Origin of the sequence: Granulicella aggregans, assembly GCF_014203275.1 — a bacterium.
GTDB lineage: Bacteria > Acidobacteriota > Terriglobia > Terriglobales > Acidobacteriaceae > Edaphobacter.
Window position 1 is genome coordinate 460,083 of sequence record NZ_JACHIP010000003.1, and the last position, 230,686, is coordinate 690,768.

Consider the following 230,686-nt stretch of genomic DNA (forward strand, 5'->3'; position numbering starts at 1 on the left):
GGTGGCGGGCCAGACTCAGACGTATCTCCCATGGGATTCCTGGGACCGCCCGTATACGGTTTCGCAGCCTACCGTCTGGTTTCACGAGGTATTTCGCAACGATGGCACTCCGTATCGTCAGCACGAGGTTGACCTGATTCGTGAGCTTACGGGACGGGGAACTCCGATGGCCGAAGTCGGAACGGGGACCGATAGGAACGTCGGGCAATGATCTCAAGCCGGCGCCGGTTTCTGAAGACCTCTGCCGCAATTGCTGCGAGCAGTTCAGCGACGATGAGTGGGATCTCGGCAGTCGCCGGCACGATCAAAAGCAACAGTCCCCAACGTGAAGTGGTGGCCAACAAAGCGCCACTCGCGGCCAGCTCTTTTTATCCGCTCCCGATGGGATCGATCATTCCTCGCGGATGGCTCAGGCGTCAGTTACAGATTCAGGCCGATGGACTGGGTGGCCATCTGGATGAGATATGGGCCGATGTTGGCCCGAACAGCGGATGGCTGGGCGGAACCGGAGAATCTTGGGAGCGTGGACCATACTTTGTCGACGGTCTGCTGCCGCTCGCGCACCAACTGGACGATGCGAAGTTGAAGGCGAAGGCGCAGCGCTTCATCGAGTGGACGTTGACGCATCAGCAGGCAAACGGGATGATCGGCCCGGCCAGCAACGACGACTGGTGGCCACGAATGGTCATGCTGAAGGTGCTGACGCAGTACGAAGAGGCGACCGGCGATCCGCGCGTTGTGCCGTTCATGGCACGCTACTTCCGGTATCAGCTTGAAACATTACCTGCGCGACCGCTTCGTGATTGGGGAAAGTTTCGCTGGCAGGATAATGCTCTTTCTGTGATCTGGCTTTACAACCGGACGGGCGATCAGAGCTTGTTACAGCTGGCGAAACTGCTGCATGAACAAGGCCACGACTGGCAAGCGCAGTTTGCGGACTTCAAGTACACCGAGCCAGTAACGCCGGAGCGAATTCATCTCGACGAGAAAAATGGATTGGGAGATACGGCGCTTTCCACGCACGGAGTAAATAACGGGCAGGCCCTGAAGGCTGCGCCGGTGTGGTCCCTGCTTACGGGCAAAGAAGAAGATCGCAAGGGCATGCAGCAGATGCTCTCGGCGTTGGACAAATACCACGGCTTGCCCAATGGCATGTTCTCCTGCGACGAGCACTTCGCCGGGCGCAATCCATCGCAGGGAAGCGAGCTTTGTACCGTCGTAGAGGCGATGTATTCGCTTGAGGTGGGCATGTCGATCCTGGGCGATGCCGCGCTGGGTGACCGACTGGAGCAGCTTGCCTTCAACGCGCTTCCCGGCGCGTTCACCGATGACATGTGGGCACATCAATATAACCAGGAGCCCAACCAGGTCGAGGTGAGTCTGCACAGAAAGCCGTGGACCACGGACGGGCCTGAGTCGAATATCTATGGCCTTGAGCCGAACTTCGGTTGTTGCACGGCAAACTTTCACCAGGGGTGGCCGAAGTTCACCAGCAGCTTGTGGATGGCGTCGGCTGATGGTGGTCTCGTCGCCGCAGCCTATTCGCCCTGCGAGGTGAAGACGGTTATCCAAAGCGTGCCTGTACATCTCGTCGAAGAGACACAGTATCCGTTCCGCGAAACAATCCATCTAACGGTGAATCCGGCGAAGCCAGTAACGTTCCCGCTCAAACTCAGGATTCCGACGTGGGCCACCTCGCATGAGGTCGCGGTCAATGGGAAGAAGATCGAGAGCAGCGTGGTTGATGGCTTTGTCCGGATTGATCGCGAATGGCACACGGGAGATGCAGTCGAACTACATATGCCGATGGAAGCTCGCGTGGTGCCGGGATTCAATCAATCCGTGTCAGTGCATCGCGGTCCGCTGGTCTTCTCGTACGCTATCGGCGGGTCGTGGTTGAAGCTTGCAGAGCGGGGCAAGGCGAGCGACTGGCAGGTCTATCCGACGACGGCCTGGAACTATGCTCTTGATGTATCCGAGGAGGCAGCGAAGAGCCTCAAGGTTGAGGAGCTTCCCATTGGGGATGCGCCGTTTTCTCTGAAGGGAGCGCCGGTTCGCATCGTGGTGCGGGCGCACAAAGTCCCTTCTTGGCGAGCAGAAGATGGGGTTGCCGCTTCGGTGCCGTCGAGTCCCGTCGCCACTATGGGTGCGCCCGAGACGATCGCTCTGTATCCATACGCCGCGGGCAAGTTGCGTATTACCGCGTTTCCAGTGAAGGGTGAAACAGCGAAGTCCTGATCTTGAACGACCAGGACTTCGCTGTACTTTGGCTCGGATTAAGTGGCTAGCTGCGGGTCAGAGCGCGTCGCATTAAGACTTCCAGTGCCGCCTTCTGCTCGGCGTACTCCGAATCAGAGACCGTACCCTGAAGTCGATCAGTCTCCAGCGCGAAGAGTTCTTCTTTGAGTGCCGAAAGAACTCCGCCCGATGCGGACGGCGCTACATAGCTTACGTCAGAGGCTGCAACCGGGATGACGGCAGGACGTGCGTCTGGACCGGCAGCAGGTTGCGGAGTGGGCTGCTTCAACATGATGCCCGCACCGGCGGCGAGGACAAGGCCAAGGCCACCGATGATCCACCACTTGTACTTGGCCCAGGGATCGTTGTTGCCCTCGGGATCGATCGGGTTGTTGAGGCCGATGCCCGGCTTGGTATCGTTCGCTGAAGTAACCGGGCCACCGCTTTGCGCTCCGTTCGCGGCGGTAGCTTCGCCCTGCGGCGAGTTGTCCTCGCGCGGGAGTTGGCCTGTGCCGGAGACAGTGAATCCGAGAGGCTGCGATGGGGATACATTGCGGGCGACGTAGGTCTGGGCCGTCGTTTCCTCCGTGACAGACGAGTAGGGGGCGCTGCCGTCGGCCTTGAAGGTCATGCTCTTGGGCATCATTACAGCGATGGTGTCGGTGACCATTCCTGGCTTCGGCATGAAGCTGAGGCTGCCCTTGTAGGGAAGCTTGTAGCTTACCTGGAAGCGCGTCTCGCCAGGGCGGATGGGGAAGATGAAGGTGTAGTGGTTGGGATCACCGACCGGAACCGGGGCGGAACGCACCGGCATGCCGCCGGGTCCAAGAGCAGCTGAGCCTTCGATGACTGCGCCCGCAGGCAGGTAAAAGTCGAACGGATGATCGCTGAACTGCGTCTTAGGCGGAGTCGAATCATTCTTGACGAAAAAATTCTCAACGACTGTAAGCGATGCTCCGCTGGGGTCCGTCTGCAAGCGCATTACGTCCGCCTCGCCCGTGATGCCTTCGACCTTCGCGGCGGCGGTGAACACTTCGACGTCGATGGTGTCGGTGCCGGGTTGGACGGGCTGGAAGTAGTTCGCCTTGTCGTGGGTGACGCGGACGAGATGGACGCCGCCGGGATCGGGCACGGCGAGCGAGAAGCGGCCCTTGCCGTCGGTCTTGCCGCGCGTGCTCTCCTGCATGCCCTGCTGGAGGCGGATGAGGACGACGTCATCTCCAGCGGCAGGTTTGCCGGTCGTCTTATTGGTGACGGTGCCCTTGATAGAGCTCTGAGCGGAGGCGGAGAGTGCAGCGAGAGAGAGCAGGCAAAGTGTTGCGGATGTCTTGAAGAAGCTCATAGGTTGATTACGTTCCGGGCTTTCTTGTGGCTTCGGAAAAGCGAAATGCGGGATTTCTTCAAATGACGGCAGTTTGTGCGAGGACAGAGGTCTAAGAAGGCAGTTGAGTGCGGATTCTGGAGACTGTGGGCGGGGTGAGGCCTTCGAGTTCGGCGACGACCTGCGCTGCTTCATCTTCAAGAGCGGCGCGTTGTTCGGCGTAGTCGGGCTCGGGATGCTTGCCGGCGAGGTACTCGAAGTTGAGGTCGCGAAGGTTGTCGTAGATGACGTCCTTGCGCTCGCGGAGGTAATCGGCGCGGGTCTTGTCGCGCTGAACGAAGGGGTTCTTCTCCGGCCAAAACATGTAAGCGAAGATGCCCAGGGTCAGGACGATGATGGGGAGGATGCCGTTCAATAGAGTGTCTCCCGGCGAATGCGCTCGCGAAGCTCGTCGGTGCTGGATGTGGTCATGCCTTTGATCTTGAGGGGCACGCGCTGCTGGGTGCGGGACTTCCAGACTCGGATGATGACAGTCGTACCAATGATGGCCAGAAGGAAAAGAGCAATGGGGGTGATCCAGGCAACATTGTCGAAGCCGCCACGGAGGGGAGCTGCGAGGACCATCGCTCCGTACTTCGCGACAAACCACTCCAGGATCTGCTTGTCAGACCCGCCATAGCCCATGCCTCCGCTTGCGCTGCCTCCGGTTGGAGAACTACCACTGCCGGCTATTTGAGCCTGAAGTTCCTTGCGCATCCGGTCGGAGTCTGGGCAGCCGACATGGTTGCACTCAAGAAGGATCTGGCCGCAACTGCAGGCGCACATCATGTTGTGGCCTACGCGCTCGAAGCGTTTCTCGGCAGTGTCGCCTGCGCCGAGCATCATGATGGCGAGCGAGAAGACGAGGGCAAACTGTATCCAACGGGAGTGAATGAGTCTAGACATGATGCACCTCAGCTTCCATGAGCTGAGACGGATTCGGCTGCTCCGAAGTTACGGGTGTCTTGAAGGCATTGCGCGCGAGATTTGGGGCGAGACCAAGAAGCGTCCCCGCGATCACGATCAACACGCCGATCCAGATCCAGGCGATCAGGGGGTTCAGGAAAACTTTAATGATCGGTCGATCGGTATCAGGATTTTTGCCTTCATAGATGACATAGAGGTCGCTTTGCAGCGTGGAGTGCAAAGCGACGATCGTCGAGGGTTGCTGGCTGGCGATGTAGAAGCGGTGTTCAGGAGCTAGCTGGGTAATCTTCTTGCCGTACTTATAGACGTCGAGCAGGGCGAACTCGGTGTCGTAGTTCGGATTGCTGTCCTGGCTGAACGATTGGCAGACGAGGCGGTATGGCCCAAGCTGGATGGAGTCACCAAAGTTCATCTCCATCTCGTGCGACGTGTTGAAGGCACCGCCGGCGATCCCGATAAACATCACGACGATGCCGAAGTGAACGAGATAGCCGCCGTAGCGGCGGGTGTTCTTGCGAACCAGTTGTAATGTCGAGGCGAAGAGATTCTTGCCGGTCTGGGTGCGAACGACGTTTGCGCCACGCAGGAACTCGCTCGATATGGCGGTGACGACACCGGCAGCCAGCGAGAAGGTGAGCAAGGAGAAGATCGTCGCGTGCATGTCATCGCCATCCAGCCAGGGGCGGACGCCAACGATCATCAGGACAATCGCGGTGACGGCGAAGGCGACGCCGGGAAGGATGAAGTTGCGGCGGATGGAGCGCAGAGAGGTCGCTCGCCATGCGAGGAGCGGGCCTACTCCAGTCAGGAATAGGAGAAAGAGGCCAATTGGCACGTTGACGCGGTTATAGTACGGCGCGTTGACGGTGGCCTTGGAGCCGGTGACGTACTCAGACAAGACAGGGAAGAGCGTGCCCCAGAGAACGGTGAAGCAGGCGACCAGCAGGACGAGATTATTGAAGAGGAAGCTGGATTCGCGAGAGACGAGCGACTCGAGCTTGTTCTCGGACTTCAGGTGGTCGCGGTTCTTGAAGAATGCGAAGAGGCAGACTGCGAAGACGATCAGGATGAAGCCGTAGAACCAGTCCCCGATGTTCGATTGGGCGAAGGCATGGACAGAGCTTACTAGACCGGAGCGGGTGAGCAGCGTTCCCAGGATCGTCAGCATGAACGTCGAGAAGATCAGCCACACGTTCCAATTCTTCATCATGCCGCGCTTCTCCTGCATCATGACGGAGTGCAGGAAGGCGGTGCCGGTGAGCCAGGGCATCAGCGAAGCGTTCTCGACGGGGTCCCATCCCCAATAGCCGCCCCAGCCGAGAACCGAGTAGGCCCAGTGGGCTCCGAGGAAGATGCCGCAGGTGAGGAAGAGCCAGGTCACCATCGTCCAACGGCGAGTGATGTGGATCCACTTCTCGCCGGGGTAACGCATCATAAGCGCGCCTAACGCGAAGGCGAAGGGAACAGCGAATCCAACGTATCCGAGATAGAGCATCGGGGGATGGATGACCATCTCGGGATACTGCAGCAGGGGATTGAGACCGTTGCCATCGAGCGGAGTGGGCCCGGGCTGGATGGAAAACGGCGGCGCAGCAAAGTTCAACAATAGGAGAAAGAAGACCTGGATGCCCGCTAGGATGGTCGAGGCGAAGGCGAAGAGACGGACGTCGGTGCGGTGGCGCAGACGGAGAACGAACCCATACGTGGTCAGCAGCCATGCCCAGAGGACGAGCGAACCTTCCTGCCCGGACCAGATCGCTGAGAACTTGTACCAACTGGCGAGCGACCGGTTGGTGTGGTGCATGATGTAGGCGACGGAGTAGTCGTTGGTGTAGGACGCCCACACGAGCGCGAAGGCGGCGCAGGTCATCGCGATGAAGCTGCCAATGCCGGCGCGGCGGGCGGTCTCACCCAGGCGGCTGGCGGAGTCGATGCGCTGGGTCGCGGAGGAGCGGAGCAGCGCAATTGCCCCAAAGACCAGGGTGTAGGCACTGAGGACAAGCGCGAGGAGGAGCGAGAAGCTCCCGAACTCCGGCATAGGGTGCGACGGCATGTTTTGGCTCCAGCGTAATTCTCTCAACTGGAGAGCGAATCGGCAACGTGAATGCCGGTTATCGGCTGGCTGTCAATCGCATGATGTAGGCAGAACTCGATCAGAAGGAGGATATCCGCATGCGATCACGTATCGAACCGAGAAACTAAATCACGCTGGACTCAGGCTGTCGCCCTCTTCAGGGCTATGGAGCATGGAATGTACGGTGGCCAGCAGGCTATCCGGAAGCAGTGGCTTCAAGCGAAAGACGATGTTGAGATCGGCATACTCCGCTTCGGCTTCCATCAGACCACTGATCACCAATACCGGGAGATCTGGATGGGTCTCGCGCATAAAACGAACAAACGCTGCTCCGTTCATGCCCGGCATGATGTGATCGGTGATCACAAGGCTAATGTCACCGGCAAACTCGCCGGCGCGCATCTGCTCGAGGGCGCGTTGCGGGCTAAGTACCGCAATGACGAAGTATCCGACGCGCTTCAGGATCGTCTGTCGGGTCGCGGCCTGAATGGCGTTGTCATCGATGAGGAGGATGGTTGGTGAGTGCGTGTTCGTCAAATGGGGTAACTCGATAGGGCGTTATCTAAACCGTTTAGGATACTCAACCAAGGTCTGCAGACTTACAAGTCGGTAATACGTGGGATGCACGGAGTTTGTCTCAGGGTGCCTGGCAAATCGAGAAATCTCGCCCCGCACCGTAAAGCCCAATGGGATATCGCTGTTGCAGAAGTATCATGGAGTTAGTTGCAGTCATTGCATTCTTCCAGACTTCGTTCCCAGGTCCAGTGCAGGATGACCTCGGCCGCGATGAATCGACATTGAACCTCTAAGGGCAACCGTGAACCTCTCGTATATCGACTGGCTGATTATGCTGGTCTACTTTGTCTTCGTTCTCGGCATCGGCTTTGCGCTGAAGCGCTACATGAGAACGAGTAATGACTTTTTCCTGGCTGGAAGGTCGATTCCGGCGTGGGTCTGCGGTCTGGCCTTCATCTCCGCGAACCTGGGAGCCCAGGAAGTCATCGGCATGGGTGCCTCGGGGGCAAAGTACGGCATCGTGACCAGCCACTTCTACTGGATAGGAGCGATTCCGGCGATGGTCTTCGTCGGCGTCTTCATGATGCCGTTCTACTACGGGTCGAAGGCGCGAAGCGTTCCGGAGTACCTCCGGCTGCGGTTTGATGAGAAGACGCGTGCGGTAAACGCCATCACGTTCGCGATCATGACAGTCTTCAGTTCGGGCATCTCCATGTACGCCATGGCGCTGCTGATCCAGACCCTGGGACTCTTTCGCGGGATCATCCCGGACCAGTACATCTTTCATGTCTCGGTGATTCTCTCCGCTGCGATCGTGCTGGCCTACATCTTCCTGGGAGGGCTGACGAGCGCTATCTATAACGAAGTGCTGCAGTTTTTCCTGATCGTGGCAGCGTTTGCGCCGCTGGTCTGGATCGGGCTGAAGAACGTCGGCGGCTGGAACGGGATCAAGCACACGCTGCCAGCGACGATGACACACTCCTGGCGCGGCATGGGACATGCCTCGACGAACTCGCTCGGGGTGGAGTGGGTTGGGCTCGCGATGGGGCTCGGCTTCGTGCTGAGCTTTGGGTACTGGTGCACTGACTTCCTCGTGGTGCAGCGTGCCTTGGCAGCGGACTCCGAGGAATCGGCGCGAAAGGTGCCTTTGATCGCCGCGATTCCGAAGATGTTTTTTCCGTTCCTGGTTATTCTTCCGGGCCTGATCGCGGTTTCGGTGACCTCGCACATGGCGCAACCTGCGGCGTCGACCATGCAACATGCGCAGTCTTCGACCGTGACACATCAGGCGTTGCCGGAGGGGCCGGGGAGGCCGCATGGGCTGATCCCGGTGAAGACCGACCCGCGCAGCGGCCGGGAGCAGTTCGATAGCAACGGGAACGTGGTCTACGACTATGACCTTGCGATTCCAGTGATGTTGCTGCACTTTTTCCCCACTGGAATACTTGGTCTGGGACTGACCGCGTTGCTGGCCAGCTTCATGTCTGGCATGGCCGGGAACGTCACGGCGTTCAATACCGTCTGGACCTACGACATCTATCAGGCTTACATCAACAAGAAGGGAACCGATCAGCACTATCTCTGGATGGGGCGGATGGCCACGGTCGGAGGGATCGTCCTTTCGGTGGGCGCAGCCTATGCGGCGACCAGCTTCAACAACATTATGGATGCGCTGCAACTGATCTTCTCGCTGGTCAATGCTCCACTGTTTGCGACCTTCCTACTGGGAATGTTCTGGAAGCGAACGACCGGGCATGGAGCGTTTACGGGGTTGATCTTCGGTACCGGAGCGGCGCTGGCGCACCACGGTCTGACGCTGCCTGATGGAGCGATTCCTGGAATTCATGGCGGCTGGATCAACGTAATTCATCACTACCCAAGCGATATGGCGCAGAACTTCTGGACGGCGATCTTTGCCTTCAGCGTGAACTTTATCGTGACAGTGCTGGTGAGTCTGGTGACGAAACCGCGCAAGGAGTTTGAACTGGTCGGGTTGGTGTACTCGCTGACACCGAGGCCGGTCGAGGCTCATTTGAACTGGTGGCAGAAGCCGGCGACGCTGGGCATCGGCGTGCTGGTGCTCCTGGTGGCGCTCAACCTGATCTTTGCCTAGCGCTTTTGTTGAACGATTGGAGAGAATTCGATGGGGCTTGATATACGTGTTCCGCTGGGAGCAATCTTCCTGATTGTGGGTGGGATCATGTCGGTGTATGGCATCGTCACACGCAGCAGTTCGATCTACGAGAAGTCGATGGGTATCAACCTGAACCTGTGGTGGGGCGTTGCCATGCTTGTCTTTGGCGGGGTTATGTTCTTCTTCGGACGACAGCAGAAGTGGCAGGACGACCCGGTAACGCCGCGACCGTGGGAACGTGGCGAGGGCCCGCGGCACTAAGCTTTGCGGGATCCGTGATCGTTCAGACTGGAGAGGGAAACCTCGGCGGCGTGGGCCATGTCTTCTTTGTATTTAGGCAGATCGGCGGCCTGGACAGGTTTGCCGTAGTACCAGCCTTGGACTTGCATCACGCTTCCAGTGGCCGTGAGATAGCTCGCCTGCTCTTCGGTTTCAACGCCTTCAACGATGACCTCGACATGGAGCGATGTGGCGAGAGCGAGGATCTGGGGCAGGATGGAAGCGGTGACGGCATCGGTGCCGATGGTGCGGGTGAAGGCGCGATCGATCTTGATGACGTCGACGGCAAGTTCGTGCAGGTAGGCGAGGCTGGAGTAGCCCGTGCCGAAGTCGTCGATGTGGACCTGGTAGCCATCCATATGGAGACGGAGAACAGCTTCGCGGAGTTGGATGATGTCGGCGGTAGAACGTTCGGTGATCTCGAGGGCGACCTGCCGGGGATGGATGCCAGCTTGCCGGACGTGCAGGTCGAGAAGTTGGAAGAGAGCTTCGCCTTGAAGATCAGCTGGAGCGATATTCAGGCTCAGTGTGAGTTCAGGGTGGTTGCGGAGGATATCGCCAACGTCTTGGATGGATCGGCGAACGAGGAACTCGGTGATTTCGCCGATGAAGCCGCGGTCTTCGGCGATGCGGATGAAAAAGTCCGGGGCAATCGCGTTGCCGTCATCATCTGACCAACGGAGAAGAGCCTCTGCTCCGGCACAAGAGCCGGAGGGCAGTTCGATAATGGGTTGGTAGACGAGGCTCAGTCTGCCATGTCGAACGGCACGACGGAGTTGCCGCGCAAGGCCGATTCGCTGCAAATAGAACTGTGCCGCTGCAAGGCTAAGGCCAAAACCGGCCAACGCACCCATGACAATGTATTCAAACTGGAGCCAGGGGGTATCGCTTGCGGCTATCTGGGTTGACCCCTCGGCTACAACGCATAAGGCACTCTGTCTGGAGCAACGGGCGTAATAGGTTTTGCCGCCGATTTCCGCGTGACCCTCAGAGAGAATGAGGGCCGGATCGAGTTCCATAGCGTCGCCGGTGATGCGGACGATCTGCCTAGTCGTGAAGTTGACCATAACCACCATGTTGCGCATGCCGGGACGGTCCCAGCGCTCGAAGGCGTTAGGGCTGAGGACGACGTCTACGCCCTGTTGAGCGAGAACGACACCGCGTTGGTGGCCGGCGATTGCGAGTGGAATGTCCGCGTAGATCTGGGTGCCGCCCGGGAGGGTCATGGTGAGCTGCGGCATGGACCAGGGATCGGCGAGTTTGCCGAGCCATCCGGAGCAGACCAGCTTACCGTTTTGGAGACGGCCAATGTCCTTGACCTGGAGCGAATGAAAGGCGAGTTCACGCAGCTTCGATATCTCTTCGGTAGAACAAAACGGAAAGGCGGAGGGGTTGAAGGCCAGCTTGATCGCCCGGAGTTCCGCGCCATATTCGTTGGCGTGGTCAACGAGTTCGGAGGCGTAGGTAGAAAGGGCGACGTTGGCTGCGCGCAGTCGTGAAACATGGCAGAGCCAATAGCCACCGACGGCTCCAAGTGCTGCGCCAAAGAGTGCAAGGCCGATTATGGACAGACGCCTGTACTTCCCAAGGGACATTCAGCACCATTCATACACAACGTTGTTCGGAACGGTCCTTCAGATTCTGCTCATTGCATAACGCCGGTTTAGCAGAACCCTAGGAAGTGTCATTGCAACACGGAACATAGGCGCTGTCCAGCGATCAAGCAAGGGTGTAAACCCTGGATGCCAGCTTGCTAAGAGTCATGCAAAACAACACTCTGCCAAGATCCGATCCCTGATCGGTACTGCCCCTTACGCCGCTACATCTGAAGGTTCATCATTTCATCGCAACAACTTGCGATAATGGAAGAATGGCCCGACGCATCATCGAGCACTACGAGTTTGTCCGCAAGATCGGCGCTGGCGGTAGCGGAGTCGTGTACCTTGCGAACGACACGCTCCTTCAACGCCCGGTAGTTATGAAGCTGTTGAAACGAGGCGCGTTGACGTTGGAGCAGATGCGGACGACGCAGCTTCGCGAGGCGCGGCTGGCCTCGGCGATCGATCACCCGAACGTCTGCGCTATCTATGATGTAGGTGAGACTCCAAACGAGTCCGGTGACGCCGAAGAGGCGTACATCGTGATGCAGTACATCCCCGGAAAAAGTCTGGACAAGCTGATCCAGGCGGGGCCGTCGAGCTTGCAGCTCGTGCTCTCGGGCGGAATTCAGATTGCCGACGGACTCTCTGCCGCTCACCAGTTGGGCATCTTCCATCGTGACCTGAAGCCGGCGAACGTCATGCTGACCGAAGGCGGCTTGATCAAGATCCTGGACTTCGGTCTGGCGCGGCGTCTGAACGCGGATGAGGCAGAGTTCGATCCGGCAAGGCCTACGAACAAGCGCAGCGCGGCGCAGGGAGGAACCTATACGGCGCGTGGCGGGACCATCGCCTATATGGCACCGGAGCAGTTCGTCACCGGGCAGTCGAGCGTGCAGTCGGACATCTTCGCGCTGGGCCTCATCCTGTATGAGCTGGCAACCGGGCGGCATCCGTTCCATCGTCCCGATGCGCAGGAGTTTCAAAGCATCCGGGCGATTCAATTCGCCGATCCTACGCCGATTCGCGAGATCGTTCCCAGCCTGCCGGTGGAGTTGGAGTCAGTCATCCTACGCTGCCTGGAGAAGCAGCCCTCGGCGCGATTTGCCTCGGCTGCGGACGTTCGCGAGGGGTTGAAGACCATCATGATGAAGATGCAGCTCGACTCTGTTGGCATGCCGGGCGATTCACTCGCTCTGCTACCTTCGCAGAGCCGGCTGGCGTTGCAGACTCCCGAGGAAGAGAAGCGGACCACCGGCATTCTGTCCATGCTGGCCGAGCGGTTCCGCGAGCCCGGAGCGACCACTGCGGCAAAGCAGAACAGCATCGTGGTGCTGCCATTCGTGAACCTCGGCAACCTCAGCACATCGGAGACCGGTGCTACTGCGCCCCTCTACGGATATGCTTTGGCCGATGCCATCGGCGCGCGGCTGGCGCGGATGCCTTCGCTTGTCGTCCGGCCGTCAAGTACGTTGATGGCGGTATCAACGCAGCAACTGGATCCTTTGAGCGTTGGCAAGAAGCTGCTCGTGCAGTATGTTCTGGCCGGCAACTTCATGAGCTCCGACAAAGGCTTCGACCTGAACTGGCAACTGCTCGACGTTCCGGGACAGAGCGTACGCGCGGGGGGCTCGATCAATGTCGAATCCTTCGATCTGATCTCAGTGCAGTCGGAGATCACGAACGAGGTTTTCAGCACGTTGCATGGCTTCGGTGACCTGAAGACAAGCAGCGACAATGCGCGCGATGCGTCGCTGACACAGATCTTGTCGGAGGATTACCTGCAGGCTCGGGCCGTACTCTCGTCCTTCATATCGAGGACCGGGAGCCGCGACGATCTTGACCGGGCGCGCGATCTCTTCACCTCCGTTGTGAAGCAGGATACCGACTACGCCCCCGGCTGGTCCGGGCTGGGGATCACGCATCTGCAGTATGCGCGCCACGGTCTTGGCGGACAGATGCACGTCCTGGAGGCGCGGCGAGCGTTCGATAAGGCGCTGGCGCTTGATCCAAGCTCGGTCGAGGCGAATCTTTACCGTGTCTACATGCTGCTGTCGCGTGGCGAAAAAGAGTCTGCTCGCCACGGCATCGAGAATCTGCTTCAAACAGCAGGCAACGACTGGAACGTCCATCTAGTGGCCGGACAGACGTTGCGCATCGACGGCATGTACGAGGAGGCGCTGGAGCAGTTCAACATTTCGCTGCGTATGAATCCATCGAACGCAGCGATGATCTACAACCATCGCGCCCGCGTGTATCAGTATCAAAACCAGCTTGAGCTCGCGGGCGAGGAGATCGACAAGGGACTTACGCTGGAGCCACGACAGCCGCTGCTGCGAATCTCGCAGGGCTATCAGCAGATGCGACTCGGCGACTTGAACAAGGCGATTGAGACGCTCGAGGCGGTGGTCAGCGATGAGTCTTCGCTGCGGATCGTCTTTCCGACGATCGCTCTCTGCTACGTCCAACTTGGCGACCGCAAGAAGGCTGCTTCTTTTATTCTCGAGGAAACGCTTTCAGCGGCAGAGGCGGACAGCGAGATGGCTTATCGGCTAGCGACCTACTTTGCACTTGAAGGCGACGAGTCCGAGGCGCTCCACTGGCTCCGCCGCGCAATCTACCTTGGCAATGAAAACTATCCCTGGTTCTCGAAGAACCCAGCGTGGCGCAAGCTGCAAGGGCATGGAGACTTTGAGCGAATTCTGGAAGATTTAAAGAAGAGCTACAGCAGAAATAAGAAGAACTGGAAGCGACTGCTGGCGCAGGTGAGGGATTAGTTTCATTCATTAGTGTCAATTCCCTCGTTGCGGATATAGAAAGGCCCGGCATATGCCGGGCCTCATTCGTTCGACTACAAGTGAAGCAAACTTATTGGGTTCCCATCGTCAATGGCGTGATGGACATGGGCGTGCTCAGGCTGAAGACTAGCGTCGTGTTCTGCGGCACAACCTCCTGGCGATCCTGCTTCAACCACCATACTGTGCTTACACCTGCACCGATTCCTGCGCCGATGAAGGCTCCGGGAACTCCGCCGAAGACGGCACCCGTGGCCGCGGCACCGCCGGTGGTGAGCGACATTGCGGCAAGCGTTCCCTTGACGTGATCGCGGCGAAGGATCGTTCCTTCGTCATTGATGCGAGTTACATGATGTTCGCTGGTGTCGATCACTTGAGCATGCAGGATGTAATGCGTCCCATCTGGAAGTGTCACCGATTCCGGCAGAAGATGAATCGCAGCAGGGCCACCAATTCGGCGCCCACCACGGGCAACTGTAACGCGACCGTGAAGCACCGATCCGACGGGAATGACCACGCGGCCTTCGTGCTGCATCGGCTGCGTGACTTCGGCGGTGAAGCGGGTTCCTACCGGAGTGCTTGCCGTAGAAACAGTCTCGCGAATGCGTACCGTGAACAATGTTCCCTGAGGAACCTCGTTTGGGCGCGATGGAACGTACGTCACGATGCCCGCATCTTCGTTGGACTCATGCTGTGTAACGGGCGATGTGACGATGTCACCGTCGGGATCGTGTGGCGCAGCGACCATTGCGGCACCTGCGGGTCTATAAGGGACATACGCGCCGTAGGTCGTCGCCGATGCAGGAGGCAACTGGGATTGCGGCTGTGCTTGAACTGCGGTGGCCTCCGGCGATCCGGGAGCATAGGCGACAGAGGCAGAAGGCTTCTGGTGCAACACAGGAGTTTCATCGGGCGTCGCTTCGATGGTGACGGGCGGGGGATTTGATACGCCTGTTGACTGTGCCTTGGCGGAGTTCGCGGCAAAGGGAATGACGGCGGCGAACGAGCAGGCTGCGAGCCATAGTCCGGTGTACTTTCTTACGGGAGTCCTGTTCATGCGTTCAATACCTCGGGGAATGGATTCAATCCACATCCTGATAACCCTGTACGAAGGATAAAAGTAGCGGCGCTTAGGAGTAGTAAATATCCGAGACAGGAACCGCGTGTGCTACTAACTTCTGGCGGACATTCCGTCTCACCAATTTGGACGTGCGCCGCCGCGATTCGCTGGTCTTTGCAGCAAAACAGAACCAGGGAAGCAACTGTCTTCACGCAGCTTTGTTAGAATCCGGTTTGCGGGGAGTCCTTTGACTACAGGCAAACGTATTGAACTTGTCGAGACGATCGGCGGTGCGGGTGGCCGTGCTGTCGCGGTCGATCGCCGGCCCAAGCTAAATGACCGTCTGGCGCATCGCGTCGTCGCGAGATATCCATCTGAGAGATCTGAAACAACAACTGACAGGAGTGTTATGACTGAGATTGTATCCATCCGTGCACGCGAGATTCTGGACTCGCGCGGCAATCCGACCGTAGAAGCCGATGTGACCCTGGAAGGCGGTGCGATGGGGCGCGCTGCGGTGCCCAGCGGAGCTTCCACCGGCGAGCATGAAGCGGTAGAACTTCGTGATGGCGACAAGGACCACTATCTGGGTAAGGGCGTATTGAACGCGGTCGAGAATGTCGAATCGATCCTTGGGCCGGAGTTGACCGGCATGGATGCCAGTAACCAGCGGCTGATCGACGCGACCATGATCGCGATCGACGGCACGGAGAACAAGTCGAAGATGGGCGCGAACGCGATCCTCGCTGTCTCGATGGCATGCGCCCGCGCGTCGGCCAAGGCGCTGAAGCTGCCTCTCTATCGCTACCTGGGCGGCGTGAATGCCTGCCTGCTGCCGACTCCGATGATGAACATTCTTAATGGTGGATCGCACGCGGATTCAAACGTGGACTTCCAGGAGTTTATGGTGATGCCCGTTGGAGCGGAGACCTTCTCCGACGCGCTGCGCTGGGGCACGGAGGTCTTCCATACGCTGAAGGGCGTGCTAAAGAAGAAGGGCTACAACACCGCTGTCGGTGATGAGGGTGGCTTCGCTCCCTCGCTGAAGTCGAACGCAGAGGCGATTGAGCTGATCCTTGAAGCGATCGAGCTCGCCGGCTACAAGCCGGGCGAAGAGATCTCCCTGGCGCTCGATCCCGCGGCAAGCGAGTTCTATGACAAGGCGACCGGTCGCTACGTCTTCAAGAAGTCCGACAAGAGCGAGAAGACATCGGAAGAGATGGCAGAGTTCTGGGCGGAGTGGTCACGGCAGTATCCGATTGTGAGTATCGAAGATGGCCTTGCGGAAGATGACTGGGACGGCTGGAAGCTGCTTACGGACAAGATCGGCGACCGCGTGCAGTTGGTGGGCGACGATCTCTTCGTGACCAACACGCGGCGGCTGCAGCGCGGCATCGAGGAGAAGGTTGCGAACTCGATCCTGATCAAGGTGAACCAGATCGGCACGGTCTCGGAAACCCTGGAGGCGATCGAACTAGGCCGCCGCTTCGGCTATACCAGCATCATCTCGCACCGTTCGGGCGAGACCGAAGACACCTTCATTGCGGATCTCGCAGTGGGTACTGGCGCGGGGCAGATCAAGACGGGTTCGGCAAGCCGGACAGACCGCATTGCGAAGTACAACCAGCTACTGCGGATTGAAGAAGAGCTCGGCCAGTCGGCGGAGTTTCTTGGCATCGAGTCGATCAACTGCGGGCAGTAGTCACTCTGTAGTCAAAGGGAATCGCGAATGAACACTGCCGCTCTTATCAGCCATCCCCGGCGCGTCGTCGCAATCGGCGCGGCGGCAGTGGGCATCGCGATCTGCAAGGTCCAGAACCACGTTCATGTATTGCTCACGCATCCCTCCACTTACAGTAGCCCGCTGCACCATAAGTGCGGGCTGCTGATGCTGGGGTGCGTGTCGTGGGCTCTATGTGAGATATTTCTCGGAGCATAAAGCGCGACGCTTTGGCTTCGGGGAGTATCGATTGAAGATCAGCCGTTGGGTGATAGCAGGGGTGGCCGTGGCAATGTCGGCCCAGGCGGGGCGAGCAGTCGCACAGGTCGAAGGCGAGAGTTACACCGTCGCATCGGCCCATCCAGTGGCCTCGATTCAAGACACCGAGACGCCCGCACAGCGCGACGCGCGTATGGCATGGTGGCGCGAGGCGCGCTTCGGCATGTTCATCCACTGGGGGCTGTATTCGATTCCCGCAGGGACGTGGGATGGAAAGCCGGTGGGGTTCATCGGCGAGTGGATCATGAACTCCGCGTCGATTCCGGTGGCCGATTACAAGGCGCTCGCGCCGAAGTTCAATCCGACTGACTTCAATGCGCATACTATCGTCTCGCTGGCGAAAGCCGCGGGGATGAAGTACATCGTCATCACCGCGAAGCATCACGACGGCTTTGCGATGTTCGATTCAAAGGCCGATCCGTTCAATATCGTTCAGGCAACTCCGTTCCATCGCGATCCCATCCGCGAGCTTGCTGAAGAGTGCCGCAAACAGGGCCTCAAGCTCGGCTTCTACTACTCGCAGGACCAGGACTGGACTGCTCCAGGTGGTGCAGCCTACAAGAGGGAAAACCATGATCTCCCGACGCATCACTGGGATAAGGCGCAGGATGGCGACTTCGCGACTTATCTTCACACCAAGGCAATTCCGCAGCTGAAGGAGTTGCTGACGAACTATGGGGACTTCCCGGTCGTGATCTGGTTCGATACGCCGACTGACGACATGACTCCCGCGTTGGCCGGAGAGATCGTCGCTCTGCTGAACCAGCATCCCAACCTCATCTGGAACAATCGGCTAGGCGGCGGCTACAAGGGCGACACCGACACCCCGGAGCAGTACATCCCCCCGCAGGGTTATCCAGGTCGAGATTGGGAGGCCTGCATGACGATGAATGATACCTGGGGATACAAGTCCTACGACAAGAACTTCAAGTCGACGGAGACCCTGCTGCGGAACCTTATCGATATCGCCAGCAAAGGCGGCAACTATCTGCTGAACATCGGTCCGGACTCGAAGGGCGATGTGCCGCCGGCTGAGGTCGAACGGCTGCAACAGGTGGGTAAGTGGTTGGCGGTGAACGGAGAGGCGATCTACGGAACGCAGCCGACGCTGTTTGGCGCGGAGGCTGGAAGCTTCAGCACAACCGAGAAGGATGGCGACGGCAAGCCGAAGTTCATCCCGGAGTGGAAGTGGCGGTCTACTACCAAGGCAGACAAGATCTATGTTGAGCTATTCACGTGGCCGGGCGAGAAGTTCCACCTCGATGCCGTACCTCGCAACATAACCGGGGCTTATCTGCTGGCCGATCCATCGCACAAAAAGCTGACCGTCACGAAGTCTGGCAACGGCATCGATGTAAAGCTTCCCGCTAGAGTGCTCGATCCAATTGCGACAGTGATCGTCCTCGATACGAAGTAGGTTTGCGCTAAGAAAACCTATGGATGCGGCCGCGGAGCTTATTGATGTCGCGGCGGTCGCGCTTCGACGGCCGCCCCTCGGTCATGCCTCCGGCTTCGAGCATCTGCTTACGCTCTTCCGCCACCTTCGCGCGCGCGATCCGGCTCTCTGCGGATTCCCGATAGAGCCCCTGGGCGACCGATGCTGGTCCTCTTACTTCGGTGAGCTGCAGCACTTCTATTTCAAAGATGCCGGCTTCGTTGGTGATACGGAGCTTGTCACCGAGACGGACATCCCGAGCCGCCTTGGCTCGGTGGCCGTTCGATTCAATGCGCCCGATGTCGCAGGCGTCCGAGGCCAAAGCGCGGGTCTTGAAGAAGCGGGCGGCCCAGAGCCACTTGTCTATGCGAACGGTTTCCATCTGATTATTGTGACGCAAGCTGCTGCGGTAACCAAGCGGTTACGGACGAAGCACGTACGCCGCAAACTGCTTCATAAACGCAAGATGTCCCAGAGCGTTTGCCATCGGGAAGACCGATAGAACAATGAGGGAACCGATGACGGTGACCGCGTAGGGTTTGCGCCGGGTGATCAGATCAAAGACGATGAGGCTGAGCGTGAACGCGATGAGGACGGGCGTATTCAGCTCGGGCTTATGGAGGATGAAAAGAAAGAGCCGCGTAGTAGCCGGCGGAAGCAGATTCAGCGTCGCTAGCAGCATCAGGCGTTTGTGAACGGGACGGTTGTTGCGCTGAATGACCGCGATGGCCACGAAGGTGCCGAAGATAAGGACACCGTAGATGTTGAGCGCCAGAAACATAGGCGGGGTGAAGATGGACGGCGTGCGCCCCGCATGAACGGAGCTGATCGTCGCGGTGATGCCGAGGATAACCATGAGTCCGGCGAGAACCGCCCCGGCATAGCCCAGCTTCCGATGCAGCGGCAGGTTCCTCCGAGCGACTAAGAGAGTCTGGGCGACGAAGAGGAAGATCCACGCGGAGAATACCGCTCCGTGGAAGTGGATGAGGATACTCGGGAGCGGGGCCAGGAACATTCCCTTGAAGAAGTAGCTGCGCGAGAATCCGGCGACGATCGTGACGAGCATGACGATGGAGATGCCGACGAAGTAGATGTCGTCGGTACGGGTTTTGGTGGGACGTGCGACGAGCGTTGCCATGTAATAGGGTCTCCGTCTGAAGGGACTTAGGGGTGGTGCTGGGCCCAGAGTACGAGTTGGTGCGAGAAGGGCCTCGCAATGATCCAGTCCGAGACCGGGTCCGTGGCCCAGAAGAGGATCCCTCCGATTAGGGTGACTGCGAGAACTCGTCGTTGGGTCAAGAGATCAAAGATGAATAGAGCGACGATCATCGCGAGAGGGATGACGCCGATCAGGAACGGATGATGAGCCATGAAGGGAATCGTCGCGGCGAAGCCGTTCGAGGTCACGGGAAAGGCCATCCTGGCAAGCGCGGGAGACATGAGCATGGCGTTTGCCATGAGCATCATCCGTTTGTGCACGATGCGGTTGTTGCGCTTCCAGATGGCAAACGCGACGTATGCGCCAAATACGATGATGCCGAAGACGTTGCCGACAAGAAATGACTCCGGCGTGAAGAAAGAAGGCAGGTGCGCTGCGCGACGGATGGTGCCGAATGGCGCAAGGATGCCGAGGATAACCATCAGACCAGCGATGACAGCTCCGAGTACGCCGAGCTTGCGATGAAGGCGGATATTCCCGGCGGAGACGAGCGAGGACTGAATCACGAACAGGAAGATCCAGGAGGAGAAGACGGCTCCGTGCAGATGGACGACCAGGCTAGGCAGAGGGGCGAAGACGGCTCCGCGAAGGAAGTAGCTGGGAGCGAAGCCGACGACGACAATCGTCAGTTGAACGACGGACATCATGGTGAAGAAGATGTCATCGGCGCGTTTCTTTCTTACGATGGGAGCGACGAGCGTGGCCATAGTGTCTTGAAAAGTGAAATTCGCAGGATTTTCGTTTCACCGATCTTTGCCGGGAACGCTTCTGCTGTCAAGGAATATGTCGCGGCTTGCTATTCTGGAGCCTATGGCTAGACCGATTGTTCTGACGATTCTTGATGGGTGGGGGTATCGCGCGGATACCCATGGAAATGCGATCGCGCTGGCGCGCAAGCCCGTCTACGACAAGCTGCTGGCGGAGTATCCGAATACGCTGCTTCGTGCGAGTGAGCACTTCGTGGGTCTGCCAGATGGGCAGATGGGGAACTCCGAAGTGGGACACCTGAATCTCGGCGCGGGGCGGATTGTGCGTATGGATATGACGCGCATCGATACCGCCATCATGACGGGCGAGTTCTTTTCCGACCCCACCCTGGTGCGGGCGATGGAGCTTGCCGGGCAGAAGGGAAGGGCCCTGCATCTGCTCGGTCTGCTATCGGATGGCGGCGTTCACTCGCACCAAAGGCACCTATACGCCCTTCTGAAGATGGCTGCGCAGCATAAGCTGACGCGGGTCTTTGTCCATGCGTTTCTGGATGGGCGCGACACCCTGCCTACTGGCGGGGTTGGATATCTGCAGGAGTTGCAGCAGAAGTTTACGGAGATCGGCGTTGGCCGTCTCGCCAGTGTCAGCGGACGCTATTTCGCGATGGATCGCGACCTGCGGTGGGAGAAAGAGCTGCAGGCGTTCGATGCGATGGTGACAGGGGCTCCGGCGGGCGGTGTCTACACCGATGCAATCGCACGCGTAAAGGAGTGTTACTCGAACGGCGTAACGGATGAGTTTGTGCCGCCGTTTACCTGCGTGGATGCGGCTGGCAAGGCCGTTGGGGCGATTCGCGACGAGGATGTTTGCATCTGCTTTAACTATCGCGCAGATCGCGTCCGCCAGGTAACGCGTGTCCTGACGCGGAACTCCGGACTGACTGCCGATGCTGGTGCACAACTGCCTAAGGCAGCGGAACTGGATGCGGAGATTCCGCGAAGCCTTGTGCCACAGGGTCTGCACTATGTCTGCATGACGCAGTACGACAAGAACTTTAAGCTTCCGATTGTCGTTCCTGCCGAGTCGATGGACAACCTGCTGGCGAACCTGATGGCGCAGGCGAACCTGCGCAACCTGCGTGTGGCGGAGACGGAGAAGTATGCGCACGTGACGTATTTCTTCAATGGCGGAATCGAGAAGCCCTTCGGCGGCGAGGATCGCGAGCTGGTCGCATCGCAGAAGGTGGCGACTTATGATCTCGCGCCGGAGATGTCAGCGGCAGGCATCGCGGATGCCGTTGTGAAGGCAGTCAACGACACAGCCTTCGACGTGATCATCGTGAACTTCGCCAATGCTGACATGGTCGGGCACTCGGGCAAGATCGAGCCGACGATTCGCGCGGTGGAGACGGTCGATAGTGAGCTAGGGAGAATCTACCAGGCAGTGAAGCAGTATGGCGGCAGTCTGCTGGTGACGGCGGACCATGGCAACGCGGAGATGCTGATCGACCCCGCAACCGGCGGACCTCATACGGCGCACACGACGAACCCGGTACCGTTTCTGCTGGTCACCGACGAAAGGGGCGTCAGCGTGCGCGAAGGTGGAAGCTTGCGCGACATTTCGCCGACTATTCTTTCGCTACTGAAGATGGAGCAGCCAGGAGAGATGACGGGCGGCGATCTGCGGGTCGTCGCTGGTTAGGTCGAGATGATCTGAACGGAGTTATCCGGTCGCTTGGTGAAGGCGTGAACCTGCTGGCCCTGCTCGTTGAGATGGCGAAGGGTCAGCAGGTCGTGGGTCATCTCGATGTGCGAGAAGCCATAGACCTTTTGCGCGAAGGGTCCGCGCTCGCTGGGCTTGATCTTAAGATTGTAGAGGTCTGCTCCGCCACCGCCAGACAGGAAGAAGCTGGTGGGATGATTAGCGAACTCGAGATGCTGCAGGTCGTGGTCGTGACCGGCCATGTAGAGATGGACGTTGTGCTTTCGAAGCAACGGCTCCCAGTCTTTGATGAGCACGGAGTGGTCTCCGTGTGGACCATCGGAGTAGATGGGATGATGCCCCATGACAACGAGGAACGGCGTATTGAGCGGCTTTGAAAGCTCCGCTTCGAGCCACACCAACTGCTCGGCCTGCTGGGCTTCGGTAAGCGTGAAGTTGGGATGCTTTGGCTGATGACCGGGGATGTTGACGTTGCTGTCGAGCGCGATCACCGTCATGACGGGATTTTTTGCGGGCAGCTCGACGCGGTACCAGAGTGACGGCATCGTCCAGCGCGTTCCGGGGCGTTTGGCGTAAGCAAGTTCCGCTGCGAGCTTGCTCTCGGGCATCACCTGGTAGTCGTGATTGCCGGGGATGGCGTAGGTCGGGCCGGGAAAGAGGGAGACCGGATAGGCGTCTTCGAAGTTGCTCTTCCAGCGCGGGCAATCGACACCGCCGGGAAGATCGCCGTACCAGTTGTCGCCGAGCATCAGCAGAGCCTCAGCATGGAGCGAGTGCTGCCGCGCGTAGTCGCCCATAGCTCGTGCGACGGAAATCTGCGCCGTCGGATCTTCGTAACCCCAATCGCCGACCACCAGCAGATGGCGCGCATCTTTGCCCGGCTTTGGTGCCGCAAAGGCGTGTGTTCCGCTCATGGTGGCAAGCGCGCTGAAGGCAAGACTTTGACGGAGAAACTGGCGGCGACTGTTCATTGCTGGGGATGCTCCCGGAGAGAAATTCTGCTGAATCTTTCGGTTTATACCACGGTCCATAACGAGTTTTCGTTACAGCGCCCGACGGTGTTCCATGGCGCGCGACATCGTCACTTCATCGGCGTACTCGATGTCTGAACCCGCAGGAACTCCAGTCGCGATGCGGCTCACCGGAAGCGCTGGATTCACTCGGTGAAGTTCATGCGCGATGTAGTTCGCGGTCGCCTCGCCCTCGGTCGTCGGGGATGTCGCCAGAATGATCTCATCGACCTCGGTCAACCCATTCGCACGCGTCAGAAGATTCGCGATCCGAAGCTGTTCCGGCCCAACACCATTCACCGGCGAGAGTGTCCCATGCAGCACGTGGTAGACGCCGTTATAGTTGCGAGTCTTCTCGATGGTGGCAATGTTGGTTGGCTCTTCCAACACACAGATCAAGCGCTGGTTGCGCGTGGGGTTGGAGCAGTAGTTGCAGGGATCGACGTCGGTGATGTTGTTGCAGATAGAGCAGAGGCGCAGATGCTTCTTGAGTTGCTCGATCGCGTGGGCGAGGTCGCGGGCGTCTTCATCGCTGGAGCGAAGAACGTGGAAGGCCACGCGTTGTGCGGACTTTGTGCCGATCCCGGGGAGCTTGCGAAGCTCTTCGATGAGGCGCGACATGGGTTCGGCGAAGCGGGTGGTCATTAGTCGGTGAGTCCCGGAAGATTCAACCCGCCCATGAGGCCCTGCATGCTGGACTTCATGGCCTCCTCGGCGCGGCGGCCGCACTCGTTGACGGCGGAGGTGATCAAGTCTTCGAGTAGCTCGATGTCGGAGCTGGAGCTCCCGAGGACGGTGGGGTCGATCTTGAGCTTCAGCAGTTCCTTCTTGCCGTTCATGCGGGCGGTCACGATGCCGCCGCCGGTTGACACTTCGACGACAGTCTCCGAGAGCTTGCGCTCCATCTCGGCCTGCATCTGCTTAGCCTGGCCCATCATGTCTTTCATCTTTGCGAGATCGGAGAAGTTCATTTGGAGCTCCTGCTTATTCGTTGGGCGTTAAGTCGATGACGTTGCGAATCTCGGCGTTGAAGAGGCGCTGCGCCTCCTGGACAATTGGATGCTCCATGGCGCGCGCCTGCGCTGAGCCTGATGCTGCGGCACGGGGTTTCTTGGTGGCAGCGGCTTTGGCGGCGGTGGTGGTTGGGAGCAGGGTAACGGTCACGCCCGGCGAAACAGCCTGGATCGCCAGTCGAATGATCTTTTCAGCCTCGGCGTTGATGACCATGGGCAGCATGGTCTTCGAGAGCTGCGTCTGCACGGTGAGGGTCTTGCCGGTGAGGCTAAGGTCGGAGTCCACGATGGCATCGGCGGCAGTGGTCTGGCTGCGCGCGGCCATCAGGGCGTCCACGGCTGCCTGTTGGAGGTGGTCGGTGTCTACAGAAGAACTCGCCGCCGCTGGTTGCATTGCGGGGGCGAGTTCAGAGACTGGAACAACGACAGGTGGATCGGACTCGACGACCGTCGCCGCAGCGTAGATGTCGGGAAGGACCTCGCGGTTTGGAGTTGCAGCAGTTGGCTCTGGCGCAGCTTCTTGAACTGGAACAGCGGTCTTTGGAGATGTCTCCCGCATCTCAGAGTAGAAATGTGGGGCATCCGGCTCAGCCGGAGCGAGTGTCGCGGTGGTGACGGAGGCCTTGAGCGGCTCTGGTGCGGGCGCGGCGGCCTTGGGCGCAGTCGCAACGGGAGGCAAAGCTGGCGGCTGAGGAAGGATAGGCGGCGGTGGAGGAGGCGCAACAGGAGCGGCGGCGCGAGGGCTTGCTTGCATGGGCGCGAAGGCGGGAGAAGAGCGAACCGATGCGGATGGGCTGGATGTTGTGGAGGGCTTTGCGGCGCCAGAAGATGGCGGACGAGTAGATGTTGCGGCTGCAGCCGGGGTTGCGCTGAACTTGCTGAGGACTTCTTCAATGGGCAGCAGCCGACGCAGATGGACGAGCTTCAACAGGCCCAATTCAAAGTGGAAACGCTGCTCTTGGCGATAGCCAAGCTCGTCAAAGGTGCGGAGCATGGTCTGGAGGAAGCGCGTCAACTCTTCTTCCGAGAAGAGCGATGCCGAGCGGGCGGCGCGTCGCTGCTCGTCGGGCGATATCTGTAGCAATTCGGCTGCAGGGCCGTCGAGGTTCGAGCCGTCAGGGTTCAGGTTCGAGATCTTCGCGATGACGCAGTTGCGCAGGTAGCGGACGCACTGCCGGGCAAGCTGTGCGGGTGAGTTTCCAGCGTCGAGAAGCTGGTTGGCGACGGTGATGACTTCCGCCGATTGATTCGCGTCGACGGCTTCCAGAATACGCTCGAAGACCGCATTAGGAACGGTGCCCATGAGCTCGCGAATCTGCGAGGCATCGAGGCGGGCGACGCCGTCTTCCGTGGGCGCGCTGGCAATGGCCTGATCCATGATGGAGAGCGCATCGCGCATGGAGCCGTCGCCTGCCTCCGCAAGCAGGGCGAGGGCTGCATCGTCGGCGTGGATGCCCTCCTGCGTGGCGATGGAACGGAGCTGGCCGAGGATGTCGACGAGTTTAACGGCGTGAAAGCTGAAGTGCTGGCAGCGCGAGCGGACGGTCTGTGGGATGTCCTCAGGCTGCGTCGTCGCCATCATGAAGACGATGTGGTCTGGTGGCTCTTCGAGTGTCTTCAGGAGCGCGTTGAAGGCCGCGTCGGTGATCTGATGGGCCTCGTCGAGGATGTAGATCTTGTACTTGTCTCGCGATGGCCTATAGCGGGCGGCGTCGCGGAGTTCGCGGATCTCGTCGATGCCGCGGTTGGTGGCGGCGTCGATCTCGATCACGTCGACGGCGTTTCCCGCACGGATCTCGGTGCAGGACTCGCAGACTTCGCAGGGCTCGGCGTTGGGGCGAATCTCGCTGCCAATGGTGTTGCGGCAGTTGAGCGCCATGGCCAGGATGCGGGCGATGGTGGTCTTGCCGATGCCGCGATGACCCGAGAAGATGTAGCCGTGGGCGATGCGCTGCTGGGTCAGCGCATTCATGATGGTGACGGTAACGTGGTCCTGGCCGACTACATCGGCAAAGCGTTGGGGACGGTACTTGCGGGCGAGAACTTGGTAGGCCACAAATTTATTGTATTCGGTGGCGGTGTGGGAGACATTTGTGCCCCGCGCCTTACTTCTTGACGGCTTTCTCCGCCGTCTTCGCCAGCTTCCTCCTTCGCTTCAGCTCCAGATCCGAGAACATTGTCCCCCGGCAGTTCTTCGAGCCGCAGTAGCAGTCCTGGCTGTCGTCGTCCGAGTCATACAGGTTGTACTCGTAGAGGAGTTCCTCGCCGGCAGCGATGTCGCGGATCGCGTTGACGTAGATGTGACCGTCTTCCTCAATCGTCTCGCAATTTGGGCTACAGGAGTGGTTGACGAACATACCGGTACCGAAGCCGTCGATGACCATGTCCTTGTCGCCGTAGCCAAAGAGATAGGTGACCATCCGGTCCTGGTAGAGATCGTCGGCGGCCTCTTTCGTCAGGCGCGGGCCGTCATATTCACAGACGCGAGCACCGTTCTTGATAGCGCGCATGGTGTAACAGCCAGCAGCGTGAATGGACGAGGAACGAATGATGAGGCCTGGAAGCATGACGTTTCGGTGTCCGATCGAGTCAGATAGCGGTGCGGTGTAGCGATGAAGCAGAGGGCGTTTCTCGAACTATAGCAAAGGTCGTAAGAGACACTTTGGGGCGGCCGGAACGGTTCGTTCAGAAAGCATTGCAGGGGACGGAGCGGGTAAACTTATTTTGATGGAGATTCGGTTCGGAATTCGTCTTGCGCTAGCCTGCGGTCTCCTCGCGGGCGTGCCGTTGACGGCTCGAGCGCAGACCTACACCCCGCCCCCGCCGCCGCTCACGACGCTGCCACCATGTCCTCTGGGTAAGGATGGCAAGCCGGTAAAGCCGACGAAAAAGAACGATTGCGATCCGACCATCTACCCTCAGGAGAAGGTAAAGACCAGCAAGAAATCGGCGGATGAGGCCGTTCCAGCGGCGACTCCAGCCAACTCCACCCCGGCGGCTCAACAGTTTCCGTTCCCCGGCGAACAACAGCCGAAGCCCAGCGAGACGCCTGCAGCACAGGCCTTTCCGTTTCCCGGCTCCGACAGTGTCGAGCACAAGCCGGGAGACGCAGACGTTCAGCATGATCCCGCTGCGGAGAAGAAGGCTGCGGACACTCCTGCCGGTAAGGCTTTCCCCTTTCCTGGCGGCTCGACAGCCGACATGCCGACCGATCCCGACATGCCTGCGCCAGCGAAACAGCCCGAAGACCAGGCGCCATCATCAAGCTCCTCCTCTTCGTCCTCTGACGCCGACACCATTCCGGGCTCGACCGTGCCCGCAGACTCCGCTGACGCCCCCGGTCCCAAGGGCCAATACGATGACGATAAGAGCTCGGCACCGAAGCTAAAAGAGAAGCGTAAGAAAGCTCCTCCGCCCCAGACCGACACAGAACGCGTCGACGAAGACCTGAGCGTGGCAAAGTACTACGGACAGAGCGGCAACAAGATGGGAGCCTATCTCCGTGCCAAAGACGCTGTGAAGATCCAGCCGGAGTATCCGGAGGCGCATTTTGTTCTAGGCGACGCCGCGCAAAAGCTAGGCAAGAAGGACGAAGCTCTGGCCGAGTTCACCACGTACCTCAAGTTGGCTCCCGACGGAGAGCGGGCGAAGGCAGCGGAGAAGGCACTCGACGGCCTGCGCTAGCTCTGTTCAGGCAATCAACCCTGGGACGACCGTTCAAGGTATCTCCGGACGCTCGGGCTTTACCGCGCGGTTTCTCGATTCACCCTTCCGGAGTAGATTTAAACGACCATGAAGGATGAACTGGAGTTGCTGCGAGAAGAGTTGGAGCTTGCCCTGGGCGGACTCGACAGCAGCCAGACGCAACTTCGACCCGCAGCCACTCCGGATAAATGGAGCATCCAGCAGATCGTCGGCCACTTGCTGCGGACCTACGCTGCCACCGAGAAGGCGATGGAAGCGAGGATCTTGAAGGGGCTGCCGACCAAGGCGAAGGTGACCCCGATGCAATGGGCCGCACAGTGTCTCGTGCTCGGGGTCGGATACTTTCCAAGTGGCCGCATCGCTCCCGAGATAGTATGTGCTCCCCTCGGCGAAGAGGCTGCACCGGCTGGAATTCTCATCAACCAACTCGGACTGGCGCTCTCAGCGATGAACAGGAAGTTGGCAGCCGCTGAGGCTTTGTTCGGAAGCAGACACAGGGCGGTCAATCATATGGCCCTCGGTCCGCTGAACTTCGCCCAATGGTCGAAGTTTCACCTCACGCATGGTCGTCATCACATAAAACAGATCGTCGCCATCCGAAGGCAGCATGGAGTTTGAAGGCGTGCGGTGACGATACAGGGTTACTGGATGGGGTCGGTGTCTGACCCACTATCTGGTTCACGATCCAGATCTTCTTCCACTCGAAGATAGCGGCGCATATAACGCAGCGGCTCCTCGGCCACGGCAAGCTCCTGCAGGTGGTATCGCCAGACATCTTCGCGGGCGGATCGCCTGATGTAGGACTTGCGCTTCACCGTACCGATGCTGCCGTCGGGCATCTTACGCTGGAAGGTCTGTTTGGGTACCTGAAAGGTGATGGTCTCGCCGGCCTTCCAGAAGTTCGACGCGAACTCATGCGAGAAGAGCAGGACGTAGTAGCGCCGCTCCATCGCCAACTCCGTAATGGATGTGTCTGCGTCAACCCACGGGCGCCCCAGCTTGCTGGTGTACCACTTGCGGAACTCGAACCCGTTTGCCCGTGCCTGGCCGACCAACAACCGAATCAGTTCGATCTTCGTCATAGGGAGTAGAGGCTCCTGATGCGGGATGATCGTGAAGAACTTGAGGGGTCCAGGGGAACGGTATAGTCATTAGCGAGGTTGCTGCGACCCCGGGAGAGTAGAGTACGTCATTCGGACTATGAAGAATATAAAGATTATGGGCCACAGGTTGGGGAAGTTTACCGCGGGGGCCTTCGTACTTTTTCTGCTGGCAATGACCGTCCGAACCTCGGGCGCGGCTGATCTGCACACCGACCCGCTGAACCTGGACCCCATGGTCCGGGATGGGTTTCAACACTTCTACAATCTGGACTATGACGGCTCGCTGCAGCGTTTTGAGACGGTGTTGAAGGCGCATCCTCAGGACCCCATGGCGATGGGTTACGTCTTGACCGTAGTGATCTTCCGCGAGCTCTACCATCAGGACCTGTTGGACACGACCTACTACGCTCACGACAGCTTTCTGAGTTCCAAGCGGAATGTCGACGTGCCCGCGGCGACGCGGCAGCAGATCGAGGATCTGACCGATAGCGTGGATCGCATCTGCGACCAACGGATCAAGAACAACTCGCGCGACAAGGACGCCTACTTTGCACGGGGCTATGCGAAAGGGCTGCACGCGGCGTTCATCACGTTGGTCGATCACAGCTTTGCCGGCGCAGCGCGGCAGGGCTACGCGGCCAGAAGCGACAGCGAACAGGCACTGAAGATCGACCCGGAGTATGCCGACGCCAAGATGGCCGTCGGCATCCAGCAGTTCGCGGTAGCGAGCCTGCCGCGACTGGTGCGGCTGATGGTGGGTATCGTCGGTGTCGGCGGGAATAAGGAAAAGGGCCTGGATATGTTGCGCGACGCAGCAGCGCACGGGTACGTGACCAATGTCAGCTCGCGGACGGTGCTCTCGCTCTTCCTTCGGCACGACGCGAGGTATCAGGAAGCGATCGTGGTGCAGCACGGACTTGCCGAAGAGTTTCCGCATGACTACCTCTTCCGGCTTGAAGAGGCCAACCTGACCAAGGATGCGGGGAATGGCCCCGGAGCGATCGCCATCTATAAGCAGGTTCTTAGCGATGCGCAGAAGCCGGGGTACTTTGCCGATGCAAGGCTGCAGATGGTGTGGTTTGGGCTGGCAGATACCGAACGTGGGCAGAACGACATCTTCGACGCAGCGAACGACTATGTGAACGCCGCCCAGCAGCCAAAGTGCAGCGACTGGCTGAGGAAGCGCGCGCAGTTGAATGCCGGAGAGATGTTCGATCTGCTCCATAAGCGCGACCGTGCCATCCAGCTCTACCAGATGGCAGCGGCCGGAGGCGGCGATCAGTCCCAGGCCGACACCGCTCGCAAGTATCTGAAGGAGCCCTACGCGGGCAAGTAAAGCGGGAGCAGGGAACGGCGGCTGGCCGTTCCGCGTATCTTCCTGCGATGCCGACGATATGGCAGAATAGGGAATTCCGAGGTGACGTATGTTCTGTCCTAATTGCGGGAAGTCTGCGGAGGCGGGAGTCCGCTTCTGCCCATCTTGCGGTACTCAGATTAGCAGCGCCGGATACACCGGTTCCGGCTATCCTCCGCAGCCTGTATCGAAGCTGGTTCGCCCTCGCTATCCGCGGATGATCGCGGGCGTATGCTCGGGGATCGCTCTCCAGTACGGCTGGGACTTGAGCTTGGTGCGCATACTCACCGTGGTCTTTGCACTCGTGACCAGCGGCTTCGGGGGACTTTGCTACCTAGCCGCGTGGGGCATCATTCCCGAAGGGGCCTATGCTCTGCCACCGGCTTCGGGCTATCCATCAGCTACTAATCCACCCTCAGGTTCGACAGGAAATACTACGGTTTGAGTCCATTGAAGAAGAAAGCGCACGCCCCCGAAGCTCGTCCGTTTGCCTACAACAAGAAGTCCCTGTTCTGCGACGGCGTCGACCTGCGAAAGCTCGCGGGCGAGTTCGGAACTCCTCTGTACGTCTACTCGGCCGAGCAGATTGGTTATCGCTATGAACTCTTTGAGGCGGCCTTCCAAGAGCACACGCATACCGTCTGTTATTCGGTGAAGGCGAATAGCTCACTCGCGATTCTGAAGCTGCTGGGCGAGCGCGGGGCCGGATTCGATATTGTTTCGGGCGGGGAACTGGAACGGGTTCGGAAGGCGTTCAGGCCGGCGCTGAAGAAGGTCGTCTTCTCTGGTGTGGGCAAACAAGTTTGGGAGATCGATGCCGCTCTGAAGGCCGATATCCTGATCTTCAACGTTGAATCCGAGGCTGAGTTGGGCTTGCTGGCGGAGCGCGCCGCCGCGATGGGCAAGCGCGCGAGATTTGCGCTGCGGGTGAACCCGGATGTCTTCGCGGAGACGCATCCGTACATCTCGACCGGGCTGAGCGAACATAAGTTCGGAATTGCGATTGGCCTGGCGAGGGCGATCTATAAGAAGGCTGCGAAGAACAAGTCGCTGGACGCGGCGGGAGTGAGCGTCCATATTGGCTCGCAGATACGATCGGTCGATCCGTTTGCGGCGGCAATGGAGCGGGTAACTGGTCTGATCGCAGAGCTGCGGACGGACGGGCACCAGATCCGATACGTCGATGCGGGCGGTGGGCTCGGCATCGACTACTCCCAAGGCGACTTCGACCCGGCGGCGGAGGTGGCTCGGTATGCGGCGGCACTGGGCGGAGTGATCGAGGGCCTTGGAGTGCGTCTCCTGCTGGAGCCGGGGAGGTTCCTGGTTGGCCAGGCGGGCGGGCTGCTGACGCAGGTGCTGTATGTGAAGAAAAACGGGGCGAAGACGTTCGTGATCACGGACGCGGGAATGAACGACCTGATCCGGCCATCGCTTTATCGGGCGCACCACGAGATTCTGCCGGTGAAGCAAGGTAAAGATGCAGGGAAAGTTGATGTCGTGGGGCCTGTGTGCGAGTCGGGCGACTTCTTCGCGCACGACCGCGTGATGTCTGCGGTGAAGCCGGGTGAACTCGTTCTGATCGAGGATGCGGGGGCGTATGGGATGTCGCTGGCTTCGAACTATAACTCGCGGGTGAGACCGGCCGAGGTGCTGGTGGAGGGTAGGCGGGCTCGCCTGGTAAGGCGGCGGGAAAGCCTGCGCGATCTCATGGCTGCTGAGACAGTCTAGCGCGACTACGCCGTGACTCAGGCAAGGTGCAAGTGCTACTATCGAAAGTCGAACGCGGGTTGCGGACAGCAGCGACCGGTGCGAATTCCCGGAGTTTCGTAGAAGAGGTTGAACTATGTCAGGCCATTCAAAATGGGCGACAATCAAGCACAAGAAGGGCGCGCTCGATGCCAAGCGCGGCAAGATCTTTACCCGCCTGATCAAGGAAGTCACCATCGCAGCGAAGCAGGGCGGCGGAGATCCTGACGGCAATCCGCGACTGCGCGGAGCGATTGCTGCCGCCAAGGCGGAGAATATGCCGGCGGACAACATCAAGCGAGCGATCCAGCGCGGTACGGGCGAACTCGAAGGCGTGAACTACGAAGAGATCACGTATGAGGGCTATGGACCAGGCGGCGTTGCCGTCATCGTCGATGTGCTGACGGACAACAAGAATCGCGCGGTGAGCGAGATTCGTCATGCGTTCTCGAAGAACGGTGGCAACCTCGGCGAGTCGAACTCGGTCTCCTGGATGTTCACGAAGAAGGGTGTCATCGTCGTCGCCAAGGATGCCGTCTCTGAAGATAAGCTGACGGAGATTGTGCTCGATGCGGGTGCCGACGATCTTGCGGACGAGGGCGATAACTGGGAGATTCTTTGCGATCCCAAGGAGTTCGAGAACGTGACGAACGCCTTGAAGGCCGCCAAGCTTACGCCCGAACATGCCGAGGTCACGATGATTTCATCGACCTACACGAAGCTTGAGGGTGCGCCGGCGAATCAGATGATGCGTCTGCTGGAAACGCTCGAAGATCTGGATGACGCTCAAAACGTCTATTCGAACTTCGACCATGCAAGTGAGGAAGTTGCAGCAGGGTAAGCAGGACCGGAGACGGAGGAAAAAGCCGCCGGGGGTTTCGGCGGCTTTTTACTGCGCGCAGCTATGCTAGTGGAACGAGAGAGTTTGAAGAACGGGAGTTCACGGATGAAGTTTGGCTTGAGATCGATGTCGATAGGTGCGTTGGCGTTACTGGCAGTTGTGAGCGCGGGCCACGCACAGATGCAGCAGTTCTCGTCTTCCAGCCTGGATGAAGGTGGAGAGGCCGCAGGCACCGCGATTGCAGCCCCGGCGGGGAACACGCATGTGGCGAACCGATTCGAGATGCACTCCAACTCGCTGCCGTTCGAGTACGGCGCTATCGTGCAGGGCGGAGTCGGATTGACCGAGGAACGCAGCGGCTTCAAGTTCATCATGGCTGGCGTCCACGCGGGCAAGGTGCTCTATAGCCACGATAAGCCCGGACTTCTGCGCGGCAACTTCGAGTACGCCATGGAACTCTTCCCCTACTGGCAGTCCTACACGCCCAAGTTTCAGCGGGCAAATTGTGTCGCCGGTCCACTGCTGGGCGGAATCACGTGCTCCCCGTACTACACCGTGGGCGGCACATTTACAGGCGTGACCGCGACGCCGATCATCCTCCGGTGGAACTTCACCGGGCATGGACGGATTGTGCCCTGGGCGCAGGCGGCGGGCGGCGTTCTCTGGACAGACCACAAGTATCCGGCCTTCGGATCGCCGACTCTCAACCTGACGAATGACGGCCCGAACACCGATGCGAGCGTGTGGAACTTTACGCCGCAGGGCGGAGTCGGGATCCACTATTTCCTTTCGCCGACGCGTTCGATTGACTTCGGCGCGAACGCCGTTCATATCTCAAGCGCATCCCTTGGCGACAAGAACCCCGGCGTGAATGCCAGTGTGCAATTCAATATCGGATACACGTTCTGGAAGTAGTTGAGTCTGAAATGGTACTGCGCTGATGAACGCTGAATCGATCATCGAATGTGTTCCAAACTTCTCCGAAGGAATGGATGAGGAGAAGGTCCGCGCCATCGTCGCCTCGATGAAGGTCGACGGTGTGCGTCTGCTGGACTGGTCTCGGGATGCGACGCACAATCGTTCCGTGGTGACGATTGCGGGTAGTCCGGACGCGGTGGTGGAATCTGCGGTACGCGGGGTTGGGAAGGCGGCGCAGTTGATCGACCTTACCCAGCAGAGCGGAGTCCATCCTCGGATTGGCGCGGCCGATGTTGTGCCTTTTGTGCCGGTTAGTGGAATCTCGGTGGCGGAGTGCGCGATGCTGGCGCGTCAGGCGGGACTGCAGATCTGGCGAAGGTACGGGGTTCCGGTCTATTTCTACGGAGCGGCGGCGACACGACCGGACCGGGTTCAGTTAGAAGATGTTCGCAGGGGACAGTTTGAAGGGTTACGCGAGGCGGCGCTTCGCGATGCGATGCGTCGACCGGACGTCGGCGGCCCTGAGTTGCACTCGAAGGCCGGAGCGAGTGCTGTCGGAGCCCGAAGCTTTCTTATTGCTTATAACCTTTATATTCAGCACCCAGGCAGCAACGGCAGCGGACAGGCTCCGATTTTGCCGCAGCAGACCGAGATTGCCTCCGCCCGGGCGATTGCACGGGACATTCGCGATCTTCGGGTCTCAAACGGCGGGTTGCAGGGAGTGAAGGCTATCGGTGTGATGGCGAATGGCCGCGCGCAGATCAGCATGAACATCACCGACTACCAGTTGACCCCCATGGGCCAGGTCCACGCGGCGGTCAGCACCATCGCGCGACGCCATGGGGTCGAGGTCTCTGATGGCGAGTTGATCGGGTTAATTCCCGAGGCGGCGTTTGAGCCGGATTCTGATTGGGTGCGTCAAACCCTTGGATTCAATGCAGAAGAGAAGGTGCTGGAAAGAAAGCTGCATCGTCCGATGGAGTGGCCGGTTAGCTAGCCGATTCCCGACTTAACACTCTGTGTTGAACTGAACCGTTTCAGGACGTGCAAAACGGTCATCATCCATTGACTTGCATTCGACGTAACAGATAGAGACAATCAGGGTGTCGCCCCGTTGCGAACGAGATCAGGAGATTTACCAGTGAATTCCAAGTTGAAGAGTTTGATTCCCGATGTTGCCAAGGGTCTGGCCGTCGCCGCAATTGCAGCTGTTCTGGTGGTGTCACCCGTTGTCGCCCGGGCTGCGCAGTTGAGCAATGACGCGAAATCCGCGATTCCTAAAGACGTGCAGCAGTTGATCGTGGTGGACTACCGGGCGATGCAGAACTCGCCCGCCGCCATGAGCCTGAAGGACCGCGTACTTCCGCCGGAGTTGAAGCGGCTCGAGACGGCGCTGAAGTCATCCGGTCTGAAGGTCGACCAGGACGCCGACATTCTCTGCTTCGCCGCATTCCGTACAGGGACGACTGCTGATTCGGCTCGCATCCTGGGAATCGCTCAGGGACAGTTTCAGACTCGCGCGATCCTGGCGAAGTTCACGAAAGACAAGGTGAAGCCACGCGCGGTACGCAACAATCTCGTGTATCCGATGGGTTCGGCTGGTTTCGATGTCGTATTCCTGAACCAGACGACGATGATCTTTGGTGACAAGAAGTCGATCGATATCTCGCTCGATGCGCACGACGGCCTGCAGCAGAACTTCCTTGCCGACACCGACATGGTGAATGAGATGGGTGCCGTCGATTCGAAGGCTGTTTGGAGCCTTCTTGATGCGAAGGGCACGCAGACCATGATGCGCAGTGTGCTTGGCGATGCTGCCCAGTTGACGGACTACGACACGGTCCGCGACCGGATGAAGAGTTCGCGTTACACGATGGACTTTTCGAACGGTGTGAAGTTCGACATGGCCGTGGTGATGTCCGATACGTTGACCGGAGCGACAGCCGCAACCCTGATGAAGGGCGTCTCGCTGATGCGCAAGACACAGGGATCGCCGCTCGAGAAGCAGGCCTTGGACGAGACCACGATCGATTCGAACTCCGGCACGTTGATGGTTTCGTACTCTTCAACAGACAGCCAGTTCTCGAGCCTGCTCAGCTCTCCTTTGTTCCAGTCCGTTGTGAAATAGGCAAATCTGTTCGATTGAAATTGCCGGGCGGCCCTTTGGGCCGCCCGCGCTGTTTCAGCCAGAGTGTACTGCCACGCCCGCAATCCTGCGAGACGTCCGGCGGGTGCTCATGACGCGCTTCAAAATCTCCCTGGTCGGCTGGGGGTGCCGCACGGCTCCGGCTTGCTTCATCCGGAAGTAGAAACCAGAGTACGCGGAGACAGATGCCTCTGGATGAAGCGGGATATGCAGCCGAAGTTCGTTAGCCTTCCACTCGTCGACCAACTCGTACCCCGCCCTGTACATCGCCTCCAAGAGCACCTCATGAGAGAGAACACGGGCTGGAGAGATTGCGAAGTACTGCTCGTGGTCCTGGATGGTGAACGCCGAAGGACCATAGATCACCGGCGTACGGTTGATGAAGACATGGCGCGGTTGACGGCGGAGGCCCTCGATCAGGGCCGGGGGAAGTTGTTCGAAGTAATGCAGCGCCCCGGAGATGATCACGGCATCGACCGCATCGCAATCCTGGATCCGCTCGACGAATCGAAGGCGGTGTTCGTTTCGCTGTTGTGCCAAATGTGACCCGGCGATGATCGTGTCGGGCACTTCACAGACCGTCCAGGTCATTCCGGGGGGATAAGAAAGGTACTTTGAATAGCCATAAAAGAGATTGCCAATACTTCCGCCAATATCGAGGACAGAGTTGACCTCTCCCATGAGCCGCTGCATGTGGAACAGGACCGGGTAGTCGCTCTCCCGGACCTCTTCCGTCCGGTAGCTGTGGATGCTGATATTGTCGGGATGTTCGTGCGAGGGAACTCTATATTTGCCCGCATGAAGGCGCGCTTCTTCAAAGGATGAAAACGTCCGCCGGAAGCCGGATAGGCAGTGATCGAGCAAGGAGTTACTGCCAAGGGCTGCGAGGATTTTGCGGGATTGGCTATGGCAGGAGAGATGTTCAAGGGTCTTCGCGAGAAATCGAATCTGGCGAAACCGAAGCCGGGTGATTGAGCTGATATGGGACATAGTCGACTCCGGTGAGATAGATGGAGGTTCGAGGGCCCAGTTTGTAGTGTGGTGAGTTGACGCAACCTTAGCTTGTCCAGCTTCAGAGAAGGATCACAGATACGGAGCGATCCGCAACCGACGGTCACGCGGGTTTATTACATCGGTAACTCCTCTAGCACTGGAGCCGCTCCATACGATTGGGCCAAGTCAAGATGCAGCAGCGGTTAGCCTGAATCGCGGCTGGGTGACCCGCTGCTTAGTCCGCTCTAACGGGTTCGCCGGATAATTCGGCCACGCGCTTGCATTCTCTCTGTGCATGGACAGCGGCCTCTATGCGGCATATACGGCGTTACTCTCGCGCACCCAGGCGCTCGACACGGCAGCCAACAATCTCGCCAATGTGGGAACCGGCGGATTTCGGGCGGAGAAGGGACTCTTCCGCGGAGTTCTAGTGGATAACCTCGGCGGGCTCGAGGGCGATTCGCAGGTAGGCTCCTCGGTCAACGACTTTGGCGTGCTTGGCGGTAATGCGCTGGACTTCAGCCAGGGGCAGATGACCGAGACGGGAAACTCGCTCGACCTGGGATTGCAGGGGGACGGTTTCTTCGCGCTGCAGACGTCGCGTGGTGTGCTCTACACACGTGACGGCAGCTTCTCGCGATCCGCTACCGGGGTGCTGCAGGATGCGGAGGGCGAACCGGTCAACGATCCGCTGGGCCAGCCCATACAGATCCCTACGGGAACGGTAGCGGTCTCTCCGAACGGAACCGTCTCGGTCACGACGCCTGAGGGCAATACGATCGTCGGCCAGATCGGCATCTTCACATTTTCCGACAAAAAGATCTTGAAGGCAGAGGGGACCAACCGCCTCAAAGCTCCGTCAGGCGTGGTCCCGATTGCCGGAACCGCAACCATTCGCCAGGGTGCGGTGGAAGGGTCGAACCAGAACGCGATTCAAGGATCGATGCAGCTTGTGATGCTGCAGCGGCAGACCGAGATGATGCAACGCGCCCTGGGCGTCTTTTACACGGAGTTCGATAAGGCCGCGGCTGAGGAGTTGGGCAAGGTTTAGCCGGTTTGGGTTGATGCGGTTCGATACGAGGAGAAGCGATGATTCGAGCAATGTACACGGCGGCAAGCGGAATGGACGCCCAGCAGTTGAACCTGGACACGGTGGCGAACAACCTGGCCAACTCCGCGACAGCGGGCTTCCGCCAGCGCAGGCTGCAGTTCCAGGACATGGTCTACCAGAACCTGGTGGCGCCTGGGTCGGCTTCCAGCCAGCAGACGACCTCCGCAGGTCTGCAGATTGGGTTGGGAACAAGGGCGATCACCAGTGAGGTCATCATGACCCAGGGCGAGTTCAACCAGACGGGGAACCAGTACGATCTCGCGATCTCGGGAACCGGGTTCTTTCAGGTTCAACTGCCTAACGGGACGCTGGCTTACACCCGCGCGGGAAACTTCACCTTGACCAACGTCGGCAATGTTGTCGACCCCAACGGAAACCCGCTGATTCCATCGCTCACGATCCCGTCGAATGCGACATCGGTGACGATCTCTCCCTACGGGGTGGTGACGGCGACGCTGCCCGGCCAGACGACCTCCAGCCAGCTAGGCCAGATTCAGCTCGCAACGTTTCCTAATCCCGGCGGGTTGAACTCGCTGGGCAGCAACCTCTTTCAACCTTCGACCTCTTCGGGCAATGCGATCACCGACAACCCGGGCGGTAATACGGGCATGGGAACACTGCAGCAGGCTTACCTCGAGAACTCGAACGTGGATGTGGTGACGGAGTTCGTGCAGATGATCCTGGCGCAGCGGGCCTACGAGAGCAACTCGAAGGTGATTCGGACGGCGGACGATATGTACTCGCAGATCAACGGGTTGATCCGGTAATGAGAACTCTCGCCCAACTCGCCTTCCACGCCGCGCTCTTTTGCTCCTGCGCGCCGAGCTTTGCGGGAGAGTTGGGCGGGGCCGGGTTGCTTCCTGCACACGCGAAGCCTGCTCCACTCGCCGCGATTATGGCGCGTGCCCAGTTACGTGGCATGAGGCTGCGCGAGGTCCGCTGGGACGCGGTGCTGAAGCAGAACTGGGCGGTGCTCGAAGATGTGCAACATCCCGAGTATCCCCTATGGTCTGAGCGGATGGATACAGTCGGGCCGGTGGAGTTGGTCGATGGAACCTCCGTCGAGGCGAGACCCGCTGAAAGTGTAGCCCCACCCAAACCATATCTTGCGCTCGTTCACTACGGCGACCGGGTAAGGCTCTGGAAGATCGAGCGGAATGTCCGGATAGAGATGAGCGCAATTGCAGAGGGAAGCGCGGCGATTGGCGAAGAGGTGAAGCTCAGAATTCCGAGCTCTGGAGTGGACGGCGATACAGGCTGGCGGGTGGTCGGGGTAGTACATGGGCCCGGGGATGTGGAGATGACGCAGTGAAGATAATTTCCGATGAAGGCAGCAGCGGATGGATCGTTCGTACCTGCCTTGTGGCCTGGTGGCTGATGGCAGCAACGGCGCTATCGCAGACCGCACCTCCGGCCATCACGCCACCTGCAACGCCAGGCTCGGCCCCGGTAGCCGTACAGTCGATCACACCAGCTTCCGGACAGGCGGCGACTCCTGTTGTTATACAGGCACCGGGTGCGGCAGGGCGGACCTCTACCCGGCCGGCAGCGTCTTCAAGGATCTCTCCGCGAACCGTGAGCAGACCTTCGGCGCAGGCGAGCGCCGCCTCGGCTGCAGCGCAGGCTGCGCCGCAGCCGGCACCGTCTGTGCCTGCGACTCCATCAGATTCAGAACCTCCTCCACCGTATCCGGTGGCGGCCAAGGCACTTCCTTCATCGACCACTGATCCGGGCTTTGCCGGTGTGCCGTTAACGACCCCGATCATGGCTGCCGCGCCGCCCCCCGGTAAGCGGACCATGCTGAAGAAGCTGGTCCCGGCGAATCCGAATATCGCGGTGAACTCCCTGAATGCTTACGTGGAGCGGCTTCGCAGGGAGACCTCGAGCGCGCAGCCGGCGGCAGGCGCGATCTGGAGCGAGTCGGGCAGGCTGACGCGGCTCAATACAGACGTTCGCGCGATGCGACCCAACGATCTGATTCAGGTTGTGGTGCTCGAGAACCTTGCCGCATCGACCGATGGGACAGTCAAGAATCAGAGAGCGTCGGCGGCAAACTCGTCGATCTCGAGCCTTATTGGAGCTCTACATGCGAGTAACGCGCTCCAGAATCTGGTCAATCAGAGCTCATCGAATTCACTCAATGCGGCAGGTGCGAGCGCAACCAACTCCAGCTTGACGACAACGTTCGGCGGACAGGTGATTGAGGTGCTGCCCAACGGAATGCTGGTGATCGAAGCGGCCCGGCAGGTCGAGTTCTCGCAGCAGACGCAGACCATCATTCTTCGCGGACTGGTCAGGCCGGAAGACATCTCGCAGGAGAACCAGGTCAAGTCTACGGCGATCTCGAGCCTGGAGCTGGAAGTGAAGGGCAAGGGAATCGTGAACGACTATACGAGGCGGCAGAACCCGCTGGTGCGGTTGCTCCAGCAGATCCTGATCTTCTAATCGAGCGAATTTTCTAAGTTGCCGAAGCAGTTGTTTGTTGAGACCGAGGATGCAATGAGTCAGTCAGGGCTGGGAATCCATCAATCCGATCTACAGGACTCGCGAGGGACTATGTTCCCAGTGGGAAGTCTGGGGAAGCGCGCCCTCGCTGTCAGTTTTAGACTGGCGCGGCGGACGCTTCTACGCCTGAGTTGGGCGTTCTGGCTGCTGGCTTGTGGCCCGGCTGGGTGGGCCATAGAGCCGGTCGCTCCGCCTGAAGTGCAGCATCTGGCTCGGGTCAAAGATATCGCCTCAATTGAGGGCATTCGCGACAATCAACTCGTCGGCTACGGCATTGTGGTGGGTCTGCATAACACCGGCGACAGTCAGCAGACGACCTTCCCTCTCCAGACACTGGCCGCTACGTTGTTGCGCATGGGGGTAAGTGTGCCTGCGTCCGCGATCAAGGTGCAGAACCTTGCCGCGGTCTTCATCTCGGCAACGCTGCCTCCTTTTTCGCGACCGGGGACGAAGCTTGATGTCACCGTTGCATCTGCTGGCGACGCGCAGAGCCTCGAGGGCGGACTTCTGCTGCTGACACCGCTCTACGGCCCCGATGGAAAGATCTACGCCGAGGGCGAAGGATCCCTGGTCGTGGGAGGATATGCGCTCAGCGTCAATGGCAACGTGAAGTCTTACAATCACCCGACGACCGCGAGGATCCCTGCCGGTGCGATGGTAGAGCGCGGCCTCGCGTTCGAACTCGCCGGGCGGCATAACTTCACCCTGCTGCTGAACCAGGCGGACTTTCGCAGTGCGGGGGCGATGGCGACCTTTATCAACAAAGACCTCGGACGCGATGCAGCGCGTTCGATCGATAGCCGCGAGATAAACCTCGAGGTCACTCCGGGAGAAGATATTCCTTCGCTCCTCGCCCGCGTAGAGGCCGTCGAAGTGCCGTTTTATCCGACCGCCAAGGTTGTTGTGAATGAGCGAACGGGGACAGTCGTTATTGGGGGGACAGTAGTTCTTCAACCTGTGTCGATCCTGCATGGCGGTCTTGCGATCAATGTGGTCAGCGAGTTTCAGGTCTCACAGCCGAGTGCCTTCTCGAATACCGGGACAACTCAGGTAGTGCAGCAGACCCAGATCCAGGTGAAGGATAAGCCCGTCAACCGGATCGAGTTGAAAAAGGGGTCGACCGTGGATGACCTGGTACGCAGTCTGCAGAGCATCGGAGCTACGGCGCGGGATGTGATCTCGATCCTTCAGGCGATGAAGTCGGCTGGCGCCCTTGAGGCGGAGATAGAGGTGCTATGAACATTGCGAGTACACAGTGTGCAGATACGGCAGCAAGTCTAAGCGTGCTGAGTCCGACCGACCGAGCGCGCCAGGCCAAGTTGCAGGACGCCGCCGAGCAGTTCGAGGGAATGATGATGCAGGAGCTGCTGAAGCCGATGCAGGCCGGCAAGGATGGCGCCGAAGATGAGAGTGGCGGAGGCTTCGGAACGGGTGATCCGGACCGGGATACGTCGCTCGATACGATGAGCAGCTACGGCACCGAGGCAGTCGCGGCAGCGATTGCAAAGCATGGTGGCCTGGGGATCGCGAAGCAGGTCATGCGCCAGATTGGGATTGCAGACGGGCACCACAGGAAATAGTCATCAAGTACTAAAGTGTCAGAGAGGCTGGCCGATGAAGTGAGTGGACGGAGGAAGTCTTATGAGCATTTCGAACGGAATTGGAAACTTGCAGGGGCTGTCGAACCCGGTAACGCCCGCATCGGCGACGGTACAGACGGGCAAGGAAGAGCAGATCAAGTCGAGCGTGTCGCTCGCTCCTGGAGCAGTGAAGACCACTCCAGTGACGGACCAGACCGTCATCAGCTCGACCAGTGAGCTGTTGACCCGGGCGCTGAGTGGATCGGACGTTCGGTTGGACAAGATTCAGCCCTTGCAGGCGGCGATCGCCGCAGGGACGTACCAGGTGTCCTCATCGGACCTGGCGGACAAGCTGATTACCTCGCTTTTGAAGTGATCGGCGTATAGGGCCTTCTTTGCTCCCATCGGCAGATCTCCCGGCTCGCGATTGGCTGGGAGGACGCAAGGGATCCAGTCTTTCCAGCGTCAGAACCATAGCTACAACGGCGGCATGAGGGAATCATGGTTGAGTCAGTGCGTTTGAGCGATGCTTCAAGAGCTGTGGCCGATGCCCTTGCCAACTTTGACCATGCAGCTCTCGATAGACTCACCGATCTCATGCAGGGCGCGCTCAGCGGTGAGATTCCGGTCGAGCGCGAGCCGATGGAAGCGATCGAAAACAATCAGAGGATACTGGCTGGCGTACTGATGGTGACGGAGCAGAACCTTGCGCTGTTGCGGCGGCTGCGTGAGCGAAAGGCAGGCAACGAATGGGCACTCTAATCTCTGTCCTCAACATTGCACGGGAAGCAATTGCGGCCGAGCAATCTGCCGTAAACGTAACCGCAAACAATGTCGCCAACCAGAACACTCCTGGGTACACGCGCGAGGTGTCGAACTTCGTGGCCCAGGACACCTATCTGCTCAACGGGCATAACGTGGGGGATGGTGTGCTGGCCGGCCAGCCGACATCCGTGCGCGACCGCGTTCTGGAACAGCGTGTACAGCAGCAGACGCAGATCCAGTCGCAGAGCGCGGCAATTCAGTCGGCACTGAGTGACGTCGAGAGCATCTTCGGAGTGACGTCGACGACGACAAGCTCCAGTGTGACCCAGCTGGGTAGCGCGGTGAACGCGTTCTTTTCCGCGCTTACGGCACTTGCCGCAAATCCTTCGGACACGCCGACGCGACAACAGGTTCTGAGCGCGGCTTCCACGCTGTCCGCCACCTTCAACGCGGAGTCGTCACAGATCTCGCAGATCACAACGTCGCTGCAGGGGAGCGCGTTGAACATTGTGGGGCAGGTGAACACACTGCTCTCCACGGTTGCAACGCTGAATGCGAAGATCGCGGCGCAGAGCCCGAACACGGATGCGGGAGTGCTTGAAGACCAGCGCCAAGCTGCGATCAATCAGCTCTCGCAGTACATCGGCCTGGACGAGATCAACACGTCGAACAATGGGATCGAATTGACGACCGCCAATGGCGGCTTCCTGGTGTCGGGGCCGAACAGCTATCCGTTGAGCGCGACGGTTCTTGGCGGCACAGTGCAGGTGCTTGCCGGGCCGAACTTTACCAATGTGACCTCCGGGCTAACTGGAGGTTCGCTGGGCGGGACATTGCAGGCGCTGACTACCAGTATTCCTCCGCTGCTGGAACAGTTGGACACACTTGCGTATTCGATTGCCACGGCGGTGAACACGCAGAATGAAGCTGGGGTGGATGCCAACGGCAATCCGGGCGCGGCGCTCTTCACCATTGGAACGACGGCTCCGGGATCCGCCGCTACGATTGCAGCCGCGACCACGAATGGAAGCCTGGTCGCGACGGCTGGCCCGGGTGAAGGCAGCACGGGAAACACGAATGCCTCGGCGCTCGCCGCGCTGGGCACGGCGTTGATTGCGGGCGGCCAGACAGCATCGAGCTATCTTGCATCGGCGCTGGCGACGATTGGTGAAGCAGCGGCAACGGCGAACAACGACAGCACCCTACAGCAGGCGACGTTGACACAATTGACGACTCAGAGGAACTCGCTCTCCGGGGTGTCGCTCGACCAAGAAGCTGCCGATCTGTCCCAGTATCAGAGGTCCTATCAAGCGGCCTCTCAGCTCTTCTCCATCATCGACACCCTGTTTGCGACGGTCTTGAACTTGGGAGTCGTCACAACGGTTTCCTAAAGAAAGCACCGCAATCGTAAGAATCAGGAGCAGACAATGCGCGTTGATCCGTTTTACATCCAGGGCCTCTCCACGGCCCTGGACAACATCACCAGCAATGAGGCCGATCTGAGCGGGGAACTGGCAAGCGGGCTCCGCGTTTCGAGGTTGTCCACCGACGCGGTTGCGGTTGGCCAAAGTACGGTGCTGGCGGCGGCGATCAGCGCAGCCGACTCCTATGTCCAGGTCGCTACTTCTACGCAGAGCAAGCTGCAGGTGACCGACTCAACCTTGGGCGAGGTAGTGACGGCGCTGACGAAGGCGATCTCGCTGGCAATTTCGGGCGGCGACGGCACGCTGGGCGCGAGCGACAAGGCGATTATTGGACAGCAGATTGTGGCGATCCGCGACCAGATACTCGGACTGGCGAACGCTTCCTACCAGGGGCAATACATCTTCTCCGGAAGCCAAGGACAGCTTCAGCCCTTCACGTTGAGTTCGACGACCTCTCCGGCAAAGGTGACCTATGCCGGGGACAGCGCGCTGCAGTACACAACCACACCTAACGGACAAAAGATCCAGACAAATCTTGCGGGATCGAGCCTGTTTACCGCTCCCGGAACAAACGTCTTCTCGGCCTTGAATACCGTGATTGCGGACTTCGCTTCGAATGCTTCGAGCACGCAGATTGGGGCGGACTCTGCGCTACTGACCACCGCATTGAACACAGTCGACAGCCAAAGGAGCATCATCGGAACTTCGCTGGCGCAGATCCAGACCAGCAGCACCTACGCACAGACGACCTCAGCGCAATTTACGGCGTCGGAGACAACCTTGATCTCCGCAGACCCGGCCAAGGTGGCGACGCAGTTGAGCACCGCCGAGACCCAAGGACAGGCGTTGAGCAGCGTGATCGCGTCGCTTGCCAAGGGCAGTCTCTTCGACTACATCAAGTAAATCCGCAATAGGGAATTCGACCGCCTTCGGCAATCCGGTACTCTTGTTCTAGAAACAGGAGGCCGGATTGTTCGAGGCGGTCAGATTTTTGTGGAACGCGACGCGCGGGCACCGACTGTCGCCCTGGCGAAGCGAATACCTTCGCTGGCGGCTGGAGACCTACACCGGCAAGCCTGCGGGCGAGGTTCAGCCGCGCGACTTCTGGGATCTTTTCTGGAGCGATAAGCGGCAGTTTTTCCGATTCATGGCGTGGATAGGCGAGATTAAGAGCTATGCCGACGGGAAGAGCATCGACTGAGAAATTGAAGCTCGGCGCAGCGTCCATTCATCAGTTCAAAACAGAAGACTGCTAAACAAAGTATTGGGAGCTATATGGGACAGATCGTTGAACTGAAGGCGCAGGATGGACATGAATTGGACGCGTATGTAGCCACTCCGCAAGGCGAACCGATTGGCGCGGTAGTCGTGGTCCAGGAGATATTCGGCATCAACAAGAGCATTCGCGATGTAGCGGACGGCTTTGCCAAGGAGGGCTTCCTCGCCATCGCTCCGGCAATCTTCGACCGGTACGAGAAGAACGTCATCTTGGGCTATACCGGCGATGATTTGCAGAAGGCCTTCGCTCTCTACAGCAAGCTGGATGTCACGACAGCTCTGCTGGATGTGGCCGCGGCGTTCGCGAAGGTCTCTGAGAGTGTGAAGAAGGTCGCGGTGACGGGCTACTGCTACGGCGGTCTGATGAGCTGGCTGGCTGCCACGCGCGGTGAGGCGCTGGGCATGCTGCCGGCCTGCACCTTTGGCTACTATCCCGGCGGTGTGGGGAAGGTGGCGACCGAGAAACCGAGCTGCCCAGTGATGCTGCACTTCGGAGGCGCGGACTCGCATATCGGCGCGGACCAGCGTGACGCCGTCCGCGAAGCGCACCCCGACGTGACGGTGTATATCTATGAGGGCGCGGAGCATGGCTTCGCCAACCACTTCCGCGATGCTTACAATCCCGAGGCGGCGAAGCTCGCAATGGAGCGGTCGCTGGAGTTTCTGAAGAAGAACATCGGTTAAGACAGCAGGCGGCAGCGGAGCAATTATGGCAAAGATCGTTGTAACGTATGGAATTCCAGGTGATGTTGAAAGCTTCGATCGTCACTACAAGGAGATCCACATTCCGCTGGCGTTGAAGCTGCCGGGCTTGAAAAAGTTCGAGACGAGTGAAGGGCCGGTGGTCTCACCCGCCGGCCCTTCGCCCGTGCATCTTGTTGCGATTCTGCACTTTGAGGACATGGCGTCGCTTCAGGCGGGGCTCGCAAGCCCCGAAGGTCAGGCTGCGGCGGCGGATGCTCAGACGATTATGGCGCCGGGTTCCGGAATGCTGATCTTCGACAGCAGAGAGTTCTAACAGAAACTTGCTCCCAATGCCGGAACCGGGCGCATCCTCCTTGATTCTCTTCGCGTTGCCGCCTGCGGCAAGCGATGCTATCCTCTTAGAGACACTACGAAGAGTGGACATAAGAGAAGATCAGGAGTAACAACAGCTGTGTTGGCATCCGTAAAAAAGACAGACATTATCGAGAAGTTTCGTACGCACGACTCCGACACCGGGAGCCCAGAGGTTCAGATCGCGATCCTGACTGAGCGGATCACCGAGTTGACGGAACACTTCAAGACGCACAAGAAGGACCATGGCTCGCGTCGCGGACTTCTCATGCTCGTGAGCAAGCGCCGCCGTCTTCTGGACTACCTGAAGAAGGTGGACGCCGACCGCTACCGCGACGTCATCGGAAAGCTCGGAATCCGCAAGTAGCCTCTACCCCTCCCAGAGACAGTCCAGAGAGACAGTTGATTCATGGATATTTGCCTGGCTTGCCCAGTAACGGCTGCGGACATCGCACAGAGTCTTTCGGGATTCATCTGCGGGTGCAGCTAACCATGAATACAAACTCGGGCATTCCGGCTCTCTCAACAGGATCCATCCATAACAGGCGCAGCCAGCCGCAGACGCTTCCAGCGTCGCGGACGGGCTGCGCCTCTCGCGCTTTCCGCGCCGTTTTCACGGCTGACGGAGCGCGCCACAAGTTCCCAAAACGATAAAAAAGAAGAGGAAGACAACGATGAAACAGGACGTCGTAGTAGAGCTTGCCGGCGGCAAGCAGATCAAATTCGAAACCGGACGGGTGGCCAAGCAGGCCTCCGGCGCAGCCTTTACCTCAAGCGGCGACAACGTAATTCTCGCAACCGCAGTAGCTTCGCCCGACCCGAAGGAAGGCATCGACTTCTTCCCGCTGACCGTTGAGTATCGCGAGTTCACTTACGCCGGCGGACGCATCCCCGGTGGCTTCATCAAGCGCGAAGGCCGTCCGAGCGAGAAGGAGATTCTCACCAGCCGTCAGATCGACCGCCCCATCCGTCCTCTCTTCCCGGAAGCCTTCCGCAACGAGACGCAGGTTGTGGCGTTCGTCTACTCCGCGGACAAAGAGAACGATCCGGACGTCCTCGGCATCAACGGCGCAAGCTGCGCGCTCGCTCTCTCCGACATTCCTTTCCATGGCCCGGTCGGCGCGATTCGTGTTGGCCTCATCGATGGCAACTACCTGGTGAACCCCACCTACGCAGAGCGCAAGACCAGCACCTTGAACATCATGGTCGTCGGCACCAAGGACGGCATCGTGATGGTCGAGTCGGGTGCGAAGGAGTGCTCTGAGGAAGAGGTTGTCGGAGCCATCGAGTTCGCTCACGTCGAGATCAAGAAGATCTGCGCTGGTATCGAAGACCTGGTCAGCCGCGCTGGCAAGACCAAGCGTACGGTCAACCCGATCGAAGTCGATCATGACTATCTGAACGGCCTCTATGCGAAGGTCGGCGACCGGCTCAAGGACGCGCTCGACACGCAGAAGCACCCCAAGTTCGAGAGCTACGCCCTGGTCAAGGAGATCAAGGACGAGCTGAAGAAGGACCTTCCCGAAGGGGATTCCACTGCCCCCAAGAAGCTGAGCAAGTACTACGAGCTGCTCCGCGAAGACATCTTCCGCAAGCAGGTCCTCAACGACCGCATCCGTCCCGACCACCGCGCCTTCGACCAGATTCGTCACATCGAGATCGAGGTTGGCGTTCTTCCCCGCGTCCATGGTTCGGCTCTGTTTACGCGCGGTGAGACCCAGGCGCTTGTTTCGGCAACGCTTGGCACCACCGACGATGCGCAGCGCATCGAGACCTACGAGGGCGAGCAGAAGCGCCGCTTTATGCTGCACTACAACTTCCCGCCGTTCTCGGTGGGTGAGGTTGGACGTATGAGCGGTGTGGGCCGTCGCGAGATCGGCCACGGAGCGCTTGCGTATCGCGCGATCGAAGCCGTGCTCCCGGATGAGACCGAGTCGCCCTACACGCTGCGCGTCGTCTCGGACATTCTTGAGTCGAACGGATCGTCCTCCATGGCAACCGTCTGCGGAGCGTCTCTGGCGCTGATGCAGTCTGGCATCGCCATCAAGGGAGCGGTCGCCGGTGTGGCGATGGGTCTCGTGAAGGAAGGCGATAACTACGCTGTCCTCTCGGACATCGCAGGCGCTGAAGACCACTACGGCGACATGGACTTCAAGGTGGCCGGAACCCGCAAGGGCATCACCGCGCTGCAGATGGACATCAAGATCATGGGCATCACGCCGCAGATTATGCGTGAAGCGTTGGCGCAAGCCAACAAGGGACGTATGTTCCTGCTCGACACGATGGACGCTGTGATCTCGAGCGCCAAGGAAGAGAAGTCCGCGTTCGCTCCTCGCATCCACACCATCCAGATTCCTACCGACAAGATCCGGGATCTCATCGGACCCGGCGGCAAGGTGATCCGTGGCATCGTCGATGCTACGGGTGTGAAGATCGACGTAGACGATTCGGGCCGCGTGAATGTGGCTTCGAGCGACGCCGACGGTCTGGCACGCGCGATCCAGATGATCTCGGACATCACTGCGGTTCCGGAGATCGGCAAGACCTACCTGGGCAAGGTGGTTCGCATCGCTGAGTTCGGCGCATTCGTCGAGATCTTCCCCGGCACCGACGGTCTTCTGCATGTCTCCGAGATCGCTGAGCATCGCGTCAAGGACGTGAAGGACGAGCTTCGTGACGGCGACCAGATCCTGGTCAAGGTTCTCTCGATCGAAGGCAACCGCATCAAGCTGTCCCGCAAGGCTGTTCTGCGTGAACAGCGCGCCAAGCTCGGCCTGCCGGAAGGCAATCAGATCGGCATCGATGCTCCTGCTCCTGGAGCCACGGTCGGTGAGGCCGCTGACTTCGACGAGGACGAGGACGATGGCGAGGAGTTCGAGGGCGACGGTGAGGGCGAAGAAGCTACCGACGAGCCGAACTTCAACCGCGCTGACGGCGCTCCAGTTCCGGCAGGTGCCGGCGCAGGGCGCACTCCGGGAGCCCCTGGTGCTGGCGGAGATCGCCGTCCCGGTGGCGGTGGTCGTCGTCGCCGCAGCGGACGTCGTCCGGGTCAGGGTGGCGGTGGTGGAAACTCCGGCGGAGGCGCACCTCAGGGTGGCGGCAATCGCTAAGCTTCATTCAGTAAAAAGCTATGAGAGGGTCGCGCTTTGGCGCGGCCCTTTCGTTTTCGCTGAAGGCCAAACGGCATGAAGCAATCGCACATCCTTGGGCTGGTGTTACTCTGCGTGCTCTCCGGAAGCGGATGGATTCTGCTGCAGATCTATCCGCGCGAGATCGGCTTTCCGTTTGCTGGATGCATTCACTTCGCCGTGATCAGCGTTGTTGCGGCAGGCTACGGCATGGCCAAGCGGATGGCATTGCCAAGAGCTTCAATCGGTGGCTGGATCACGCTGTCCGGCATGGGCGTCTTCGCGGTTCCGGCGTTGGCGCGCGGTATCTCCACAGGCGCCGTATCGGAGTTCACCAGCTTGGCGCTGTTCTGCTCAATCCCGCTGCTGACGGTCCTGCTGCTTGGAGCCTTCGAGTGGACGGGCGTGCGCGCGGTCGCGCCACGCGCTCTGCTGACGAGCGTCTTCGGCGTGGGTGGTGCGTTGCTGGTCCTTCCAGCAACGCTTCCCGGCTCCACGAGAGGGTGGATCTTCTTCAGCTTCATGGCCGTGTGCTGCTTGCTGGTTGCCGTCGCTGGAATCGCGATGCACAGGCTGATACAGGGCGTTGCTGTCGCGATCACGTTAGCACTCACCGCCTTTGGATGTGCGGCGCTGCTGGGGGGATATGGTGTGGCTGCGGGCTGGCCACAACTCACGATGCGCTTAATAGGATTCGAGTGTGTCCGTTGCCTGCTCTTCGATCTTCCCGTGATGTGGCTCACCGTTTGGCTCATTCGCGAGGTCGATCCAGGCAGACTCTCCGCGCGATTCCTGCTGGTGCCGCTCGTCACCGCTGTCGAGGGCTATGCTGCAATGAGTGGCGGAGTGGAGTTGGAGGCCGGCGTTGGCATGATTCTCCTGACAGCCAGCGGCATCCTGTTGATCCGGGACAAGGCTCCGTCGGGCGACGAGGACGTCTCCAGCCTGCATCTGCGTTGACTTTTCGACAGGACCTTCGGGATAAGATGCGGAGATGGCTGCTTCTCTTTACATCGTCGTGGAAGGTGAAGACCCGGAGTACGACATCTTTGTGAATGGCAGGTCGCTGGCGCTGCATGAGGACTCGGTTGAACGATTGGCTCTGCAACTCGGTGTGAAGCCGCTACTCGATTTCTTCTCGGCCGACGAAAACTCCATGGCGCTTCTGATCGAAGAGGGAGCAGGGAATCCGAAGTTGCTGCCAAGCCTTCCTCCGCCGCAGTGGTACGCGGCTAAGGATGGTCTGGCGACGGTCTCAGCCCTGGCTGCAGCCTTGCGTGAAAACCCCTCGCAGATTGGTCCGGAGGGAGCGCTAGTGATGGCCGAGCTGGAGGAGTATGCGATTGTGCTGCGCAAGGCGTACGAGCGCGGGCTACGGTGGCATCTGGCGGTGAGTTGGCGTTAGGGATTAATGCGGAGGATGACGATGAATCGGCGAGAATTGCTTACCTCGATGTCTGCATTAGCGAGCGCGATCATGGTGCCCGAGGCTCTGGCGCAATCCGCACAACAAATCACTCATGTAGATGCGAAAACTGGCGGGCCTCCACTTCAAAGTGGCGTGGTGAAAAGGGAGAGCCTTCAGGCGGAGGGTGCTGCACCCGGAGCGAAGGCTTACGTCAATTTCAATGGGCCAACCAGGCAGCTTGCCGCGCTCGCTTCAGGGCTTGTAGAACTGGAACCTGGAGCGAAGCCTCATCCGCCGCATCGCCATCCCGAGGAAGAGATCATGATCGTGGGTGAAGGCAGCGGGGAGTTTTCTATCAATGGTGTTGCAACGCAAGTGAAGACGGGCGACATGCTATTCGCTGAAGCCAACGTGCTGCATGGCGTTCTGAATACTGGAACCACGCGTATGACGTTTTACTTCGTGAAGATGATGGCGAAGAGCGCTTAGCAACGCGACGGCAGAAAAAGCGGATCCTCCGCCTGCGGCGAACGATGACAAGTTTGGGCGGGATGACGAAGGGGATTGGTAGCGGACTCAGGGCTTCGGTCTTAGTTCGGCCATGAACTGATCGAAGGGCAGCGTGTTCAACACATCACCCGCCGAGAGCCATGCCCTTCGCAGTTGCGTGATGCCGAACCACATTCGGTCGAGCTCTTCAGTCGCGTGAGCGTCGGTGTCGACGACAATCTTGCAGCCGTGCTGTTTCGCAAGCCGAAGATGGAGGTCGTTCAGGTCGGCGCGTGCCGGGGCGGCGTTGTGTTCGACCGCCACTCCAAGTTCAGCAGCCCGTTGCAGGACCACATCCATGTTGATCGCATAGGCGTCCCGCTTCAGCAGCATCCGTCCGGTCGGATGGCCGAGGATGCGGACGTGGGGATTATCAATCGCTCGCAGCACACGTGCCGTCGTCTCTTCGATGGGCTGGTCGAACCGGCTGTGAATGCTGGCGACGACGATATCCATCTGGGACAGTGTCGAATCTTCAAGATCAAGCGCGCCATCGGCGAGGATATCGACCTCAATCCCCGGAAGCACCCGGATTCGCCCATCCATCTCTGCGTCCACCTCGCGAATGCGTTGGACGTGGGCCAGAGCACGAGCGTCGTCGAGACCGTTTGTCATCGCTAGATGCTTCGAGTGATCGGTGATCGCGATGTAGCTGAGGCCCCTCGCGAGCGCGGCTTCCGCCATCTGCCGGATGGTGTCGCGACCATCCGTCGCGTTGGTGTGCATGTGCAGATCGCCGCGGATGTCGGCCAGCGTGATCAGGTTCGGCAGCGAGTGATTGGCGGCGGCTTCGAGCTCGCCGGAGTTTTCGCGGAGTTCGGGAGCGATGTAGTCGAGGTCTAGCGCGCGATAGATCTCCTCTTCACTGGCTGCGGCAACGATGACGTTGTCTTCGAGGCGGAGGAGAGCGTACTCACTCAGCGTGAGGCCGCGTTTGATGGCCCTTTGGCGCAACGCAACGTTGTGCATCTTCGATCCGGTGAAGTACTGCAGCGCTGCGCCATAGCTGGCGCGCGGGAGCAGGCGGACATCCACCTGGAGGTTGTTGCGTAAGGTGAAGCTCACCTTGTTCTGGCCTTTAGCCAGGAGCTTGTCGATGAGCGGAAGGCTGGCGACGTGTTCGACGGCAGCGCTGACCACGCCGGGCTCGCATGCGGGGCCGGTCACGAGGAGGTCGAGATCGCCTACGGTCTCGCGGCCTCGACGAAGAGATCCTGCGGGCGTGATCTGATCGATTCCGGGGAACTCGCGGATGAGGGCAGAGATGCGCAAGGCATGCTCTTCGGCGTCGTCGATGCGGAAGCGACCGGAGTTCTTGCGATAGTCCTCGATGCCTTTGAGAAGCTTCAAGGTGAACTTCTCACCCATGCGCGGCAGGGTGCTCAGATGTCCGGCCTTCGCCGCTTCTTCCAGGGCATCAATGTCGCCGACCGCGAGTGCCGTCCAAATAAGAGCGACGGTCTTCGGCCCCATGCCGGGAAGGCGAAGCAACTCCAGCATGGTGGGCTTGTACTTCGCCAGCAACTCGTCGCGCAGCGGCATAGATCCGGTCGCAACGAGATCCCGAATGTTGGCAGCCATGCCTTTGCCAATACCAGCGATGGCGAGCAAGGCTTTGGGATCGGCATCGGGGCCGGTGAGGGTTGCAAGCTGCGTGGTCTGCTGTTCTACAGCTTCGGCGGCCCGCCGGTAGGACCTGATGCGGAAGGGATCCGCAGCATCGATTTCGAGAAGCGCCGCGGTCTCGTCCAGAAGCCGGGCAATCGTTATGTTATCCATATGACAAAAGGGGCAGACGCGTGAAAGCTCGTCTGCCCCTCGATTGTAAGTGATTGGGTTGGAAGTGATTTCGCCCGATCCCTCTAGAATTCCGTCAAGCCTCTTTGAGACGCGCTACCTGGTCTGCCTGGGGTCCTTTTGAACCCTGTATTATGTCGAACTCCACTAAATCGCCCTCCTTCAAACTCTTATAGCCCTCGAGTTGAATCGAGCTGTAGTGAACGAATACATCGGCACCATCATCCCGACCGAGGAATCCGTAACCCTTTGCGTTGTTAAACCACTTCACCGTTCCTTTGTACTGTGCCAAGTTACGCTCCTGGAGTAAATCGTGAGTTCCAGGCCTATTTCTGGGGAGGCCCTTGTCTGCCGTGCGGTCTGAGCCCGGTATTGAAGATTAAGACGCAGGGTTGCGCCCGGGGGTTTCCCGATAGCGGATGAGGACGGAATTGCAAATGGGCCAACCAGGCAATTGCCTGGTCGGCCCCATTCGCCGTCAGCGAGTCAAATTATGCGATGCCTAGCTGGATTGGCGAAGCTGCTCCTGAAGAAGTAGCAAGCCGATCAGGGTCTTACCATCGTGGATCTTCCCGGAAGCGATCAGCTTCAGCGCTTCTGAAAGAGGCATCTGAAGGATTTCGATCTGCTCATCGGCCTCGGGCTGGGCTTCGCCGGGCCGGATGTCCCGCGCAAGGTAGATGTGCATCGACTCGCCAAGGAATCCGGGGCTCGCGAAGTACTTTGTGAGCAGCTTCCAGCTCTTTGCGCGATAGCCGGTCTCTTCGATCATCTCGCGCTTGGCGGCCGCGAGCGGGGGCTCGTTGGGCTCGATGCGGCCTGCGGGTAACTCAAGCAGGAACTCGCCGACAGCGTGGCGGTACTGCCGCTCGAGGATGATGATGGGGTCTTTGGGGTTGGCGGACTCGTCGATCGCCAAGACAACCACGGAGCCGTTGTGACGAATCACATCGCGCTTGAAGATAAGGCCGTTCGCTTCCTCGACCGTGTCCTTGTAGACATTGATGACGCGGCCCTTGTAGGCGAGCTTCGACGATATCAGGCGGGATTTTCCGTGAACGGACTTAGGGGAGGATTTCTTGGGCGAGGTCGCTTTGAGCGCGGTCTTTACCTTGGCAGCCATGACCCTACGGTATCATCCAGCAGCGGGAGAATCTGCATCGGAGACTGGCAACGAGGCATCCAAACCTGCAACGGCCCAAAGCGATATGAGTACAGAGTGTTACCCCATCAGCGTTCTCCCCCACGTCACGCGGCTATACCGCGACTACGTTGCCATGGACGAGAACCCAACGGTTGCGTCCTGGTACGGTGCGAATCCGACCAACGATAGCTGGATGCGGCTAAAGGCTGTCGCTGCCTCGAAGGGCAATGAGTTGGCTGATGCGCTCCGCAGACAGAGCATCGAGTTTCAAGCCGCACCGCAGGCGCTTGCGAACATAGAAAAGCTTCGCAATGGGGCACGGGCTGTGGTGACGGGCCAGCAGGTCGGACTGTTCGGCGGCCCCTTGCTGACCCTGCTGAAGGCCGCTACTGCGGTTGCCCGGGCAGCCGAGGCAACGCGGTCGGCGGGCATCGATCATGTTCCCGTCTTCTGGCTGGCTACTGAAGACCACGACCTTGCCGAGGTGGATCAACTTTCGCTGCTGACGAAGACGTCGGTCGAATTGTTGAAGGCAAACCTGAAGACGGCTGTGCCCGTTCCAGTCGGTGGCGTTCTCCTGGGCCAGGGGATCACGGATGTCTTGGAACAGGTAAGTGAGTTGCTGTCCTGGGCTCCCATCACCGAGAAGCTCCGGGAGTTTTACACGCCGGAGAACACGCTGGGCGGAGCGTTCGCGAAGCTGCTCACTTACCTCTTCTCCGCCCATGGCTTGATCGTGATGGATGCTGCCAGCAGGGACTTCCATGCGCTCGGTTCGCCGGTGCTTCGAGCAGCGCTCAAGCGCGCTGAAGAGTTGGAGACAGCGCTGCTGGCGCGTACCGCAGAGCTTGAACGTGACGGATACCACGCCCAGGTATTGGTGAAGCCGGGAGCTTCGCTGCTGTTCTTGCTGGATGAAGTTTCCGGCGAGCGGTTCGCTCTGCGGCGAACGAGCAGCGATATATGGAAGGCTGGTGGTCGTACCTACTCCATGCCGGAGTTGCTGGCAATCCTCGATACCGCTCCGGAGCGGATCAGCCCAAACGCCCTGCTGCGACCGGTGTTTCAGGATGTCATTCTCCCGACTGCGGCTTACATCGGTGGTCCTGCGGAGATCGCTTACTTCGCTCAGAGCGCTGTCCTCTACGAGAAGATTCTCGGGCGAATCACTCCCGTGCTGCCGAGACTCAGTGCCACTTTGATCGAGCCGGCAATCGGTGAGGTGATGGCGCGGCATGAGGTCTCGCTTCCCGACACGATGACGACCGCCGACGCGTTAGCGCAGCGGCTTGGAGCGCGTGCCATGCCCATCGCGGGAAAGCGCAAGATAGCGGCTGTAGGAAATGCGTTAGACGTGGAGCTTTCGGCGTTGACCGAGTATTTGTCCGCGATGGATGAAAGCCTGGGACGTTCGGCGACCGTATCGGCTTCGAAGATGCGCTACCAGATGAACCGTCTGCGGCGGATGGCTTCGACCTTTGAGTTGCAGAAGGAAGCAAGTCTTCGCAAACATGCGGACGCCATGACGCTGAACCTCTATCCCGGCGGGCATCTACAGGAGCGCGTACTCGGTGGAGTCTGGTTCCTGGCTCGCTCCGGCGATGAACTGATTGAGCGGCTTATCGAAGAGGCAAAGAATCTTTGCCCGGGGCATGTCGTGGTTCGGCTCTAGAGAACGCCCTCGAGTTTTCCCCTTACAAAAACCGCGAAGACACAAAGCTAGTTGAGCTTGTACCGCGTCTCTGCGAGCCTGAATAACGGCCGCCAGACGAGGCGGTTCGTAGTGACGACCATCAACGCCATCACGATGGTGGAGAGCAGGAGAACGGGAAAGCGGCCCGCGCTGGTGGCTTCGCTGATGATCGCTCCGAGGCCGAGCGTTTGCAGGATCTGTCCCTTGATCGGGAAGTATTCGGCGATGATGCTGGCGTTCCAGGCTCCTCCCGACGCAGTAACAAGGCCGGTGACGAGGAAAGGGAAGATGCCGGGCAGGATGACCGTCTTCCAACGCTGCACGGTGCTGAATTTGAAGAGCGTAGCCACTTCCTTCAGGTCGTTCGGGATGGCGATGGCCCCCGCGATCACGTTGAAAAGGATGTACCACTGCGTTCCGAGAAGCATCAGCGCGATGGAGCCGATGCCCATGCCTCCGCCAATCTGGACCAGAGCAAGGAGAAGGACAGGGAAGAGCGCGGTTGCGGGAACGGAGGCGGCGATCTGCGCTAGCGGCTGAGCGATGCGGGCGAGGCGCGGGTTCGAGCCGATGGCGACGCCCACGGGGATCGTCCATGCGGATGCGAGGATCAGGGCCAGGTTGACGCGGAGGAACGTGATGATCGCACCCAGAAGTATGTGGAGGTACTCGCGGCCGGGAAGCGGGCGCAGCAGAGCGATGGCCTGTAAGGCGGCAAAGGCTACGGCGACGGCGGCAACGATACCAAGCAGCGTGGGAAGGCCATAGATACGAACAGTGTCGGCGAAGGACCGGTTTGGGCGGGTATCGGGATCAAAGGTCGCGAGCTTGTGGATGCGGTCCATGCGGCGCGAGGCGAGTTTGCCATAGATGCCTTCGGCCAGCGGGTCAAGGGTGTGGCGGCGGATCGAGGCGAGCGCGTCCGAGTGGGTGAAGAGATGCAGAATGGGGGAGCTGACGCGCTTGCTGCTCTCAACCTGCTCGAACTTGAACTTGTTGCTCCAGGAGATCAGCGGCCGCCAGAGAAGCTGGTCAGTGGCGACGATGATAGCGATCATGGTGAAAAGGCCCCAGAGGATGGCGGACCCGTCGCCTTTGTCGGCCGCCGTCTGGAGATAAGACCCGAGGCCCGGGAGGCGGAAGTCGCGCGAGCCCAGGTGAAACATCTCGCAGGCCATAAGGAAGAACCAGGCTCCTGCGACCGACATGATGGAGTTCCAGATGAGGCCAATGGCGGCATAGGGAAGCTCTAGCTGGAAGAGACGCTGCACGCCGGAGAAGCCGTAGATGGCGGTGGCCTCCTGGAGTTCGCGGGGCAGGCTCTTGAGCGAAGAGTAAAAGCTGAAGGCCATGTTCCAGACCGAGCCGGTGAAGATGAGGACGATTGCGCCCATCTCCACGCCGAGTTGGCGGGTGGGGAAGAGGGCGATCATCGCCAGCATGACGGGAGGGAGGAAGCTGAGGACCGGGATCGACTGGAGGATATCGAGGACCGCGATCATGACCTTTTCGGCGCGCTGGTTGTAGGCGGCGATGTAGCCGTAAGTGATCGCGAAAAGCAGGCTCAGGAGATAGGCGAGGCCGATGCGGACGACGGAATAGAAAGCGTAGAGCGGGAGCGAGCGTGGGCTGAGAGAGACCACCATCTCCGGCTCGGGGCGGCCCGCCCAGAACATCGCGATGCGGACGATGGCGTAGAAGCAGGCAAGACCGATGGCGGCGACGCCGAGATCGATGAAGAAGGGAGTGCCGCGCTCCAGCACCTGAGCGCGGGCGAGGGTCTCGCGAGGCTGGAAGGGGTTGGGGAGCTGGATCATGCGTCGATTGTATGCGACGCGTGTGTATGCAGGGCGAAGGCGCGGAGCCGGCGGATATCGACCCGTTGCAGGCTCTCTCTAACTTTACTTTTTGACAAGCGCACTTGCGCTAGACGCGAAGGTCGTCCGCGCGCCATGTCGTGATGCTTCCCTTGATCTGCTTCGAGGTCAGGTTTTCCCTGACTGCCCGGGGGATGAGAGTGGGAAGTTCCGCGTCCGCGGCGAAGCGGAGGGCGATCATCTGGCCGAGGGTGAGTTTTGCTGCGGTAGCCTGTTCCGTTGGTTGAAGAATAGCGGCGTAGCGGAGGCGCTCTTCGAGGCGAATGACGCGGTTTTGTACTCTCAGGTCTTTCACGCGCAGATTCATGGCCATTGCGGCCAGCGCAGCGGATACGATCACGAGCCAGATGTGCAGACCCAGCATCTTGTGCTCGGGGCTGATCGCGATTTTGACGGTCATGGTTAGAGTCGCTATGAGGTTCGCGAGAAGGACTAAAACGCTGAACAGATAGGGTAGGTCTCTGCGGGTGTGGTTCTTGAACGATTGCGGTTCGGGCATGAGGGGATGATACGCGACGCAGGCTCCTTCGTTTTTATGGTTCGCGATGAGACGGTCGACTTCGGTCGCGAGGACGGGACGGTGGTGGTTTTGGGTTAAGCTTTGGAGATGGCGACTGGAACAAAGAAGAGAATTGGTGTGCACCTGGGAACCGCGGGCGGGACTTGGACGGCGGTGAATCGAGCAGTTGAGGCAGGGGCGAATACGTTCCAGATCTTCACGGCGAGCCCACGAATGTGGAAGGCTGCTCCGGTGAAGCCGGAGGACGCGGCGAAGATGATCGAGCTTCGGGCGAAGCATGACATTGGACCGGTGGCTGTCCATGCGAGCTACCTGATCAACATGTGCAGCCAGACAGAGACAGTGCGGGAGAACTCCATCGGCGCGTTTCGCGGCGAGGTGGAGCGGGCGCTGGCGTTGGGCGCGGAGTACCTCGTCCTGCATCCCGGAAGTTGGAAAGGGCTGACGCGTGACGAGGGGCTGCGGCTGGCAGCGGAGTCGATTGAGCGAGCGCTTGATGGGGTGCCGTGGCAGGGGAAGAACTTCAGGGTGCTGATTGAGAACACGGCCGGGGCCGAGTTTTCTCTGGGCGGCAAGCTCGAGCAGGTCGCGGAGCTGGTGGAGCTGCTGAAGGCTTGTGCGCCGGTCGGCGTATGCCTCGATACCTGCCACACGCATGTCGCGGGATACGATCTCGTCTCCGAACCGGGTTATGCGGAAACGATGGCAATCGTCGCATCGACGGTCGGATTCGACGCAGTAAAGGTCTGGCACTGCAACGATGCCAAGGCGGCAATGGGGTCGAAGCTGGACCGGCATGAGCACATCGGCGAAGGCACGATGGGGGCCGAAGCGTTTCGGCGGTTGCTGCACGATTCTCGCTTTGATCATGCAGCGTTATCGCCGAGACTCCGGTGGATGCTCCGGGAGATGAGGCCAGGAATGTTGGGGTGTTGAGGACCCTGGCTGCGGGGTAAATCCACCGCCTTGATGCGAAGTTGCGAAAGTTTTACGGAAGAATTACACCCCACATGTCACACCCCTGAATGTTCCACGTGGAACATTAAGGGGTGGCGGCTGCGTGTTCGAGGCATGTCGCGCTTCACATTCTTCAAATTGCTACGGAAAACCATCTTCCTCCCCTTGATCCGCCGTGAACACCGCGCTTCTCGAGCGCCGAATCTCCCGAAAAAGAAGCAAAGTGAGCTATCCAGTTCTATCGCGCGGAAGCGAGATTCAAGTGACTGAGCGGCTTACAAAGTGTCGAGGTGGAAGGCGGTCTCGTAGGTTTCGACGGGGCAGCCGCTGGCCTTCCAGGCGGCAAGGCCACCGCGGAGGAACTTGACGCGCTGGTGATTCGTCGCCCGGGCCTTGTGGAGGGTCTCGCGGGCGGTCTCGTCGCTGGGACAGGTGCAGTAGAAGACGACGTCCCGGTCAAAGGGGACGAGTGCTGGATTGGCGAGTACATCTTTGGGCGGAATGCGAACGCTGCCGGGGATGATGTGCGGGTCGGCCAACAGGTCGAGCGGGTGGCGTACATCCAGGAGAAAGACCGGATCCGGCGATTCCAACTGGGACCGAAGCTGGTCAGCTGAGATGCTGAAGCGGGCGGTCTCTTCGGCGGCGCGCTTGCGCTTGAGATAGAAGAAGACAGCAATTACCGCGACGAGGACTGCGGTGATGGCGAGAGCAGTGGCCATGGACGTACCCCCTTGACGGGCTTTGATGTCGGAACCCGTCTGTTTGCTTCAAAAAGCTGAACCTAAACCGAATTGTAGGGCGTGATCTGCGACGAGCGATCCAGCTTGTTACATGTACACCCGACGCTGCTATGCTATCCCGTGGCTGCGGAGTGCTCCAAGCCTGGTTAATGCGTGTCCTCGGGCATGTTGCAACCTCTCTGGGGATACCCCAGGGGAGATGAAGGAACTGGCAGATCGTCGCGGAACCGGCGCTGCGCTCATGCGCAGACATGGTGCCGCAGAGTTGGACTGGTTGGAGCACTCCGCTGCCGTAACTCAGGGCGACGAATCGAGGCGAATGGCGAAGCCCAATCCGCAGGTCGTCAAAGCGCTGGCGCGGTGCGTGCTCGCAGGGGAGTGCAGCGCGGAGTCGATTGCGGGACGGCTGGCAGAGGTTCTGGGTAGACAACGAAGATGGATAGCACCGTTTGCTGCGCGATACATCAAGGCGTTCGGCGGAAAGACGCGGCCTCGGAACAGGGAAGTGGTCGCATTTTTCCTTGCCGACCGTAGATTTTGCAGAGTCTACGATCGCGATCTTGTAGCGATGATGTCTGTAAGCAGGTTTACCCCTGCTGCAGAGATGCAGCCGATTGCAGCGGCGAAGGGCTGGGGGATTCCCGCGATCCGCAATGTTGGTGGACTCGCAGAATGGCTCGGCATCAGCCTTGCGGATTTGGAGTGGTTTGCCGATCTCGGTCAGTATGAGTTTCGGCAGGACGAAGCGTCGAAGCTGCACCATTATGACTACCAGTTTCGGCTCAAAGCATTAGGCGCCTACCGGCTGATCGAGGCTCCGAAGCCGCGATTGAAGGATCTGCAGCGGCAGGTATTGACGTGGATGCTGGATCGGGTTCCGCCACATCCGGCGGCGCATGGATTTGTGCGCGGAAGGTCGATCCAGACGTTTGCCGAGCCGCACGTCGGGCAGGCCGTTGTGCTGCGGATCGACCTGAAGGAGTTCTTTCCGTCGATCCGCGCGGCGAGGGTGCAGGCGTTATTTCGGACGATGGGATATCCGGAGCCGGTTGCGGATTTGCTGGGAGGCATCTGCACCGCAAGCGTCCCGCGCTATGCGCTGCGCGAAATGCGTCAGGCGCTTCCGCTCGCGGAGTTTCAAGAGCTCAAGACGACGTACCGGCGGAGACATCTGCCGCAGGGAGGGCCTACTTCGCCGTCGCTGGCGAACCTATGCGCGGTACAGGATGGATTGCCGGTTGGCTGGGCTGGCGGAGGCCGCGGGAGCGAGATATACGCGCTATGCGGACGATCTTGCGTTCTCCGGGGGAGGCGAATTTGCACGGAGTGCGGAGCGGTTTGGACTTCATCTCGCAGCGATCGCGACGGAAGAAGGATTCGCGGTGAATCACCGCAAAACTCGAGTCATGCGCAAGGGCGTGCGGCAGGATCTCGCCGGGCTGGTGGTCAACGAGAAGGTCAACGTGGATCGGCGCTACGTCGACGAGTTGAAGGCGATTCTGCACAACTGCGCCCGGTTTGGGCCGGAGAGCCAGGTGCGAGGCTTTCGCGGATCGTTTCGTGAGCATCTGCTGGGCAGGATAGGATTTGTGGAGATGGTTCGACCGGAGAAGGGTGCTCGGCTGCAAAGGGTCTTCGATGAGATACGGTGGCCATAAGTGTGGATCGCACGGGCGCTTGACCGCTTCTTTACAATGAAGAGATGCAAGAGATGAAGCAGAGCGAGAGTGAGCCGCAGCAGCGATATTCGCCGGCGGAGATTGAGCCGAGGTGGCAGGCGAAGTGGGACGCGGACGCGACGTTGTATTCGGCCGAAGGGCATGACTCCGGCAAGCCGAAGTATTACGTGTTGGAGATGCTGCCTTATCCGAGCGGCGCCCTGCACATGGGGCATGTGCGGAACTATGCGATTGGCGATGCACTGGCGCGGTTCATGTGGATGCGCGGTTACAACGTGCTGCATCCGATGGGGTGGGACGCTTTCGGGTTGCCGGCGGAGAATGCGGCGCTGAAGAACAATACGCCTCCGCGAGAGTGGACGCTGAAGAATATTGCGGCGATGCGCAAACAGATGCAGCGCATGGGGCTGAGCTACGACTGGTCGACCGAAGTCACGACTTGTTTGCCGGACTACTACCGGTGGAACCAGTGGATCTTCCTGAAGATGTACGAGGCAGGACTTGCTTATCGGAAGAAGAGCAAGGTCAACTGGTGTCCGCAGTGCGCAACGGTGCTGGCGAACGAACAGGTGGTGAATGGCTGCTGCTGGCGGCATGAAGACCAGATCGTGGAGCAGCGCGATCTGACGCAGTGGTTCCTGCGGATCACGAAGTATGCCGATGAGTTGCTCGAAGGGTTGGACAAGCTGGATGGATGGCCGGATAAGGTCCGGACCATGCAGCGGAACTGGATCGGTCGCAGCGAAGGTAGCTTAGTCGACTTCGCTGTCGATGGAAACGCTGATACGAAGATCACGGTGTTTACTACGCGGGTAGATACGATCTTCGGTGCGACTTCGGTGCAGGTTGCTCCGGAACATGCTGTGGCGAAGGCTTTTGCGTCTGAGGACCCCTCGCTTGCAACGCAAGTCGAGGAGATGATCGAGCAGCAGAAAAAGGCGCGCGAGGCGGGCGATCTGGGCGCGATCGAGAAGCACGGTGTCCCGACAGGGCGATTTGCTGTGAATCCGTTCAATGGCGAACTTGTGCCGATCTGGGTTGCAAATTACATTCTTGCGGATTACGGAACGGGCGCGATCATGAGCGTTCCCGCGCACGATGAGCGGGACTTCGAGTTTGCGACGAAGTATGGATTGCCGGTGAAGCGCGTGATTGCGCCGAACGTGGATACAGCGGGTCTGGCGCTGCCTTATACGGCTGAAGACGATGCGGTACTGATCGACTCCGGTGAGTGGACGGGTGAAAACTGCCTCGAAGCGCAGGAGAAGATGGCAGCCTTTGCAAAGGTCAATGGATTTGGAACCGCCACGGTTACATATCGCTTGAAGGACTGGGGCGTTAGCCGGCAGCGGTATTGGGGCACGCCCATCCCGATGGTGTACTGCCAGAACGGTCACGAGGGCGTTGAGCCAGGCGGATTGGTCGCGTTGCGTGAGAGCGATCTTCCGGTGATTCTGCCGCCGCAGATTGAGATTACGCAGCAGGGCGGCTCTCCGCTGGGACGGGTGCCGGAGTTTGTGAATACGACGTGCCCGGTATGCAGCGGCCCGGCGACGCGCGAGACGGACACGATGGATACGTTCGTGGATTCGAGCTGGTACTTCTACCGGTATACGGATGCGAAGAACTCGACCGCGCCGTTTGCGAGCGAGAAGGCGAACTACTGGTTCCCGATCGATCAGTACATCGGCGGGGTGGAACACGCGATTCTGCACCTTATCTACTCGCGCTTCTGGACAAAGGTGATGCGGGACATCGGGCTGATCGTGAACGATGAGCCTGCGGCGCGTTTGTTTACGCAGGGCATGGTGGTGAAAGACGGCGCGAAGATGTCGAAGTCCAAGGGCAACGTGGTCTCGCCGGACTTGATGATCGAGCGCTATGGTGCCGATGCGACGCGGATGTATGCGCTGTTTGCAGCTCCGCCGGACCGCGATCTGGAGTGGCAGGAGGACGGTGTCGCGGGCATCAGCCGGTTCCTCGCAAAGGTCTATCGGCTGTCGATGAAGTACAAGGATGTTGCTTCCAGTGGCGATGGAGAGTTGACCGCTACGGATAAGACGTTGCTGCGCAAGCTGCATCAGACGATTGCCAAGATTACGCAGGACTTCGATGGACGCTGGCACTTCAATACGAGCATCTCGTCGATCATGATTCTGGTGAATGAGATCTCGGCGAACGAAGCTGCGATGGATTCGGGCGAAATCTCCGCGCCCGCTGTTGCGGCTGTGTTCCGCGCGCTTTCACAGATGCTTGCGCCGTTCGCTCCGTTCCTGGCCTCGGAGCTTTGGGAGGAGATGGGACAAGCTGCTCCGATCTTCCGTCAGAGCTGGCCCGTGGTCGATGAGGAGCTTGCGCGAGAGAGCGAGATCGAGATTCCGGTGCAGGCCAACGGGAAGCTGGTCACTGTCGTGAAAGTTGCTGCGGGCAGTGACGAGGCTGCTGTAAAGGCTGCTGCGCTCGCGGATGCAAAGGTCATTTCTCGTGTTGATGGCAAGACGATTGTGAAGATGATCGTGGTGCCGGGCAAGCTCGTCAACCTCGTGGTCAAGTAACGATGGCGGTTACAAATAAAACGGTTCCGTATTACAAAGCGAGCGGCCCGGTGCGAGGGACGCAGAGCTTCGTGCATACGCTGTCTTCGTGCTGGTCGCGGCCTTCGCTGACGGGGCTGGAGGTTTTGTGGCGCTGGGCTTATGGCATCCCGGCGTTGTGGCTTACGCTGCTTGTGGTGCGGCGGGCGTTGGCCTCGCATCTTGCTGGCGGGCTGGCTGGACTGGGGTTGGACAAGGCGCTTCTGAACGATCCGGTAGGAGCGCTGACGGCTGATCCGATGGGTGTGGTCGCGAAGGTGGAACAGGCGGCGGGAATCGTGATGCCTGACCTGTTGCGCGTCGCGGCGTGGCTAGCTCCTTTGCTGGTGGCGGTGTGGATTGTGGTGTCGTCGATTGGCAGGACGGTAGTTCTGCGGCGGGCGGATTCGGCGTTGAAGCCGAGGGTGTTCACGCTGATGCTCCTGCAGGTGGTTCGGCTGGCTGCGTTGGCGGGAAGTTTCTGGGTGTGGTTTAGCGGCATCCGATTCGCGGCTCGGGTTGCGGTGATTGGGCCGATGAGCGCGGGGCAGGAACCGAACCTGGTGCTGTACTGTGCTATCTCGATCGTGACGACGCTGGGGCTGTTTGTGCTTTGGGGCGCGGTAAGCTGGTTCTTTTCGATCGCTCCGCTGCTGGCGATGATTCAGGGTCTGGGCGTTGCGGGCAGCCTGAAGGCGGCGCTGCGGCTGGGTTCGCTGAAGTCGAAGCTGGTCGAGATCAACCTGGTGATGGGGATCGTGAAGATCGGTTTGATTGTGCTGGCGATGGTGTTTTCGGCGACTCCGCTTCCTTTTCAGACGGTGACGACTCCGGGATTTCTTGCCTGCTGGTGGGCGGGTGTGACGGTGCTGTATCTGGTCGGGTCGGATTTCTTTCATGTGGCGCGGCTGGTGGCTTACCTGAACCTGTGGCGCGGGCATGAGGAAGAAATTTCTTTGCCAGATAAGTGAAATCTGCATCCTACTGTGAATAGAAGTTATTTCGATTGGGCACGGGGGAAGCGATGTCATTTGCACTTTATGGCGTTGGGCTATTGGTTCTGATTGGCGGGCTGGTTTATGTGGCGGTGCTGACGCATGTAGCCTCGCACTGGATCGTGGCGATGGTGATTATTCTGATTGGCGCTGGGTTGATGGCTGCGGTGAATAATACGAAGCAGCGGGACCCTCGGTAAAGGCCTGCCACAGACGTTCGTGGCGAGACCCACGCATCGCGATACGGCTGCGATGCATGGGGCACAATTTTGTCGGACTTCGATCCGGCGATCCGGGGATTTACACTTGAGGGGTGGATACCTCAACGATCGTCATTCTTGATTTCGGTTCGCAATACACGCAGTTAATCGCCCGGCGGATACGTGAGTTCAATGTGTTCTCCGTGGTTCTGCCTTGCACGGCTTCACTCGACAAGATCAAGGCGCTTTCGCCCAAGGGAATTATTCTTTCGGGTGGGCCTTGCAGCGTCTATGACGCGGACGCCCCCGCTGCTGATCCGGCGGTGCTGGCGATGGGCGCACCAGTGCTAGGCATCTGCTATGGGCTGCAGTTTATTACGCATCATCTTGGGGGCAAGGTGGTGTCGGCGGCGGCTCGGGAGTATGGGCATGCCGAGGTGAACGTGGTGGCGGAGACGCCGCTGTTTACGGGGCTTCCGGCTACGTTAAATGTGTGGATGTCGCACGGCGACCATGCGCAGACGCTGCCTGAGGGCTTCCGGCTGACGGCGGAGACCTCGAATGCGGTAGCAGGCATTGAAGACGTTTCGCGGTCGATCTATGCTGTGCAGTTTCATCCTGAGGTTGCACATACCCGGGAAGGGATGGAACTGCTGAAGAATTTTGTGATCGGGATCTGCGGGGCGAAGGCGGATTGGACGCCGGAACACTTCATTCAGAGCACGGTGGAGCGGGTGCGGGCTCAGGTGGGTAACGGTCATGCGATCTGCGGGCTAAGTGGAGGCGTGGATTCTTCGGTTGCGGCTGTGCTGGTAGCAAAGGCGATTGGCGACCGGCTGACATGCATCTTTGTGAACAACGGCGTGCTGCGCAAGGACGAGTTTGCCAAGGTGCAGACCACGATGCGCGAGCAGCTTGGGTTGAACGTTGTTGCCGTGGATTCGAGCGAACGGTTTCTATCGAAGCTGGCCGGCGTGACCGATCCGGAGAAGAAGCGGAAGGTGATTGGGAACGAGTTCATCGCGGTGTTTGACGATGAGGCCAAGAAGATCTTCGATGCTGAAAAAAGTTCGGGCGAGGAGGTTGCGTGGCTGGTGCAGGGGACCCTGTATCCGGATGTGATCGAGTCTTCGAGCGTGCATGGGCCTTCGCATACGATCAAGAGCCATCACAATGTCGGCGGCCTGCCGGAGGACATGAAACTGAAGCTGATTGAGCCGCTGCGCGATCTGTTCAAGGATGAGGTGCGGCGGATTGGGCGGGATCTCGGGATGCCGGACGAGATCATCGAGCGGCAGCCGTTTCCGGGGCCTGGGCTGGCGGTAAGGATTCTGGGAGAGGTGACGGCGGAACGCGTCGCGATGCTGCAGGAGGCCGATCAGATTGTGGTCGATGAAATCAAGAAGGCGGGACTTTATCGCAAGGTCTGGCAGAGCTTCGCGGTGCTGCTGCCGGTGAAGTCGGTGGGCGTGATGGGCGATCAGCGGACGTATGCGAACACCTGCGCGGTGCGGGCGGTGGAGAGCGAGGATGGCATGACGGCAGACTGGGCTCCGCTGCCTTATGAGGTGTTAAGGACTATCTCCAGCCGGATCGTGAGCGAGGTGCGCGGTATCAATCGTGTGGTTTATGACATCACGAGCAAGCCGCCGGGCACGATCGAGTGGGAGTAATGGCTTCTTGTTTCGCTTAGCCTAAAGTCTCAAATGCGAGATACGGGTCTCTCCACTGCGCGGCGGACGATGGTGCTGTCCGCCGCTTCGATCGAGATGACGAATCGTTGGACGGGCTTAGTTCGGCGTTGTTCCTTGGCCTGCGAAGGTGAGGATAAGCTCGACGGTGTGGGCGTCGGGGTTGGCGACGGTCTTGAAGGAAGCGGTGAGAGGCTCGAGGCTCTTGACTGCGGAGTTGTTGTGGAGGAACTCGGCGACATAGCTCTCATCGTAGACGTCGCCGGGCTGCAGCTTCCAAGTCTTGTCGAAGTCGGCCTTCTGCGTGGGGTTAAGGTGGAGCGGGGTGACGGCGCTAAGCTTGTATTGGTCGCCGGGGATGGCGGCAACTGCGAAGGCTGCGGTGTGGGCGGTGGTGTCGAGCTGTGGGGTCGCGGTGACGACTACGTCCATGTAGCCCTTGCGGCGATATGCGGCTTCCAGTTTGCCGAGTGATTGCAGGAGCGTCTTCTGCGAGGCGACGTCGCCGGGGTGCAGGTTGGCTTCGGCGTTGAAGGCCTCAGTGGACATCATGGGGGAACCGGGCCAGTCGAGCTTCGAGAGGTGGTAGACCTCGCCCTCATCGATGGTGGCGGCTACATCGACATCGATGGCGGTGTCGGTTGAAGACGCTATAGTGCGAATGAGTGTGACCTTGGCGGCCTGGAAACCGGCGTTCCTGTAGACGCCGAGAAGGACGTTTTGCAGACTCTTGGGGAGGATGCCTTCGTTGAAGGCTTTGCCGGTGAGGGCCTGGATGAGTTGACCTTTTGCCTGGTCGAACTGGGGGCGCATGCCGTCGACGGTGAGGGCGTGGATGCGGACGGCGGGCTTGGTGAGGCGGAACTCGAGTACGCGCAGCGGCTGGATGGAGGAAGGCGCGACGGGGTCGACGGAGAGCGAGCCACCGGTGACTCCCTTGGCTGTGAGCAGCTGCTTAAGCTCAGCGGCAATGGCGTCCTGTTCGTTGCCGGCTTCGGGAACGGTGCCGTTGAAGAGAGGGATGGTCTTCTGGATCTCGGCGGTGAGCTCTTCGGGTTTGTACCAGATGATGTTGTCGAAGGTGGCGGTGAGGATGCGGTCGGGATCCTGAGGCTTCACCTTGAAGATGACGGTGATGGATTTGGCGGGCCCGTCGACGGTGGAGGACAGGTCGGCGAAGGCACCGGTGTCGATGAGGCGCTGGGATGCGGCCTGGAGATCGTCTTTGGTGATGGTGGTGCCGGGCTTGATGCCGGAGGCAGCTTCTAGAGCGGCTTGGGAGTAGGGCATCTGGCCGTCGAAGACGATGTTTTTTACGGTGTATTGCTGGGACAGAGCCGAGGTGGGGGCAAGGCAAAGGAGTGCAAAGGGGCTCAGAAGTCTCAGGATGCGCATGTGCGTCTACGGTAGAGCAACCATGATTTATGGGCAAGCGAAAACTGGTGCCTCTGCGTGTGGAGCCGATGACAGCCTCTAATCGAATGCGCGTCCGTCGAGTCTTTCCTGTGCTCCTTCTACTGCTATCTGCCTTGCATCTGATGGCGGCTACTTATGCGCCCTCCAAACTTGTTTTCACTGGAGCTGACCAGTACAAAGCGGCCGATCTAACGACGGTGACTGGATTGACTCCGGGCAAGCAGGTGACCACGGAAGAGATCGATGCGGCGATGCAGAAGCTGGTCGATACAGGGCTGTTCAGCGATATGCGCTATACCGTGAATGGACAGGCGCTAACATTCATGCTGACTCCGGTAGCAGCAGACCAGTTGCTGACGGCGCGCTATAAGAACTTCGTTTGGGGACCGACGGCGAGCTTACGGCGCTGGTGGAAAGGCGGGTTCCGCTGTTCACGGGCGCTGTGCCCGTTACCGGAACCATGAAAGATTCGGTAGCGACTGCGCTGACGGAGATTGTGGCTGGCAAGTCGGTGAAGGCGACGATCCGTTCGGTGAATTCTGGAGCCTTAGGAAAGGGAGTCAGCGGGCTGGTCTTCGCGATCGATGATCCCTTCGTTGAGGTGGGGGAGGTTCAGATCGATCAGGTGTCGGCGGCAACTTCGCCGAAAGTTGCGGAGGTGAAGAAGCGCTGCATCGGCGGGGACTATGCTTGCTGATCAGCGTTCAGTCCCGGTGTCTTCACGTTCGCGACTCGATACTGCTCACCCGGCACCACATCGAAGCAGAGTTCGACAAGGTATGGAAGCTTGCACCGGGACAGTTTTATAACGAGGAGCCCGTCAAAACCGCGCTACAGAAGCTCGCATCCAACAAGGCGTTTCAAGGGTATGTTCCAAGGCCTGGGTTGGCTCCGAATTCACAATCTCATTTAGTCATCGTCACGATTTCTTTTGTAAAAGGCGCGCGGCCCTAGCTACAAAAAGAAACACCGCAGGCGTCTCTCGGCGACTCCTGCGGTGTAGTTGAAAGCTGTCTTGGGGCGATGCTGTTAGCCAAGTTCGTCCATGCTCATTGCGCCGAACTTCAGGTACCAGGGGCTGGCGGCCTGAAGGGCCATGTTGACGTTCTGGATGTTTTCGACGCCGGTGGTTTCGAGCCACTCGCGGAAGGCTTCGGAGCCCTTCTTGGCGTAGATCTCGATGCCGTCGAACCAGGTGGCGCGGCCGCAGAGGACGCCGTTAAACTTGGTGCCAGATTCGCCGGCGAGTTCCAGGGTCTCGATGAAGATGGGGTTGGTGACGCCGGCCGAGAGATAGATGAAGGGCTTGTGGGTCGTGCTTTCGGCGTCGCGGAAGTGCTGGAGCGCTTCGGCGCGGGTGTAGGCCTGTTCGCCCTTGAAGGCGCGGGTGCCGGCGACGTGGGTCATCTCGATGGGGACTTCGACCTTGAGGACATCGACGTTGTAGCGGGCCTTGCCGAACTCCGACATGCAGCCGGAGACGACGGAGGGCTTGAGCTTGGCGTATGCGAGGGACTTTTCGCCGACGCCGGAGACGTCATAGCCGACGAACTCAAGGAAGAAGGGAATGTCGTGGGCGAGGCACTCGTCGCCGATGCGTTCGATCCATGCCTGCTTGAGATCGTTGACCGAGGACTTCTCAAACGGGGTGTAGTAGAGGAGAATTTTGATGCAGTCGGCACCGGCTTCCTTGAGGCGGCGAACGCTCCAGACGTCAAGGAGGTCAGGCAGGCGACCGGCGGTGTTCGCATCGTAGCCGGTCTTTTCGTAGGCGAGTAGCAGGCCCTTGCCGTTGCGCTTGTGGGAAGCGGGAAGGCCGAACTCGGGATCGAGCAGGATGGCGGAGGCGTAGCGGGTAAGGACCTCGGTGACCTGGAGCTTGAACTCTATAAGGTCTTCTCCGCTGGCTTCGCCGCCGCGGTCCTTGGCGATCGACTTCTGCAGCGAACCGCGCTGATCCATGGCTGCGGCTGCGATCACGCCGTGTCCGTTTGATACGGCTTTGAGTCCGGCAAGTTTTCCTGGGGTCAGCTTCGACATTGCTTCTCTCCTTCTTTCATGCAGCGCAAGTTAGACCTATAGAGTACACGCGAGATTGTACACAGGCATGGCCCGATCGAGGTTGAACAACGCGAATATCGGACGGTTGCTATGCCGTTGCCGGAAGCGCCTGTGAGGTTTCCTGGTCGCGATATTGCAATTGATAGAGCTTGTAGTAAAGGCCCCGTTCGGCAAGTAGCTGCTGGTGGGTTCCGCGCTCGCGGAGGGTGCCTTTGTGCATCACCAGGATGGTGTCGGCGGACTGGATGGTGGAGAGGCGGTGGGCGATCAGGATGCTGGTGCGGCCGGTGATCATGCGGCTGAGAGCGAGGCGGACGCGCATCTCGGTTTCGGTGTCGACGGAGCTGGTGGCTTCGTCGAGGATAAGTATCCCGGGGGCGTGGGCGAGAGCGCGGGCGAAGCTGATGAGCTGCTTTTGGCCGGTGGAGAGGGTGCTGCCGCGCTCGGTGACGGGCTCTTTGAATTTGAGGGGGAGGCTGCGGATGAAGTCGCCTACGTTGACTTCGTCGCAGGCTTTCTCGAGGGCTGCATCCGTTATCCACGAAGACCCGAGACGAATGTTGTCGGAGATGTTGCCGGTGAAGAGGAACGGGTCCTGCAGAACTACGCCGAAGCGTTGGCGGAGGAGCTTGAGGTCGTGACATCGGACGTCTAGGCCGTCGATGAGGACCGCGCCTCGCTGCACGTCGTAGAAGCGCATCATCAAGGCGGTGATAGTGGTTTTGCCCGCTCCGGTGTGGCCGACGATAGCGGCGGTCTCGCCGGGGTCGACTACGAAGCTGACGCCGGAGAGAATCCACTCGATGTCAGCGAAGGTGCGGAGTTCGGCTTCGGTTGCCGTCGCGATGCGGGACTTCTGAGCTTCGTCGAGCTGCTGGTAGGTGAACCAGACGTTCTTGAATTCGATGCGGCCGGATTTGTCGCCAGCGACGGGCATTGCGGGGGAGAGAATTTCGGGCTCGGAGTCGAGGAGCTGGAAGACCCGTTCGGCGGCGGCCATGGCGGCTTGCAGGATGTTGAACTTGTCGCTGAGGTCCTGGATGGGGCGGAAGAATCGTTGCGCGTACTGCATGAAAGCGATGAGGATGCCGACGGTGACGGCACCGTGGAGGACGCTGTATCCGCCGCGCCAGATGACCAGGGCGATGGCGGTGGAGCTGAGGAGTTCGACCGCCGGGTAGTACCAGGCGTAGGCGAAGATGGCGTCGGTCCAGGCGGCCATATGGTGGCGGTTCACGTCGACGAACTCGTCGTAGGCGCGGGGCTCGCGGTTGAAGAGCTGGACGATGCTCATGCCGCTGACGTGTTCCTGGGTGAAGGCGTTGATCTTGGCGATGTTCTTGCGGATGCGGCGGTAGCTGTCGCGGACGCTCTTGCGGAAGATGCTGGTGAGGAGAAGGATGCCGGGGATGACGGCGAGGGTGAGCAGCGCTAAGGGCCAGCTCATCCGCAGCATGATGATCACGATGAAGAGCAGGACGAAGACGTCTTCGAAGATGGCGAGGACGCCGGAGGTGAACATCTCGTTAAGGGCGTCGACGTCGGAGGTGACGCGGGTGACGAGCTTGCCGACGGGGTTGCGGTCGAAGAACGAAGGCGACATGCGCTGGATGTGGCGGAAGATCTGGCTGCGGAGATCGAACATGATCTTCTGGCCGGTCCACTGCATGAGGTAGGTCTGAAAGAACTCGAGGATGAAACTGACCGCGAGTGCGCCCAGGTAAAGACCGGCGATCTGGGTGATGCCGGTCATCGGCTTCGGGCTGAGGTGGCGGGCCAGCAAGGACAGCTTTTCGGGGGGCGTGCTCGACATGTAGGTGTCGACGGCAACCTTGGTGAGATACGGGCCGAGAACGTCGGTTGCGGCCTTGAGAAGAATGGCTAGCGCGGAGAGAGCGGTCTGGAGCTTGTAGGGTGCCAGATAGGTGAGAAGGCGGCGCATCAGCCGGCCATCGTAGACTTTGCCGACGATCTCGTCGTCACCTTCGCGCTTCGCTGGTTTTTCTTCTTTTTGCTTCTTGTCGGCCATGAGCTGTCACCATTCTAGATGCTCGAGAGATGGCGTATGGCTCAGAGTTATCGGAGTTGGCAGACCTTGACGGCTTCATTTGTGAATGGGCAGAGAAAAGACGTTCGGGCGTCGTGATTGAGAACGATCCAGGAGACGTGGAACGGGGATAAGCGGCGGAGTCTTTCGGCGTCGGTGATGAGATTTAGGTTTGTGGTGGCTGTTTGCTCGGTGAGCCAGCGGTCGGCGAGTTGCGGAAAGACTGCGGCAGCTCCACCATCCTTGGATCGGTCGGCGAGGGAGTCTCGCTCGGCAACGGCGCGGAAGCCGAGGGAGTCTTCGGCGGGAGCGTCGATGTAGTTGGCGTCGAGCGCAAAGATCGCGTCACGGGGAGTGCTTGAACGAACCCAGTTGAAGGCTTGATGCCATGGATTGTGCGTCGCGACGCCGGGGAGTTCGACCTGGGGAGAACCCGGGTAGACGGTGTGCTGGACATAGCCGAGGGAGGCTCCCAGGACGATCGTCAAGGCTAACCATCGCCAAACTGAGCTCTGAAGAAGGAATTCTCCAACAAGGCCGCCAAGGACCAGAAACAAGACCAGGTAGATGAAGAGAAAGGGGCGTAGAGGTTGAAGGGCTGCGATGCTTTGAGAGATCGCCTGCGGGTGACAGAACGCGACAGAGATCGATAGGGAGATGAGGCCCATGACGACGGAGGCAGTTACGAGAGCGGGCCCGGCGGATTGGCTTCGATTTTTCTGCCAAAGTGCGTACGAAGAGAGCAATGCGAGCGGCGCGACGATTCCCAGCAGTTCGTACCAGCGCCATTCGGAGAGGAAGAAGTAGGTGCGCGTGGCAACAGCGGCGAGGTGAGCGGGCGATTCTGAGTCGGAGTCACGGGAGAACTGGACGAACGCGGCTGCCAACAGGCTGACTGCGGCCACGGCACCGATTCTGAGCCACGACCGGCTCTCTACAGTCCAGAGCACGAGCAGGAAACCGATGGCATACGCGCCCATCAGAGGATGGAAGATCGCCGCGAGCAGAAGGAAGAGGCACATACGCCAGATGCTCTTATCGAGCGCGGCGCAGATGGCGAACAGGGTGAACGGCGTGGAAAAAGATCTGCCGGTCAGGTAGGGGTCGGCGATCGAGAGAGACGTTCCTGCGACAGGGACGCAGAGACACAGAGCGACCAGTAGCGTTCCGCCCCACGCCGCACGGTGACTCCGGAAGCATCGTCTCGCTATTTCGTAGCTTCCATAAAGGAGAAGGAAGACGGTAGCGATGTGAATCTGGAAGAGAACGGCCTCCAGCGGAAGGTGGAGCATTCGTAGTAGCCAGGCGCCAAAGTGCGAGAAGAGAGACAGGCGCACGTAGGGAGCGATGAACGCGCCGCTGACCGGATACATGCCGGCGGAGGCAAGTTGCTTGAGGCTGGCGACGTAGATCCCGGCGTCCTCGCTGTAGGGGTGGTAGCCATCGACCAGGATTGCGAGGAGGGTGAGGGCGAGGATGGTTCCCGCGCGCTGGACTCCTCTGCTTAGGGAGCGGAGCGGGGGAGGGCTAACCTCGTCGTGCGACTGGGTCGCAACTGCAATCTCTTTGATCTCCAGAGTGGAAGCAGCCTGAACGGTTACTGAAGGCAATCGCCTACCTCGGAATGATTCATGGAGGAGATGGCCGCTGGTCCGGGCGCGAGTTTGTGGAGGAAGCTGGAGGCTGCGGGCATAGGGTCTGGACGCGAGGTGCGGAACGATTCAGGAAGCCGGAATTGTACCGGCTTGAGCTATAGACGGAAAAGTGGTCGGCAAGTTGCGTTGGTCTACTGCCAAGATTTGTAACGTAAACTAAATCAGGCGCAAGTTGCTTCCCAAGGAGTCTCTTCGAGATGTTGAAATTGTTTCGTTCGCTTTACGGATGTGTGCTCGGTGTCACCGTGCTTGCCAGTTTTTCTACCGCATCTTCGCAGACCACAGCGCTTTCACGACAGCTTGACCGGGTAGATGTAGCCGTGAGCGGCATCGGAGCGATCACCAAAGGTGTTTCGGGCAACAATTACATCGCTCAGGCCGTCACTCTGAACGCCAGCACAACCGTCGGAGCGTTGGTGACGGTTCGGTATACGAAATCGCCGTTACTTGGGGCGGAGTTCAACTATAGCTACACACGTTTCACGGAAAACTTCTCAGGTTCTCCATTCTCACAGCCCTCCGGGATAAACACGCCGTTCGGTGTTCAGACGAATGCGTCGGAGTACACGATGGGTTATGTCGCTCATCTTCCCAGCCTGCTGGGGGTTCAACCTTTCGCTTCGGTCGGGGCAGGCGCAACCGCCTTCAAGCCGACTCCGCTGGGTGGTCAGGGTCTTCCTGAACAGGCGCGGGCAACGTATTACTACAGCGTGGGCGCGGAAGATCAGCTGACGCGGTTCTTCGGAGTTCGGGCGCAGCTGCGGCAGACTTTCTACAAGTCGCCTGACTTCGGCCAGAACTATCTCACGATCAACCAGCAGACGTTTACACTCGAGCCCGGGATCGGTTTCTACATCAAGTTTTAGGGAACAAGCTCCGGCGCAGATTGCGGCTTGCATCACCGAAGGCCCGCTACGAGATTCTTCTCGGAGCGGGCTTTTCTGCGTGGCCTGACATTTCCGAAGGATGTTGGGTAGAATTCGCCAAGCATCCGAAAGGCGAGATTGGCCTTCCAACCTGGTGGGCCTATATTCGTACCAAGGCACCTGCGGGCGACGACGTGTCGCCGGGCGGGAGCGGTGCGACTCAGCAGCGGCCCACAACCTAAATGCAGGGCTAAACAGCAGCGAATAAGAGGGGCATCAGGCATGGAATTTCACGTTTCGCGGGCCGTCAGGGTGAAGACCGGCGTCGAAGATGTCCTGTTCAACTTCGCGGGCAACGTCGTGTTTGGGAATCTTGCGGTGTGTCGAGAGTTCGCGAAGAGGTTCAATGACGCTCGAGCGGCCAGCGGCGAAGATGGGCCGGTGATGCACGCGGCGGCGCTGTTCGCGATGGGACTGATCGACGAGTTGAATCATGCGATGGTGGCGAAGTATCGCGAGTCGCTGGACCCGGAGGTGCTGCCGCAGGCGCTGAGCTGGCTGGAGTCGATGAAGGACGCCGAGCGGGTGAACAAGTTGCTGCTGGAGTTCAGCAACGAGTTTCCGAGTGTCTCTGTCTATCGCGGAGAACAGACTTCTTCGCAGTGGCTCGCGGATGCGACGCCTGCTGCGGTTGCGGGGACGGCGTCGGATTTTCCGAACCGTGAGGCTGCGGTGGAAGAGCTGTTGATGCTATGGCTGGCGAACCGGAATCCGGCGTTCACGCCGTTCAAGGAACTGTTCGACGACAGTGGCCTTGAGCAGAAGACGATCTATAAGGAGGCAACTGCGGCGCTGCCGGAGTACTTCGCGACCAGGCCGAAGTTGAATGGCAGGGAGACGCTGTTCGAAGCGCTGATTGCGCCGGTGCTGGCCTCCCCGGACTCGCTGAGCGGGCAGTTGGCGTACATGCGCGATAACTGGGCGGAGCAGCTGGGGCCGGAGTTTAGTGAGACGCTTCGTCGGACGCTGATGGCAGTAAGCGTTCTGAAGGAAGAAGAGATCGCGATCTGGACGATGTTTCACCCTGTGCGTGGCGGAAGGTATAGGGACAGCGATGGGAAGTGGGTTCAGGAAGGGTTTCTCGGCGACGAGTTCGTTGGATTTGGGGATGGCGCGGCAATTGGATCGGATGGGGCGCGATCCGGACCGAAAGAGCTGCCTCCACCGTTGAATGAGTACGAAGCGTTCAGCCCGGATCAGGCGTGGATGCCGACTGTGGTAATGATCGCGAAGAGCACCTACGTGTGGCTGGAGCAGCTCTCGAAGAAGTATCAGCGGCACATCCATCGGCTGGACCAGATTCCGGGGGAAGAGCTCGGGGTGCTGGCGGAGCGGGGGATCAATGCGCTGTGGCTGATCGGACTTTGGGAGCGGAGCACGGCGTCGCAGACAATCAAGCGGCTGATGGGACAGCATGATGCGGTGGCGTCGGCGTACTCGCTGAAGGACTACCGGATTGCGGAGGATCTTGGCGGGACGTATGCCTACGAGCGTCTGCGCGATCTTGCGGGGCGGTACGGGATCCGCTTGGCATCAGATATGGTGCCGAACCACATGGGCATCGATTCGACATGGGTGATGGAGCATCCGGACTGGTTTCTTTCGCGGCATGAGAGTCCGTTTCCGGTGTATCGATTTGAAGGGCCGGATCTTTCGACCGAAGCGCGGTTTGAGATCAAGATTGAGGACCATTACTTCGACCAGAGCGACGCGGCGGTTGTATTCAGGCTTCGGGAGCGATCGAACGGTGATACGCGGTTCGTCTATCACGGCAATGATGGAACGACCTTTGCATGGAACGATACGGCGCAACTAGACTACTCGAAGGCTTATGTTCGCGAGCAGGTGATCCAGACAATTTTGCAGGTGGCGCGGCTGTTTCCGATCATCCGGTTCGATGCCGCGATGACGCTGGCGAAGAAGCATGTGCAGCGACTGTGGTTTCCGCTGCCGGAGATCGGCGGGTCGATCCCGTCGCGGGCGGAATCCGCCATCTCTCAGGCTGAGTTCGATGCGATGATGCCGCATGAGTTCTGGCGCGAGGTGGTGGATCGCGTGGCGGTGGAGGTTCCGGGGACGCTGCTGCTGGCCGAGGCGTTCTGGCTGCTGGAAGGCTATTTCGTGCGGACGCTAGGCATGCACCGCGTCTACAACAGCGCCTTCATGAACATGCTGCGCGACGAGGAGAATGCGAAGTACCGGTCGTATCTGAAGAAGACGATCGAGTTCGATCCAGACATTCTGAAGCGATACGTGAACTTCATGAGCAATCCCGATGAGAAGACGGCGATTGCGCAGTTTGGCACCGGCGATAAATACTTTGGCACTTGCACGATGCTGGCTACAATTCCGGGACTGCCGATGATCGGGCATGGGCAGATCGAGGCGTTCACCGAGAAGTATGGCATGGAGTACAAGCAGGCGCGGTTCGACGAGTGGCCGAACGATGACCTGGTAGCGCGGCACATGCGCGAGATCGCTCCGCTGTTGAAGAATCGACAGCTCTTCGCGGAGAGCCATAACTTCGTGATGTACGACTTCTGGGCTGGGCCGGGGGACGTGAACGAGAACGTATTCGCTTACTCCAACATGGTGGAGCATGGCGGCACGGGGTACGGTGGCTCGGGTAAAGAGCGGGCGCTGGTGATCTATAACAACTCATTCAGCAGCACGAATGGAACGCTCCATATCTCGGTCTCGGACATGGATAAGTTCACCGGGAATCTGCGGCAGCGAAGTCTGGGGCAGGCGCTGCATCTGGCTTCCGAAGGGGACCTCTACTTTGGGTGGCGGGACTCTGCGAACCGGCTGGAGTATATTCGGCGGTCGACGGACTTTGACCAGAGCGGGTTCACGATTGGGCTGCGTGGGTACCAGTATGCGGTTTTGATCGACTGGCGGGAATTGAGGTCGACGGAAGATCAGCCGTGGGAGCAGTTGTGCTCGGTATTGGGCGGGGCCGGGGTGTATAGCCTTGACGTTGCGCTCGCGGAGCTGCGGCTGAGGCCGTTGCACCAGGCGCTGCGCCGTGCGCTCGAGCCTGAGGTGATCACATCCTTCCTTAAGGTTTTTGAGGCCGTAATTCCTAAGATCGATGTCGCGGCTCAGGATGTCGCGGTAGACCTACCAGTCGCGCCTTCGGCGGAAGAGACGAACGATGAGTTGATTGACGAACTTGTGGCTGAGGCGGATGCCCTTGCGGTCTATGGGAACTCGTTCGCCGAGGAGAGCGCACTGGTTGGGGCGGAACGGATCAGTCTGGCTGCTGAGGTGGCTGCGGAGGAGACACCTGCGGTACCACCAGAGGTCGATGTGGAATGCGAAGCGCGGTATATGGCGTTCTGCGAGCGGGCGGCGGCGTTCTTTGAACAGGCTCATCTGGCGGAGCCGGCGGCTATCGATGCGCAGGTTTCCACGAATGGGGAGTTTGCTGAACTGGTGAACGCGTGCGGCCGGCTTACGCAATTGGAGGCGGAGTTCATCGTGCCCTGGTCGGATGCCGCGAAGCGAGTCCTGCCGACGGCGCTCTCTGTGCCCGGGACGTGGTCATCGACGCAGAGGTTTGCGCCAGTGCTGGCGTGGATGCTGATCGATCGGCTCGCAGATCCGTCTGAGAAGGCTGCTGATTCAGTCAGTGCTGTCGAGCTGTTCGACAGACTGCACCTTAGGTCGGCACTGGCAGAGATCTTCAGTTCGCTGGGGATCGATCGTGAGAGTGCCTGGAGGGTGGCCGCGCGGGTTCGAATCCTGTTGGCGAACCCCGAGGTGACTACTTCCTCCAAGCTTGCGGAAGAGAAGCTTTGGGCTGATGGCGATCTTCGCTGGCTCGCATGTCTCAGCGAATCGGGTGGCGTGACCTACGTCAATAAGGAGTGCTTCGAGGAGCTTGCCTGGTGGCTGCAGGTTCCGGAGCTGATTGTGGCGGCGGGGCTGGAAGGAAGTGCGAGGGCGGATGCGATTGAGGATATTGAAGAGTTTATCGGAGCGGCGAATGCGGCTGCGGTAGAGGCTGGGTACGAGCTTGGGAAGATTCTGCCTATCTTGTCGGGAGCAGCAGTTGAGGAAGCTGACTTGGAGCCTGAGGCGATTGCTGCGGAGGCAGAGGCAGAGGCAGAGATCGATGTTGTAGCGGAGCCGGAACCTGAGCCCGCGGCTAAAGGTTAAGGGGAAGAAATAAGGCGAAATGCGGGGGTATCTCCACTGCCCCTTCGGCGGGCTCAGGGTCCGACCGAGATGACGTGCCTTTGAAGAGGTTAGATAGAGGCGACCGGCAGCATCATCAAGTCATCGACCAGGCCGATCTCTTTCTGGACGAAGGGTTCGGCGTATCGTACACCGGCTAGCAGGCCGCAGTGGCGGGCCATGGCAAAGGTGCGCTCGCGAATCTCTTCTTCGGGGACGAAGAGTCCGCCGCCTTCGGGACGGTTCGCGTACTGGGAGCGGTAGGCCATCAAGGACTGGAAGCGCTGTTCGATGTAGGGCGTGATGTCGACGGCGAAGGTGGGCCGGACATCCGCATAAAGACTGGCGTAGAGGATCTTGTAGGGACGATGCGGCTTCGCATCTCCGGGCATATCGAGCTTGGCGAGGCCGCTGACGAAACAGGCCTCGTAGCCGAGGGTTGCGGCGGTGTAGTGGTCGGGATGACGGCCCTCCCAGTAGGGAAGGATCACTACGCGGGGACGAAGGCGACGGAGGACTTCGGCGATCTTGATTCGGTTTTCCAGCGTGTTCTGGACGTTGCCATCAGGAAGGTCCAGAGCTTCGCGGTGAGCTACGTTCAGGATGCTGGCGGCTTCGTTGGCTTCGGCTTCACGTTCCGCAGCCGTGCCGCGAGTGCCGGACTCGCCGCGGGTTAGATCGAGGATGCCAGTCTTCCATCCCTTTGCCTGCATGGCGAGGAGGGTGCCACCGCAGGTCTGCTCCACATCGTCGCGGTGGGCGGCTATGGCGAGAATGTCCATAGAGACAGTGTAAGACAGCTAAAGGCAGCAAAGAGCAGCTGAAGGCAGCTTGAAGCAGCGAAGGACAGCGAAAGGGGAGAATGAGTTTACTCTCGCCGCCTTTAGCTGCCCTTCGCTGCTTCTTACTATTTTTGCTGTACTCAGTTTGCTTCGTTGGTGAGGGCGTCCATATAGGCGACACTCAGCACGGTACCCTGGACGGTAATGTTGGTGTTATTGATCTCCGACCCGTCTGCCGTGTTGAAGGCGTGAACCTGTCCACCGTAGGCGGTGTAGACCTTGTGGTAGTTCTGAATCCAGCAGATGCCAGTGAGGCTGCCGTAGTAGTAGAGATCGGCATTCGTGTTGGGATATCCGACCTGTACCGATCCATTTGTCACAGCCGGCACAATGGAGGGAGTGTGTGCAGTCAGGTCGAAGCGGGTCAGGCAGTTGTAGTTAGCGGCCTGGGTGGTGTTGCCCGCCGCGAATAGACTTTGCCGAACTCCGTTGGCGCACTGCTGGGAGCCGATCCACAGCGTGTTGTCATCCGCGAAGATGAACTGGTTGTGGTTGCCATCCGAGATCGAATAGGCGGCGGTGATCTGGTTGGTGGCGAGACTCATCGTGGAGAGATACCCAGCGAAGAGGCCATTCGGATTTGCTGCGCCGGTCAGTTGGCCGTTGGCGCCGATGACGTTTTGAGACTGTCCTGCGAGATAGAGCGTCGAGCCGTCTGAGATGACCTCGGTGACGCCTCCGGGAACGGGAACCGTGGCGGTGACGGGCGAGACAGTCGGCGGCGCGGTGGGAATGACCGTGTTGACGAGACCACTCTGCGGCATGATGCTGATGCTGGCGGCAGTACCACCTGCTTCGGGACCAGAGTTGAGCACGTAGACCTTCGATCCGTCGAGAGAGAAGTACGCTCCTGCGGGGCGATCGAAGTTTCCGGGGACCGCGACGGCGCAATACACCGGCAGAAGAAGCGGCTGGCAGTCAACAGACCCTGTGACCGCTATGGCATCCTGCGCGGTCGGATACTGATTCAGGTTGAGCTTGAAGATGCGGTAGAGGACGTCAGAGTTCCGAACCATGGCCAATGCGACCGTGTCACCCTGGTTGATCACAACCTGGAAAACGTTCGGAATATTTAGTGCATAGGCACCGCCGGTGCTGGCGTCGTTCAGTATGAGGAGGCCGGCCTGCTCTTCTGCCTGGAAGATGCGCGTGAAATCTGCCGAGACGGCGATTGCACTCGAGATACCTGCACCGGCTGCAGAGCCGGAGGCAGCCTCGGTACCGTAGTTGACATTGATGAGCGAGCCGTCGGAGCTGGAGTAGACCAGGCCCCTGCTCTGTTCGGGGAAGTTGTAAATCTGCGACGGGTATCCGCCACTGTAGCCGGAGACGGGGAAGGTGTGATTGATGTCCTGGATGGTGCCGCGGAGATCGCGCAGGCCGTCAAGGATCTGAAGAAAGCCCTGAGAACCGTTGACGGTGGCACCTACGAGAACACGCTCAAACAGCTTGCTCGGGGGAACGGGGCGTCCACCGAAGGTGTTGGCGGGAACCTTGTAATAGACCTTGCAGGCGGTAAGTCCGAACGTCGCCACAGCGAGGAGAACGGCGCAAAATGCAGTTGAGCGCGTGAGATGGAGAGACCGGAGAAACCGCGGGCGAAGCGAGATGCTTTGATTCTTCAACTTGGACAAACTCCAACCTTCCATTGCAGGACAAACGCAACTAACCGATTGCCCTGAGTATACCAAAGGACGGCCACCATTCCGGGACGCCTCGCGAGCGGATGGCATGGGGTGTACAGGGAGCCAATCTCAAAGTGGCTTAGGATGGATGTTCATGGAAAGAACGAAAGAACTTAGCCGTCTGCTTGCGTTTGTCGGAAGCGGCCACGGGCACCCGGGGCAAGACATAAATGGGACTGCCGAGGATCAACAGCCAGGCCCCGTGCTTTGCGACGGTGCGATGGGCACGATGTTTTATGGCGGCGGCGTGTTTATCAACCGCTGCTATGACGAGCTCAATGTCTCTCAGCCTGACCTCGTCCGGGGCATCCATGCGGAGTACCTTCAGGCTGGTGCGCGGATCATCGAGACGAATACCTTTGGCGCGAATGTCGTCCGGTTGGAGCGATACGGGCTGGGCGATAAGGTGCGCGAGATCAATCTCGCCGGAGTCCGGCTGGCACGCGAGAGCGTCAACCAGATTCGCGAGAAGCAGGCTTCCGAGGCTCTAGTTGCTGGAGCGCTGGGGCCGCTTGGGGTTCGTCTTGCACCAGAGGGAAAGCTCACCGCCGAAGAGGCGTTTGAAGCTTTCCGTGAGCAGGTCGCCGCGCTGACGGAGGAAGTCCCGGGCGTGGGGCCGGATCTATTGATCGTCGAGACGATGGTTTCGCTGGCAGAGACGGAGCAGGCTGTTAAGGCGGCGCGGGCGGTTGCACCGAATCTTCCTTTGGTTGTGATGGTGACCGTCGACGAAGCAGGGAACTGTCTTGATGGGACGACGGCTGAAGACGCGGCCACGAAGCTGACCGAGTGGGGCGTGGACGGGCTTGGATGCAATTGCAGCTCCGGGCCAGCCGTCGTGTTGAACGCGGTCGAGCGCATGCGGGCGGTGACGACCTTACCGCTTGCGGCGATGCCAAACGCCGGGATGCCGCGATCGGTGGAAGGCCGGAATATCTACCTGACCTCTCCGGAGTACCTGGCGAGTTTCGCGCGCAAGTTTGTGAAGGCGGGCGTGACGTTTATTGGCGGCTGCTGCGGGACTACGCCCGCGCACATCCGTGCTATGCGGGCGGCGCTGCGAGCGCTGGAGGCCCAGACTTCGGCGGTTCAGGTTGTCGCGGAGACATCTTCGGCTGAGGTTTTGGAGAATAAAGTCCAGCCTCCGGCGCTGGGTGAGAGGTCGAAGATTGGGTCGATGATCGCCGCTGGAGACTTCGTCACGCTGGTGGAGATCGTGCCTCCGAAGGGGATTGACTGCTCGAAGGAGCTGGAGGGCGCGGCCCTTCTCCATCGGCTGGGAGTGGACGCCATCAACGTGCCGGACTCGCCAAGGGCGAGCGCAAGGATGAGTGCGCAGAGTCTCTGCACGCAGATTCAACAGCATGTCGGGATTGAGACGGTGCTGCACTATACCTGCCGTGATCGCAACATTCTGAGCATTCAGAGCGACCTGATCGGAGCCTCTTCAATTGGTCTGAAGAACATTCTTTGCCTGACGGGGGATCCACCGAAGCTGGGGAATTATCCGGATGCGACAGCAGTATTCGATGTCGACGCGATCGGGCTGGTGAAGATTGTGAAGAAGCTGAACCATGGGCTGGACATTGGGCAGAATCCGATTGGTGGGTCGACCGGATTTACGATCTCGGTGGCGGCGAATCCGGGGGTGGCGGACATCGACAACGAGGTTCGCAGGTTCGCGTTCAAAGTGCAGGCGGGGGCGGAGTTCGCTATTACGCAGCCGGTCTTCGATCTGCGCTTGTTGGCGGAGTTTCTCAAGAAGATTGAAGGGTTCCGAATTCCAGTGATTGCGGGCATATGGCCGCTTACCAGCCTGAAGAACGCGGAGTTCATGAAGAACGACCTGAAAGTGAGCATGCCAGCAGAGATTATGGCGAGGATGGCGGCTATGACCTCCCCTGAAGCGGCGCGGGCAGAGGGAATTGCGATCGCTCGCGAGATGCTCGCCGAGGTTCGCGGCCAGGTGCAGGGAGTGCAGGTGAGTGCTCCGTTTGGGAAATACACGGCCGCGGCGCAGGTGCTTGGCTTCTCCGATGGCGAGACAGCGTAAGGATTCGAGGAGATTGGTATGGCAAAGTTTGAAGAGAATCTGACTTCACTGGAGACGGTGGTGGAGCGCCTGGAGCGCGGTGATCTGTCACTTGAAGATTCCGTGAAGCTCTTCGAGCAGGGTGTGGCACTGTCCGCTGCCTGCAAGGTAGAGCTGGACGCAGCGGAAGGAAAGATACAGATCCTGCTGGATCCGGCGCGGAGTTCCACGGCTGATCTTGAAGTTGAAGACGATGCCGACGAGGAAGAGTAGCCTACGATCTCGGGCTTATCTTCACGTATTCGAGAGTAAAATTCGCGGTTGAGAAACTACCGTTGCCCGAAGGACGATTTGTTCGGAGTACGAGGCTCTGCCGGAGAAGCTGCGGCAGTAAGTCGTCCAGCTAGTGAAGCCGAAGATCCCGGACCCGTAACGCACCAAAGATGAAAGCGAAATGCGGGGGCCTCGCCACTGCGCTGCGGACGATAAAGCTTTCCGCCGCTCCGGTCGAGGTGACGTGTTTTCGGATCGAATTCCCGCGCCCTACGACTCCGTTACTAATCGAGTAGAAATGGTCGCCATGAATTCAATGAAGAGCGTATTATTCTGCCCGTCTTGAGGGAACGCTCCTCCAGCCTCTCGTAAGTTCGCGTGGGGCGCGCGAAGGAGACAAAAGAAAGACCTGGAGAGTGAAATGAAGAATGTCGGATTGAAACTACTTATTGTGGCAGTCTCTATCGGGTCACTGGGATTCACCGGGTGCCAATATCATTCCAAGAAGAATGAGACTTATTATCTTGTTTCAAACAATCTGAAGCTGCCTTACTGGAAGGCACTCAATGAGGGTTTCCAGAAAGCTGCTTCTGAGTACGACGTTACCGCGCGTCTGGTGGGTCCGGACAACTTCGATCCCCAGGCAGAGCTGGACTCGTTTACCAGGGCGGTCAACTCACGACCAGCGGGGATTCTGATCTCAGTTGCGGACGCGAATCTTATGCGACCCGAGATCAACTCAGCGATCGAGTCCGGGGTACCGGTCATCACCGTGGACTCTGATGCTCCCACGAGCAACCGTTTGTACTTTATCGGGACGAATAATCTGTCTGCGGGTCATCTTGGCGGGGAGCGGCTGGTCCAGAAGCTGAATGGGAAGGGGAACGTGGTCTTCTACACGATCAAAGGCCAGCCCAACCTGGAGGAGCGGCTGAAAGGCTACAAGGACATGCTGGCCGACCATCCGGGAATCAAGATCGTGGACGTATTCGACACCAAGGGTGATCCAGCAGCGTCCTTCGACCAGACTGAACAGTATGCCGCGAAGAGCGGGGCAGACAAGATTGATGCGTTCGTCTGCCTGGAGTCGTCTTCGGGAAAGAGCATCGCCGAAGTATTGAAGCGCAAGGGCGTCACAGACCGTGCCGTCATCGCGATGGACGTGGACTCGGAGACGTTGAACCTGATCAAGGACGGGAACATCGATTCGACGATCTCGCAGAAGCCCTACACGATGGGATATGTGGGTTTGAAGTCCTTGGATGAGATCCACCACTATCTGCCAAAGCCGTTTCACAACAATTACAGCGTTGACTCTTTCTCACCGTACCCGGTGTTTGTCGATACGGGCACGGCGATCGTGGACAAGGTAAATGTCGATATCTACGCCGGATCGGCTGCGGCGGTGGAGAACAAATAAGGCAGAGTAGCTGCTCCTGCGAGGGCGGCCCGATCAGCCGCCTGGGTGGTTCGCACCGCCCAGGTCGCTGAGGGCCCCTTTCGGGAGTCCGGTAGTCTGCCTGACGATAAGCCGGGTCTGGATGACGGATTTCGAAGTGGCTTCTGTCCGCCCGTCCACAAGCTGGATGTGGGACAGGAGGGACTTGACCGCTGCCTCCGCCAACTCCCGGCAGGACATGCGCACCGTGGTGAGGGGCGGAATGGTGTACTCCGCGAGGTGGACATCGTCGAAGCCGATGACCGAAAAGTCATCGGGAACTTTCAGGTTCGCCTCGAAGAGAGCATGCAGCACTCCGATGGCGGTGAGGTCGTTCGAGCACATCACCGCGGTCGGCCTGTCGGGATTTGCGAGGATCTTCTTCATGGCGTCGCGGCCGCCGTCAAGCGAGTGGTCGCCTTCGATCATCCAGGCTGGATTCACTGCGATACCGACGCTCTTGAGCGAGTCAAGAAACGCCTGCCTCCGCAGCGCGGCCGAGTGAAGGCTGAGGGGTCCGCTGATAAAGCCGATCCTGCGATGGCCAAGGACAGCCAGGTGCTGGACGGCTTCGTGAATGCCGGCACGGTAGTCGACGGCGAGCGTATCGCTGTTCGGACGATGCGTCCCGGCTTCGATGAAGGTGATGGGAATATTCTCGGCAGTGAAGCGATCAAGGACGAACTCTTCGACGCCGAAGGTCATGATGGCGACGCCGTCCACTTTCCTCTCCAACATGCGCCGGGCGCAGAGTTCCATGGTCTTCGGCTCGTAGTTGGTGCTGCCGATGAGGATCTCGTATCCGCGGGCGATCGCGACCTGCTCGAACTCGTGAATCAGTTCGGGGAAGAAAGGATTGGTGATCTCAGAGACGATGAGGCCAAGCAGCTTGCTCTTTCCCGAGACAAGGGCGCGAGCCTGGGTGTTGGGGAAGTAGTTCAGTTCTTCGACGGCCTTCCAGACGCGGGCTGCAAGGGCTGGGTCCACCGTGGGAATGTAGTTGATCGTCCGCGAGACGGTGGCGATGGAGACGCGTGCCAGTGCCGCGACATCCCGTATGTCTACCTTTGGCGAGGCACCTGTCTTCTTTGCGGTCTTGTTTGCGGTTCTGGACGATGCCCTCATGGTCTCCGATCCTGAAACTGAATGATCCTGAAGGTTTGATTATTGCAGCAGTCGCCAATAGTTCGAAGTTCCGGGGATAAGACAGATACCAAGGGAGTGAGCGCCTCGAGACTCCAGGCGGAAGTCTCCGCCTGGAGTCTCGAGGGTTGAGGCTAGTGGAGAGGTACATCCACGATCTGAATCGTCAGAGGCGGGACGGTGTGTTTCCATGGAGCGGAGCCAACCGGCCGGGTGATGGTGTGAGGCACGATCTGCTTCGGGTCGGACATGGAGTTCGTCGCCTCGAACGATGCGGCGTGCAGAGAGATGACCGTGGCCTCACCTGAAGCCTTAATGCCTGCAACGTCCAGCGTGAGCGGCTGCTCGATCGTCGAGGCGTTGACAAACTTCAGGTGGAGAACGTGGTCGCTCGAGCCGACGGTTGCGGAGTAGAAGAAGCGCTCCTGGGCACCTGAGATAGACGACTCAGGCGTTCCGTCGCCAAGATGGGCGGCAAAGAGCGACTGGGCATAGAAGCTGGGTGAGCCGTAACTCTCCAGGCCGTCGTAGCCGATGAGGTCGGGCGACCATTGCATGCCGCCGGGATTGATGTTGACGAGAAGCGGCGCGTAGGCAGAGAGGATGATGAGGTCGCTGTTGCGCTCCATGGAGGTCATCCATGCGGCGTCGCCGAGGGCGGAGCCGAAGTTGGGCGTGGGCGAGCCGGACATGGATGCCCACTCGCCGACGAAGATCTTCGGGCCGTTTCTCGGGGCGTTGTCGTAGTGGTGGACGAAGTCCATCATCTCTGCGGGTGGCTTGTAGTAGTGATCGTCGATGACATCGGGCTGTTCCTCCGGGTGATCCGTCTTCACCGGCGTTGTGGCGATCAGCTTGTACTGCGGATAGGCCTTGCGGATGGCATGGGCGAACTGGGGATAGCGGGAGTCATAGCTTCCAGATTTGTCGAGCCAATCTTCATTGCCGATCTCAATGTAGTGCAGCGGGAATGGTGCCGGGTGGCCGTCTTTCGCGCGTTCAGCACCCCACTTGGTGGAGGAGTCGCCGGTGACATACTCGATCTCGTCGAGAGCAGCCTGAACGAAGGGCTCCATATTTTTGCCGGCTTCGATGTGCTTTCCGCCTAGAGCGTATCCGGCGTAGATCGCCAGGATCGGCTCGATCTTCAGGTCTTCGCACCACTCGAGAAACTCGAGCAGACCGAGGCCATCGCTGGAGTAGTAGCTCCACGGAGCCTGGTGCCCGGGGCGGTCGACGATTGGGCCGATGGTCTCTTTCCAGTTGTACCAATCTTCGAGGCGATCGCCTTCGAGGTAGTTGCCGCCGGGTAGACGGAGGAACTTGGGGTGGAGATCGGCCATCTTCTCCATAAGGTCGATGCGATTGCCGTTCGGCGTGTTGTGAAAGGTCGGGGGCATCAGGGACGCTGCCTGCAGCCAGATGGTTCCGGGACGAGCAACGGTCAGAACGAGGTGGTTCGCGGTCGAAGCAACGATCTGGCCGGTGGTGATGGTGTACTCGTAGCGGGCCCAGTCTCCGGACTTCAGATCGATCTTCGCCTCTCCGGCGGAGGCGCCGGACTTGTCGTTGATCAGCTTTGCGGTGATGGGGGCGTCGCTGTCGACCTTCGCGTAGAACGATCCCTTATAGGTGGTGTGGGGCTTCAGCGGGATTCCCCAGTAGCCAGCGGTGGTAACTCCCGCCTCGGCACCGTCGGACGCGGAGGTGACCTGGATTTTCATGCTGTAGGGCAGAGCTTTGCTGGGGCCGGAGTGCTCGTCCGATGAGAGTTCAGCGGCGGCATTGCCGTTGCGGACCAGGTCCCAGTGCTCGATACCCATCCAACTGCGCCGGAAGGTATGGTTCTGCAAGAGCTCGGCGTAGAGGCCGCCGTCAAAGGCATGATTGATCTCCTCGGTCATCATGCCGTAGAGCATCGGGCTGACGGGGCTGACGATCTTTGCGGAGTCGATCTTCAGTTGTGCCGGTTCGACCGGTGCAGGCTTGGTCTGCGAGTTGGAGAAAGGGCTGTACACAAGAAGAGCGACGGCCGCAAAGGCCGTTGCTCTGAGCAAGCTGGAGTGCCTGCGGGGCATGTTGTTTGAGGGGGCGAAGCCTGTTTGCATTGCAGAGATCTCCTGAAGTTGAAGAAGGCGGACAGATGGATTCGGGGTGTCGCGGAAACGTTTACCTTGGTCTGGAAGAGTCTACTCCAGAACAGTATGGGATGTGGAGAGCAAGAGGACGGACGGACTCCTAAAACACACAAAGAGGGGCGGGTTGGGAAGATCTTAGATCCAGCTTTGGGGCACGGTGAGATACGGTTGACGAGTGTCGGATCGCCGATGTATTTTCTTTGGAGTAAACGTTTGCCACTTATTGCCTGGCTCGCAACGAGCGATCCGAGGATTTGGCGCGATCCACTTACTTTGAAGAATTGAGCAATAGGGGCACACCATGGCAATTTTGAAAGACCTTGAAATCTGGTTCGTAACCGGCAGCCAACACCTTTACGGTGCCGAGGCCATTGCGCAGGTCCGCACTCATTCGGTGGAGATTGTCGAGTCGATCGACGCGCAGGCCGCGATACCGGTAAAAGTAGTTTTCAAGTCGGTGGCGACCACTCCGGATGAGATTCGTGCGCTCTGCCGCGAGGCCAGTAACGCTCCGCAGTGTATCGGGCTGATCTTCTGGATGCACACCTTCTCCCCGGCGAAGATGTGGATCGCCGGATTGAGCCTGCTGACCAAGCCTTTCCTGCATCTGCATACGCAGTACAACCAGGCGCTTCCATGGTCGACGATCGACATGGACTTTATGAACCTGAACCAGGCGGCTCATGGCGACCGCGAGTTCGGCTTCATTACGGCGCGGATGCGGCTGGCGAGGAAGGTTGTGGTCGGACACTGGCAGGATCCCGAGACGATCGCCGGTATTGCCGCGTGGTCGCGGGCTGCGATTGGCTGGCATGAGTCGCAGAACCTGAAGGTGGTGCGGTTTGGCGACAATATGCGCGACGTCGCGGTGACCGATGGTGACAAGGTCGAGGCGCAGGCGAAGCTTGGGTTCAGTGTGGATGGATATGGCGTTGGCGATCTTGTTGCTCGGATGAACCAGTTTTCGGATGCGGAAGTTGCGAAGCTGGTGGAGGAGTATCGCGAGGCTTATTCGATTGCGGCGGTGCATGATCGTCCGGAGTCTCTGAAGGTTGCGGCGAAGATCGAACTTGGTCTGCGGGCGTTTCTTGTGGAGGGCGGATTTGGAGCGTTTACCGATACCTTCCAGGACCTGTGGGGACTTGACCAGTTGCCGGGAATTGCGTCGCAGCGGTTGATGGCCGATGGCTATGGGTTCGCCGGTGAAGGGGACTGGAAGACGGCAGCGCTGGTACGGATCATGAAGGTGATGGCAGAAGGTATGCCGGGTGGGACTTCGTTTATGGAGGACTACACCTATGACTTCAGCGGGACGCCGAAGGTGCTGGGATCGCACATGCTGGAGATCTGCCCATCGATCGCGGCTGACAAGCCTTCGCTTGAGGTGCATCCGCTGGGTATCGGCGGAAAGGCTGACCCGGTCCGGCTGGTCTTCACTTCGCCGAGCGGGCCCGCAATTGTGGCTTCGCTGGTCGATATGGGGAACCGGTTCCGCATGATCGTCAATGAGATTGATGTGATTCAGCCGGAGCAGCCGCTGCCGAAGCTGCCGGTGGCGCGGTCCGTATGGCTGCCGAAACCCAACCTGAAGGTCGCGGCTGCTGCGTGGATCTATGCGGGTGGAGCGCACCATACTGGCTTCAGCCAGTCGCTGACGACGGAGCATATCCAGGACTTCGTGGAGATTGCGGGGATTGAGCTGGTGACGATCGATGCGGATACGAAGCTGACGCAGTTCCGGCGTGAGCTGAACTGGAACGAAGTCGCGTTCGGAAAATAACATGTGATTCAGATCGCCATGGGTTCGTTCGATGTTTGAGCCGATCCATGGCGATTTGTTTGTTTGCGGGCGACGATCGCTGAGAATATCCAGCAGACGGCTTCCTGTCGTGTACGATCTCGTGAAGCGGCTGCGGTTTCGCGCCCTTATCTGCCATGGCCCAACGGATTGTCTCCTCATCACGCGTCTCTCCACGATTGGCAGAACCGATTCTCCCTACAGTTTGCGTGGTTACGGCGGACGAAAACTTCCGCGCCGAGCTTGTTCCTGAGTTGTCGCCGTGGTTCGATGTTGCGGCCCGCGAGACGTATCGGGACGTAGCGCGTTGGACGCGGGAGATGGGGGCTTCGGCGCTGATCCTTGATATCGATACGGATGGGGAGGAACCGCATGGTGGGCTTGCTGTTCTGAACGAACTGCGGCGCTCGGATGAGGCGATGGTGCTGATCTCGATCAGCAGGTCGAGGACGCGAGCGGTCGAGAAGCTTGCGCACGAGTCGGGTGCGAACGCGCATTTTCGCAGCCCGGTTGATCTGGCTGAGCTTCGGCTGACAGTGATCGAGGCGGTGCGCGAGAGCACCGAAGAGTTGACCCGCAGGGAGCACCAGGCGCAGGCGATCGAGAGCAGTCGGTATCAGGACTTCATCGGTGCGAGCGATGCGATGCGGCTCGTCTATGACGCGATTCAGCAGGTCGCGGACAGCAACATCAACGTCCTCGTTCGCGGAGAGAGCGGCACGGGTAAGGAGTTGGTGGCGCGGGCGCTGGTGGCGCTGAGCAGCAGGGCTACGAAGCCGTACATCCGGCTGAACTGCGCGGCGCTTCCTGAAAACCTGATTGAGTCGGAGCTCTTCGGCAGCGAGAAGGGCGCGTACACGGGAGCTACGGAGTCGCGTCCGGGGCAGATCGAACTGGCCGATAAAGGCACGCTCTTCCTCGACGAGATTGCGACGCTGACGCTTCCGTTGCAGACCAAGCTGCTGCGTGTGCTGGAGGACCACCAGGTGCAGAGGCTTGGTGGACGGACGCAGAAGAAGATTGACTTCCGGTTGATCTGCGCGACGAATGAGCCGCTTGAAGAGATGGCGAGGACGGGAAGGTTTCGCGAGGACCTTTACTATCGGATTCACGTTGTGCCGATACAGCTTCCTCCGCTTCGCGAGCGGGATGGCGATATTGCGCTGCTCTGCGACCACTTTTTACAGATTCATTGCGGGGCGAATGGGCTGCCGTTGAAGCACCTAGCGGCCGAGGCGCTGCAGGTTCTTGAAGAGCATGTCTGGCCGGGCAACGTGAGGGAGTTGGAGAACCTGATTCAGCGACTGGTATTGACCGTGCGCGGGCAGGAGATCAAAGCAGAAAACCTTCCGCCGGGGCTGCTTGCCCACAGCGTTGCGGTGCAGGAGCAGATTCTGCTGCCTGAGGGCGGGACGGACTTCGATGAGGAGATCGTCCGGCTGGAGATGGCGTTGCTGTCTGCTGCACTGAATCGGGCGGGCGGCAGCAAAGCCGGCGCGGCGCGGCTGCTGGGGCTTGATGGGCAGAGGATCAAGTACCTTTGCCGCAAGTATTCCCTGTAGGCTCATGACAGCAGATGGTTGAATTTTTCACCTATGGGTGAATAAATTTTCACCCATGGCGGGATTTTCAGGCAAAGAGCCTATTTTTTGCAACCTCTTCAAGTTACTGATTTGAAGGGAGATGCAGGCATGTTGATGGATGCGCGTGAGTTTGGCATGCCGAATGCTTTATACAAAAGCGAAACGGTAAGTCAAATCAAGTTTAGAGGTTCTCTAAAATGGCAATCCTCAAGAAGTCCATCGTCAGCAAGTCCAGCGTAGCCGCCAAGCCTTCCACCCGCAGCATCAGCACGGTGACCCCTGATGCCACGACTTTGACCGCAGCGAAACATCTTAACGCGGCCCGCGCGATCCAGGCGTCTAAGACGACGCTGGCGAAGTCAACGCACCTGGCGAAGTCAACCAATCTTGCCAAGTCGACGAATCTGGCTAAGTCCACGAATCTTGCTAAGTCGACGAACCTTGCGAAATCGACCAATCTTGCCAAGTCAACGAATCTGGCCAAGTCGACAAACCTTGCCAAGCGGGTTCAATAAGTTTCTTACTCCGCAGTCTTCGGAGTCTCTCTGGGAGAGAGAGCGGCGATTGCTTCGGCAATCGCCGTTGTTTTTTTGTTGGGCGGTTACCAGAGGTGGGCGCGCAGGAGGTTCATGCCGACCGTCCATGCACGCGCCACAAGGCTTCGCCGTTGGCCTAGGACGAGCGCCCTGCCCGACAGACCAAGGGGAATGCTGCCGTACCTTTCAGGGACCGGCAGGCGGGCGACGTAGAAGGTCGGGAGCTTTATGCCCTTGTAGTTCTGAGAGGCGATGAGACCGGGCGGCAGAGTCAACGCTTCGCCTTCCAATGCTGGCAATTGAAGGTGGAACTTGGTGAATTGTCCCGGCAGATCGAGTGAGACCTCTGCATTTGCGACGATCCGATCCAGTGCAGCGGAAGGCACGAAGAGCCTCGCGATTCGGCTACTGCCGTCCGCAATCGTGAGCAACTCTTCGCCCGAGCCGATGTTGCGACTGACTAGTGATTTAGGGTCTTCGGTAATCACGATGCCATCGATGGGAGTGCGGACGGTCAGCGATGATTGCGCTTCTTCGGCGATCTTCTCAGAACGGAGCGCTGTCTCGCGAGCAGCGGACGGCGCGGAGCTATGTCGGGAGACCTGGGCATCGTAAGCGTCGAATCGTGCGGCATTGGCTTGTGCGGTTGCCTTTGAGCGTAGAGATTCCGTGTTGTTGCTTCGCAGGGTCAGCAGCGTCTCTCCGGCGTGGACCTGCTCTCCCTCGTGTACGGCGATCGTATCCACGACACCAGCAGCGGGGGCATGAAGCTTTGCGCTTCGCGATGGCTCAATGACGAAGTAGGCATCTTCGTGGTCCCTAAATATGGGAGCGAAGAGCATGCAGATCAGCAGAATCGCCATGGCCAGGGAGAGTACGGGTCTCTGCGATGCCGGGCCGTAATGCTGTTTCCAGAGGCGGGTCATCACTCCCCAGAGTGACTTGACGCGGGAACGAAAAACAGCGAAGGCGAGCGCTCCGGCGGGAATGATGGCGAACTCCGCGAACCAGTTGTAGCCGATGTTGTAGGTGAAGCGGATGACGGCGAAGAGCAGCAGATAACTGTAGAGGCCTGAGGCGAAGGCATAGATCATGAAAAAGGGAACACGTTTGCGCGCGACGACGGGAAGGTCTACTGGAAGTCCAAGAAGCCTGCTCTGCACCCATCCTGAGAGCAGGGCGGTGGACCGCTCTTTCAGGTCTGAGATCCCGATCAGTTCCGTAAGAAAGTAGTAGCCGTCGAGCTTGATCAAGGGATTGAGATTGACGACGATGACCGCGATTCCAGTGATCAGAATGATCTCGTAACTGAAGTCATGCAGCCATTGGCCGGGCTGGGTGTTGGTCCAGGCGATCATGGCGAAGCCGCAGAAGATCATCTCGACCCAGATGCCGGCGATGATGGTCGTAAGGCGCTGAATCCTGTTGGCAGAGATCCAGCTTTCTGTGACGTCGACATAGAAGGCTGGCGAAAGATAGATCAACATGAGCCCCATCTTGTGCACCTCTCCGCCGTAGTGTTTGCAGGTAAGGCCGTGGGCCGACTCGTGGAAGAAGCCGAGAATGAGGAACAGAACCCAGAACTGTACTAGATCCAGGAAGCTCTTCTTGGTGAAGTTGTAGAAGAGCGGGATATCAGGTCCGATCACGCTCCACTTGGCGGTGAATACTACGGCCTCAAAGAGGAATAGAGCGATGACGGAGTAGAAGCACCAGCGGCTGTAGACGAAGCCGCCTATTTTGTTGTCGAGCAGTGTGAGATAGCGATTCGGGTCCCACGCGCTGAAGCTGATGTGCGCGATGTTCACGTGCGATTTGCGTTTTGCGCGCCGGGTACGCTGCGCGCTCAGCTTTTCGTTCAGGGCAATATTTCGCTCCTGCGGGCTTTGATACCAGAACTCGGACTGGTCCATGTTCTGGGCGAGTTGCCGCACGTCGTCCGTAGAGAGGGGAGCGCCGGTCTGCTCTTCGAAGAGCGCGGCGATCTCTTCATAGCTGCGTTCGCCATCGAAGAGCTGGAAGAGCTGCCATTGGATCGGCGGAAACTGGAAGTAGTGCCCCTTGCTCCGCTGGAAGACGCCGACGACGGCTTCGCCATCGAGGAGGTCTTCTTTGACGATCAGGTCGGGATCGAGACGCGGGGGATGAACGCGGGTCAGGCGAGCGCGGGGGATCTCCGGAAGTGCCGCGTCGAGCGCCTCGCTGAGGTTCATTGCGCGGTGTGGCCTTCGGAACTGAGTGCGGGGTTGATCTGCATCGACATCCCGGGCTTCAGGAGTGGGGATGGGTGGATGAGGGCGCCGATGACTTGCACGCTGTCGCTAGCGGGATCGACGACCGGGCTTACGCGGAGCACTCGCGCGGGCTGATGGAGAGCGGGGTAGCCGGGGCTGGTGAGGTCAAGAGGCGCGCCGGTTGGGTAGGATGCCATCTCCGATTCGGGCACAGTGAAGAGGATGCGCAGAGGAGCTTCGGCGGTGATCCAGAAGAGGACGTCTCCCTGCTTTACCTCCTGCGCGAGACGCAGCGACTGCCGGCCGACGACGCCTGCGAAGGGAGCGAGAATATGGCACTGTTCGAGTTGCAATTTCGCTGTCTTCAGATCAGCGGCGGCGGCGGCTTCATCGGCGCGATAACGAGCGACTTCGGAGGTGACCTCGTCGAGCTTGTACTTCACGTGCTCCCAGCCTTCTTCGCTGAGGATCTTGGACGCACGCATCTGGTCGGCTCGGCGGAGGTCGGCAGAGTCCATCTTCTCTTCTGACTCCCACTCGCGGACCTGGGCGTGGAGGGAGTCTAACTTTGCAGTGTGGGATTCGACGGCAGTGCGAAGGGCGCGGTCATCGAGAGCGGCAAGTTCCTGGCCGCGACGTACGCGGTCGCCAATGCCGACGGAGATGCTGACGACTCTTCCGTCGCGCTGGGCGGCGACGTCGGATTGCTGTTCGGCGACGAGGGGGCCGGTGGTTCTATAGGGAACTTTCGCTGGTTCGATCGCGTGAATGGCCTGAGGCGCTGGCGCCGGTGCTTTCAGCGCGGGAGGGGATGACGCGACGGAGTCATGGGAGTCGCAACCGGTTGCGAGGATGGCGGGGATCGCTACGGCGGCTGCCAGCCAGAGTCGAAGATGTATCGATGAAGTCTTCAAGAGTGTCACCAGCCGAACCAGTTCCAAAGTGTCTGCCAAATCCACAAAGCGGGGCGGCGGAGCAGGACATATCCCGCGGGCCGATAGCCGATGGAGATCTTTGCGCGGCCGGTCATGCCGGCGCGCAGCGTTGCGTCTTCGTTGGCGAGGGAGACGCGCGCTGTGAAGGTGCGTTCGCCGTCGCCTGCGGTGGCCTGGGGGCTGACGATGGAGACGCTGCCGTGCCAGGAGCGCTGCGGATAGCTGTCGAGCTTGATCGCGACAGTTTGTCCCGGGCGCATGAGGGCGGCGTCGGCTTGTGGGATGGCTACGTTGACGACGGCCGAAGAGAGATCGAGGACTTGCGCGAAGGTCGCGCCCGCGTCGAGATGCTCGCCTGCAGTGTCCTGCAGAGACGGCGTGACGACGATGCCAGAGATGGGTGATCGAAGCTGGGCGTTGTCGATCTTGGCGCGGGCGCGATCGGCTTCGGCGCGAAGATATTCGGTCTGGGAGCGGTCCGCGCCGGCTTGCGCTGAGCCGTGGGACAGGTCGGACTGCATGCCCAGGAGGGCGGTGCGGTAGCGGCCTTCGGCGGAGGCGAGGTCGGTGCGCCATTGGAAGTCGTTCATCGCGCCGAGAATTTGCCCGGCTTCGACACGCTGACCTTCGCGGGCAAAGACTTCGGTGACGTTGCCTTCGATGGGTGTGGCGATTGAGACCAGGCGTTGGGGGGCGACGGTGGCTTCGCCGGTGAGGCGCATGGGAAGAGGGCAGAAGACGAGGAAGAGGACGGTGAGTGTGCCGCCTGCGATGAAGCCGATGCGGCGGCCCTTCGTGGTGCGAAGAAGAGCTTGCTTCCTCTGCATCAGCGGTTCGAGCAGGCTGATGAGTGGGACTTCACGATAGAGCAAAGCGTTGCGGATGGCGACTGTCGCCTGACCTGCGAGGATCTTGATCATCTCCGTGTGGGGGAGATCGAGGAACTCGGGGTCGAGTCCTTCATAGAGCAGAACGCCGACTCGGCCCTGGTCGTCGTTGAGCGGAAGAGCGTAGAGGGCACGGTAGCCGGTGGCTTCGAAGTGTTTGGCTACCGGCTCGGGGAGATCGGCTGCGGACTCTTCATTCGGCTGCTTCAGGTGGAGAGCTTCGGGCTGCGTGGAGAGCCAGCGCACAAGCTCAAGCAGGCCTTCGACCTGGACGTCACCCATCGGGATGCTGGTCATGCCGGAGATGGACTTCAGTTGGAGCTTGCCGCGGTTGTCCAGAGCGATGGAGCAGCGCTCGAAGGGAAGGACATTCTGTGGGCTGTTGACTATGATCTGAAGGAGACGTTCGAGGCGTAGGGTCGAGGTGATCTCGGAGCTGACGTGGACGAGGGCTTCGAGGATCTCGAGCTTGCGCTCGGCGTGCATGAGATTGGCGTTTTTGAGGGCGCTCCCAACGGTTTCGGCGACTGAGCCGAAGAAGAATTCGTCATCTTCGTCGAAGGGTTCGCCATCATCGCGGTTGATCGCCTCGAGGACGCCGACCTCGGCTTCGTCCTGCATCAGCGGCACAAGCAGCGCGGTCCAGACCGGATATTCGTTACCGGAGCTGCGGGCGAGCAGACGCTCATCGTTGGGGTCGGTGATGAGTGTGGCGACGCCTTCCTCAGCCATCTGGCCCACGTAGCCTTCGCTGGCGGATTGCGTCGCTCCTAGCTCGACTGTGGGGTCTTCGCCGGCGCTTGCCATCAGGGTGAGGTCGTCGCCGTTGAAGAGCCAGAGGTGGACGGCCTGGCAGTGAAGCATGGCGATGACCTTGCGCGGGATGAGGGGCATCAACGGGTCGAGATCGAGCGTGGCGTTGAGCGACTTTTCGAGATCGTACAGCTGCGTCATGCGGTGTACGGAGTCGAGGAGGTCGGCTTGCTGGCCTTCGACTAGAGAAGCTTCGCGCAGTGCTGGTGCGCCTATCTCTGCGAGCGGCTGCAATGCTTCGAGGTCTTCGAGGGTCAGTTCCTTGGAGAAGGAGATGATTTCGATCGCTCCCATGAGAGCTCCGCCGAAGATCATCGGAAGATGTGCAGTCGATGTGACTGGGCGGGCGATGTTGAGGTGCTGATAGTGTTCGTGGGTGAGGTCGGAACCGGCGAGGATGAAGGCGTTTTCGGGGTCCTCGAGAAGAGCGGCGAGCGGCGCGACAGTTGACCAGTCGAGATCCTGCGTGAGGGAGATATCGCTGGTGCCCGCGGCCATTCGCCAGTCGGCGGTATCGGCTTCGGAGCTGAAGAGGTAGATGGCCGCAGCGGCGTCTCCGATAAGATCAGCGGCAGCCGTCGTCAGCAATCTTGCACGAGAGGCTACCGACGTGGCCGCAAATAAACGTGCGGCGACATCTATACTTTCGGTGACTGGCGTGGTGGTGACATCAGGCATGGACTGGACTTGTACGTCTCCCTTGACGGCAGGTCCCAGCAAGATAGACTCTGAGCAGTCTTGTGGTTGTATCGAAGTTTCACAAATGTAGAACAATCTGTTGGAAAGGTAAACAACTCCTTGGATCTCGACGTTCTTCAAAGTGGCAAGACCTGCACGATCCGCATCAAGGGCGCGCTGAAGATGGGCGAGCAGTTGGATAAGTTCGATGCCGCGGTGCGCGAAGCGTTCGCTACGGACCACCCTTTTCTGGTCCTGAATCTTGAGGCGATGCCGGTGATCGACTCGTCCGGGATTGGGTCGATCGTGAACGCGCTGCAGCAGTCGAAGAAGCTAGGCGGGGACACGAAGCTGGTGAGCCTGTCGCCGTTTGCGTATAAGACGTTCAAGATGGTGCACATTCTGAATCTGTTCAGCGTCTTCGATGCTGAGGCGGACGCGCTCGCGGCTTGTGTGGCTTGAGCAATTGTTTGCCTGCTCCAGTCGGTTCCCAATCGAGGAGCGGTGTGCGTATGATTGTCGCGGCAATGATTGAACTGAGCGGCAGACCATACCAAGGGCGATTGGGAGCGGACACACATTTATGGATAAGCGGCAGTTTCTTAAGGGCAGCGCGGCCCTTGCAGCGATGACGGCGGTTCGGGGTGGGTTGGCGCAGTCAGGAAGCGGAGGCCCGCGCGAGAATTGGGCAGGGACGTTTCACTACTCGACCGATAACGTTCTGCAGCCAGCCTCCGTAGCAGATGTTCAGAAGGCAATTACGAGCGTTGATAGCGTCAGGGCGCTGGGAACGCGGCATAGCTTCAACGGCATCGCGGACTCAAAGGTCGCGCAGATCAGCACGTTGGGCTTGCATGACTTCAAGCTAGATGCGGCTGCGAAGACGGTCACGGTTGGGGCCGGTATCAAGTATGGCGATCTCGCGGTGCAGCTGGATAAGGCTGGGTTCGCGCTGGCGAATATGGCTTCGCTGCCGCATATCTCTGTCGGTGGCTCGATTGCTACCGGGACGCATGGATCGGGTCTGCGGAATGGCGGGCTTGCTACATCGGTGAGCGGGCTGGAGATCGTCGCTGCCGACGGAACGGTGCATACGCTGACGCGCGCGAAGGATGGCGATGCGTTCCATGGCGCGGTGGTGAGCATGGGTTCGCTGGGCGTGGTCACGCACGTCACGCTGGACGTCGAGCCGAGCTACGAGATGACGCAGATCGTTTACCAGGCCCTGGACTTCCATGAGCTGGAACACAACTTCGAAGCGATCATGAATACGGGCTACAGCCTCTCGCTGTTCACGAACTGGCAGCACCACAAGGCGTGGGAGGTCTGGATCAAACGGCGCGTCGACCAGGGTGGGGGAGCTGCGCCGCCGGAGATGTTCTACGGTGCTACGCTGGCGAAGGAGAAGCTGCACCCGGTGGTTGGACAAGGGCCAGAGAAGACTACCGATCAACTGAACAGCGTTGGCAAGTGGTATGAGCGACTGCCGCACTTCAAGATGGAGTTCACGCCTTCCACGGGTCGCGAGATTCAGACGGAGTACTTCGTTCCGTTTGAGCATGCGTATGAGGCGGTGCTGGCTGTTGAGAGTCTTCGTGATCAGATCACGCCGCATCTTTTTGTGACGGAACTGCGGTCGATTGCGGCTGACGATTTGTGGATGAGCATGGCTTACAAGCGGCGCTCGCTGGCGATCCACTTCACGTGGAAGCCTGAGTGGGATGCCGTGATGAAGGTGATTCCGCAGGTAGAGGCGAAGCTGAAGCCCTTCACGCCTCGGCCTCATTGGGGCAAGGTGAATACTCTGGCTGCGCCGCAGGTTCGGGCGGCTTATCCGAGAGCTGATGATTTCACGCAGCTACTGAAGTCGTATGACCCCAAAGGCAAATTCGTGAACGAGTACATGCGGCACGAACTGCTGGGCTGATCCAACAACAGTTTGAGAGGACGAGACGCTTCAGAGCGTCGCTCGCGCGGGACTGCGAGTGTGCATTCTCAGGAGAAAGAATGAAACCGGTTGCATTTGTTCGCTACGCTGCCACGATGTCTGCTGTCTTCGCGCTTGGCTCCGCCGTACTTGCACAGCCAGCCCCCGCATCGTCGAGAGATATCGATTTGCATAACGCTGCTGTTGCGATTCATTACCACCGCGATAGTGGCTTGATGGATATCGCGTGGAAGGATGGACACAAGATCACCGGTCTTACGAGTGGAGCAGTGCTTGAGGACGGTAGAACCGTGTCGTCTACCGCGTATGCCAGCCATGTGTTGGAGGTTGAGCAGAAGCCTTCCACGATGGCAGGTACTCATGTGTACGCAGTGAAGAGCACGGCGCCAGGACTTCCTGATCTGATTCAGAGGATATGGCTCTACGATAAGGTTCCGGCGATTGCGATGCAGGCAGAGTTGCAGGCGAAGACGGGAAGCCTGGGGACGCGGCACTTCGACTCGGTTGTGCTGAAGGGGAAGGACAGCATTCAGCTTGGAGCAAACGCTTCGTTGCGCGTTCTGCATGTGCCGTTCGATAACGATATGTGGTTCCGCTACAACAGCGTCGCCGTGGGAGAGATGAAGCCGGGGCAGCTATTCTCCGGCAATGAAGCGACCGCGATCTACGACAATACGACGCGGCAGGCGCTGATTCTTGGTTCCATTGTTCATGATCGATGGAAGACCGCGATTGAGGCTCACGCTGCGGGTGGGGAACTGACCGATCTGGACATCTATGGCGGCATTACTTCGCCTACGGGAGTTCGTACGGACACGCATGACACGGTGCCGCATGGGATCGTGCGTGGGGCGCATGTCACTTCGCCTCGCATCTTTATCGGATCGTTCGCCGACTGGCGCGATGGGCTTGAGGCGTATGGCGAAGCGAATGCGGCGATTCAGCCGCCGCTGAAGTGGGCAGCGGGCGCGCCGATCGGATGGAATAGCTGGGCGGCGTATGCGGACAAGATCAGTGATAAACGCTACCTGGATACGGCAGCGTTCATCAGGGACAAGCTGGTGCCTGAAGGGTTTGGAGACAACCGCATTGTCTATATCAACCTCGACGCTTTCTGGTGGAGACTCGACGCAGTGCAGCTTGCGGAGTCGGTGTCGATTATCCGGAGCATGAAGAACGCACAGGGGATGCACTTCGAGCCCGGAATCTACTGGGCTCCGTTTGTCTATCACCTGGATGATCTCGACGCGTATGTCGAAGGGACAGGGATGAAGTATCGCTATCGCGACATCATCCTGAAGGCCCCGGATGGTTCGATGATGCCGAAGGTAGATGGACTGTGGCCTATCGATCCCACGCATCCCGGAGCCAAGGCACGGATTACTTATTTCATGCAGCAGTTCAGGAAGATGGGATTTACGTATTTGAAGATCGACTTCCTGGCACATGGAGCGCTGGAGGGCGTTCATTATGATCCAGCGATTCAAACGGGGATTGAGGCCTATAACGCCGGAATGAAACAGGTTGTTGCAGAGGCCGGACCGAAGATGTTTCTGAGCCTGTCTATCGCGCCGCTGTTTCCTTCGGGCTATGGTCATGCGCGGCGGCTAGCTTGCGATACAAAGGGGCATATCAGCGGGCTTGAGCAGTCGACCGAGTATATGCTGAACTCGCTGACCTATGGATGGTGGTCGAGCAAGAATCTGTATATCACTGACCCCGACCATGTCGTACTTGGCAGCAAGGCGGACCTTGGAGCGCGAAGTGTGGATGAAGGGAAGAGCCGGCTGCTCTCGGCGGTGATCAGTGGCGGCATGATCCTCGACAGTACTCAATTGGCGGACGATTCCGAAGGGCAGGCGTTGGCGAAGGATGTTTACAACAATCGCGCGTGGATGAAGATCGCGGCGGAAGGGACGACATTTCTGCCGGTTGAAGGGGATAGCGGAGATCAGGGCGCGAATGTCTTCTATCGCCCTACGCTGCATGGGGCGTATGTAGCAATCTTCAATTTCGATGAGAAGAAGAAGCAGACGGTATCGGTGCCGCTGGTGAGGATTGAGGCTGAGCTGGCCGGTGCTGCGAGCGTGTCCGTGGTCGATGTCGCTTCGGGCATGACTCTCGAGCCCGCAAAGGCGGAACTGAGCGTAAGGCTCGCGCCGGCAGCGTCGACCTTGGTGGAGTTACAGTGGAAGTAATCGCGGTTCGCTGGCGCGGAGTGTGTCGGGATATAGGTGAAATGGACATGCTCACGGTTGCTCCAGAGTTGTGAATAGCTTCGTGAAGTGTTGCGCTACACCGCCCGCTCTTGGTGACTCTTAACTACAAACAAAGCACCTATCCAGTCGCAAACTTCGAGCTATTGGCTTCGTTTCGAGAACCAAACGTACAGCTTCGACTTCCTCAACCTGACGGATGATTTCGCAGATGATTTCAAGAAGTGCGGGCGCGTCGCGATGAACGGCAATATAGGCCTATAGTGCCGCATGGCACTAGGCGGCAAACTATCACCCGATGCACGGCTCGGAGTTCACGGAATACGGACTTTCAAAGGCTGCAATAAGGAGATCCGGAAACTCAGATCGCGGATGCAATAAGGAAATGTTGGGTGGAGCGATAAGCGCGTAGTCCGGTCTGATACGGCCCTGAACCTGTCGATTTAATTAAAGCCGGCATTTACCCGTCATTTTCTTGTGAATTGCTGGTGAAACTCCGTTACCTAGGTGTAGCCTTATTCCCGCACGCGGCTTACCTTCCCATCTGCACGGAGTCCATCATGCCCGTCATCCGCAGAACCATACCCGCCCTCATTGCCTTCTCGCTCTTCAGCATCTTTGCGCTCATCGCCTTTTTCCCAGCTGCAGCGCATGCCGCCACTCCCACCACAATCACCTTAACCGTCACATCCTCGTGTCTTACCCAGGGATGCGCGGTCACGCTCACTGCTAAGGTTACCGCCGGCACACTCGCGGTCCATCCAGGCCTCGTCTATTTCTGCGAAGGAACCTCCACCTGCGAGACCGGGGTGCCGGTCGGACAGTCGCAGCTTACATCCAATGGGACCGCTAGCATTGCCCACGCATTCTTTACCGGCAGCCACTCTATCTACGCGATCTTTGCAGGGACTTCGACCTATTCCAAGAGCACATCGTCTTCACAGAGCCTCACGATCGCGCCGCCGACAGTCTTTCCCACCCAAAGCACTATTCAATCTATGGGGAGCACACCGGTGCAGAGCTATGCTGGGCAATATACTCTTCAGTCGACCGTGACCGCCCTGCAGGGCGGTCCGGCCGCCACCGGGACCGTATCGTTCTTCGACACCAGCTATGGGAACGCCGCGCTCGGTTCGACGCGGCTTAGCGATAGCTCCCCCCAGCAACTCAATTATGTCTCAGGCCAACTCGACTTCTCTCAAATCCCGTCCATAGTCTTCGACAACATCATCCAGATCGCGACAGGAGACGTCAACAACGATGGCTTCAGCGATATAGCGATCATGGGACCATCAGGTTTCTTCGTACTGCTCGGCAGTGCGAGCGGAAAATTTGCCCTTGCGCGCCCCTCTTCACCGAACCTGGGAACGCCTGTGAACCAGTCCATGAATCCTATGCGGCTGGTTGATCTGAATAGCGACGGAAAGCTCGACCTCGTCGCCACGGACTTCACTACCCGGGCCATTCGCGTCAGCCTCGGGAATGGCGACGGAACCTTCACCGACAGGACCCCGAGCCTGCTCAAGACTTACCCAGGCCCAGTCTACGTTGGGGACTTAAACAACGACGGCATCCCCGATGTCGTCATCGATGTCCAGATCCCCAGCACGCAGAACCCAAGTTTGCTCGTTCACGCTCTTCAAATCGCTATCGGCAACGGCGACGGCAGCTTCAAGGCAATACCGGCGACGTATCTCGCCGGCCAGATCCAAGCAACTCCGGTTTTGATTGCCGACGAAGACAAAGATGGCAAACAGGATCTGATCGTCCAGGATAGTGGGACGTTCACGAACCAGTTCCAGACATTGCGTGGCAACGGGGACGGCACCTTCAAGCCCATTGCCGCAACCACCCAGAACCCCGGCGTTAAATTGATGGTGGGCGGCGACTTCAATGGCGACGGTCTTCTCGACATCGTCAGCTACGACGGAGACACCCTGAGTATCTGGGAAGGCGTAGGCGACGGCACCTTCGTTCAGCCGGACAACGGCAACGACAATATTTATTTAGACACCAGACCCGCCCTGACTTCGCTGCTTACCGACGACTTCAATCACGATGGTAAGCCGGATCTCGCCGTCGAGTTCTTAGATTCCAGCGTGGGGGGTGAACTCGAAACGCTTGAAGTCCTCAAGAGCGACGCCTCGACTCCCGGCGTCCCTTTCTTCGAAGGGATCGCGTCTTTCCTCCTGACCGATCCACTCGGGCGCATTTCATACTTCTCAAACATCGTTACTGGCGACTTCAATGGCGACGGCTTCACCGACATCGTCGAATTTACCCCGGCGCTCACGCCCCAGACGAATAGCTGGGCCCAGGAACTCGTCACCCCCGCCAGCGCGGCCAGCGCGCCAATTCCCGTCCTCTCTCCAGCTGGCCCCCACCAGATCGTCGCCAGGTATTCGGGCGATGCCACGCACACCCCAAGCGTCTCGCCTCCAGTGGCCCTGGTTGGTTACCAGGTGGTCAACGACAGCGGCGGCTTCACCAATGCGTCTTCGCTCTTCCTCAACGGCGGGGCGACCATTGAGGGCGGCGTTCTACAACTCACAGACGGCAAGAGCTTTGAAGCGCGTAGCGCCTTCTACCCAAAGCGACTGCCCGTCTACGACGTCAATACCAGCTTCGAGTTTCAGATCCCTGAACAGAACTCGGACGGCGTTGCCTTTGTCATTCAGTCCAATGGACCCAACGCTATCGGGTCGAACGGAGGCGGAATCGGTTATGGACAGTTACCCGGCGCGACCTCCGGTTCATCCATTATCAACAGTCTCGCCCTGGTCTTCGATACTCACAACAATCAGGGCGAAGGATCGAACTCGGTTCGCATCGAGCAGGGTGGCATCACGTCGCCGGCCTCCGCCATCGACCTTACCCCGAGTGGGATCGACCTCCACAGCGGCCACCATTTCCTGGCACAGATTGGGATCGCTCAGGAATTGAGCCTGAATCTGGTTCTCACCGACATGGACACGGGTAAAGTCTTCACGAACTCCTTTAGCGCCGATCTCTTCGGCGATATTGGAACCACCACCGCTTACGTTGGCTTTACCTCCGCTACCGGCGCGACCGCGTCAACCGTGAAGATTCTCAACTGGACTTTCACCAGCCAGGCCTGCTGCGACCTACAGCCGACAACAGACACACTTCCGGCGTTCCAGGACGGCTTCACCGGCGCAGCCTCGAAGCTCCAACTCAACAATGGCGCGGCGATTGTCGGCTCTACTCTCCAACTGACCAACAGCACGCCCTTTGAGGCCACCAGCGCCTACTTCAAATCCCCCACGGACTCATCTCCCTGGGTAACCGACTTTGACTTCTCGATAGAAGGAACCGGAGGCGACGGCTTCACCTTTCTCCTGCAGGATCAAGGTCTTACAGCGGTTGGAACCCCCGGTGGAGCACTCGGATACGGACCCTATCTGCCCGACGACACGACCGGTGGCATAGGCAACAGTCTCGCAATCAAGTTCGACCTTCACAATAACAGTGGCGAGGGGCCTAACTCGACTGGCCTCTATCTCAATGGGGCTTACCCCTCCGTTCCGGCCGTCAGTCTCAATTCGGGCCGCATCGACCTTCATAGCGGACATCGGTTCCACGCCCGCATTCTCTACTTCTACCAGACCGATAGGGTCGAAGTGTCGATAACCGATCTAGACCAATATGCCGTCTTCGACTCCTTTCTTAATAACGGAAGTCGCTTTATGCCGGCCTATGCGGGGTTCACCGCAGGCACCGGGGCGACCTCCAACACGATCAAGATCCTTAACTGGAACTTCTCGTACTATGACGTCGACATCCTTCGATAGCACTATCTCCGGCCCGTCCTGGGCGGGCCGGAGTTCTCTCTCAATCCCCTCTGCCCCCGTTGCTTGACTCTTATTGTGGGTTCTGGCGCACTTTTGGTGATGGGCCGTGTTCTTTGGTGGCGCTTGCCTCTTGCATGCGTCTGATTTTGCGGAGGCGCTGCCATCGAAACCGTGATCGATTTCAGGCGACTTTGCGAAGCGATCGCCGAAAGGGGATGGCGAAGATCAGCAACAGGCCGCCTATTCCAACATCCATCCAACGCGCCTGCATCGACACGGTCAGCAATCCAGAGATGATTAGTAGAGCGCCGACGGCCGCTGTGGAAAGCCGAATGATGCGTGACGACGAGCTTGCATGTTCCGCCGATACCGCACTTTCCGCAGCTGATACGGGTGTTGCAAGCTTGGTGAAGAAGGCGGCCGTTCTCTGCTTTTCATCCTGAGAGATTGCCAGTAAGTAGCTTCCCAATGCCATACCCATGCACGTCATCGCGATGTTCACGAAGATTGAAAGCGCTTCCAGCTTGTAGTCGAGTGCCTGCGTCGCCGTGACATCGCTTCTTTGGAGATAGAGGGTCTTCGCCGTCAGAGTTGCAGCACCGGAGATCATGCCACAGGTGAAGCCGGCGATTACGCCGTTCGAGGTGAGATGCCGGAACAGCAGCGTCGCCAACAAGGGCAGCAAAGTCGGAGCCAGCAGGACGCCAAATGCTGTGACCATGATATGGAAGAGGGAACCTCGGCTGGTGTAGCCAAGCCAGATGCTGATTGCGATGATGACCGTCCCCAGCAAGAGCGTAATGACGCGGCCGGCTGTGACGAGAGCGCGTTCTGTGGCCGCCGGTCGCAGAATGCGCTGATAGAAGTCCTTGGTGAGCACGCTGGCAATAGCGTTCAGGTCTGCGCTCACGGTTGCCATCGTAGCGGAGAACAACGCGGCCACGATGATCCCGATCATTCCCGCTGGCAGCAAACCGAAGATCAAATGCACGTAGACGTCTTGCGGCTTTTGCTGTGTTGCGAAGTCCGGCAGCAGACGGTTCGCCATGACCGCCGGGAGAAGCATGATCGGGGTACCGACGAAATTCAGTGCGGCGGCCAAGTAGCCCGCCTTCTTTGCCGACTTCTCATCAGGCACTGAGTAGAACTTCTGCGCGAACGACCAACTGCCGTTGTAGCTGATGCCGACGATCAGAAGATAGCTGACGATGTAAGGCCATCCATAGGGACCGCCGTGTGCTTGCCATAGCTGAGGCGGCGCGGCGTGGAGTGCCTGCGTGATGCCACCAAGTCTCCACGCTGCGAGCGGCAGCAGCAAAAGGATTGCCAGTGCCTTCATCAGGAACTGGAGGTAGTCGGTGACGACCAGGGCAAGCAGCCCGCCGAGGATCGTGTACACCACAACGATCACGCCACAGGTCAGCACAGAACTCTTCAGGCCGATGCCCATTCCCGCTGAGAGGAAGAGGGCAGTAGTAAAGATCTTTAGGGCATCCTCGAAGACCTTGGCGGGGATTGCGGACCAGGCAAATAACTGGCGTACCGTGAGGCTGCAGCGCTGCTCCAGAAACTCCACCGGTGTAATGATTCGCGCGCGACGCCATCGAGCCGCGAAGACTCGGCCACCCAGCAGGCAGGCGGGTACGCTGGTCCAGAAGAGCACAATCGCCACGCCACCGTAGCGGTAGGCGATCTCCGAGTACACCACGAAGGTGAACGCGCTGAATCCGGACATGTAGTGCGAGATTCCGGCCAGCCACCAGGGAACCTGATGGCCACCGGCGAAGTAATCGCCGGCGGTCTTCTGGCGTCGGCGAAAGTACAGCCCGATCCAGAGAACCAAAGCGAAGTAGCCGAAGATGACGACAAAGTCCGGCCGCGTGAGGTGCATGGTCATTCGCTGCTCGCCTCGCTATTCAGCGGAAACGACTCATCCACCGCTTCGCGTACGCGCCACACATGTCGCCGGTAAATCTCTTCCCAGTGCGCGGCCTGTTCCGGCGTATAAGCATAGAAACCTTCGCCATCCCGGACGCCGGTCAAGCCATTGTTCATCATGGTTACGAGAGGTTCGGGAATTTCAGTATCGCGAGAGAGAGTCGGCAGCACACCCTGCATTGCGCGCGCATATAACGCGGGGCCACCGGTCAGGTCGATCCAGCGAAAGGGGCCGCAGATGCTGGCCCACAGGCCGACGGAGTTTCGGAAGGACGTGTCAATCGTCTCCGCATCGGCCACGCCGGTTGCCAGAAGATGGCAGGCCTCGCGATACATGGCATAGCCGAGACGGTTCGCGATGAAGCCGGGGATGTCGCGTTCCACGACGCAAGGCTCCTTGCCTAGCTTCTCCGCCAGGGCGATGGCGGTCTGCATCGGAGCGCCGGCTGTCTGCTCTCCACGAATCAATTCAAGAAAGCGCGTGGCGTGAGCGGGTTCCGCCCAGTGCATGCCCACGAAACGTTCAGGGTGCCTACGGCCACTTTGGAGCAAGGAGATGGGCAGCGCAGACGTGTTGCTGGCGACGGTCACATCGGGCGCGATGATCGACTCCAACTGATCGAAGAGCGCGGCCTTTGCTTCAGCGGCTTCGATGATGCTCTCGATCACGAAGTCGCAGGCCGCGAAGGCCTCCAAAGATTGCGCCTCGCTATAGCGGGTCTGCCAGTCTTCGACGATCGACACTTCGCATAAGCCTCGCGAGCGCAGTTCTTCGAGCGCAGCTGCGATGTAGGAGCGCGCCTCTGCGGCGGCATCTGACGCGAGATCGAACGCCACCACGCGTAGCCCATGGGCCAACAAACATGCGGCAATTCCGCGTCCCAGAAGTCCAAGACCGGCCACACCAACACACTCAAACTCCATGCAGGACCTCACCGGCTTTCACTGCGTCACTGCACGCGACCGCGCGCAGCCACCTTCCACACGGTCTCCACCTGCTCGCCCCGGATGCCGTAGATCGTATCGTGCATGTTAATGGTTGCGCAGACATGGTTCGGCACCACGCGTAGGCGCTCACCGAGCTTGTACGCACGACTGCTGTTCGTGACATCGATGTGGCCATGCTCTTCGCTCAGGCCGTAGAGGACTGCATCAGCGTCGGCGAGGATGACACCGTGCCCTAGGTGGTCGCCCGTCAGCAGGCGGTCGGACGAGAAGGTCTTCGAGCCGCCATCGAGAATCACGCGATCGTTGACTGCGGTACTCACCACGGTGGTCATAACGGTCAACGCGCAGTTCTCCAGCGTAGCGAAGCCGCCGGCCACGAGGTTTCGATCGTTCAGCGGATACATGCCCGGGCGAATCTCCGTGAGGTGAGAAAACTCCGTCGAGCGCGGCGCCATCGGCGTCGATCCTCCGCTGACTACCGGCACATCCAGGCCCGCTTTGACCAGCGCGGCATACGCAGCTTCGACGGCGGCGTTCACCTTCGGCAACAAGAGATTCTGTTCTTCCAGCGGCACCATCATGTGACCCGGATAAAACATCAGGCCGCCGAAATGTGCGCCATTCAGCTTCTCAATTTTACGGGCGAGGTCGACGGCAAGCTCCGGCGTCGCCACCCCACAGCGACCGAAGCCGACATCGATCTCAACGAGGATCGGCAGATCATAACCAATCGCTGTGCTCGCTGAGGCTAGGCACTCCGCTGAATCGAACGAGTCTACAGAGACCGAAAGTTTTGCCAGATCTTTCAGCGCAAGCAGGGCGTCGGCCTTCTGCTTAGAGACGATGGGATACGCGATGAAGATGTCTTTTAGACCGCCAGCGGCCATCACCTGCGCTTCGCTGGGTTTCGCGGCTGTGATGCCTACCGCGCCCATCGACACCTGCTGCAGCGCAAGCTCGGGAATCTTGTGCGTCTTGACGTGCGGGCGCAGCTTCATGCCGGTCCGCGCGGAGTACTCCGCCATGCTCGCAAGGTTTCTCTCCATTACATCGAGATCCACCAGCACCGCCGGCGTATCAAGCTCGCTGATATGCATCCGTCTCCTCGTTCTTCAGATATCCCCACGAGTACGAGAGCGCAGTCGTACACGCCTTAAGAACTTCCGCAAGTTGCGGCAGATTGTCTGAACGAATCTGATTCACCGTACCCGCAATGCTGACGGCAGCGAGCGGCCTGCCATCATCCCCAAAGACAGGGGCACCCAGGCAGCGCCATCCAATCTCGTCTTCTTCGTCATCGACGGAGTAAGTGCGCTTCTGAATCTTCGCGAAGTCTTCCTGCACCTTGCGCAACGTTGAAAGGGTGTTCTCGTTATGCCGGGGAAACTTGCGCAGACGGTAGAGGGTGTTCAACTCGTCCTCCGGCATGTACGCGCCAAGCGCTTTGCCGATGCCGGTGCAGTGAATCTCCATGCGCTTGCCGCGCCACGTCGCCAGACCGTTCGAGCCCGGAGGATCGTACTTTGCCACCAACACCGCCTCGTACTTGTCGAGCACGCCCATATGCACTGTGAGGTTCGTCTGCTCCATCAACTGGCGGAGGAACGGTGCGGCCTGCTCGCGGATGGGCAGCCCGTTGAGCGAGGTGTTCGCAAGGCCAAAGAGCTTCAGGCCGAACATGTAGCGTCCCGTCTGCTTGCTGCGGTGGAGATATCCCAGACGTTCGAGCGTCAGCAGGAGGCAATGGATCGAACTCTTTGGCAGGTTCGAGCTTTCGACAAACTGCGAAAGCGACAAGCCATTTCGCGAGTGCGCCAGCGATTCCATCAGCATGAGGGCGCGTTCCACGGCAGGGACAGAAGGCGTTCGGTCAGCGGCCATAGTGGAGTTCTCCTATCGTATTCTGTGTCGATGGATGGGTCACTCTAGCATGCGCAAGTGCCCTTCCTGACGATAGAATACCGCGCTCATCCAATAGGCTGGACGATTTTGGGAGCAGGGTTTGCCCCCTCATGACCAGATGAATCCCTACAGGCGCGCCTGTGGGATGCTCGAAGGTTGCCGTGCTCGCGACAGTTTCTGGATGGAAGACAACGAGGTCCGCGCGTAGTCCCGGAGCAATCTTGCCTCGATCGTGAAGACCGAGACGCTGGGCTGGGGCGCCTGTAATCTTGCGTACACCTTCGGCGAGCGAGAGCCACTTTCTCTCGCGGATGAACTCGCCGAGCCACGCGGGAAAGGCACCCGAGAGGCGCGGGTGTGGACGTTCCGCTACGTAGAAACCATCGGTGATGATCGAACTCAGGGGATGCGTCAGCGTCTCGCGGAGATTTGCATCGCTCTGATTGAAGGCTACGATGTTCACCTTGCCGGCCTCCTCGCGGAGCAGATCCAGCACGGTCTGCGCGGGCGCAATGCTGCGCGCTTCGGCGATTTCTTCGATGTGCTTACCGATCAGTTCGCGATTCGCTTCGCTGCCGAGAGAGGAGACAAAGATGTCACTCCATGCCTGCGCGGTCTGCTGGTTGAGGGCGAGCTCCAACTCGGCGCTTGCCTCGACCGAATTGAGCTTCTGCAACAGCCCCGCCGATCCACCCGAGAGCGCGCTCTGGGGCAGCAACTGCGTCATGACCGTGCTGCCGGCAAGATAGGGATAGCAGTCGAACGCCACGTCGATACCCTCGGTGCGAGCGGCTTCAATGCGGTCCAGAGCTACGCGTTGCTTGTGCCAGTTGTCGCGGCCTACCGCCTGAAGGTGAGAGATCTGCAGACGGCAACCGGTGCGCCGGGCCAGTTCAATCTGCTCTTCGACTGACTCCACTAGCTCCCAGGAGTAGCTGCGCATGTGCGTGGTATAGAGCTTGTCGTGTTTCGCGACCACACGGCAAAGCGCCTCTAGCTCCGCGAAAGGTGCCTCCGATCCCGGAGCGTACATAAGCCCGGTGGAGAAGCCGATTGCGCCGTCGGCCAGCGCTTCATCGAGCACGCCCTCCAGATTATCGAGATGTCGAACCTCGCGGACTGCGGCATCCGCTCCCAGCACTGCTGTTCGTAGCGCACCATGTCCGATCAGGGATTCCACGCCGACCAGCCGCGACTGTTCGCGCACTGCCTGCAAATAGGCCGCAGCCGTGGTCCAGGTTCCGGCACCATTAAGGATGCCTTCATTTTGCTCCGCAAGCAGAGCCGCGTGGTGGCCGCATGGGTAAGGAGAGAAGCCGCAGTTACCAACGACCTCCGTCGTGATGCCCTGATCGCTCTTCTCGTGGCGATTCTCGAGCACCTTCAGGTCGCTGTGGCTGTGCATGTCGATGAAGCCCGGCGCGATAACCATGCCACGCAGATCGATCTCGTCCGCATCGGCCGGCCGGGGCACGTCGCCTACCGCGACGATGAGGCCTTCGCCCACAAGCACGTTGCCCTTGTAGGGCCCCGCTCCACTGCCATCCACGATGAGAGCATTGCTTAGGTACAGCATCCTAGCCACCTGAAATGATGTCTGTGAGGTTTCGAGTGTAGCAGTCAGTGCGCGGCGGCCTTACGTGTCCGCTTTTCTGCATGACCGCGTCGTCCAATATGCTGGACGCGCTTTCCGCGCCGTAGCTTACCGCACTTGACGGCGTTGCAACTGGAGTTAGGCTCATAAGGCAAGGAGACCGCGATGATCGTCGATTGCCACACCCACCTATGGAAGGCCGAAGACTGGAGCGAAGAGATGGAGCGCGAAGCCACCATTGCCCGTGGCGCTCCAGCGCAGATCGAGATCGCCGAGGATGATCACTGGGCTGCCATGGCACCGGTTGAGAAAGCGATTGTCTTCGGCTTCCACTCGAAGCATCTCGGCCTGGTTGTGCCCAACGACCGCGTGAAGGCTTATGTCGCACAGCATCCGGAGAAGTTGATCGGGTTCGCCTGCCTCGACCCGAACGAGCCCGATTATCTGGAAGATATGAAGAAGTGCTTCCTTCGCGATGGCTTTCGCGGCTTGAAGCTTGCGCCGATCTATCAAAATTTCCACCCGATGGACGATCGCATGCAACCGGTCTACGCTTTCTGCGAAGCGCACGGCATTCCGGTTCTGGTGCATCAGGGAACGACCTTCCCGCGCCGCGCACCGCTGAAGTACGCTCTGCCTATCCAGATCGAAGACGTCGCACTTGCATACCCGAAGTTGAAGATCATCGTCGCGCACATGGGGCATCCGTGGGTGGAGGACGCGGTGGTGCTGATCCGCAAACAGCCCAATGTGTTCTCCGATATCTCAGCCCTCTACTATCGCCCGTGGCAGTTCTACAACGCGCTGATGCTGGCGCAGGAGTATGGCTGCGGGCATAAACTGCTGATGGGGTCGGATTACCCGTTCACCACACCCGGCGAGACCATGGCTGCGCTACGCAATGTGAACCACATTACCGGAAACTCCGGCCTGCCGCGCATCTCCGAGAAACTCACCGAGGGCATCATCGAACGCGACACGCTAGCGCTATTGGGCATTGCATAGCGTCCATCCTGCTGAACGCGGCGTGAGCCGCGGATGCGGAAGACGGGCGGTATCCGTTACAGTGCGAGGATGGATTCCCTTAGCCGCCGCAGACTTTTGCAACTTCTTCCCGCCGCCGCTGCGGCAACTTCCTTGCCTCGCGTGGAGGCACAGGTGCCCGCGAACCAGCCGCTCGCCGCAGTGGCACGCGCTCCGCGTCCGGCGAAGGAGGTTCGCGCTATCTGGATCCATCCGGAGCAGCACACCGACGCGGATGAAAAGACCGGTAGGGCCCAAATCAAGGCGACGGTGGACCGCTATGCACGCGCTAACTTCAACCTCATTTTGCCGTGGACCGTCAGCGGCTATCTCGCCGCACTGGAGCACGAGGAGTATCGCGCCGATCATCCGACCGCGCGCTGGGACTGGCTCGGGTACCTGATCGAGGAGGCGTCGAAGAGTGGCCTCGAAGTCGACATGTGGTACAGCTTCACCGACTACCGCGACCCGAAGTCGCCTGAGTTCAACCCCGCGATTGGCGGCAGCCCCGCGTGGATGGCTAAGCGGATTGACGAGCTTCGACCAAACCAGACGGTGATGGAGCTGGACAAGCGCGTCGACAACGTCTGCCCGCAGCACTACCAGGCGCGTCAATGGATGCAGGCACAGCTTGAACGTACGATTGCGCGCTACCCGAAGCTGCACGGGCTGCACCTGGAAGAACCCGGTTATGGCACGCGCGGCTACTGTCTCTGCGAGCTTTGCAATACTGTGTTCGCGCAACTGCATGGGCGGCCGCTCATCGACTCGCTCGAGACGCCGCAGGCCGAAGACTTCCGCACGCTGGGCAACAGCGCCATGGTGGAAGAGCTTCGAAAGCAGCTATCGGACAAGCATCCCAACATGCTGCTCTCGGCCAATGGTGGCCACGACTGGCGTCACGACCGCATCCGTGGTCGCGACTGGGGCCGTTGGGGCGCGGCTGGCTGGCTGCGATACTACGTCCCGCAGGTGTATGTCTCCGATCTTGGTATCTTCCGCGAGCAGCTCGCGCTTACGCTCGACGACATTGGCCGCTCCTGCCCCGTGTATGCGGGCATGGCCCTCGACTCGACTTCTGGGAAGAACACGATTCAAAACATCGCTCAACAGATTGAAACTGCGCGCGATCTCGGAGCGCCGGGCGTGGCACTGTTCCACGGGGCGGCTTTCACGGACGAGCATCTCGAAGTGCTGCGCAATGGAGTCTTCAAGCGGCCAGCGTAGTCGCGGCGAAGGCCTACCGCACCGCCAACACCTGCGCCAACGTAGGTCGCGGATCGCCCTGTTTGAAGTCGGCAACGACGGTCCAAAGGCTTGCCTGTAGATGGCGCCAGTAGAGTTCCTCGGCTTCCCATCGCACCACGGCGGTCTGCAACCGATAAGGCTTGTACTGTTTCAGCCACTCTGCGCGATATTGCTGCTGCAGCTCTGCGGAGAGGTCGAGCAGGTCGCCGACGCGGCTGTGGTTGCGCGCCGTGGTCTCACGCTTCAGATAGTGCATGTCGTCCACGGAAGGATGGTCGTTCAAGCCGTCGAAGAGCTCTGCGATCTCCGCGGCGTATAGAAACTTCATGCCCGTGTAGTCGATCATACGGGCGGCGAGCAACAGGCTCTCTACATCCGACTTGTCATCTGCAGACGCCGATTGCGAGTCGGCAGGGACGAGCGCTTCGATGGCCTCTTCAGCAGCGAGCCGGGCGTCCCGTAGCGCCTTGCTGTTCTTCTTTGCTCGATCGAGAGTTTGTGAGTGAAAGGGATCGTCCCACATGCGGAAGCTGGTCTCGGAACCTAGCGCCTGAATCAAGAGGGACTGCGAGTTTTCGATCGCGGCGAGGGCCTTCGCTATGTCACTAGCAATCGGTACGGGATAACGCAGGTTCGCGTACTCCGCAAAGAAGCGCGGGCGATTTACCGCTTGCGGCTGCCATGCTGCAATCGCTCCGTAGGCCATCGCGGGTTCGGCTTCGCGATGCAGCGCCTGGGCGGAGTCTGACCAGACGGTGTTGAGCAGACCGATGACATTGGCCTTGCGTCCCGCTGCGAGAAAGCCATCGATGTTGGTGAAGGTGCTATCAAAGTCCGGCGCGATGTTGTCCCAGTCGGAGATACCGCTCGCAACGAGGATGGGAACGTGGCTGGCGGCGAAGAGGTCGAGAAGGTTGTCGTAGCTGGGCCGGGCATCGTAAAGCCACGGGACCGCGATCGCGTTCTTCGGTAGTCCTGCCGCGAGTCCCGGATACTTGTTGAAGATGTAAGCGCCTTCGTCGATGTCCGCCCAGAAGAGTGGCCGTTTGCCGAGATCGGATGCAAGTTTCGCCATGTGCTGTAGATGCCGCAGCCAGAGGACATCGGGCGCAACTCCGCCCGCAGCCTTGCTTCCCGCGCGCTCCAGCTCAAAGGGCTCATCGAAGCCAAGATGAATCCATGGGCTGGGGAAGATCGCGGCGTACTGGCGCAACCAGTCGTCGAGCAGTTTCTGCACCTCTTCGTGCGCGGGGTTGGCTTCGCCGCCGTGACGTAGCGCGGCTTCGTTGCTGTACTTCTCCTGGCGAAAGAGATCATGTAAGTGACCGTACAGCTCTACGCACGGCACGACGTCAATGTGTCGCTCGCGTGCGTAGGCTACGATTTCTGCGATGTCTTGCTTTGTCCAGTCCGAAGGCTGCTGCAGGAGCGGGTAGCCCTCTAGTTTAAGATTCGCTTCGACGTAGAAGAAGTATTGATTGGCCTTGAAGCGAGCGAGCAGATCGAGCTGTCGCTTCACCTCGGCGATTTTGGGCACCGCGCCGTGGCTGGTGTCCATCATCAGGCCGCGGTAGGGAAGGCTTGGCCAGTCTTCGATTTCGACTTGGGGCAGGGAAGTCGCTTCGACGAGTTGTTGCAACGTCTGTACCGCGTAGAACTCTCCGGCACGGGTGCGGGCACGGATGCGAACGCTAGAAGCATCAATGGAGAGGCTGTACCACTCGCGACCGTTCTGGCCGCCGTGATCGTCGACTCCGGGTAGATCTTCCCCGGTTTGGCTGTGCGAGAAGAGCACCGTGATTTTGCCTTGGTTTCTAGTGCCGCAGTGTTCGATCAGCATTGCACGAAGCGACGCAACGGCTTGCGGATCGGCATCGGAGTTATCGGACACGGCGAGATCGCATAGCCGCACGGCACCGGCTCCGTAGGCAATCTTCTGCACTGCGGGCAGCAACGACGTGTGTTGTGCGTGTGCCTGCATGGCACCGGGCAGCGCGGCTACGCCGACAGCGCACAGGAGTTTCATGAGCTTCATATGAGGAGGATAGCTTGCAACGGCGCGTCGACGGTCATCAATAGGGCATGAGTTTTTCCTGGTGAAGGCCTCTTGTCCAAGGCGCTGGACGATACCGCAAACAACGGCACTTTTCTGCTTGGCAAGCTGCTGCATCCGGCGCACAGTGAATCATCGATACACCGCACCTGCTTGTTTTGGCGCTCGATCTTCGAGTCAGGCCAGTGGTCTATCCGCATTTACAGAGCCTTTTCGACGTGTCTGTTCTCCGCTTCATCCGTTTCGCCGCTTCACCCACTTCGACCCGAGGACGCTTCCCATGAAACGCTTCGCCGCCCTGATCTCACCTTTGCTTCTCCTCTGCTTGATCTGTATTTCAGGCACCGCGTTGGGCCAGTCGATCTCCGGAACGTTGGTAGGTTTGGTGACTGACCCCAGCGGCGCCGCCGTCATCGGAGCCAAAGTCACGGTTCGCGATACAGCGACCAACCAGAGCTTCCAGCTCACCACCGGCAAGGACGGCGAATACCGCGCTCCAAACCTTGAGCCGTCGACCTACGAGATCACCATATCCGCGGCCGGGTTTTCGAACGCTACGGTCAACAGCGTGCGATTGCTTGTGAATGCTACTCAGCGTAACGACGTAAAACTAGTCATCGGAAGCGCGAATAATACGGTAGATATCTCCGCCGCTCCGGATGCGATCACCACGGATTCGGCCTCAATCGGCACAGTCATTGACGGACAACAGATCGCTCGCTATCCGCTCAACGGTCGAACCGTGGACAGTGCGCTTCTCTTTGTAGCGGGTAACACGTCGGACAGTGCTGCGGCTCCGAACATCGGCGGCGCTACGCGATGGGGCGGAACCTACTACACAGTGGATGGCGTTCCATTCAACGACCTTGGCAATGGCTCGGCGGCGTACTCCTATGATTCGGGACTTTCAACGCTACCTTCGACCGAGACGATCCAGGAGATCAAGGTGGAGAGCTCGCTCGCGAAGGCGGAGTTTGAAGGCGGCTCGGCGGTATCCATCATCACAAAGTCCGGCAGCAACAGGTTCCACGGCGAGATCTATGAGTTCAACCGGAACCGTGCGTATGCTGCCCGTGACTTCTTTACGAAGGACGGCGTTACAGCCAAGCCTGAGCTGAACCGCAACGAGTTTGGTGGCACGCTCGGCGGCCCCATCTGGAAGGACAAGACATTCTTCTTCGGCAGCGCGGAGTACTTCTTCTATCGTGCGGGCCATCCGCGGAGCTTCATCGTTCCCACGGACGCGGAACGTACAGGCGATTTCTCCGCGCTCGGCAAGACGCTTTATGACCCAGCGACCGGGTTGCCATTTGCGGGGAACCAACTTACAGCAATTGATCCACGCGCCGCGGCGATCGTTGCTTTCATGCCGCATGCGAATCTTCCGAACGCGGCACCTGGAACCAACAACCTTACCGAGTACTACCCAACGAAGTACGATCTACAGCGCTACACCTTGAAGTTCGACCACAATCTGGACAAGGTTCACACGCTGACGCTCGGTGGTACTTATTCCTTTCCCAACCAGTACTTCTCACCGAACGGTACACCGGCGGAGTACGGAAACTACGCAAACGCCGGCTATAAGACGCAGTCGGCATTCCTGCGCGACAACATGGTTTTCTCCGCGCACCTGCTGAACGAGATTCACTACGCCTATCTCAGCCACCGCAGCATCCGCCTGGGGCAGAACGCGAACTTCGACCCCACGTCGCTCTTTCCCGGTTTGTACGGTCCCTTTGCTATCGGCGGCCTGCCGACAGTCGGCTTCAATGGGCTCTATGACAGCGTGGGCGACACCGGCGGCAGTGGTTACTCGCCTGAGACCACGCAACAGATACTCGACAACTTCACCCTTGTACACGGCAAGCACACGTTCAAGTTTGGCGGTGCCATTAACTTCAATGCCATCGCCATCAAGGCAGGCACAAGCAACGCGAACGCCCTTGGCAACTTCGGCTTCACGGGTCGCTACACTTCAGATGCGCAGGATCCAGGGGCCTGTACTGCGAATGCGGCCGCGTGTAGCACCGGCGACCCCTTTGCCGACTTCCTCCTGGGCGATGCAAATAGCACGGCCCGCGCTATTCCGCAGATACCCAATTATGAAAAGTACAAGGACGTCGCGTTCTTCGGTCAGGACGACTGGAACCTCACGTCGCGCATCACGCTGAACTTCGGCATGCGCTGGGAGATGCAGACAACGCCTACCGAAGCGCATGGCGACTTCACTAATTTTGACTTCGCCACCGGCCAGTTTGTCATTCGCTCCGACCACGGCGCGCTGCCGAAAGACGTGAATCCCACTGTGCTCGCCGCTTACCCCGGGACATATACGACCTCAGAAGCGGTAGGCTGGGGAAGTTCCGTAATCAACACGGACAAGAAGGACTTCGGTCCGCGCTTCGGTTTCGCGGCCCGTCCCTTGAACACGGACAAGCTGGTTGTTCGCGGTGGCTATGGCATCTACTACAACCTCATTCCGCCATACATTGGTGAGCGTGAGGTGTCACAGTTGAACTTTCCGTTCACTCTGAACCAGACCTATACGGCGACTTCAGCTATCGCTCCGCAACTGACCTTGGCGAACCCCTTCCCCGGGACGGGAGCGATCGCCGCCAACCCAACCATCTATGCGGTCAATCGTGATCTAAAGAATGCCCGCGTACAACAGTGGAACCTCACGGTGGAACAGGTCCTGCCAAAGAACTTTGGCGTGCGGCTTTCCTACATCGGCAACCGCGCGACGCAGGCTCCTTGGTATGTCTACAACAAGAACCTGCCCTCACCGATGCGCCCGCTGGGTTCGCTGCAGTCAGGTCGTCCGTACCAGCCCTGGGGAAGTATCCTGACGCTGGTCTCGAAGGGATTCTCGAAGACCAACCAGCTTCAATTTGAAGCCACCAAGCGTACCGGCCACGGGCTCTACCTACAGACCAGCTACACCTATAACCAATCGCTGGATGACGTGCCGATCGTGGGGACCCCGCAAGACCCCTACAATCCCACTGCTGATGTAGGCAACACCGACGGCACGCGTCATCACAACTTCTTTCTCACCGGCACGTATGAGTTGCCAATCCAGTTCCATGGCTTCGGCGAGCGCGCTGTGAACGGATGGTCTATCTCGAGTCTGACCCAGGTTCGCTCTGGTTCACCCTTCACACCGACCTTCTCGATTCCGGGTACGGTCAATGGCCAGTCCACTGTGGGCTGGTATGCGACGCGGGCCAACGTGGTTCCGGGGGCAGGAGTCTATAGTGGAGCGCACTCTCGTGACCTGTGGTTCAATCCTGCGGCGTTTACTGCGCCAGCTCCGTTCACCTTTGGCACGGCACGGCGCAACTCGTTGATTGGACCGAATGAGACGGGCGTAGACCTCAGCCTGGAGAAGAAGACGAAGCTGTGGGAGAGCGCGAATCTCCTGCTTCGCTTCGACGCCTTCAACGTGCTCAATCACCCGAACTTCTCCAACCCTTCCGGCAACATCTCCTCCTCGGCAGTCGGCACCTTCGATTCGACGGGTAACGTCGCCAATCGCCAGGTGCAGATTGGCGGCAAGATCGTCTTCTAGCCGATCGTGGCGGACTCCGGGGTATCGTCCAGCAGCATGGACAGAACCCCGGAGGCGCTCGATTTTTACCGTAAAGAACATCTCCCTTGCCTACAGTAGGGAGCAGTCTCCCCAGAACGCATTGTCTGGACCCCGAACTTTCCAAGCAGGCCGATGCCAAATTATCCAAAATCCGAAGCGATTCTGAGCGCGAATACGCAGTACATTCCAGGTGGAGTGGTCTCCACTAACCGTGCCGTCGATCCTCCCATCGTCTTTGATCGTGCGCTCGGTGCCTACATGTGGGACGTTGAAGGCAACCGCTTCATCGACTTCCACGCCGCCTTCGGCCCCTACGTGCTGGGTCATAGCGACGAGTACGTAAACAACGCCGTCCGTCGCGTGCTGGATGAACAGCGCAGCCTGTATGGCTCCGGTACAACCACACTCGAGGGACAGCTGGCGCAGATGATCTGCGATGCCGTGCCCGCAGTCGAGAGCGTTCAGATTTTGAACACCGGAAGCGAAGCCACCTATCAGGCGCTTCGGCTTGCACGAGCATCGACCGGACGCTCGCACATCATCAAGCCGCAGGGTGGATATCACGGCTGGCACAATGACGTTGCCTGCAACCTGATGACGCCCCTGGGCGTGCTGGGGGAACGCCGCGTCGCGGACGAGTACCCGTTCCTGCCCATCAGCGCGGGCATCCCGGAAGAGCACAGCTCGCTGGTGCATCCGGTGAACTTCAACGACCTCGAGTCGGTCGAAGCGATGTGCCGCAAGTATCCCATCGCCGGGCTTATCTGCGAACCAATTCTGCAGAACGTCGGCATCATTCGGCCCCAGCCGGGGTACCTCGAAGGGCTCCGTGCGCTCGCGGACAAGTACGGCTTCATCCTCATCTTCGACGAGGTGAAGACGGGCTTCCGCCATGCTCTGGGCGGGTTCTCGACGCTCTCGGGCGTAAGGCCCGACCTCGTCGTCTACGGCAAGGCGATCGCGAACGGGTACCCCATCGCAGTCATCGGCGGAAGAAAGGACTTGATGGACCTCTTCGTCAGCCCCGACCCCAGACGGCGTGTGCTGCTTGCCGGCACATACAACGGGCATCCGGTGCCGACGGTCGCCGCCATCGCGACGATCGAGCGGCTCGCGGAGAATAACGGCGCTGTCTATCAGCACATGGAAGAGCTTGGCTGCGAGATGCAGCGCGGCCTGGAAGAGATCTTCAAGAAGGCTGGCACAGAGGCCGTAGTGGCGCGGCAGGGATCGGCATTCTGCGCCTACTTCATGGACCACCTGCCGGTGGACTGGCACGATCTCGCGGCGAACCACGATGCGGACCTCGACGGCCTTATCCGGCGCGAATTGCTGGGCCACGGCGTGTACTATTTCCAGCTGCCGATGAAGCAATGCTCGCTGTCAGCGGCGCATACGAGGGACGACGTGCGCTACACACTGCAGGCAGTGGCGGAGTCGCTGGCAGCGGTGACCTGCCGCCACTAGCGTGTGAGACGCTGGAGATATGAGTCAACTGCACGACGCGCGACCGCTGGTATTGTTGGGAGGTATGCTCGCCGATGGATCGGGCGAGGAGATTCGCCCAGGGAATGTGCTGATCCACGGCGACCGGATCGTTACGGTCGGGCACTTCGATCTGCCTGCTGATGCCAGCATCATCGACTGCACGAGTCTCGTCGTCGCTCCGGGATTCATCGATGTGCATTCCCACTCCGATCTGCAGGTGCTGGAGGGGCGGCGTGAAAAGCTTCTGCAGGGCGTCACCAGCGAGGTCGTCGGCAACTGCGGTTTCTCTGCTTACCCGCATGGCGCACACGCCGCGGAGCTGCGCTCCTTCGCAAACGGAATCTTCTGCGGCGGCGATCACTGGGAATGGGATACCGCCGGCGAGTACCTGGCAGACACAGGTACCGAGGAAACTGTTGCCAGTGTCTACTCGTTGATAGGTCACGGCAGTCTTCGCGTCGCGGTCGCGGGCAATCGCATGGATGCGCTGGAAGAGCCGCTTCTCGCATCGATGGAGCAGAAGCTCGCGGAGGCGTTCGAGCAGGGGGCCATCGGCTTCTCCACTGGCCTGATGTACGCTCCAGGCTCCGGTGCGCCCGCTTCTGAACTTGAAAGGCTCTGTTCCGTCGTCGCCGCGCACGACAAGATCTACTGCACGCATATGCGGGACTACGGCTTCTACCTGCTCGAGGCCGTAGACGAACAGATCCGGCTGGCCGAGCGCACCGGCTGCCGCCTGCAGATATCTCACCTACAAGCGGTGGGGCGGCCCAACCGGGAGTTGAATGATCGCGCACTGGAGTGTATCGAAGCGGCTCATGAGCGCGGGGTCGATGTCGCCTTCGACTGTTACCCCTACATCGCCGGCAGTACTGTGATGACACAACTGCTGCCGCAGTGGGCGCTCCAGGGCGGAACTGCTGGAATGCTGACGCTGCTTGCAGCACCGACGCAGCGCGCCCGCATGGAGGAGGAGATGCTTGGCTCGATCGCGAACACCTGGGATGAGCTCTTCGTCTCTGCGGTGGGATCGGAACGTAACGCTCACGCTGTCGGCAAGAGTCTCGAAGAACTCGGTGAGCTTCGCCAGCAGCGGCCCGCTGATGTGATCTTTGACCTGCTGCTTGAAGAGCGCGGTCAGGTGAATGTGCTCGAGTTCAATCAGAGCGAAGAGAATCTGCGCCGCAACCTGAACCACCCGTTAGCGATCATCATCAGCGACGGCTTCTACGTGAAAGGGCGACCGCATCCACGGTTGCATGGCACCTTCCCTGAGCTTCTAGGCAACCTGTGCCGCGACCGACAGTGGATGCCGCTTGCTACCGCCATCCACAAGATCACCGGCCTCCCCTCATCGCGCTTTGGCATTGCAGAGCGCGGTTTTCTGCGGGCTGGCTATCTCGCCGATGTTACGGTCTTCGATCCCGCTACCATTCGTAGCCGCGCTACATACACCAACCCCGAGCAGTCGCCCGAAGGTGTGCACTACGTCTTCAGGGAAGGACGGTCTCTACTGGAGCCGGCTTCTCCAGCATAGTGATCAGCACGGTACTGAGCAGCACCAGGATTCCGCCAATCGCCGCGTAAGCGCTGATGCGCTCATGCAGCCAGATCGCGGCGATGGGAAGGCCAAAGAACGCTATGAGGTAGTTCGAAAGCGCGGCCTGAATGGCGTCGATCGACTTGAGGGCCTTGAGGAAGAGGATCATCGACAAGGTCGTGTGGAAGAGCATCAGCATGACAAGACCCGACCACGTGGTGAGCGTGAAGTGCGGAAGATTGCGGAAGCTGTCGCGTTCGAGCGCAACGACGAACGGGGTCATCAATAAGGTGAGACCGACGTAGGTCCAGAAGAGCATCTCCATAGGCGAGTGCCACTCGAGCGCCGCCTTGCCGTAGGAGTTGTAGAACGAGCTACCGAGGATAGCGCCAAAGACCAGCAGATTTCCCGCAAGCTGCCCCTTGTTGAAGCTCACCGAATGCACGTCGATGCCGGAGCATAAGCCCACGCCCGCAACGGCAAGAGCGAAGCTAGCCCAGCGCAGGCCGGTCATCTTCTCTTTGAGAAAGATGACGGCGAAGATTGCCGTCGTCACCGGAAGCGTGAGTGTGAGCAACGCGGCATTGCTGGCCAGCGACAGGCGCGTGCCCCAGGTCATGAAGAGTTGTCCGGGGATGACGCCGAAGACGCACAACACCGCGTAAATCACGAAGAGACTCGGTTTCTTCCTGTCCGTAGGTGCCACGGGTGCGTTCCTGCTCTCGCGTCGCTCTGCGAGCACGAAGGGGTACAGCACAGCGAGCGAGATAGCGGTGGGGAACCAGACGGTGAAGAGCGGTCCGCATTGGTCCTGAACCAGCTTGATGCAGGTAAACTGCAGCGCCCACATCAGGTTGCAGGAAAACAACAGGACCCACGACATGACTCTCGTGTTTGACTGGGGCATCGGGTTCGACTCGCTCGCGCTCACTTCGTTCCTTTCGCCGGCGTGTACTTCTCCGCAAGCTGTCGCATCTCGTAGGTGAACTGGACCCAGTCGCGCTCCCACTGCGCTGCGCTTGGCTTTGTGTACTTGTAGAAGCCCTTCTGGTTCGCGACGCCGAGCGCACCACGCTTCACCATCTGCTGCATCATCTTCGGCGTCTCAGTCTGGTTCGATAGCTCGCCCAGGAGACCGTCCATCACTGCCGCGTAGGCGGGAATGCCTGTCAGATCCATCCAGCGAAACGGCCCCGCGAGCAGCGCCCACCAGCCGATATCGTTGCGGAAGGACTGGTCCACCGTTTCAACGTCGGCAATGCCGGATTCGACCAGATAGCAGGCCTCGCGCAGCATCGCGTACATCATCCGGTTCGATAAAAATCCTCGAATGTCCTGCTTCAGAACCGCGGGCTCTTTGCCACAGGCCAGCCCGAAGTTCAGGGCGGCCTTCGTGGTCTGGCGGCTAGTCTTGTCACCGGGAATGATCTCGAGGTAGCGCATGATCTGTGCGGGCTCTCCCCAGTGCATGCCGATGAAGCGTTCCGGCGCGATGCGATTCTGTTGCAGCAGCGAGATGGGCAGGCTCGATGTGTTGGACGCGATGATGGTCTTCCGCGGCACGATCATCTCAAGCTCCGCGAAGATGGTGCGCTTCAGTTCCAGATCTTCGCGCACGCACTCCACTACGAGTGAACACCCAGAGAGGCCCTGCATGGAATCGACGAACTCCAGACGTGGCTTCCAGCTCGCTGAATGAGTCGGTTCGATGAGCTTCTGTTTTTTCAGCTCCGCAATCGCAGTGCGGGCGTGAGCGAGCGTGTCTTTGTAGCGCTTCCGGTCACTGTCGAATCCCACGACAACGTTGCCATGCGTAAGCAGACAAGTTGCGATCCCTTGTCCCATCAGGCCGAGTCCAATTACGCCCACGCGCATGGGCTTCGTAGTTCGGATAGACTTCGCCTTGGACGTAACCGGTGTACGTGTCGTTTGCTTGCCTGTCATGGATGTTTTCATTCTTCGGTGCTCGTCGCGTTGCGTCAAGGCGCATACCTATGCTGTCCAGTCCCTTGGACGCTCCGCGCCGGCGTATTCGGCGTATCGGCTTGCGGCACAGTATGGTAATCCTATCTTCCCTATAGAGGAGCCTGCCATGGCTTTCACCGCAGTCACGAATCCGAACCGCGCCGCCAGCACCGGGGCTTACTCCGACGGCCTTATCGTCGATGGCTGGTTGTATGTCAGCGGCCAGGGGCCGATCGATGTCGCCACGGGCAAGGCCGTCGCCGGCAACATCGAAGAAGAAGTGCGGCTGACGCTGCGGAACATGGGCGACGTGCTGAAGGCGGGCGGATGCTCCTACTCCGATGTAGTCCGCTGCACCGTACACCTGATCCGGATAGAAGACTTCGACCGCTTCAACACGGTCTACCAGGAGTTCTTCACCGGGACCCTGCCCACGCGCACGACGGTGCAGTCCATGCTGGGGCTCGGCATCAAGGTGGAGATCGACTGCATCGCGCGCATCCTGACGGCCGAGGTAGAGAGTGCCGGATAGCTGGAAGATCGGCATCGCAAGCCGGTGCATCACTCCACCCGTTGGCGGACAGATGGCCGGCTTCGACGCGCGCAAGCTGCCCTCGAACGACGTGCATGATGAGCTGCATGCTCGGGCGCTGGTCTTTGATGCCGCCGATTGCACGGTCGCGCTGATCAGCGTGGAGGTGATCGCAGTTTCCGCGCAATTTTCGGCGCGAGTTCGCGAGCGCATTGCTTCCGCGACCGGCATACCTGCCGCGCATATCATCCTCTCCGCGACGCACACCCACTGCGGACCGGTCACGCTGAATCACTTCTTCAACCAGGGGCAGCCGCTCGATGAGGTCTATCTCGAAACGCTCGCCACTGGAATTGCCAACGCGACGATCGAAGCCTTCGAGCGGCGTCGCGAGCGCACGCTGAAGACTGGCATGGTGCCGGTGAGCGGCATCGCCGTCAACCGGCGTACGGCGGATGGGCTGCCCGTCGATCCTTATGCCGGGGTCCTGCTCATCGAAGAAGGGAACGGGCAGCCCGCGGCGATTGCGGTGCTCTACGCCTGCCATACGACGGTGTTGGGACCGAACACGCTCAGCATCACGCAGGACTTTCCGTTCTACACGCTGGAGAAATTGCGCGCCTCGCTCGGCGTGGGTGTGGATGCGCTCTACTTCAACGGAGCGGAGGGCGACCTAAGCATCGGCCACAAGAGCGACCTGAGCGCCGTCGGCATCATTGACAGCTTCCGCACCTTCGAGACAGCCCAGCTGCTGGGGAAGCGCCTAGCCGATGCCGTGCTCTCCGGGCTTCCTTCGCTCGTAACGGAGCCAGCAACACTCGATGTTCGGACCGCGCATCCGAACCTTGCATTGAAGCAGTACGCTCCGCTCGCGAAGATGACGCGGGCGAAGACTGAAGCACTGGCGCAGTTGGTCGATGGTGGCGATACCAGTCCGGAGATGCTGGCCAAGCGACAGCGTTCACTCTTCGCGCGCATCGAGGAGTTCTACGCGAAGCTCTACGAAGAGTCCGCTGAGCCGGAGCCGAAGCATCTTCGGGTCGAGTGCGTCGCGCTGCGACTGGGCGGCATGGCCGTGGTCACGTTGCCGGGTGAGATCTTCGTTCGCATCGCGCTCGGTATTCGCGAAGGCTCGCCATTTACGCGCACCTGCCTCCTTGGGCTCGCCAACGACTACATTGGCTATGTGCCCGACGAGCAGGCAACCGCAACCTCCGGGTACGAGGTCGTCGCCTCACGGGTACCGGCAGCGGCTGGTCTTGTGTTGCAGAGAGCGGCCATCGACCTGCTCGTCGAACTCCACGCAAACGGGAAGGTCTCAGCATGAGCGACAAGATTCGAATGGGCGTGATCGGCGCCGGTATCATGGGTCAGCAGTACGTCCGCATCTACCAGGACCACCCTTATGCACGGGTTACGGCGGTTGCGGCAAGCCGCATCGAAAGTGCCGAGAAGGTGGCGCTGCAATACGGCGTGCCCACGGCTACCGCCGATTGGCGCACGATCACGGAGTCGCCGGAGATTGATGCTGTTTGCGTCGCTCTGCCCGACGACATGCACTTCGAGGCTACGGCCAGCGCGCTGAGTCATGGCAAGCACGTGCTCATTGAAAAGCCCATGACAACCAGCCTTTCCGAGGCCGACGAACTGGTACGCCTTGCCGAAGCCTCGGGCCTCAAGGTACAAGTTGCCTTCAATCACCGCTGGCTCGCGCCGTATCACCAGGGCAAGCTCTCCATCGCTGCTGGCGAGATCGGCCAACCGCTTACGGCGTATGCCCGCAAGAATGACACCATCTTCGTACCGACGAAGTTGATTCCTTGGGCAGCGCAGACGACTCCCGCGTGGTTCCTGAGCTGCCACGACATCGATCTCGTCACATGGTTCTTCGCCAGCGAGCCTGTGGAAGCGCGCGCCTGGGGCATCAAGCAGGTCCTCGTCGCGCAGGGCATCGACACCTACGACATGATCCAGGCGCAGGTACGCTACGCATGTGGTGCCATCGCCACCTTTGAGTCGGGCTGGGTCCATCCGAACACCTTTCCCACGATGGTGGACTCCTTCATCGGCCTAGTCGCAGAGCGTGGCCACCTGCACTTCGACCGCAAGCGCGAGAGCCTGGAGATGAGCACCAACGATCGCTTTATCTTCCCCAAGACGTTCCTCTCCGCCGACGTCTTCGGCACGCTGCGAGGAGCGTTCCCTTCGTGCCTCGATGACTTCATCAATGCCATTCGCAAAGATGTCGCGCCGGCGGTTGGGGTCCGTGATGGTCGCCGCGTTACCGCTGTGCTCACCGCCATCCATGAGTCGCTCGCGAACGGCGGAGCGAACGTCTCTGTTCCATCATTCACAGAAAACTAGCCAGAGGAGAGATCGCGCATGAATACGCGTTACGCCAAATCGATTGCCGCCCTGGAGCGTTCGCGTAAGACGCTCGCTGGCGGTGTGAGCAGCAACGTGCGTGCCGGCGACAAGCCATTCCCACTCTTCTTCGATCACGGTGCGGGATCGCGTCTCTGGGACATCGACGGCAACGAATATATCGACTACGTGCTCGGGCGCGGCCCGCTATTTCTTGGCCACACTTACCAGGCCGTCATCGACGCAACGTGCAAGCAGCTTCAGCGCGGACAGATCTATGCGGCGCAACACGAGCTCGAGTACGAACTCTCTGAGCGCGTCTCACGCATCATCCCTTGCGCGGAGCTGGTGCGCTTCGGCATCTCGGGTTCCGAGGCCGTTCACGGGGCACTCCGGCTAGCCCGCGCGGCGACCGGTCGCCAGACCATCATCAAGTTCGAAGGCCAGTATCACGGATGGCTGGACAACATTCTCTACAGCCTTGCGCCTGACCCTGGCGTAGCTGGTGATGCGCTTTCGCCCGCCACGCTGGCGGAGTCGAACGGGCAGTTCTCAGGAGCGGACTCGCACCTGATTGTGCTGCCCTGGAACAACCTCGCCGTGCTCGAGGAGTATCTCTCGCGCCACGGCAACACGATCGCGGCCATCATCACTGAGCCCGTGATGTGCAACACCGCCGTCATCGCACCGCAGCCGGGCTTTCTCGAGGCTCTTCGCACTCTCTGCAATGGCTACGGCATCGTTCTGATCTTCGACGAAGTGATTACAGGCTTTCGTCTTTCGCTGGCCGGCGCGCAGGGTCGCTTCAATATCGTTCCGGATCTGACTATCTTCGGCAAGGCTATCGCCAACGGCATGCCCATCAGTTGCCTTGCAGGCAAAGAGAAGTATATGGGTCTCATCGCTGCCGGCAAGGTCGGACACGGCGGGACCTATAACAGCATCCCGCCTGCGTGTGCCGGCGCGATCGCCAATCTGGACGCGCTCGAAGCCAACAACGGCGAGGTTTATCGTACTGTCGAACACACGGGTACGCAGTTAATGAACGGCATTCGCGCCATCGGCGCACGGCTCGAAGTCCCCATCGTAGTGCAGGGCTACGGGGCGATCTTCTACGTCGGCTTCCCGTTGTCTGGCGAGCAGACTGTGTATGACTACCGCTCATCGCTCACGATGAACAATGAGCTCTACACCGCGTTCGTCTCAGCGATGGTGGACCGCGGAGTGCGCATTATCCCGCGCGGTAACTGGTTCCTGTCCGCTGCACACACAGAGGCCGATGTGGAGTCCTCGCTCGCCGCCGTTGAAGCTGCACTCACGGAAGCTGTCGTCCCGGCGCTTCCGTCCACGGTGCGCCGATGAAACTCGGAATCGCAAGATACGAAGGCCGCCATCTGCTGGCCGCGGAGCGCGACGGCGTCATCGTCGATCTCTCCGGCTGCGTCGAGGAGCAGGCTCTTCTGGGCGTCATAGAAGACTGGACGCGCCTCGCAGCAGTGCTCGAAGAAGCTTTGCCCCACGCGAAGCCATTGCCTCACGCGGTCTGGGCTGCGCCCATTCCTCGACCGCCAAAGTTCCTTCTGCTTGCAGGGAACTTCCGTGCACACATCGTGGAGTCCGGCTTCGAAGCAGCACCGGAAGAGAATCTTACGCCGCAGTTCTTTCTCAAGCCGTCGACGACGATCATCGGGCCGACGGACGACATCCCTTTGACTAGAGCCAACCATGCGCTGGACTACGAATCGGAACTCGCTGTGGTCATTGGAAGACATACGAAGAACGCGACGCTCGAAAACGCGATCTCTGCCGTCTTTGGATACACCATCGTCAACGACATCTCTGAGCGCAAGCTGAACGACGGCATGGTTGGCCGTAAGAAGCGCTCGAACGATGACTTCTACGACTGGCTCGTCGGCAAGTGGTTCGATGGCTCCGCGCCGATGGGTCCCTTTGTCGTGACTGCCGACGAACTGCGCGCGGAGACGCTGCTCGATTGCGTCGTGAGCGCGCGACTCAATGGTGACGAAGTACAAAGCGCTCCACTCTCAGCGATGATTCACTCTGTTGCGGAGGCGATCGTATACATCTCCGCGGTGCTCACACTCGAGCCGGGCGATGTGATCTCCATTGGCACACCCTCTGGCGTCGGTATGGCGCGCGGCAGGCTACTTACGGATGGCGATGTTATTGAGTGTTCCGTGGACGGCATTGGGACGCTTCGCAACCGTATTTACGATCAGGCGCAGCACGCATGAGACTTGTCGCAGCACTTTGCCTTGCCGTCCTGTGCGGCCTGATTGCAAATGCCCAGACGATCCGCTTCGCCTCGCCTGTCGACTTCCAGACACACTTTGAACCTCATCCCGGTGCAGCATCTACCTCTGGCTCGCGCGATGGGTGGGAGAGCTTTCCGCTCGCGCAGGAAGCAGGTTATGACCCCAGTATTCAGCCCGAGACCGCGAACGGCGAGAGCGTTCTTGTGCGCGAACTTGCGCCTACCCGCGATGGCTTTTTTCAACTCGGCTTCATTCGCCGCGTCTGCCTGCTCTCCGGTGATCATGCGTTGATCCGCTTCCGCGTCCGTGCGCCGTACATAGTTCATGAGACGGCGGTCCACCTGCACATCTTCCGTGGCGCAGCCGACGAACAGCACGACTTCACACTCACCGGTAATGACTGGCAGCAGATATCCACAGAACTCAACGTCTCGACGACGCAGATCACCGCCATTGCCCTCGCGGTCGACTTCCCCCACTCTATCCACGGTCGGCCCGAGCGCGTCATGTTCAGTAATCTCCATCTTGCGGCGCTTGCCGCGAAACACGTGCCCATCATCCAGCCAGCCACGCTTTGGGATGGCACGCGTGAGCTGTTCTATCTGCAGCGTTCACTTGCTCCGAGTGAGGAACTTACTCTGCGAGCTGCATCTGCAAATCGCTGGAGCATCACCGCACCCGACGACACAGAAGCCGCGCGGGGAACGGGCAATGAAGTCCGATATCGGATGCCGCAGGACGCGCGGCCCGGCATCTGGAAGATTCATCTTGAAACGAAAGATAGCGAAAGCACGGCGCTTGTACTAGTTCGCCCGGCGCGTTCGACTGGTCTCGTCTTTGATACGCCGCCGACCATCACACTGCAGCTCATCGCTTCTATCCGTGAGCGCAAAGCGCAGCTCGAGAAGCTCACTGTCGCGGATGCGGGACGGAACATCGCGTTGATGAGCAGGGAATGGCTTTTGCCGGGGCTGTCTTCGTACTTCACTGAGATTCTTCAACCTTCAGAACTCGCGTTGATGGATGCCATGCTCTTCCGCGCTACTGGCGACCAGGCGGCACTCGATCAGGCCCGGATGCTGCTCACCACCATGGCGGCGTGGCCGACGTGGACCCATCCGTGGTTTTCCCAGCATGGCTATCACAGCTACTATCCCGTGGGCCTGATGACTCGCAACATAGTCATGGCCGAGCAATTCCTTGGCGCGGATCTCCCTGCGGGGGATCGCAGTCTGCTTGATCGCGGCCTAATATCGCTCTCCGTCAAGCCGACCTACGAAGAGTATGTTGCCGAAGATCGGCTGCAGTTCAACCACAGCAACTGGATCGGTAATACTGTTGGCGGAGCGCTTCTGGCTGCGCTCGCCAGCGACGATCCCGAAGCTGCTGGGTACGCGCTCGGACTGTTTGCCAAGGAGCGCGATCACGTCCACGCGGCCTATACCGGTGACGGCAGCTATGGTGAAGGCATCACCTATCATCGCTTCGATCTTGAGACTACTGCGCTTGCCGCGGCTGCAGCCAAGCGCCTGCTCGGCACGTCCATCGATGGTGCACTGCTGAACCCGGAGCGCTACATGCGCTATGCCGCGTTCAATCCCACGGACCTGCTCGACTTTGGAGACAGCCACGTCGACCTTAAGCCTGCAAACGTCTTTGCGTATATCGCGGCGCTGAACCAGTCTGCTGCGACAACCGACTTCTACTTCCGCTATCGCGATGAAGGCACGACGCAGATTCTCCCGCGCGTACTCTGGGAATCGCAGATCAAACCCGTTGCACCGCCAAACCCTGGGGTCCCTTCGGCGCTCTTTCCGGAGCGGGGTGTCGCCGTCCTGCGCGATAGTTGGAAGCCAAATTCCGTTGTTCTTGCTATGCGGGCTGGTCGCAATTTCAATCACAATCACGCCGATCAAGGCAGTGTCTCCTACGCTGCACAGGGAATTCTCTGGCTTGGCGAGGCCGGCTATGCGGACTACTACAAAGATCCAAACTATGACACCTTCAATACTCAGGCCATTGGCCATAACACATTGCTGGTTGACGGGAATCCCGAAAGCCAAGTGCTGCCCGGGAACGAGGTCTTCGGGACGTCCCCGCGGTTCACGCAGACGCTCTTCGGAGACCGAGCCTCTATGGTCGAAGCCGATCTCACCAGCGTATACCCAATGCTTGCGAGCTATAGGCGCACGCTCATTCACCTCGCAGATGGCCCCACTGTTGTGATTGATGATGTCGTCTCGACGATGCCGCACACCTTCACCACCGTCTGGCATCCCGAACAAGAGGTCACAGAGTTCGTTCCGGAGGAGAATCGGTTGTTGCTTTCTCACGCAGGCAACAAGCTCGAGCTTCGCTCCCTCGCTGACACCGCTGTCAAATCCACCATGCGCCATTCACCATTTCCGCTCTCAGCATACGAACGCTCTGAGCACGGCCCAATCTCTGCGCCGATGCAGCTCGAGGTTACGACTAGAGATGCTTCCAATGGAACGCTGCTTGTTAGCGTCCTATCACCTCAAGCGGGTGAGGTCACATGGAAGGCGGAGGGGCGAAGACACGTGCTTATTGCCGACGGTTGGACGCTGGACATCACACGTGCACCGGGGAACCGGCTTGCTATCTCGGCGCGATCCGCTGATGGCGCGATTGTCGATCTGTCGCAGTGACTCTGCGTGGGCGGGTCTCTACGCGATATCCGGTTTCGCCATCTGTAAGTTCTGTGGAAGGTGGTCGACATCATCGTGACATAGCTTCGAAGCGATGTCGTCTGGGACCGGCTTAGGGAGCGAATGCTTCAGGCCTTCGGAAGTTATCGGTTTCGCTCGATGGGAATTCTCTCGGAATTTGAAAACCTACTGGCGTGCCCGGCCTGAAATGTTGCCAGTGTCTCTCTTACTCCCCTGGCACACTTCATGCCCTATTTGCCATAGAGTCCAATCCCTGAGAACCTAATCGCAAGCAAATGGCGAGGCCGGCAAAAAAGTTACTTATCTGCTGAGCGATTGAAGACTCATAAAGCCGTCTTGCGATTGCGATCGGGGGATATCCAACGGGCAACTTGTAGAGGGCTGCTAGCCATCACCGTTCGCCTGCGGTCTCTAAGAAGGTTCGTGCCACAGATGCGAATGAAGCATCTTTCACGCATTCGCATTTTGTCCTCGCGACATCCTGTTATAGGGACTGTGCTATGCCATCACGGTAGCAATCAAGCCCACCTGATGATCCCGGCGGAAGGCTTCTGCTTCTACCTTAAACTCGGAGTGATTTTATTTCGGTCGGCTAAAGACGATGGGTCGATGTTTCGCGGGACTGATCGTGGTTTGCTGTGGTCGGTTCGAGCCGAAGACTAATATCAAGATTGGTTCAGAATAAGGAGGCCGATCATCATCAAGAGATCGTGTCTGTTGGTGCGTTGATTCGGCGGCAAGCCTGATTTTCGTCCCTTACTTCGCACCCTTCGACTTCACGTCTCGACCACTGTCCCCGGCGATCCGATCCACTTCCGAGCCTGCGAGTAGGTACGCGCCAACGCCGTAGACGTAACTTGATGAAGCTGAGAAGTCGCCGGGAGCTGCACCGATTGGCTGGATGCAACCAAGGCGGCCATCGACGTAGATATGCTCGACCAATCCCTTCCAGCCCTTCTGAACGATTGGCAGATAGGTCCTTCGATCGAGGATGCTCTGGTTGATTCCCCAGGCCATGGCATATACGAAGAAGGCCGACCCAGAAACCTCGGGCAGTTTGTAGGCGTCCGCATCGAGTAGTCCGGGACGCCAGAGACCGTCCGCACCTTGCAGCGAAGCGATACGCGCAGCCATCTCGCGATATTGTGCGATGTATTTGGAGCGGGTCGGGTAGTCGGCCGGCATCTCGTCGAGCACTCGGGCTATCCCGGCCATAACCCAGCCGTTTCCGCGAGACCAGAAAAGCTTCTTGCCGTTGGCCTCGTGCTTTTGCAGGAAGGTTGCGTCGCGGAAGTACAGATGCTCTTGTGGATCATAGAGAAGGCTTGATGTGATCCACCACTCGTGATCCATGTAATCGAGGTAGGATCGCTCGCCCGTTGCCTTATAGAGGCGGCCCCAGACCGGTGGTGCCATGAAGAGCGCGTCGCACCACCACCAGACAGGCTTCGCGGGATCGTCGGCGGTCTTCATCAGGGCATCGAACTGCTCTTTGGTGGGGGTAATCCTGTTGGCTTCTCGCTCTTGTTCGTAAAGATCCAGATAGGTCTGTCCAATGGCTTGGTCGTCAGCGTGCGATAGACGCGGCCCCAGCTTCCAGTCGAACTTCGCTCCCATTGCGAGCATCGCCTCATAGTATCCAGCGTCGGGGAGCGTCTTCGCTGCTGCACTATATCCGGCGTAGAGAGCCGCAAACGTCCAGTCCTGATTGAAGTAGATAGTGGCGCGGTGGAGCTCCCAGTCGCCGACCTTGCGCATCGCTGCCCTGACAGCCCTTCGATTCAGTGCCGGAGACTGACCGGCAAGCGGAAGAGGGTCGTCCAGCGTGTCTCCTACTCCAGGGACATCCGCCCTGCTTCGCGAGGCCGGTGCCAAGGTCTGGCCGCTTGCATGAGGAATCGTAAGGAAGAAGATGCAGGCCGCAACTCCGGCGGTCAGGAGGCCTCTATACATTGCAGAATCTCCAACTGGGTCAAGATCAATCAAATCATCCTAATACTTTGGCCTTGTCGAAAGGCAGGCTGCATCCCATATAGCGGGACGGAGTTGTCAAACCTGGAGACGCTTCCACTATCCTTCCGGTACAAAGATGTGACAGGCGTTCGATGCTTCAACACAGGCAGTGCAACCACGACTCAATGACCTCTTACCTCGATCTCTCCGGACACTCGACTAGTTCCTTTGCGAAACGCGGGGCACTCTTTGTGATTGCGGTGCTCGTTTGTCTTGCATCCAGCGTGCGAGGGCAGGCGCAGGTCCTTCCCTGGTCGCAGCGCGTGGCGAATTCAGTTATGGAGCGTTGGCCAGATGGCTATCGCGGCTCGGCAAATGAGAAGCCGGCCCGGCCCATCGAAGTTGGCATTTTGCTGAGCGGTATGGATGCAGCATGGTATGAAAGCGCTGTTGGCGACTATTACCACTACGCAAAGCGCTTGGCAGATCAATATGTCGCTCTGGATCGATCGACTCCTGACGACGATCTCGCATTGGGTCGACAACTCCTTCTCCTGTATCGCGTCACGCAAGATCCTAAATACTACAAGGCTGCGAATCGTCTCCGTGGAGAACTCGCAACGCGACTTGAAGGAAGTCGGACTGGGATGGAGGAGTTCTATCTGGCAGAGCCGTTCTATGCCGAGTATTCCTCCGTATTTCAGGAGCCCACGAACTTTCGCGACATCACGGAACAGTTTGTGTCGACCGAGCAGCGAGCGCGTTCCTTCGCGGATGGGATGGGCTGGTACATGATGGCGCTCGTCGATTCGTTAGAGTTTTATCCATCCAAAGATCCCGGTCGTGGAACGCTCCTGACAATTCTTGACCGTACTGCCAAAGCTGCGATCCTCCATCGGAACGAATCTGAGGGACTCTGGCCTCAAGCCCATAGGGAGACAGCCGGTTCGCAGACCGCCTCCTGCATTTTGATTTACTCGCTCCAAAGGGGCGTTAGGATGGGATATCTTCGGCAGCGCTACTCGCAAGATGCCAGGCGCGCATGGCGAGGTGTGACGAGCAGTCTGTCACTGAGAGGCGTCAGCGACGATCCTAGTGAAGCTGGCGCTTGCCTGTTGGCTGCCACCGAGATCGAGATGGGCTCTCAAGCGAACCAGGTTCGTGGAGAGGTGGTGCTGATCGATTCATGGTTCAACAGCCAGCAAAGGCGCAGTGCGTCGGGACAGGAAGATTATTTCCACTACAAGTGGGACGACTACAGCGATAGCGGCTTCTCGTTGCTCGGTCACATCTTCGCAAGTCATGGGGCAACGCTGGCCGCGCTCGATCAGGCTCCGACCGTGGACTTGCTCAAACATGCCAGCTACTACATCATCGCTTCGCCTGATATCCCGATCAAGAACCCTCATCCAAACTATATGGAGAGGAAGGATGCTGCTGAGATTGCAAAGTGGGTCGAAGGCGGCGGGATTCTAGTATTGATGCCCAATGATCCCGCGAATGGTGACATCGATCACCTTGACCTGCTCGCGGACAAGTTCGGAATCCATTTCGACAAGACACTCGCACATCACGTGATCGGCGACCAGTTTTCGCCGGGCCTAATTCCTGTGACGGGCACCGGCGCTATCTTTAGTGGCCCGCACACGCTCTACATGAAAGATACTTGCACGATCTCACTTACAGGTTCCGCACGGTCGCTCTTGAGCGACGAGACAGGCGTGGTCATAGCAGAAGCAAAGTATGGCAAGGGGACGGTCGTCGCCGTCATCGATCCGTGGCTCTACAACGAATACACCGATCATCGAAAGGTGCTTCCAGTGCAGGACAACTTTGCGGCGGGCGAGGAGTTCGTCGACTGGCTACTGAAACAACCGCATCGCGCCACAACTCCACAACCCGGCAAACACGAAGCGGGTATCCAGTAGACGCAACCTGAGGAATCTATGAAGACCTATCTCATGGCCGACCCGGTCCGGTATCCGACGATGACGACTTCGCAGCTACGCGATACCTTTCTCATCGACGATCTCCATAAGCCGGGCCAGTTGCGTTGCCGCTATGTCGATCTGGATCGTGCTGTTATCGGTATGGCTGCTCCAGTAGACGACGCGATCCTCTTGCCGACCGACGACGCGTTGAAGGCGAGCTACTTTTTGGAGCGCCGTGAGTTAGGCGTGCTGAACATAGGTGACGGGGGCACTGTCGTGGTTGACGGGACTAGTTACTCGCTTGGAAACCTGGATTGCCTTTATGTGGGGCGTGGATCGAAGGCCGTCTCATTCCAGTCGGATGATCCAGGTGTGCCTTCGGTGTTTTATCTTCTTAGCTATCCCGCGCACGCAACCTATCCCACCACCCTGGTTCGCAAGGAAGACGCCAGCCCAGTGGAAGTGGGAAGCGCCGAGACCTGCAACCTCCGAACGATCTATAAGTACATTCATCTTGGCGGTGCGAAGAGCTGCCAGGTAGTGATGGGAGTGACCCATCTGCATAGCGGAAGCGCGTGGAATACGATGCCGGCGCATACGCACATGCGCCGCTCAGAGATCTACATGTACTTCAATCTTGCGGAAGACGCTCGTGTCTTCCACTTGATGGGACCGCCCGACGAAACACGGCATCTTGTCATCAAAGACCGAGAGATTGCGGTCTCGCCGGGGTGGTCAATCCATGCGGGTGCGGGCACGCGCGCCTACAGCTTTTGCTGGGGCATGGGCGGGGAGAACCAAGACTACGGGGACATGGATGCGGTTTCTATCAAAGACCTGAGATGAGTGGGGCCTGATCTTTCAATGAGGAGAGCCATGAGAGTAATTCCGATTTTTATAGCTGCAATGATGATTCCTTCCTGTCTCGCGCAGACCGTGAACAAGACGGAGGTCTTCCCGGACAAGGATGTGTCAGCCAGACTTATGGAGATGGTTAAAGAATCGAAGAAGGCTGGCAGCAGTGGCGCGACGCTTGGCGGCAATACTTCGCCCATCATCAAACTCTCGGTGCGGACAACGAATGGGGGAGCCGAAATACATGGACGATTCGACGATATCCTCGTCGTCACCGGAGGGAAGGCTACCCTGATTACGGGCGGCACGGTCGCCAATGCCCACACGGACAAGGATGACGAAACAAAGGGAACGAGTGTCGAGAACGGGAAGACGCAGACGATCTCCAAGGGCGACATCGTCCACATACCGGCGGGAACGCCGCACCAGTTGATCATCGCGCCGGGGGAAGTCTTTCAGACGATCGTGATCAAGGCAGAAGCAGCCCATTAGAGGGGGCAGTGCCTTTTAGGAAGCGGAGTGCAGGTAGGGCCTGCCGGTCAGCTTTGCCCCGAAGGACGCGGAGATCTCGCGACTGCAGCGTAACACTTGTTCGGCGATCGACGGTACGCTCTGGAGCGTGATGCGTGATGAGGGGCCGGAGACGCTCATCGCTGCAATCGGTCGGTGGTTGCTATCGAAGATGGGTGCGCCGACGCAGCGCACTCCCATTTCGATCTCCTGGTCGTCGATGGAATAGCCACATTCGCGGACCTTATCCAGAGACTTAAGCAATGCTTCGCGAGTACAGATCGTTTTCTCGGTGTAACGGACGAAGCGAATCTTCGCGATGATGCGGTCGATGACCTCCAATGGCTGGAAGGCGAGTAAAGCCTTACCCATCGACGTACAGTAGACCGGGTTTGAGTTTCCCGCGCGGGACTGGAGGCAGACTTTGTGCTTCAACTCCATCTTGTCGAGATAGACCACGGATGTCTTATTCAGGATACCGAGGTGGATGGTTTCGCCCAGACCTGCGGAGAGGCGTGAAAAATAGGGATTGGCGCGGGTGCGTAGATCCACTTGCTGGACAGCGCGATTTCCCAACTCATGAAGTCTCATGCCGAGGCGAAAGCGGTTGTCGCCGGTGCGCTCGATGAGAGAGCGATTTTCTAAAACCATCAGCGACCGATGGGCTGTGCTCTTATGTAAGGCCATTTGCTGGCATATATCCGCGAGGCTGAGCGGGGAAGAACTTTCGCCAAGCAAGTCGAGAATGGAGACCGCGCGGTCAAGGCTATGCAGCTGATAGGCAGCGCCTGAAGTGCGGGCCTTCGTCAGAGTGGTTGCCATGGAAGTCTCCGGTTCTGCCATTATCGTGCCATCCATCCGCCATCGACCACAAGCACTTCGCCTGAGACATAGTTGCTTGCCGCGGAGGCGAGGAATACGGCGGCACCCGCGATGTCTTCCGGCTCACCCCAGCGTGCGGCTGGGATTCTTTCGAGTATCTGGCGGTTGCGAGTCTCATCCTGCTGCAAGGCAGAGGTGTTGTCTGTGCGAAAGTAACCCGGAGCGATCGCGTTCACCTGCACATTGCGACCGGCCCATTCATTCGCGAGTGCCTTGGTGAGCTGGGCGACGCCGCCCTTGGATGCGGCGTAGGCGGGCACGCGAACTCCACCCTGAAACGACAACAGCGATGCGATATTGATGATCTTTCCCTGCCGTCGTTCCAGCATCGGTGCGCCGGCCAGCTGGCACAGCCGAAAGACGCTGTTCAGGTTCACCTGGAGCACGTCCATCCATGCCTGCAGGTCATAGGTCTCCGCTGGTTCGCGGTAGATCGTGCCCGCGTTGTTCACCAGAATGTCCGGCGCGCCCATCTCTGCGGAGATAGCTTCGTATAAGAGGTCTGCACCGTCAGGCTTTCCGAGATCGGCAGAGAAACTGCGCGACTTGCGTCCCAGCAATCCAATCGTCTCGGCCGTCGCATCGGCGGGGCGGCGGTTGCCGTGGCATGCGACGGAGGCTCCGGCCTCCGCCAATGCGATGGCGATGGCGGCTCCAAGGCCGCTGGCGGAGCCGGTAACCAGTGCAATCTTTCCATCGAGGCGAAACTGGTCGAGTACTCCCATGGTTTTCGAACTTTCCAAGATATGCTGAACGCTTCTCCACACTCGGACCTAAAACCGAAAGGCCCACCGCGTCATTCTTTTTGTTTAGGCAAAGGGTTGTCAACGACACGGCTCTTGATTCCATCGCGGCGTCCCGTTATGCGGGACGCCGCGATGTATGCCAGTACATCACAGAGGCGCGCGTTGGCGAACTACCAGGCGCGTGCAGCGAGCATGGCGGGTGCGCCGGTCTTGCCATCGATCACTTTGACCTGCATGAGAGCTTCGACGTTCCTGCTTCCGAAGTTGGAACCAAGCTGGTCGCGAAGCAACTGCATATAGCGGGGGCTGGTGGCAAACTGAGCAGCGGCTTCGGTGCCATTTCGTCCCAGGCCAGCGATGACGATGACCCAGCTGTCAGTAGTGGAGTCGCGGAAGCGCGCGACAAGAGCGTAGTCGTCGGCGCTGGAGTAGGGCTGGCTTTGATCGCGGGCCCAGCGGTGGGTTGGCTGCGCGACTTCAATGATGGCCGCGCCTTCGGGCTCCGGGTTGAAGCGAAAGGGAAGCGAGTCGAGCAGCCGGAGGGTCCAGAGATTGTTGTAGCCGCCCAGCAGGACGAGAGGCTGCTCGCGCAGAACGGTGATCGGTGTCGAGGCCGAAAACTGTAGATCGACGGTAGCGCCGTGGCGTTCGACAAGGCCACTGACGCGCGATATCGCCGTAGCGATCTGACTGGATATGAAGGGATACTCGATGTCCTTGCCAGCGGTGACGACACCGGAAAAATTGCCGCTCTTGAAGACGACACCTCCGCTACAGAGCGTGACGGCGCGATGATCCCGAAGAAGAGGTGCCCAGAACTCGTCTACCGGGGTGGTATCGGCCGGAAAGTGATATCTCCATCCGAGGCCGATCCCGAGGATAGCGATCAATGCGAGGCCGAGGGCAACGAGCGTCTTGTGGAAGAGCTTTGTACCGCGCGGTCCAACAGGAGGAATGAGGACGGGCACTGAGACGGTTGGCGAGAGCGGTTCGAACCCCGAAGCGTGAACGATCGCATCGATGTTTGGCGACGCCTCTATTGCATGGGGCCGCTCTTCATCAAGGCCGTCGAGGGCGTGTAGGAACTCCGGTACATACGAACCGACGGGAAGCATTATCTGGATGGTCGGCTTATGGTCGAGCTCGTGATAGTAGAGCGAAAGCCGCTTGCGGACCTCGCCAGCGGTGTAGCGCACGACGGTGTCGGAGTTGGTGTCGTAATGCGGCGGGCGGTCGAAGACTTCGACGCCGAGGGTGCGTTCCTTCAGAAGTTCGGATCTGCCTGCAAGGGTCGATTCGACGATGTATTGGAGCAGCGCCGGGTAGCGCTTGCTGTTGCAAAAGTGGGGGCTGACGGAGATGCGGTGGAGTTCCAGCAGCACATCGTCACGCTCCTGCTTCGTCTGAGGCAGCCAGGCTTCTCGAGTTGTTACGTTTCGACTCACTTTGGTTGACGACCGAATCCTACTCGCGCGAGATAGCACTCGCAAGGGACGTTTGTCACAATGCGGGACGGAAACGTAATTTGAAGATTCAAAAGCTATTGCGGCGAGAGGTTTGAACCAAACTGTGAGTCACTTGCCAGTGGCGATCTTGGAGGCAGAGCGTGGCCGTGCTTCTGCATACGAGGTTCCAATTGCTCGACTCAACTCGCCGGCAGTTCCTGATTTCGGCTTCCATGACGACTGCCGCTGCTGTGCTCGGCACGCCGGTTCGAGCAGATTCGGTCGAGGCCGTTGATGGTACGGACGAGCCCGTCGTGTCCCCGAAGAGATTGGACGGCGGCTGGCAGTTTCGGCAGGGGCCAACCTCTGGACAGTGGCAGGTGTGGAGGGCAGAGGAGAACGATGAATGGCACGCGACCGGCCTGCCGCATTGCTTCAATGCCATGGACGCGTGCGACCCGGATGTCCCCTATTTCCGCGGGCTGGGGAGTTATCGGACCCGGATTGAGATAGCAAACCCCTTTGCTCAGGGGCGGACGATGCTGCACTTCCAGGGTGCGGGGCAGACGACAACCGTCTGGGTCGGACAGACGCTGGTGGGAACTCACAAAGGTGGGTACGACGAATTCTCCTTCGACATTACCGATGCCATCAAGGGGGCGTCGCCGGCCGAAACGAAGGGAGGCATCCCTGTCTGTGTGGTGTGCGATAACGCCGCTGACCTCGAGCGAGTGCCCTCCGATCAGAGTGACTTTTGTCTCTATGGAGGTCTGTACCGGCATGTGAGTCTGGTCTATCTGCCGGGCCTCGCGTTGGAGACGGTTCATGTTTTAGCGACCCTCGGCACGGACGGAACAACCCGGGTGTCGGTGAAGGCACGCCTCTACAACCCAACGCGGCGGACTTCATCCTGCGAGGTTGCGACGCGCGTGTTGGACGGAGCGGGGCAGGTGGTGCATGAGTCCACGAAGACGCTCGCGCCCTGGGATGGGTTCGTGGAGCTTGATGATTTCTCCATAGCCGCAGCCCAGCTTTGGTCGCCGGAGACGCCACATCTCTATCGTTGCGCGGTGAACTTGACGAGCGCTGAGGGTACGACGCGCATTAAAGACAAGTTCGGCGTGCGCCGGTATGAGTTTCTTGAGAACGGCCCGTTTCACCTGAACGGAAAGCGGGTGTTGTTGCGCGGCACGCATCGTCATGCAGACCACGCAGGGGTCGCAGCGGCGATGAGCGACGAGCAGGTCCGGCAGGAGCTGCAACTGATCCACGAGATGGGAGCAAACTTCATTCGGCTTGCTCATTATCAGCAGGATCGGTTGGTGCTCGACCTATGCGACGAGCTGGGGCTGATGGTGTGGGAGGAGGTGCCGTGGTGTCGCGCTGGTGTTGGCGATGAGGCGTTCAAGCAGCAAGCCAAAGGGATGCTTACGCACATGATCGAGCAGCACTACAACCATCCCTCGATCATTCTATGGGGGCTTGGCAACGAAGACGATTGGCCCGATGAGTATCCGAGCATCGACAAGGAGGCCATTCGCGAGTTCATGACAGAGATGCGTGACCTTGCGCATCGGCTGGATGGATCGCGGCTGACTTCGTTTCGCCGATGCGACTTCGCCCGGGATATTCCAGACGTGTATTCGCCGTCGATCTGGGCAGGATGGTATGGAGGGAATTATCGCGACTACGAGGCGAGTCTGACGACACAGCGGGGCAGAGTGAAGCGCTTCTTCCACGCGGAGTGGGGTGCCGATAGCCACGCTGGAAGGCACTCCGAAGACCCAGAAGCGGTATTGCGCGGTGTCGCGAGAGACGCTTATACGGACGAGCGCGGGCTCGCATATATGAAGACGGGTGGTCCGGTTCGCGTTTCGAGGGATGGGGACTGGTCGGAGACCTATGCGTGCCGCCTCTTCGACTGGCACTTGAAGACGCAGGAGAAGCTCGATTGGCTTACGGGATCGGCCCAGTGGATCTTCAAAGACTTTGCATCGCCGTTGCGAGGCGATAGCTGCATTCCTCGGATCAACCAGAAGGGGGTTGTCGAGCGGGACCTGACGAAGAAGGAGTCCTACTTCGTCTTTCAATCCTATTGGACAGAGAAGCCGATGGCCCACATCTACGGGCATAGCTGGCCGGTTCGTTGGGGCAAGGAGGGCGAGCACCGAGAAGTGCTGGTGTACTCGAACTGCGAGCAGGCAGAGCTATTTCTCAATGAACAATCGCTTGGAAGTAAGAAGCGCGATAGCCAGAACTTTCCTGCAGCAGGCCTGCGATGGGATGTGACCTTCGCCAAGGGAGAAAACCGGCTTCGCGTTGTCGCGAGGCAAGGCGGTGTGACCGTGACCGATCAGATCGAACTTGTCTATGCGACCGAAGAGTGGGGTAAGCCCACAACGATGAAGCTGGCCGAGAAGCGACGTAATGCAGAGTCGATCACGGTCGGACTGACACTCTATGACGCCAGGGGGCTGCCGTGTCTCGATGCGCGGGACACGGTTCGTTTTTCGCTCGCGGGTGGCGGTCGATTGATCGACAATCTCGGCACGGTACATGGCTCGCGTGAGGCTCAGCTTGCAAATGGACGCGCCGAGATATCCATCGCCCGCAAAGGTGGATGCGTGCTTGGAGTGACAGCCCAAGGTCTGCCGCCCGCATTTTTAGAGATCCCATGAAGCAGCTTCGAATGACAGACGTTTCTCAACGGATTACTAAGATGCATTGTTTCGCACTGAGGAGAATGGCCATGACGTTCAAGGAAATGATCGAAAAGAAGAATTCAGTATCTCCATACGCACCCGCGGAGCGCACTTTGGTGAAGGCGTTTCCGGCGATCCTGGTTGCGATGTTCTTTCTGTTCGGATTGCAGGGAACGCTAAGCGCGCAGCTTAGTACGGCGACTATGTTCGGAATTGTAGCGGACGCAAGCGGAGCGCTCATCCCTAATGCAACCGTGGTCCTTACCCAGACAGCAACGAACTTTGTGCGCACGACGGTCAGTAAATCGGATGGATCGTATCGAGCGGAGTTCCTGCCTGTAGGGCCCTACAAAGTACAGGTAAAGGCAGCGGGATTCAAAGAGTTGGTGCAGACAGGCATTACTCTGAACGCAACCCAGGAGGCGGGAATCAACTTTGCTCTTGAGGCCGGTGGCGAATCGGTAGTGGTCACGGTCACATCGGAGGTCCCGCTGGTGAATACGGGTAACTCCGTGCTGGGCCGCACGATCGACAATCGCGAGGTGGACAACCTCCCTCTGGTGAATCGCGACGCCTACCAGCTGCTAAGTTTGACTGCGGGCGTGCAGAGTGTGTCGAATGAGAACTCCATCGGCGTTCCGATGGAGCACGTCATCATCAACGGCTCTTCAGACAACATGGTCGGTCAGGTCACTTACTACCTCGATGGTGGCTTGAACATGACCGGCCTGCGTAATACGGGCAACGTAATTCCGAATCCAGATGCGATCGATCAGTTCGCGGTGGAGACCAATAACTTCGGTGCGCAGTATGGGCGGACGGGCGCGGGCGTGGTTTCGGTGCTGACCAAGTCGGGATCGAACCAGGTACACGGGTCAGTGTTCGAGTTCCATCAGGAGACGAACTTTAACTCCGATGCCTGGCTACAGACAGCGAGAACACCGCAGCACATCAACCGCTTTGGCGCGACGCTGGGCGGGCCGGTGATGAAAGATAAGATCTTCTTCTTCGGCAGCTATGGCGGCCTAAGGCAGGTCAGTCCGCAGACGTTCAACACCGTAGTGCCTGACGCCCTGCAGCGTGTCGGAAACTTCTCCGAGAATCTCCCGACAACCACGCCGGCTGCAGGACTTGCAGGATGCGCAACGACGTTGAATGCAGCCGATAAGGCGAGGACGAACTATGGAGGAGCCTTCTTTGTCTGCGACCCTGTTACCCATCTTCCGGTGGCAGGGAATCGTCTGGATCTCGATCCAAATTATGTTCCAGATCCGGTAGCAGCCGCAGTCCTTTCGAAGAACGTACCGCTTCCGTCCGCGAACCGTCCCACCCCTGACAATCGGTTTCTCGGGGTGGAGGGACTTCCAAACTCAACCAATGAGTTTCTGATCAAGAGCGATCTTCAGTTCATTCCGCATCACCGCATGACGCTGGACTACTTTCAATCGAATGGATCGCAGATCAATCTTCCTTCAGGCAGCAACCTGCCCGGATGGGCGCTCTCGAACTATACCTACCGGCAGCAGAACGCAAACGTAAGCGATGTCTGGACACTCTCCGCGCGCAGCGTCAACCAGATCTGGGCAAGTTACACGCGCATGATCGCCGGACGCATCAGCAACCCTCCGGAGTCCTTGGCTGCATTCGGATCGGACATCAATGTGCAAGGGACGCAGTCGTTGCCGGACATCAGCGTGGCGAACTTCTTTCATCTCGCGAATGCAATTAGTGGACCCGTCGCGGGCGACAACGTCTACGGACTTCGCGATGTGTACAGCACGACGCGGGGGAAGCACACGATCAACGTGGGTGGCGAGGGTTATCTCGAGTACGACCACCTGGAGACCTTGCTGAACAACTACGGCACATTCAGTTTCGCTAACTCAACTGTGCCTAAGACGGCGGCGACCCAGGTAGGGTTTGTGAAGACCGGCGCGGCGATTGCCGATTTTCTCATTGGCCATCCGAACACGATGGGCCAGGACTCGCCCGATGATGCGAACGAGCGCTACTGGAACTACGGAGTCTTTCTGCAGGATGACTGGAGAGTGACGCCGACACTGACGCTGAATCTCGGGGTGCGCTATGACGTGCAGACCGCACCGATCGACAATCAAAGCCGCATTGCCGTATTTCAACCGGGGTCGCAATCGACGGTCTCTCCTTTGGCGATACCGGGGCAGTTGTTTCCTGGAGATCCTGGCGTGCCTGCTGGCGGCGTAGGCACGAACTACAACCACATGTCGCCGCGTGTAGGCTTCACGTATGACGCGTTCCACACTGGTCGTACGGTCTTCCATGGAGGCGCTGGGCTGTTCTTCGACAGCATCTCCGGGAACGAGTGGATGCTTTCACAAAACTTTCAACCCTTCGCAGTTCGCGAGACCGGCGCGTTCAGCCACGTTGTGAGCTTGCAGAATATCTACTCCACGGACTGCCAGGACTTTGCTGGCTGCGTCTCTCCATTCCCTTACATCTATAGCAAGACGAATCCGAAGTATGTTTCGCCAGCTTCGCTGGTATTTCTACAGAAGGGAATGCGCTGGCCTTACAACACTCAGGTGAACTTCGGTGTGCAGCAGCAGTTCAGCAAAGACCTCGCCGTAACGATCAACTATGTCGGGGCTTTCAGCAGAAAGATACCGCTCTACATCGATCACAACGCCCCGATCTTCAATACCGCGAATCCGGCATCGAACGTGACCGGCAATGTGAACTGCCGGCGCCCGTTTGACGCCGTTCCCGTGGCGACGGCGACAACCTGCGCGAATCCTGCTGTGGGTTCGAAGTACTACAGCAATGCGTATGTGATCGAGGACGGCCAGACGACGAACTACAACGGTCTGCAAGTCTCCGTGGTGAAGCGGTTGAGCAATCACGTAAGCGTGAATGGCTTCTATATCTGGAGCAAGGGCCTGGCGTCGGCATCGTTGCAGACGACCGGAAATATTGGAAACAGCGGTACCACGGAGCCTGAGGACTATTACAACCTCGGTCTGGAGCGCCAGCGTACGGATAACGATGTACGTCATCAGGCAGTCGTTTCCGCAGTGTGGAAGCCTGACTACTTTGGGAGCTTCAATGGCATAACGAGGGCGTTGCTGAACGGGTGGTCGATCTCCGCAATTACTACGCTGCGCAGCGGTAAGCCTTTCAACATTACAAGCGGCACGGATGACAATGTGGATGGTGATAACAACGACCGACCGAACCTCCTCGCTGGAAAGTTTGCGCACACGCTTAGCAACGGATCGCGAGCGGCGGAGCGTAAGCAGTGGTTCGACACCTCTGCGTATTGCCGGTCAGGATCCGCGGGCTGTCCGGCGGGCGGGGGAGTTTCAGGTCTCGACGGCATGGTCAGCCCGAACTCGCTTGATGGTCCCGGATACAAAGATGTTGATGCAGCGATCTTCCGGGACTTCAACATCTACGAGCGTGTGAAGTTCCAGTTCCGAGGAGAGGCTACAAATGTCTTCAACTTCGTAAACCTCAACGCGCCCGGAGGCACACTCAGCAGCACAAGCGCGTTTGGCGTGATCACAGGCGCGGGCAACATGCGCGTGCTTCAAGTAGGCGGCCGTCTGTTGTTCTAACCCGGTGCCATTGCAATAGAACGGCGCCGGTTCGAGGGAATCAATGATGTTGAAACTGGATAGGATAACTCGGCGGGAGTTTGGCTATAGCGCGCTTGCCTTCGCAGGGCACAGCGCGCTCGGCGAATCCCATGTCGATAAGGGTTATGCGCTTGTAGAACGTACTGATCGTCGCCGCATCCTTGAGGCGGCGACGCGGTACGTGGAACTTGCACCGCATACGATCACCAGCTATCCATCGTCAAAGAGTCCGGGCGGCCTTCACGATTTCTTCTCGCAGGCAGACTACTTCTGGCCGAACCCAAAGAATCCGAACGGGCCGTATATCAATCGAGATGGGCAAAGCAATCCTGACAACTTCAATGAACACCGTAAGGCGATGATTGCCTTGTCGATCCAGATGCCGGCCCTGACGGCCGCATGGGTGCTGACTCGCAATCAACGCTTCGGGCAGCACGCGGCCGATCATCTTCGAGCGTGGTTTATCGCGCCTGAGACACGCATGACCCCGAACCTTGAGTTCTCACAGGGAGTTCATGGTGTGTCGACCGGAAGGTCGTATGGAATTATCGACACATTGCATCTTGTAGAGGTCGCCAGAGCGGCGAGTATCGTTGGTCCAAAGCTGTTGAGCGCGGCGGAGTACTCGGCGATGCTCGACTGGTTCAAGAGATACCTGCAGTGGATGAAGACGAGTGAGAAAGGAATTAAGGAGAGAGACGCGTTGAACAACCATGCTGTCTGCTGGGCATTGCAGGCTTCGGAGTTTGCACGGTTGGTTGGCGATAACGAAACACGCACGGAGATTGCCGAGCAATACAGAGAGACATTCCTTAAGGATCAAATGGGCGTCGATGGCAGTTTCCCAAAAGAACTGGCGCGGACCAAACCCTATAGCTATTCGATCTTCAACTTTGATGTGATGGCTATGCTCTGTCAGTCGCTGCGAGATGCGCAGCGAGACCTCTTTGAGTTTGCCCTGCCCGATGGTCGCGGCATTTGTAAGGGAGCTGCTTTTCTTTATCCTTTTCTGAAAGACAGGGGAGCATGGCCTTACAAGAAAGACGTCGAACACTTTGAATCGTTTCCGGTGAGATCCCCAGGATTGCTCTTCGCGGGGTTGGCTTGTGATCAGGACGAGTACTTAACGCTCTGGGCGCGCCTCAATCCTGATCCGATTGATCCTGAGGTCATTCGTAACTATCCAGTTCGGCAGCCGGTCTTATGGTTTGGTAAAGATCTGACCAGGTGAACTTTAATGTTGGCCGATGGAGCGGTCGGTCGGAGGGCAGCGTTCGGCGCCTGGCCTGACCTTTTGCGATTCACCGGCCCGCGTAAGGGTGTTTCATGCGGAACGGGATCACTTATTCGTTGTATATGGAGTTTCAACGGCGGTATGTACTCTTGATGGAGTCTGGACGATAAGAGGACGCCCGAGGTGCTCAGAAGAGCCAGTCCTGGTCAAAACAGTCGGGAACTTGGAGAGGCCATGCTTTCAGGCTTAAGCGCGCGCGGCAAGGCAATCACGGATACCATCGTCGAGAGCCTGAACGCTTACGACATAGTGGGAACGCCCGAGAACTACGCGCTTTGGTGGGAGTACCACTCCGGGACCAATCCGCCGCTCGCGCGGACCATGAACGCTCTCATCAGTAATCAAGCGACCTTTGATGATGCGACCCTTCGGGATCTCTACGTGAGTTTCCTGTCTTCCAGCAAAGAAGAAGAGGCGATTCGAGAGGCCTCATCCCGGGTACTCGAAACTCTTCAGGACGTGATTGCTTTGGCGGACGGCGGCCGCGCCGACGCTCGGCAGTTTGGCTCGACGCTTGCAACCTTTGCCTCCGGCGCTCTATGCGATGAGATGGCTACCCTCCGAAGGTCTGTGGAGCATCTTGTTCAGGAAAGCAAGAAGATGGCGGGGCGAACGGAGTATCTAGGGGCAAGGATGCGCGAGTCATCCACGAAAATCCAGACTCTCGAGCGCAATCTTGAATACGCCTTGAAAGATGCAACCCTCGACAGCCTTACAGGTGTGGCAAACCGCAAATCGTTCGATCAGACGATCCGAAGGCTGGCTGGCGACGCGATGAATTCGGGCGAAGACCTAGGCCTTTTAATGGTCGATATCGATCATTTTAAAAAGGTCAACGATACCTGGGGTCACCAGGTAGGCGACCAGGTGTTGCGTCAGGTGGCCAAGACGCTGGAGTTGGCTGTGCGCGGCCAGGATTATGTCGCCCGCTACGGAGGAGAAGAGTTTGCAGTACTTCTGCCACGGGCAGACAACCAGGCATCCTACATTGTCGCGCAAAACATCCAACGCGCGCTGCTTCGTCAGGCGGGATCGTTTGGCACCGATCAGCCGGTCAAGGAGATAACTCTATCAATCGGTGTGTCCTGCTACGAACCGGGGGATGCCCTTAGCGAATGGATTGGACGAGGTGACGCAGCTCTCTATCGAGCAAAGGCGGCCGGAAGAAACAGGATAGAGGTTATCTAGTATGGCCGAGATGGCTGCGAAGACATGTTTAGTGGTCGATGACTCGCCTACCGTCCGAAAGGTTGCGCGTCGTTTCCTGCGACACACTGGGCTCGATATTCAAGAGGCGGAAAACGGCCAGATAGCTCTCGACCAATGCACGCTCAAGATGCCAGATGTCATTCTGCTCGACTGGAATATGCCCGTGATGAGTGGAATTCAATTTCTAAGACATCTCAGGGCCGCCAGCGGAGGGACGGAGCCGAAGGTGATCTTCTGCACCACAGAAAGCGACGTCGATCACATCAGGGAGGCATTCGAGGCCGGCACGGACGAATACCTCATGAAGCCATTCGACGCCAAGATGTTGAACGACAAACTGGGTAACTTCTTTGTCTTCGACCATGATCCTAGCGCTTAGAGCTTTCGACGACCGCCTCTTCCCAAGGCTCGCAGACCGCCGTCAGCCTTGATCCAGTCCCCATAGGACTTTCAACTTCATCCTGCCTAACGCTCAAAGCGCACCTTTGCGGGGAAGAGCAGGGGAGTACGCCGTCTAGCGACTCCCCTGCCTAGTTAGAAGGACGCCTTCAGAGCAAACTGGAACTCGCGAGGACTGTAGTTCGGGTCCACGCCAGTTACCTGTCCGAAGCTGGAACTGGCGATCTGAGTGGCGCCGTTGCCGCTGTTGTTGTTGATGTAGAAGTTAGGCGTGTTGGAGATGTTGAACGCCTCGGCGCGGAACTGTACTGCGACCCGCTCGGTGACCGGAAAAGACTTGAACACCGAGAGATCGACGTGACGGAACTGAGGTCCGAAGAGTGAGTTGCGCTGGAAGTTACCCACAGTCCCAAGAGGCTGCGGAGCGAAGGCGTTTACGTTGAAGTACTCCGCATTGGTCTTGTGAGCGAGGTGCGGATTGCCAATCTGGTTGGGACGATCCCCGCCGCCGTTGTTGAACGGCGTCGCACGATTACCGTAAGTACCGTCGACACCGGCGCGGCCGCTGCCTCCGTTGACGATCGAGAACGGCTTGCCGCTCTGCCAGACAGCGATGGTGTTCGCCTGCCAGCCAGAGAACGCGGCCTTCTTGATGCCCGTGAAGCTCTTGCCGTACTGGAGTTCGTAGTTGAGTGAGAGAGCGAAGCGGTTTGCGATTTCGTTCTCCGCTACGCCGTACTCGATCTGGCGGATCTTGTACGGATTTGCGTTGCTCCATCCCTGCTGCCCTTCTTCCGAGAAGCCGGTGATGTCGCTGAGCGCTTTGGCCCAAGTGTAGTTTGCATCGAAGGCGAGGCCGTTTACGAAACGCCGTTGCAAGGATGTCTGCAGAGCGCTGTAGTTGGAAATACCTTCGCTCTGCAGCCAGTTGGTGGTGCCGAGATTGGGCAGGACTGTGGAGAGCGGACGCGCTCCAGCAGTCGGAGTGCTTCCCGGAACGAAGGGTAGAGGTACGTTGATGTCGTTGATCTCTTCCGGCAGGTGCTGACCAATGTTGCCAACGTAGCCGATGGTGAGGACGTTCGGTCCGAACTGCTGTTCTACCTGCAGGTTGAACTGCTGGATGAGCGCTGACCGGAACTTCGGGTCTTCAGCTACGAAGGAGAGTGCGGGGCTGTTGATCGTCTGCGGTGTGGGAAGAGGAAGGCCCTGATCGAAGGCCGTACTCGCTCCCGTAATGGTTGCGCAATCAGGGTTCTGCGATGCCGGGTTGACGCCCACGCTTCCTTCGATGGTAACGGCCAGGTGAGACTGGCAGTTTGGAGAGTAGACGGAGACGAACGGAGCGTTCTTCAGATCGGCGTTCGAGGTGTAGTTGCCGGGGAAGAAGCTCAGACCGTAGCCGCCACGAAGAACGATCTTCGGGGTCAGCAACATCGAGAATCCGAGACGAGGGGCCACGTTTGAGTAGTCGGTTTTGATTCCAGCATTCCCGTTGACTCCTCCCACGTTCGCAACCTTCAATGCGGATGCAATCGTGCTGGGAGTCGCTCCAAGTGCCTCGAGATAGTCGAAGTTGGCGATGTGGTTGTGAGCTTCCGTGAACGGCGTGAATACGTCGTAGCGGATGCCGGCGAGTACAGTCAGCTTCTGAGTTGCCTTCCAGCTATCCTGCACGAAGCCGCTTGGCTCATAGCTGCGATAGTCTGGCGGGTTTAGATCGTAGTTGCGGCTGGCTGCCGAAAAGGCACCGACCAACGAAGAGGCAAGCTGGTTGTTCTGCTGCTGCGCGGCACCGAGCGACCCATTGGATGCGGCGCTGTTGCAGTTGTTACCGGCCGTGTTGTATCCGGTGCCCGGAGCGCAGGTGTCGCTGGGGAGACCGAAGGTGTACTGGCCAGCAGCGAATGCGCTTTGGACGTTGCGTGCCTGGCGGCGAATGAAGCTGCCACCCGCCTTGATGTTGTGGCGGCCCAGGGTGTAGCTGACGGTACCGGCATATTGGAAGGTGCCGTCGATGTCCTGCAGTGGAACGTAGGCACCATCACCGATGTCGCTGAAGGGGCCAAACTGGATGGGGGTAAGGAACGATGCAAGCCCAGTGTTATTCAAATTCGAGCCGAAAGTTGAACCCGGCGCATTCGCCGAGACAAGGACATCCGGGTTCTTGCCATAGTTAAGCGGCAATGAGAGATTGTTGATACGTGTATAGGCAGCCTTCAGATCGACCACAAGGTTCTGATTGATGATGTGGGTAAAGCTGAAGGCATACTGCTGGCCTGTATCCGCCGCTGGACCAGCGAAGATGTAACGGCCACCGCTGATGTCGAGCCCATTCGCAGTTCCAAGAGCCTGCGGCGTGACCGTGTTGACCTTGTTGTAGGTATAGCGACCGAAGAACAGGTTATTCGGGTTGAACTGGTGATCGATACGAACGTCAAAGAGATTGCTGTTCTGTGTCTTGCTCGGGCTTACAACATAATTGTTGGTGAGACCGCTGTTGGTAGGAGCAGGGAAAAGCGAGAGGTAAGCCAGTGCGATCGGATCGACCGGTAATCCCTGGGTACCGTTTCCAGTGGCGACGATTCCCGCGCCGCCATTCGTGTGGATATCGGTGTACTCATCGAGCGTCGGCACGGTGCTGGTATAGGTAACGCCGGAGACTTGGCGAAATCCCTCGTAGTCGCCATAGAAGAAGGTACGATCGTGGAAGATGGGCCCGCCGATGCTTGCGCCATATTGATTCTGACGAAGCTCAGGCTTGCTGCCCGTGGTCTGCAACACGTTGCGGCCGTCGAAGATGTCGTTGCGGAAGTATTCGTAGGCTGTGCCATGAAACTGGTTCGAGCCGGAACGGGTAACGAGATTGACCACGCCACCAGCGGTGCGCCCGGCTTCAGCCGCATAGCTGTTCGTCTGGACGGTGATCTCCTGAATGCCTTCGACGTTGGGCTTGACTCCAATGGTGCCGATGACTCGCTCGTTGTCATCGATACCGTCGATCACGTAGTTGTTCAGCGTGTCGTCCTGTCCATTCACAGAAAACCCGCTGGTGGAACGGCGATCGTCGGGACGTCCACCGCTGGTGAGACCGTTGCCGGGGCCTTCATTCGCTCCAGGTACAAGCTGAACCAGTTGAACGAAGTTACGTCCATTCAAAGGAAGGTCCTGCACAGCCTTCGCCGTAACTGTCGAACTCACCGTGGCATTTTCCGCCTGCAGCAAGGGAGTCGCTGCGGTGACCTCAACGGTCTCCGAGCCTGCGCCAAGTTCGAGATGAGCATCTGCGCGGGCGCGGTCGCCAGCTTCAACTGCCAGGTCCTTGGTGACCGATGCCTTGAAGCCGGGGGCGGTGACCGTGACGCTGTAGTGACCGGTGGGCAACAGGGTGAAGGTGAAGTCTCCGCTCTGGCTGGTGGTTGCCGTGCGCTGTTCGTGCGTGGCGAGATTGAGGAGGACGACATTGGCGTTTGGAATGACTGCTCCGCTGCCGTCGGTGGTTGTGCCGATGATGTCTGCTGTGGTCAGCTGCCCGAATGCGGAGGTGACTCCTGCAAGCAGCAGGGTGAAGATTGCAAACGAGTGTTTCAAGGTGCGGGGGAAGCCTTGCGCATTCGGGCCAAAGAAGGCGCGGGTCATCTGTGTTTTAAATGTCATGCGTAATCCTCTACGTGCATTGTTTGTCTTTGTAGTTATGTTTTGCGCCGTCGTACTTGATCGGCAGGGGAGTTTTATCTGGCGCACCAGATTGGCTTGCTTCAAAGCCGGCCCAAGTGTATCTGATTGAAGTAAAAGCTAGATAGAGCCGCGTGAGCGAGATAACCTTTACTTCAAAATATTTTTGCGAGGCATACGTCGATCGATTGAGACCGTGATCCATCCGGAGGTGTAGGGCATGCAAGAACAACCCTCCGGCGAGGACTTTTCTGATGGCTTGCCTACAGGCGTCGGCGTCATGTGCCTTATGCCAGAGGCAAATTACGTGGCGGAAATGGGGTGTAGGAGGTTGCCGGCTTGAGAGGATCGGATGGCTGGTCGGGCTCAGTAATTGCATCCTCGAAATGCTCTATGTTCCTTGGGAGACCCATGGAGCTGGCGTGTTACGGAGCGAGCACTACCGGGACGATTACTTCGTACACAATCTTTTGGGGGTAGAGCCGCGGGACTCGAACAAGGTGATGCTGCCGGAGATCAAGGGGACTAAGTAGTTGTTGCAAATGAAAAGACCGCCCGCGACAAATGGGCGGTATTTACCTGTGCAGAGTCTAGTTCGATGGCTACCAGCTACCGCGTTCGCCAAAGATATCGATGACGTGGCCGAGGCGCTCTGCGCCCTTGAGCCAGTTCTCCTGAAGCCCCTTTTCCACTTCGTCGGGATTGCCGGCAAGGACGCCAGCAATGATCCGCGTATGCTCCTGTACGGAGCAGTGGAGGTCATTGATGATCGAGCTGGCGTAGAGGCGCCAGTACCGTTCCGTTTGCGGAACAATGGCGGCATGAAGAGTGGATAGACGAGCGCCTGCGCCGGCTTCGACGACGAGATTGTGGAAGTCGCGGTCGAGCTCGAAGATCTCGCCAGGCGCTCCGCCGCGTCCATCGGCTATCGAGAGGAGCCGTTCGTTGAGTTTGGTGAGCTTCTTGGCGATGGCCACGCGCTCGGGCTCGGGTTGCAGCGCGAGCCCGCGTCCGGCGATGCCTTCTACGTGGCCGATTATGGTGTAGAGCTCATTGGCGTCTTCTTTGGTGAGCGGAGCAACGATCATGCGCGACTTGCTCACATTGCGATGCTCGATGACATAGCCTTCACGCTGCAGCCAGTGGATGGCGGCACGGACCGGCGTCCTGCTCATGTTCAAGCGCTCGGCCAAGTCGGCTTCGACGATCCAGGTTCCGGGAGATATTTTTCCGTGGACGATGAGCTCTCGAATATCGCGGAACGCTGTGACGAGGCTGGTTCCATGCTCGGCCTTCTCGCGTTTCTTAGACGAAGTTACGGGACCGATTTTGGAGGTTCGTAATTTCTTAGTAGTCAAATCTGGCATAGGTATATAAGGCTCACACGTTTGCTGGCCCTGCGAGGCTGAAAGCGGTAGTTTCCTTAGTTTACAGGGAGCGGCGACACGCTGGCCTGCATGAGTATTCCGGCATCCATCTGTTCATTGGTTGAGGACTTCGCTCGCTGCGCCAAACTTCTTCCATAAAAAATGGACTGGCATGCCGAGTACCACAATGATCAGGCCGGGCCATGTGTACTGGGGCTTGTAGATCAGGAGCACAAGGCATATCCAGCTCGCGGCGACGATGTAGAGCGCCGGCAGGATAGGGTATCCGATGGCCCTGTACGGACGAGATGCGTCCGGGCGTGTTCGCCGCAATACAAACAGGCCGCCGATGGTGAGGATGTAGAAGATGAGAACAGCGAAGATGACATAGTCGAGAAGGTCGCCATAGCTTCCGCTGAGGCAAAGTAGGCTGGTCCACGCCCATTGCAGCCAAAGTGAATTTACCGGGGCATTGCTCTTTGGGCTGAGCTTACCGATGGCTTTGAAGAAAAGGCCGTCCTGGCTCATCGCGTAGTAGACACGTGCGCCGGCGAGGAGCAATCCGTTGACGCAGCCAAAGGTTGAGACGAGGATGACGGCGGCCATCAGCTTCGCTCCGAGGGGACCGAACGACGATTGCATGACGGCGGTGGCGACACGATCTTCGGTGGCGAACTGAATGCCACGTCCGGCGAGCGTGGTCGCTTGTGAATCCCCTGCGAGTGGAAGAACTCCGAGATACACAAAGTTGCAGAGCATGTACAGCAGTAAGACGACGCCGGTGCCGATGACGAGCGACAAGGGAAGATTGCGTTTGGGATTTCTGATCTCTCCGGCTGTAAAGGTGACGTTGTGCCAGGAGTCGGATGAGAAGAGCGACCCGACCTGGACGACGGCAAGGACGGTGAGGAAGCCCACCATGGCGGTCGGCCCATGTTCGCCGATACGCACAGGATGCGCGGTTTGCAAGCCTGCGCCCGCCCAGAACTGGTGCCATCCGCTGCCGAAGTTTGCCGCGATAGCCGTCGCATTCCTGGCCACGAAGCCGACGGCGACTAGTCCAGCGAGGGCGAGGACCTTTGCCGAGGTGAAGACATTCTGAATGAGAGCTCCGAACTTTACGCCGAAGGTGTTGAGGAGTGTCAACAGGGTGATGACGACGATTGCGACAAGGTTCGCGGTATTCATGCCGACGTTGCCAGTGCCGTAGTGCCAGATCCAGTTGCTCTTACTTACACCCGGGATGAAGACGCCGAGAAATTTTCCAAAGGCTACCCCAACCGCTGCAACGGTTCCGGTCTGGATGACCATGAAGAGAGTCCAGCCGTAAAGAAATCCCCAGAGCGGACCGAGGGCCTCGCGTAGATAGACGTACTGGCCACCGGCACGGGGCATCATCGCCGCCAGTTCGCCATAGCTAAGAGCGCCGACGATCGTCATCGCAGCAGTGAGGAGCCACGCCCCGATCAGCAAAGCAGGCGAGCCAAGAGTTCGACTCATGTCTGCGGAGACGATGAAGATACCGGAGCCAATCATCGATCCCATGACGATAGCGGTGGCAGAGAAGAGCCCCATCCCTTTTACAAACTGCGGGGGCGAGCTAGTCTGCTGGGAAGATGGATGATCGGCAGTGTTCGGATCGGCGAGCGACAGCTTCATCTTTCTTGTTCTCCCATGGACTTCAACACTCTAAATGGATTGACTATGTCCGCTTAATTTCGTCGTTAGACCTTCCAACCCTTTATGGCTATGTCGCGATGGAAGTATCCACCACTGATCACGCTCACTTCGACGCGGTCTTCTGTGCCTGAATCCAACGCGTGATGCTTTCGTCCAGGACATCTAATGGCACCGGACCGAGGGACAGGACGCGCTCGTGGAACTTGCGGATGTCGTAGCGAGGGCCGAGTTCGATGCGTGCTCGCTCGCGGAGTTGAAGGATCTTCTGTTGTCCGAGGCGATAACTGAGCGCCTGCCCGGGCCAGGAGATGTAGCGGTCGATTTCGGTCTGGATGTTCTGGTCGTCCATGGCGGTATGTTGTTTGAAGAAGTCGACCATCTGCTGTCGTGTCCAATGTTTTTGATGAACGCCGGTGTCGACGACGAGGCGAATGGCACGCCACATCTCGTTCTGCAGGCGACCGTACTCGCTATAGGGATCTTGATAAAAGCCCATCTCTTTGCCGAGGAGTTCGGCGTAGAGCGCCCAGCCTTCGGAGTAGGCGTCGTACGAGGCATAGCGGCGGAAGTTGGGAAGCCCCTGCAGTGTGTCGGCGAAGGCGAACTGGAGGTGATGACCAGGAACGCCTTCGTGATAGGCGATGGCTTCGACGTTGAGCAGGAGTCGGCTGGTGGGGTTGTAAAGGTTGACGTTGACGCGGCCGGGACGTTGACTTGCGGTCGAGCCAGGAGAGTAGTCGGCGGGCACGGCGTTCGGTGCGCGGAAGGCATCCATGGGTACGACTTCAAGTCCGAGCGCTGGGACGACGGGAACGATCTGGTCTAGCTTGGCCCGTGATTGCGCTTCGTAACCCGCGTAGAGCTTCAGGAGCTGATCGCTGGAGATCGCATGTAGCTTTGGGTCGGCGTTGATGTGGGCGTGAAAGCTGGCAAGATCATTGAAGCCCTGGGTCTTTGCGAGCGCGAGCATTTGGGTGTTGATCTCCGCGACTTCGCGCATCCCCTCGTTGAAGATGGCATCGGCATCCATGGTGGTTTGGACGTGTTCCCGGATGGCCTGTTTGTAGAGTGCATCGCCATTTGGGAGGGCCCAGATGCCAGGTTCGGTGCGGCCTGCGGGCGCGTAGGTATCACGTACAAAGGCAGCGAAGGTTACATAGGCAGGAAGTACGTCCTTTTCAATGGTTGCTAGAAGATCGTGGGTGATTGTCTGCTGTTCGGCGAGAGTAATGGAAACGGGGAAGTGAGCGAGAGGAAGAGCGAAGGAACTCTTCATTCCGTGAGTGTCCGCGATATCCTGGGCTTCGACGGCAACTTTCTCAAGCAGGTAACGCGGCTGCATGAGGTGGTCTTTCATGCCGAGCTTCATGGTGGTGGTCACTTCGCCGAAGACGCGTGGTACCTGATGTAGACGGGCGATGTAGTTGCGATAATCCTTTGCGTTGTTGAAGGGCATCTGCGAGTACATTGCGGGAAGGTCAAGGTGAACGCCGTTAATCTGACTTACAGGCATCTCCCATTCCTTGAGGCGATAACTATCGATAGACATCTGAAGCTGGCGCAGCATGATCCCTCGGCTGATCGTCTGCTGCTCCGTGAGGCCGGCGGCAGGGATTGCCTGAAAGCGTGCGAGAGCCTCCACGTCGTGTGCTTCGCTACGTTGGATCTCCGCAGGGGAGTAGTCGCCGAGACGATCGTTGAAGCGCGTATCGCCGACGTAGGTGGCGAACTCGGGCGAGTGGGAGAGACCGTACTCCCACTCGCTGGCGTAGAAATCGTCTAGCTGTGCGGCACTCGATTGCGTTGATGCCTGAGGCGAAGCTTGCGAAGGCAAGGATGCTGGCGCACACAGGAGAGCTGCAATCAGGGCATAGTCGCGTACGGACATCTGTCTTCTCCGAGGTGTTACTTGGTCTGCCAGGCACCGTTCCAGAGACGCAGGATGCCGAGAGGGTTGGTGTCCTGAAGCGAGGGATGAAGAGCCGACTGAGGCAGTCCTTGATACGAGACGGGCCGGGTGAAGCGAAAGATTGCCTGGCTGCCCACGGAGGTGGAGCGTCCGTCGGAGGTGGCGGGATAGGGGCCACCGTGGACCATCGCATGGTTTACTTCGACGCCGGTCGGGAATGCGTTGAAGATGACCCGGCCTACTTTGGTCTCAAGGATGCGGAGGAGATCGGCATACTCGGCGAGGTCCTGTTCTGTGCCGAGAACGGTTGCCGTGAGATGACCTCCGAGGCCGCGAGCTGCATCGAGCATTTGGTCACGGCTGCTGCAGTGGATGAGGAGAGTGGTTGGGCCGAAGACCTCTTCGGCAAGCGAGTTATCGGCGAGGAAGATTGCGCCGTCGGTTTCCAGGAGCGAGACCTGAGCGGAGAATCCTTCACCGGTGGCGACGCCCTTTGCGGTTTGCAGCGAACTGCGTTCCTGCACCGATTTGCCGAAGGTTTTGGCGATGCCTTCTGTAAGAAGCGAGAACGCGGAACTGGATTCGACGCTGGCGCGCAGGGTATTGGTGAAGGATGGAGCTTCCGTAGCGAAGACTAATCCAGGCTTAGTGCAGAACTGTCCGCCGCCAAGTGTGAACGATCCATGCAGACCCTTGGCAAGCGCTTCTCCGCGTTCCGCGAGCGCACCGGGAAGAATGAAGACGGGGTTGGTGCTGCCCATCTCCGCGTAGACCGGGATCGGCACTACTCGCTTGGCGGCGAGATCCATGAGAGCACGGCCTCCGCGATAGGAGCCGGTGAAGCCAACGGCCTTTACATCGGGATGCTGCACGAGAGCGGTGCCGACCGCGTGGCCGGCGTCGAAGAGGAGCGAGAAGACGCCGCCTGGCAGGCCGCTTTGTTCAACGGCGTGTTTGATGATGTTGCCGACGAGCTCGCTGGTGCCTGGATGGGCGGGATGGGCTTTGACTATGACGGGATTACCGGCAGCGAAGGCGGATGCGGTGTCGCCACCTGCTACGGAGAAGGCCAGGGGAAAGTTACTGGCACCAAAGACCACGACTGGGCCGAGCGGACGCAGCATGGAGCGTAGGTCGGGTTTCGGCGGGGTGCGCGCGGGATCTGCGGTCTCGATGCGCGCTGTGACCCACGAACCTTCTTCGAGCACGCTCGCGAAGAGTCGAAGTTGTCCACTTGTGCGAGCCACCTCTCCGGTTAGGCGCGCCATGGGAAGCGCGGTCTCCAGATTCGCTCGATGGATCAGCTCAACGGAGGATGCATCGATGCCATCAGCGATCGCTCGTAGGAACAAGGCGCGTTCGGTACTTGAGATATTGGCGAAGCCCTCGAAGGCTTCGACTGCGGCGGATACGGCGCTGTTTACATCGGCGATGTTGGCCGAAGTGTAGGCGGGTTCCAGGGCGCCGCCATCGATGGGGTTGTAGCCATGGAAAGAAGCGCCCCCTGAAGAGGGGACGCTTTCAGCGACGAGGGAACGGCCTTGAAGCTGGCCAGCGAGTGGGGTGGTCATGCTACACCTCCTGCAATGCGGGGAATGCGGTGGACTTGATCGCTGGTGGATTCGCCAGCGCCGCGGCCAGCACAGATTTTGCCTCGGCAAGATCGGCTCCTGCAATTTCCAGTCGCGGAGCGCGGACTGTCGCAACACCGGTGCCGGTCTCTGCCTGAACCCATTTGATGAGTTGCACAAACTTCACTACAGTGTCGAGACGAAGCAGCGGAAGGAACCAGCGATAGAGCGCGAAGGCCTCTTCTGTCTTGCCCGCGCGGGCCAGGTTGAAGAGCTCAACGGACTCCGCAGGGAAAGCGTTCACAAGGCCGGCGATCCAACCTACAGCGCCTGCTGCAATTCCTTCGACGAGAAGATCGTCGACGCCTACTGTCAAGCTCAGGCGGTCACCCAGCAGAGAGCGAATCGCCGCGATGCGGCGCACGTCTCCGCTGGATTCCTTTACTGCTTCAAAGTTCGAGTGCTGCTGGGCTAGCTCCGCGATCTGCTCCGGAAGGAAGTCAGTCTTGTAGGCGAGGCCGTTGTTGTAGAGCATGCAAGGGAGTTTGGTTGAGCCCATCACCGTCAAGACGTGATGCTTCATCTCGCGCCAGTCGGAGCTGTACACATAGGGCGGAAGCACCATCAAACCGCTGCATCCAGCGTCTTCAGCTTCCTTCGCAAGCCGAACCGCATTCGCCGTGGAGAGCGCAGAGATGGCCGCGACTACCGGGCTTTGCGTAGGTTGGGCGGACTTCACGGTGGTCTTCAGGATCGCGATCTTCTCGTCGAGTTCAAGGGTTGCGCCCTCGCCGAGAGAGCCGAGCATTACGAGACCAGTGCATCCGTTTTCCAGCAGCCAGGCGGTGTGCTGTGCAAGTAAGGTGTGATCCACGGTGAGGTCGGTGTGGAAGGGGGTTGTCGTTGCGGGAAGAACGCCATGCCAGTTCATAATGTCTCCTGTAGTGGGGTGATTTCGTTTGAAGTTGGGGCCGAGATGAAGGCCGACAGAGGAATTGGGAAGATGGGCGGTCGGATAGAGGTGTTTCGCCAGCCAAAGAGCGTCTGCACTGCCGGGCCGCAGATGCGTCCCTGACATGGACCCATGCCGCAACGGGTTTGGAGCTTTGCGTCGGTCCAATCTGAGTAAGGCTGAAGCTGTGCGTAGCGAACGTCCTCGCAGCGGCAGACGATGGTGTCGGGTTGAGCAAGCGAACGCAGCTCTGGTCGAAGAGCGAAGGCGCGATCCAGGCGTTTACCAAAGGCCTGTTCGCGGTCGCGTTTTTTGAAGAGCGCCATGGCCTGGTCCGGTCTATTGGTAGCTGACAGACCAGCGATTTTCCCCTGTACCAGCGCAGCATCAAGACCAGCTATGCCAGTGGGTTCGCCGACGCAGTAGACGTTTTCGATTGAGGTCTTCTGGGTTGAGTCGACGGCGACGCAATCGTTCGTGAGCTTGCAGCCAAGAAGTACAGCGAACTCCGTGTTCGGAACGAGATGGAAGCCGCAGGCCAGCAGGTCGCACGGCTCCGTCCAGGTCTTACTTCCGTCAGTGAGACGAACGGCGGTGAGTCTGTCCGTGCCTTCGGCGGCTATGGGCCAGCAGTTGTTGCGGTATTGGGCGTCCCGCAGTACTGTCCGATAGCGGATGCCTTGCAGAAGTTTCGCTGGGTGCGACCAGAGCGTCGCTGCGACCGGCAAGAGAGAGCGCAGGCTTGCCTGTTCGGCGATGCTGAGCACCTGGGCACCATCTTCTTGCAGATGTGCGGCGACCGCGAGCAGTAACGGGCCGGTGCCGGCGACGACGATGCGCTTATCCTTGACGGAGTAGCCGCCCTTCATAAGGGCCTGCAGGCCGCCTGCACCAAAGACTCCGGGTAGTGTCCAGCCCGGGAATGGCAGGTAGCGTTCGCGAGCGCCCGTGGCAAGGATGAGGCGATCCCAGGTAAAGGTCTCGATGACGCCTGATTCTTCTACAAGTGCGCGTAGAATTTGTGGCTTTGCTGCGTCGATGACACGTCTTCCGGACAGAAGCGTCGCCTTCGATTCGCGGAAGGCGAGGATAGTGGCTTCACGGGCTGGATCTTTCGCGATGTTTGAAGAGGCGATGCCACCACGCCATATCTGGCCGCCCGGGCCGGGATTGTCATCGAGGACAGTCACCTGGGCCCCAGCGCTTGCTGCGGACGTTGCGGCGGCAACGCCGGCGGGGCCAGCGCCCACTATAAGAATCTCGGTGTGTCTCGTTGTGATGGAGGTCATGGCTGGGTCTCCAGGCGCATGCCTTCGCGGCAGGGAAGCTGGCAGGTGCGTCGGTGCGGAGCTCCGTCGACGGTGGCACGGCATTCAAAACAGATGCCCATGCCGCAAAGGGCGGTACGCTGCTCACCGGTTACGGAGGCGCGGCAGGGAACTCCGAAGACAAGAAATACGGCGCTCGCCATTGTCCCTTCCGGCACTTCGATGGAGGTGCCATTGAGCCATACAGTGACGCGCGCCGGCGATGAGATATTTCTAAGCATGGCTCGGTTCCAGGGTTCGCGCACGGCTGGGGAGGAAGGGTGATGAATCGATGTCGGATGCCCGGTCAAGCAGATGATCGGTCAGGAGACGAGCCGCTCCCGGCGCGTTGGTGATACCGAGGCCCTCGAAGCCGACCGCCAGAAAGATGCCCGGTTCGCTTGATGGACCGATGAGCGGAAGTTTATCTGGAGTCGCGGCGCGGAAGCCAGTCCAAACGCGAATGCTGAAAAGATCGGCGAGCCGGGGCATGTAGCTTTGGGCGCGTTCGATCATCGCGCTGAGGATGGAGGAGTCCACCGCGGGATCATCGTTGCCATACTGCCTTGATGAACCGATCAATAGCTGCCCGGTCTTGCGCGGCTGCACGTTGAAGGCGACAGAATCGGAGGTGAGTTTGTGCGCGCTTTTGAGGTAACCGAGTTCGACGAGCTGATGGCGCACGAAGCCGGGATAGCGATCGGTGATGACGAGATGGCCTTTGCGCTTCTGGATTGGCAGCGAAGGAAGGAGACGAAGATCGGAGCCGGTGGCGACGACGATCTGCTTTGCGGCAAGGGTTGTTCCGTCTTCAAGCTTGACGGATCCTGGATGCAGCGCGATGGCAGCCTTCCCACGGAGAAGTCTTGCTCCTTGCGACAAGGCGCTTGAGAGGAAGAAGTGTGAGGCGGCGGGCGGGTAGATGACGCCATCATCCGGGACCAGCAGGCCGCCCGCGAGGCCGGATCGGAGATTGGGTTCTTCCTGTGCGAGATCGGAGGAGTTGAGGATCTCTGAACGGATGCCGGCTTGAGCGTAGGTCTGTTGTTTGGCCTGGACCTCGTCCATCTCTTCGTCGTCTGCGGCTACCCAGAGGGTGCCGCATTGCTCGTACTCGACCGTGTTGGGCAGGGAAGACGAAAGCTCGCGCCATAGAGTACGGGAGAAGTTGGAAAGGGCCAGTTGTGCGGGTGAGTCATCCATCACGACGAGGTGGCCCATGCCTGCGGCGGTAGCGGCTCCGCCCGGGGTTGATGGTTCGATGACACAGACGCAAAGGCCAGCTTGAGCGCATTCCATCGCGCAGGCTGATCCCACGATGCCTGCACCGAGGATGATGACGTCGAAGCTGGTCATCAAAAAGCGATTCCTTGCGCAAAGGGATCGGCGGAGTCGAAGAGCAGGGTGATGTCTGCGGTGATCCAGGCTCGACCAGTGATGGTGGGGATGACGCGGTCTCCATCGGGTTGGATGGAGCCGGTGAAGTGTGTGCCGAGGATGCCTTCCTGCTGCCAGAGTTCGCCCGGGGCTAGTTTGCCGTCGGCGTAGAGGCACGCCATCTTGGCGCTGGTGCCAGTCCCGCAGGGGGACCGGTCGAAGGAGGCTCCGGGGCAGAGGACGAAGTTGCGGCTGGAGTTGTTTGCGGAAGATGCCGGACCGAAGAGTTCGATGTGGTCGATGTAGCTGCCGCCCTGACCTGTGATGCCCTGCTGTTGAAGGGCGGTCCTAATCGCTTTCGTTGCGGCCACGAGTTGATCGCGGTTTGCGACTACGAGACTAAAGGGGTGATCGCCGATAAGAAGGAACCAGTTGCCACCCCAGGCGATGTCGCCGTGCAGTATTCCTATACCCGGAACATCCACGGAAACTGATGCGCGGTAGCGATAGCTGGGGACGTTTTGCACCGAGACGCCGCCGTCGGCATGGAGTTCAGCATGGACAGTTCCTACCGGCGTTTCGATGAGATGCTTTCCTGGCTGGATACGGCCCAGATATGAGAGCGTCCGAACCAGCCCTATCGTTCCGTGGCCACACATGCCGAGGTAGCCAACGTCGTTGAAGAAGATGACTCCGGCCGCTGCCGCAGGGTCTAATGGCGTACACAGGAGCGCGCCGACCACGACATCGGAGCCGCGAGGTTCGCAGACCGTGGCGCTACGGAAGCTGTCGAATCGGTGCCTGAAGACTTCAAGGCGTTCTGCCAGGCTGCCACTGCCCAGGTTCGGTCCCCCCTCTACGATGACGCGAGTGGGCTCGCCCTCGGTGTGCGAGTCGATGGCGTGTATAGGCCCCGGACCCCAGGCCGTCTGCGAGGGAACATCTGTATTCATTTGGGTTATTGTAGACGATTTTGAATACAATCAGTAAGCCTTCCTGTACGCATCTTAGAAACGCCTAGTGGACATTCATGATCCCACGAATGATGATCGGCTCTAAGTCACCAGGATGGGCAACGTCTTCGAAGTCGTAATCAGGATATGGATGGGAAACAAGTGGCTCGGGCTTCCCGTTGAGTTGATGAATGCCCAGCAGCCCGATGACCTTCGGGGTCTGAGTGTTGGCGTGGAAGTTCTCCAACTCCACAATTCTGTTACGACAGAGATCGTGGAACTTAGGTCTGTTGATTGCAAGAGCTATTCGCTAACGGTGAAGACGCGCTGCGTTGCCGCTGCGGCGATTTCGATAGTCTCGGCGAGCGCGATCGCCACGCGAACCGCCCCAATCAACTGGGCATCCGTGCCGAGGCTGCTTCTTATGAGCTTAAGGCCCGTCCGAGGGTCTCGATCCTGGATCTTCCGCACCACTGCGTCGTAGAGCGCGATGTGCGTTCCGACACCGCCGCCCAATACAAACAGCGGGCAATTCAGGATCAGATAGATGTTGTAGATTGCGTAGGACAGTGTCTCCGCAGCCTGGTCCAGGACGGATTGAGCAAGGGAGTCACCCGCGAGTGCATGCTCGAAGATCTGTGTAGCGTTTAGCTCTTTTGGTAGAGAGGTCGCGGCAACGGCCCAACGTCGCTGCCACTGGCTCTTGATTCCTTCACCACCGACAAGGTGTTCTAGGCCGCCAGGCTCGCCCGATGGTACGGCAGCGACGGGGATGCCAGGAACCAGCATGTACCCAACCTCGCCTGCGGTCCAATTCATCCCGCGGAAGAGTCGCCCATCGAGGATAATTCCAGCGCCTACTCCCGTTCCGATGGCAAGAAACACGAAGTCACGAGTAGTGGACGCTGCTCCAACACGGCTCTCGGCGAAGGCGGCCATATTCACGTCGTTGTCGATTGCTGCCGGAACTCCGAGCGAGGATTCAAGCATGGCGCGGAGTGGCACGTCGCGCCAGCCCATCAAGTAAGAGGTGGCGATCACGATGCCGTCGTCGACGTTGGTCACACCAGGAGCACCCGCCGCGATTGCGCAAAGCTGGTTGCGTGGAAGTTGCGTCTGCCGGAACAACTCGTCGACGCCCTTGCAGATGAGCGATACAACCAGGTTCGCATCATGAATGCCAACGGTAGAGACGTTGTGCATACGAAGGATGGCTCCTGTGGTGTCCGCCAAGGCGATCCGGAGGTTGGTCCCTCCTATATCAACCCCGATGACGTACTGGTTGTGTCGTGACGCGGGCATGGTGGCTGTCGAATTGCCGGTGTCATTCAGTTTCTGGGGAGACATTACTCGATGACCTCTGATAGTGGTTGAATTTCAAAGCCTCGTCAGGAAGCCTGACGAGAGGATGCTGTGTTTGCGCTAATGCTCTCAAGGTCCCGTCCTTTGGTCTCAGGTATGACGAAGCGAACGAAGAACAGCGTGATGATGCAGAAGCCGCCATAAATTGCGAAGGTGAACGCATTTCCCGCAGCGTTTATGAGCGACAGGAAAGTGAGAGAGACGATGAAGTTCGATGTGCCTGAGCCTAGTGTCGCGGCAGCGACGCCACGGCCTCTTAGACGCAACGGAAAGACCTCTGAGACAAGGATCCAGGCGATGGGACCCATGCTGAAGGCGAAACAGGTGATGTAGGCCATCAAGCAGACGGTCGCTATGACCCCTAGAGAATGTCCAAGGGCATCCTGGTTATAGAAGCACGCCGCGAGCGTGAAAAGGGAAGCGGTCATGCCTCCGACCCCGACGTAGAGCAGAGGCTTTCTTCCAACGCGGTCAACGAGTACGAGAGCGATGATGGTCGCCAGCACGTTGGTAACGGCTACCAGGAGTGTCGCAAAGATGGCGCTCTTATTTGCTGTGATTCCGGCGAGCGCGAAGATCTTTGGGCCATAGTAAATGATCGTGTTGATGCCCGTGACTTGCTGTAGAACGGTGAAGCCGACCGCTATGAATAGCGAGTTTCGAACCGCTGGACTCCAGAGCGCGCTCCATCGGCGTTCCATCGGGGTGCGCAGGCTATTGCGGATGTCGTCGATGAAGAGCGAGACCCCGGCTTCATCGGTATAACTTCTAAGCACCTGCTCCGCCTCAGTTTGCCTGCCTTGCGCGAAGAGCCAGCGTGGGCTTTCGGGAACCGTGATGACCATAAGCAGAAAGAGGACCGCTGGGACCGCACCGATCCCGAACATCAACCGCCAACCTTGCTGCGCTGCGAGCCAGTAGCCGACGAGATCGGCGAGAGCAATTCCTATCGTGAGAGCGAACTGGTAGAGGCCGATCAACGTGCCCCGGGATTGGGGAGGTGCGAGTTCCGAGACATAGACCGGTGCCGTGACGGAGGTGAATCCGATAGCTACTCCCAGCAACGCCCTCGCGATAATAAGACATGCGACGTTGGGTGAGAGTGGCGCCAGCACGGAACCGGCGATAAAGATGATGCCGCCCCAGACAAGAGTAGCGCGACGTCCGATACGATCTGCGATCGAACCACCTACGAAAGCGCCGGTCATCGATCCCACCAGAACGATGCTGACAACCCACTCTTCCATCCTTGTGGAGAGTCCAAAGGTGCTGCGTACGAAGATCATCGCGGCCGCGATGATCCCCATATCGAAGCCGTACAGGATGCCACCTAGACCGGCGATGAAGGAGACCTTCCAGATAAAATGGCGGTTCACAAGGGGTTGCGGAACTGCCGGTGCGGTAGACAATTTTCACCTCGGTCGAATGATAACCTCTATCGACAGCACAGTAGGATGTCATTGTAGAACTTATTAATGAAACATTGGTAACGAAGTATTGGAAGGAACGAAGGAGGATTCTATGCAAGGCAACGCAGTCAATGCACCACGCTGGATATCAGGCATAGAACCAGCACCGGAACTGCTGAGTGCGAATGGCACGCAGATCCTTGAGCTGGAGTGTAGGCAACAGCCTGGGCTCCTTCGCGAGTTGATCGCTGCCTATGCGAGCGATCCAGCGATTCGCGCCGAACTCGGGAAGTTGTCCGAACTCACTGTAGGAAGACAGTCCGTTCTGTTTATCGGCATGGGAGCGTCTTTTTGTTCCGCGGTGAGCGGCAGCACACTCTTGCAGTCGCATGGCCGTGCGTCGTTTGCGATCGATGCCGGCGAATGGTTGAACTACGCATCGCCGGTTTGGGGCGACGCCGCATCGTCGATCTTGCTGACTACTTCCGGCGAGAGCGCGGAGTTGGTCGAACTGTTCAAGCGTAATGGCGACCGTGAGATGGGACTGATCTGCAATAACCCCGCTAGCACCTGCTGGAAACTGGCGAAGCACAAGCTGCCGATCATGGCGGGACCGGAGTACGGCAACGCAACGAAGACGTATACGAATTCGACCGCCACAACGATCATTCTTGCTTCTGAGATGGTTGGTCATTCGTGGCAGCAGGAAGCGGAGCACGCAGCAGAGGTCTTCTCGTCCTCGCTCGACCCGATCTTCGCGATGCGTAGCGAGCTGGAGATGTTTTGCCGGGGAGCAGCGAACATCGAGATCATTGGTCGTGGCGCTGCTTTTGGCGCGGCAATTATGAGTGCGCTTTGCATCCGCGAGATGAGCGGATTCCGCGCGGCACCCCATACCGGGGCGGGATTCAAACATGGGCCGAACCTCGATGTAGACGGATCGCACGTTGCCATCATCTTTGCAGTGGGGAGGGTGGCTCAACTGGGAGTCAAGCTGGCGGAGGAGTGCAATCGCAGGGGCGGCAAGGTGCTGCTGATCTCGAACGAGGAGCATCCCGCCACCGAGAAGCTCTTTCCCGTCAAGATCGATAGTGTTGCCGAACCATGGGAGAGCATTACCTCGCTCCTGGTGCCGCAGGCCCTGACTTTGGCAATGACCGAGCGAACCGGCTGCCGGCTGCCTCCACGGTTTCAGTACGGTGTGATGGAGCAGTAGCTGTAGAAAAATGCCCGAGTGGTAAGTATCATTCGGGCATCCTAGGCTTGCTAATGTGGCAGAGTGATCGTCGGCTACTTAGGTGCCTCTATTTGTAATGATTCGTTATAAAATCGACCACCCCGGCACTCTCGCCGATGTGCTACTGTGATCTCTCACGAGCCTTTCGAAGTCAGTGAACGAGGAAGAAAGTTAACATCTCAATAGGGTCTCCACGAAGGATGTGGGGACTCGAGTTCGAGAATGTTTTGTTAGAGATCTGGTGAAAAAAGAAGTAACTCGAGTAGGCCGTCCGCCGCTTCTTCGCCACACAAACGCGCTGCGCGTGTTGAATCTTTTGCGCGAATGCGGTTCCTGCTCCAAAGCCGATCTTGTTCGCGCCTCCGGCCTTAGTGCGCCGACGATCACCAATGTCGTCGCCGATCTACTTGCCTCGGACCTGATCAAGCCATTGGGAGAAGGCGAGTCGAATGGAGGACGTCCCCCTGACATGATCTCCTTCAAGGCGGAGCGCGGTTGCGTCCTCGCTGTTGAGATCTCTTCTAAAATGCTGTCGTTACTGCTCACGGACCTAAACGGCAAAGAACTCGCATACACCCAGATGCTGCTGGAGGACAAGAAGACCACACCAGATGCGATCTGCATCTATATCGGCGAAGAGATACGGCGGGTGCTTAGGCAGAGCAAGAAGAAGAAGGAGCAGCTTCTGGTGCTCGTGGTGGGCTTGCCGGCTATTACGAACGTGGATGATGGTGTCGTGATGTCGATCAGCACGCTGGAGAACTGGCGGTCCGTGCCGTTGCGGGAAAAACTTAGCCGGATCGTAGACTGCCTTGTCATTCTGGAGAACGACACAAATCTCGCCGCAGTGGGGGAGCGCTACAGCGGCGCTGCACAGGGGCAGGACACGTTCATCTTGATCCGAATCGGTCCCAATGTGAGCGCGGGTATTGTTCTTGACGGCCAGATCTTCCACGGATCGCAGTGGTCAGCCGGAGAGATTGCCTATCTTCGACTGCCGAACACTTCCCGCAGACATCCGACGCTGCATGAGTTTGGTGAGCTTGAGTCGGTACTCACGGGGGCAGGTATCGTCGAAAGCTGGCGCGACGCAAATAGCAAAGGTTCGCCTGGCGCCAGAAGGGCTGTTGAAGTGAACGCGCTCGATGTGCTCGACCTCGCACAGGCTGGGGATATAACCGCCGAGAAGATCGTTCAACAACGCGCCGGAATGGTGTCGGACATCATCATCAACTTGTCCCTGATTCTGAACCCTGGATTAATCCTGCTGGGCGGAGAAGTTGGTGAACATCCTGCTCTGGTCAGCGCTGTTCAGAGGCAGTTGCAGGAGAGTGAGTTCGCCGTTACTCAGATTGACTCCGCGAAGCTGGGTTCGACCTCCGTGCTCTGGGGAGCGATTGCGGTCGCGCTTGGAGTGATTCCTTCTGTGTTGCTTCCTGAACCTCGGGCTTAACAGGCATCGTCAAATCGAGTTCTTCTTTTGCACTTCGCGCCCCCAATTTTAGTTCGTCCATTGCTAGCAGTCTCCGGAGAAGATCTCTATTTCCACGCCAGCCGGAGAGAGGTCTGCGGTGATGCTGCCTTTGTGCTATTTCTAGTGCCGATTTCGCTCTGTAAGTTGAGCGGTGCAGTCCAGTGAGGACGCGCCGCGGGCTTTGCAAGATCGATTCCAAGCCTAGTCCGTGCAGAAGGGCTGAGCGTTCCCGAAATTCGGTGCGCACTGATGGGGAATTGGGTTGGCTAATACCTGGAGAATGTGGTTCGGAATAGCTGGCCAGAGGAAGGCGAGCCCCGGGATGTTGGCTCGATGCTTTTTGTCCGGCCTTTTCTCCATTGCTTCGTGTATAGCTCCTAGTGCTGCCCAAGTATTACCCTCCGTCCAATTGTCAACGATTACAAAGATTGGCCAGGCGCATGATCTCTCAGCAGATGAGGCGAAGCGCGGCTACCCCGTCCATTTTCGCGCGGTAGTGACCTACTACGATCCACGCAATGACGGAAAACATGCGTCTTTGTTTCTCCATGATTCGACGGGTTCTATCTTTGCTCTTTTTCCGGCGAACTGGCATTGGACGGGCGCGACACCGCACGCGGGTTCACTGGTGGATGTGGTTGGTGTGACCGCTCCTGGGGACTACGCCGCGCTCATCACGCAAACTCAGATGGAAGTGATTGGTGAATCTTCCCAGAAGCTAGTTGCGAAGCCTGTGAGTTTTACGCACCTGGCTACCGGAATAGAAGACGCTCAATATGTTGAAATTGAAGGTGTCGTCCATTCCATTACGCAGTCAGGGCATCGTATAACTCTCAACGTCGCGATGGCTGACGGAATGATCGGTGCGGTCTCAGTCAATGACCCAAATGCGGACTACCGCGACCTGGTCGACTCAACGGTCTTGATTCAAGGCAGCATCGGTACGCTCTTCAACGACAGTCGCCAAATGGTCGGCGCTCATTTGATGTTTCCAAACCTGTATTCCGTAAAGATTGAGGAACGGAGTCCTTCGAATCCCTTCTCGCTGCCGTTGAGATCAATTGTCAGCCTCTCCCGTTATACGCCGACGGGCACATTGCCACATCGCGTTCACGTACGTGGAAGAGTCACGCTGCAATGGCCGGGAACGATGATCTGTATCCAGGACGATACAAGTGGAGTCTGTGCCAAGACCATCGACCGTACCCGCATTGAGCTCGGAGAGATAGCTGATGTAACTGGTTTTGTGCTCTCGGGCGGCTACCGGCCCATGCTGGTCGACTCGGTCTTTCGAACGTTGGGAGGCAGTGAATCTCCGGAAGCGCAGCAGGTTACTCCGGCCGAGGCGCTGCAGGGGCACCATGACTCCGTACTCATTCAGATCGAAGGACAGTTGACTGGTCGAGACCTGACCGCGAGCCAGCCAACCCTCCTACTCTCTTCCCATGGCGAGATTTTTCCCGTGCTTCTCCCGAAGAATCAGAATAACGACAGTCTTTCAAATATCAGGATAGGCAGTACGCTTCGAATTATCGGGGTATGTTCGGTGGTCCTTGACGCTGAAGAGATGGTGACCGGCTCAGGGTCCGCTGTAACAAAGTCGTTCCACATCCTTACCAGATCGTCCAAAGACGTGATCGTATTGAAGAGTGCTTCCTGGTGGACGCCAGAACGGACACTCCTTGGCTTTGCGGGAGCGGTCGTCATTGCTGGAGCTGTTTTCGTTTGGGTTGTAGTTCTTCGAAGACGAGTCCGACAGCAGACAAAGGTAATCCGAGAGAGCGAAGAGAGATTTCGCCACATGGCTTTGCATGACGGCCTGACCGGTCTGCCGACGCGACATATCTTGCAAGAGAGGCTTTACCTGGCACCGCATAAGGTCCGCCGCTTCAACACGGGGATTGCACTCCTTATGTTGGATCTGGACGACTTCAAGGGAGTAAACGACACGTACGGCCACGACGCGGGTGACGAGACGCTCCGCGTTATGGCCCGTCGCATCAAGGAATCGATACGGTCGACGGACCTGGTAGCCAGGATGGGCGGCGACGAGTTTGTAGTGCTCCTTGATGATTTCGTTGAACCTGGACACGCTGAAGTTGTTGCCGAAAAAATTGTCTCAGCGCTCTCGTTGCCCATTCCGCTTGGCGAGCATAGCGTCTCACTCTCTGTCAGCGTAGGCGTCTGCGAGATCTTTGACCACAACCTCAATGTTGAGACGCTGCTGAAGCAAGTGGACATGGCGATGTACGAGGCGAAGGCCAATGGGAGGAACAGGTTCCATGTCTTCAACAGCGAGATGGCCGCCGCGACAATAGCCAGAAAGCGAATGAAGGAGGATCTTAGCCGTGCTCTCGAGGAGCATGAACTCGAACTCTACTATCAACCGCTATTCAGCGCGCAGGAGCCAACTCTAACGGGGTTTGAAGCTCTACTTCGGTGGAGAAGTAAGAGCGCGGGCTTCGTGATGCCGAGCGAGTTCATTCCACTTGCAGAAGAAACCGGATTGATTGTTGCTATTGGGGAATGGGTCATCCGGGAAGCCTGTCGCCAGGTCGGACACCTTGAGCGGCAGCTTGGACGAGAGTTTGAGATATCGATCAACCTCTCTCCTCGGCAATTGCTGCACGACAAGCTCCCTCAGGTGATTCAGGAGGCGCTGGAAGAAAACTGTCGCAGACCTTCTTCGTTGAAGATGGAGATCACCGAAAACATCCTGATGACTGATTCGAAGTTGAATCAAGCAGCCATTCTTCGAATTCGTGATCTGGGGGTTAGGATAGCGATCGATGATTTCGGAATTGGCTTCTCGAGCCTGTCCTACATTAGTCGGTTCCCCGTCGACTGGATCAAGATCGATAAATCCTTCATCTCCGATTGTGCGAATGACCCCGCCAGTCTGGCGGTGGTAAGAGCGATCATTGCGATGGCCCACAGCCTTGGCATTCACGTCACGGCGGAAGGTGTAGAAACATCAGACCAATTGTCCATTGTTACGAACGAGGACTGTGATGCCATTCAAGGTTATTACTACAGCCGACCCGTCCCTTTCAGCGATCTGCCTCGGTGGATCAAATCCTTAGCCGAACCTCTCGAAAATCGCTGTGTAGAGGTCGCAATCCCATTGTCGTCCCTGGTCCAGGAACACTGAGAATATCGAGCCTTGCATCGATTCTTGCCGCTCGTTCGCGCACTCCCTCAACGCCCAATGCCTCGCGCTGCCACGGTTGATGTTGGTATTGAGCTCCTGGCCGACTCCGTTGTCTCTGAAGCGAGGTGTAACTCTTCAGACGCATATGTCAACTCCGCCACTATCTTGGTAGCTCCCGAATGCTTCAGCGCGCTTGTCAATGACTCGCGAAAGATGACGGCTACCTCTTCGCCCACTGGCGCATAGTGGGGCGAAGCTGTCCGTGCGTATGGAATGTGAAGGCCACCTCTGAGTAGCCTAGTGGCGCAAAGGATTCTATGACGCCGCCATCAAACGACGACGGCGGCGCGTTACCATGTTATCGTTCACAGATTGACACTCCTCATCGAAAGGCAAGTTCCGCAGAAGAGGTTGATGGTCTCGACAGCAAGCGGGGGATTCGACGAGATTCACCATCGACACATTTGCGAGCATCGACAGTCATGCATATTCTCGACACAAGTCCTACAGAAGCAGCCTTGAGCTCCGTCGGTGTCGATCTTGGCGGTACAAGCATCCGGGTGGGATTGTTCGATCCCGCAATGAGACTTCTTGGCAGTCGTCAAATGAAAACCTTAGTTGCCGAAGGTCCCGATGCTGCCGTCAGACGAATTGCAGCGGCTATCGACGAGCTAGTTGCGACGCACGTTCTGGCTGGTTCAAAGGCTTCAATTCAAGGCATTGGCATCGGTAGTCCAGGGCCAATCGATCTACGCGAAGGCATCCTGGGTGAGTTACCCAATTTGCCCGGCTGGGGCGCTTTTCCTCTGCGAGCGGCGCTTGCTGCTGCTACGGGTCTCGAAGTCGTTCTTGAATCGGATGCCAACGCGGCTGCCATTGCGGAATGGAAACTCGGTGCCGGCTCAAAAGCCGACGTGGATTCAATGGGAATGATCACTCTTGGAACCGGAGTGGGTAGTGGTTTTATCCTAAATGGCGAAGTTTGGCACGGGATCCGAGGTATGGGTGGCGAAGTCGGCCACTCCAGCGTGGAACTTCATGGCGCTCTTTGTGGTTGCGGAACACGTGGTTGCCTGGAACTATATGCCTCAGCAGGTGGACTCAAACGGCTCGCTCGGGATGTATCGACTTCAAGCCAAGGAACAGAAGCGCTGCAGGCTCTGATCTCAGGGGCCAACGGGTTCAGTGCGGCCGATGTGGGTGCGCTTGCCCTATCCGGAGACCGCGCTGCACAACTGGCGTTTGAGCGCTTTGGCTTTTACCTCGGCTTGGGAGTAGCCAACGTGATCAACACCTTGGATCTCCCGATGATCCTCATTGGCGGCGGGGTCGCCGACTCCTGGAATCTTTTCGCGCCAGCGATGTTCGAAACCGTTCGAACATACAGCCAGATCTATAGATTGGTCGAGCCGTCACAAACTGTGGTTCTGGAATCTGATCGTACATTCATTGGTCCTGCGGCCTTAGGACCTGTCGCGGGCTTGCTTGGCGCGGGACTGCTTCCTCGTCTCGCCGGGAGAACTGGAATGTCGCGCCGAAACGAAGACATTAGTCGACTGGCAAATGGTTTCGACTGATTCTGCTCACTAGACGAAGAGGAAGACTCAACCCAGGCGTGGTTACAGCGGCTACATTACCATCGAGCATAATAGTCTCAGGTTCAACCTCTTGGGGCCAAGTTCTGATTTTCGGAGTGATCAAGCAATGTCGCAGTCCAGCCGTATGACTGACGTCGCAGAATTGGCTGGCGTCAGTGTCATGACAGTGTCCCGCGTTCTCAGCGATCATCCGAGCGTTTCCAATAGAGCGCGGGAGAAGGTCCTCGCGGCGGTAGCGCACCTCAGATATCAGCCCAATGAATTGGCGCGCTCTCTCAGAGAAAAGCGATCGAGGCAGGTCGGTATCTTGGTCCCCTATCTCTACGACCCCTTCTTTGCGGCCTGCGCCCATGCTGTTAGCACCGTTGCGCAACAGCATTCTTACTCCGTAGTGCTTTCTACGTCAAACGAAGACCCTAAAGCGGAGTTCGACGAGGCCAATCGTATGCTTCGACGTAACATCGAAGGGCTCGTCGTTATACCCGCACGTCTTGGGAAAAGCAGGTCGCTGTTGCTTAGTAGCGAGTTTCAGGATCTGCCAATCGTCGCTCTCGATCGTCCGATTGAGGGTAGCCGGTTTGACGCGCTTGTCGTCGAAAATGAGAGAGGAGCAAGAGCAGGAACCGAACACCTGCTGTGTCTAGGCCACAAGCGGATCTTATTCATTGGGCTCAGTAAGGATCTCTACACGATGCGGATGCGCGAACGAGGCTATCGCAAGGGAATGCAGGCTGCGGGTTTAACGCCGCAAACTGCTGAGATGTCGGAGGACATCGAAAACACCCGCTCGACCATAAGACAACTGCTGGCTGGCAAGAGCAAACCTACTGCGCTATTTTGCGCAAATAACCTGTTGACTCGCCATGTGCTGCATTCGCTCCAGAGCATGAACATATATCCTCCGGAGACGCTCGCGCTAGTTGGATTTGACGATTTCGATACCGCCGATCTACTTCGTCCGGGCGTTACAACAGTACGTCAGCCGGTCGAAGCTCTCGGTAGAACGGCCGCCGAGATGCTTTTCGAACGGCTTATTTCGGGACCGAGTGCGGTGGAGCGTCCGTCCAAGCAGATTGTTCTCCCGGTAGACCTGGTTATCCGCGGATCATGCGGAGCGAAGATCTAGTAGCGGCGACCGTGGTGTAAATAATCTCCATACGTTGAAGCTTGACAGGCGCAGTGCGACCTTTTATAAATCTCTGGTCTATGTTATCGATCACATCGCTTGCTGGAAGCAGACTTGCATCGCGCTAGCCCGTTCATGGCTAAGGCTCGCCAGACGAGCCCCCACGGTGCGCACTCTTTGACATTGGAGACTGGACTACCTGTGACCGCACGACATAAAGGTCATTGCATTCTCGAACTGTCTGTCTCGACCTAAACCATAGGGGCCCAATGAGCACATCTCGTCACGCAGCAATTGGTCTCATCGTTATCGCGCTCTTGCTCTCAAGTCGAGCGGCTCGATCGCAGACGGCTGTATTCAGCCAGACGGGATTTCCGACCGTAGAGAGCGAAGAAGTCTCCACAAGTGTCTTGAGAAATGCACTCGGAAGCGACGTTACACTTCTGAATGTGGATCAACTTCACTCGGGGGAATGGGTAAAGACGACGAGACTTCTCGTTCTTCCATATGGCTCAGCATTTCCCGTGGAGGCGGAACCGGCGTTCCAAACGTATCTGCAGAAGGGAGGCAATCTCCTTATTTTGGGAGGTCAGCCGCTTCGGGTCCCGGTACTTGGTCATGCAGAGGGAAGCTTCGTCGTTGAGGCTCCGCAAGACAGCTACAGCAAGACAATCGACTTCAGGCATAGCTATGAGGTCCCTCTCGGTGCATCGGAGACACATTTCCAATGGCACCCGGGTTTCGACACCTTTATGCCTAAGTTAGCCGTCAGAGCGAAGAAAATATTCGCCGAAGAAGGACGCCTGCAGGGACTTGGCTATCTGGACCTGGAGGATGGGACGCACGTGGCCGCGCCTGTCATCTATGCCGATCATGCCAGGGGCACGAGAATGGCGGGCTCTCGAATCGTCGCGCTGCCGTTCACCCCTGATCCCGGATACTGGGCCTCGAGCGATGGTATTGCTCTGATCCGCTCAGCAGCGCAGTATGCCAGGCAGGGAGCGACGAGCTTCCAGGTGGAGACGCAATACGCTTGCCTGCGTCCAGGAGAGCAGCCCGAGATAACAGTTCGCATTCGGCGTCCGCATGCGTCTGAAGATGGCGGCTCTGTGGATGTGAAGCTGTTGCGTGATGGGAAGGTTCTCGAGCAGGAGCATGTCGCCATGCCGGCACATCAAGGAGACGTTCCCGTTGCCTTTCGCAACCGTGCATCGATGCCGACGGGAACCTATACGATACAAGCGACTTGGACTGCATCCGGGGCAAACTCTCCGCAAGAGTATGCCGAAAACGGCTTTCAGGTCGAGGATCTATCGGAGCTTGAGAGAGGCGACGCGCTTGGCGTGAGTGGTGACTTTCTGAGTCTTGGAAAAAAGCCATTCTTTCCCGTGGGCACGAATTACTTCACAACTGAGGAGAACGGCTGGGACTTTTCCGGTCCACGCAATGCCGCTGTCTGGGAGACCGATTTTGCTGACATGCAACGCCATGGTGTCAACTTTGTCCGCACAGGCGTCTGGATGGGGGGCTCCAAATTTGTTGAGCCGATAACGGGCGCCGCAAATGAACGCTTCTTACGCAATCTTGAAGCATTTCTAGCCGCAGCCCACCGCCACAACATCGCCGTAAACTTCACTTTCTTCGCATTCACACCGAGAGTAAGTGAACCACGCCGGAGCGCGAACGATGCGGAATCAACGCCCGCCAATCCGTACCTCGATCCTGCGGCCATCGAAGCCGAAGAAGGCTACATCGCTTCTGTCGTAGAACGCTTCGGCAAGGTCCCTTGGCTGTCTTACGATCTGATCAACGAGCCTTCCTTCTCCAATCCTCGCAATATCTTTCATGGCAATATCCCAAACGGAGACCCGGTAGAACTATCGGCGTGGCATGACTGGCTACAGAAGCGGTATACAAAGCTGTCGGCCCTTGCCAATGCGTGGCGAACGACCGATGTTCAACTCGGATCGTGGCAGTCTATCCCGTTGCCGAAGCCTGCAGACCTCGTTTATGACCGCTACGGGAACGACCAGCAGGTCCGCGCACTTGATTACAACCTGTTCGCCCAGGATATGTTTTCGCACTGGGTGCGCACGATGGTTGACGTGATCCATGGCTCCGGCAGCAGCCAGCTCATCGATGTCGGACAAGACGAAGGCGGAGTGACAAAGCGCCTCCTCAACCAGTTCTACGCAACTTCCGGCGTGTCCTTTACGACGAACCACACCTACTGGCAGGACGATGCGTTGCTATGGGATTCTGTGGTTGCAAAACGGCCTGGCATGCCGAACATCACGGGGGAGACCGGGTACCAGCCGGCATGGAACCCTGATGGAACGTGGCGTTATGACGAACTGACCGGATCAGCCATCGAAGAACGCAAGTGGGTCTTAGGATTTGCCGCAGGCTCTTCGGGAGCGATGCAATGGGACTGGGCGCGTGAACCCGACTTCGGCGTCCAGCGCAGCGACGGGTCCGCTAAATCCTGGGAGTTCATGATGCGCGATCTGGGTGCATTCGCAACAGCGGCTGCACCTTATGCAACTGGCCTGATCTCGCCGGAAGTCGCCATCGTGTTGCCGCAGTCTTACCAGCTAAGTACGCGGAACAGTGAGGCCCTTCAGGCGCAACAGACAGCAGTTCGTGTGCTGTTCCAATACAACCGGGTCGAAGCGTATGCCGTCGGTGAGTACCAGATTGAGACGCTCGGCAAGCCCAAGCTCATCCTTCTTCCGTCGCCCTACGGGCTCTCGGAGAACGCCTGGAAAGTGATCGAAGCGCGGGTCCGCGAGGGTGCCACACTGCTCGTCTCCGGACCTTTCAGTGCAGATGAACATTTGCATCCGCTCGACCGCGCTTCCGGAGTAGGAATCCAGTCCACTGTCGTTCCCTTGCAGCAGCGGCACAATACCTTGCATACATCTTTCGGCGACCTGGCATTGGAGTATGACGGTCTTGCCACCACGCTGCTCGATCGCGCGACTCTGCCGGGAGGTAAGAATTTTCAGGAGTTCCCGTTAGACAAAGGGCGCATTATTTTCTCCGCGCTGCCCCTGGAGCTCAATAGTGATCTCGCTTCGATAGCTCCCGTCTACGATCGCGCATTGAAGGCAGCGGGAGTTCAAGAGACCTATACGACCGATGTGACGAATCCCGGAATACTTATCTGCCCAACACGTCTGCCGCATGCAACGCTCTATGCCTTGACCTCTGAAACGGAAGACTCCGCTGTCTCCTTCACCGACAAGCGGAGCGGCAAAGTCATCGCCGGAAGGCTGGGCGCGGGCAAAGCGGCGCTTCTTCTGGTTGGTGAACATGGAGAGTTGCTGGCGACTTACCACTGGGCGCAGGAAGTCGCAGCGCCAGGAACTGGCGCTAGAGCGCGCGTCTCAGATCTTGAGAAACCAGCCAAATAAACACCCGCGAACGAATGAGAAGGGAATTGAGATCCATGAATCGAGCTGGAAGGTCACACCTTGTCGCAGTTGCCTTAGGTTTCATCGTTGCATCACCCTTTTTGCAGCATCGTCTTCATGCCCAGGCACACGTGTTGACGGTAAAGCCCGAGACGACCGAGCGGATCGTCGGCCCCTATGATGTGAACGTTCTCAGGGGTGGCCCGGGGCTCACGAAAGCGATGCCCCCCGCCTCGGAAGTTCTGAGCGCAAACAGCGTGTCGACCCTCTCAGCGTGGGTGCTCCTCGATCAGAAGGTTCCTGAGACTACGCTCATCGCCGGTTTAGGGGATCCTTCACATGAGGACTCGCGTTTTATCGGCTTGCGGGACTTAAAGCTCGTGCTGCGACTTGGCAAGGGCCGCGAACTGACTGCAAGCAGGCCACTGAACAGGAATGGCTGGCATCTCCTTACTGCGACTTTCGCTCCGCAAGGGACACATCTCTATGCGGATAGTGTCGAGGTTGCATCAGGCTCGGAGGTGGTGGGCAGGGTCGATCCGCAGTTGATGATTGCTCCGGCCGAAGTTCTTCCCGGGGAGCCCTTCATACACTTTGGCGGCCTGGTCGCACAGGTAACGGTAGATGCAACAGAGCTGAGCCGCGAGGAGGTTCGTGCCCGGGCGGTGCTCCCGCCGAATCCTGCGTTGCTCCGTCCCGAAGAAGCGTCGCAGCCGTGGCCGGTTCAGACTCGTGAACAGGCAGGATACCTTGCCCCGCAGGATCCGGCCCTTATGCCGCACAGCCGTGAACCATTCAGCAAGCCGATTGCTCTTCCGCTGCCGCCATTATCGGCTACGGCTCTTACCCCGCGCGAAGGGAGTGCGTGGACTGTCAGTGACAATTGGATGCTCACCACAGCTCCCAACGAACCGATGGATGGAGCGGCGCTATCAGAGTCTGGCTACGACAGCCGCAAGTGGATGCGCGCTACGGTTCCTGGCACGGTGTTGACCACGATGGTCGACCGCGGTGTCTATCCAGATCCAGATTTCGGCTTGAACAATCTTGCGATTCCCGAGTCGCTGAATAAGCAGAGCTACTGGTATCGCGTTGAATTCGAAACTCCGCGACAGAGCGCGGGTCATCATCTTAGCCTCACCTTCAACGGAATCAATTATGCGGCGGAGGTCTGGCTGAATGGGCATGAACTGGGATCGATCAAGGGTGCCTTTATTCGGGGTTCGTTCGACGTCTCCTCGCTGCTGCGCAAGGACGGGCGTAACGCGCTTGCAGTGTTGATTCTTCCGCCTCCTCATCCCGGTATTCCGCAGGAGCAGTCGATGCTTGGCGGACCGGGTGAAAACGGGGGCGCGATGTGTCTGGATGGCCCAACGTTCGTGGCTACGGAAGGCTGGGACTGGATCCCGGCGATCCGCGATCGCAACATGGGGATATGGCAGGATGTCGTTCTCTCGGTCACCGATCAACTTCAGATTGGCGATCCGCAAGTCATTACACGTCTCCCGTTGCCGGAGACTTCGAGTGCGGATGTAGAGATAACCGTACCCGTACAGAATCATTCCGCCCAGTCTGTAACCGCCGAGGTTCATGCGGAGTTCGAGGGAGTGCAACTGAGCAAGGCAGTGACCTTGGCCTCAGGTGAGACGAAGGTCAAGCTCACGCGCGCGGAGTTCCCTCAACTTCACGTCGACCATCCGCGGCTCTGGTGGCCTAACGGTTATGGACGTCCCGACCTCTATCACCTGAAGCTGACAGTCGGCGAGGGTTCGCAGCAGTCAGACCTCAAGACGCTGACCTTCGGCATTCGCGAGATCACGTATGAGCTAAGTCTGTTTGACACCTCAGGCGCGATCCGGCGCGTTGAAGTGTCACCTGCCGAAGCGAAGGCGCGAAACGAACAAGTCGTCGATGTGCGTCACGAGGGGATGCGCAACCGCGAGGCCGATTTCTATTCGGCTTCGTTGACTGCTGCTGGAGAGCACTCCACAGCGGTCAAATCCGTTACGGATGAGCCGGGGTTGACCGATCTCGTTCTCAAAGTGAACGGCGTGCGGATCGCGGCGCGCGGCGGTAACTGGGGCATGGATGATTCCAGGAAGCGAGTAAGCCGCGAGCACCTGGAACCCTACTTCCGTCTGCATCGCGAAGCGAACATGAACATCATCCGAAACTGGGTAGGTCAGAACACCGAGGAGACCTTCTACCAACTCGCGGATGAGTACGGCATGATGGTCTGGAACGACTTCTGGGCCTCAACGCAGAACTATAACGTCGAGCCGGAAGACGTGCCGCTCTTCCTCAAAAATGCACGGGACGTTGTAGCTCGTTTCCGTAACCATCCCTCCATCGTAATGTGGTGCGGACGGAATGAAGGCGTTCCGCAGCCCACGCTTAACGAAGGTCTGATCGACGTCTTCCGCGAAGAGGATGGCACACGCTATTACACGCCGGGTTCGAATCGCATCAATCTCCGGAACAGCGGACCGTACTTCTATCAGCAACCCGATCTCTACTACACCAAGTGGGATAGAGGCTTTTCGGTGGAGCTGGGCATTCCATCCCCCTCGACGCTAGAGGCGCTCAAGTCTTCCATGGCACCGGCAGACCAGTGGCCGATCGGCGATGCCTGGGCGTATCACGATTGGCACCAGGAAGGGAATGGGCTGGTCGAGCCGTTCATGCACAAGCTTGAGCAGGAGTTCGGAGCGGCGACAAGTCTGGAAGACTTCGAACGCAAGGCGCAGATGCTGAGCTATGTAGAGCACCGCGCCATCTTTGAAGGATTCAATCAGCATCTATGGACACCGAACAGTGGCCGCATGCTTTGGATGACACAGCCGGCGTGGCCCAGCAACATGTGGCAGATCTTCAACTCCGATTACGACACGCCTGGCTCGTTTTATGGAGTGAAGAAGGCATGCGAATCCCTGCACGTGCAGCTCGATCTCTCCGACTTCACCGTGGCAGCGGTCAACACCAGCAACACCGATAGCGGCTCTGTAAGTGTGAAGGCTACCGTGTATTCGCTTGCGAACCAGGTACTGCTTACGCAGGAGAAGCTTGTGCCGCTCGGTGCGGACAGGACCGCGGTTGCATTCCCTCTGGATCTTGCGCCACTCTTCGCTGCACAGGGTGTCGTGCTGGTGAAGCTTGAGATGAAGGACGGGAGCGGGACAGTGGTCTCCGACAACACCTACTGGCTGGCGGGGGACGACGATGAATACCGGAAGCTTAACGATCTCGCTCGAGTGAAGTTGTCCGCGAACGCAACGTCGCACACTGATGGAGAAGAGACCGTCGTCGAACTGAAGCTGACGAACCCAAGCACGACGGCGGCGCTCGCCACGAAGGCGGTGCTGCTAAACGCAAAGTCGGGCTCGCAAATTCTGCCGGCTTACTTCAGTGATAACTACGTGAGTTTGCTTCCGAATGAGACTAAGTCGATCACGGTGCACTATCCATCGAAGCTTGCCGTAGGGAAGGCAAAGATTGACCTGCGAGGATGGAACGTTGAACAGGTGAGTGTCGACGTCACAAAGTGAGACGCATCGCGGGCAGATCAACCCGGCACAGCGCCTCTCCTTAGGACTTCGCCGAATGTGGGTCGAAGGGAGAAAGATGAAAGCCTTCTTTAGCGAGATCGTTCTGAGCACCTCAGTGCTGCTCTCGATACATTCGAATGCGCAATCGATCCGGCCAAATGCAGCGCCGGTCAACCCGGATGCGACTCCGGCAGCCCGCGCGTTGCTCCAGGAGATCGACTCGGTCTCTGGCCACGCCACGCTCAGCGGTCAGCACAACTTTCCCAACACCGTATCTCGCTATAGCGACCGTATCTATGAGTTGACGGGCCACTATCCAGCAGTCTTCGGGCAAGACTTCGGCTTCTCCGGAGGCGAAGACAAAGACTCTACATTAGGCCGGCCAGCCATGATCCAGGAGGTCATTCGCCAATATCGAAGCGGATCAGTGATCGCACTCACCTGGCATAGCGTGCGGCCCACGGAGGATGAGCCTGTGACCTTCCGCGATAGCGTGCAAGGCCATCTGACCGATTGGGAGTTCCGCCAGGTGCTTACGCCCGGCTCGGATATGTACAAGCGCTGGGCCCGGCAGGTCGACGTGATCGCGGGCTATCTTCAGGAGTTGCAGGCTGCCGGCGTGCCCGTACTGTTCCGTCCTTACCACGAGATGAACGGGAACTGGTTCTGGTGGGGCGGTCGGCCCGGGCCTGATGGTACGTCAGCCCTGTACCGGCAGATCTTCGATCGCTTCGTTCATCAGAAGCACCTGAATAACCTGATCTGGGTTTGGAACGTGAACGCCCCATCGGTAAACGCGGGTCCCGTAGATCAGTACTTTCCCGGTTCAGCTTATGCGGACATTGTGAGCATGGACATCTATGGGCCCTTCGAAAAGGCCTACTACGACAGCATGATCGCACTGGCAGGCGATACGAAACCGATAGCTCTAGCCGAAGTGGGCGCTATGCCTTCACTCGAGATTCTCGCCGCGCAACCACGCTGGAGCTACACGATGATGTGGAGCGGCATGGCGGAGGGCTCCAACACTCCCGCGCAACTGCAGGCCGTCTTTCACGCTCCGAACGTGGTTGATCGCGGCGATCCCCGGCTGTCCGCTCCGCTGCCATCAGCAGCTACACCGCAGCCTTCCGACCCGGAGGCGACGCCGGCCGCGAAGCAGCTTCTTGAAAAACTATCTATGGCAAGGAGCACTGGAGTGGAGATCGCAGAGTTCACAGCGGATGTGGCGTCGGCACCTGCTCTTGCTGATGAGATTCGCGTGGCGACGAAGGCGGGACGACTGCCGATTCTTAGGTGGACACCTCCTTCTCCTACGGGCGAGGGGATGGCGGTGCCTTTGAGTGACTTTGAATGGAATGAACTTGTTAGTTCTGGAACGGCGCTTCACGAGAAGTGGCTCGCCGAAATCGACGCGGTACTTCCTCTGTTGCAACAACTCGACAAGGAGCATGTTGCTGTCGCCTGGAGCCCTTTGCCCGAAGCGAATGCTCACAATTTCTGGTGGGGAGCGCGCCCTGGGCCGGAGGGCTCGCGCGCACTGCTTCGCGAGATCGGCGACAGGCTGACCTCGCACGGGCTGCATAACCTTGTCTGGATATGGGAAGCTGCGGTAAGCCCGGCTGCGCCTACAGGCCCTAACCGTGTCCCTATTCAGGATCTCTACCCGGGCCCGCTGGGAGTTGATGCCATCCTGCTGGACGTGGATGGAGACTCTGCCACCCATGGCTTTGCGGCGCGTGGAGTTGAGGCGCTTGCAGGGATAAAGCCGGTCGGGCTGCGCTCGTCCGCTCCGCTCGCAAAGGCTGCTCTGACTGACTCTTTCTCGTGGACCTATACGCCGCTGCCAAACGCTACGCAATAAACGCCGGAGACTACCAAGCATGTTGAAATTGAAGATCGCTCTTCTTGGACTTGCAATTCTAGCGAACTCGCTTAAGGCTTACGCGCAGATTCGCTACGAACCTGCAGCCACAGCGATCGTGAGCACGAGGGAAGGCCGGCTCCAGGGTGCGGAGCCCGCTCCTGGCATTCGCGCCTATCTGGGCATCCCTTACGCGAAGCCGCCGGTGGGTCTGCTTCGATGGCAGCCCCCGCAGTCATATCCGTCTTGGAAAGGTCTTCGTCCAGCGGTCGCCCACGGCAGCCCCTGCGCTCAGCAAAGATTTGGCTGGAACAATAACTCAGCTGATCACGGCACAGAGGACTGTCTTTTCCTGAATGTCTGGGCCCCGGCCGCAGGGTCAAAACATGCGGTGATGGTTTATATCCATGGCGGCTCGAACCTCGCGGGAAGTGCGGCAGAGGAGCTTTCAAATGGTCTAGCTCTTGTCCCGAAAGGCGTCGTCCTCGTGACGTTCGACTATCGTCTTGGCATCTTCGGGTTCTTCCGAAGTGCCGCGCTCGATGAGGAGTCTCCACGCCATACGTCGGGCGACTACGGTCTGCTGGACCAGATAGCCGCCCTCGAATGGGTGAAGAGGAACATCGCTCATTTCGGCGGAGACCCTGCAAATGTGACGATCTTCGGTCAGTCTGCTGGAGCGGTTGACACTGGCTTGCTGATGGTCTCGCCACTCGCCAGGGGACTGTTCGTCCGCGCGCTGGAGGAGAGCGGGCAGGTTGCCGGTCTGATGCGCACGGCAACGAAGGCGCAGTCGGAGGATGCGTGGGCATCGGTCGCACAATCTCTCGGCACTCGTCCGAGCACCATGCGCTCCGCCTCTACCGATGAGGTACTAGCTGCTGAGAAGAGTGCCCCAAAGCCGCCTCCAGAGAACTTCTGGGGCTATCGCAGCGCAAGCGTGGATGGCTGGGTCCTCCCGGATCTACCTGCTACTCTCTTCGCTCAAGGCAGGGAAGCTCCGGTGCCACTGCTCATCGGTTCCAACGTTCAGGAGATCGTGCCGCATGATCAGTCCCCCGATTGGACAAAGCACCTGATCGAGGCGGCTGTCGGGTCCGCCGCTGCCTCGCAACTCGAAGCTATCTACAGCCAGCCTCCCGGCAATCTTTTGGAGGGCGATGCAGGCGCTCGCTTTCAGACGGACCGCGACTTTCGCTGTGCTGTACGACAGGTCGCTGCCTGGCACTCGGCGCATGGCTTTCCAACCTACGTCTACCAATTCGACCGATCCGCCGCCTCCGAAAAGCCAGCGCAGCATTCCTCGGAGTTACGGTACGTCTTCGGCTTTCCTGCGTCGGTTCCACATTCCGAAGCGGACTCGGCCGTCTCAGAGACGATCCAGACCTATTGGACAAACTTCGCGAAGACCGGTGACCCGATGTCGGGCGAACTGCCACAATGGGGCAGGTTTCTGGCAGACAAGGGAAACTACCTTCACTTCGCGTCTGCGAAAGCGGAACCAGTCGCCGCATACGATCTAGGCGGCCCATCATGCACGATCCTCAGCAGCACCGCGCTTCCAGGAGCTCACTAAATCCATTGCCTTCTGGGCGGCAAGAGAATCCCTACTTCAATGCGTGAGAGAGGTTCGGCACGATTCCAGAGCCCTCCTTCACCGTGATCAAGCGGTCGACCGCAATCTTTCCGAGCTTCTCTTCTCGCCCGCCGGGCCACAACACATGGACGTCCGCCTCGCGCGCCGCACCCAACCCGAAGTGCAGGCGGGGATCGTTGCAGGAGAGATAGCTCGATTGGCTCAGCACCTGCTGCATCTGTGCCTTCCCCGCATAGTGCACGATGACGCGCGATCCTATGGCACTGCGATTCGAGGTTGTGCCGATCAGTTTGATCTTGATCCAGTGATTTCCCGGCGGAGCATCGTTGCGAAGCAGGGAAGGCGTCTCGTTTACGTTCATGATCAGTATGTCGAGATCGCCATCGTTGTCGAAATCCCCAATAGCCACGCCGCGACTTGCATGAAGCTGGCTAATCGCCGGACCACACTCGTTCGTCAGCTCTTCAAAGGTGCCGTCGCCGCGGTTCCGGAATAAGATGCGCGGCCCCTTGAAGGGATACTGCGGGTACTTCTTCTCAATCTCCGGATAGACATTCCCAGTGACCCAAAAAAGGTCGGGGAGACCGTCGTTATCGAAGTCGGCAACGGCAGCGCCCCAGCCTACGTAGGAAGTTTCAACGCCGAGGCGTGAGTCCATCGTGATATCGGCGAACTGGGCCTTGCCGTCGTTCAGATAGAGTCCGCTTGCTTCTTTTTGAAAATGTGTCACCAGCAGGCTTGTGCTGCCATTCAACCCTGGGTCGCCCACTCCCACGCCCATGCCAGCCTGCTCGAAGCCCTCTCCGCTAACGGCGACCCCGCGATCGAAGCCCTCCTCGCGAAAGGTGCCATCGCGGTTGTTCATCAGCAGGAGACTCGGCGTCGAGTCGCAAGCGAGAAAGATGTCGGGCCAGCCATCGTTGTCGAAGTCGGCGGTCACGGCGGTCATCCCGTACGAGCCTCGATGTTTGGCGATGCCGGATGCTTCGCTTACGTCGGTAAAGGTGCCGTTCCCATTGTTGCGATAGAGCGAGTGCCTTCCAGCCTTGAGACCTCGCGGCCCGCAGTAAACCTGCGTGCCTTCGTAAGTACAGGTGGGATTTTCCATCGTTGGTATGGGGGGATGTTGGAGATCAAACTCAACGTAGTTCGCCACGAAAAGGTCCAGATGTCCGTCGCGGTTGTAATCAAAGAAACTGCAACCTGTACCGAAGCGCGTAGTCGCATCAAACAACCCAGACGCCTTGGTCACATCGGTAAACGTTCCGTCTCCGTTGTTGCGATAGAGCTTATTGTGACCATAGTAGGTGCAGAAGATATCCTCAAAGCCATCGTTGTCGTAGTCGCCCACGCAGACACCGCACGCCCATCCCGAATCGAGCAGACCTGCGTGTGCGGTTACGTCGATGAAGGTCCCGTCCCGGTTGTTGCGGTATAGACGATTGCTCGCGCCCGCCGGGGAGCCTTCAAGACGGCTGCCGCCGAGCAGAAAAATGTCCATCCATCCATCGTTGTCATAATCGAGGAAGGCGCATCCTCCGCCCATCGATTCGATGATGAACTTTATCTGCTTCTCGCCGCCGTATACCATCACAGCGTTCAGTCCCGCTTGTGCTGCGATGTCGGTGAATTTGGAGTAGACGCCACCTGTTGGCGGGAGCCGCGATTGCGCCTTCGATCCTCCCGAAGACATGCCTGCGGCCTGTCCGAAGAGCCGCTCGCAAGACGCAGCAATGAGGCTGGCGAGAAAGTTGCGACGGCTAAACAGTGTGCGAAGCATTGGTTCTCCCGGAGAGTTCATCCTTTCTACATTTATTTGCGATTCGGTGCAGGCTGCGCCGAAGGGAGTAGCGCCAGAAGCTTGACTGCATCAGGATTAGTCGGTTCCACGCGCAATGCGTTATGTACCGCCTCCCGGGCCTCGGTAAACATGGACCTGGCGGCAAGCGAGGCCGCAAGATTGATCCACGCATCGGTGTATCTCGGATTAGCCGCGACTGCTGCGCGAAAATACTGCTCCGCCTCGGCGTCCTTGCCCTCGCGGGCAAGCAGCGACCCGAGATTGCTCTCCGCCTCGGCGTACTGTGGAGCAGATGCGATCGCCTTTTGGAAGTAGCCCGCTGCTGCTGTCTCATCGTTATCGCGAATCGCAAGATAGCCGAGCTGGTTATATGCCAGGGCAAAGTCTGGCCGGAGCTCTACCGCGCGCTTTAGCGCCACTTGCTCGGCGGCGAAGTCTTCCATGCGATCCTCCGCAAGAGAGAGGTCGTAGAAGTGGACCGCATCCTCGGGCAAGATCTTGAGGATTTCGTTTTCAGCTTCAACCGCTCCCGCCGCATCTCCCGCAGCGAGCTTTTGCGCCGCCTGTGCCGCGAGACTGATCGTTTGATCGTGCAGAGCACGGCTACGAAGCTTTTCCTGATAGATCTCCATCTGCTTCTTAGCGCCGGCTGTATCGTTGAGCGATCGAAGTACACCGGCAAGCTGGAAGTGAACGTCCGCTCCAGAGTCATCAATCCTTATCGCTTCTTCGATCTCCGCCTTCGCCTGCTCATTGCGATGTAACTTCGCCAGTGCCGACCCGACATTGAAGTGCACATCAAAGTGGTCCGGTCGCATAGCCTCTGCTGCCTTAAGGTGCAGAAGCGCGGCGTCGTACGCGCCATCTTGCCGCTCCAGCAAACCATTAAGGTACAGGCCATCGAAGTTACCCGGATGCCGCTTCAGGAAGTCCGCCGCATAAGGTTTGCTCTTTGATAGATCTCCCATCAGTACGAGGACCCGCAGGTAAAGAGTCTCGAGGTCGATTTGATCCGGCTGCGATTGAAGACCGATCTCCAGGAGAGCGATCGCCTCTTGAAAGCGGTTCCGCTGCACCAGAATGGTCGCCACGGCCATGCGAAGTCGCAACCAGTCTGCATGCTTCTCTATGGCTGTCATCCCGGTCGTGATGGCCTGCTCAAAGAAGGCGGCTTTGCTGCTTGCGACTACGCGATCAACTACCAAATCTTCGTTGTCTGGAGCATTGGAGAGGAGGTCTAGAGCGGCAGTATATTGATGGGCCTCGATGCGTGTCTTCGCGATCCAGTCCAGGGCCGTGATCGAATCAGGATCTAGGTGGATCACTTCCTGCCACTGGCGCAGCGCTTCGACTTGATTGCCCCGGTCATGTTCGAGAGCCCCCAAAGCAAGCCGTGCCGTCTTGGATGAAGGATCCAGGTCGACGGCACGATTCAACTCGAGGGCAGCTTCGTCGCCAACACTCAAAACCTGAAGCGCTCTCCCGAGCAGAAGATGCGCGTTGGCGGACCCCGGGGCGAGCAAGACCTGCTGGCGGTATGCCTCAGCAGCGCACTTTAGCTGGCCCTTTCCTTCAAACCATTGACCCAGATTTTGATAGGCGACGGCTGTGGCGGGCTTGGTCTTTGTGAGGAGAGCTGACGGAGCGTCGCAATGCCCGGCCGCCAATCCTACTGTGGAAGACAGCGACAGGAAAAGAGGAATGCAACTTCGCAAGACACATTTCCCTAATCCAGACGCGGTGAGGCTATTCATGGGTTTTGACTCCGTCCGTTCACCATTATGTACGCAGCCGGCATGTGATGCCGGGGCGTTCAGTGAAGGCTGCCTAGGATGCAATGCACCTGTAGAAAATGCTTACGTTTCTCTCCGGAGAAATGCCAGAAATGTTGCCGAAGCGCCACAGCTTTTTAATGTTGACAGCTTTGAGAAGTTTGGCATATAAACGTCTCCGTAAAAATGTTAACGATAACAAGCGGTGGCAAGTAAGTGACGCCTCCCGCGATCGACCACAATTGCAAGTCCTGAGGAGTGCCATGCGACTGACCAAGATTTCGTTCCTACTAGTGCTTTTGTTCCTTGTATTCCCCGTTTTTTCACAGACCCCAACCGGAACGATCCAGGGCGTAGTCACTGACCCGGGGGGCTCCACGATTGCAGCTGCCGTGGTAACGATCACGGACACTGCAACGAACGAGCGCCATACGGTGAAGACCGATACCTCTGGCAGATACCAGGTTCCGTTTCTCGCGCCGGGAAACTACGTGGTCACGGTTGTGGCTCCGGGCTTCCGGCCCGCAACTCAAACTGGACTTCACGTTGAAGTAGCAAGCAGCAATACCGCCGATTTCTCTATGTCGGTTGGTCAGACGACCGATCAGGTGCAGGTAAGCACCAACGTAGAGGAACTCGACACAACCACCTCGAATCTGTCGGACACGATCCCGGCACGGTTCATTCTGGATCTGCCTGACAACGGTCGCAATCCGTTTGACTTCGCGCTGCTGGCACCTACGGTCAGCAATTTGGGCGGTGCGTCTACACCGCATATCGGTGGATCCCGCAATGGAAACAATGAACAGCTGATAGACGGTATGACCAACATCCTGCCGGAGAACAACGTCGGCAACAATGTGAGCGCTTATAACCCGATCATCGACTCGGTGCAGGAGGTGAACGTCCAGACCAGTGTGCTTGCGGCTGAATACGGGCGCTTCTCCGGTGGCGTCGTCTCGCTCGTCACCAAAAGCGGTGGCAACGCTTACCACGGCTCCGGCTATGAGTTCCTGGAGACGACCGGGCTGAACGCCAACGCCTTTGGCTCAGCACCGGACAGCAAGAAGACAGATACGCATCGCTATCAGACTGGTGGCACCTTCAGCGGCCCCATCCGCCGCGACAAAACATTTTTCTTCTTGGACTTTGAAGATTCGCGCCAGTCTGCCGGCACGAGCATCACGTCCACCGTTCCGCAAAATCTCGCCGCCTACATCGGAGGGGACTTCTCTGGTCTAGGCGCGCCAATCTACGATCCACTCACCGTGCATCAGGGAACTTACATTGATCCGAGCAGCGGCACGACCGTGACTGGGTATGTTCGCGACCAATTTCCGGGAAACAAAATTCCAACAGATCGCTTGAGCCCGATTGCGCAGAAGATACTCAGCTACTATCCTGCACCGCAGACCAGCGCCGTAACGAACAACTACGTGAACAGCGGCGCAAATACAAATAATTATTATCACTTTGATACGAAGCTGGATCAGCAGTGGAACAGCAACTTCCATTCCTTTATTCGCTTCTCGCACTCAGCGGGAAATAACAGCTACCTTCAGGACTACGCAGGAACCTCGGCGATCGCATCGCCCGGTGGTTACAACGGTCCGACAAGCGGCAACGCATACAGCCTCTCTTTCGACAACACCGTTACCTTCTCCTCTACGCTCGTGGGCGAGTTCCGCTACGGCTTCTCGAAGTCGGTCTCGAATCGCACTGCCTACAGCGCGGGTTTCGATCCGACGACGCTAGGTTTCAATTCGGGTTTTGATGCCGACGCTGTAGAAGGTCTGCAATTTCCTCACTTCGGCTTCAATGGATTCTCTGACCTTGGCGGCCTCGGATACGTTCCCCTGCTCGAAGATCCGCTAGCGCATGACGTAAACGGAAGTCTCGTAAAGATACTTGGCAGCCACAGCGTCAAAGTCGGCGGAGAGTTCCGCTATCTCTACATCAATTTCTCGCAGTTCGCCTATCCGACCGGAACGTTCTCCGCGGACAACACCTGGACTCGCTTTACACCGGACTCGTCGACGGGCGCAGCCTCTGCGACCGCGTCCGCAGGCGGCGCCACCCTGGCTTCGTTTCTGCTTGGACTGCCGCAGTCCGGCACAATCTATGACGAGCCTCACCTCCATCAGAATTCCGAATACCTTGCCTTCTTTGTTCAGGACGACTGGAAGGTAAGACGCGACCTCACCCTGAACTACGGAATTCGCTGGGACCTCGAAATCCCTCGCGAAGAGCGGAACAACGCGCTCTCGTATTGGGATCCCAACGCAACCTCTGCGCTAGGGTCGGTGGCGGTTCCGGCGGGCGTGACCTGCCCCGCTTGCGGAAGCTTGAAGGGCGCAATGCATCTGGTGAACACCCCAGGAGCAGCGCACGGCCGCAAGCAGGTTCCGACAAACTATAACGACTTCGGACCTCGCATCGGCTTCTCTTACAACCCCTACCCGAAGATGGTTCTCCGCGGAGGTTTCGGTATTGTCTTTCAGCCCTCGGCCTTCCAGGCGGCCGGCACCTCGGGCGCACCCGGTATCGAGGGCTTCACCTCGCAGACGCAGTACAACCCAAGCTTCGACGGACAACACAGCGCCCCCGTGGCATCGCTGGCCAATGTATTCCCAGGCGGCATTCAAAAGCCTGCAGCGCTGGATTCCACATGCCTCGCAAGCCCATCCTGCATTCAGAACATCGATGTCGGCAATACGATAAGCGAGTCGTACTTCGATAAGACGCGGAATCCCTACACGATGCAGTGGAACCTCGCTGTTCAATACCAACTCCCATCCAAGATCAAAGCGGAGGTTGCCTACCTGGGCAATCGCGGACTCTTCCTGATCGCGGGCGATCCCGGTATCCCGCACGATCAGCTTCCGCTGTCGGACGCTTCGCTCGGCAACCAGTTGAAGGCTTCCGTCACGAACCCTTTCTACGGAATCATTACGACGCCTGGTTCGGCGTTGGCTCAACAGACCGTGCAGCAGAACCAACTGTTACGCCAATATCCCCAGTACACCGGGGTAAACACCTTTCGCAAACCTGAAGCTGATTCCATCTATCACGCATTTACGGTGCGAGTGGATCGCGAGTTTTCTAATGGGATAACGTTCACAACTGCCTTTACCGGAAGTAAGGCAATCGACGACTCCGCTTCGTCGGTCACCTATCTCGGACCTGCGGGCGCGACTTATGGGGACCAGTACAATCCGCGCGGAGAGCGTTCCGTATCTCCGTTCGACATCTCCAGGATCTTTGTCGCAAGCACGGTCTACGAGCTGCCTTACGGCCGTGGAAAGATGTTTGGAGCCAATATCCCGAAGACAGCAGATCTCTTCCTCGGCGGGTGGCAGGTGAACGGAATCCTGACGTACTCAGGCGGAACTCCCTTCTTGACTCCGTCTTACGATAATGGAAGCACGGCCTCCGGCTTGCTAACCTTCGCCCAACGTCCCAGCCTTTCAGGGAACCCTGTTGGACCGGGAAAATCGCTAAATGCGGCTGCGTTCGTTGCGCCGGCACCGTTCACTATCGGCAACGCTCCGCGCACAATTCCCGGCGTGCGTAATCCCAGCAGCAATAACCTGGACTTCTCTGCAGTAAAGAACACGCGGTGGGGCGATTCAAGCCGCTACAACGCCCAGTTCCGCTTCGAGATGTTCAACGCCCTCAACCATGAAAACATTGGAACGATCAGCACCTCGCAGAACTACTTCAACTCGGCGACAGGTGTTACCGAGATCGTCCATGTCAACCCCAACAATGGAAATTACGCGAATTCAGCCCGCGTAATTCAACTTGGTTTCAAGTTTTACTTCTAACAAGGAGAGAAGCTCAAGCGCCCTGGGCAGACGCGTACAACGCGCTGCTCAGGGCGTCTTCCATTGGTAAAGAGGCCGACGGTGCCCGGTTGCAAACGAGGGTCTGGCGGAATACACCTATGAGTGACAGACCTTCCGAATTCATGCAAGTGATGCGCGGTACCTGCAAGGATTTGATGTTTAGCTGCGTCGAACATTGAATGTCGCGCGTCTATTGCTTCTGTGCCGTTATCTTTCGCTGATTTTCTTCTGCGATCGGAGACTTCTTCATGCTTTGCTCTAAGAATGTCGCGCAGTCACTTTGCTGCTGTTCAGTGTTATCGATATTTTTCATGACCGGCGTGGCTGCCGCGCAGCTTGGCGTCTTTCAGGATCACCATGACATAGGCACTGTGCTCCATCCGGGCAGTGCAACCTTCGATTCGGCCAAAGGGGCCTATACCGTCTCAGGCAGCGGTGACAACATGTGGTTCGGTACAGATGACTTCCATTTCCTGTGGAAGAAAGCTACCGGCGACATGGCTATCACTGCCGATATCTCCTTCGTGGGAGCAAAAGGGAACAATCATCGCAAGGCGGCGCTATTGTTCCGCCAGTCACTCGATGCCAACTCTGTTTATGTCGACGTTGCGCTCCACGGGGATGGTCTCACGTCATTGCAATATCGGGATAGCACCGGTGCGGACACCCATGAAGTTGAGACTGCCGCCTCTGCTCCAAGAAGGGTCAGGATCGAGAAGCGCGGGAACTACGCGTATGTCTTTGTCAGTAATGAGAGAGGGACGCTTTCTTTCTCCGGCGCAGCGATGCGGCTCAAGTTAGCGGGAGAGTTCTACGCAGGACTAGGTGTGTGCTCCCACGACAAAGATGTCACCGAGACTGCCATCTTCACGAATGTTAAAGTTGAGCCACTCGCTCCGGCGACGATGAAAACTGTGCTGTGGAGCACTCTTGAGACCGTCAAAGTAGCTTCGACGGATCGCTTGGTCGCCTATACCGCTCCCGAGCACTTCGAGGCTCCGAACTGGTCGCGTGATGGCACCTCTCTCCTGATCAATCGCGAGGGCCGGATGTACCGGTTCACCCTCGGCGGAACCGCCGCACCTACGCTTATCCCGACATCCCCGCAGATTCATGTCAACAACGACCACGGACTTTCGCCCGATGGCAGCATGCTGGCGGTAGGCGACCAGGGCCTCGACGGCAAGTCGCGCATCTACGTGCTTCCTACGTCCGGCGGCGTGCCGCGGCAGATCACGCCAGACGCCCCCTCCTACTGGCATGGCTGGTCGCCCGACGGCAAGACTCTTGCCTTCACGGGACAGCGCGGTGGTGATTTTGATATCTATACCGTGCCGCTAAATGGCGGCAAGGAAGCTCGATTAACCATAGCGAAAGGCCTCGATGACGGCCCGGAGTATTCGCCTGATGGCAAGAGTATCTACTTCAACTCCGAGCGCACCGGCCGTATGCAGATTTGGAGCATGGCCACGGATGGCAGCGACCAGAAACAAGTGATTGACGAGTCAGGAAACGACTGGTTTCCACATATCTCGCCTGACGGCAAGTGGATGGTCTATCTCGCCTACAAGCCCGACGTGGAAGGGCACCCTGGCGGCCAAGACGTAGAGCTTCGCCTGATGTCCCTTGTAGACCACAAAATCAAGATTCTTGCCAAGCTGTATGGGGGGCAGGGCACCATGAATGTGCCGTCTTGGTCGCCGGATAGTACCCGCGTCGCCTTCGTCAGCTACGCCGAACTTCTCCAGTAGTGCATTCTATGGCTCTGTAAAGCGCGAACGTGGATCTTCTAGGGGCGGGGCGATATCGCCGTATGACGGTCTCCGAGCCAACGAACCGCGTTGGCAATCAGCTGGTTCTGCACAGGATTTGAAAAGATCTGGTCACCGTGACCCATGTTCATATAAATCATCTTGTATCGCCGGTTCGTCCAGACGACGGGAAGGTCGCCTTCAACGAGGACATCTTTTAGCCCGAGCGGGTAGTTTGATGGATCCAGGGTGAGGAGAACTTTGACGTCGGGATTGTCCCGCGGGTCCGGTCGCCAGATATACCACTCATTGGCGGGAGCCTGGTAAGTTGACGGAATGCCCTTTGCAACCGGGTGTGTACGATCGTCGATGCGAAGTTTTGCTGGAAGCGGCGGCCAACTATTGCCGTAGAAGACGGCGCCGCCCAGGAAGTCGACGAACCAGGGCCAGTGCGTGTCGCTATCGTTGTATCCGGACGCATGAAAGCCCAGCCACGCACCTCCGTGGCTCATGTACTTCTGAAAGGCTTCGCGCTGCTGTTCGGTGTTTGGAGAATCATTGAGCCAAATCACGACCTGATAATGTGCAAGCGTTTCCGGATTGAGATCGTCCCAGTTCTCAGTCGGCGTGCATTCGAAGCCTTCTTTCACAGCCAATGCGTTTAAGAAGTGGATCGCCTGCTCGGCAAAGAGCACGTGATCGGTCTCAACATTCTTCGAATAGAGCGCAAGGACGTGGAAGGATTTCTGTTGCGCGGGAGAGACCGTGACGCACACGTTAGAGATCATGATGGCGATGACGATCGCCCGGGCTTTACGGATCATCGACCTGCCGCCCAGAGAAGAGAATTGTGCACAAGCCTGGTGTACGCCTGGTTATTGAAGAGCTCCGGATGATGGCCCATGAAGATGTAGATATTTCTCGCCTTCACATGCGGATTGGTCCAGACGACGGGATGATCGCCCATGGTGATCTTCGAGCCGGGTGTGTAGCTCTTCTCATCGACGCTTGCAAGCACATGCACATTCGGGCGCGGAGACATGTCGTAGGTGTACCACTCTTCGTCTTCGATCCGGAGCGATGAACCAAGGCCTTTCATCGCGGGATGTGATGGATCTTCGACGATGACCTGTGCGGAAGAGAATGTGGCGATATAGCTCTTCCAGCGAATCCCGCCCATGAAGCTGGAGAACCAGGGCCACATCGGGTAGCCGTCGAACTCGCCCAGCAAGGTTGCGTGGTGGAAGCCGACCCAGCCGATGGTCCCCTGATCAATGGCCTTCTGGAAGGCTGCCATCGCCACCGGGGTCCAGGCATAAGGCGCGTAGTTGAGCTGCAGAAACACTTGGTAATGCGAGAGGAGTTCTTCGTTTATCGAGTCTGTTGTCTCGAGGTAGTCGACAGAAAATCCGTCGGCTGCTCCTTCATGGGCGAGCCAGATCTTTGCGGCATCGACGAATGGTTTGTGGATACCACCCTTCTCAGCGAGGGCCAAGACCTTGAAGCCCGACTGGGAGCTCTGAGCCATTGCGATTGCGGGGAGCACCCAACAGGCGATGAGTAGAGCGATCTTACGAACCCCGCAACGTATATGCGCTGGGAGTTGGCCTCGAAACTGCATAACGATCTCCCTACGACGGTGAAGACTTCTGGCCGCGTCTGGTTCTTTGGATGGATCTTGCGGCTCGATGATTATGGTGACATACTTTTGAAACATTGCGAAGTATCTCCACTATCGGGCATTCGTGTGATGGCGAGCTATCTCTCGCGAATGGCCTTCTCTGTCACTTTTTGAGCCCCTCGCTTCTTCTGTTGCTTCTCGGCACGATGACGCAAACCGCCGTCAGCCAACGGGCCGTGCCCCTCACGGGACTGCTCAGCGACGAGGCTGTGGTCTTCAACGCTACGAGCCAAAAGATCTATGCTGTCGACTCTCTACGCGGTGTTGTCTCGATCATCAACACAAAAACACAGGTTCGCACGCAGGTGAAGGTAGGGGTGAGTCCCGTTGCGATCGCTGTTGACTCCGCAACGAACAAAGTCTATGTCGCAAATAACGGAAGTGGAGCGATCAGCGTATTGGATGGGCAAACCGACGTCGTCACAGCCACGGTCGAGATTGGTAAGGCTCCCTATGTTCTTGCAGTAAACGAGGCTACGAACAGAGTCTACGTATCAAACACCTTCAGTGATCTTCTCAGCATCATCGATGGCGGGACGAATGCGGTTCATCGCATCAAGGCTGGGTCGGCGGACAAAATCCGGGTGGATTCAATACGCAACCTGGTCTACCTGATGGGCTATGAGTCCGATCACTTCACAATTCTTGATGGCGATACCGAGAAGCTTCGCCCTGTACCGGTTGGAGCCTTGCATCTATGGGATGTAGCACTCAATAAAATTACGGGCGAGGCCTTTGTCACCCGCCTGGAAAAGAATGATGTAGTCAGTTCCGGCACGGCCCTTCAGGGGGCATCAACGATTGCGGTGGGTAAGATGCCTTGTGCTGTTCGAGTCGATGAGAGCCGACATCGTATGTATGTTGCAAACTATGCCGGCAACAGCATTACTGTAGTGGACACTGCGAAGCGAGCGCCGATCAAGACGATACCGGTTGGGGATCGACCCCAGGCAATCGCCCTGGATGAAGAAGCAAATCTGATCTATGTTGCGAATACCCATGGTAACTCGATCAGCGTTATCGATGGAACTTCGCTCAAGGTGATTGCGACCTTGCCTACAGGGAAAAATCCTTACGCGCTTGCGTTCGACTCGCAAAACGGCGAGTTATATGCGGCAGATTTCAGCGAGCAAGCTGTGACGCACGTCGATGTGAGTAGGTTCCGAATTCATGCTTCAGAACGCACAGGAAACTAAAGCTGAAGGCGTATCCTGGCGCGAGTCAAGACCCAAGCGAAAAATAGCATCAGAGCGGTGAAGGCGAATGTCTTGATGACTCCGGGCAGTCCAGCATTCATGTGCGTGTCGAGGTATGTGATGTTGCAAGCGAGGAAGAAGAAGTACCAGAGATCCGGCAGCAGATAGGTAAGCAGCGTGTTGGAGCCGGCAGGTCTCACAAAGCTGGCCCATGCGGTCTTTCCCCGAACATCGCAGATCCAATAGAGCCCGGTGAACAGCAGCACGGCGGTACCTGAGCTATAGAGGCACCATGTCGGTGTGGCACGGATCTTCGAGATGCCAAGCGGAGTGAAAAGAAATCCAGCAAATACAAGCGTGACGCCAAAGCCGATTCCAAGGATGATGGCCCGTCGAACTTTGCCTGCGGATGCGGCACCGAGAAAGATGGAAGAGGTTACGACACCTGCCATGATGATGCCAGGCATAGCTCCGTTATCGAAGGGCCATACGTAGAGCGGCAGCTTGCCTGGGAATGGAACGATCTTCGCCGTAGAAAGAGCGCAAAGGGCTGTGAGGGCCACGAGCCACAGGACGGCCGACCCCGGCCATCTCCGCGTGGGGATGTAGAGGATCGAAGTCGCGAAGTAAGAGAATCCGATGAGCCCGAGGATCTCTGGATAAGACGGGTCGAGCCATGCCACCTGGCCATGTGTTGTACGACGGAAGAGAGCGAGTAGAACCAGAAGGCCGGCGAGACCGGCGTATTTCAGCACCGTAAACAGCGGCTTATAGCGCTCGGATGCTGGGTAGACATTGATGTATAGAGCAGCGCTCAAAAGAGCAAAGAGGCCCCATGCTCCGCCACCAATCGGCATGTGACTCCCATCAGCTTTGTCGGCGTTAGCGAGAATGTATCCGAGAACAATAAGACTGAAAGAGCGGATCGCGACGTGGGCCCAAAGCGACAGTTGTGAGGGATTTCGCTTCAAGCGTTGCGCTACGGCGATCGGCATCGACACGCCGAGAATAAAAAGAAAGAAGGGAAAGACCATGTCGACATAAGTCATCACGTCGACCTTCGCAGGTGCATGCTCGGTCCACCACGGCATGCCACGCACGCTACTCAAGGCGTTCACGAAGATCATCACGGCCATGGTAAGGCCACGGAAGATGTCGATCGATGCAATTCTTGTCCTGGTGGTCAGGCCGGCGATTCCGGTTGATAGCTTCGGCTCGGCTAGGCTCATTGAACAGCCTTCCCAGCAGCGGTGGCTCTTCCTAGTTGCTTGTTGATGGTACCGAGCAGAGTCCCCGACGGGTCGCCGGCATAGTCCCAGAACATGACCCCGCCTAGTCTCTGCTTCAGGACGAAAGAGCATTTCGCGGAGATGGACTCCGGATCGTCATAGGTAACGAAGATCTGCTTGCCGGCGTTATAGAGATAGGGCTCGGAGGCGGCCGGGTCCCAGAACCGCTCGAACTCGCCCGTTTTCATCTCGTCAACGATAACGCTGTAGGGCGAGTAGGCGTTTGGAATCGGCTGACCTGGCTGATAGAGTCCATGATTCTTGTCCGCGACACGGCCCCATACATGACCATAAAACGGTACGCCCAGAACGATCTTGGCTGCGGGCACTCCAGCAGCCTCAAAGGCGAGCACAGAGGCATCGGCGGAGATCTTCTTTGGGTCCGCGGGGTTGGTGAAGAGGGGCGCATGGTGGCCGGTGATCTTATCACCCTCAGGTTCGTAGTAGTCGTACGACATCAGGTTGACCGTGTCGAGATACTTTTGAACCTCGCGCATCTCGGTATGGGCGAGGAACTCATCGGAGGCACCCGCCGCGATAGAGAGGATCATGCGCCGTCCGCCGCGCTTCTGCTTCCGGCCGAAATCAGCTCGAAGCTCCTTGAGTAGCAGGGTGAAATTCGCTTTGTCCTCGCTGCGAAAGACATGGCCCGCGCCGGTCATGCCGGGGTACTCCCAGTCGATATCCAGTCCGTCGAGATCGTAGCGAGTAAGAAAATCGTCCACGCTCGCGATGAAGACAGCGCGGCTTTGCGGTGTGAGCGCTACATCCGAGAAGCCGCCAGACCATAGCCAGCCACCGACAGACACAAGTATCTTGAGTGACGGATTCGCTCCTCGGAGTGTGGTCAGCACAGCGAGATTCTCCGCATCATGCGAGAACCCGGCAACCATTCTGCCACCCTGAATGTTCGCGAACGCATAGTTGATGCGCGTGAGGCTGTGTCCGTCGATGTCCGTGGGTTTTAGAATTGTGTTTTGCGGAAAGACGTATCCAATTACCGCCGGCTTGCTCTCCACATGGGAACCCTGCGCAGGCACACTTACGGGGACAAACATCAGGCCAAGTATCGCTGCCAGCTTTGTAGACACGGGTAGACTTCCTAAATAAAGATAACAATAGATCGGAGCTCTGCCGAATATATCGCAGGTGCCGAAGGAATCCAAAGAGTTTGACTCTTTCAGGGAGAAATAGATGCAGAGGGTTGGAACGCTTTTACTTGCGGGGCTCTTGAGTGCTTTAGCCGTCCCTGCCGGATCCGCGCAAATGCGTGTTGTCGTCGATCAGGTGGGCTATGAACGGATAGCTTCGAAGCAGGCGCTCGTTGTAGGTGCGGCTGAGGATCACGGCGGGCAGTTCACTGTCGTCGATTTTGAGACGGGCAAGACCGTGCAGTCAGGATCGTTGGTTGCCGCAGGCGAGGTGGCCTCGTGGGGCGGTCGAAAGTTCTGGACGGCTGACTTCTCGGCCCTGCAGACAGCGGGGCACTACGAAGTTCGCGTTCACGCTCCCGATGGAGATGCGCACTCCTCGGAGTTCGAGATCAACGACGATGTGCTGGAGCGCAATACGCTCTCAAATGTTCTCTTCTACTTCAAAGGGCAGCGTTCCTCAGGGCTGATCGATGAAGCAGACCGGCATCTGGCGCTGCCTGGCGTGCAAGGGCAATTCGTCGATGTTCATGGCGGATGGTATGACGCGACGGGGGACTACGGCATCCACCTCTCGCATCAGAACCCAACCAACTATTTCAACCCGCAGCAGGTGCCGTTGGTGGCGTGGAGTCTGCTCAAAAGCTACCTGACACTGATCGATCGCCACGATGACAACTTTACTGAATACGAGCGGCGATTGCTGGACGAGGGACTATATGGCGCGGACTTCCTAGTGCGGATGCGACGACCCAATGGATCGTTCTTCGAGACCATCTCCGGCCAGGGAAGTGGCAAGCTACCCAAAGATCGTGAGATAGGGAATCCGAACTGGAAGACGCAGATCAAGCTGAAGGCGACGGATTCCACTATGAGCGTCGCGCAGGCGGTAGGGCCGCACGCGTACGAAGCGGGGTTTCGCTCAGGCGGCGGAATGGCCATCGCGGCCCTGGCCCTGGCGAGCACGATGCCGGCCGATGGTGAATACACGCGCGCCGTGTACCTGACGGCTGCCAAGGAGGCCTTCGAGTTTCTAAATCAACACAATCGCGAGTTGCTAGAGGACGGAACAGAAAACATCCTCGATGACTATTGCGCATTGATGGCTGCCACGGAGTTGTATCGCGCCACCCACCATGCAATGTATCGGAATGAAGCGTCAAAGAGAGCCTCCGCCCTGATGGGCCGCCTGACGACGGCAGCCAAATATCGGGACTACTGGCGAGCCGACGCCGCGACACGGCCTTACTTCCACCCTTCCGACGCCGGATTGCCTTTGATCAGCCTGCTCGAGTATGACTCGATCGCAACGCCGGCTGAACACACGCACGTACGTCAGGTTATCGAGCGCTCCCTGAAGTTCGAGCTTGCGACGACATCGGAGGTTAACAATCCCTTCGGATATGCGCGGCAGTTGGTGCGCATGGGCGACGGCACGGTGCGCACGGCCTTCTTCTTTCCGCATGACACGGAAGCATCGCCCTGGTGGCAGGGAGAGAATGCGCGAATCGCCTCCCTGGCTGCGGCAGCCCGCATGGCAATGCCGCTGTTTGCGAAGGATAAGGAGTTTCACGTGCAGTTGGAGGAGTATGCCTGGCACCAGATGCATTGGATCCTGGGACGAAATCCGTTCGACACGAGCATGCTGATGGGGAGCGGCCATGGGAACGCACCTTACATGTTCTTCAAGTCGTACAAGTACAACAGCCCGCCCGGCGGGATCGCGAACGGCATCACTGCGAGCCTGACGAGTGAAGATGGGATTGCGTGGAATGAAGGATTCGCAGTAACCGGGAAGGACGAAGACTGGAGATGGACGGAGACATGGTTGCCTCATGCGGCCTGGTACCTCTACGCAGTGTGCCTTCCGCACTCATAGTCGAAGGGGCTTTAGATCGTGTGTCTTTAGATCCCGAGAGCTTCGGTGGCTGGTGCTGCATGGCTGACGTCTGTCGTCTTACTGCGTACTCGCCGGAAGCGATGCAGGTAGAGATAGATCACCGGCGTTACATACAGGGTGACCGTCTGCGAGAGCAGAAGTCCACCGGTGACGGCGATGCCGAGAGGACGGCGCGCTTCACCGCCGACACCTTGTCCTAATGCGATGGGAGCTGCGCCGAGCAAAGCCGCCATAGTCGTCATCATGATGGGGCGGAAGCGCTTGAGACATCCTTGGTAGATAGCCTGTTCAGGCTTCATCCCCTCATTTCGCTCGGCGTCAATCGCGAAGTCGACGATCATGATGGCGTTCTTCTTGACGATGCCGATGAGCAGGATGATCCCGAGGAAAGAGTAGAGGTTGAGGTCTTGCCCGAAGATCAGGAGCGTGAGCAGCGCGCCAATGGCGGCGGCGGGAAGGCCGGAGAGGATTGTGATGGGGTGGATCAGGCTCTCGTAGAGAATGCCGAGAACGAGATAGATGACCATCACCGCGATGATAAGCAGGAGGCCGAGACCTTTGAGTGAACTCTGAAACTGTGCGGCGGTTCCCCGAAAAGTGAAGTTCATGCTGGCAGGGATGCCGATCTCGGAGGCGGCCCGGCGCACGGCTTGGGTTGCGTTATCAAGCGATATGCCGGGCTTGAGATCGAAGTGAAACGTGACGGCGGGAAACTGCCCGAGATGGTTGACGGCAAGGGGGGCGACTGTCTGGCTGAGCGTGGTGACGGCCGAAAGAGGAACAAGCCTGCCAGAACCAGATGCGAGATAGATGCTGCCGATCGCTTCCGGATCGCGCTGATATTGCGGAGCCACTTCGAGGATGACGTCGTACTGCTGCGACGCGACGGTGATGGTATTGGCGCGGCGGTTGCCAAAGGCGTCGTAAAGAGTATTCGCAATCTTTTCGGGATCGACGTTGAGGGACATGGCGAGGTCCCGGCGGATGTCGACGTTGACGCGAGGCGCGCTCATCTGGAGGTCAGTCGAGACGTTGGCGAGTTCAGGCAGCGAGTCTAGCTTGCTCTTGAGTCGAGGAGCCCAGCGGTAGAGCTGGTCGGCATCAGGGCCTTGGAGTGCGGCAGAGTACTGAGAGCGCGACTCACTCTGTCCGAGGTCGATGAAGTCCGGCTGACGGAGATAGACCTTGAGCCCGGGAATGCGATCAAGCTGTTTTTGAAGATCGGCGATGATGACTTTCACGTTCGGCCTATGACGGTCCTGGTGGAGATTGATCCATAGCCATCCTCCATTCTGAGAGAAGACCCCGGAGAGATTGCTCTGCATCCAGGGAACGGTGCTCATAACTTTATTTACTTGCTCTCCGGCGGAGATCATCTGGGCGAAGGAGCTGTCCTGCGATGCCTCCATGGAGCCGGAGATGCCGCCAACATCGACAGTGGGCATGAAGCTCTTGGGCACGATGGCGAAGAGCACGGCGGTCGCGATCGTCATTGCGATGGTCGCCACGATCACCGCGCGCGGATGACGCAGGACAAGATCAAGGGAACGCCGATAGCCGCCTTCAAGCGCTGCGTGGAAGCGCTCGGTGCGATGGTGAAACCAGCTGTCCGCGTGGGCGCGCTCGCTGAGAAAACGGCTGCAGAGCATTGGGGTGAGAGTGAGGGCAGAGACGCCGGACAACAGGATGGACACGGTAATGGTGACGGCGAACTCGCGCAGGACGCGACCAAGAACACCTTCAAGGAAGAGGATCGGAAGAAAGACGGCGACGAGCGAAAGCGTCATGGAGATGATGGTGAAGCCGACCTCCGCAGAGCCAGCGAGCGCAGCGTCAAGGCGGGACTTTCCCATCTCACGATGGCGAACGATGTTCTCGAGCATGACAATGGCGTCATCGACGACGAAGCCCACGGAGAGCGTGATGGCCATCATGGAAAACATGTTGATGGTGTAGCCGAGAAGACGCATCACGATGAAGGAGCCAAGGATCGAGACAGGGATGGTCGCGCTGGCGATTAGCGTCGAAGAGACTGTTCCGAGAAACGCGAAGATGACCAGCACGACAAGCACGATGGTGATGGCTAGGGTCCAGTTGACGTCGGCGATAGAGTCGCGAACGATGTCGGAGTTGTCGGCCACATTGCCGAAGCCTACGCCGGGTGGGAGAACTTCGCGCAGGGATTTGACTGCGGTCTTTACCCGATCAGCGACCTCGATGGTGTTCGCGCCGGGCTGCTTGCGAACGGCGAGGATGACACTCCGTTTCCCGTTGATCCAGAAGGTGCGTTTGTCGTTACTGGAGCTGTTCTGAACATTCGCGACCTGGCTAAGTCGTACCGGAAGCTGGTTGCGGTAGGCCACGACCAGATCAGAAAACTCACCAGCGGTGGTGAGCTGGCTGTTGGCCTGCAGGGAGTAGTCCCTTGCGCTCCCGTAGAGTGTGCCGGTGGGAAGGCTTGCGCTGTTCGTGGTGAGGGAAGTGCGTATCTGTTCGAGATCGAGGCTATAAGCGGCGAGCCGTGCGGGATCGACCTGGACTCGAATCGCCGGGCGCTCCGGACCATAGACTTCCACCTGCGAGACACCATTCACTATTGAAAGCTGCTTCGAGACGATCTGCGTCGCATAACGTGAAAAGTCCTCGAAGGACATGGTCTGCGAGTGCATCTCGAGCCAGATGATCGGATCGTCCGCGGGGTTCACCTTCGAGTACGAGGGCGGGTCCGGCATGCCGGGTGGCAGGCCGCCGGCCGAGCGGGAGATGGCGGCCTGTACATCCTGCGCCGCGGCATCGACGCTGCGGTTGAGAGCGAACTGAAGTGTCATCTCACTGTCTCCGACCGAGCTGCTGGAGGTCATGTTTTCGATGCCCGGGATGCGCGAGAATTCGCTCTCAAGCGGAGTGGCAACGGTGGCCGCCATTGCGTCGGGATTGGCGCCGGGCAGCGTGGCGGACACATGGATTGTGGGGTACTCCACCTCGGGAAGGTTGCTGACCGGAAGAGAGAGATAGCTGAGCAGGCCGAATCCCGCGATGGCGGAGATCAAGAGCGTGGTTGTGATCGCGCGACGTATGAAGAATTCAGTAAAGCGCAGGGAACACCTCTTCCGGACTTAGCGAAGAATCTGCGAGCTTGTATTGAGAGGCGTCACGCGGGCACCGGGAGTAAGGCGCAACTGGCCTTCGGTCACAACCGTGTCTCCGGGATCGAGGCCGCTGCCAAGAACGGCGATCTCAGTGACAACCTGCGGCGCTGACGTTGGCGGGCGATACGTCCTGAGCACGGTGACGGGCACCATCGTTGCAACATTCGATTTAATCCGCCACGCATAAGCACCTTCGAGGCCCTGTTGAACCGCAGACTGCGGGATGACGAGCTGATGCGTATCCACCCGCAGGCGGAGGCGAACGTTCACGAACTGGCCGGGCCAGAGTGTGCGATCGACGTTCGAGAACGTGGCCTTCAACCGGACGGTGCCCGTCGTGGGATCGACAGCGTTATCGATGAACTCGAGGCGGCCCGTCGCGGAAGGACGGTCGCCGTTGTCGGCCCCTACCTCCAGCGAGCCGGCTGCGTTGAGTCGTTGCACCTCTGCGAGCGCCTGTTCCGGCACACCGAACGTCACACGGATGGGCGCGAGTTGAAGCAGCGTGACGAGGGTCGTGTCGTTCTGAAGAACAACGTTGCCGGCCTTGACCGCGACGGCACCGGCACGCCCCGAGATGGGCGCGGTGACATCGGAGAAGTTGAGCTGAAGCTGTGTCTGCTCCAAGCGGGCACGATCGGCTTTGACGGCTCCTGCTGCCGCGGCAATGGCGGCCTGATCGGCGTGAAGACTGGAGCGGGCGCTGTCGCCAGCGGTGACGGCCTGATTGACCGCCTGGCCTGAGAGGACGCCAAGCTGCCCCAGCTTCACCGCAATATCGGAATCTGCCTGGTGCTGCTTTTGCGAGGCCTCATCGCGCGCTGCAACCGCGGTGGCTTGCTGTTCCATGGCGATGTCGCGGTCGAGCTCCGCCTGTTGCTGCGCCTGTTGGCGACTCATCGTGTCGCGATCGATAGTGAAGAGGAGCTGGCCCTTTATGACATCCTGACCTTCGGCGAAGTCGACGGCTCTGATCTGTCCGGCGATCCGCGGCTTGACGTCGACACGCTCAACGGCCTCAACATTGCCGACCGCCGCAATATCCAGGGGCACATCCTGCGATACCACCTGGGTAATGCGAACGGGGACAGCTTCCGATGAAGACGCATCGGCGTGGACCACCGAGCGGGAACACGATGCAAGTGGGATGCACATCAACATGCATGCAAGCGCCAAGGTCTTGTTTCCCTTCATACGTGCTCACCTCTCAGTTCAGATTGGCCCCATATGCTTCGCGTGAAAACCGATATGCAGCCAGAGACGCAAAGGGTGCAGGGAGCAACGCCGAATGCGCGGCGGAAATCTCTCGCTAGAGAGGTCAGCCCGCTCAGACAGGTTTACGAAAGTGCGTTGCGGCTAGTGATGCCTAAGGAGCGCAAAGCACGTTGCCTGCAATAAAACGGAGTTTCGCTGCAAATGTCTTGATGGCGCGGCGAGGGCAGGTGATCCTGACGCTTGAACGTTCTGCCGAACGAATCGCGGAACGCGGTAGATTTACTTAGGAAAGAAGCAGCCATGCAGGTTGACGGAATCGACGACATGAACGCTTCCACGACAGTTTCGCAGTATCAGAACACTTCGGCGATCTCTGAAGACACATCTTCTGAACGAGCGATCACGCCGCTCAGCAGAGACCTGAACGGGTACGCAGTGATTGTGCCCTTCGCGGCGATCCTGGCATTCGCAACGGCAGCCGAGTGCGGGTCCGTGACGCATCCAGCGTCGCTGGTCTACGGTGCGGTCCTGTGGGGATGGTGGGGCACACTTGCGTGTCTCCTGTGGAAGCTCGCGCCACGATTGCCGATCGTCTCCGGCCTTTCGGTTAAGATGATTCTGCTGCACGGCGTTGCCGGATCGGTGTTGGCTCTGCTTCATCTGCTCATGCTGTGGGGGATCGGCTTCCCCCTTGGTTGGGGACCCTTGGATCAACACATGATGTGGGGCATACTCTTCAACATCAACCGCTTTGGCATCGAGATACTGCTATACGGATTCATCATCGGGATCACCGGAATCGTTCAATACAAGCTGCGTGCGCAGCGCGATGCCATACGATCTCTCGAGCTTCAGAAGCAGCTCTCATCGGCTCAACTGCGGGCACTGCAAATGCAACTGCAACCTCACTTTCTCTTCAACACGCTGAACGCGATTACTACGTTGGTGGAGCTGGGGAGACAGAGCGAGGCGGTCGAGATGCTGTCCCATTTGAATCTGATACTGAAGAGCACCTTGAAGCGGACGACTCCCGAGAAGGTTCCTCTGTCCCAGGAGTTGGAGATGATCGACAACTATCTTGCAATCGAGCAGATTCGATTCGCGGACCGGCTGCAGGTGCAGATTAAGGTTGACCCCGGAGCGCTGGATGGCATGGTGCCGTGTTTCCTGTTGCAGCCGATCGTCGAGAACGCGATCCGCCACGGGATCGCGCATTGTGTGAGTGCAGGAAAGGTGGAGGCCTCTGCAAGGCGCGATGGCGCAAACCTGCTCCTGAAGGTTCGCGACACCGGAGCGGACGCCGGCACGCCCGCCCAGAACGGACACGGCATCGGGCTGAAGAATACGCGAGAACGGCTTATGCACTTCTATCGAGATGAATTCGCAATGAAAGCTCTGCCGCTTGCCGAGGGCGGCTTTGAGGTCGCGATCACCATTCCTTATGAGCCGCAGGCGAGATGAGAATGAGAGCCTTGATCGCCGATGACGAGCCGCTGGCCAGAGAGCGCTTGCGCTTTCTTCTCGCCGGAAATGACGAGGTAGAACTGGTCGGCGAATGCAGGAACGGAGCCGAGGTACTGGCATCTCTGAAGGGTCTGCAGATCGATCTTCTCTTCCTCGATATCGAGATGCCAGGCAAAGGTGGCTTTGAAGTGATCGAGCAGAGGGGTGCCGCCCAAATGCCGGTCACAGTCTTTGTAACAGCGCACAACCAGCATGCGCTCCATGCGTTTGAGGTGCATGCGTTCGACTACCTGACCAAGCCTGTCGAGAGGGAACGGCTGCAGGCCACCCTGACGCGCGCCAGGGAACGGATTGCCTCGAATGCCGCTCTGCTAAATCAGGAACGCCTGAAGCAGGTGCTGACTGAGGCAGGAATGCGCGGGGGCGGCGGGAAAGAGTATCCCAAGCGGCTGCTGGTACCGAACGGGGCCAGGGACGTGGTCGTCAATATCCAGGAGATCGAATGGATCGAGGCTGCGGACTATTACTCCTGTCTCCATGTTGGAACCAAGAGCTTCATGCTGCGTGAGACAGTAAAGCACTTGGTGAACACTCTTGATCCTGCTCGGTTTGTGCGGATCCATCGCTCAACGATTGTGAATATGGACTATGTCTGCGAGGTGGCGCGAGAGGGCCGTGGCGAGGCATCCGTGCTCCTGACACGCGGACAGCGGCTGAAGATGAGCAAGAACGGATGGCAGAATCTGGTCGCCGCGAGCAGGTCCGTCTGAATACGCATGAGTCCCTGCACGTATCCAGATCCAAACTCACACAGCCAGGAATTGTCCTTTAGGCGGGCAGCAATCCTGCTGTGCGATAACTCTCGATTAGGCTGTCGTAAAGTGCGATATCTGCCCTGCTCCTCGCCATCAATTGAGCATCGACGATCCCCGAGTAGATGGCGCGCGCTCGCTTCTCAGCCTCTCTAGGGCTTGCAACCTTAGCGGCAACCAACATCTTCTTCAGCCACGCAATGTTGACGTCAGCAAACGCTTGGACCTCCGTTCTCACTTCGTCAGGCAAATCGTCAAATTGAGCGGACATAAAGCTGCAGAGGCAGATGCGGTTCTCGTTCTCCAGTGCCCAGCGAAAGGTCTCCGCGGTAGCGGAGCAGAGCGTCCAGCGGCTTCGATGAATCTTCGAGCAGCGACTCAAGATAAGCCGCAGCATCCTCCCAGTAGCGCTTCGCCACCGCAGTGGCCATCCGCTTTGCCCGGAAAGTGGTAGTAGATGCTAGCGGCCTTAATCCCGACCTGTTCGGCCAGATTACGGAAGTTCAATACTGCATATCCGTGAGCTTGAGCCGTCAACTTAGCCGCAGCCAGGATCTCTTCGCGAGCGTTTGCACTCATCACGAACCTCCTACTCATCCGAGATCTTGATCCCCTAACCTGCCAAGTGGCAGGTAGAGAGAGGGACGCAATGAGCAATGAACTATCTATTCCGACGCAACCAGGCTGGCTGAACTGATCCGCACGCGCGAGGTCTCTCCAGTCGAAGTCATGAAAGCACATCTCGATCGCATCGAAGCTGTAAACCCGAAGGTGAATGCGATTGTTACGATCGTCGAGGATGCGTTGGAGTTCGCCAGGGTAAGGGAGTGAGCAGGCGAATCGATGTGACCTCACATGGATTGGCAGATACCAATTCATTCGATTCCGCATTTACCGGCCTCATAGACGAGCCTCACTGCGGGAGGGATCCTGTGATGGCGGTGGGATCTCAGAGAGGCAGTCCAGGTATCTCGTGGAGAGCTCGTTATCCCTCAGGAGCATGTGCACGGACTGCGCGTCGAGAGGTTTAGAAAGCAGGAATCCTTGCACCATGTCGCAGTTGAACTCCCGCAGGCGAGCAAGTTCGTGGACGGTTTCGACACCTTCGGCGACAATCTGCATGTCGAGGCTGCGACCGAGGTCGGTGATGGAGCGGACCATCTCAGCGCGAGCGTACTCGCTGTCGAGACCGGTGACGAAGCTCTTGTCTATCTTGACGATGTCGAACGGGAAGTTGAGCAGATAACTGAGCGAGGAGTAGCCGGTGCCAAAGTCATCGAGGCAGATGGCGATGCCGAGTGAGCGGGCGTTGGCCAGGACGTCGGCGACGCCTTCATATCCGCTGAGAAGAACAGACTCGGTGATCTCCAGTTTGAGCAGAGCCGGACTAAGGCCAGTTTCAGCCAGGGTCGTCACAATCATCTTGAGCAAATCGGAGTTGGCGAACTGGTGAGCGGAGACGTTCACGCTGACGGAGAGAGCAGTCTCGAATTGCAGGTTCCAGGCATGACACTGGGCGGTCGCTTTCTTCAGTATCTGCCGGCCAAGCTCGTTGATCAGCCCTGTCTCTTCCGCGAGCGGAATGAACTCGTCTGGGCTGACGGCGCCGCGGACGGGATGTTGCCAGCGGGCAAGCGCTTCGAAGCCAACGACTGAATCGTTCCGTAAGCCATAGATCGGTTGATAGTGGACGTCCAGGCTTTGCGAATCCAATGTCGATCGCAGGTCAGTCAAAAGCGTATTCCTGTTCTTTACTCCTGCAACGAGATCGGCTGTGAAGACCTGAATTCGATCCTTGCCTGACTGCTTCGCCTTGTACATGGCGGTGTCCGCATCCTGCAGGAGCGTGTCTGCCCGATCACTTGCGTTGCTGAGGGCGAGGCCGATGCTCGCGCTTACGTGGATGATGCGGCCATCAACTAGTATAGGCGTGCGCATCTTCTTCGCGATGCTGTCGGCGCAGATTCTGGCTTCCTCCAACTGGGTCTTTTCGAGAAGGATGACGAACTCGTCGCCGCCGTGGCGCGCAATGATGTCTCCCTTTCGCACTGACGATCGAAGTAGGTGCGCAACTTCCTTAAGCAACCCATCACCGAACGAATGGCCAAAGTCGTCGTTGACTGCCTTGAAGCGATCAAGATCGATGAAGAGCAGTGCTGTTCCGCAATGGTCTGACTCCGAGGGCTCATTGAGGCATCGGGCAAGCTCATGTTGCAGGAAGGCTCGATTGCCAAGGCCGGTGAGGGTATCGTGAGTCAGGGTGTATTCGATCCTGGTATGGAAGCGATGGGATTGCCATTCGCGCAGACTGATCCGTATGCCAAAGAGCAGAAATGCAAGCGCCACGACGACGATGCCGAGTGTCTGCTGATGGAGAGCAAGTGTAGCGGCAGCTCCCAGCGACATGGTGGCAAGCCCAAGAGCACTGATGCCGTGGAGATGAGTGGGGTCGGCGAGCCAGCTTGATTTCCGCAGCTCGACGCGAACGTCGTTGCCGCGGGCCACGAGAATGGAATAGACGGTGAACGCCGGTACCCAACAGAGGTCGACGAAGGTGCCAGAGGGAAGGCCATAGACTTCGGCAACGAAGCCAATGGAGGAAGACGCGGCATACAAAACGGAGAATACGGTGAGATAGCGGTAGAAGGTCCTCTCGGAGCCGCGCACCGTCATCGAGAGGCGAAGCGCAAAGGAGAGCGGGAGCGCAATGCTCTGAACTTCGTACGCAAGGTTGAAGCTGATGATCTCTGTTCTGGTGAAGACGAGTGCGAAGAGCGTACTGAAAAAGACGCACGCTTGCAGGAAATCCAACCGGCTTGGGATATCGCGTTGGGGGGACGGAGGCAGCCGGAAGGCGACGAGGATCAGGGGGAAGGGGAAGAGAAGCCAGAGGACTTCGTAGACCGGAACCCAGATAGGCGATTGAGTGATGACCCAGGCGAGGAATGCGACCTGCGCGGCGGTCCATAGAAGAAGACCCATGCAGACCAGGTTCCAGGGTTGCCGTGAGTGCAGTTTTTCTGAACGGCCTTCGAACCAGCAGATCCAGCATGTCAGAAGAACCATGAAGATCTGAATTGTGTTCGACGCAACTTTGGCGTCTTTCAGGACAATGAACGCCAGCAAGTGGATGCCCTGCAGCGCGACTGCACCGATGACGAGTTGCTTTCTCCTGCGGTCCACCTGTCTCCTCGGTGGTACAACTCTAACCCTGAAAGCCGGTTCCGTACGCTCGATTTTCAGTTATGACTCAGGCGCTGAACTTCTACATGCGGCTTCGTGATGCGCTGACGAGATAGTATGTTCCGTGTTTCACATACAGTGCGTGGAGAAGACTTGATACTACTATCGTAACCATCGGAAACAGGACTGGACTATGACACGGAAGTGCCATCTCCCCGCGCATCTTCGCGGACTGGCATTCCGTTCCAGGCGGAGGCAAGAACCGAACGTTTTGAAGCAGAATTCCTACTGTGGGGTTGGAACCACCGGCAGACTTACGTAGCTCGTTGTCCCCGGCTTGTGCCACACCCGCTGCGTTGCCTTCTGGTAGTCCCCGGACTTTGCATCGAAGATATTCGGTATAAACGTCTGCGGATTTCGGTCGTACAGCGGAAATAACGTCGACTGCACTTGCACCATGATCCGATGCCCAGCCTGAAAAGTATGGTTGATCATCGGTAGGCCAAACTTGAACTCCAGCGGCTCATTCGCAGTCAGCGCGGCTGGATGCTCGAAGCTTGTCCGGTACCGACCGCGGAAGATGTCCGTCGCCAGAGGCAGTTCGTATCCGCTCATCTCAAGCGGTGGGGCGATCCGGTCCGGATACACGTCTATCACCTTCACAACCCAATCCGAGTCCGTCCCGCTGGTCGACGCGAAGAGGTGAGCCACCGGCTCCCCCGAAAGCTTCATGGCTTCCTTCAGCGGCTCCGTCTCGTAGGTCAGAACATCCGGTCGTCCGTCTACAAACCGCTGGTCCATCAACAACCAGTTTCCCCATCCGGCACCGTCGTCCTGCGCCACAGGCCGTGGGCGATAGGGCACGGGCTTCGCTGGATCGGAGACATACTCATCGAACTCCGCACCTGCAACTGGCGCGTCAAACGAAAGCTTCCCACCCGTAGTCAGATAGAGCGGCTTCGACACCACTGGACATCCAGCCTCGCAACTTGCCGGCCACACCTTTGGGGTCTCCCAGTGATCCTCGCCCGTGTTGTAGATCCACGCCTTCGGCGTCTCAACTTTCGGCGACCCAGGCTTCAGGTACTCGTTGAAGAAGGGCAGCAACACATCCTTCCGCCACTGCGCAGCCGTATCGGTCGCCCAGGTAAAAGGTCCCAACATTCGGCCCTCCCGGTTGATCTGGCTATGCCGCCACGGACCCATCACAAGATGATTAAGGTGATTCTTATCCTTTGCCTCCAGCGCCCGAAAGGAATGGATTGCGCCCCACATATCTTCCTGGTCCCAGAGACCCTGTTCCCACATCGTCGGTACCGTCATGGGAGCCGCTGCGATCAGCTTGTCCAGAGCCTGGCTCTGCCAGAAGGCGTCGTACGCAGGGTGCTCCTCGACTGTCTTCCAATACGGCAATTGATCCTCGCCCAAAGCCCGGGCGAAGTCTCCCGCCGACCCGGCCGCCAGGAAGTTCGAGTAGTCATCCCGTCCCGCCCGGGCGACCTTCGCTCCCGCCCCACGCATGGAGGTCTGCCCGAGGAAGTAGTCGATATTGTTCTCCCGGAAAGCTCCATAATGAAACCAGTCATCGCCCATCCAGCCATCCACCATCGGGCTCTCGGGAGCAGCCACCTTTAAGGCCGGGTGCGGATGCAGCAAGGCCATCACCACCGTAAAGCCTTCGTAGGAAGAACCAATCATTCCCACCCGCCCATTCGACTCGGGAACATTCTTCACCAGCCAGTCGATCGTGTCGTAAGCGTCCGTGGTGTCATCCGCGCCCGTCGGGTTGAACTCCGAGTTCACCGGCGGAGGCGTCATCAGATACGGTCCTTCCGATCCATACTTTCCTCGTACATCCTGGTAGACACGGATGTATCCCGCCTCGACAAAACCCTCGTCGCTCAGCGGCAGAGCCTCGATCATCCGCGGTGACTCCGACCGCGCCGCCCGTCCCGCGGCGTTATAGCAAGTCCGCGTCAGCAGAATCGGAGCGCCCTTCGCGCCCTTCGCCACCACGATCACCGTGTAGAGCTTCGTGCCATCGCGCATCGGCACCATCACAACACGCTTGTCGTAGTCCCGATCTACCGACGGAACCTTGAAGTCCTTGGCCAGATCGTCCCCAACCGTCTTCTCTTGCGCCATAACCAGCTGTGCCGCCAAACAACAAGCCACAATCCCAAAGACACGAAAACGCATCATGCAAAATCTCCAATCCGCCCCGCAAGCAGGTTCAAATCGCCCCGCAAAAATTGACCTTTTTTTCAAGTGTACGTGACCCCGTCTGGGGTTGGTTTCCACAGAAGATCGTCGGCCCACCAGCGATGTGACGGATAGTGCCTTGACCGAGAAGCAGGCTCGACATGCCGGATACTCGCTCGAGTTTTTGCTTCTAGTGGTGGCGCAGTCCCTAATGTGGAGTGCGCAGGGATGCGGATCGAAGGTAGTCGAAGTCGCCCGCGCCAATAGGCTTTATGCCGTCCACGCGCTGGCTGTGAATGACCTCATTGTCCGGATACCACAGGGGTATCCCAGGAAGGTCTTCAGCAAGGATTTGCTGTATCTCCACGTAGTCTTTGCGCCGCTCAGATTGATCGGAGGATCCAGCAGCATCTTGCAGCAGAGCGTCCAGACGTGGATTTGAATATCGTCCCCGGTTTCCTCCCTTCGGAGGAAAGCTCGCCGAGCCGTAAGCGTAGCGAAAGATATCGGGATCTTCGTTGCTGCCGATCCAGCGCAGAGCGTAAATCTGGAACACTCCCTTGGTGACGTCGGAATAGAACGTTCCGAACTCCGCGGAACGTATTTGAAGATCAATTCCCGCCGATCTAACCTGTTGCTGGAGAATCGCAGCCATCAGACGCGTGGTCTCGTCTGTGCTGGTCTTGAGGGTAAGATGCAGGCGAATGCCATCTTTCCGGGCGGGGAACCCTGCATCGCCAAGCAACCTCTGCGCACGATCGATGTCATGCGGATAGCTCGCCATCTCGGAGTCAGCCGCACGCGCCCAGTGCTCAGGAGGGAGCAGCGAGTTTGCCAGTCGCGCCTTGCCGCGCCAGATGGCATCCACGATGGCCTGGCGGTCGATGGCACAGGCTATGGCCTGGCGAACGCGTCGATCGCGAAGGATGGGATCCTGGACGTTGAAGTTCATGTAGACCACAACTGAGCTTGGCCCCGTCTCGGTGGCGAGATTTCTCTCGTTGCGCAGAGCGTGGACCATGTCGAGCGTGATGGCATTGCTCTCAAGATCGCCTGAACCCTTCTGCAGTTCGAGTGCCGTGGTAATTGCGTCAGGCACTACGGCAAAGCGAACTCTCTCGATCTTCGGCTCTCCCGCCCAGTAGCCAGGATTGCGCTCAACCAGCACCTCCTTATCCTGCACGCCGGAGATGAAGCGGAAGGGCCCAGTGCCTATCGGATGCAGGCCAAAGTCGCGACCCGAGCCATTGGGTACGACCCCGAACAAGCCGTCGCTCATGTTGAAAAGAAGGCCCGCGTCCGCGTGCTTCAAGTGGACGACGACGGTGAGACGGTCTCTCGCTTCCGCACTCGTTACCGAGGCGAAGTTGCCACTCTTCGAGGTGATCAGGTTGCCGTGGGCAGGATCAATGAGACTCTCGATGGTCCACACGACGTCATCGGCTGAGAGAGCGCGGCCGTCGTGAAATTGCACGCCGTCGCGAAGATGAAAGATCCACGTAAGGGGATCGGGTTGCTCCCAGCTTGTGGCAAGCCAGGGTTGCAGATCGTAGTGCTCGTCCTTCTTGACGAGGGCATCGAAGACGAGGCCACCGATGCGCTCCGACTGCGCGTCTGTGCCAACGCGAAGATCGAGATTGTTGGGACTGCTCTCGATCATCATGACGAGCGTATCCTGCGCGGGGCGATGGCTGCGGCATCCCACGACGAACAACAGGCAGGCCAATATGCCGCAATGCAGGGAGCGCTTCAAGGATGTGTGACCTTGCCGAGAATCACTTCGCGAGTGGCTCCGGTCGCTGACGTCACATTGCCGGGCAGACGGTGCCAGGTGAGCCACCCGAGCAGAGCGAAAGCCACGGCCTCCTTTGCCTGCGCGGGAATGCCGAGGTCGTCCATTGGGCGCACCGGCACGCCAAGCGCCGCAAACTCCGCAGCGAGCATGCGCATCATGGTCTTGTTCTTCGCTCCCCCTCCCGCAACGATAAGCTCCGTCCTTGCAAGGGGCGCATTCTGTCCGAGGTGCGGCCAAACGAAGGTCCGATAAGCAGAGAAAATGGACTGTACTGTCAATGCGGTTGCCGTCGCGATGATATCGGAGTCCGAACCTGCCTCCGCATGGCAAACCTCGATCAATCGCGATGCGAAGCTGTTGCCGAACTCTTCACGTCCGCAGGACTTCGGTGGAGTCGCTAAAAAAAACGTCTCCTTCAGAATGGCATCGATGACGTCCTGCAGGACCACACCGCGATTCGCGGTCGCCCCATTCGCGTCGAATTTCTTTTGGAACAGTTGCAACATCGCTGCATCGATGATCATGTTTGCGGGCCCCGTATCGAAGGCCATGACGCGATCGATGGACGCGCCTGCGGGAATCGCCGTGAGGTTCGCGATCCCTCCGAGATTGAGCAGCACTCGGCTCTTTTTCGCATCACGGAACATCGTGTAGTCGAGCATCGGCACCAGCGGTGCCCCCTGGCCGCCCGCAGCTAAATCCGCGGGACGGAAGTCACTCACGACAGGAACACGCAAGCGCTCTGCGATGACGCTCGCTTCGCCGATCTGCCACGTTGTGCGAACTGCTTTGCCAAGATACTTCCGTGCAATGGACTGATGGTAGATCGTCTGACCGTGACAGGCTGCAAAGTCAAGCTTCACACCCGCTTGCAAAGCCGCTCTCTCGATCGCATCCGCATAGACCTCGCCCAGCCGCCAGTTCAAACGGCTCATCTCGGCGACAGATATCGACTCAGCATTCATTGCAGAGAGGACCGCAATGCGCACCGCCTTGGGATAAGGAAATCCTGCGTGATGAAGCAGCTTGATTCGCGGTGTGCCACCTGGCTTTGCAGAAGCAGTGATGCGGCAGATCGCGACGTCCACTCCGTCGGCTGAGGTTCCGCTCATCACGCCGGCAACGATCATGCCTTCAACTCCCGCTGCAGATCGGCGAGAAGATTCAGCGCCTCACGCGGTGTCATCTCGTCGACGTCGACCTCGCCGAGACGGTCCACGATGCGCTGCGAGAGAGGAGTGAACATCGTCATCTGCATCTGTTCCTTTGCTTGTGCAGGACGCAGCGCGGAGCTTTCGACACGTTCGTGCACCTTCAGGACATCACGAGCACGAGAGATGACTGCGGCTGGCAGGCCCGCGAGCTTCGCGACCTCAATGCCATAGCTCTTGCTCGCAGGTCCCGCTTCAACACTATGCAGAAACACGATCCCTGAGGGCGTCTCTTTGACGGTGACGCGAAGGTTCCGGAGCCGCACCAGTTGCTCGGAGAGCATGGTCAATTCGTGGTAGTGCGTGGCGAAGAGTGTTCGAGCGCCAATGCGATCATGCAGATGTTCCACGGTGGCCCAAGCGAGTGAGAGGCCATCATAGGTGGCCGTACCGCGGCCCATCTCGTCGAGCAGCACCAGCGAACGCGCGGTTGCAGTGTTCAGGATGGCAGCCGTTTCGGTCATCTCGACCATGAAGGTCGAACGGCCACGCGCAACGTTGTCGCTGGCCCCGATGCGAGTGTAGATGCGATCGACGAGGCCGAGCGTCATACGCTCCGCAGGCACAAAACATCCACACTGCGCCATGATGACGAGCAGAGCGGTCTGTCGCAGATACGTGCTCTTACCGCCCATGTTAGGGCCGGTGATCAACAGCACGGCGGGGCCGGCATCTGCATCGAGATGCACCGAGTTCGGAACGAACCGCCGACTGCCCGACTCCTCCATGCGTCGCTCGACAACGGGATGACGGGCTTGAACGAACTCCAACACTCCCGAGTCTTCGATCAACGGCCGTGTCCATCCCCGTAGAGCAGCGAGGTGTGCAAAACAGCCGAGCATATCGATCTCGGCGATGCGGCGGGCCGTCTCGCGAATGCGGCCCGCATTGGCCAGTAGCTCTGCTCGAAGCTCCGCGAAGATGCGGCGCTCAATCTCGCCTGAGCGCTCCTGCGCGGTGAGGATCTTGGTCTCGTAGTCTTTCAGCTCCGGTGTCGTGAAGCGCTCCGCGTTGACCAGTGTCTGCTTGCGCTCGTAATCAGCGGGCACAGACTTCGCATTGGCCTTGGTCACTTCAAGGTAGTAGCCGAAGACACTGTTGAACCGAACCTTGAGCGAACCGATCCCGGTACGCTGGCGTTCACGTTCTTCGATAGTAATAAGAGCTTGCCTTCCGCTGCGGCTCAACTCGCGAAGCTCATCAAGCTCCGCATCGACGCCCGCGCGAATCACGCCTCCGTCCGCGAAGGTAATCGGCGGCTCGTCGGCAAGCGTCTTCACGATGGCGTAGTGCAGGTCCTCCAGCGGATCCAGCGCAGCGGCGAGCTCTCGCCAGCGGGCTGACTCGAAGGCCTTATCCGCAAGCGCTACTCCAGGCAGGCAGCCGAGCGTAGCCGCCAGCGACATCACCTCGCGCGGGCCAGCGGAGTCAAGCGCAACGCGGCCAAGCAAGCGCTCCAGGTCTAGGACGCCATCCATCGAGCGCCTCAGACCTTCACGCTTGCGAAGGTCCGCTGTCGCCTCCGCAACAGCGTCGAGGCGAGCGTTGATCTCCGCCAGTTCATTCGATGGCCGAAGCAACGTCGCCCGCAGCAGGCGCTTTCCCATCGGCGTGCTGCAGGCCTCGAGTGTGTGGAACAACGTCGTCTGCACAGACTCGCCGGAGAAGAGCGGATCGACAAGTTCGAGGTTGCGCACGCTGACCGAGTCGAGCTCAAGGCACGTCGACCGCTCATAGTAGCGAATGCCGTCGATGTGTTCGAGCGCCCCCTGCTTGGTCGCTCTCATGTAGTGAATCAAAGCGCCGGAGGCGATGGCGGCGCTCTCATGGCCGCCCATGCCGATGCCATCGAGCGAGTGAACATGCAGGTGGCCGGTCAGCAGTGGAAGCGCGTAGTCGCCAGTGAAGACCCACTCTTCGACAGGCGTCCGGGTTCGGATGTACTCGAGTCCGGCGCTATCTTCCGATGATTCGGCGTTGCCATTCTTAGCAGTGAGAAGTCCGCCTGATGCCGGGCCAAACAAGCCCGACGCGTGAACTAGTTCGACAGGGCGGATGCGTCCAAGTTCATCGATAGCGGCTGCCCATGCGGATGCACCGCTGAACTCCGTCGCGCGGAACTCGCCGGTGGATAGATCGAGCAGGGCGAGTCCAGCTTTCGCGGTGTTGCCGGTACCTATCATTGCGATACTGGCCAGGTAGTTGCTCTGCTCCGGGCTGAGCGACGGATCGAGCGATGTGCCCGGTGTCAACACTCGCGTGACCTCGCGCCGGACGATGGTCTTGACCGTCTTGGGGTCTTCCATCTGCTCGCAGAGAGCGATGCGGTAGCCCTTGCGAAGCAGGCGCTGTAGATAAATTTCGGCAGCGTGATAAGGCACGCCGCACATGGGCTGCTTCTTCTCACGATCGCGCGCCGTCAGCGTGAGTTGCAGTTCGCGAGCGACAAGGATGGCATCGTCGTAAAAGAGCTCGTAGAAGTCACCGATCCTGCAGAACATCAGGCAGTCGGGATACTGCTGTTTGGCGGCGAAGTACTGCCGCATCACCGGCGTAAGGGAAGCCGCGTCCATACCCGCAATTTCGTTGATTGTCTCTGTCGCCAATTCTTATCCCAAAACCTATCCCAGAATTGCAGAATATCGCACGCGATAGACTGAGGTCACAGAAGTCCATTTCACGCCGAAGGAAGCCCCATGATCCAGATTCCCCTGACACCGGAACAGTTCGATTCGAAGGTTGCACAGATCGCCGCACAGCAGGGAATCAACCTGATTGGACACGAAGGCACGATTGAAAAGATGGGCGTGAAGGCGAACTACGTTTATCAGAACGGCGTTCTGAGCATCACGATCGTCGATAAGCCAATGTTTCTGTCGGAGTCGATGGTGGAAAATCAATTGAAAGCGTGGCTGTAACCACTATTCCTCTTCCGCCGCTGTGCTGGCGCGACGGATGGCCACGATCTGTGGATGCAGCAGCTTGGCCGTCAGAGACCGCGTTAGCGCATCCACTGCGACTTGCTGCTCGACAGTGAGCCCGGCGAGACGCTTGGCTGACTTTGCGAGCTCCGCGGCCCGCACTGCCTCGGCATTCTGTTGCAAGCTCAGGATCGCGGGCACCGCGTCCAGCGACTGAACTCGCTGTTGATAGCGATCGACTTCCTTCGCAACGATGGACTCGGCCGCCTCTGCCTCGCGGCCACGGTCAGCCAGGTTCGACTGCGCTACCTGCTGCAGGTCGTCGATATCGTAGACAAAGCAGCCCTCGACCTGATTCATTGCAGGATCGACGTCGCGAGGCACAGCGATGTCGATAAAGAACATCGGCCGATGTCGCCTGCGCTCGAGGAAGTGCTGGCCGTGCGAGCGGTTGAAGATCTTCTGATCGGAGCCGGTCGAGGTGATGACGATGTCCGCGCGATCCGCATGCGAGTACAACTGATCGAAGGGAAGCACAGCGGTCGAGGCGGATGTGCCGAGGAACTCGGCAGCAAGCGCCTCCGCGCGCTCCTTCGTGCGGTTGGTTACAAGAATGTTTGAAGCGCCCTGCTGAATCAGGTGTCGTGCTGCAAGTGAAGACATCTTGCCCGCGCCGACCAGAAGCACGGTCTTGCCCTCCAGCGTGCCGAAGATCTTCCTGGCCAGATCGACCGCAACCGAAGCGATCGAGACGCTCGACGACCCGATCTCGGTCTCGCTACGAACTTTCTTGGCAACCGTAAAGGCCCGCTGCAGCAAGCCTTCCAGCGAGGAGCTCACAGCACCCACCTGGCGGGCGACTCCGTAAGACTCTTTCACCTGGCCCAGGATCTGCGGCTCCCCAACCACCATCGAATCCAGCGAACTGGCGACGCGAAAGAGATGCCGGACCGCCTCGCGCTCACGGTACTCGTAAAGATGCGGCGCAAGCAAAACCGCTGGAACGGAGAAATATTCTTCGAGAAACCGCGGCAGATCGGGCGCGGACGGCAACGCTTCCTGGCTGGTGAGCAACTCGATTCGATTGCACGTGGAGAGGATCAATCCCTCTCGGATTCCAGGCTGATGAAGCAGGGATCGCGTGGCGTCGGCAAGCCGGGTCAGGGGAACTGACAGACGTTCGCGCACCTCAATCGGCGCGGTATTGTGATTGATGCCGAGCAGCACAAGCGAGCGCGCCGCTGGCCTCTCTGCGGCATCCACCGCCATCCCCTTCGGATTCATCTCGTTCAGTATCTGGCTCATGGGGCAGCGAACCTGTGGACGGCGGAGAACTGGTTCGCGGCCCAGACGGTGATAACTACGAGAAAGACGAAGCTCGACAGATAGACCGCCCGGCGGCCACGAAGGCCGGAGTGCCGACGAATGAAGATCATCGCGCAATAGGCGACCCACATGGCGAAGGCGAGCAGTATCTTCGGGTCAAGAAAGTAACTTGCTCCCACCGTCTGTTGGGCAACGAGTGAGCCGATGAGCAACCCACCGGTCATACACGGCAGGCCGAAGAGGAGACTCCTCAACGCAATCTGATCCGTCGTCTCGAGCGGAGGAAGCCACGGTATGGTCGGAGCCTTGGACTTCAAGCGCCGCTCCTGAATGAGATACAGCAGGGAAGCGAGCAGACTGACGAAGAGAGCCGCATAAGCAGCCAGCAGCAGGGCGATATGTAGGAAGATCCAGCCCGTGCGCAGTGGTAACAGCTCTTCTTGTCCAGGTCGAAAGGCGGCGAGGACGCTGAGCAGAAACGCGATGGGAAGAACGAAGATTCCCAATGCAACGGTGCGGTACCGGAGATAGACGATCAGAAATCCCGCGACCAGCAACAGCGCCAGCATCGACTGAAGTTCATGCGTCTCCACCGGACGGCTATGGTGGGCGGCGTAGAGCATCTCCGCGAGCGAGACGAAGTGGAACAAGGCGGCGGCGATCGTCAGCGGGATCGCCACATGGCGCCAGCGCGGTCGGTCATAGAGCGCGGCAGGCAGCACAGCAAGCGCTGCAACGCCATAAAGCAGGACCGCGACTTTGAGCCAGAGAAGAGACATTTGTCGATAAAAGCGATAGCACGTTTCAGAATCCGCTATCACTTTCGCAGCCTGCCGCATTATTGCTCGCAAACATCGCGAACCGGCAAAGCCACAAAAATCAAGTATATCGTGGCACCAGGAAACCGAACGTTGCAACTGGTCTGGTGCGGTTGCGTCGCCGATGTGAGAGGCTGTTCCGATGAGCCGCGCCACATTGATCGTCAATCCCCGGGCCGGTTCACGGCGCGACCTCGCAACGCTGATTCCTGCGATGATTCGAGTGCTCGAGGCTCAGGGCATCGTTGCTGGCTTCGTCGAGACGACCGGTCCGAATACGGCCGCATCTCTGGCCGCAAATGCTCTTAGCGAAGGCGCGGACACCGTCGTCGCGTGCGGCGGCGACGGCACCGTCCACGAAGTCCTGCAGGGAGTGGTTGGAACCAGTGCAGCCCTTGGGGTCGTTCCCATAGGAACAGCGAATGCGCTGGCCAGAAACCTTGGCCTATCTCCCGATCCACGACGGGCTATCTCGCAACTCGCCGGTGCTTCGATCGCACGGATCCCGGTCGGTCGAGTGGAGTACTCAGCAAGCAACGATGGATCCGAGCTTCAGAGCAGGTGCTTCGCCGTTCTCGCCGGCGCCGGACCCGACGGCGCGCTGGTCTACAGCCTTCTCGCCGGGAAGGCGGCTCTGGGCCGCACGGCATACTACGCGCATGCGGCGCGGCTGTTCATGACGCGCCCCTTTCCACCATTTCGTATCTCCTACCGCTCGACGGGCTCAGATTCCTGGCAGGAAGACCGCGCGGTCAACGCCATGTGCGCCCGCGTCGGAGACCTCGGCGGCCTCTTCAGCAAGCTCACACACGGAAGTTCGCTCTACTCGACAAGCCTGCGGCTCTCTTATCTGCGACCACCGGGGCGGCTCTCATTACCCTCATGGTTTGTGTCAGGCCAGCTGGGAATCCACAGCAGAAACCCGTGGCTACGAACGATCGAAGTCGACGAGTTCCGCTGCGAACCTATTGGTGAAGCTGCCAACGTTCATGCTCAGGTGGATGGAGAGTGGATCGGCCGGCTTCCCATCTCCGTTCGGTTGATCCCGGACGCCCTGTCGTTCCTGATTCCAACATCCGTGCCCTCAAGATGAATTGACAGAAATCGGACCTCGCTCTCAAGTATCCTAAGAGAACAGATGACGAAAGACTTTCATAGCAAACGGCCGATCCGAATCGGCTCTCGCGGTTCCCAGCTTGCTCTCTGGCAGGCGAACCATGTCCTCTACGCCCTGCGCGATGCCGGCTACGCCGTCGAGCTTGAGGTGATCCGCACGACGGGCGACCGGATGCAGCAGCCAGGCTTCGTTCTGCCCCCTGGCCTCGATGGCAAAGGCATCTTCATCAAGGAGATCGAAGAGGCGCTTGAGGAGGGCCGCATCGACCTTGCAGTGCACTCGTTGAAGGACCTCCCAACGACCCTCGCTCCGCAGTTCACGCTGGCAGCAATCCCAAAGCGCGCCGATGCCCGCGACGTCTGGGTGTGCGAACAGTTCTGGGGCCTGCATACTCTCCCCGAAGGCGGACGCATTGGAACGACAAGCCCGCGCCGCAGGGCTCAGCTTCTTGCCATGCGCCCGGACGTGACCTTTGTCGAAGTCCGTGGAAACGTAGACACCCGCTTGAAAAAGTTGGCTTCCGGGCAATGCGATGCTCTGGTCCTCGCGGCAGCCGGCCTCGACCGATTGAAACGCATAGAGTCGGTCCACTATCGTTTCTCACCCGACGAACTCTGTCCCGCCCCCGGACAGGGAGCGCTGGCGATCGAAACCAGGGCGGACGGCTTTCTCGCGTCGGACACTCCTGACGAGTGGTGGGACAACTTCGTGCGCGGGGCGGTCAAGTTCTTCAACAATCCTCAGACGCGCTTCTGTGTCGAGACCGAAAGGTTCGCGCTCGACGCCATGGGCGGCGGTTGCTCGCTCCCTGTGGGAATTCACGTCGCCCCAGTTTGTGACGCCGAGACCGGCGACTTCTATCGCATCTACGCCCAGGTAGTCGCGCCCGACGGCGAGACCATGGTGCAGCTCGACCAGATCGAACCGATGGTACGGCAGCCGAGCGCAGAGACCCTCGGCAGAAGAATCGCAGATGACCTGAAGGCAAGGGGAGCGCTCGATCTGCTGCTGGCCGAGACCGTGGCGTGACGGCAATCTTCCGGTGCTGAAACGGTTTACCGCTGACAACCGTTTCCCCGCGCTGTCATAATGTTCCACCATGCGAAGCTTCTCCGTTGCCTTGGTCTCCTGCGTCTTTCTCGCCTCATCCTTTTCATTCGCTCAGTCTTCATCCATGCCTCACCTTGAGAAGCGGGGTGCCACGACGCAGCTCGTCGTCGACGGCAAACCGTACTTCATGCTGGCCGGAGAGCTGCACAACTCCAGCTCTTCGAGCCTGGAGTACATGAAGCCCATCTGGTCGCAGATGGCGGCTATGCACCTCAATACGGTACTGACTCCCGTCTCATGGGAGCTGGTTGAACCGACGGAGGGGCACTATGACTTCGCGCTTGTCGACGGGCTCATCGCGCAAGCCCGCGAGCAGCATCAGCACATCGTCTTCCTCTGGCTGGCGGCGTGGAAGAACGGCATGTCCGGATACCCGCCGGCATGGGTGAAGCAGGACACGAAGCGCTTCCCACGAGTGGTGCTCAACGGAGCCGAGGTGAACATTCTTAGCACCTTCGCCCCCGCCACACGCGACGCCGACTCCCGCGCCTTCGCCGCCTTGATGCAGCACATCAAGGAGATCGACGCCGAGCAGCACACCGTCCTGATGGTCCAGGTGGAAAACGAAGTCGGAATCCTGGGCGCGTCACGAGACCACTCGGCAGTCGCCGACAAGGAGTTTGCAGCGGACGTCCCAGCCGGGCTGATGAAGTATCTTGTAGCGCATCGCGAGTCGCTCGATCCCGAGTTCCGTGCGCTCTGGGAGGAGAACGGCAGCAAGATCTCCGGGACATGGACGCAGATCTTCGATGACAACGAACGGGCCGATGAACTCTTCATGGCATGGCACTATGCGACTTACGTGCACGCGGTCGCAGCAAAGGGGAAAGAGGCGTACGCATTGCCTCTCTTCGTAAACACGTGGCTTGGAGGAGGCTCGAGCAAGCCAGGCAACTATCCGAGTGGCGGCCCGCAGCCGCGCGTCACGGATGTGTGGAAGGCCGCGCGAAGCCTGCAAAAGGGGCCGTCGCTCGACATGTATACGCCTGATCTCTATTCTTCAGACTTTGCAGGATGGACCGCGAAATATCATCGCGATGGCAATCCGCTGTTTCTACCTGAGACCAATGGCGGCGAACCTGGCGCGGAGAATATCTTTTACGCAGCGGGCGAACACGCGGCGCTCGGGTTCTCTCCCTTCGCTATCGACTCATTGATGGAGCACGACAAGGCGGGTGCTGAGGCCCTGACAGCGAGCTACGCGACCGTCGCCGAGATTGTTCCAACGATCCTCGAAGTGCAAGGCAGCGGCCTCGACCACCATGGCCACGCGAAGACCCACGGGTTCTTGCTGGATAAATCGAACTCTTCCGTTGATTTCAAGATGGGCGAGTACATCGTTCACGTAAGCCTGGACGAGATCTTCGGCAATCACACAGAGAAGGGCTTCGGGCTTCTGATTCAGACGGGGCCAGAGGAGTTTCTGGGAGCAGGCAAAGGCTTCAGGGTAGATTTCACGCCTCTGGCGAAGTCCGACAAGCAGGTTGGTATTGCGTCGATCGACGAGGGGCACTTCGTCGATGGCGTATGGGTCGCAGGACGACGCCTGAACGGCGACGAGAACGATCAGGGAAGCTACTTCCGGTTCGATCAGCGCGCGTTGCATATTGAGAAGGTGAAGCTCTATCGCTACGAATAGACCATCCAAAGTTCCCGCGATCAGATTTCCTGTAAATTGACTGCGTGAGCAATCCATCTCAGGCACAACTTCAGGCGGCGTTGTCCGCGAAGGATGAGGCGAGCCTTGATCGCATTTTCCAACGCTCCCGTGCCGATCTCGACCACCTCCTGGCGACGACTGGAGCGGGCTCTCCGAGCACGGTCAAGCGCGCCGAGGCCGTGCGCATGGCACTTGCGGGTAGCGACTTGGCAGCTATTGCCGGCAGCGTTGGACTCGCCGAGGTCCGGGTGGCTCAGGTGATCGGGAACGTACTCTCTGCAGGGCTACCGGCCCTGTACCCGGGATTCGTGGAAGTGGTTCCGCTGCTGGACGGCCTCTCGAAGGGAGGGCTCTGGGAGACGATCCTGCCGCTGATCAGCAAGCCTCCCTCTGAATCAGGTGTGAACGTCAGGGGATGGAATCCAGCGGTCGTGGCTGACTTCCTGATCCACTCAGGAAAGCTGCAGGACACCAGCGTAAGCGATATAACCAGCGTAATCAAGGAGTACATGGACCCGCAGAAGAAGCCCATGAGCTTTGACTTCACGGACAGCCATCATCCAGCTGGCAAGCCGGCAGGGCTGTCCTCTTCACTGCTGTTCTTTGCCGCTGCACTGGGATTTCTTGCGCTCGGACTCTGGAAGACGCAAGTAAGCGTCATCCTGTTTGCGACGGTCATGGTTTTGATCACGGGAACCGGACTCACCAAGGGGTTATTGGAGAAACGACTGCTGCGAAAGGTCATTGCGAGGCATCCGGCTGCAATTACCGCACCTGTACCGACAGAGACAGATAAACCCGAGACCTCCTGGCCAGCGCCGGACTTCCATATTCTTCACGCACTGTCGCTTCCCGCCGTCACGACGGATATTCCATCGATTACCGATGCAAGGAATGCCGTCGGCGAACCACCACTTCGCGTTCTCTACCTTTGGGTCTTCGCCTCGCAGTCCGACCAGGGCGGCTTCGAGACGGAAGGATGGCCGCAGCTAGGCCCGGTTCATCTCCTGCTGAACTCGAGCGCGCTCAGTGTGGGCCAACTGATGAAATCGCCAAAGGATCTTCTGGTTGCGGACCAGGAGGCCCTGGATCGAACGATAGCCGGATACACAGACGCCGCAGGAACGTACGACCGCCCGAAGTTCTTCATGATGGGCTCGATGGGACGGCGCGTGTATCGCGGCTATCCCATCCACACGCTCGTGTGCAACGACCTGGTGTGGAAGCCGGCGGTGCAACAGCTTGCGGCTCGATGCGATCTCGCCGTCGTGAATCTATCGGGATACAACCCCAGTCATCCAGGGCTGGAGTATGAGATACGGCATCTCTTCGCCGGGGGACCGCCGTCGCGTTTTGTCTTCGTCTACGAGCGCACCACCGATGCGGATGCTGTGATCTCCGGTGTGCTCGATCTATGGTCGCGGCTGGAGAGCGAACCGGCAAAAGTGACGCAGTTGTTCTTTCTACGAATCCCCGACTCGCAGGATGTCGGCTATCAGATGCAGTTTCAGAAGGCCATCAGAGGTACGGGATGGATGGCGAAGGCTTTCCTGGACAGCGAAGGGGAGTATGTTCCAATCGCGCCACGGATCGTAGCCTATATGAACAGCATTCCATCGAATGAGGCCCGCCCCTGAGCCGTCCACGGATATTGATCACACGCACCCGCCACCAGGCGTCGGAGTTGGCGCTGTCCCTGGATCGAGTGGGTGCCGACACGATCCTCGTGCCGATGATCGAGGTGGTTACGCCAAGATCGTTTGAGGAATTAGACGATGCGATTCGCTTGCTGAGCGGAAGCGAACATACCGTCGACTGGGTCGTCTTCACCAGCGCGAATGCGGTGCAGGCACTCTCCAGTCGAGCACTGGAACTCGGCGCAACGCTGCGATCGAGACGTATCGCAGTGATCGGGCCGGCAACGGCCAAGGCAGTCACGGCAGCAGAACTCGCGCCTGAGATTGAGCCTATGCTCGTGCCTTCTGAGTACGTCGCTGAGTCACTCGCGAAGGCTCTACTTGCGGTGTCTAAGACCTCACAGCGGTTCCTGCTGGTCCGAGCGGAGGAGGCGAGGGATGTCATCCCGGTGACGCTTGAAGCGGCGGGACACACAGTGAGGATTGCCGCAGCCTACCGCAACGTCACGCCGCCTGGCACGCTGCCCGCGCTACGGGAGATCTTTGCGGAGCCGGGGTCTTATCCTC

General features: G+C 58.7%; 172 protein-coding genes (2 of these 172 only partly in view). 97 read left to right on the plus strand and 75 right to left on the minus strand.

From position 1 onward, the window contains the following. Both HDF16_RS12240 and HDF16_RS12245 read left to right on the plus strand, forming a co-directional pair. Positions 1-211 carry the end of an endo-1,4-beta-xylanase gene (locus HDF16_RS12240; protein ID WP_184216948.1) on the plus strand. The gene continues 953 nt to the left of window position 1, outside the view, so 211 of the gene's 1,164 nt are visible here — the last part of the coding sequence; the start codon falls outside the window, past its left edge; the stop codon is at positions 209-211. After that, on the plus strand, positions 208-2,238 hold the full coding sequence (locus HDF16_RS12245; RefSeq protein ID WP_184216950.1) for a beta-L-arabinofuranosidase domain-containing protein: 2,031 nt from the start codon (positions 208-210) through the stop codon (positions 2,236-2,238). The genes HDF16_RS12240 and HDF16_RS12245 overlap by 4 nt, the downstream gene beginning before the upstream one ends. Positions 2,239-2,284: 46 nt before the next feature. On the opposite strand, the gene HDF16_RS12250 is transcribed toward HDF16_RS12245, so the two are convergent. The 5 genes from HDF16_RS12250 to HDF16_RS12270 all read right to left on the minus strand — a co-directional run bounded on the left by HDF16_RS12250 (position 2,285) and on the right by HDF16_RS12270 (position 7,136). Next, on the minus strand, positions 2,285-3,580 hold the full coding sequence (locus tag HDF16_RS12250; protein ID WP_184216952.1) for a carboxypeptidase regulatory-like domain-containing protein: 1,296 nt from the start codon (positions 3,578-3,580) through the stop codon (positions 2,285-2,287). Positions 3,581-3,671: 91 nt separating this feature from the next. Further along, on the minus strand, positions 3,672-3,974 hold the full coding sequence (locus HDF16_RS12255; protein ID WP_348641312.1) for a hypothetical protein: 303 nt from the start codon (positions 3,972-3,974) through the stop codon (positions 3,672-3,674). After that, positions 3,971-4,504: a cytochrome c-type biogenesis protein gene (locus HDF16_RS12260; protein WP_184216954.1), complete on the minus strand. Its 534-nt coding sequence runs from the start codon at positions 4,502-4,504 to the stop codon at positions 3,971-3,973. Before HDF16_RS12260 ends, HDF16_RS12255 begins: the two co-directional genes overlap by 4 nt. Next, entirely contained in the window at positions 4,497-6,578 is a 2,082-nt protein-coding gene (locus tag HDF16_RS12265; protein WP_246409036.1) for a heme lyase CcmF/NrfE family subunit, read from the minus strand. The genes HDF16_RS12260 and HDF16_RS12265 overlap by 8 nt, the downstream gene beginning before the upstream one ends. Positions 6,579-6,728: 150 nt before the next feature. Further along, complete coding sequence (locus tag HDF16_RS12270) at positions 6,729-7,136, minus strand: response regulator (protein ID WP_221312700.1); 408 nt, start codon at positions 7,134-7,136, stop codon at positions 6,729-6,731. 280 nt (positions 7,137-7,416) lie between these two features. Between HDF16_RS12270 and HDF16_RS12275 the strand changes: the two genes are divergently transcribed. Next, complete coding sequence (locus tag HDF16_RS12275; RefSeq protein WP_184216956.1) at positions 7,417-9,228, plus strand: sodium:solute symporter family transporter; 1,812 nt, start codon at positions 7,417-7,419, stop codon at positions 9,226-9,228. 30 nt (positions 9,229-9,258) lie between these two features. Next, positions 9,259-9,510 (plus strand): hypothetical protein, encoded by a 252-nt coding sequence (locus HDF16_RS12280; RefSeq protein WP_184216957.1) that lies wholly within the window; start codon positions 9,259-9,261, stop codon positions 9,508-9,510. Here the strand turns inward: HDF16_RS12280 and HDF16_RS12285 are convergent. Beyond that, positions 9,507-11,123 carry an EAL domain-containing protein gene (locus HDF16_RS12285; RefSeq protein ID WP_184216958.1) on the minus strand — a complete coding sequence of 539 codons (1,617 nt, stop codon included), beginning with the start codon at positions 11,121-11,123 and terminating at the stop codon, positions 9,507-9,509. The two genes, HDF16_RS12280 and HDF16_RS12285, sit on opposite strands and share 4 nt — an antisense overlap. A gap of 275 nt (positions 11,124-11,398) precedes the next feature. Here HDF16_RS12285 and HDF16_RS12290 point away from each other — a divergent pair, with 275 nt between their 5' ends. Beyond that, positions 11,399-13,903: a protein kinase domain-containing protein gene (locus HDF16_RS12290; protein WP_184216959.1), complete on the plus strand. Its 2,505-nt coding sequence runs from the start codon at positions 11,399-11,401 to the stop codon at positions 13,901-13,903. 91 nt (positions 13,904-13,994) lie between these two features. Here HDF16_RS12290 and HDF16_RS12295 read toward each other — a convergent pair whose 3' ends face one another. Further along, positions 13,995-14,978: a hypothetical protein gene (locus tag HDF16_RS12295; RefSeq protein ID WP_184216960.1), complete on the minus strand. Its 984-nt coding sequence runs from the start codon at positions 14,976-14,978 to the stop codon at positions 13,995-13,997. A gap of 412 nt (positions 14,979-15,390) precedes the next feature. Here HDF16_RS12295 and eno point away from each other — a divergent pair, with 412 nt between their 5' ends. The 3 genes from eno to HDF16_RS12310 are packed head-to-tail and all read left to right on the plus strand — an operon-like array spanning position 15,391 to position 18,397. Further along, positions 15,391-16,683 carry a phosphopyruvate hydratase gene (eno, locus tag HDF16_RS12300; RefSeq protein WP_184216961.1) on the plus strand — a complete coding sequence of 431 codons (1,293 nt, stop codon included), beginning with the start codon at positions 15,391-15,393 and terminating at the stop codon, positions 16,681-16,683. Between the two features lie 27 nt (positions 16,684-16,710). Beyond that, on the plus strand, positions 16,711-16,920 hold the full coding sequence (locus tag HDF16_RS12305) for a hypothetical protein (protein WP_184216962.1): 210 nt from the start codon (positions 16,711-16,713) through the stop codon (positions 16,918-16,920). A gap of 31 nt (positions 16,921-16,951) precedes the next feature. After that, on the plus strand, positions 16,952-18,397 hold the full coding sequence (locus HDF16_RS12310; protein ID WP_221312701.1) for an alpha-L-fucosidase: 1,446 nt from the start codon (positions 16,952-16,954) through the stop codon (positions 18,395-18,397). Between the two features lie 7 nt (positions 18,398-18,404). On the opposite strand, the gene HDF16_RS12315 is transcribed toward HDF16_RS12310, so the two are convergent. From HDF16_RS12315 to HDF16_RS12325, 3 genes are read right to left on the minus strand one after another with little or no spacing between them, the layout of a single operon-like run. Continuing rightward, positions 18,405-18,797, minus strand: a complete 393-nt coding sequence (locus tag HDF16_RS12315; protein ID WP_184216964.1) for an RNA-binding S4 domain-containing protein — start codon at positions 18,795-18,797, stop codon at positions 18,405-18,407. A 39-nt stretch (positions 18,798-18,836) separates the two neighbouring features. Then, a complete protein-coding gene (locus HDF16_RS12320) occupies positions 18,837-19,553 on the minus strand; it encodes a hypothetical protein (protein ID WP_184216965.1) in 717 nt (238 codons plus the stop codon). Positions 19,554-19,579: 26 nt separating this feature from the next. Continuing rightward, on the minus strand, positions 19,580-20,341 hold the full coding sequence (locus HDF16_RS12325) for a hypothetical protein (protein WP_184216966.1): 762 nt from the start codon (positions 20,339-20,341) through the stop codon (positions 19,580-19,582). A 103-nt stretch (positions 20,342-20,444) separates the two neighbouring features. On the opposite strand from HDF16_RS12325, the gene gpmI reads away from it, so the two are divergent. Beyond that, positions 20,445-22,043, plus strand: a complete 1,599-nt coding sequence (gene gpmI, locus HDF16_RS12330; RefSeq protein ID WP_184216967.1) for a 2,3-bisphosphoglycerate-independent phosphoglycerate mutase — start codon at positions 20,445-20,447, stop codon at positions 22,041-22,043. Here the strand turns inward: gpmI and HDF16_RS12335 are convergent. The 5 genes from HDF16_RS12335 to HDF16_RS12355 form a co-directional block, all read right to left on the minus strand. After that, positions 22,040-23,035 (minus strand): metallophosphoesterase, encoded by a 996-nt coding sequence (locus HDF16_RS12335; RefSeq protein ID WP_184216968.1) that lies wholly within the window; start codon positions 23,033-23,035, stop codon positions 22,040-22,042. The genes gpmI and HDF16_RS12335 overlap by 4 nt on opposite strands. A gap of 72 nt (positions 23,036-23,107) precedes the next feature. Beyond that, complete coding sequence (gene recR, locus HDF16_RS12340; RefSeq protein WP_184216969.1) at positions 23,108-23,719, minus strand: recombination mediator RecR; 612 nt, start codon at positions 23,717-23,719, stop codon at positions 23,108-23,110. Further along, positions 23,719-24,045, minus strand: coding sequence for a YbaB/EbfC family nucleoid-associated protein (locus HDF16_RS12345; protein ID WP_184216971.1), 327 nt, complete (start codon positions 24,043-24,045; stop codon positions 23,719-23,721). The genes recR and HDF16_RS12345 overlap by 1 nt, the downstream gene beginning before the upstream one ends. A 13-nt stretch (positions 24,046-24,058) precedes the next feature. Continuing rightward, positions 24,059-26,143: a DNA polymerase III subunit gamma/tau gene (gene dnaX, locus HDF16_RS12350; RefSeq protein WP_184216973.1), complete on the minus strand. Its 2,085-nt coding sequence runs from the start codon at positions 26,141-26,143 to the stop codon at positions 24,059-24,061. Between the two features lie 49 nt (positions 26,144-26,192). Then, positions 26,193-26,654 carry an SET domain-containing protein gene (locus HDF16_RS12355; RefSeq protein ID WP_184216975.1) on the minus strand — a complete coding sequence of 154 codons (462 nt, stop codon included), beginning with the start codon at positions 26,652-26,654 and terminating at the stop codon, positions 26,193-26,195. A gap of 160 nt (positions 26,655-26,814) precedes the next feature. Between HDF16_RS12355 and HDF16_RS12360 the strand changes: the two genes are divergently transcribed. After that, positions 26,815-27,771 carry a tetratricopeptide repeat protein gene (locus HDF16_RS12360; protein ID WP_184216977.1) on the plus strand — a complete coding sequence of 319 codons (957 nt, stop codon included), beginning with the start codon at positions 26,815-26,817 and terminating at the stop codon, positions 27,769-27,771. Positions 27,772-27,879: 108 nt separating this feature from the next. Then, positions 27,880-28,410 (plus strand): DinB family protein, encoded by a 531-nt coding sequence (locus tag HDF16_RS12365; protein ID WP_184216979.1) that lies wholly within the window; start codon positions 27,880-27,882, stop codon positions 28,408-28,410. 23 nt (positions 28,411-28,433) lie between these two features. Here HDF16_RS12365 and HDF16_RS12370 read toward each other — a convergent pair whose 3' ends face one another. Next, the gene (locus tag HDF16_RS12370) at positions 28,434-28,874 is read right to left on the minus strand and encodes a hypothetical protein (RefSeq protein ID WP_184216981.1); all 441 of its coding nucleotides are present in this window, start codon (positions 28,872-28,874) and stop codon (positions 28,434-28,436) included. Between the two features lie 118 nt (positions 28,875-28,992). On the opposite strand from HDF16_RS12370, the gene HDF16_RS12375 reads away from it, so the two are divergent. The 7 genes from HDF16_RS12375 to HDF16_RS12405 all read left to right on the plus strand — a co-directional run bounded on the left by HDF16_RS12375 (position 28,993) and on the right by HDF16_RS12405 (position 35,882). Further along, a complete protein-coding gene (locus HDF16_RS12375; RefSeq protein WP_246409037.1) occupies positions 28,993-30,231 on the plus strand; it encodes a tetratricopeptide repeat protein in 1,239 nt (412 codons plus the stop codon). Between the two features lie 88 nt (positions 30,232-30,319). Then, positions 30,320-30,694 carry a PspC domain-containing protein gene (locus HDF16_RS12380; RefSeq protein ID WP_184216983.1) on the plus strand — a complete coding sequence of 125 codons (375 nt, stop codon included), beginning with the start codon at positions 30,320-30,322 and terminating at the stop codon, positions 30,692-30,694. 5 nt (positions 30,695-30,699) lie between these two features. Further along, the gene (gene lysA, locus HDF16_RS12385; RefSeq protein WP_184217522.1) at positions 30,700-31,977 is read left to right on the plus strand and encodes a diaminopimelate decarboxylase; all 1,278 of its coding nucleotides are present in this window, start codon (positions 30,700-30,702) and stop codon (positions 31,975-31,977) included. A 115-nt stretch (positions 31,978-32,092) separates the two neighbouring features. Beyond that, on the plus strand, positions 32,093-32,836 hold the full coding sequence (locus HDF16_RS12390; RefSeq protein WP_184216985.1) for a YebC/PmpR family DNA-binding transcriptional regulator: 744 nt from the start codon (positions 32,093-32,095) through the stop codon (positions 32,834-32,836). 126 nt (positions 32,837-32,962) lie between these two features. After that, positions 32,963-33,751, plus strand: a complete 789-nt coding sequence (locus HDF16_RS12395) for an acyloxyacyl hydrolase (RefSeq protein ID WP_246409038.1) — start codon at positions 32,963-32,965, stop codon at positions 33,749-33,751. Between the two features lie 25 nt (positions 33,752-33,776). Further along, a complete protein-coding gene (gene ftcD / locus HDF16_RS12400) occupies positions 33,777-34,751 on the plus strand; it encodes a glutamate formimidoyltransferase (protein WP_184216987.1) in 975 nt (324 codons plus the stop codon). 144 nt (positions 34,752-34,895) lie between these two features. Then, positions 34,896-35,882 (plus strand): hypothetical protein, encoded by a 987-nt coding sequence (locus tag HDF16_RS12405; RefSeq protein ID WP_348641313.1) that lies wholly within the window; start codon positions 34,896-34,898, stop codon positions 35,880-35,882. A 54-nt stretch (positions 35,883-35,936) separates the two neighbouring features. Here HDF16_RS12405 and HDF16_RS12410 read toward each other — a convergent pair whose 3' ends face one another. After that, positions 35,937-36,890 (minus strand): methyltransferase, TIGR04325 family, encoded by a 954-nt coding sequence (locus HDF16_RS12410; RefSeq protein WP_184216989.1) that lies wholly within the window; start codon positions 36,888-36,890, stop codon positions 35,937-35,939. A gap of 298 nt (positions 36,891-37,188) precedes the next feature. On the opposite strand from HDF16_RS12410, the gene HDF16_RS12415 reads away from it, so the two are divergent. The 18 genes from HDF16_RS12415 (at position 37,189) to HDF16_RS12500 (ending at position 51,637) form a co-directional block, all read left to right on the plus strand. Then, entirely contained in the window at positions 37,189-37,944 is a 756-nt protein-coding gene (locus HDF16_RS12415; protein ID WP_184216991.1) for a flagellar hook-basal body protein, read from the plus strand. 38 nt (positions 37,945-37,982) lie between these two features. Next, positions 37,983-38,771 carry a flagellar basal-body rod protein FlgG gene (gene flgG, locus HDF16_RS12420; protein ID WP_184216993.1) on the plus strand — a complete coding sequence of 263 codons (789 nt, stop codon included), beginning with the start codon at positions 37,983-37,985 and terminating at the stop codon, positions 38,769-38,771. After that, the gene (locus tag HDF16_RS12425) at positions 38,771-39,316 is read left to right on the plus strand and encodes a hypothetical protein (protein ID WP_184216995.1); all 546 of its coding nucleotides are present in this window, start codon (positions 38,771-38,773) and stop codon (positions 39,314-39,316) included. Before flgG ends, HDF16_RS12425 begins: the two co-directional genes overlap by 1 nt. Continuing rightward, entirely contained in the window at positions 39,313-40,449 is a 1,137-nt protein-coding gene (locus tag HDF16_RS31575) for a flagellar basal body L-ring protein FlgH (protein WP_348641314.1), read from the plus strand. Before HDF16_RS12425 ends, HDF16_RS31575 begins: the two co-directional genes overlap by 4 nt. 111 nt (positions 40,450-40,560) lie before the next feature. Beyond that, positions 40,561-41,748, plus strand: a complete 1,188-nt coding sequence (locus tag HDF16_RS12435) for a flagellar basal body P-ring protein FlgI (RefSeq protein ID WP_184216997.1) — start codon at positions 40,561-40,563, stop codon at positions 41,746-41,748. Next, positions 41,745-42,089 carry a hypothetical protein gene (locus tag HDF16_RS12440; protein WP_184216999.1) on the plus strand — a complete coding sequence of 115 codons (345 nt, stop codon included), beginning with the start codon at positions 41,745-41,747 and terminating at the stop codon, positions 42,087-42,089. Before HDF16_RS12435 ends, HDF16_RS12440 begins: the two co-directional genes overlap by 4 nt. 61 nt (positions 42,090-42,150) lie before the next feature. Continuing rightward, positions 42,151-42,465: a flagellar biosynthesis anti-sigma factor FlgM gene (gene flgM / locus HDF16_RS12445; protein WP_184217001.1), complete on the plus strand. Its 315-nt coding sequence runs from the start codon at positions 42,151-42,153 to the stop codon at positions 42,463-42,465. A 125-nt stretch (positions 42,466-42,590) separates the two neighbouring features. Next, entirely contained in the window at positions 42,591-42,851 is a 261-nt protein-coding gene (locus HDF16_RS12450) for a hypothetical protein (RefSeq protein WP_184217003.1), read from the plus strand. Further along, positions 42,839-44,245 carry a flagellar hook-associated protein FlgK gene (gene flgK / locus HDF16_RS12455; protein WP_184217004.1) on the plus strand — a complete coding sequence of 469 codons (1,407 nt, stop codon included), beginning with the start codon at positions 42,839-42,841 and terminating at the stop codon, positions 44,243-44,245. The genes HDF16_RS12450 and flgK overlap by 13 nt, the downstream gene beginning before the upstream one ends. 36 nt (positions 44,246-44,281) lie before the next feature. Then, positions 44,282-45,181 carry a flagellin gene (locus HDF16_RS12460; protein ID WP_184217006.1) on the plus strand — a complete coding sequence of 300 codons (900 nt, stop codon included), beginning with the start codon at positions 44,282-44,284 and terminating at the stop codon, positions 45,179-45,181. 67 nt (positions 45,182-45,248) lie between these two features. Beyond that, positions 45,249-45,479 carry a hypothetical protein gene (locus tag HDF16_RS12465; RefSeq protein WP_184217008.1) on the plus strand — a complete coding sequence of 77 codons (231 nt, stop codon included), beginning with the start codon at positions 45,249-45,251 and terminating at the stop codon, positions 45,477-45,479. Between the two features lie 74 nt (positions 45,480-45,553). Further along, positions 45,554-46,240, plus strand: a complete 687-nt coding sequence (locus HDF16_RS12470) for a dienelactone hydrolase family protein (RefSeq protein ID WP_184217010.1) — start codon at positions 45,554-45,556, stop codon at positions 46,238-46,240. A gap of 25 nt (positions 46,241-46,265) precedes the next feature. After that, positions 46,266-46,574: an EthD family reductase gene (locus HDF16_RS12475; RefSeq protein ID WP_184217012.1), complete on the plus strand. Its 309-nt coding sequence runs from the start codon at positions 46,266-46,268 to the stop codon at positions 46,572-46,574. Positions 46,575-46,712: 138 nt separating this feature from the next. Then, on the plus strand, positions 46,713-46,979 hold the full coding sequence (rpsO, locus tag HDF16_RS12480) for a 30S ribosomal protein S15 (RefSeq protein ID WP_184217014.1): 267 nt from the start codon (positions 46,713-46,715) through the stop codon (positions 46,977-46,979). Between the two features lie 307 nt (positions 46,980-47,286). Then, positions 47,287-49,722 (plus strand): polyribonucleotide nucleotidyltransferase, encoded by a 2,436-nt coding sequence (gene pnp, locus HDF16_RS12485; RefSeq protein ID WP_184217015.1) that lies wholly within the window; start codon positions 47,287-47,289, stop codon positions 49,720-49,722. A gap of 75 nt (positions 49,723-49,797) precedes the next feature. After that, entirely contained in the window at positions 49,798-50,700 is a 903-nt protein-coding gene (locus HDF16_RS12490; RefSeq protein WP_184217017.1) for a hypothetical protein, read from the plus strand. Between the two features lie 34 nt (positions 50,701-50,734). Then, positions 50,735-51,145, plus strand: a complete 411-nt coding sequence (locus HDF16_RS12495) for a hypothetical protein (protein ID WP_184217019.1) — start codon at positions 50,735-50,737, stop codon at positions 51,143-51,145. Positions 51,146-51,166: 21 nt separating this feature from the next. After that, positions 51,167-51,637 (plus strand): cupin domain-containing protein, encoded by a 471-nt coding sequence (locus HDF16_RS12500; RefSeq protein ID WP_184217021.1) that lies wholly within the window; start codon positions 51,167-51,169, stop codon positions 51,635-51,637. 87 nt (positions 51,638-51,724) lie between these two features. Here the strand turns inward: HDF16_RS12500 and polX are convergent, their stop codons facing one another. From polX to HDF16_RS12515, 3 genes are all read right to left on the minus strand, one after another. Then, positions 51,725-53,476 (minus strand): DNA polymerase/3'-5' exonuclease PolX, encoded by a 1,752-nt coding sequence (gene polX / locus HDF16_RS12505; RefSeq protein WP_184217023.1) that lies wholly within the window; start codon positions 53,474-53,476, stop codon positions 51,725-51,727. Positions 53,477-53,570: 94 nt separating this feature from the next. After that, positions 53,571-53,786, minus strand: a complete 216-nt coding sequence (locus tag HDF16_RS12510) for a cold shock domain-containing protein (protein ID WP_184217025.1) — start codon at positions 53,784-53,786, stop codon at positions 53,571-53,573. Between the two features lie 210 nt (positions 53,787-53,996). Continuing rightward, entirely contained in the window at positions 53,997-54,617 is a 621-nt protein-coding gene (locus HDF16_RS12515; RefSeq protein WP_184217027.1) for an NUDIX hydrolase, read from the minus strand. Positions 54,618-54,702: 85 nt separating this feature from the next. Between HDF16_RS12515 and bshC the strand changes: the two genes are divergently transcribed. Continuing rightward, positions 54,703-56,310: a bacillithiol biosynthesis cysteine-adding enzyme BshC gene (bshC, locus tag HDF16_RS12520; protein ID WP_184217029.1), complete on the plus strand. Its 1,608-nt coding sequence runs from the start codon at positions 54,703-54,705 to the stop codon at positions 56,308-56,310. A 47-nt stretch (positions 56,311-56,357) separates the two neighbouring features. On the opposite strand, the gene HDF16_RS12525 is transcribed toward bshC, so the two are convergent. Both HDF16_RS12525 and HDF16_RS12530 read right to left on the minus strand, forming a co-directional pair. Then, the gene (locus tag HDF16_RS12525; protein ID WP_184217031.1) at positions 56,358-58,148 is read right to left on the minus strand and encodes an ABC transporter permease; all 1,791 of its coding nucleotides are present in this window, start codon (positions 58,146-58,148) and stop codon (positions 56,358-56,360) included. Between the two features lie 109 nt (positions 58,149-58,257). Then, on the minus strand, positions 58,258-58,707 hold the full coding sequence (locus HDF16_RS12530; protein ID WP_184217033.1) for a DUF6526 family protein: 450 nt from the start codon (positions 58,705-58,707) through the stop codon (positions 58,258-58,260). Positions 58,708-58,845: 138 nt separating this feature from the next. On the opposite strand from HDF16_RS12530, the gene HDF16_RS12535 reads away from it, so the two are divergent. Then, positions 58,846-59,664, plus strand: coding sequence for a deoxyribonuclease IV (locus HDF16_RS12535; protein ID WP_348641315.1), 819 nt, complete (start codon positions 58,846-58,848; stop codon positions 59,662-59,664). Positions 59,665-59,960: 296 nt separating this feature from the next. Here HDF16_RS12535 and HDF16_RS12540 read toward each other — a convergent pair whose 3' ends face one another. After that, a complete protein-coding gene (locus tag HDF16_RS12540) occupies positions 59,961-60,407 on the minus strand; it encodes a rhodanese-like domain-containing protein (RefSeq protein ID WP_184217035.1) in 447 nt (148 codons plus the stop codon). A 220-nt stretch (positions 60,408-60,627) separates the two neighbouring features. Between HDF16_RS12540 and HDF16_RS12545 the strand changes: the two genes are divergently transcribed. The 5 genes from HDF16_RS12545 to guaA all read left to right on the plus strand — a co-directional run bounded on the left by HDF16_RS12545 (position 60,628) and on the right by guaA (position 67,548). Continuing rightward, positions 60,628-61,992: a reverse transcriptase family protein gene (locus HDF16_RS12545; RefSeq protein WP_184217037.1), complete on the plus strand. Its 1,365-nt coding sequence runs from the start codon at positions 60,628-60,630 to the stop codon at positions 61,990-61,992. A 147-nt stretch (positions 61,993-62,139) separates the two neighbouring features. Beyond that, the gene (gene leuS / locus HDF16_RS12550; RefSeq protein ID WP_432432241.1) at positions 62,140-64,662 is read left to right on the plus strand and encodes a leucine--tRNA ligase; all 2,523 of its coding nucleotides are present in this window, start codon (positions 62,140-62,142) and stop codon (positions 64,660-64,662) included. A gap of 2 nt (positions 64,663-64,664) precedes the next feature. Further along, positions 64,665-65,651, plus strand: coding sequence for a hypothetical protein (locus tag HDF16_RS12555; RefSeq protein ID WP_184217041.1), 987 nt, complete (start codon positions 64,665-64,667; stop codon positions 65,649-65,651). A 53-nt stretch (positions 65,652-65,704) separates the two neighbouring features. Then, positions 65,705-65,875 (plus strand): hypothetical protein, encoded by a 171-nt coding sequence (locus HDF16_RS12560; RefSeq protein ID WP_184217042.1) that lies wholly within the window; start codon positions 65,705-65,707, stop codon positions 65,873-65,875. Positions 65,876-65,988: 113 nt separating this feature from the next. Next, the gene (gene guaA / locus HDF16_RS12565; protein WP_184217044.1) at positions 65,989-67,548 is read left to right on the plus strand and encodes a glutamine-hydrolyzing GMP synthase; all 1,560 of its coding nucleotides are present in this window, start codon (positions 65,989-65,991) and stop codon (positions 67,546-67,548) included. Positions 67,549-67,665: 117 nt separating this feature from the next. Here the strand turns inward: guaA and HDF16_RS12570 are convergent, their stop codons facing one another. Next, positions 67,666-68,961: a POTRA domain-containing protein gene (locus HDF16_RS12570; RefSeq protein ID WP_184217045.1), complete on the minus strand. Its 1,296-nt coding sequence runs from the start codon at positions 68,959-68,961 to the stop codon at positions 67,666-67,668. Between the two features lie 68 nt (positions 68,962-69,029). On the opposite strand from HDF16_RS12570, the gene HDF16_RS12575 reads away from it, so the two are divergent. Both HDF16_RS12575 and HDF16_RS12580 read left to right on the plus strand, forming a co-directional pair. Then, on the plus strand, positions 69,030-69,446 hold the full coding sequence (locus tag HDF16_RS12575) for a POTRA domain-containing protein (RefSeq protein WP_221312704.1): 417 nt from the start codon (positions 69,030-69,032) through the stop codon (positions 69,444-69,446). Next, a complete protein-coding gene (locus HDF16_RS12580; RefSeq protein ID WP_184217047.1) occupies positions 69,443-69,679 on the plus strand; it encodes a hypothetical protein in 237 nt (78 codons plus the stop codon). Before HDF16_RS12575 ends, HDF16_RS12580 begins: the two co-directional genes overlap by 4 nt. Before the next feature lie 332 nt (positions 69,680-70,011). On the opposite strand, the gene HDF16_RS12585 is transcribed toward HDF16_RS12580, so the two are convergent. The 3 genes from HDF16_RS12585 to HDF16_RS12595 form a co-directional block, all read right to left on the minus strand. Continuing rightward, positions 70,012-71,022 carry a tagatose 1,6-diphosphate aldolase gene (locus tag HDF16_RS12585; RefSeq protein ID WP_184217048.1) on the minus strand — a complete coding sequence of 337 codons (1,011 nt, stop codon included), beginning with the start codon at positions 71,020-71,022 and terminating at the stop codon, positions 70,012-70,014. Positions 71,023-71,131: 109 nt separating this feature from the next. Further along, complete coding sequence (locus HDF16_RS12590) at positions 71,132-73,072, minus strand: ABC transporter ATP-binding protein (protein WP_184217049.1); 1,941 nt, start codon at positions 73,070-73,072, stop codon at positions 71,132-71,134. Positions 73,073-73,119: 47 nt separating this feature from the next. Further along, entirely contained in the window at positions 73,120-74,700 is a 1,581-nt protein-coding gene (locus tag HDF16_RS12595) for a hypothetical protein (RefSeq protein ID WP_184217050.1), read from the minus strand. Positions 74,701-74,942: 242 nt separating this feature from the next. Between HDF16_RS12595 and HDF16_RS12600 the strand changes: the two genes are divergently transcribed. Next, on the plus strand, positions 74,943-75,611 hold the full coding sequence (locus HDF16_RS12600) for an outer membrane beta-barrel protein (protein ID WP_184217052.1): 669 nt from the start codon (positions 74,943-74,945) through the stop codon (positions 75,609-75,611). Positions 75,612-75,893: 282 nt separating this feature from the next. Beyond that, positions 75,894-79,835: an alpha-amylase family glycosyl hydrolase gene (locus tag HDF16_RS12605; protein WP_184217054.1), complete on the plus strand. Its 3,942-nt coding sequence runs from the start codon at positions 75,894-75,896 to the stop codon at positions 79,833-79,835. Positions 79,836-79,924: 89 nt separating this feature from the next. On the opposite strand, the gene bshB1 is transcribed toward HDF16_RS12605, so the two are convergent. After that, a complete protein-coding gene (gene bshB1, locus HDF16_RS12610) occupies positions 79,925-80,635 on the minus strand; it encodes a bacillithiol biosynthesis deacetylase BshB1 (RefSeq protein WP_184217056.1) in 711 nt (236 codons plus the stop codon). A 140-nt stretch (positions 80,636-80,775) separates the two neighbouring features. Further along, complete coding sequence (locus HDF16_RS12615; RefSeq protein WP_246409039.1) at positions 80,776-82,329, minus strand: hypothetical protein; 1,554 nt, start codon at positions 82,327-82,329, stop codon at positions 80,776-80,778. A 271-nt stretch (positions 82,330-82,600) separates the two neighbouring features. Between HDF16_RS12615 and HDF16_RS12620 the strand changes: the two genes are divergently transcribed. From HDF16_RS12620 to HDF16_RS12630, 3 genes are all read left to right on the plus strand, one after another. Next, entirely contained in the window at positions 82,601-84,433 is a 1,833-nt protein-coding gene (locus HDF16_RS12620) for a bifunctional homocysteine S-methyltransferase/methylenetetrahydrofolate reductase (RefSeq protein WP_246409090.1), read from the plus strand. Positions 84,434-84,451: 18 nt separating this feature from the next. Next, positions 84,452-84,685, plus strand: a complete 234-nt coding sequence (locus tag HDF16_RS12625) for an exodeoxyribonuclease VII small subunit (protein ID WP_184217059.1) — start codon at positions 84,452-84,454, stop codon at positions 84,683-84,685. Positions 84,686-85,106: 421 nt separating this feature from the next. After that, positions 85,107-86,105 carry a substrate-binding domain-containing protein gene (locus tag HDF16_RS12630; RefSeq protein WP_184217061.1) on the plus strand — a complete coding sequence of 333 codons (999 nt, stop codon included), beginning with the start codon at positions 85,107-85,109 and terminating at the stop codon, positions 86,103-86,105. Positions 86,106-86,138: 33 nt separating this feature from the next. On the opposite strand, the gene HDF16_RS12635 is transcribed toward HDF16_RS12630, so the two are convergent. Beyond that, positions 86,139-87,248 carry a LacI family DNA-binding transcriptional regulator gene (locus HDF16_RS12635; RefSeq protein WP_184217063.1) on the minus strand — a complete coding sequence of 370 codons (1,110 nt, stop codon included), beginning with the start codon at positions 87,246-87,248 and terminating at the stop codon, positions 86,139-86,141. 152 nt (positions 87,249-87,400) lie between these two features. Continuing rightward, on the minus strand, positions 87,401-89,374 hold the full coding sequence (locus HDF16_RS12640; protein WP_246409040.1) for an alpha-L-arabinofuranosidase C-terminal domain-containing protein: 1,974 nt from the start codon (positions 89,372-89,374) through the stop codon (positions 87,401-87,403). Positions 89,375-89,705: 331 nt separating this feature from the next. On the opposite strand from HDF16_RS12640, the gene araA reads away from it, so the two are divergent. The 3 genes from araA (at position 89,706) to HDF16_RS12655 (ending at position 93,300) form a co-directional block, all read left to right on the plus strand. Further along, entirely contained in the window at positions 89,706-91,184 is a 1,479-nt protein-coding gene (gene araA, locus HDF16_RS12645; protein ID WP_184217065.1) for an L-arabinose isomerase, read from the plus strand. Positions 91,185-91,381: 197 nt separating this feature from the next. After that, positions 91,382-92,764 (plus strand): sigma-54 interaction domain-containing protein, encoded by a 1,383-nt coding sequence (locus HDF16_RS12650; RefSeq protein ID WP_184217066.1) that lies wholly within the window; start codon positions 91,382-91,384, stop codon positions 92,762-92,764. 218 nt (positions 92,765-92,982) lie between these two features. Beyond that, positions 92,983-93,300 (plus strand): hypothetical protein, encoded by a 318-nt coding sequence (locus HDF16_RS12655; RefSeq protein WP_184217067.1) that lies wholly within the window; start codon positions 92,983-92,985, stop codon positions 93,298-93,300. 86 nt (positions 93,301-93,386) lie between these two features. Here HDF16_RS12655 and HDF16_RS12660 read toward each other — a convergent pair whose 3' ends face one another. From HDF16_RS12660 to HDF16_RS12670, 3 genes are read right to left on the minus strand one after another with little or no spacing between them, the layout of a single operon-like run. Then, positions 93,387-95,534, minus strand: a complete 2,148-nt coding sequence (locus HDF16_RS12660) for an HlyD family efflux transporter periplasmic adaptor subunit (RefSeq protein ID WP_184217068.1) — start codon at positions 95,532-95,534, stop codon at positions 93,387-93,389. Next, a complete protein-coding gene (locus HDF16_RS12665; protein WP_184217069.1) occupies positions 95,531-96,469 on the minus strand; it encodes an efflux RND transporter periplasmic adaptor subunit in 939 nt (312 codons plus the stop codon). The genes HDF16_RS12660 and HDF16_RS12665 overlap by 4 nt, the downstream gene beginning before the upstream one ends. Positions 96,470-96,474: 5 nt before the next feature. After that, positions 96,475-98,868, minus strand: coding sequence for an efflux RND transporter periplasmic adaptor subunit (locus HDF16_RS12670; RefSeq protein ID WP_184217070.1), 2,394 nt, complete (start codon positions 98,866-98,868; stop codon positions 96,475-96,477). A gap of 120 nt (positions 98,869-98,988) precedes the next feature. On the opposite strand from HDF16_RS12670, the gene HDF16_RS12675 reads away from it, so the two are divergent. The 4 genes from HDF16_RS12675 (at position 98,989) to HDF16_RS12690 (ending at position 106,844) form a co-directional block, all read left to right on the plus strand. Next, positions 98,989-99,330: an STAS domain-containing protein gene (locus HDF16_RS12675; protein WP_184217071.1), complete on the plus strand. Its 342-nt coding sequence runs from the start codon at positions 98,989-98,991 to the stop codon at positions 99,328-99,330. A gap of 121 nt (positions 99,331-99,451) precedes the next feature. Beyond that, a complete protein-coding gene (locus HDF16_RS12680; RefSeq protein ID WP_184217072.1) occupies positions 99,452-100,795 on the plus strand; it encodes an FAD-binding protein in 1,344 nt (447 codons plus the stop codon). An 80-nt stretch (positions 100,796-100,875) separates the two neighbouring features. After that, positions 100,876-103,014, plus strand: a complete 2,139-nt coding sequence (locus HDF16_RS12685; RefSeq protein ID WP_184217073.1) for a hypothetical protein — start codon at positions 100,876-100,878, stop codon at positions 103,012-103,014. Positions 103,015-103,592: 578 nt separating this feature from the next. Then, positions 103,593-106,844 (plus strand): FG-GAP-like repeat-containing protein, encoded by a 3,252-nt coding sequence (locus HDF16_RS12690; RefSeq protein WP_184217075.1) that lies wholly within the window; start codon positions 103,593-103,595, stop codon positions 106,842-106,844. Between the two features lie 181 nt (positions 106,845-107,025). On the opposite strand, the gene HDF16_RS12695 is transcribed toward HDF16_RS12690, so the two are convergent. Genes HDF16_RS12695 through HDF16_RS12715 form a run of 5 tightly spaced genes read right to left on the minus strand, consistent with a single transcriptional unit; the run spans position 107,026 to position 113,208 of the window. Then, positions 107,026-108,741, minus strand: a complete 1,716-nt coding sequence (locus HDF16_RS12695; RefSeq protein ID WP_184217077.1) for a sodium:solute symporter family transporter — start codon at positions 108,739-108,741, stop codon at positions 107,026-107,028. Continuing rightward, positions 108,738-109,706: a 3-hydroxyacyl-CoA dehydrogenase family protein gene (locus HDF16_RS12700; protein ID WP_184217079.1), complete on the minus strand. Its 969-nt coding sequence runs from the start codon at positions 109,704-109,706 to the stop codon at positions 108,738-108,740. Before HDF16_RS12700 ends, HDF16_RS12695 begins: the two co-directional genes overlap by 4 nt. Before the next feature lie 26 nt (positions 109,707-109,732). Next, a complete protein-coding gene (locus HDF16_RS12705; protein ID WP_184217080.1) occupies positions 109,733-110,827 on the minus strand; it encodes an alanine racemase in 1,095 nt (364 codons plus the stop codon). Next, complete coding sequence (locus HDF16_RS12710) at positions 110,808-111,611, minus strand: IclR family transcriptional regulator (RefSeq protein ID WP_184217081.1); 804 nt, start codon at positions 111,609-111,611, stop codon at positions 110,808-110,810. Before HDF16_RS12710 ends, HDF16_RS12705 begins: the two co-directional genes overlap by 20 nt. Next, a complete protein-coding gene (locus tag HDF16_RS12715) occupies positions 111,601-113,208 on the minus strand; it encodes an N-acyl-D-amino-acid deacylase family protein (protein ID WP_184217082.1) in 1,608 nt (535 codons plus the stop codon). The genes HDF16_RS12710 and HDF16_RS12715 overlap by 11 nt, the downstream gene beginning before the upstream one ends. 183 nt (positions 113,209-113,391) lie before the next feature. On the opposite strand from HDF16_RS12715, the gene HDF16_RS12720 reads away from it, so the two are divergent. Both HDF16_RS12720 and HDF16_RS12725 read left to right on the plus strand, forming a co-directional pair. Further along, positions 113,392-114,231 carry an amidohydrolase family protein gene (locus tag HDF16_RS12720; RefSeq protein ID WP_184217083.1) on the plus strand — a complete coding sequence of 280 codons (840 nt, stop codon included), beginning with the start codon at positions 113,392-113,394 and terminating at the stop codon, positions 114,229-114,231. Positions 114,232-114,384: 153 nt separating this feature from the next. Then, positions 114,385-115,476: a family 10 glycosylhydrolase gene (locus HDF16_RS12725; protein ID WP_221312705.1), complete on the plus strand. Its 1,092-nt coding sequence runs from the start codon at positions 114,385-114,387 to the stop codon at positions 115,474-115,476. 13 nt (positions 115,477-115,489) lie between these two features. Here HDF16_RS12725 and HDF16_RS12730 read toward each other — a convergent pair whose 3' ends face one another. Beyond that, the gene (locus tag HDF16_RS12730) at positions 115,490-117,523 is read right to left on the minus strand and encodes a glycoside hydrolase family 20 zincin-like fold domain-containing protein (RefSeq protein WP_221312706.1); all 2,034 of its coding nucleotides are present in this window, start codon (positions 117,521-117,523) and stop codon (positions 115,490-115,492) included. Between the two features lie 307 nt (positions 117,524-117,830). On the opposite strand from HDF16_RS12730, the gene HDF16_RS12735 reads away from it, so the two are divergent. The 3 genes from HDF16_RS12735 to HDF16_RS12745 all read left to right on the plus strand — a co-directional run bounded on the left by HDF16_RS12735 (position 117,831) and on the right by HDF16_RS12745 (position 124,170). Next, entirely contained in the window at positions 117,831-121,124 is a 3,294-nt protein-coding gene (locus HDF16_RS12735; RefSeq protein ID WP_184217086.1) for a TonB-dependent receptor, read from the plus strand. Between the two features lie 153 nt (positions 121,125-121,277). Further along, positions 121,278-122,612: an aspartate aminotransferase family protein gene (locus HDF16_RS12740; protein WP_184217087.1), complete on the plus strand. Its 1,335-nt coding sequence runs from the start codon at positions 121,278-121,280 to the stop codon at positions 122,610-122,612. 19 nt (positions 122,613-122,631) lie between these two features. After that, the gene (locus HDF16_RS12745) at positions 122,632-124,170 is read left to right on the plus strand and encodes an N-acyl-D-amino-acid deacylase family protein (protein WP_184217089.1); all 1,539 of its coding nucleotides are present in this window, start codon (positions 122,632-122,634) and stop codon (positions 124,168-124,170) included. Here the strand turns inward: HDF16_RS12745 and HDF16_RS12750 are convergent. Both HDF16_RS12750 and HDF16_RS12755 read right to left on the minus strand, forming a co-directional pair. Further along, entirely contained in the window at positions 124,127-125,056 is a 930-nt protein-coding gene (locus tag HDF16_RS12750; RefSeq protein ID WP_221312707.1) for a DMT family transporter, read from the minus strand. The genes HDF16_RS12745 and HDF16_RS12750 overlap by 44 nt on opposite strands. A 44-nt stretch (positions 125,057-125,100) precedes the next feature. Beyond that, positions 125,101-126,129: a 3-hydroxyacyl-CoA dehydrogenase family protein gene (locus HDF16_RS12755; RefSeq protein WP_221312708.1), complete on the minus strand. Its 1,029-nt coding sequence runs from the start codon at positions 126,127-126,129 to the stop codon at positions 125,101-125,103. A gap of 136 nt (positions 126,130-126,265) precedes the next feature. Here HDF16_RS12755 and HDF16_RS12760 point away from each other — a divergent pair, with 136 nt between their 5' ends. Genes HDF16_RS12760 through HDF16_RS12785 form a run of 6 tightly spaced genes read left to right on the plus strand, consistent with a single transcriptional unit; the run spans position 126,266 to position 133,979 of the window. After that, complete coding sequence (locus HDF16_RS12760) at positions 126,266-126,670, plus strand: RidA family protein (RefSeq protein ID WP_184217093.1); 405 nt, start codon at positions 126,266-126,268, stop codon at positions 126,668-126,670. Then, the gene (locus HDF16_RS12765; protein WP_184217095.1) at positions 126,660-127,997 is read left to right on the plus strand and encodes a neutral/alkaline non-lysosomal ceramidase N-terminal domain-containing protein; all 1,338 of its coding nucleotides are present in this window, start codon (positions 126,660-126,662) and stop codon (positions 127,995-127,997) included. Before HDF16_RS12760 ends, HDF16_RS12765 begins: the two co-directional genes overlap by 11 nt. Beyond that, positions 127,994-129,034, plus strand: a complete 1,041-nt coding sequence (locus tag HDF16_RS12770) for a Gfo/Idh/MocA family protein (protein ID WP_184217096.1) — start codon at positions 127,994-127,996, stop codon at positions 129,032-129,034. The genes HDF16_RS12765 and HDF16_RS12770 overlap by 4 nt, the downstream gene beginning before the upstream one ends. A gap of 18 nt (positions 129,035-129,052) precedes the next feature. Next, a complete protein-coding gene (locus HDF16_RS12775; protein ID WP_184217097.1) occupies positions 129,053-130,396 on the plus strand; it encodes an aspartate aminotransferase family protein in 1,344 nt (447 codons plus the stop codon). After that, a complete protein-coding gene (locus HDF16_RS12780) occupies positions 130,393-131,289 on the plus strand; it encodes a fumarylacetoacetate hydrolase family protein (RefSeq protein WP_184217098.1) in 897 nt (298 codons plus the stop codon). Before HDF16_RS12775 ends, HDF16_RS12780 begins: the two co-directional genes overlap by 4 nt. Next, positions 131,286-133,979, plus strand: coding sequence for a heparinase II/III domain-containing protein (locus tag HDF16_RS12785; RefSeq protein WP_184217099.1), 2,694 nt, complete (start codon positions 131,286-131,288; stop codon positions 133,977-133,979). The genes HDF16_RS12780 and HDF16_RS12785 overlap by 4 nt, the downstream gene beginning before the upstream one ends. Before the next feature lie 777 nt (positions 133,980-134,756). Here HDF16_RS12785 and HDF16_RS12790 read toward each other — a convergent pair. Beyond that, positions 134,757-135,953: a glycoside hydrolase family 88/105 protein gene (locus HDF16_RS12790; protein ID WP_184217100.1), complete on the minus strand. Its 1,197-nt coding sequence runs from the start codon at positions 135,951-135,953 to the stop codon at positions 134,757-134,759. Between the two features lie 185 nt (positions 135,954-136,138). Here HDF16_RS12790 and HDF16_RS12795 point away from each other — a divergent pair, with 185 nt between their 5' ends. The 3 genes from HDF16_RS12795 to HDF16_RS12805 are packed head-to-tail and all read left to right on the plus strand — an operon-like array spanning position 136,139 to position 139,231. Beyond that, on the plus strand, positions 136,139-137,881 hold the full coding sequence (locus HDF16_RS12795) for a glycoside hydrolase family 88 protein (protein WP_184217101.1): 1,743 nt from the start codon (positions 136,139-136,141) through the stop codon (positions 137,879-137,881). 18 nt (positions 137,882-137,899) lie between these two features. Beyond that, entirely contained in the window at positions 137,900-138,730 is an 831-nt protein-coding gene (kduI, locus tag HDF16_RS12800) for a 5-dehydro-4-deoxy-D-glucuronate isomerase (RefSeq protein WP_184217102.1), read from the plus strand. A gap of 30 nt (positions 138,731-138,760) precedes the next feature. Next, positions 138,761-139,231 carry a hypothetical protein gene (locus HDF16_RS12805; protein ID WP_184217103.1) on the plus strand — a complete coding sequence of 157 codons (471 nt, stop codon included), beginning with the start codon at positions 138,761-138,763 and terminating at the stop codon, positions 139,229-139,231. A 15-nt stretch (positions 139,232-139,246) separates the two neighbouring features. On the opposite strand, the gene HDF16_RS12810 is transcribed toward HDF16_RS12805, so the two are convergent. The 3 genes from HDF16_RS12810 to HDF16_RS12820 form a co-directional block, all read right to left on the minus strand. Beyond that, on the minus strand, positions 139,247-140,071 hold the full coding sequence (locus HDF16_RS12810) for an IclR family transcriptional regulator (protein WP_184217105.1): 825 nt from the start codon (positions 140,069-140,071) through the stop codon (positions 139,247-139,249). A 20-nt stretch (positions 140,072-140,091) separates the two neighbouring features. Then, positions 140,092-140,856 (minus strand): SDR family oxidoreductase, encoded by a 765-nt coding sequence (locus HDF16_RS12815; protein WP_184217537.1) that lies wholly within the window; start codon positions 140,854-140,856, stop codon positions 140,092-140,094. Between the two features lie 191 nt (positions 140,857-141,047). Next, a complete protein-coding gene (locus HDF16_RS12820; RefSeq protein ID WP_221312709.1) occupies positions 141,048-142,259 on the minus strand; it encodes a hypothetical protein in 1,212 nt (403 codons plus the stop codon). A gap of 254 nt (positions 142,260-142,513) precedes the next feature. Between HDF16_RS12820 and HDF16_RS12825 the strand changes: the two genes are divergently transcribed. The 5 genes from HDF16_RS12825 (at position 142,514) to HDF16_RS12845 (ending at position 151,520) form a co-directional block, all read left to right on the plus strand. Further along, positions 142,514-145,000, plus strand: a complete 2,487-nt coding sequence (locus HDF16_RS12825) for a glycoside hydrolase family 2 TIM barrel-domain containing protein (RefSeq protein ID WP_246409041.1) — start codon at positions 142,514-142,516, stop codon at positions 144,998-145,000. 71 nt (positions 145,001-145,071) lie between these two features. Further along, positions 145,072-148,617 (plus strand): TonB-dependent receptor, encoded by a 3,546-nt coding sequence (locus HDF16_RS12830; protein ID WP_246409042.1) that lies wholly within the window; start codon positions 145,072-145,074, stop codon positions 148,615-148,617. A 43-nt stretch (positions 148,618-148,660) separates the two neighbouring features. Beyond that, complete coding sequence (locus HDF16_RS12835; RefSeq protein WP_184217108.1) at positions 148,661-149,869, plus strand: alginate lyase family protein; 1,209 nt, start codon at positions 148,661-148,663, stop codon at positions 149,867-149,869. Positions 149,870-150,106: 237 nt separating this feature from the next. Next, positions 150,107-151,120 (plus strand): diguanylate cyclase, encoded by a 1,014-nt coding sequence (locus HDF16_RS12840; RefSeq protein WP_184217110.1) that lies wholly within the window; start codon positions 150,107-150,109, stop codon positions 151,118-151,120. Between the two features lies 1 nt (position 151,121). After that, positions 151,122-151,520, plus strand: a complete 399-nt coding sequence (locus HDF16_RS12845; RefSeq protein WP_184217112.1) for a response regulator — start codon at positions 151,122-151,124, stop codon at positions 151,518-151,520. Positions 151,521-151,675: 155 nt separating this feature from the next. Here HDF16_RS12845 and HDF16_RS12850 read toward each other — a convergent pair whose 3' ends face one another. From HDF16_RS12850 to HDF16_RS12915, 12 genes are all read right to left on the minus strand, one after another. Beyond that, positions 151,676-155,197, minus strand: coding sequence for a TonB-dependent receptor (locus HDF16_RS12850; protein ID WP_246409043.1), 3,522 nt, complete (start codon positions 155,195-155,197; stop codon positions 151,676-151,678). Between the two features lie 620 nt (positions 155,198-155,817). Continuing rightward, positions 155,818-156,582: a GntR family transcriptional regulator gene (locus tag HDF16_RS12860; RefSeq protein WP_184217116.1), complete on the minus strand. Its 765-nt coding sequence runs from the start codon at positions 156,580-156,582 to the stop codon at positions 155,818-155,820. A 114-nt stretch (positions 156,583-156,696) separates the two neighbouring features. Further along, positions 156,697-158,241 carry an APC family permease gene (locus tag HDF16_RS12865; protein WP_184217118.1) on the minus strand — a complete coding sequence of 515 codons (1,545 nt, stop codon included), beginning with the start codon at positions 158,239-158,241 and terminating at the stop codon, positions 156,697-156,699. A 124-nt stretch (positions 158,242-158,365) separates the two neighbouring features. Then, positions 158,366-160,150, minus strand: a complete 1,785-nt coding sequence (locus HDF16_RS12870) for a DUF885 domain-containing protein (RefSeq protein ID WP_246409044.1) — start codon at positions 160,148-160,150, stop codon at positions 158,366-158,368. Positions 160,151-160,167: 17 nt separating this feature from the next. After that, positions 160,168-161,742 carry an aldehyde dehydrogenase (NADP(+)) gene (locus HDF16_RS12875; protein WP_184217120.1) on the minus strand — a complete coding sequence of 525 codons (1,575 nt, stop codon included), beginning with the start codon at positions 161,740-161,742 and terminating at the stop codon, positions 160,168-160,170. 1 nt (position 161,743) lies between these two features. After that, positions 161,744-162,673 (minus strand): dihydrodipicolinate synthase family protein, encoded by a 930-nt coding sequence (locus HDF16_RS12880; protein WP_184217122.1) that lies wholly within the window; start codon positions 162,671-162,673, stop codon positions 161,744-161,746. Then, a complete protein-coding gene (locus HDF16_RS12885; protein WP_184217124.1) occupies positions 162,670-163,983 on the minus strand; it encodes an NAD(P)/FAD-dependent oxidoreductase in 1,314 nt (437 codons plus the stop codon). Before HDF16_RS12885 ends, HDF16_RS12880 begins: the two co-directional genes overlap by 4 nt. Then, on the minus strand, positions 163,980-164,243 hold the full coding sequence (locus HDF16_RS12890; RefSeq protein WP_184217126.1) for a (2Fe-2S)-binding protein: 264 nt from the start codon (positions 164,241-164,243) through the stop codon (positions 163,980-163,982). Before HDF16_RS12890 ends, HDF16_RS12885 begins: the two co-directional genes overlap by 4 nt. Continuing rightward, complete coding sequence (locus HDF16_RS12895; RefSeq protein ID WP_184217128.1) at positions 164,236-165,357, minus strand: NAD(P)/FAD-dependent oxidoreductase; 1,122 nt, start codon at positions 165,355-165,357, stop codon at positions 164,236-164,238. Before HDF16_RS12895 ends, HDF16_RS12890 begins: the two co-directional genes overlap by 8 nt. After that, positions 165,357-166,331 carry a proline racemase family protein gene (locus HDF16_RS12900; RefSeq protein ID WP_184217129.1) on the minus strand — a complete coding sequence of 325 codons (975 nt, stop codon included), beginning with the start codon at positions 166,329-166,331 and terminating at the stop codon, positions 165,357-165,359. The genes HDF16_RS12895 and HDF16_RS12900 overlap by 1 nt, the downstream gene beginning before the upstream one ends. 303 nt (positions 166,332-166,634) lie before the next feature. Beyond that, on the minus strand, positions 166,635-167,678 hold the full coding sequence (locus HDF16_RS12910) for an ROK family protein (RefSeq protein WP_246409045.1): 1,044 nt from the start codon (positions 167,676-167,678) through the stop codon (positions 166,635-166,637). A 41-nt stretch (positions 167,679-167,719) separates the two neighbouring features. After that, the gene (locus HDF16_RS12915) at positions 167,720-169,102 is read right to left on the minus strand and encodes a sugar porter family MFS transporter (RefSeq protein ID WP_184217133.1); all 1,383 of its coding nucleotides are present in this window, start codon (positions 169,100-169,102) and stop codon (positions 167,720-167,722) included. A gap of 112 nt (positions 169,103-169,214) precedes the next feature. Between HDF16_RS12915 and HDF16_RS12920 the strand changes: the two genes are divergently transcribed. From HDF16_RS12920 to HDF16_RS12960, 9 genes are all read left to right on the plus strand, one after another. Further along, positions 169,215-170,318 carry an SIS domain-containing protein gene (locus HDF16_RS12920; RefSeq protein WP_184217135.1) on the plus strand — a complete coding sequence of 368 codons (1,104 nt, stop codon included), beginning with the start codon at positions 169,215-169,217 and terminating at the stop codon, positions 170,316-170,318. 262 nt (positions 170,319-170,580) lie between these two features. Next, entirely contained in the window at positions 170,581-171,792 is a 1,212-nt protein-coding gene (locus HDF16_RS12925; RefSeq protein WP_184217137.1) for an ROK family protein, read from the plus strand. Between the two features lie 430 nt (positions 171,793-172,222). Next, positions 172,223-174,964, plus strand: a complete 2,742-nt coding sequence (locus HDF16_RS12930) for a putative bifunctional diguanylate cyclase/phosphodiesterase (RefSeq protein WP_184217139.1) — start codon at positions 172,223-172,225, stop codon at positions 174,962-174,964. Positions 174,965-175,446: 482 nt separating this feature from the next. Then, positions 175,447-176,541 (plus strand): ROK family protein, encoded by a 1,095-nt coding sequence (locus HDF16_RS12935; RefSeq protein ID WP_184217140.1) that lies wholly within the window; start codon positions 175,447-175,449, stop codon positions 176,539-176,541. Between the two features lie 145 nt (positions 176,542-176,686). Further along, on the plus strand, positions 176,687-177,688 hold the full coding sequence (locus tag HDF16_RS12940) for a LacI family DNA-binding transcriptional regulator (protein WP_432432243.1): 1,002 nt from the start codon (positions 176,687-176,689) through the stop codon (positions 177,686-177,688). 1,520 nt (positions 177,689-179,208) lie between these two features. Next, positions 179,209-181,104 carry a beta-galactosidase gene (locus HDF16_RS31840; protein WP_432432244.1) on the plus strand — a complete coding sequence of 632 codons (1,896 nt, stop codon included), beginning with the start codon at positions 179,209-179,211 and terminating at the stop codon, positions 181,102-181,104. 35 nt (positions 181,105-181,139) lie between these two features. Further along, complete coding sequence (locus tag HDF16_RS12950) at positions 181,140-184,649, plus strand: glycosyl hydrolase 2 galactose-binding domain-containing protein (RefSeq protein WP_184217146.1); 3,510 nt, start codon at positions 181,140-181,142, stop codon at positions 184,647-184,649. A gap of 76 nt (positions 184,650-184,725) precedes the next feature. Beyond that, positions 184,726-186,513 carry a glycosyl hydrolase gene (locus tag HDF16_RS12955; RefSeq protein WP_184217147.1) on the plus strand — a complete coding sequence of 596 codons (1,788 nt, stop codon included), beginning with the start codon at positions 184,726-184,728 and terminating at the stop codon, positions 186,511-186,513. Positions 186,514-186,532: 19 nt separating this feature from the next. Continuing rightward, positions 186,533-188,089: a carboxylesterase/lipase family protein gene (locus HDF16_RS12960; RefSeq protein ID WP_184217149.1), complete on the plus strand. Its 1,557-nt coding sequence runs from the start codon at positions 186,533-186,535 to the stop codon at positions 188,087-188,089. Positions 188,090-188,120: 31 nt separating this feature from the next. Here the strand turns inward: HDF16_RS12960 and HDF16_RS12965 are convergent, their stop codons facing one another. Continuing rightward, positions 188,121-189,890, minus strand: a complete 1,770-nt coding sequence (locus HDF16_RS12965; protein ID WP_184217150.1) for a CRTAC1 family protein — start codon at positions 189,888-189,890, stop codon at positions 188,121-188,123. 32 nt (positions 189,891-189,922) lie between these two features. Next, positions 189,923-191,578, minus strand: a complete 1,656-nt coding sequence (locus HDF16_RS12970; RefSeq protein WP_184217152.1) for a tetratricopeptide repeat protein — start codon at positions 191,576-191,578, stop codon at positions 189,923-189,925. A 368-nt stretch (positions 191,579-191,946) separates the two neighbouring features. On the opposite strand from HDF16_RS12970, the gene HDF16_RS12975 reads away from it, so the two are divergent. Both HDF16_RS12975 and HDF16_RS12980 read left to right on the plus strand, forming a co-directional pair. After that, positions 191,947-195,510: a TonB-dependent receptor gene (locus tag HDF16_RS12975; protein WP_184217154.1), complete on the plus strand. Its 3,564-nt coding sequence runs from the start codon at positions 191,947-191,949 to the stop codon at positions 195,508-195,510. Between the two features lie 332 nt (positions 195,511-195,842). Continuing rightward, a complete protein-coding gene (locus tag HDF16_RS12980; protein ID WP_221312710.1) occupies positions 195,843-197,282 on the plus strand; it encodes a TolB family protein in 1,440 nt (479 codons plus the stop codon). A gap of 38 nt (positions 197,283-197,320) precedes the next feature. On the opposite strand, the gene HDF16_RS12985 is transcribed toward HDF16_RS12980, so the two are convergent. Together HDF16_RS12985 and HDF16_RS12990 are read right to left on the minus strand one after the other, a co-directional pair. Then, positions 197,321-198,106, minus strand: a complete 786-nt coding sequence (locus tag HDF16_RS12985; protein WP_246409046.1) for a ThuA domain-containing protein — start codon at positions 198,104-198,106, stop codon at positions 197,321-197,323. Then, a complete protein-coding gene (locus tag HDF16_RS12990) occupies positions 198,103-198,903 on the minus strand; it encodes a ThuA domain-containing protein (protein ID WP_184217157.1) in 801 nt (266 codons plus the stop codon). The genes HDF16_RS12985 and HDF16_RS12990 overlap by 4 nt, the downstream gene beginning before the upstream one ends. Positions 198,904-199,109: 206 nt before the next feature. On the opposite strand from HDF16_RS12990, the gene HDF16_RS12995 reads away from it, so the two are divergent. Continuing rightward, positions 199,110-200,159, plus strand: a complete 1,050-nt coding sequence (locus tag HDF16_RS12995; protein ID WP_221312711.1) for a YncE family protein — start codon at positions 199,110-199,112, stop codon at positions 200,157-200,159. On the opposite strand, the gene HDF16_RS13000 is transcribed toward HDF16_RS12995, so the two are convergent. Then, on the minus strand, positions 200,156-201,388 hold the full coding sequence (locus HDF16_RS13000; protein ID WP_184217161.1) for a DUF5009 domain-containing protein: 1,233 nt from the start codon (positions 201,386-201,388) through the stop codon (positions 200,156-200,158). The two genes, HDF16_RS12995 and HDF16_RS13000, sit on opposite strands and share 4 nt — an antisense overlap. Continuing rightward, on the minus strand, positions 201,385-202,539 hold the full coding sequence (locus tag HDF16_RS13005) for a glycoside hydrolase family 18 protein (RefSeq protein WP_348641316.1): 1,155 nt from the start codon (positions 202,537-202,539) through the stop codon (positions 201,385-201,387). The genes HDF16_RS13000 and HDF16_RS13005 overlap by 4 nt, the downstream gene beginning before the upstream one ends. Before the next feature lie 103 nt (positions 202,540-202,642). Between HDF16_RS13005 and HDF16_RS13010 the strand changes: the two genes are divergently transcribed. Next, positions 202,643-204,478 carry a glycoside hydrolase family 9 protein gene (locus HDF16_RS13010; RefSeq protein WP_184217163.1) on the plus strand — a complete coding sequence of 612 codons (1,836 nt, stop codon included), beginning with the start codon at positions 202,643-202,645 and terminating at the stop codon, positions 204,476-204,478. Positions 204,479-204,504: 26 nt separating this feature from the next. On the opposite strand, the gene HDF16_RS13015 is transcribed toward HDF16_RS13010, so the two are convergent. Further along, on the minus strand, positions 204,505-207,597 hold the full coding sequence (locus HDF16_RS13015; RefSeq protein ID WP_184217555.1) for an efflux RND transporter permease subunit: 3,093 nt from the start codon (positions 207,595-207,597) through the stop codon (positions 204,505-204,507). A gap of 18 nt (positions 207,598-207,615) precedes the next feature. Continuing rightward, complete coding sequence (locus HDF16_RS13020; protein ID WP_184217165.1) at positions 207,616-208,842, minus strand: efflux RND transporter periplasmic adaptor subunit; 1,227 nt, start codon at positions 208,840-208,842, stop codon at positions 207,616-207,618. Between the two features lie 321 nt (positions 208,843-209,163). On the opposite strand from HDF16_RS13020, the gene HDF16_RS13025 reads away from it, so the two are divergent. Next, on the plus strand, positions 209,164-210,324 hold the full coding sequence (locus HDF16_RS13025) for a sensor histidine kinase (RefSeq protein ID WP_184217167.1): 1,161 nt from the start codon (positions 209,164-209,166) through the stop codon (positions 210,322-210,324). Next, entirely contained in the window at positions 210,321-211,097 is a 777-nt protein-coding gene (locus HDF16_RS13030) for a LytR/AlgR family response regulator transcription factor (RefSeq protein WP_184217169.1), read from the plus strand. The genes HDF16_RS13025 and HDF16_RS13030 overlap by 4 nt, the downstream gene beginning before the upstream one ends. Before the next feature lie 58 nt (positions 211,098-211,155). Here HDF16_RS13030 and HDF16_RS13035 read toward each other — a convergent pair whose 3' ends face one another. The 7 genes from HDF16_RS13035 to mutS form a co-directional block, all read right to left on the minus strand. Next, the gene (locus HDF16_RS13035; RefSeq protein ID WP_246409047.1) at positions 211,156-211,521 is read right to left on the minus strand and encodes a hypothetical protein; all 366 of its coding nucleotides are present in this window, start codon (positions 211,519-211,521) and stop codon (positions 211,156-211,158) included. Beyond that, positions 211,518-211,718: a TetR/AcrR family transcriptional regulator gene (locus HDF16_RS30655; RefSeq protein WP_246409048.1), complete on the minus strand. Its 201-nt coding sequence runs from the start codon at positions 211,716-211,718 to the stop codon at positions 211,518-211,520. Before HDF16_RS30655 ends, HDF16_RS13035 begins: the two co-directional genes overlap by 4 nt. Before the next feature lie 321 nt (positions 211,719-212,039). Further along, positions 212,040-214,322: an EAL domain-containing protein gene (locus HDF16_RS13045; protein ID WP_184217171.1), complete on the minus strand. Its 2,283-nt coding sequence runs from the start codon at positions 214,320-214,322 to the stop codon at positions 212,040-212,042. 285 nt (positions 214,323-214,607) lie between these two features. Further along, positions 214,608-216,524, minus strand: coding sequence for a CocE/NonD family hydrolase (locus tag HDF16_RS13050; RefSeq protein WP_221312714.1), 1,917 nt, complete (start codon positions 216,522-216,524; stop codon positions 214,608-214,610). Between the two features lie 208 nt (positions 216,525-216,732). Next, a complete protein-coding gene (locus tag HDF16_RS13055; RefSeq protein WP_184217173.1) occupies positions 216,733-218,187 on the minus strand; it encodes an ABC transporter substrate-binding protein in 1,455 nt (484 codons plus the stop codon). Positions 218,188-218,273: 86 nt separating this feature from the next. Then, positions 218,274-219,449: an anhydro-N-acetylmuramic acid kinase gene (locus HDF16_RS13060; RefSeq protein WP_184217174.1), complete on the minus strand. Its 1,176-nt coding sequence runs from the start codon at positions 219,447-219,449 to the stop codon at positions 218,274-218,276. Further along, the gene (gene mutS / locus HDF16_RS13065) at positions 219,446-222,103 is read right to left on the minus strand and encodes a DNA mismatch repair protein MutS (RefSeq protein WP_184217559.1); all 2,658 of its coding nucleotides are present in this window, start codon (positions 222,101-222,103) and stop codon (positions 219,446-219,448) included. The genes HDF16_RS13060 and mutS overlap by 4 nt, the downstream gene beginning before the upstream one ends. Before the next feature lie 123 nt (positions 222,104-222,226). On the opposite strand from mutS, the gene HDF16_RS13070 reads away from it, so the two are divergent. Beyond that, positions 222,227-222,448 (plus strand): hypothetical protein, encoded by a 222-nt coding sequence (locus HDF16_RS13070; RefSeq protein WP_184217176.1) that lies wholly within the window; start codon positions 222,227-222,229, stop codon positions 222,446-222,448. A 3-nt stretch (positions 222,449-222,451) separates the two neighbouring features. On the opposite strand, the gene hemA is transcribed toward HDF16_RS13070, so the two are convergent. Together hemA and HDF16_RS13080 are read right to left on the minus strand one after the other, a co-directional pair. After that, positions 222,452-223,756, minus strand: a complete 1,305-nt coding sequence (gene hemA / locus HDF16_RS13075) for a glutamyl-tRNA reductase (protein ID WP_348641317.1) — start codon at positions 223,754-223,756, stop codon at positions 222,452-222,454. Next, complete coding sequence (locus tag HDF16_RS13080) at positions 223,753-224,556, minus strand: cytochrome C assembly family protein (protein ID WP_184217177.1); 804 nt, start codon at positions 224,554-224,556, stop codon at positions 223,753-223,755. Before HDF16_RS13080 ends, hemA begins: the two co-directional genes overlap by 4 nt. 181 nt (positions 224,557-224,737) lie before the next feature. On the opposite strand from HDF16_RS13080, the gene HDF16_RS13085 reads away from it, so the two are divergent. The 5 genes from HDF16_RS13085 to HDF16_RS13105 form a co-directional block, all read left to right on the plus strand. Beyond that, entirely contained in the window at positions 224,738-225,688 is a 951-nt protein-coding gene (locus tag HDF16_RS13085) for a diacylglycerol/lipid kinase family protein (RefSeq protein WP_184217179.1), read from the plus strand. A 45-nt stretch (positions 225,689-225,733) separates the two neighbouring features. Continuing rightward, positions 225,734-226,741, plus strand: a complete 1,008-nt coding sequence (gene hemC, locus HDF16_RS13090) for a hydroxymethylbilane synthase (protein ID WP_184217181.1) — start codon at positions 225,734-225,736, stop codon at positions 226,739-226,741. Positions 226,742-226,886: 145 nt separating this feature from the next. Continuing rightward, positions 226,887-228,461, plus strand: a complete 1,575-nt coding sequence (locus HDF16_RS13095) for a DUF5597 domain-containing protein (RefSeq protein WP_184217183.1) — start codon at positions 226,887-226,889, stop codon at positions 228,459-228,461. A 44-nt stretch (positions 228,462-228,505) separates the two neighbouring features. Beyond that, positions 228,506-230,119 carry a hypothetical protein gene (locus tag HDF16_RS13100; RefSeq protein ID WP_184217184.1) on the plus strand — a complete coding sequence of 538 codons (1,614 nt, stop codon included), beginning with the start codon at positions 228,506-228,508 and terminating at the stop codon, positions 230,117-230,119. Between the two features lie 14 nt (positions 230,120-230,133). After that, positions 230,134-230,686, plus strand: partial view of a uroporphyrinogen-III synthase gene (locus HDF16_RS13105; protein ID WP_246409049.1) — the 5' portion only. 218 nt of this gene lie beyond the right edge of the window; 553 of the gene's 771 nt are visible here — the first part of the coding sequence; its start codon is at positions 230,134-230,136; the stop codon falls past the right edge of the window.

What these genes read in the sequence shown, in the direction of transcription:
- flgM (WP_184217001.1), top strand. Translation starts at nt 42,151, where the DNA reads ATGAGCATTTCGAACGGAATTGGAAACTTGCAGGGGCTGTCGAACCCG.
- HDF16_RS12670 (WP_184217070.1), bottom strand. Translation starts at nt 98,868, where the DNA reads ATGCCTGATGTCACCACCACGCCAGTCACCGAAAGTATAGATGTCGCC.
- HDF16_RS12720 (WP_184217083.1), top strand. Translation starts at nt 113,392, where the DNA reads ATGATCGTCGATTGCCACACCCACCTATGGAAGGCCGAAGACTGGAGC.
- HDF16_RS31840 (WP_432432244.1), top strand. Translation starts at nt 179,209, where the DNA reads ATGGGGGGCTCCAAATTTGTTGAGCCGATAACGGGCGCCGCAAATGAA.
- HDF16_RS12545 (WP_184217037.1), top strand. Translation starts at nt 60,628, where the DNA reads ATGAAGGAACTGGCAGATCGTCGCGGAACCGGCGCTGCGCTCATGCGC.
- HDF16_RS12830 (WP_246409042.1), top strand. Translation starts at nt 145,072, where the DNA reads ATGACGTTCAAGGAAATGATCGAAAAGAAGAATTCAGTATCTCCATAC.
- HDF16_RS12250 (WP_184216952.1), bottom strand. Translation starts at nt 3,580, where the DNA reads ATGAGCTTCTTCAAGACATCCGCAACACTTTGCCTGCTCTCTCTCGCT.
- HDF16_RS12585 (WP_184217048.1), bottom strand. Translation starts at nt 71,022, where the DNA reads ATGTCGAAGCTGACCCCAGGAAAACTTGCCGGACTCAAAGCCGTATCA.
- HDF16_RS12795 (WP_184217101.1), top strand. Translation starts at nt 136,139, where the DNA reads ATGACCTCTTACCTCGATCTCTCCGGACACTCGACTAGTTCCTTTGCG.
- HDF16_RS12410 (WP_184216989.1), bottom strand. Translation starts at nt 36,890, where the DNA reads ATGTCCCATATCAGCTCAATCACCCGGCTTCGGTTTCGCCAGATTCGA.
- HDF16_RS12990 (WP_184217157.1), bottom strand. Translation starts at nt 198,903, where the DNA reads ATGCAGTTTCGAGGCCAACTCCCAGCGCATATACGTTGCGGGGTTCGT.
- HDF16_RS12940 (WP_432432243.1), top strand. Translation starts at nt 176,687, where the DNA reads ATGACTGACGTCGCAGAATTGGCTGGCGTCAGTGTCATGACAGTGTCC.
- pnp (WP_184217015.1), top strand. Translation starts at nt 47,287, where the DNA reads ATGAAACAGGACGTCGTAGTAGAGCTTGCCGGCGGCAAGCAGATCAAA.
- HDF16_RS12490 (WP_184217017.1), top strand. Translation starts at nt 49,798, where the DNA reads ATGAAGCAATCGCACATCCTTGGGCTGGTGTTACTCTGCGTGCTCTCC.
- HDF16_RS12810 (WP_184217105.1), bottom strand. Translation starts at nt 140,071, where the DNA reads ATGGCAACCACTCTGACGAAGGCCCGCACTTCAGGCGCTGCCTATCAG.
- HDF16_RS30655 (WP_246409048.1), bottom strand. Translation starts at nt 211,718, where the DNA reads ATGAGTGCAAACGCTCGCGAAGAGATCCTGGCTGCGGCTAAGTTGACG.
- HDF16_RS12740 (WP_184217087.1), top strand. Translation starts at nt 121,278, where the DNA reads ATGCCAAATTATCCAAAATCCGAAGCGATTCTGAGCGCGAATACGCAG.
- HDF16_RS12425 (WP_184216995.1), top strand. Translation starts at nt 38,771, where the DNA reads ATGAGAACTCTCGCCCAACTCGCCTTCCACGCCGCGCTCTTTTGCTCC.
- hemC (WP_184217181.1), top strand. Translation starts at nt 225,734, where the DNA reads ATGACGAAAGACTTTCATAGCAAACGGCCGATCCGAATCGGCTCTCGC.
- HDF16_RS12815 (WP_184217537.1), bottom strand. Translation starts at nt 140,856, where the DNA reads ATGGGAGTACTCGACCAGTTTCGCCTCGATGGAAAGATTGCACTGGTT.
- HDF16_RS12290 (WP_184216959.1), top strand. Translation starts at nt 11,399, where the DNA reads ATGGCCCGACGCATCATCGAGCACTACGAGTTTGTCCGCAAGATCGGC.
- HDF16_RS12500 (WP_184217021.1), top strand. Translation starts at nt 51,167, where the DNA reads ATGAATCGGCGAGAATTGCTTACCTCGATGTCTGCATTAGCGAGCGCG.
- HDF16_RS12690 (WP_184217075.1), top strand. Translation starts at nt 103,593, where the DNA reads ATGCCCGTCATCCGCAGAACCATACCCGCCCTCATTGCCTTCTCGCTC.
- HDF16_RS12655 (WP_184217067.1), top strand. Translation starts at nt 92,983, where the DNA reads ATGGCAATCCTCAAGAAGTCCATCGTCAGCAAGTCCAGCGTAGCCGCC.
- HDF16_RS12335 (WP_184216968.1), bottom strand. Translation starts at nt 23,035, where the DNA reads ATGAACAGTCGCCGCCAGTTTCTCCGTCAAAGTCTTGCCTTCAGCGCG.
- HDF16_RS12395 (WP_246409038.1), top strand. Translation starts at nt 32,963, where the DNA reads ATGTCGATAGGTGCGTTGGCGTTACTGGCAGTTGTGAGCGCGGGCCAC.
- HDF16_RS12280 (WP_184216957.1), top strand. Translation starts at nt 9,259, where the DNA reads ATGGGGCTTGATATACGTGTTCCGCTGGGAGCAATCTTCCTGATTGTG.
- HDF16_RS12790 (WP_184217100.1), bottom strand. Translation starts at nt 135,953, where the DNA reads ATGTATAGAGGCCTCCTGACCGCCGGAGTTGCGGCCTGCATCTTCTTC.
- HDF16_RS12315 (WP_184216964.1), bottom strand. Translation starts at nt 18,797, where the DNA reads ATGGAAACCGTTCGCATAGACAAGTGGCTCTGGGCCGCCCGCTTCTTC.
- HDF16_RS12320 (WP_184216965.1), bottom strand. Translation starts at nt 19,553, where the DNA reads ATGGCAACGCTCGTCGCACGTCCCACCAAAACCCGTACCGACGACATC.
- HDF16_RS12635 (WP_184217063.1), bottom strand. Translation starts at nt 87,248, where the DNA reads ATGAGGGCATCGTCCAGAACCGCAAACAAGACCGCAAAGAAGACAGGT.
- polX (WP_184217023.1), bottom strand. Translation starts at nt 53,476, where the DNA reads ATGGATAACATAACGATTGCCCGGCTTCTGGACGAGACCGCGGCGCTT.
- bshC (WP_184217029.1), top strand. Translation starts at nt 54,703, where the DNA reads ATGAGTACAGAGTGTTACCCCATCAGCGTTCTCCCCCACGTCACGCGG.
- HDF16_RS12895 (WP_184217128.1), bottom strand. Translation starts at nt 165,357, where the DNA reads ATGACCAGCTTCGACGTCATCATCCTCGGTGCAGGCATCGTGGGATCA.
- HDF16_RS13050 (WP_221312714.1), bottom strand. Translation starts at nt 216,524, where the DNA reads ATGATGCGTTTTCGTGTCTTTGGGATTGTGGCTTGTTGTTTGGCGGCA.
- HDF16_RS13025 (WP_184217167.1), top strand. Translation starts at nt 209,164, where the DNA reads ATGCAGGTTGACGGAATCGACGACATGAACGCTTCCACGACAGTTTCG.
- HDF16_RS12975 (WP_184217154.1), top strand. Translation starts at nt 191,947, where the DNA reads ATGCGACTGACCAAGATTTCGTTCCTACTAGTGCTTTTGTTCCTTGTA.
- HDF16_RS12850 (WP_246409043.1), bottom strand. Translation starts at nt 155,197, where the DNA reads ATGACATTTAAAACACAGATGACCCGCGCCTTCTTTGGCCCGAATGCG.
- HDF16_RS12265 (WP_246409036.1), bottom strand. Translation starts at nt 6,578, where the DNA reads ATGCCGTCGCACCCTATGCCGGAGTTCGGGAGCTTCTCGCTCCTCCTC.
- ftcD (WP_184216987.1), top strand. Translation starts at nt 33,777, where the DNA reads ATGAACGCTGAATCGATCATCGAATGTGTTCCAAACTTCTCCGAAGGA.
- HDF16_RS12325 (WP_184216966.1), bottom strand. Translation starts at nt 20,341, where the DNA reads ATGGCCACGCTCGTCGCTCCCATCGTAAGAAAGAAACGCGCCGATGAC.
- HDF16_RS13070 (WP_184217176.1), top strand. Translation starts at nt 222,227, where the DNA reads ATGATCCAGATTCCCCTGACACCGGAACAGTTCGATTCGAAGGTTGCA.
- leuS (WP_432432241.1), top strand. Translation starts at nt 62,140, where the DNA reads ATGAAGCAGAGCGAGAGTGAGCCGCAGCAGCGATATTCGCCGGCGGAG.
- HDF16_RS12885 (WP_184217124.1), bottom strand. Translation starts at nt 163,983, where the DNA reads ATGACCTCCATCACAACGAGACACACCGAGATTCTTATAGTGGGCGCT.
- HDF16_RS12560 (WP_184217042.1), top strand. Translation starts at nt 65,705, where the DNA reads ATGTCATTTGCACTTTATGGCGTTGGGCTATTGGTTCTGATTGGCGGG.
- HDF16_RS12305 (WP_184216962.1), top strand. Translation starts at nt 16,711, where the DNA reads ATGAACACTGCCGCTCTTATCAGCCATCCCCGGCGCGTCGTCGCAATC.
- HDF16_RS12475 (WP_184217012.1), top strand. Translation starts at nt 46,266, where the DNA reads ATGGCAAAGATCGTTGTAACGTATGGAATTCCAGGTGATGTTGAAAGC.
- HDF16_RS12470 (WP_184217010.1), top strand. Translation starts at nt 45,554, where the DNA reads ATGGGACAGATCGTTGAACTGAAGGCGCAGGATGGACATGAATTGGAC.
- HDF16_RS12840 (WP_184217110.1), top strand. Translation starts at nt 150,107, where the DNA reads ATGCTTTCAGGCTTAAGCGCGCGCGGCAAGGCAATCACGGATACCATC.
- HDF16_RS12435 (WP_184216997.1), top strand. Translation starts at nt 40,561, where the DNA reads ATGTTCCCAGTGGGAAGTCTGGGGAAGCGCGCCCTCGCTGTCAGTTTT.
- eno (WP_184216961.1), top strand. Translation starts at nt 15,391, where the DNA reads ATGACTGAGATTGTATCCATCCGTGCACGCGAGATTCTGGACTCGCGC.
- HDF16_RS12985 (WP_246409046.1), bottom strand. Translation starts at nt 198,106, where the DNA reads ATGATCCGTAAAGCCCGGGCGATCGTCATCGCCATCATGATCTCTAAC.
- HDF16_RS12730 (WP_221312706.1), bottom strand. Translation starts at nt 117,523, where the DNA reads ATGAAACTCCTGTGCGCTGTCGGCGTAGCCGCGCTGCCCGGTGCCATG.
- HDF16_RS12365 (WP_184216979.1), top strand. Translation starts at nt 27,880, where the DNA reads ATGAAGGATGAACTGGAGTTGCTGCGAGAAGAGTTGGAGCTTGCCCTG.
- HDF16_RS12525 (WP_184217031.1), bottom strand. Translation starts at nt 58,148, where the DNA reads ATGATCCAGCTCCCCAACCCCTTCCAGCCTCGCGAGACCCTCGCCCGC.
- HDF16_RS12935 (WP_184217140.1), top strand. Translation starts at nt 175,447, where the DNA reads ATGCATATTCTCGACACAAGTCCTACAGAAGCAGCCTTGAGCTCCGTC.
- HDF16_RS12375 (WP_246409037.1), top strand. Translation starts at nt 28,993, where the DNA reads ATGAAGAATATAAAGATTATGGGCCACAGGTTGGGGAAGTTTACCGCG.
- HDF16_RS13030 (WP_184217169.1), top strand. Translation starts at nt 210,321, where the DNA reads ATGAGAATGAGAGCCTTGATCGCCGATGACGAGCCGCTGGCCAGAGAG.
- HDF16_RS13010 (WP_184217163.1), top strand. Translation starts at nt 202,643, where the DNA reads ATGCAGAGGGTTGGAACGCTTTTACTTGCGGGGCTCTTGAGTGCTTTA.
- flgK (WP_184217004.1), top strand. Translation starts at nt 42,839, where the DNA reads ATGGGCACTCTAATCTCTGTCCTCAACATTGCACGGGAAGCAATTGCG.
- HDF16_RS12920 (WP_184217135.1), top strand. Translation starts at nt 169,215, where the DNA reads ATGCAAGGCAACGCAGTCAATGCACCACGCTGGATATCAGGCATAGAA.
- HDF16_RS12710 (WP_184217081.1), bottom strand. Translation starts at nt 111,611, where the DNA reads ATGGCCGCTGACCGAACGCCTTCTGTCCCTGCCGTGGAACGCGCCCTC.
- HDF16_RS12495 (WP_184217019.1), top strand. Translation starts at nt 50,735, where the DNA reads ATGGCTGCTTCTCTTTACATCGTCGTGGAAGGTGAAGACCCGGAGTAC.
- HDF16_RS13055 (WP_184217173.1), bottom strand. Translation starts at nt 218,187, where the DNA reads ATGATGATCGAGAGCAGTCCCAACAATCTCGATCTTCGCGTTGGCACA.
- HDF16_RS12805 (WP_184217103.1), top strand. Translation starts at nt 138,761, where the DNA reads ATGAGAGTAATTCCGATTTTTATAGCTGCAATGATGATTCCTTCCTGT.
- HDF16_RS12625 (WP_184217059.1), top strand. Translation starts at nt 84,452, where the DNA reads ATGGCAAAGTTTGAAGAGAATCTGACTTCACTGGAGACGGTGGTGGAG.
- HDF16_RS12460 (WP_184217006.1), top strand. Translation starts at nt 44,282, where the DNA reads ATGCGCGTTGATCCGTTTTACATCCAGGGCCTCTCCACGGCCCTGGAC.
- HDF16_RS12695 (WP_184217077.1), bottom strand. Translation starts at nt 108,741, where the DNA reads ATGACCATGCACCTCACGCGGCCGGACTTTGTCGTCATCTTCGGCTAC.
- HDF16_RS12355 (WP_184216975.1), bottom strand. Translation starts at nt 26,654, where the DNA reads ATGCTTCCAGGCCTCATCATTCGTTCCTCGTCCATTCACGCTGCTGGC.
- HDF16_RS12785 (WP_184217099.1), top strand. Translation starts at nt 131,286, where the DNA reads ATGAGACTTGTCGCAGCACTTTGCCTTGCCGTCCTGTGCGGCCTGATT.
- HDF16_RS13085 (WP_184217179.1), top strand. Translation starts at nt 224,738, where the DNA reads ATGAGCCGCGCCACATTGATCGTCAATCCCCGGGCCGGTTCACGGCGC.
- HDF16_RS12415 (WP_184216991.1), top strand. Translation starts at nt 37,189, where the DNA reads ATGGACAGCGGCCTCTATGCGGCATATACGGCGTTACTCTCGCGCACC.
- hemA (WP_348641317.1), bottom strand. Translation starts at nt 223,756, where the DNA reads ATGAGCCAGATACTGAACGAGATGAATCCGAAGGGGATGGCGGTGGAT.
- HDF16_RS12390 (WP_184216985.1), top strand. Translation starts at nt 32,093, where the DNA reads ATGTCAGGCCATTCAAAATGGGCGACAATCAAGCACAAGAAGGGCGCG.
- HDF16_RS12950 (WP_184217146.1), top strand. Translation starts at nt 181,140, where the DNA reads ATGAATCGAGCTGGAAGGTCACACCTTGTCGCAGTTGCCTTAGGTTTC.
- HDF16_RS12955 (WP_184217147.1), top strand. Translation starts at nt 184,726, where the DNA reads ATGAAAGCCTTCTTTAGCGAGATCGTTCTGAGCACCTCAGTGCTGCTC.
- HDF16_RS12760 (WP_184217093.1), top strand. Translation starts at nt 126,266, where the DNA reads ATGGCTTTCACCGCAGTCACGAATCCGAACCGCGCCGCCAGCACCGGG.
- HDF16_RS12750 (WP_221312707.1), bottom strand. Translation starts at nt 125,056, where the DNA reads ATGTCGTGGGTCCTGTTGTTTTCCTGCAACCTGATGTGGGCGCTGCAG.
- HDF16_RS12965 (WP_184217150.1), bottom strand. Translation starts at nt 189,890, where the DNA reads ATGCTTCGCACACTGTTTAGCCGTCGCAACTTTCTCGCCAGCCTCATT.
- HDF16_RS12880 (WP_184217122.1), bottom strand. Translation starts at nt 162,673, where the DNA reads ATGAACTGGCATGGCGTTCTTCCCGCAACGACAACCCCCTTCCACACC.
- HDF16_RS12580 (WP_184217047.1), top strand. Translation starts at nt 69,443, where the DNA reads ATGAAAGATTCGGTAGCGACTGCGCTGACGGAGATTGTGGCTGGCAAG.
- HDF16_RS12770 (WP_184217096.1), top strand. Translation starts at nt 127,994, where the DNA reads ATGAGCGACAAGATTCGAATGGGCGTGATCGGCGCCGGTATCATGGGT.
- HDF16_RS12295 (WP_184216960.1), bottom strand. Translation starts at nt 14,978, where the DNA reads ATGAACAGGACTCCCGTAAGAAAGTACACCGGACTATGGCTCGCAGCC.
- HDF16_RS12900 (WP_184217129.1), bottom strand. Translation starts at nt 166,331, where the DNA reads ATGAATACAGATGTTCCCTCGCAGACGGCCTGGGGTCCGGGGCCTATA.
- HDF16_RS12440 (WP_184216999.1), top strand. Translation starts at nt 41,745, where the DNA reads ATGAACATTGCGAGTACACAGTGTGCAGATACGGCAGCAAGTCTAAGC.
- araA (WP_184217065.1), top strand. Translation starts at nt 89,706, where the DNA reads ATGGCAATTTTGAAAGACCTTGAAATCTGGTTCGTAACCGGCAGCCAA.
- HDF16_RS12245 (WP_184216950.1), top strand. Translation starts at nt 208, where the DNA reads ATGATCTCAAGCCGGCGCCGGTTTCTGAAGACCTCTGCCGCAATTGCT.
- HDF16_RS13095 (WP_184217183.1), top strand. Translation starts at nt 226,887, where the DNA reads ATGCCTCACCTTGAGAAGCGGGGTGCCACGACGCAGCTCGTCGTCGAC.
- HDF16_RS12540 (WP_184217035.1), bottom strand. Translation starts at nt 60,407, where the DNA reads ATGGCCACTGCTCTCGCCATCACCGCAGTCCTCGTCGCGGTAATTGCT.
- HDF16_RS12260 (WP_184216954.1), bottom strand. Translation starts at nt 4,504, where the DNA reads ATGTCTAGACTCATTCACTCCCGTTGGATACAGTTTGCCCTCGTCTTC.
- kduI (WP_184217102.1), top strand. Translation starts at nt 137,900, where the DNA reads ATGAAGACCTATCTCATGGCCGACCCGGTCCGGTATCCGACGATGACG.
- HDF16_RS12875 (WP_184217120.1), bottom strand. Translation starts at nt 161,742, where the DNA reads ATGACCACCCCACTCGCTGGCCAGCTTCAAGGCCGTTCCCTCGTCGCT.
- HDF16_RS12570 (WP_184217045.1), bottom strand. Translation starts at nt 68,961, where the DNA reads ATGCGCATCCTGAGACTTCTGAGCCCCTTTGCACTCCTTTGCCTTGCC.
- HDF16_RS12845 (WP_184217112.1), top strand. Translation starts at nt 151,122, where the DNA reads ATGGCCGAGATGGCTGCGAAGACATGTTTAGTGGTCGATGACTCGCCT.
- HDF16_RS12640 (WP_246409040.1), bottom strand. Translation starts at nt 89,374, where the DNA reads ATGCAAACAGGCTTCGCCCCCTCAAACAACATGCCCCGCAGGCACTCC.
- HDF16_RS12705 (WP_184217080.1), bottom strand. Translation starts at nt 110,827, where the DNA reads ATGCATATCAGCGAGCTTGATACGCCGGCGGTGCTGGTGGATCTCGAT.
- HDF16_RS12575 (WP_221312704.1), top strand. Translation starts at nt 69,030, where the DNA reads ATGACAGCCTCTAATCGAATGCGCGTCCGTCGAGTCTTTCCTGTGCTC.
- HDF16_RS12835 (WP_184217108.1), top strand. Translation starts at nt 148,661, where the DNA reads ATGATGTTGAAACTGGATAGGATAACTCGGCGGGAGTTTGGCTATAGC.
- HDF16_RS12995 (WP_221312711.1), top strand. Translation starts at nt 199,110, where the DNA reads ATGACGCAAACCGCCGTCAGCCAACGGGCCGTGCCCCTCACGGGACTG.
- HDF16_RS12345 (WP_184216971.1), bottom strand. Translation starts at nt 24,045, where the DNA reads ATGAACTTCTCCGATCTCGCAAAGATGAAAGACATGATGGGCCAGGCT.
- HDF16_RS12890 (WP_184217126.1), bottom strand. Translation starts at nt 164,243, where the DNA reads ATGCTTAGAAATATCTCATCGCCGGCGCGCGTCACTGTATGGCTCAAT.
- gpmI (WP_184216967.1), top strand. Translation starts at nt 20,445, where the DNA reads ATGGCTAGACCGATTGTTCTGACGATTCTTGATGGGTGGGGGTATCGC.
- HDF16_RS13020 (WP_184217165.1), bottom strand. Translation starts at nt 208,842, where the DNA reads ATGAAGGGAAACAAGACCTTGGCGCTTGCATGCATGTTGATGTGCATC.
- HDF16_RS13080 (WP_184217177.1), bottom strand. Translation starts at nt 224,556, where the DNA reads ATGTCTCTTCTCTGGCTCAAAGTCGCGGTCCTGCTTTATGGCGTTGCA.
- flgG (WP_184216993.1), top strand. Translation starts at nt 37,983, where the DNA reads ATGATTCGAGCAATGTACACGGCGGCAAGCGGAATGGACGCCCAGCAG.
- HDF16_RS12780 (WP_184217098.1), top strand. Translation starts at nt 130,393, where the DNA reads ATGAAACTCGGAATCGCAAGATACGAAGGCCGCCATCTGCTGGCCGCG.
- HDF16_RS12685 (WP_184217073.1), top strand. Translation starts at nt 100,876, where the DNA reads ATGAAACCGGTTGCATTTGTTCGCTACGCTGCCACGATGTCTGCTGTC.
- HDF16_RS12620 (WP_246409090.1), top strand. Translation starts at nt 82,601, where the DNA reads ATGGGCACGATGTTTTATGGCGGCGGCGTGTTTATCAACCGCTGCTAT.
- HDF16_RS12745 (WP_184217089.1), top strand. Translation starts at nt 122,632, where the DNA reads ATGAGTCAACTGCACGACGCGCGACCGCTGGTATTGTTGGGAGGTATG.
- HDF16_RS12860 (WP_184217116.1), bottom strand. Translation starts at nt 156,582, where the DNA reads ATGCCAGATTTGACTACTAAGAAATTACGAACCTCCAAAATCGGTCCC.
- HDF16_RS13000 (WP_184217161.1), bottom strand. Translation starts at nt 201,388, where the DNA reads ATGAGCCTAGCCGAGCCGAAGCTATCAACCGGAATCGCCGGCCTGACC.
- HDF16_RS12865 (WP_184217118.1), bottom strand. Translation starts at nt 158,241, where the DNA reads ATGAAGCTGTCGCTCGCCGATCCGAACACTGCCGATCATCCATCTTCC.
- HDF16_RS12360 (WP_184216977.1), top strand. Translation starts at nt 26,815, where the DNA reads ATGGAGATTCGGTTCGGAATTCGTCTTGCGCTAGCCTGCGGTCTCCTC.
- HDF16_RS13060 (WP_184217174.1), bottom strand. Translation starts at nt 219,449, where the DNA reads ATGATCGTTGCCGGCGTGATGAGCGGAACCTCAGCCGACGGAGTGGAC.
- HDF16_RS12755 (WP_221312708.1), bottom strand. Translation starts at nt 126,129, where the DNA reads ATGAAAACATCCATGACAGGCAAGCAAACGACACGTACACCGGTTACG.
- HDF16_RS12630 (WP_184217061.1), top strand. Translation starts at nt 85,107, where the DNA reads ATGAAGAATGTCGGATTGAAACTACTTATTGTGGCAGTCTCTATCGGG.
- HDF16_RS12600 (WP_184217052.1), top strand. Translation starts at nt 74,943, where the DNA reads ATGTTGAAATTGTTTCGTTCGCTTTACGGATGTGTGCTCGGTGTCACC.
- HDF16_RS12660 (WP_184217068.1), bottom strand. Translation starts at nt 95,534, where the DNA reads ATGAACCTCAGCGAGGCGCTCGACGCGGCACTTCCGGAGATCCCCCGC.
- HDF16_RS12735 (WP_184217086.1), top strand. Translation starts at nt 117,831, where the DNA reads ATGAAACGCTTCGCCGCCCTGATCTCACCTTTGCTTCTCCTCTGCTTG.
- HDF16_RS12870 (WP_246409044.1), bottom strand. Translation starts at nt 160,150, where the DNA reads ATGTCCGTACGCGACTATGCCCTGATTGCAGCTCTCCTGTGTGCGCCA.
- HDF16_RS12715 (WP_184217082.1), bottom strand. Translation starts at nt 113,208, where the DNA reads ATGCTGTACCTAAGCAATGCTCTCATCGTGGATGGCAGTGGAGCGGGG.
- HDF16_RS12775 (WP_184217097.1), top strand. Translation starts at nt 129,053, where the DNA reads ATGAATACGCGTTACGCCAAATCGATTGCCGCCCTGGAGCGTTCGCGT.
- HDF16_RS12960 (WP_184217149.1), top strand. Translation starts at nt 186,533, where the DNA reads ATGTTGAAATTGAAGATCGCTCTTCTTGGACTTGCAATTCTAGCGAAC.
- HDF16_RS12370 (WP_184216981.1), bottom strand. Translation starts at nt 28,874, where the DNA reads ATGACGAAGATCGAACTGATTCGGTTGTTGGTCGGCCAGGCACGGGCA.
- bshB1 (WP_184217056.1), bottom strand. Translation starts at nt 80,635, where the DNA reads ATGGACATTCTCGCCATAGCCGCCCACCGCGACGATGTGGAGCAGACC.
- HDF16_RS12680 (WP_184217072.1), top strand. Translation starts at nt 99,452, where the DNA reads ATGGATAAGCGGCAGTTTCTTAAGGGCAGCGCGGCCCTTGCAGCGATG.
- HDF16_RS12450 (WP_184217003.1), top strand. Translation starts at nt 42,591, where the DNA reads ATGGTTGAGTCAGTGCGTTTGAGCGATGCTTCAAGAGCTGTGGCCGAT.
- HDF16_RS12910 (WP_246409045.1), bottom strand. Translation starts at nt 167,678, where the DNA reads ATGTCTCCCCAGAAACTGAATGACACCGGCAATTCGACAGCCACCATG.
- mutS (WP_184217559.1), bottom strand. Translation starts at nt 222,103, where the DNA reads ATGGACGCGGCTTCCCTTACGCCGGTGATGCGGCAGTACTTCGCCGCC.
- HDF16_RS12380 (WP_184216983.1), top strand. Translation starts at nt 30,320, where the DNA reads ATGTTCTGTCCTAATTGCGGGAAGTCTGCGGAGGCGGGAGTCCGCTTC.
- HDF16_RS12605 (WP_184217054.1), top strand. Translation starts at nt 75,894, where the DNA reads ATGGAATTTCACGTTTCGCGGGCCGTCAGGGTGAAGACCGGCGTCGAA.
- HDF16_RS12980 (WP_221312710.1), top strand. Translation starts at nt 195,843, where the DNA reads ATGACCGGCGTGGCTGCCGCGCAGCTTGGCGTCTTTCAGGATCACCAT.
- HDF16_RS12700 (WP_184217079.1), bottom strand. Translation starts at nt 109,706, where the DNA reads ATGGAGTTTGAGTGTGTTGGTGTGGCCGGTCTTGGACTTCTGGGACGC.
- HDF16_RS12285 (WP_184216958.1), bottom strand. Translation starts at nt 11,123, where the DNA reads ATGTCCCTTGGGAAGTACAGGCGTCTGTCCATAATCGGCCTTGCACTC.
- HDF16_RS12515 (WP_184217027.1), bottom strand. Translation starts at nt 54,617, where the DNA reads ATGGCTGCCAAGGTAAAGACCGCGCTCAAAGCGACCTCGCCCAAGAAA.
- HDF16_RS12555 (WP_184217041.1), top strand. Translation starts at nt 64,665, where the DNA reads ATGGCGGTTACAAATAAAACGGTTCCGTATTACAAAGCGAGCGGCCCG.
- recR (WP_184216969.1), bottom strand. Translation starts at nt 23,719, where the DNA reads ATGACCACCCGCTTCGCCGAACCCATGTCGCGCCTCATCGAAGAGCTT.
- HDF16_RS12590 (WP_184217049.1), bottom strand. Translation starts at nt 73,072, where the DNA reads ATGGCCGACAAGAAGCAAAAAGAAGAAAAACCAGCGAAGCGCGAAGGT.
- HDF16_RS12530 (WP_184217033.1), bottom strand. Translation starts at nt 58,707, where the DNA reads ATGCCCGAACCGCAATCGTTCAAGAACCACACCCGCAGAGACCTACCC.